At 58.0% G+C, this 230,686-nt stretch carries 216 protein-coding genes, 8 tRNA genes, 3 rRNA genes, 1 CRISPR repeat array and 1 riboswitch (2 of these 229 cut by a window edge); of the genes, 107 read left to right on the top strand and 120 right to left on the bottom strand.

All coding sequences use genetic code 11. From position 1 onward, the window contains the following. A protein-coding gene (locus tag I6G83_RS09525) for a Flp family type IVb pilin (RefSeq protein ID WP_054305227.1) crosses the window boundary here: on the bottom strand, positions 1-50 show its 5' end (the start). 181 nt of this gene lie to the left of the window's left edge; the window shows 50 of its 231 coding nt (coding positions 1-50); the start codon lies at positions 48-50; its stop codon lies off the left edge, out of view. A 157-nt stretch (positions 51-207) separates the two neighbouring features. Continuing rightward, positions 208-801 (bottom strand): winged helix-turn-helix domain-containing protein, encoded by a 594-nt coding sequence (locus tag I6G83_RS09520; protein WP_054305228.1) that lies wholly within the window; start codon positions 799-801, stop codon positions 208-210. Between the two features lie 1,088 nt (positions 802-1,889). Between I6G83_RS09520 and I6G83_RS09515 the strand changes: the two genes are divergently transcribed. Both I6G83_RS09515 and I6G83_RS09510 read left to right on the top strand, forming a co-directional pair. Then, a complete protein-coding gene (locus I6G83_RS09515) occupies positions 1,890-2,276 on the top strand; it encodes a colicin D domain-containing protein (protein ID WP_082394640.1) in 387 nt (128 codons plus the stop codon). Next, the gene (locus I6G83_RS09510; protein WP_054305230.1) at positions 2,273-2,554 is read left to right on the top strand and encodes a colicin immunity domain-containing protein; all 282 of its coding nucleotides are present in this window, start codon (positions 2,273-2,275) and stop codon (positions 2,552-2,554) included. The genes I6G83_RS09515 and I6G83_RS09510 overlap by 4 nt, the downstream gene beginning before the upstream one ends. A gap of 35 nt (positions 2,555-2,589) precedes the next feature. Here I6G83_RS09510 and I6G83_RS09505 read toward each other — a convergent pair whose 3' ends face one another. The 6 genes from I6G83_RS09505 to I6G83_RS09480 all read right to left on the bottom strand — a co-directional run bounded on the left by I6G83_RS09505 (position 2,590) and on the right by I6G83_RS09480 (position 7,554). Next, entirely contained in the window at positions 2,590-3,630 is a 1,041-nt protein-coding gene (locus I6G83_RS09505; RefSeq protein ID WP_054305231.1) for a hypothetical protein, read from the bottom strand. A gap of 45 nt (positions 3,631-3,675) precedes the next feature. After that, complete coding sequence (locus tag I6G83_RS09500) at positions 3,676-4,086, bottom strand: putative T6SS immunity periplasmic lipoprotein (protein WP_072186080.1); 411 nt, start codon at positions 4,084-4,086, stop codon at positions 3,676-3,678. A gap of 89 nt (positions 4,087-4,175) precedes the next feature. Further along, entirely contained in the window at positions 4,176-4,565 is a 390-nt protein-coding gene (locus tag I6G83_RS09495; RefSeq protein WP_054305233.1) for a putative T6SS immunity periplasmic lipoprotein, read from the bottom strand. Beyond that, positions 4,562-5,095, bottom strand: a complete 534-nt coding sequence (locus tag I6G83_RS09490) for a type IV secretion protein Rhs (RefSeq protein ID WP_072186075.1) — start codon at positions 5,093-5,095, stop codon at positions 4,562-4,564. Before I6G83_RS09490 ends, I6G83_RS09495 begins: the two co-directional genes overlap by 4 nt. A gap of 253 nt (positions 5,096-5,348) precedes the next feature. Continuing rightward, positions 5,349-6,401, bottom strand: a complete 1,053-nt coding sequence (gene qhpR / locus I6G83_RS09485) for an AraC-like transcriptional regulator QhpR (protein WP_072186081.1) — start codon at positions 6,399-6,401, stop codon at positions 5,349-5,351. A gap of 148 nt (positions 6,402-6,549) precedes the next feature. Further along, on the bottom strand, positions 6,550-7,554 hold the full coding sequence (locus tag I6G83_RS09480) for a phosphotransferase enzyme family protein (protein ID WP_054305235.1): 1,005 nt from the start codon (positions 7,552-7,554) through the stop codon (positions 6,550-6,552). A gap of 243 nt (positions 7,555-7,797) precedes the next feature. Between I6G83_RS09480 and eat the strand changes: the two genes are divergently transcribed. Continuing rightward, positions 7,798-9,162: an ethanolamine permease gene (eat, locus tag I6G83_RS09475; protein ID WP_054305236.1), complete on the top strand. Its 1,365-nt coding sequence runs from the start codon at positions 7,798-7,800 to the stop codon at positions 9,160-9,162. Between the two features lie 32 nt (positions 9,163-9,194). Beyond that, positions 9,195-10,535: an aspartate aminotransferase family protein gene (locus I6G83_RS09470; protein WP_054305237.1), complete on the top strand. Its 1,341-nt coding sequence runs from the start codon at positions 9,195-9,197 to the stop codon at positions 10,533-10,535. A 126-nt stretch (positions 10,536-10,661) separates the two neighbouring features. Here the strand turns inward: I6G83_RS09470 and I6G83_RS09465 are convergent, their stop codons facing one another. Continuing rightward, on the bottom strand, positions 10,662-11,006 hold the full coding sequence (locus I6G83_RS09465; RefSeq protein WP_232238953.1) for a putative T6SS immunity periplasmic lipoprotein: 345 nt from the start codon (positions 11,004-11,006) through the stop codon (positions 10,662-10,664). A 296-nt stretch (positions 11,007-11,302) separates the two neighbouring features. On the opposite strand from I6G83_RS09465, the gene I6G83_RS09460 reads away from it, so the two are divergent. After that, on the top strand, positions 11,303-12,175 hold the full coding sequence (locus I6G83_RS09460) for a phosphorothioated DNA-binding restriction endonuclease (protein ID WP_054305239.1): 873 nt from the start codon (positions 11,303-11,305) through the stop codon (positions 12,173-12,175). Between the two features lie 403 nt (positions 12,176-12,578). On the opposite strand, the gene I6G83_RS09455 is transcribed toward I6G83_RS09460, so the two are convergent. The 4 genes from I6G83_RS09455 to I6G83_RS09440 form a co-directional block, all read right to left on the bottom strand. Further along, a complete protein-coding gene (locus tag I6G83_RS09455; protein ID WP_054305240.1) occupies positions 12,579-13,064 on the bottom strand; it encodes a GNAT family N-acetyltransferase in 486 nt (161 codons plus the stop codon). A gap of 508 nt (positions 13,065-13,572) precedes the next feature. Beyond that, positions 13,573-16,203, bottom strand: coding sequence for a DEAD/DEAH box helicase family protein (locus I6G83_RS09450; protein WP_054305241.1), 2,631 nt, complete (start codon positions 16,201-16,203; stop codon positions 13,573-13,575). Between the two features lie 4 nt (positions 16,204-16,207). Continuing rightward, positions 16,208-18,205 carry a site-specific DNA-methyltransferase gene (locus I6G83_RS09445; RefSeq protein ID WP_054305242.1) on the bottom strand — a complete coding sequence of 666 codons (1,998 nt, stop codon included), beginning with the start codon at positions 18,203-18,205 and terminating at the stop codon, positions 16,208-16,210. Positions 18,206-18,271: 66 nt separating this feature from the next. After that, complete coding sequence (locus I6G83_RS09440) at positions 18,272-18,913, bottom strand: hypothetical protein (protein WP_072186076.1); 642 nt, start codon at positions 18,911-18,913, stop codon at positions 18,272-18,274. Between the two features lie 182 nt (positions 18,914-19,095). On the opposite strand from I6G83_RS09440, the gene I6G83_RS09435 reads away from it, so the two are divergent. Then, positions 19,096-20,159, top strand: a protein-coding gene (locus I6G83_RS09435; RefSeq protein ID WP_232238952.1) for an IS3 family transposase whose coding sequence is annotated in 2 segments (ribosomal slippage) — positions 19,096-19,348 and positions 19,348-20,159 — 1,065 coding nt in all. Because the reading frame shifts where the segments join, the coding sequence is not laid out codon by codon here. A gap of 807 nt (positions 20,160-20,966) precedes the next feature. Here the strand turns inward: I6G83_RS09435 and I6G83_RS09430 are convergent. Further along, complete coding sequence (locus tag I6G83_RS09430; RefSeq protein WP_054305244.1) at positions 20,967-22,223, bottom strand: tyrosine-type recombinase/integrase; 1,257 nt, start codon at positions 22,221-22,223, stop codon at positions 20,967-20,969. A 202-nt stretch (positions 22,224-22,425) separates the two neighbouring features. After that, a tRNA-Leu gene (locus I6G83_RS09425) sits at positions 22,426-22,510 on the bottom strand. A gap of 399 nt (positions 22,511-22,909) precedes the next feature. Here I6G83_RS09425 and I6G83_RS09420 point away from each other — a divergent pair. The 18 genes from I6G83_RS09420 to I6G83_RS09335 all read left to right on the top strand — a co-directional run bounded on the left by I6G83_RS09420 (position 22,910) and on the right by I6G83_RS09335 (position 39,236). Further along, positions 22,910-23,677, top strand: coding sequence for a DeoR/GlpR family DNA-binding transcription regulator (locus I6G83_RS09420; RefSeq protein WP_054305245.1), 768 nt, complete (start codon positions 22,910-22,912; stop codon positions 23,675-23,677). 54 nt (positions 23,678-23,731) lie between these two features. After that, on the top strand, positions 23,732-24,694 hold the full coding sequence (gene denD, locus I6G83_RS09415; RefSeq protein ID WP_054305246.1) for a D-erythronate dehydrogenase: 963 nt from the start codon (positions 23,732-23,734) through the stop codon (positions 24,692-24,694). Between the two features lie 2 nt (positions 24,695-24,696). Next, entirely contained in the window at positions 24,697-26,082 is a 1,386-nt protein-coding gene (locus I6G83_RS09410) for a GntP family permease (protein WP_054305247.1), read from the top strand. A 286-nt stretch (positions 26,083-26,368) separates the two neighbouring features. Beyond that, positions 26,369-27,172, top strand: coding sequence for a winged helix-turn-helix domain-containing protein (locus I6G83_RS09405; protein ID WP_054305248.1), 804 nt, complete (start codon positions 26,369-26,371; stop codon positions 27,170-27,172). Next, positions 27,169-27,687 (top strand): FidL-like protein, encoded by a 519-nt coding sequence (locus I6G83_RS09400; RefSeq protein ID WP_054305249.1) that lies wholly within the window; start codon positions 27,169-27,171, stop codon positions 27,685-27,687. The genes I6G83_RS09405 and I6G83_RS09400 overlap by 4 nt, the downstream gene beginning before the upstream one ends. Before the next feature lie 513 nt (positions 27,688-28,200). After that, a complete protein-coding gene (locus tag I6G83_RS09395; RefSeq protein WP_015670698.1) occupies positions 28,201-28,479 on the top strand; it encodes a BMC domain-containing protein in 279 nt (92 codons plus the stop codon). Positions 28,480-28,502: 23 nt separating this feature from the next. Continuing rightward, a complete protein-coding gene (locus I6G83_RS09390) occupies positions 28,503-28,787 on the top strand; it encodes a BMC domain-containing protein (RefSeq protein ID WP_054305250.1) in 285 nt (94 codons plus the stop codon). Positions 28,788-28,800: 13 nt separating this feature from the next. After that, positions 28,801-29,079 (top strand): BMC domain-containing protein, encoded by a 279-nt coding sequence (locus I6G83_RS09385; RefSeq protein ID WP_015670696.1) that lies wholly within the window; start codon positions 28,801-28,803, stop codon positions 29,077-29,079. A gap of 89 nt (positions 29,080-29,168) precedes the next feature. After that, the gene (locus I6G83_RS09380) at positions 29,169-30,761 is read left to right on the top strand and encodes an acetaldehyde dehydrogenase (acetylating) (protein ID WP_054305251.1); all 1,593 of its coding nucleotides are present in this window, start codon (positions 29,169-29,171) and stop codon (positions 30,759-30,761) included. A gap of 23 nt (positions 30,762-30,784) precedes the next feature. Beyond that, a complete protein-coding gene (locus tag I6G83_RS09375; RefSeq protein WP_015670694.1) occupies positions 30,785-31,042 on the top strand; it encodes a EutN/CcmL family microcompartment protein in 258 nt (85 codons plus the stop codon). Positions 31,043-31,054: 12 nt separating this feature from the next. Continuing rightward, positions 31,055-32,263 carry a 1-propanol dehydrogenase PduQ gene (locus I6G83_RS09370; RefSeq protein WP_054305252.1) on the top strand — a complete coding sequence of 403 codons (1,209 nt, stop codon included), beginning with the start codon at positions 31,055-31,057 and terminating at the stop codon, positions 32,261-32,263. Positions 32,264-32,265: 2 nt separating this feature from the next. Continuing rightward, on the top strand, positions 32,266-35,670 hold the full coding sequence (gene cutC / locus I6G83_RS09365; RefSeq protein ID WP_054305253.1) for a choline trimethylamine-lyase: 3,405 nt from the start codon (positions 32,266-32,268) through the stop codon (positions 35,668-35,670). A 65-nt stretch (positions 35,671-35,735) separates the two neighbouring features. Further along, positions 35,736-36,683, top strand: a complete 948-nt coding sequence (gene cutD / locus I6G83_RS09360; RefSeq protein WP_054305254.1) for a choline TMA-lyase-activating enzyme — start codon at positions 35,736-35,738, stop codon at positions 36,681-36,683. A 10-nt stretch (positions 36,684-36,693) separates the two neighbouring features. Further along, positions 36,694-37,122: a BMC domain-containing protein gene (locus I6G83_RS09355; protein WP_054305255.1), complete on the top strand. Its 429-nt coding sequence runs from the start codon at positions 36,694-36,696 to the stop codon at positions 37,120-37,122. Positions 37,123-37,224: 102 nt separating this feature from the next. Continuing rightward, positions 37,225-37,791: a phosphate propanoyltransferase gene (locus tag I6G83_RS09350; RefSeq protein WP_138112032.1), complete on the top strand. Its 567-nt coding sequence runs from the start codon at positions 37,225-37,227 to the stop codon at positions 37,789-37,791. A 9-nt stretch (positions 37,792-37,800) separates the two neighbouring features. Beyond that, positions 37,801-38,475 carry a hypothetical protein gene (locus tag I6G83_RS09345; protein WP_054305257.1) on the top strand — a complete coding sequence of 225 codons (675 nt, stop codon included), beginning with the start codon at positions 37,801-37,803 and terminating at the stop codon, positions 38,473-38,475. Positions 38,476-38,532: 57 nt separating this feature from the next. After that, entirely contained in the window at positions 38,533-38,895 is a 363-nt protein-coding gene (locus I6G83_RS09340; protein ID WP_054305265.1) for a DMT family transporter, read from the top strand. Between the two features lie 11 nt (positions 38,896-38,906). After that, positions 38,907-39,236 carry a DMT family transporter gene (locus tag I6G83_RS09335; protein ID WP_015670686.1) on the top strand — a complete coding sequence of 110 codons (330 nt, stop codon included), beginning with the start codon at positions 38,907-38,909 and terminating at the stop codon, positions 39,234-39,236. Positions 39,237-39,315: 79 nt separating this feature from the next. Here the strand turns inward: I6G83_RS09335 and lptG are convergent, their stop codons facing one another. Both lptG and lptF read right to left on the bottom strand, forming a co-directional pair. Next, positions 39,316-40,386, bottom strand: a complete 1,071-nt coding sequence (lptG, locus tag I6G83_RS09330; RefSeq protein WP_015670685.1) for an LPS export ABC transporter permease LptG — start codon at positions 40,384-40,386, stop codon at positions 39,316-39,318. Beyond that, entirely contained in the window at positions 40,386-41,480 is a 1,095-nt protein-coding gene (gene lptF, locus I6G83_RS09325; protein ID WP_054305258.1) for an LPS export ABC transporter permease LptF, read from the bottom strand. The genes lptG and lptF overlap by 1 nt, the downstream gene beginning before the upstream one ends. 282 nt (positions 41,481-41,762) lie before the next feature. Between lptF and pepA the strand changes: the two genes are divergently transcribed. The 5 genes from pepA (at position 41,763) to I6G83_RS09300 (ending at position 49,441) form a co-directional block, all read left to right on the top strand. Next, positions 41,763-43,274: a leucyl aminopeptidase gene (pepA, locus tag I6G83_RS09320; protein WP_015670683.1), complete on the top strand. Its 1,512-nt coding sequence runs from the start codon at positions 41,763-41,765 to the stop codon at positions 43,272-43,274. A gap of 165 nt (positions 43,275-43,439) precedes the next feature. Then, positions 43,440-43,889 (top strand): DNA polymerase III subunit chi, encoded by a 450-nt coding sequence (locus I6G83_RS09315; RefSeq protein ID WP_054305259.1) that lies wholly within the window; start codon positions 43,440-43,442, stop codon positions 43,887-43,889. 13 nt (positions 43,890-43,902) lie between these two features. Then, positions 43,903-46,779 carry a valine--tRNA ligase gene (locus tag I6G83_RS09310; RefSeq protein WP_054305260.1) on the top strand — a complete coding sequence of 959 codons (2,877 nt, stop codon included), beginning with the start codon at positions 43,903-43,905 and terminating at the stop codon, positions 46,777-46,779. Between the two features lie 319 nt (positions 46,780-47,098). After that, positions 47,099-47,602 (top strand): GNAT family N-acetyltransferase, encoded by a 504-nt coding sequence (locus I6G83_RS09305; protein ID WP_015670680.1) that lies wholly within the window; start codon positions 47,099-47,101, stop codon positions 47,600-47,602. A 231-nt stretch (positions 47,603-47,833) separates the two neighbouring features. Next, positions 47,834-49,441: a GMC family oxidoreductase gene (locus tag I6G83_RS09300; protein ID WP_062779135.1), complete on the top strand. Its 1,608-nt coding sequence runs from the start codon at positions 47,834-47,836 to the stop codon at positions 49,439-49,441. Here I6G83_RS09300 and miaE read toward each other — a convergent pair. Further along, the gene (gene miaE / locus I6G83_RS09295; RefSeq protein ID WP_054304854.1) at positions 49,438-50,199 is read right to left on the bottom strand and encodes a tRNA isopentenyl-2-thiomethyl-A-37 hydroxylase MiaE; all 762 of its coding nucleotides are present in this window, start codon (positions 50,197-50,199) and stop codon (positions 49,438-49,440) included. The genes I6G83_RS09300 and miaE overlap by 4 nt on opposite strands. Before the next feature lie 56 nt (positions 50,200-50,255). Next, on the bottom strand, positions 50,256-50,678 hold the full coding sequence (rraB, locus tag I6G83_RS09290; protein WP_054304853.1) for a ribonuclease E inhibitor RraB: 423 nt from the start codon (positions 50,676-50,678) through the stop codon (positions 50,256-50,258). Positions 50,679-50,841: 163 nt separating this feature from the next. Here rraB and argF point away from each other — a divergent pair, with 163 nt between their 5' ends. The 5 genes from argF to I6G83_RS09265 all read left to right on the top strand — a co-directional run bounded on the left by argF (position 50,842) and on the right by I6G83_RS09265 (position 57,386). Next, a complete protein-coding gene (gene argF / locus I6G83_RS09285) occupies positions 50,842-51,861 on the top strand; it encodes an ornithine carbamoyltransferase (RefSeq protein WP_054304852.1) in 1,020 nt (339 codons plus the stop codon). Positions 51,862-52,258: 397 nt separating this feature from the next. Beyond that, positions 52,259-53,194 carry an aspartate carbamoyltransferase gene (gene pyrB / locus I6G83_RS09280; RefSeq protein ID WP_015670675.1) on the top strand — a complete coding sequence of 312 codons (936 nt, stop codon included), beginning with the start codon at positions 52,259-52,261 and terminating at the stop codon, positions 53,192-53,194. Positions 53,195-53,205: 11 nt separating this feature from the next. Continuing rightward, positions 53,206-53,670 (top strand): aspartate carbamoyltransferase regulatory subunit, encoded by a 465-nt coding sequence (gene pyrI, locus I6G83_RS09275; protein WP_015670674.1) that lies wholly within the window; start codon positions 53,206-53,208, stop codon positions 53,668-53,670. Between the two features lie 133 nt (positions 53,671-53,803). Beyond that, entirely contained in the window at positions 53,804-54,190 is a 387-nt protein-coding gene (gene ridA, locus I6G83_RS09270) for a 2-iminobutanoate/2-iminopropanoate deaminase (protein ID WP_015670673.1), read from the top strand. A 208-nt stretch (positions 54,191-54,398) separates the two neighbouring features. Then, entirely contained in the window at positions 54,399-57,386 is a 2,988-nt protein-coding gene (locus I6G83_RS09265) for a non-ribosomal peptide synthetase family protein (protein WP_054304851.1), read from the top strand. Between the two features lie 35 nt (positions 57,387-57,421). On the opposite strand, the gene I6G83_RS09260 is transcribed toward I6G83_RS09265, so the two are convergent. Beyond that, a complete protein-coding gene (locus I6G83_RS09260) occupies positions 57,422-59,812 on the bottom strand; it encodes a beta-N-acetylhexosaminidase (RefSeq protein WP_054304850.1) in 2,391 nt (796 codons plus the stop codon). Positions 59,813-60,109: 297 nt separating this feature from the next. Between I6G83_RS09260 and treR the strand changes: the two genes are divergently transcribed. From treR to nrdG, 5 genes are all read left to right on the top strand, one after another. Beyond that, on the top strand, positions 60,110-61,057 hold the full coding sequence (treR, locus tag I6G83_RS09255) for a trehalose operon repressor TreR (protein WP_054304849.1): 948 nt from the start codon (positions 60,110-60,112) through the stop codon (positions 61,055-61,057). A 224-nt stretch (positions 61,058-61,281) separates the two neighbouring features. After that, the gene (gene treB / locus I6G83_RS09250; RefSeq protein WP_054304848.1) at positions 61,282-62,697 is read left to right on the top strand and encodes a PTS trehalose transporter subunit IIBC; all 1,416 of its coding nucleotides are present in this window, start codon (positions 61,282-61,284) and stop codon (positions 62,695-62,697) included. 69 nt (positions 62,698-62,766) lie between these two features. Continuing rightward, on the top strand, positions 62,767-64,431 hold the full coding sequence (gene treC / locus I6G83_RS09245) for an alpha,alpha-phosphotrehalase (protein WP_054304847.1): 1,665 nt from the start codon (positions 62,767-62,769) through the stop codon (positions 64,429-64,431). Positions 64,432-64,720: 289 nt separating this feature from the next. Next, positions 64,721-66,859 carry an anaerobic ribonucleoside-triphosphate reductase gene (nrdD, locus tag I6G83_RS09240; protein WP_054304846.1) on the top strand — a complete coding sequence of 713 codons (2,139 nt, stop codon included), beginning with the start codon at positions 64,721-64,723 and terminating at the stop codon, positions 66,857-66,859. 24 nt (positions 66,860-66,883) lie between these two features. After that, entirely contained in the window at positions 66,884-67,348 is a 465-nt protein-coding gene (gene nrdG, locus I6G83_RS09235; RefSeq protein ID WP_054304845.1) for an anaerobic ribonucleoside-triphosphate reductase-activating protein, read from the top strand. A 5-nt stretch (positions 67,349-67,353) separates the two neighbouring features. On the opposite strand, the gene I6G83_RS09230 is transcribed toward nrdG, so the two are convergent. The 3 genes from I6G83_RS09230 to I6G83_RS09220 form a co-directional block, all read right to left on the bottom strand. Next, positions 67,354-67,629, bottom strand: coding sequence for a type II toxin-antitoxin system RelE/ParE family toxin (locus I6G83_RS09230; protein WP_054304844.1), 276 nt, complete (start codon positions 67,627-67,629; stop codon positions 67,354-67,356). Positions 67,630-67,641: 12 nt separating this feature from the next. Continuing rightward, positions 67,642-67,857 (bottom strand): hypothetical protein, encoded by a 216-nt coding sequence (locus I6G83_RS09225; RefSeq protein ID WP_015670657.1) that lies wholly within the window; start codon positions 67,855-67,857, stop codon positions 67,642-67,644. A 104-nt stretch (positions 67,858-67,961) separates the two neighbouring features. Then, complete coding sequence (locus tag I6G83_RS09220) at positions 67,962-69,023, bottom strand: permease (RefSeq protein ID WP_054304843.1); 1,062 nt, start codon at positions 69,021-69,023, stop codon at positions 67,962-67,964. A gap of 207 nt (positions 69,024-69,230) precedes the next feature. Between I6G83_RS09220 and phnF the strand changes: the two genes are divergently transcribed. The 10 genes from phnF to phnP are packed head-to-tail and all read left to right on the top strand — an operon-like array spanning position 69,231 to position 76,938. Further along, complete coding sequence (gene phnF / locus I6G83_RS09215) at positions 69,231-69,959, top strand: phosphonate metabolism transcriptional regulator PhnF (protein ID WP_054304842.1); 729 nt, start codon at positions 69,231-69,233, stop codon at positions 69,957-69,959. Next, positions 69,960-70,403, top strand: a complete 444-nt coding sequence (gene phnG, locus I6G83_RS09210; protein WP_054304841.1) for a phosphonate C-P lyase system protein PhnG — start codon at positions 69,960-69,962, stop codon at positions 70,401-70,403. A 2-nt stretch (positions 70,404-70,405) separates the two neighbouring features. Continuing rightward, positions 70,406-70,987 carry a phosphonate C-P lyase system protein PhnH gene (gene phnH / locus I6G83_RS09205; RefSeq protein ID WP_054304840.1) on the top strand — a complete coding sequence of 194 codons (582 nt, stop codon included), beginning with the start codon at positions 70,406-70,408 and terminating at the stop codon, positions 70,985-70,987. Then, positions 70,987-72,078, top strand: a complete 1,092-nt coding sequence (locus I6G83_RS09200; RefSeq protein WP_054304856.1) for a carbon-phosphorus lyase complex subunit PhnI — start codon at positions 70,987-70,989, stop codon at positions 72,076-72,078. The genes phnH and I6G83_RS09200 overlap by 1 nt, the downstream gene beginning before the upstream one ends. Continuing rightward, positions 72,071-72,931 carry an alpha-D-ribose 1-methylphosphonate 5-phosphate C-P-lyase PhnJ gene (locus I6G83_RS09195; RefSeq protein ID WP_015670651.1) on the top strand — a complete coding sequence of 287 codons (861 nt, stop codon included), beginning with the start codon at positions 72,071-72,073 and terminating at the stop codon, positions 72,929-72,931. Before I6G83_RS09200 ends, I6G83_RS09195 begins: the two co-directional genes overlap by 8 nt. Continuing rightward, positions 72,928-73,716, top strand: coding sequence for a phosphonate C-P lyase system protein PhnK (gene phnK, locus I6G83_RS09190; RefSeq protein WP_054304839.1), 789 nt, complete (start codon positions 72,928-72,930; stop codon positions 73,714-73,716). Before I6G83_RS09195 ends, phnK begins: the two co-directional genes overlap by 4 nt. A gap of 15 nt (positions 73,717-73,731) precedes the next feature. Then, positions 73,732-74,436, top strand: a complete 705-nt coding sequence (phnL, locus tag I6G83_RS09185; RefSeq protein ID WP_054304838.1) for a phosphonate C-P lyase system protein PhnL — start codon at positions 73,732-73,734, stop codon at positions 74,434-74,436. Next, entirely contained in the window at positions 74,436-75,572 is a 1,137-nt protein-coding gene (phnM, locus tag I6G83_RS09180) for an alpha-D-ribose 1-methylphosphonate 5-triphosphate diphosphatase (protein WP_054304837.1), read from the top strand. The genes phnL and phnM overlap by 1 nt, the downstream gene beginning before the upstream one ends. Next, the gene (gene phnN / locus I6G83_RS09175) at positions 75,572-76,132 is read left to right on the top strand and encodes a ribose 1,5-bisphosphokinase (protein ID WP_015670647.1); all 561 of its coding nucleotides are present in this window, start codon (positions 75,572-75,574) and stop codon (positions 76,130-76,132) included. The genes phnM and phnN overlap by 1 nt, the downstream gene beginning before the upstream one ends. Beyond that, positions 76,123-76,938 carry a phosphonate metabolism protein PhnP gene (gene phnP, locus I6G83_RS09170; protein ID WP_054304836.1) on the top strand — a complete coding sequence of 272 codons (816 nt, stop codon included), beginning with the start codon at positions 76,123-76,125 and terminating at the stop codon, positions 76,936-76,938. Before phnN ends, phnP begins: the two co-directional genes overlap by 10 nt. Here the strand turns inward: phnP and I6G83_RS09165 are convergent. Beyond that, positions 76,868-77,509 (bottom strand): NAD(P)H-binding protein, encoded by a 642-nt coding sequence (locus I6G83_RS09165; RefSeq protein ID WP_054304835.1) that lies wholly within the window; start codon positions 77,507-77,509, stop codon positions 76,868-76,870. The two genes, phnP and I6G83_RS09165, sit on opposite strands and share 71 nt — an antisense overlap. 147 nt (positions 77,510-77,656) lie before the next feature. Between I6G83_RS09165 and I6G83_RS09160 the strand changes: the two genes are divergently transcribed. Both I6G83_RS09160 and I6G83_RS09155 read left to right on the top strand, forming a co-directional pair. Next, positions 77,657-79,108, top strand: coding sequence for a non-oxidative hydroxyarylic acid decarboxylases subunit C (locus tag I6G83_RS09160; RefSeq protein WP_054304834.1), 1,452 nt, complete (start codon positions 77,657-77,659; stop codon positions 79,106-79,108). Continuing rightward, complete coding sequence (locus tag I6G83_RS09155; protein ID WP_054304833.1) at positions 79,105-79,347, top strand: non-oxidative hydroxyarylic acid decarboxylases subunit D; 243 nt, start codon at positions 79,105-79,107, stop codon at positions 79,345-79,347. The genes I6G83_RS09160 and I6G83_RS09155 overlap by 4 nt, the downstream gene beginning before the upstream one ends. Positions 79,348-79,365: 18 nt before the next feature. Here I6G83_RS09155 and I6G83_RS09150 read toward each other — a convergent pair whose 3' ends face one another. Next, on the bottom strand, positions 79,366-79,806 hold the full coding sequence (locus tag I6G83_RS09150) for a YhbP family protein (RefSeq protein ID WP_054304832.1): 441 nt from the start codon (positions 79,804-79,806) through the stop codon (positions 79,366-79,368). Positions 79,807-80,408: 602 nt separating this feature from the next. On the opposite strand from I6G83_RS09150, the gene I6G83_RS09145 reads away from it, so the two are divergent. After that, positions 80,409-80,702 carry a GIY-YIG nuclease family protein gene (locus I6G83_RS09145; RefSeq protein WP_015670632.1) on the top strand — a complete coding sequence of 98 codons (294 nt, stop codon included), beginning with the start codon at positions 80,409-80,411 and terminating at the stop codon, positions 80,700-80,702. Here the strand turns inward: I6G83_RS09145 and I6G83_RS09140 are convergent. Both I6G83_RS09140 and ubiT read right to left on the bottom strand, forming a co-directional pair. After that, positions 80,689-81,192, bottom strand: coding sequence for a GNAT family N-acetyltransferase (locus tag I6G83_RS09140; RefSeq protein ID WP_054304831.1), 504 nt, complete (start codon positions 81,190-81,192; stop codon positions 80,689-80,691). The two genes, I6G83_RS09145 and I6G83_RS09140, sit on opposite strands and share 14 nt — an antisense overlap. After that, positions 81,186-81,707, bottom strand: a complete 522-nt coding sequence (gene ubiT / locus I6G83_RS09135; RefSeq protein WP_041411962.1) for a ubiquinone anaerobic biosynthesis accessory factor UbiT — start codon at positions 81,705-81,707, stop codon at positions 81,186-81,188. The genes I6G83_RS09140 and ubiT overlap by 7 nt, the downstream gene beginning before the upstream one ends. Before the next feature lie 251 nt (positions 81,708-81,958). On the opposite strand from ubiT, the gene ubiU reads away from it, so the two are divergent. Both ubiU and I6G83_RS09125 read left to right on the top strand, forming a co-directional pair. Further along, entirely contained in the window at positions 81,959-82,954 is a 996-nt protein-coding gene (ubiU, locus tag I6G83_RS09130; protein ID WP_054304830.1) for a ubiquinone anaerobic biosynthesis protein UbiU, read from the top strand. 11 nt (positions 82,955-82,965) lie between these two features. Next, a complete protein-coding gene (locus tag I6G83_RS09125) occupies positions 82,966-83,844 on the top strand; it encodes a U32 family peptidase (RefSeq protein WP_054304829.1) in 879 nt (292 codons plus the stop codon). A 5-nt stretch (positions 83,845-83,849) separates the two neighbouring features. Next, positions 83,850-84,304: a CRISPR direct-repeat array (repeat unit 28 nt; unit sequence GGTTTATCCCCGCTCGCGCGGGGAACAC). Positions 84,305-84,501: 197 nt separating this feature from the next. On the opposite strand, the gene I6G83_RS09120 is transcribed toward I6G83_RS09125, so the two are convergent. The 3 genes from I6G83_RS09120 to I6G83_RS09110 are packed head-to-tail and all read right to left on the bottom strand — an operon-like array spanning position 84,502 to position 87,745. After that, on the bottom strand, positions 84,502-85,641 hold the full coding sequence (locus I6G83_RS09120) for an ABC transporter permease (protein WP_054304828.1): 1,140 nt from the start codon (positions 85,639-85,641) through the stop codon (positions 84,502-84,504). Beyond that, positions 85,638-86,792: an ABC transporter permease gene (locus I6G83_RS09115; RefSeq protein ID WP_054304827.1), complete on the bottom strand. Its 1,155-nt coding sequence runs from the start codon at positions 86,790-86,792 to the stop codon at positions 85,638-85,640. The genes I6G83_RS09120 and I6G83_RS09115 overlap by 4 nt, the downstream gene beginning before the upstream one ends. Further along, the gene (locus tag I6G83_RS09110) at positions 86,774-87,745 is read right to left on the bottom strand and encodes an HlyD family secretion protein (protein WP_054304826.1); all 972 of its coding nucleotides are present in this window, start codon (positions 87,743-87,745) and stop codon (positions 86,774-86,776) included. The genes I6G83_RS09115 and I6G83_RS09110 overlap by 19 nt, the downstream gene beginning before the upstream one ends. Before the next feature lie 210 nt (positions 87,746-87,955). On the opposite strand from I6G83_RS09110, the gene I6G83_RS09105 reads away from it, so the two are divergent. Continuing rightward, positions 87,956-88,969, top strand: coding sequence for a luciferase-like monooxygenase (locus tag I6G83_RS09105; RefSeq protein WP_054304825.1), 1,014 nt, complete (start codon positions 87,956-87,958; stop codon positions 88,967-88,969). Positions 88,970-89,013: 44 nt separating this feature from the next. On the opposite strand, the gene I6G83_RS09100 is transcribed toward I6G83_RS09105, so the two are convergent. Beyond that, positions 89,014-90,456: an MFS transporter gene (locus I6G83_RS09100; protein WP_054304824.1), complete on the bottom strand. Its 1,443-nt coding sequence runs from the start codon at positions 90,454-90,456 to the stop codon at positions 89,014-89,016. A gap of 121 nt (positions 90,457-90,577) precedes the next feature. Between I6G83_RS09100 and I6G83_RS09095 the strand changes: the two genes are divergently transcribed. Beyond that, positions 90,578-91,444 carry a helix-turn-helix transcriptional regulator gene (locus I6G83_RS09095; protein WP_054304823.1) on the top strand — a complete coding sequence of 289 codons (867 nt, stop codon included), beginning with the start codon at positions 90,578-90,580 and terminating at the stop codon, positions 91,442-91,444. Between the two features lie 22 nt (positions 91,445-91,466). Here I6G83_RS09095 and yedF read toward each other — a convergent pair whose 3' ends face one another. The 19 genes from yedF to rlmE form a co-directional block, all read right to left on the bottom strand. After that, positions 91,467-91,706 (bottom strand): sulfurtransferase-like selenium metabolism protein YedF, encoded by a 240-nt coding sequence (gene yedF / locus I6G83_RS09090; RefSeq protein ID WP_054304822.1) that lies wholly within the window; start codon positions 91,704-91,706, stop codon positions 91,467-91,469. After that, positions 91,706-92,917: a selenium metabolism membrane protein YedE/FdhT gene (gene yedE / locus I6G83_RS09085; protein WP_054304821.1), complete on the bottom strand. Its 1,212-nt coding sequence runs from the start codon at positions 92,915-92,917 to the stop codon at positions 91,706-91,708. The genes yedF and yedE overlap by 1 nt, the downstream gene beginning before the upstream one ends. A gap of 131 nt (positions 92,918-93,048) precedes the next feature. Further along, entirely contained in the window at positions 93,049-94,905 is a 1,857-nt protein-coding gene (locus I6G83_RS09080) for a DEAD/DEAH family ATP-dependent RNA helicase (protein WP_015670619.1), read from the bottom strand. Next, positions 94,895-94,969 carry a protein YrbN gene (gene yrbN / locus I6G83_RS23720; RefSeq protein ID WP_225365687.1) on the bottom strand — a complete coding sequence of 25 codons (75 nt, stop codon included), beginning with the start codon at positions 94,967-94,969 and terminating at the stop codon, positions 94,895-94,897. The genes I6G83_RS09080 and yrbN overlap by 11 nt, the downstream gene beginning before the upstream one ends. A 124-nt stretch (positions 94,970-95,093) precedes the next feature. After that, positions 95,094-95,978, bottom strand: a complete 885-nt coding sequence (nlpI, locus tag I6G83_RS09070; RefSeq protein ID WP_015670618.1) for a lipoprotein NlpI — start codon at positions 95,976-95,978, stop codon at positions 95,094-95,096. A 127-nt stretch (positions 95,979-96,105) separates the two neighbouring features. Next, a complete protein-coding gene (gene pnp, locus I6G83_RS09065) occupies positions 96,106-98,226 on the bottom strand; it encodes a polyribonucleotide nucleotidyltransferase (protein ID WP_015670617.1) in 2,121 nt (706 codons plus the stop codon). Between the two features lie 242 nt (positions 98,227-98,468). Continuing rightward, positions 98,469-98,738: a 30S ribosomal protein S15 gene (gene rpsO, locus I6G83_RS09060; RefSeq protein ID WP_010279698.1), complete on the bottom strand. Its 270-nt coding sequence runs from the start codon at positions 98,736-98,738 to the stop codon at positions 98,469-98,471. 156 nt (positions 98,739-98,894) lie between these two features. Further along, positions 98,895-99,839 (bottom strand): tRNA pseudouridine(55) synthase TruB, encoded by a 945-nt coding sequence (truB, locus tag I6G83_RS09055; protein ID WP_054304820.1) that lies wholly within the window; start codon positions 99,837-99,839, stop codon positions 98,895-98,897. Continuing rightward, positions 99,839-100,249: a 30S ribosome-binding factor RbfA gene (gene rbfA, locus I6G83_RS09050; protein ID WP_015670615.1), complete on the bottom strand. Its 411-nt coding sequence runs from the start codon at positions 100,247-100,249 to the stop codon at positions 99,839-99,841. The genes truB and rbfA overlap by 1 nt, the downstream gene beginning before the upstream one ends. A 68-nt stretch (positions 100,250-100,317) precedes the next feature. Then, positions 100,318-103,005, bottom strand: a complete 2,688-nt coding sequence (gene infB, locus I6G83_RS09045; RefSeq protein ID WP_054304819.1) for a translation initiation factor IF-2 — start codon at positions 103,003-103,005, stop codon at positions 100,318-100,320. A gap of 23 nt (positions 103,006-103,028) precedes the next feature. Beyond that, a complete protein-coding gene (gene nusA, locus I6G83_RS09040; RefSeq protein WP_054304818.1) occupies positions 103,029-104,534 on the bottom strand; it encodes a transcription termination factor NusA in 1,506 nt (501 codons plus the stop codon). A gap of 21 nt (positions 104,535-104,555) precedes the next feature. After that, positions 104,556-105,008, bottom strand: coding sequence for a ribosome maturation factor RimP (gene rimP, locus I6G83_RS09035; RefSeq protein WP_071823866.1), 453 nt, complete (start codon positions 105,006-105,008; stop codon positions 104,556-104,558). 218 nt (positions 105,009-105,226) lie between these two features. Next, positions 105,227-105,303: transfer RNA gene (locus tag I6G83_RS09030), tRNA-Met, on the bottom strand. Between the two features lie 60 nt (positions 105,304-105,363). Then, positions 105,364-105,450 (bottom strand) — tRNA-Leu (locus tag I6G83_RS09025). A 67-nt stretch (positions 105,451-105,517) separates the two neighbouring features. Next, positions 105,518-105,853 carry a preprotein translocase subunit SecG gene (gene secG, locus I6G83_RS09020; RefSeq protein ID WP_015670611.1) on the bottom strand — a complete coding sequence of 112 codons (336 nt, stop codon included), beginning with the start codon at positions 105,851-105,853 and terminating at the stop codon, positions 105,518-105,520. A gap of 237 nt (positions 105,854-106,090) precedes the next feature. Continuing rightward, entirely contained in the window at positions 106,091-107,428 is a 1,338-nt protein-coding gene (gene glmM, locus I6G83_RS09015) for a phosphoglucosamine mutase (RefSeq protein ID WP_054307476.1), read from the bottom strand. Between the two features lie 4 nt (positions 107,429-107,432). Further along, entirely contained in the window at positions 107,433-108,269 is an 837-nt protein-coding gene (gene folP / locus I6G83_RS09010) for a dihydropteroate synthase (protein ID WP_054307475.1), read from the bottom strand. 166 nt (positions 108,270-108,435) lie between these two features. Continuing rightward, positions 108,436-110,367 (bottom strand): ATP-dependent zinc metalloprotease FtsH, encoded by a 1,932-nt coding sequence (ftsH, locus tag I6G83_RS09005; RefSeq protein ID WP_015670608.1) that lies wholly within the window; start codon positions 110,365-110,367, stop codon positions 108,436-108,438. Positions 110,368-110,423: 56 nt separating this feature from the next. Next, a complete protein-coding gene (rlmE, locus tag I6G83_RS09000; protein WP_015670607.1) occupies positions 110,424-111,053 on the bottom strand; it encodes a 23S rRNA (uridine(2552)-2'-O)-methyltransferase RlmE in 630 nt (209 codons plus the stop codon). Positions 111,054-111,194: 141 nt separating this feature from the next. Here rlmE and yhbY point away from each other — a divergent pair, with 141 nt between their 5' ends. After that, positions 111,195-111,488 (top strand): ribosome assembly RNA-binding protein YhbY, encoded by a 294-nt coding sequence (yhbY, locus tag I6G83_RS08995; RefSeq protein WP_015670606.1) that lies wholly within the window; start codon positions 111,195-111,197, stop codon positions 111,486-111,488. Between the two features lie 114 nt (positions 111,489-111,602). On the opposite strand, the gene greA is transcribed toward yhbY, so the two are convergent. Then, the gene (gene greA / locus I6G83_RS08990) at positions 111,603-112,079 is read right to left on the bottom strand and encodes a transcription elongation factor GreA (RefSeq protein ID WP_054307474.1); all 477 of its coding nucleotides are present in this window, start codon (positions 112,077-112,079) and stop codon (positions 111,603-111,605) included. Between the two features lie 256 nt (positions 112,080-112,335). Here greA and dacB point away from each other — a divergent pair, with 256 nt between their 5' ends. The 3 genes from dacB to pmrB are packed head-to-tail and all read left to right on the top strand — an operon-like array spanning position 112,336 to position 115,518. Then, entirely contained in the window at positions 112,336-113,769 is a 1,434-nt protein-coding gene (dacB, locus tag I6G83_RS08985) for a serine-type D-Ala-D-Ala carboxypeptidase (RefSeq protein ID WP_054307473.1), read from the top strand. A gap of 25 nt (positions 113,770-113,794) precedes the next feature. Then, entirely contained in the window at positions 113,795-114,457 is a 663-nt protein-coding gene (gene pmrA / locus I6G83_RS08980; RefSeq protein ID WP_054307472.1) for a two-component system response regulator PmrA, read from the top strand. Next, positions 114,454-115,518 carry a two-component system sensor histidine kinase PmrB gene (gene pmrB / locus I6G83_RS08975; protein WP_054307471.1) on the top strand — a complete coding sequence of 355 codons (1,065 nt, stop codon included), beginning with the start codon at positions 114,454-114,456 and terminating at the stop codon, positions 115,516-115,518. Before pmrA ends, pmrB begins: the two co-directional genes overlap by 4 nt. Before the next feature lie 50 nt (positions 115,519-115,568). Here pmrB and cgtA read toward each other — a convergent pair whose 3' ends face one another. From cgtA to rplU, 4 genes are all read right to left on the bottom strand, one after another. After that, on the bottom strand, positions 115,569-116,741 hold the full coding sequence (cgtA, locus tag I6G83_RS08970; RefSeq protein ID WP_054307470.1) for an Obg family GTPase CgtA: 1,173 nt from the start codon (positions 116,739-116,741) through the stop codon (positions 115,569-115,571). 16 nt (positions 116,742-116,757) lie between these two features. Continuing rightward, complete coding sequence (locus tag I6G83_RS08965) at positions 116,758-117,729, bottom strand: DMT family transporter (protein ID WP_054307469.1); 972 nt, start codon at positions 117,727-117,729, stop codon at positions 116,758-116,760. A 119-nt stretch (positions 117,730-117,848) separates the two neighbouring features. Continuing rightward, positions 117,849-118,106 carry a 50S ribosomal protein L27 gene (rpmA, locus tag I6G83_RS08960; protein WP_004933559.1) on the bottom strand — a complete coding sequence of 86 codons (258 nt, stop codon included), beginning with the start codon at positions 118,104-118,106 and terminating at the stop codon, positions 117,849-117,851. A 17-nt stretch (positions 118,107-118,123) separates the two neighbouring features. Beyond that, positions 118,124-118,435 (bottom strand): 50S ribosomal protein L21, encoded by a 312-nt coding sequence (gene rplU / locus I6G83_RS08955; protein ID WP_004933561.1) that lies wholly within the window; start codon positions 118,433-118,435, stop codon positions 118,124-118,126. Between the two features lie 268 nt (positions 118,436-118,703). On the opposite strand from rplU, the gene ispB reads away from it, so the two are divergent. Further along, complete coding sequence (gene ispB / locus I6G83_RS08950; protein ID WP_054307468.1) at positions 118,704-119,675, top strand: octaprenyl diphosphate synthase; 972 nt, start codon at positions 118,704-118,706, stop codon at positions 119,673-119,675. Between the two features lie 41 nt (positions 119,676-119,716). On the opposite strand, the gene I6G83_RS08945 is transcribed toward ispB, so the two are convergent. Next, positions 119,717-120,073 (bottom strand): DNA-binding protein, encoded by a 357-nt coding sequence (locus tag I6G83_RS08945; protein ID WP_062779155.1) that lies wholly within the window; start codon positions 120,071-120,073, stop codon positions 119,717-119,719. A gap of 277 nt (positions 120,074-120,350) precedes the next feature. Beyond that, a complete protein-coding gene (locus I6G83_RS08940; RefSeq protein ID WP_062779132.1) occupies positions 120,351-120,707 on the bottom strand; it encodes a DNA-binding protein in 357 nt (118 codons plus the stop codon). A 177-nt stretch (positions 120,708-120,884) separates the two neighbouring features. Here I6G83_RS08940 and I6G83_RS08935 point away from each other — a divergent pair, with 177 nt between their 5' ends. Continuing rightward, a complete protein-coding gene (locus I6G83_RS08935) occupies positions 120,885-121,145 on the top strand; it encodes a helix-turn-helix domain-containing protein (RefSeq protein ID WP_054306984.1) in 261 nt (86 codons plus the stop codon). A 64-nt stretch (positions 121,146-121,209) separates the two neighbouring features. Here the strand turns inward: I6G83_RS08935 and mdh are convergent, their stop codons facing one another. Next, complete coding sequence (mdh, locus tag I6G83_RS08930; protein WP_054306959.1) at positions 121,210-122,148, bottom strand: malate dehydrogenase; 939 nt, start codon at positions 122,146-122,148, stop codon at positions 121,210-121,212. A 466-nt stretch (positions 122,149-122,614) separates the two neighbouring features. Between mdh and argR the strand changes: the two genes are divergently transcribed. From argR to yhcN (I6G83_RS08915), 3 genes are all read left to right on the top strand, one after another. Next, positions 122,615-123,085 (top strand): transcriptional regulator ArgR, encoded by a 471-nt coding sequence (gene argR, locus I6G83_RS08925; protein WP_041411702.1) that lies wholly within the window; start codon positions 122,615-122,617, stop codon positions 123,083-123,085. A gap of 405 nt (positions 123,086-123,490) precedes the next feature. Beyond that, the gene (yhcN, locus tag I6G83_RS08920) at positions 123,491-123,754 is read left to right on the top strand and encodes a peroxide/acid stress response protein YhcN (protein WP_015670593.1); all 264 of its coding nucleotides are present in this window, start codon (positions 123,491-123,493) and stop codon (positions 123,752-123,754) included. A 127-nt stretch (positions 123,755-123,881) separates the two neighbouring features. Further along, a complete protein-coding gene (gene yhcN / locus I6G83_RS08915) occupies positions 123,882-124,145 on the top strand; it encodes a peroxide/acid stress response protein YhcN (RefSeq protein WP_054306960.1) in 264 nt (87 codons plus the stop codon). A gap of 200 nt (positions 124,146-124,345) precedes the next feature. Here the strand turns inward: yhcN (I6G83_RS08915) and mpl are convergent, their stop codons facing one another. After that, positions 124,346-125,710, bottom strand: a complete 1,365-nt coding sequence (mpl, locus tag I6G83_RS08910; protein ID WP_054306961.1) for a UDP-N-acetylmuramate:L-alanyl-gamma-D-glutamyl-meso-diaminopimelate ligase — start codon at positions 125,708-125,710, stop codon at positions 124,346-124,348. Between the two features lie 170 nt (positions 125,711-125,880). On the opposite strand from mpl, the gene fbp reads away from it, so the two are divergent. Beyond that, the gene (gene fbp, locus I6G83_RS08905) at positions 125,881-126,885 is read left to right on the top strand and encodes a class 1 fructose-bisphosphatase (protein WP_015670590.1); all 1,005 of its coding nucleotides are present in this window, start codon (positions 125,881-125,883) and stop codon (positions 126,883-126,885) included. 59 nt (positions 126,886-126,944) lie between these two features. On the opposite strand, the gene I6G83_RS08900 is transcribed toward fbp, so the two are convergent. Continuing rightward, positions 126,945-128,498, bottom strand: a complete 1,554-nt coding sequence (locus tag I6G83_RS08900; RefSeq protein ID WP_054306962.1) for a methyl-accepting chemotaxis protein — start codon at positions 128,496-128,498, stop codon at positions 126,945-126,947. Between the two features lie 973 nt (positions 128,499-129,471). Between I6G83_RS08900 and I6G83_RS08895 the strand changes: the two genes are divergently transcribed. Together I6G83_RS08895 and ppa are read left to right on the top strand one after the other, a co-directional pair. Next, entirely contained in the window at positions 129,472-129,762 is a 291-nt protein-coding gene (locus I6G83_RS08895; RefSeq protein WP_054306963.1) for a hypothetical protein, read from the top strand. A gap of 161 nt (positions 129,763-129,923) precedes the next feature. Then, positions 129,924-130,454 (top strand): inorganic diphosphatase, encoded by a 531-nt coding sequence (gene ppa, locus I6G83_RS08890; protein WP_015670588.1) that lies wholly within the window; start codon positions 129,924-129,926, stop codon positions 130,452-130,454. A 54-nt stretch (positions 130,455-130,508) separates the two neighbouring features. Here ppa and I6G83_RS08885 read toward each other — a convergent pair whose 3' ends face one another. Genes I6G83_RS08885 through tamA form a run of 3 tightly spaced genes read right to left on the bottom strand, consistent with a single transcriptional unit; the run spans position 130,509 to position 136,413 of the window. Further along, complete coding sequence (locus I6G83_RS08885; protein WP_054306964.1) at positions 130,509-130,856, bottom strand: gamma-glutamylcyclotransferase family protein; 348 nt, start codon at positions 130,854-130,856, stop codon at positions 130,509-130,511. A 2-nt stretch (positions 130,857-130,858) separates the two neighbouring features. Next, entirely contained in the window at positions 130,859-134,680 is a 3,822-nt protein-coding gene (gene tamB, locus I6G83_RS08880) for an autotransporter assembly complex protein TamB (protein ID WP_054306965.1), read from the bottom strand. Next, a complete protein-coding gene (tamA, locus tag I6G83_RS08875) occupies positions 134,677-136,413 on the bottom strand; it encodes an autotransporter assembly complex protein TamA (RefSeq protein WP_054306966.1) in 1,737 nt (578 codons plus the stop codon). Before tamA ends, tamB begins: the two co-directional genes overlap by 4 nt. Before the next feature lie 286 nt (positions 136,414-136,699). On the opposite strand from tamA, the gene msrA reads away from it, so the two are divergent. Together msrA and I6G83_RS08865 are read left to right on the top strand one after the other, a co-directional pair. Next, positions 136,700-137,338 carry a peptide-methionine (S)-S-oxide reductase MsrA gene (msrA, locus tag I6G83_RS08870; RefSeq protein ID WP_054306967.1) on the top strand — a complete coding sequence of 213 codons (639 nt, stop codon included), beginning with the start codon at positions 136,700-136,702 and terminating at the stop codon, positions 137,336-137,338. A gap of 185 nt (positions 137,339-137,523) precedes the next feature. Further along, positions 137,524-138,855: a hemolysin family protein gene (locus I6G83_RS08865; protein ID WP_015670583.1), complete on the top strand. Its 1,332-nt coding sequence runs from the start codon at positions 137,524-137,526 to the stop codon at positions 138,853-138,855. A 102-nt stretch (positions 138,856-138,957) separates the two neighbouring features. On the opposite strand, the gene I6G83_RS08860 is transcribed toward I6G83_RS08865, so the two are convergent. Next, a complete protein-coding gene (locus I6G83_RS08860) occupies positions 138,958-139,164 on the bottom strand; it encodes a DUF1107 domain-containing protein (protein WP_015670582.1) in 207 nt (68 codons plus the stop codon). Positions 139,165-139,491: 327 nt separating this feature from the next. Between I6G83_RS08860 and I6G83_RS08855 the strand changes: the two genes are divergently transcribed. Continuing rightward, positions 139,492-140,046, top strand: a complete 555-nt coding sequence (locus tag I6G83_RS08855) for a YtfJ family protein (RefSeq protein WP_015670581.1) — start codon at positions 139,492-139,494, stop codon at positions 140,044-140,046. 4 nt (positions 140,047-140,050) lie between these two features. On the opposite strand, the gene cysQ is transcribed toward I6G83_RS08855, so the two are convergent. Continuing rightward, positions 140,051-140,791: a 3'(2'),5'-bisphosphate nucleotidase CysQ gene (gene cysQ / locus I6G83_RS08850; RefSeq protein WP_054306985.1), complete on the bottom strand. Its 741-nt coding sequence runs from the start codon at positions 140,789-140,791 to the stop codon at positions 140,051-140,053. 274 nt (positions 140,792-141,065) lie between these two features. On the opposite strand from cysQ, the gene I6G83_RS08845 reads away from it, so the two are divergent. Further along, positions 141,066-143,036 carry a bifunctional 2',3'-cyclic-nucleotide 2'-phosphodiesterase/3'-nucleotidase gene (locus I6G83_RS08845; RefSeq protein WP_054306968.1) on the top strand — a complete coding sequence of 657 codons (1,971 nt, stop codon included), beginning with the start codon at positions 141,066-141,068 and terminating at the stop codon, positions 143,034-143,036. 45 nt (positions 143,037-143,081) lie between these two features. On the opposite strand, the gene fklB is transcribed toward I6G83_RS08845, so the two are convergent. After that, complete coding sequence (gene fklB / locus I6G83_RS08840) at positions 143,082-143,702, bottom strand: FKBP-type peptidyl-prolyl cis-trans isomerase (RefSeq protein WP_015670578.1); 621 nt, start codon at positions 143,700-143,702, stop codon at positions 143,082-143,084. Positions 143,703-143,967: 265 nt separating this feature from the next. Here fklB and I6G83_RS08835 point away from each other — a divergent pair, with 265 nt between their 5' ends. After that, positions 143,968-144,615 carry an OapA family protein gene (locus I6G83_RS08835; protein WP_054306969.1) on the top strand — a complete coding sequence of 216 codons (648 nt, stop codon included), beginning with the start codon at positions 143,968-143,970 and terminating at the stop codon, positions 144,613-144,615. Here I6G83_RS08835 and I6G83_RS08830 read toward each other — a convergent pair. From I6G83_RS08830 to rpsF, 5 genes are all read right to left on the bottom strand, one after another. After that, positions 144,612-144,968 (bottom strand): DUF488 domain-containing protein, encoded by a 357-nt coding sequence (locus I6G83_RS08830; RefSeq protein WP_054306970.1) that lies wholly within the window; start codon positions 144,966-144,968, stop codon positions 144,612-144,614. The two genes, I6G83_RS08835 and I6G83_RS08830, sit on opposite strands and share 4 nt — an antisense overlap. A gap of 103 nt (positions 144,969-145,071) precedes the next feature. Further along, entirely contained in the window at positions 145,072-145,524 is a 453-nt protein-coding gene (gene rplI / locus I6G83_RS08825) for a 50S ribosomal protein L9 (protein ID WP_015670575.1), read from the bottom strand. A gap of 39 nt (positions 145,525-145,563) precedes the next feature. Then, a complete protein-coding gene (rpsR, locus tag I6G83_RS08820; RefSeq protein WP_000135199.1) occupies positions 145,564-145,791 on the bottom strand; it encodes a 30S ribosomal protein S18 in 228 nt (75 codons plus the stop codon). Positions 145,792-145,795: 4 nt separating this feature from the next. Further along, the gene (gene priB, locus I6G83_RS08815; protein ID WP_015344308.1) at positions 145,796-146,113 is read right to left on the bottom strand and encodes a primosomal replication protein N; all 318 of its coding nucleotides are present in this window, start codon (positions 146,111-146,113) and stop codon (positions 145,796-145,798) included. Positions 146,114-146,121: 8 nt separating this feature from the next. Continuing rightward, on the bottom strand, positions 146,122-146,520 hold the full coding sequence (gene rpsF, locus I6G83_RS08810; protein WP_015344307.1) for a 30S ribosomal protein S6: 399 nt from the start codon (positions 146,518-146,520) through the stop codon (positions 146,122-146,124). Between the two features lie 88 nt (positions 146,521-146,608). On the opposite strand from rpsF, the gene I6G83_RS08805 reads away from it, so the two are divergent. Together I6G83_RS08805 and I6G83_RS08800 are read left to right on the top strand one after the other, a co-directional pair. After that, positions 146,609-146,878 carry a hypothetical protein gene (locus tag I6G83_RS08805; protein ID WP_161805792.1) on the top strand — a complete coding sequence of 90 codons (270 nt, stop codon included), beginning with the start codon at positions 146,609-146,611 and terminating at the stop codon, positions 146,876-146,878. Between the two features lie 82 nt (positions 146,879-146,960). Beyond that, entirely contained in the window at positions 146,961-147,227 is a 267-nt protein-coding gene (locus I6G83_RS08800; RefSeq protein WP_054306971.1) for a YdgH/BhsA/McbA family protein, read from the top strand. Between the two features lie 95 nt (positions 147,228-147,322). On the opposite strand, the gene yjfP is transcribed toward I6G83_RS08800, so the two are convergent. Next, entirely contained in the window at positions 147,323-148,075 is a 753-nt protein-coding gene (yjfP, locus tag I6G83_RS08795) for an esterase (RefSeq protein ID WP_054306972.1), read from the bottom strand. A 133-nt stretch (positions 148,076-148,208) separates the two neighbouring features. Between yjfP and bsmA the strand changes: the two genes are divergently transcribed. Further along, a complete protein-coding gene (gene bsmA / locus I6G83_RS08790; protein ID WP_015344304.1) occupies positions 148,209-148,520 on the top strand; it encodes a biofilm peroxide resistance protein BsmA in 312 nt (103 codons plus the stop codon). Here bsmA and I6G83_RS08785 read toward each other — a convergent pair. The 7 genes from I6G83_RS08785 to nsrR form a co-directional block, all read right to left on the bottom strand. Further along, entirely contained in the window at positions 148,517-149,710 is a 1,194-nt protein-coding gene (locus tag I6G83_RS08785) for a glutathionylspermidine synthase family protein (protein ID WP_054306973.1), read from the bottom strand. The genes bsmA and I6G83_RS08785 overlap by 4 nt on opposite strands. A 2-nt stretch (positions 149,711-149,712) precedes the next feature. Then, positions 149,713-150,348, bottom strand: a complete 636-nt coding sequence (locus tag I6G83_RS08780) for a DUF1190 domain-containing protein (RefSeq protein ID WP_054306974.1) — start codon at positions 150,346-150,348, stop codon at positions 149,713-149,715. A 29-nt stretch (positions 150,349-150,377) separates the two neighbouring features. Further along, positions 150,378-150,776 carry a DUF350 domain-containing protein gene (locus tag I6G83_RS08775; protein WP_015344303.1) on the bottom strand — a complete coding sequence of 133 codons (399 nt, stop codon included), beginning with the start codon at positions 150,774-150,776 and terminating at the stop codon, positions 150,378-150,380. Positions 150,777-150,860: 84 nt separating this feature from the next. Further along, complete coding sequence (locus I6G83_RS08770; protein ID WP_054306975.1) at positions 150,861-152,489, bottom strand: isovaleryl-CoA dehydrogenase; 1,629 nt, start codon at positions 152,487-152,489, stop codon at positions 150,861-150,863. Positions 152,490-152,617: 128 nt separating this feature from the next. Continuing rightward, complete coding sequence (gene rlmB / locus I6G83_RS08765) at positions 152,618-153,349, bottom strand: 23S rRNA (guanosine(2251)-2'-O)-methyltransferase RlmB (protein ID WP_015344301.1); 732 nt, start codon at positions 153,347-153,349, stop codon at positions 152,618-152,620. A gap of 60 nt (positions 153,350-153,409) precedes the next feature. Continuing rightward, a complete protein-coding gene (gene rnr / locus I6G83_RS08760; protein WP_054306976.1) occupies positions 153,410-155,881 on the bottom strand; it encodes a ribonuclease R in 2,472 nt (823 codons plus the stop codon). 59 nt (positions 155,882-155,940) lie between these two features. Continuing rightward, positions 155,941-156,366 carry a nitric oxide-sensing transcriptional repressor NsrR gene (gene nsrR / locus I6G83_RS08755; RefSeq protein ID WP_054306986.1) on the bottom strand — a complete coding sequence of 142 codons (426 nt, stop codon included), beginning with the start codon at positions 156,364-156,366 and terminating at the stop codon, positions 155,941-155,943. A gap of 73 nt (positions 156,367-156,439) precedes the next feature. Here nsrR and I6G83_RS08750 point away from each other — a divergent pair, with 73 nt between their 5' ends. Next, positions 156,440-156,733 (top strand): hypothetical protein, encoded by a 294-nt coding sequence (locus I6G83_RS08750; protein ID WP_128144111.1) that lies wholly within the window; start codon positions 156,440-156,442, stop codon positions 156,731-156,733. On the opposite strand, the gene I6G83_RS08745 is transcribed toward I6G83_RS08750, so the two are convergent. The 11 genes from I6G83_RS08745 to nnr form a co-directional block, all read right to left on the bottom strand. Then, positions 156,678-157,976 carry an adenylosuccinate synthase gene (locus I6G83_RS08745; RefSeq protein WP_015344298.1) on the bottom strand — a complete coding sequence of 433 codons (1,299 nt, stop codon included), beginning with the start codon at positions 157,974-157,976 and terminating at the stop codon, positions 156,678-156,680. The two genes, I6G83_RS08750 and I6G83_RS08745, sit on opposite strands and share 56 nt — an antisense overlap. Before the next feature lie 98 nt (positions 157,977-158,074). Then, positions 158,075-158,275 (bottom strand): DUF2065 domain-containing protein, encoded by a 201-nt coding sequence (locus I6G83_RS08740; protein ID WP_054306977.1) that lies wholly within the window; start codon positions 158,273-158,275, stop codon positions 158,075-158,077. Between the two features lie 62 nt (positions 158,276-158,337). After that, on the bottom strand, positions 158,338-159,342 hold the full coding sequence (gene hflC / locus I6G83_RS08735; RefSeq protein ID WP_015344296.1) for a protease modulator HflC: 1,005 nt from the start codon (positions 159,340-159,342) through the stop codon (positions 158,338-158,340). Between the two features lie 3 nt (positions 159,343-159,345). After that, on the bottom strand, positions 159,346-160,590 hold the full coding sequence (gene hflK, locus I6G83_RS08730; RefSeq protein WP_054306978.1) for an FtsH protease activity modulator HflK: 1,245 nt from the start codon (positions 160,588-160,590) through the stop codon (positions 159,346-159,348). A gap of 115 nt (positions 160,591-160,705) precedes the next feature. Then, the gene (gene hflX / locus I6G83_RS08725) at positions 160,706-161,986 is read right to left on the bottom strand and encodes a ribosome rescue GTPase HflX (protein ID WP_015344294.1); all 1,281 of its coding nucleotides are present in this window, start codon (positions 161,984-161,986) and stop codon (positions 160,706-160,708) included. 98 nt (positions 161,987-162,084) lie between these two features. Continuing rightward, complete coding sequence (gene hfq / locus I6G83_RS08720) at positions 162,085-162,393, bottom strand: RNA chaperone Hfq (RefSeq protein WP_015344293.1); 309 nt, start codon at positions 162,391-162,393, stop codon at positions 162,085-162,087. Positions 162,394-162,508: 115 nt separating this feature from the next. After that, positions 162,509-163,450, bottom strand: a complete 942-nt coding sequence (gene miaA / locus I6G83_RS08715) for a tRNA (adenosine(37)-N6)-dimethylallyltransferase MiaA (protein WP_054306979.1) — start codon at positions 163,448-163,450, stop codon at positions 162,509-162,511. Then, the gene (gene mutL, locus I6G83_RS08710) at positions 163,443-165,329 is read right to left on the bottom strand and encodes a DNA mismatch repair endonuclease MutL (RefSeq protein ID WP_054306980.1); all 1,887 of its coding nucleotides are present in this window, start codon (positions 165,327-165,329) and stop codon (positions 163,443-163,445) included. The genes miaA and mutL overlap by 8 nt, the downstream gene beginning before the upstream one ends. A 19-nt stretch (positions 165,330-165,348) precedes the next feature. Next, the gene (gene amiB, locus I6G83_RS08705) at positions 165,349-167,109 is read right to left on the bottom strand and encodes an N-acetylmuramoyl-L-alanine amidase AmiB (RefSeq protein ID WP_054306981.1); all 1,761 of its coding nucleotides are present in this window, start codon (positions 167,107-167,109) and stop codon (positions 165,349-165,351) included. 16 nt (positions 167,110-167,125) lie between these two features. Then, positions 167,126-167,587, bottom strand: a complete 462-nt coding sequence (gene tsaE / locus I6G83_RS08700; RefSeq protein WP_054306982.1) for a tRNA (adenosine(37)-N6)-threonylcarbamoyltransferase complex ATPase subunit type 1 TsaE — start codon at positions 167,585-167,587, stop codon at positions 167,126-167,128. Between the two features lie 10 nt (positions 167,588-167,597). Further along, the gene (gene nnr / locus I6G83_RS08695) at positions 167,598-169,112 is read right to left on the bottom strand and encodes a bifunctional ADP-dependent NAD(P)H-hydrate dehydratase/NAD(P)H-hydrate epimerase (protein WP_054306983.1); all 1,515 of its coding nucleotides are present in this window, start codon (positions 169,110-169,112) and stop codon (positions 167,598-167,600) included. Here nnr and queG point away from each other — a divergent pair. Then, complete coding sequence (queG, locus tag I6G83_RS08690; RefSeq protein ID WP_015344287.1) at positions 169,111-170,250, top strand: tRNA epoxyqueuosine(34) reductase QueG; 1,140 nt, start codon at positions 169,111-169,113, stop codon at positions 170,248-170,250. The genes nnr and queG overlap by 2 nt on opposite strands. A gap of 310 nt (positions 170,251-170,560) precedes the next feature. Here the strand turns inward: queG and I6G83_RS08685 are convergent. The 4 genes from I6G83_RS08685 to orn form a co-directional block, all read right to left on the bottom strand. After that, positions 170,561-170,636, bottom strand: a tRNA-Gly gene (locus I6G83_RS08685). Positions 170,637-170,691: 55 nt separating this feature from the next. Then, positions 170,692-170,767, bottom strand: a tRNA-Gly gene (locus I6G83_RS08680). Between the two features lie 65 nt (positions 170,768-170,832). Next, positions 170,833-170,908, bottom strand: a tRNA-Gly gene (locus tag I6G83_RS08675). A 192-nt stretch (positions 170,909-171,100) separates the two neighbouring features. Continuing rightward, positions 171,101-171,646: an oligoribonuclease gene (gene orn, locus I6G83_RS08670; protein WP_015344286.1), complete on the bottom strand. Its 546-nt coding sequence runs from the start codon at positions 171,644-171,646 to the stop codon at positions 171,101-171,103. A gap of 172 nt (positions 171,647-171,818) precedes the next feature. Between orn and rsgA the strand changes: the two genes are divergently transcribed. The 3 genes from rsgA (at position 171,819) to mscM (ending at position 177,220) form a co-directional block, all read left to right on the top strand. Then, positions 171,819-172,868: a small ribosomal subunit biogenesis GTPase RsgA gene (rsgA, locus tag I6G83_RS08665; RefSeq protein WP_054306504.1), complete on the top strand. Its 1,050-nt coding sequence runs from the start codon at positions 171,819-171,821 to the stop codon at positions 172,866-172,868. 77 nt (positions 172,869-172,945) lie between these two features. After that, the gene (asd, locus tag I6G83_RS08660) at positions 172,946-173,842 is read left to right on the top strand and encodes an archaetidylserine decarboxylase (protein WP_015344284.1); all 897 of its coding nucleotides are present in this window, start codon (positions 172,946-172,948) and stop codon (positions 173,840-173,842) included. 12 nt (positions 173,843-173,854) lie between these two features. Continuing rightward, positions 173,855-177,220: a miniconductance mechanosensitive channel MscM gene (gene mscM / locus I6G83_RS08655; RefSeq protein WP_054306505.1), complete on the top strand. Its 3,366-nt coding sequence runs from the start codon at positions 173,855-173,857 to the stop codon at positions 177,218-177,220. A 63-nt stretch (positions 177,221-177,283) separates the two neighbouring features. Here the strand turns inward: mscM and epmA are convergent, their stop codons facing one another. Continuing rightward, entirely contained in the window at positions 177,284-178,261 is a 978-nt protein-coding gene (gene epmA, locus I6G83_RS08650) for an elongation factor P--(R)-beta-lysine ligase (RefSeq protein ID WP_054306506.1), read from the bottom strand. Positions 178,262-178,654: 393 nt separating this feature from the next. Between epmA and frdA the strand changes: the two genes are divergently transcribed. From frdA to frdD, 4 genes are read left to right on the top strand one after another with little or no spacing between them, the layout of a single operon-like run. Then, positions 178,655-180,451, top strand: a complete 1,797-nt coding sequence (gene frdA / locus I6G83_RS08645) for a fumarate reductase (quinol) flavoprotein subunit (protein ID WP_054306507.1) — start codon at positions 178,655-178,657, stop codon at positions 180,449-180,451. Continuing rightward, positions 180,444-181,178 (top strand): succinate dehydrogenase/fumarate reductase iron-sulfur subunit, encoded by a 735-nt coding sequence (locus tag I6G83_RS08640; protein WP_054306508.1) that lies wholly within the window; start codon positions 180,444-180,446, stop codon positions 181,176-181,178. The genes frdA and I6G83_RS08640 overlap by 8 nt, the downstream gene beginning before the upstream one ends. 16 nt (positions 181,179-181,194) lie before the next feature. After that, on the top strand, positions 181,195-181,587 hold the full coding sequence (frdC, locus tag I6G83_RS08635; RefSeq protein ID WP_054306509.1) for a fumarate reductase subunit FrdC: 393 nt from the start codon (positions 181,195-181,197) through the stop codon (positions 181,585-181,587). A gap of 12 nt (positions 181,588-181,599) precedes the next feature. Continuing rightward, positions 181,600-181,959 carry a fumarate reductase subunit FrdD gene (frdD, locus tag I6G83_RS08630; RefSeq protein WP_015344278.1) on the top strand — a complete coding sequence of 120 codons (360 nt, stop codon included), beginning with the start codon at positions 181,600-181,602 and terminating at the stop codon, positions 181,957-181,959. Between the two features lie 49 nt (positions 181,960-182,008). On the opposite strand, the gene sugE is transcribed toward frdD, so the two are convergent. From sugE to efp, 4 genes are all read right to left on the bottom strand, one after another. After that, complete coding sequence (sugE, locus tag I6G83_RS08625; RefSeq protein WP_015344277.1) at positions 182,009-182,326, bottom strand: quaternary ammonium compound efflux SMR transporter SugE; 318 nt, start codon at positions 182,324-182,326, stop codon at positions 182,009-182,011. A 213-nt stretch (positions 182,327-182,539) separates the two neighbouring features. Beyond that, on the bottom strand, positions 182,540-182,671 hold the full coding sequence (locus I6G83_RS08620) for an entericidin A/B family lipoprotein (RefSeq protein WP_054306510.1): 132 nt from the start codon (positions 182,669-182,671) through the stop codon (positions 182,540-182,542). A 105-nt stretch (positions 182,672-182,776) separates the two neighbouring features. Beyond that, positions 182,777-182,908, bottom strand: coding sequence for an entericidin A/B family lipoprotein (locus I6G83_RS08615; protein ID WP_041411700.1), 132 nt, complete (start codon positions 182,906-182,908; stop codon positions 182,777-182,779). A gap of 69 nt (positions 182,909-182,977) precedes the next feature. After that, positions 182,978-183,544 (bottom strand): elongation factor P, encoded by a 567-nt coding sequence (efp, locus tag I6G83_RS08610; protein ID WP_015344275.1) that lies wholly within the window; start codon positions 183,542-183,544, stop codon positions 182,978-182,980. A 41-nt stretch (positions 183,545-183,585) separates the two neighbouring features. On the opposite strand from efp, the gene epmB reads away from it, so the two are divergent. Continuing rightward, a complete protein-coding gene (epmB, locus tag I6G83_RS08605) occupies positions 183,586-184,629 on the top strand; it encodes an EF-P beta-lysylation protein EpmB (RefSeq protein WP_054306511.1) in 1,044 nt (347 codons plus the stop codon). Positions 184,630-184,695: 66 nt separating this feature from the next. Here the strand turns inward: epmB and I6G83_RS08600 are convergent, their stop codons facing one another. After that, complete coding sequence (locus I6G83_RS08600) at positions 184,696-185,040, bottom strand: DUF4156 domain-containing protein (protein ID WP_015344273.1); 345 nt, start codon at positions 185,038-185,040, stop codon at positions 184,696-184,698. Between the two features lie 706 nt (positions 185,041-185,746). Here I6G83_RS08600 and I6G83_RS08595 point away from each other — a divergent pair. Further along, positions 185,747-186,922 (top strand): glycosyltransferase, encoded by a 1,176-nt coding sequence (locus I6G83_RS08595; RefSeq protein ID WP_054306512.1) that lies wholly within the window; start codon positions 185,747-185,749, stop codon positions 186,920-186,922. Between the two features lie 246 nt (positions 186,923-187,168). Here I6G83_RS08595 and groL read toward each other — a convergent pair whose 3' ends face one another. The 3 genes from groL to I6G83_RS08580 form a co-directional block, all read right to left on the bottom strand. Then, positions 187,169-188,812: a chaperonin GroEL gene (groL, locus tag I6G83_RS08590; RefSeq protein ID WP_015344271.1), complete on the bottom strand. Its 1,644-nt coding sequence runs from the start codon at positions 188,810-188,812 to the stop codon at positions 187,169-187,171. A 45-nt stretch (positions 188,813-188,857) separates the two neighbouring features. Further along, positions 188,858-189,151 (bottom strand): co-chaperone GroES, encoded by a 294-nt coding sequence (locus tag I6G83_RS08585; protein WP_054306513.1) that lies wholly within the window; start codon positions 189,149-189,151, stop codon positions 188,858-188,860. Between the two features lie 220 nt (positions 189,152-189,371). Continuing rightward, positions 189,372-189,863 carry an FxsA family protein gene (locus I6G83_RS08580; protein ID WP_054306514.1) on the bottom strand — a complete coding sequence of 164 codons (492 nt, stop codon included), beginning with the start codon at positions 189,861-189,863 and terminating at the stop codon, positions 189,372-189,374. A 351-nt stretch (positions 189,864-190,214) separates the two neighbouring features. On the opposite strand from I6G83_RS08580, the gene aspA reads away from it, so the two are divergent. From aspA to I6G83_RS08540, 8 genes are all read left to right on the top strand, one after another. Continuing rightward, entirely contained in the window at positions 190,215-191,651 is a 1,437-nt protein-coding gene (aspA, locus tag I6G83_RS08575; RefSeq protein ID WP_054306515.1) for an aspartate ammonia-lyase, read from the top strand. A gap of 237 nt (positions 191,652-191,888) precedes the next feature. Continuing rightward, positions 191,889-193,190, top strand: a complete 1,302-nt coding sequence (locus I6G83_RS08570) for an anaerobic C4-dicarboxylate transporter (protein WP_054306516.1) — start codon at positions 191,889-191,891, stop codon at positions 193,188-193,190. Between the two features lie 124 nt (positions 193,191-193,314). Next, positions 193,315-193,638, top strand: a complete 324-nt coding sequence (cutA, locus tag I6G83_RS08565; RefSeq protein WP_054306517.1) for a divalent cation tolerance protein CutA — start codon at positions 193,315-193,317, stop codon at positions 193,636-193,638. Continuing rightward, the gene (locus I6G83_RS08560; RefSeq protein ID WP_054306518.1) at positions 193,614-195,326 is read left to right on the top strand and encodes a protein-disulfide reductase DsbD; all 1,713 of its coding nucleotides are present in this window, start codon (positions 193,614-193,616) and stop codon (positions 195,324-195,326) included. Before cutA ends, I6G83_RS08560 begins: the two co-directional genes overlap by 25 nt. A gap of 43 nt (positions 195,327-195,369) precedes the next feature. Further along, on the top strand, positions 195,370-195,945 hold the full coding sequence (gene dicD, locus I6G83_RS08555; protein WP_054306519.1) for a division control transcriptional repressor DicD: 576 nt from the start codon (positions 195,370-195,372) through the stop codon (positions 195,943-195,945). 162 nt (positions 195,946-196,107) lie between these two features. Next, a tRNA-Phe gene (locus I6G83_RS08550) sits at positions 196,108-196,183 on the top strand. 465 nt (positions 196,184-196,648) lie between these two features. Then, the gene (locus I6G83_RS08545; RefSeq protein ID WP_062779129.1) at positions 196,649-197,452 is read left to right on the top strand and encodes a TauD/TfdA dioxygenase family protein; all 804 of its coding nucleotides are present in this window, start codon (positions 196,649-196,651) and stop codon (positions 197,450-197,452) included. A 29-nt stretch (positions 197,453-197,481) separates the two neighbouring features. Next, positions 197,482-198,270: a TSUP family transporter gene (locus I6G83_RS08540; protein WP_054307485.1), complete on the top strand. Its 789-nt coding sequence runs from the start codon at positions 197,482-197,484 to the stop codon at positions 198,268-198,270. A 94-nt stretch (positions 198,271-198,364) separates the two neighbouring features. Here the strand turns inward: I6G83_RS08540 and I6G83_RS08535 are convergent, their stop codons facing one another. Genes I6G83_RS08535 through I6G83_RS08520 form a run of 4 tightly spaced genes read right to left on the bottom strand, consistent with a single transcriptional unit; the run spans position 198,365 to position 203,111 of the window. After that, complete coding sequence (locus I6G83_RS08535; RefSeq protein WP_054307484.1) at positions 198,365-199,504, bottom strand: ABC transporter permease; 1,140 nt, start codon at positions 199,502-199,504, stop codon at positions 198,365-198,367. Then, complete coding sequence (locus tag I6G83_RS08530) at positions 199,485-200,408, bottom strand: ABC transporter ATP-binding protein (RefSeq protein WP_054307483.1); 924 nt, start codon at positions 200,406-200,408, stop codon at positions 199,485-199,487. Before I6G83_RS08530 ends, I6G83_RS08535 begins: the two co-directional genes overlap by 20 nt. Beyond that, positions 200,401-201,366, bottom strand: a complete 966-nt coding sequence (locus tag I6G83_RS08525) for an HlyD family secretion protein (RefSeq protein ID WP_054307482.1) — start codon at positions 201,364-201,366, stop codon at positions 200,401-200,403. The genes I6G83_RS08530 and I6G83_RS08525 overlap by 8 nt, the downstream gene beginning before the upstream one ends. 53 nt (positions 201,367-201,419) lie before the next feature. Beyond that, positions 201,420-203,111: a lysophospholipid acyltransferase family protein gene (locus tag I6G83_RS08520; RefSeq protein WP_054307481.1), complete on the bottom strand. Its 1,692-nt coding sequence runs from the start codon at positions 203,109-203,111 to the stop codon at positions 201,420-201,422. A 433-nt stretch (positions 203,112-203,544) separates the two neighbouring features. Here I6G83_RS08520 and I6G83_RS08515 point away from each other — a divergent pair, with 433 nt between their 5' ends. After that, positions 203,545-203,778, top strand: a complete 234-nt coding sequence (locus I6G83_RS08515) for a hypothetical protein (RefSeq protein ID WP_054307480.1) — start codon at positions 203,545-203,547, stop codon at positions 203,776-203,778. A 119-nt stretch (positions 203,779-203,897) separates the two neighbouring features. Here I6G83_RS08515 and I6G83_RS08510 read toward each other — a convergent pair whose 3' ends face one another. The 3 genes from I6G83_RS08510 to gltP all read right to left on the bottom strand — a co-directional run bounded on the left by I6G83_RS08510 (position 203,898) and on the right by gltP (position 207,695). Beyond that, entirely contained in the window at positions 203,898-205,370 is a 1,473-nt protein-coding gene (locus I6G83_RS08510) for a SulP family inorganic anion transporter (protein ID WP_054307479.1), read from the bottom strand. Then, positions 205,348-205,995: a carbonic anhydrase gene (locus I6G83_RS08505; RefSeq protein WP_054307478.1), complete on the bottom strand. Its 648-nt coding sequence runs from the start codon at positions 205,993-205,995 to the stop codon at positions 205,348-205,350. The genes I6G83_RS08510 and I6G83_RS08505 overlap by 23 nt, the downstream gene beginning before the upstream one ends. Positions 205,996-206,378: 383 nt before the next feature. Further along, positions 206,379-207,695 (bottom strand): glutamate/aspartate:proton symporter GltP, encoded by a 1,317-nt coding sequence (gltP, locus tag I6G83_RS08500; RefSeq protein ID WP_054307477.1) that lies wholly within the window; start codon positions 207,693-207,695, stop codon positions 206,379-206,381. 885 nt (positions 207,696-208,580) lie between these two features. Between gltP and acs the strand changes: the two genes are divergently transcribed. The 3 genes from acs (at position 208,581) to actP (ending at position 212,688) form a co-directional block, all read left to right on the top strand. Further along, positions 208,581-210,539, top strand: coding sequence for an acetate--CoA ligase (gene acs, locus I6G83_RS08495; protein ID WP_062779126.1), 1,959 nt, complete (start codon positions 208,581-208,583; stop codon positions 210,537-210,539). Positions 210,540-210,730: 191 nt separating this feature from the next. Then, positions 210,731-211,042 carry a DUF485 domain-containing protein gene (locus I6G83_RS08490; RefSeq protein WP_015344244.1) on the top strand — a complete coding sequence of 104 codons (312 nt, stop codon included), beginning with the start codon at positions 210,731-210,733 and terminating at the stop codon, positions 211,040-211,042. Continuing rightward, on the top strand, positions 211,039-212,688 hold the full coding sequence (gene actP / locus I6G83_RS08485; RefSeq protein ID WP_054307537.1) for a cation/acetate symporter ActP: 1,650 nt from the start codon (positions 211,039-211,041) through the stop codon (positions 212,686-212,688). Before I6G83_RS08490 ends, actP begins: the two co-directional genes overlap by 4 nt. A gap of 299 nt (positions 212,689-212,987) precedes the next feature. Here actP and rrf read toward each other — a convergent pair. The 4 genes from rrf to I6G83_RS08465 all read right to left on the bottom strand — a co-directional run bounded on the left by rrf (position 212,988) and on the right by I6G83_RS08465 (position 218,037). Further along, positions 212,988-213,103 (bottom strand): 5S ribosomal RNA (rrf, locus tag I6G83_RS08480). Between the two features lie 103 nt (positions 213,104-213,206). Beyond that, a 23S ribosomal RNA gene (locus I6G83_RS08475) occupies positions 213,207-216,115 on the bottom strand. Between the two features lie 217 nt (positions 216,116-216,332). Next, a tRNA-Glu gene (locus I6G83_RS08470) sits at positions 216,333-216,408 on the bottom strand. Between the two features lie 87 nt (positions 216,409-216,495). Then, positions 216,496-218,037 (bottom strand): 16S ribosomal RNA (locus tag I6G83_RS08465). Together the 16S, 23S and 5S rRNA genes with 1 tRNA gene alongside form the textbook arrangement of a ribosomal RNA operon. Positions 218,038-218,649: 612 nt before the next feature. On the opposite strand from I6G83_RS08465, the gene purH reads away from it, so the two are divergent. Both purH and purD read left to right on the top strand, forming a co-directional pair. Then, entirely contained in the window at positions 218,650-220,239 is a 1,590-nt protein-coding gene (purH, locus tag I6G83_RS08460) for a bifunctional phosphoribosylaminoimidazolecarboxamide formyltransferase/IMP cyclohydrolase (RefSeq protein ID WP_152972223.1), read from the top strand. Positions 220,240-220,293: 54 nt separating this feature from the next. After that, the gene (gene purD / locus I6G83_RS08455; RefSeq protein WP_054307174.1) at positions 220,294-221,577 is read left to right on the top strand and encodes a phosphoribosylamine--glycine ligase; all 1,284 of its coding nucleotides are present in this window, start codon (positions 220,294-220,296) and stop codon (positions 221,575-221,577) included. A 46-nt stretch (positions 221,578-221,623) separates the two neighbouring features. Here the strand turns inward: purD and I6G83_RS08450 are convergent, their stop codons facing one another. From I6G83_RS08450 to nudC, 6 genes are all read right to left on the bottom strand, one after another. Then, a complete protein-coding gene (locus I6G83_RS08450) occupies positions 221,624-222,277 on the bottom strand; it encodes a DUF1481 domain-containing protein (RefSeq protein WP_041411957.1) in 654 nt (217 codons plus the stop codon). Positions 222,278-222,331: 54 nt separating this feature from the next. After that, complete coding sequence (gene hupA, locus I6G83_RS08445) at positions 222,332-222,604, bottom strand: nucleoid-associated protein HU-alpha (RefSeq protein ID WP_015344239.1); 273 nt, start codon at positions 222,602-222,604, stop codon at positions 222,332-222,334. A gap of 189 nt (positions 222,605-222,793) precedes the next feature. Further along, positions 222,794-223,384, bottom strand: coding sequence for a YjaG family protein (locus tag I6G83_RS08440; RefSeq protein WP_054307175.1), 591 nt, complete (start codon positions 223,382-223,384; stop codon positions 222,794-222,796). Positions 223,385-223,423: 39 nt separating this feature from the next. Beyond that, entirely contained in the window at positions 223,424-224,116 is a 693-nt protein-coding gene (gene nfi, locus I6G83_RS08435; RefSeq protein ID WP_102024996.1) for a deoxyribonuclease V, read from the bottom strand. A gap of 47 nt (positions 224,117-224,163) precedes the next feature. Next, a complete protein-coding gene (hemE, locus tag I6G83_RS08430) occupies positions 224,164-225,228 on the bottom strand; it encodes a uroporphyrinogen decarboxylase (RefSeq protein ID WP_015344236.1) in 1,065 nt (354 codons plus the stop codon). An 82-nt stretch (positions 225,229-225,310) separates the two neighbouring features. Continuing rightward, on the bottom strand, positions 225,311-226,078 hold the full coding sequence (gene nudC, locus I6G83_RS08425) for an NAD(+) diphosphatase (RefSeq protein WP_054307182.1): 768 nt from the start codon (positions 226,076-226,078) through the stop codon (positions 225,311-225,313). A gap of 99 nt (positions 226,079-226,177) precedes the next feature. Between nudC and I6G83_RS08420 the strand changes: the two genes are divergently transcribed. From I6G83_RS08420 to I6G83_RS08395, 6 genes are all read left to right on the top strand, one after another. After that, positions 226,178-226,684: an Rsd/AlgQ family anti-sigma factor gene (locus I6G83_RS08420; protein ID WP_054307176.1), complete on the top strand. Its 507-nt coding sequence runs from the start codon at positions 226,178-226,180 to the stop codon at positions 226,682-226,684. Between the two features lie 39 nt (positions 226,685-226,723). Continuing rightward, a riboswitch (TPP riboswitch) is annotated at positions 226,724-226,847 on the top strand. Between the two features lie 107 nt (positions 226,848-226,954). Beyond that, on the top strand, positions 226,955-228,889 hold the full coding sequence (gene thiC, locus I6G83_RS08415; protein ID WP_054307177.1) for a phosphomethylpyrimidine synthase ThiC: 1,935 nt from the start codon (positions 226,955-226,957) through the stop codon (positions 228,887-228,889). Further along, positions 228,882-229,520: a thiamine phosphate synthase gene (thiE, locus tag I6G83_RS08410; RefSeq protein ID WP_015344232.1), complete on the top strand. Its 639-nt coding sequence runs from the start codon at positions 228,882-228,884 to the stop codon at positions 229,518-229,520. The genes thiC and thiE overlap by 8 nt, the downstream gene beginning before the upstream one ends. Before the next feature lie 4 nt (positions 229,521-229,524). Further along, positions 229,525-230,286, top strand: coding sequence for a HesA/MoeB/ThiF family protein (locus tag I6G83_RS08405; RefSeq protein WP_054307178.1), 762 nt, complete (start codon positions 229,525-229,527; stop codon positions 230,284-230,286). Next, positions 230,271-230,471 carry a sulfur carrier protein ThiS gene (gene thiS, locus I6G83_RS08400; RefSeq protein ID WP_054307179.1) on the top strand — a complete coding sequence of 67 codons (201 nt, stop codon included), beginning with the start codon at positions 230,271-230,273 and terminating at the stop codon, positions 230,469-230,471. The genes I6G83_RS08405 and thiS overlap by 16 nt, the downstream gene beginning before the upstream one ends. A gap of 1 nt (position 230,472) precedes the next feature. Then, on the top strand, positions 230,473-230,686 hold the 5' end (the start) of the coding sequence (locus I6G83_RS08395) for a thiazole synthase (RefSeq protein ID WP_054307180.1). It continues 566 nt past the right edge of the window; the window shows 214 of its 780 coding nt (coding positions 1-214); its start codon is at positions 230,473-230,475; its stop codon lies off the right edge, out of view.

Below are 230,686 nucleotides of genomic sequence, written 5' to 3'. Positions count from 1 at the left end.
TCCAGGTTCAGCTGAGCGGCAACAAAGTACTTGGTGGTTAATTCGTTCATCTATGATTCCTTGTTAGAAAATAAACTCAAATTTTAGTAATAACGCTACATTAGGGTGTATAAACCAGCATTTGGTTTACGGGGCGAACAATACCGGCCAGGGCGATGATTGTCCTTTGCGTTTTTACATTACTTTTCAATAATCATTAGCTGGGTGTTAGTGCAAAATAAAATAATAGACAGTAAGAATAAGCGTGGTCAGCCAGCATACGGCCAGCACGGCTAAAATACTGATAAGTTTGTTCCAATGCGGCGAGTTATACCATTCAACGGTGGTATTTTTTTCCGCCAGTATGACCTTATTTTCCTCATAATGAATCATTGCCGTCGCCGTCGTTTCCTGGAGCTGTGGCTCCTGGAGTTTCGCGTCCTCGGCTATTGATGCATCATTGTCATCGCCTTCCGGTTTGCTTTCCTGCACCACCTTCCCCAGATAAATAACGCCTTTACGGGGAAGTGTTTTTATCAGCTCGCCGGACAGGCCAACCAACTCAAAGGCTTTTCTAAGGATATATATTTGCCCGTAATAACTACTATCGGTTACCGAGCCGCGCTGTTCGTGCCAGACTTGATTAATAATTTCCTGTTTATCCGTCTCACCCGTTACCAATAAGAGCAAAAAACGATAGCTATTTTCAGAAAGACTGGCGACAACGCCGGACTCACTGACAACACACCGCTTTCCCGGCAGAAACCGCACACCTTTATCGAGAGTAAAGACAACATCATCAAAATTTTTTAACTGCCACATACCTCATGCGCTTAATGCGCCTCCATGCTGACGCCTCCATGCTTTCTCATGTTTGCGATTATGTTCAGTGAATAAAGCTCGACTTAAGCTCTAATGGGCATTTCCTATAATGATACTCGTTCCCTCATCTGGTAAGAATAGAAAAAACCTCATTTGATCTCACCAAGGCTTACCAATACCAAACCTAATGTCTACAGAAAAAACCGGACGCTATATTTTAAGTTAATCACGAGAGTTCAGAGGGAAACTAAGCATCAATAATCTACCATAAGAAAAAAAGAGACAGTAATAACAGTTTGTTACCCGCTTTAGCGCCGGACTTTGCGCACCGGCTCTGCCACTTACAGTATCAAGAATAATTTATCGCAAAAATACAAAGTATCAGTCATAACGACTACCCTATGATAATTTTTTAGCCTTAGCGGCCTAAATGCGTCTGTTATCAATAGTTACAAAGAATAAAAATAAGATGCGACTTAATTAAAACCACTCTCGTATGGAAAGTTATCTTCACACCCTGGAGCCTTATGCGCGATATCCTCACCCAAGAGGCTATTCCTTTACAGAGAATACATACGCCAATCTCAGATAGGATAAATCCCGCAAATAACCATTTGGAATGTAATGTTATCGAATATGTAAAAACAGAATCCCCGCGACATATCGGCCGGTAATATGCCATAGCGCATGTCCAATGCCCTCCAGACTCCCCTGTACGCCGTCACATAGGCTGCAATTTAACTTAACGGCAGAATGGTAATATATGCAATACCGCGCCGCTGCGAACCTGCCCGAAAGGGAGTTCTTACGTTTTGCACTTACAAATAACCTTCACGAACTTCATTCTTTCTCGAACAGAGATCGCCATCACTGAATGGTATGGCAAACAGCGTATTTTCAAACGCGCATAGTTTGCCATTGATAATATTCACATTTTAGGTTGGGTCGGTATTGCTTCATCAAGAGCGGGCCAGCCGCACCTTATTAACCCGCACAGTGATGGTGAACGCCGCTGTCGTCGCCTGAGCGCCGGGAGAATAGATCGCGCAGGAGCTGCCCTCCAGCTAATGATTAAACAAGGACAAGACATGAGTAATGAAAGAAACGGTGGGGATCAACCAGGAAACGAGCTTGGGTGGTATGCCTACCCTGGCGATTCGCAGAACGCTGAGCGCGAGCTCGGCAAACGGTTGGATAAAAAATTTAAGCATGCGGCAGAGTTCGGCATCGCCGACACGCAGAAAAACCATGCGGCGCTGATAAAATTCCGTGATGCCGTTACGGCTCATTTAACAGACCGCGATACCATAAAGTGGGGCACCTATTTGCCGATCAAAGATTCTACGGTTTTTTTCAACACCAAAACAAAAAACGTTGTTGTACTCAGTGGTGATAATCATTTTGTTTCCGGCTGGCGATTACAAGAAGGCACTCAGCAATACAAAAAATGCATTGAACAAGGGATTTTGGGATGAGTAAAAAGCTGATTGATTTTGCCAGGAATTTTATTGCATCCAACATCGATGCAGATGAATTTGCCGATCCGTATATCGCTATGTGGAAAGCGGAGAGGAACGCCAGGCAGTTAACCATCGACGGGCCAGACGTCGATGAGGCCTCCTCCAGCCTTTTCTGCCTCGCGGATAGCTATAACCCGGACGTAAGACGTGAAGAGTATGAGCTGGATGACAATGCGCTGAGAACAGGCGTAAAAGCGACGCTTGAGAAATTTAATCTCCTGCATAACGTATAAGACACCACAACGCTGCGGGCTTGCGCCCGCAGCGTTTATTCTGCCGGCAATACATCATCGTTAACCCGGTTAAGAATATTATCCAGACCGTCGCCAAGCTGATGACGCAGCAGATAGGCGCTGACCTCCTGCTCCCATCGCTCACCATTACCGAGAACAGCGCGGCTGTGGGTAGCGGCGTACAGATAACGGGTATCGTACAGATTGATTAATGACTGGTTGACGCTGTCTATGCTGCATTTGGGATTCTTACGCAGCTGCTGCTCCAACGCTCCGGCAACCCGGGCCCGATGCTCCGGATCCGGAGCCAATGTCTGTTCCTTCAGCTCGCTGAGCACCAAAAACTGCGGCGGTATTCCCTCTTCTATCGCCGCCTGCAGGCGGTAGTGACCGTACAGAACCACAAACGACGCCAGACCGGCGATGTACCAGACCAGTATCGGCGGCAACGTACCTTCGCGGCACTTTTTGCGCCACCATTTCAGTCGCCCGGCCTCTGCCTGCACCGGATAACGGCCAAGCAGTAAATTACCGCCCCACCACCAATCAACCAGACGCACCTTCACCGGTTCAGCCAGATCGGGAAAATCTTCGCCATACAGGCACCAGTCACACCCCATATCCATACTGCTGGCCGGCGCATCAAAACGCCAGCTTGCCAAAGGCGTGTCCTGCGCCTGAGACGAGAACATCGGCCTTAGCAGCCAGCGGCCCGGGGCTAACAACGGCGTGGACACATCCAGCAGCTGACGGGCGAAATAGCGGCACCACTCGCCCGTCCATTGCGTCTGTCCCTTGTTCCTGACCGACTCCACGTCGTGCGAGGTTACCGGCGGCAGAAGACCTTGCTGCCCGGGATGCTCAACGTTCATCACCAGCCAGACGCCGGAGTGATCTTTCAGCATCGACGCCCAGAACAGATTATCTCCCCGCACCTGCAGCGCCATGCGCCCATGGTGGCCGCTGAGCATCTCCATCGTCTGCCCCGCGCCCTCGGATTTTCGGACTATCAGCTCCAGCCCTTGCCAAGTCTTGTTACGATCCAGAAGATCTTGCCACCAGTATGCTGCCGCCATCTTTCCCTTTCCTTCACTCGACGTAATCGGTTAAAGCCGTGCCCGCTATTGCAGCACATTTGCCTCCAGTTGGCCGTTATTTTCCCACAGGCTAAAGCTGACGCCGTAGATGCGCGCTGCGGGTTGAACGCCTCGTTTAAGTTTGGCCTGCGACTCCAGGATTACCGAGAAGCCGTAGGCCTTGCCCACCTTAAACGGGTAGTCGAACGTGGGAACACACTTATTCACTGAGGCGGGAAGATTCAGGTCATATTTTTCCAAGACATGACGATCGTCTCCGACTTCACGGATACTCACCGTCACAATTTGCTCGTCCCCTTTCGGTTGCACCATCATGCACACCTTATTCGCGACCGTCAGCACTTTGGCCCGCATCAAGGGAGGCCGCGGGTCACCAAAATGAAAACAGCCGGAGAGTAAAAATACCAACGGCGTAAGACAAAAAATCCTTTTCATCGTTATTATTATCCCCACATGGAAAACATATAGCTCCCCGCGCCGTACACAGCGTCAACAGGGGAACACTTAAGGCGCTTAGCTGGAATTTATCTCTTCTTAAGCGTTATCTCTTCGCCCTGCCTAGATACCACAAAGTTAGCGATATAGGCGTTGTGCGCGGTATTTACCGTCACGCTGTACCCCTGTTCCGGGACAAAATTATACTCCGCTATTCCCGGCAGGCACTGGCCAGGCGTTAAACTGAGTTTGTTCAGCTTATCGCCATAGGCTTTTTCATACACATAAGCGCCGCTGGCGTTGTGCCAAATGGCAATCCTGCGTACATCTTCTCCTTTGGCGGCGATATCATCCTGATTAACAAAGACGCATACCCGGCTGTTAACCACGCTGGCCTGCGCCGGATACAGCGGGAATTTGTCCCCCATCCAGCAGCCGGAAAGGAGCAATAGTAGCGTCAGTAGAAAAGCTTTTTTCATACGGATAATCCTGCATGATGCATCATTGACTTATATATGGGTAGGATACTCTTATCTATACGCCCTATGTAACACCTACCATAAAAACCATGAAATATTCCCAACCCATAGTTTTTTATATAAAAGAAATCTGCAATGATAGATGCCTGTTGTTCCATCGGGTAATCACCGAGTCTAGATTTATTTAGCTTATAATTATAACTAACCGCCCAACTAAAGAAACCTCTCGCCCTAACCCACATGCCTTTTTGGTATTGCCAAACATGGGCCATTTCATGAATGAATACATATTGTTCATCTGGCGGCCTTGTAGAAAAATCTTCTTTATAGAGGTGCTTTCTAAAATAAATCTCGCCATTAGGTGCCATCGCGACGTTAGACTTTTGTAATCCAAAGGGTAAATAGCTATCACAATGTATCCAAACTTTGTGATAGGCAATCGCAATGCCAAAAACGGTTTTTGCTAGAGCTATTTCACCTAAAGTCAGACGCCGCAGTGAACCTTCCTTGTTTACATGTCCATTTTCCATATAAAAAAACCCTGTCGTCCTGAGCAGGATTTAATAAGATCATTTTTAGCCAAGCCAGTCAATCGGTGAGTTCTTACGCACAACTCGTAATATTTTTAAGCAAAGAACTTTCTTATATAACAAGCTAACCCTATTTTTAATTGTTCCCACAATGATTGAGCCTCCCCGTTTTGCAAATATGAACGCTATAATCCACCACCTCTAACGTTTCGTTCCGGTCTAAAAACTACACGTGTACGCCGCATTAAAACCGCTAACCCGCCCTGGACTGGCGGTAGTGGCGGGGGCTACAGCCAAACCAGCGGCGAAATGCCCGCGAAAAGGCGCTTACCTCGGAGTACCCCAGCAACAGCGCCATTTCCGAAACGGAAAGATGCTGCTGCCGCAGGTAGTGGATCGCCATCTCTTTACGCACCTGATCAACCTGCGCGCTGAAGCTGGTATTTTCCTCACGCAGGCGCCGCTGCAGAGACCAGGCGGAAAGCCCCTGCTTTTCAGCAACCGCCTCCAGCGACGGTTCGCCATTAACCAGCTGCAGCTGGATGCCGGTCCGGGTCAGGTGAACGCAGCACTGGCTCACCGGATCCGCGCTCAGACGCCGGATCGCATCCTGCATAACCAGCAGCAGCATCGGATCGTGATCGGGCATTTTGCGCACAACGTCGGCTTTATTAATGATCATGGAGTTAAACGGCTGCTCAAAATAAACCGGCGCGTCAAATACCTTACAGTGCTCATGCCACTGTTCCGGGCGGGGATGTTCAAAATGCACTTCTCTGGGCGCCCAGTGCTTGCCCGCCGCACGGCGGATAAGGTTCAGAAACATGCCCAACGTCAGCTCTGCATCCTGACGCCGGGAGAGGATCGCCCCGTGGCGCACCTGATAGTCCAGCTGCCAGCTGTCATGGCGTTCGGTCAGTTGGATCAGCGTGTTGTGCTGATGGAACGGAAAGGCGCTGACCAGGTTGCGCAGCGCCTGCTCGAGAGTGGCCGAGCACAGGCCGATATAGCCGATAAGCCCTAATGACTGCGGCCGGAACTGCTGGCCGTAATACAGCCCGAAATTATCACAAACGGCCAGGTGGGCCGCCTCCTCCATCACCCGGCAATAGCTCACCAGATCCAGACTCAGGGTCGGGCAGGAGAGATTCTCGGGATCAATACCGCTGATACCGAAAATTCGGTCAACGTCCCCTCCCTGGGAACCGATGAAATCACTGAGTCCCGTTGCGGCTGCCGACAATACACCGCGGTTCCCACCCACTGCGCCGGAGAGCGCAGACAACGCACTGTCTGATTGCATCATGGTCATGATTGATTCCACTGAAGGCTACGCATAGGCAGTTCTCCAGCAAGAAATATACCAACCATAATTTTCTTATAATCAGTAGATTATGAAAGCAGCCACCGATGATTTGCACCATGGTCACCCCGGATGCGCCAGGAGTGTGCGTTCATACGCCGACCGGTAACGCCGCGCCGGCCAGATAGCGTTGACACAAACGCACGGTATCGCTGCTCCAGGCATCCCCCAGGCTGCGCGCCATCTCCGTTTCCCGGTGCGAGCCCACCCAGGCGGTCAGCTGGATGCGCCGCTGGATCAACATCGCCGGAACGATCGCCAGCTCCCGATCGCTGATATGCGCAACCTGCTCATATCCGCGCAACCAGTTTTCGATCCACTGCGGCGCGCTGGCGTGGTGCTCCACAAAACTGATGGCCGCAGCTAAATCATGCAGATACCACCCCATACCGCAGTCATCAAAATCAATCACCCGGGTTTCCCCACGATGTAACAGCAGATTGGTTAAGCGCAGATCCGCATGGATCAGCCCATAGTGCTGCGGCGACTGACCAAATTCCGCCATCTGCCGGCCCACGTGCCGGATAGCCTCCTCGATCGGCTGATGTGCCTGCGGATCGAGGCCGGGCGCATCGCGCCAGTCTCCCCAGTGGCTGGCCGCCGACACCATGCTCTGGTGATCCCAGATAATGCGGCGAAAACCCGCAGGCTTTTGCCAACTGCGGCTGTGCTGGTGTAGCCGCGCGGTGATATTTCCCAGCTGACGGAAGGCCGCCGGGTCGATGCCGGTTGTCGGCATTTCCCCGTCGATCCAGTGAAACAATACGCTGTAGCGCTGGCCGCCGTCGGCCAGGGGTAACCGCTGGATCCGCTCGCCACGGCAATCCCTGATCGCCTGCGGCACCGCAATGCCTGCTTCGCGCAGGGCATCCAGCCAGAGCAGCTCACTTTCAATATCCTGACGATCGTGATAATCGCCACGGTGAATGCGCAGCGCAAACCGGCGGCCGCCATGGGTGACCTGCAGGGTGGCATTTTCCGAACGGCACAGCAGCCGGACCGCGGCGCCCGCGTATTGCGGATAGTTGGCCAGCGCCCGATCGGCCAGCCGGAGGATCGTCCCGTTACTCAGGGTGTCGTACTGTTTCGCGCTCATGTCCAGCTCCGTTGTTTCTGAAGGTGGCTTCAGAATGGCGCTGAACCTTTTTGGCTGGCTTGACGCGGCGACAGAGAAAGTTGACCGCAGCCGACGTTTCCCCCCGCTCACTCCCTGAATTGACCTTAGCCGGCGGCCATCTGTCTTCTGCGGTCAAGTTTTTCCCGGTTCGGCGGGCCATTATCAACATGCCAGCGTTAATGGCATCACATTTCTTCTATGACACCGACGGGGAATGCAGTGATGAAAAAGACACTTAAACCTACTCTCGGCACCCTACAGCTGTGGGGAATTGCCGTCGGGCTGGTGATTTCCGGGGAGTATTTCGGCTGGAGTTACGGCTGGGGAACGGCAGGCACGCTGGGCTTTCTGGTCACCACCTTATTTATTGCCCTGATGTATACCTGCTTTATTTTTAGCTTTACCGAACTGACCACCGCGATCCCGCAAGCCGGCGGCCCCTTTGCCTATAGCCGCCGTGCATTTGGCGATACCGGCGGCCTGATTGCCGGTATCGCCACGCTGGTGGAGTTTGTCTTCGCCCCGCCGGCTATCGCCATGGCGATTGGCGCTTACCTGAATGTCCAGTACCCGGAGCTGAACCCCAAACTGGTCGCGGTCAGCGCCTATCTGATCTTTATGGGGCTGAATATTGTCGGCGTCAGCATCGCCGCCACCTTCGAACTGCTGGTCACGCTGCTGGCGGTCATTGAATTACTGGTCTTTATGGGGGTGGTCGCGCCCGGCTTCAGCCTGGCTAACTTTGTCGCCCACGGCTGGGCCGGCAGCGACAGTTTCTCTGCGGCGTCCATATCCGGTATTTTTGCCGCGATCCCTTACGCTATCTGGTTTTTCCTCGCTATCGAGGGGGCGGCAATGGCCGCCGAAGAGGCCAAGGACCCGCGCCGGACCATCCCCAGAGCCTATATCAGCGGCATCATCACGCTGGTTGTTCTGGCGGTAGGCGTGATGGTGCTGGCCGGCGGCGCCGGCGACTGGCGCACCCTGTCTGACATTAACGACCCGCTGCCGCAGGCGATGAAAATGCTGGTTGGTAGCGATTCCCGCTGGATGCACATGCTGGTGTGGATCGGCCTGTTTGGCCTGATTGCCAGCTTCCACGGCATTATCATGGGCTATTCCCGCCAGTTCTATGCGCTGGCCCGCTCCGGTTATCTGCCCCCTGCGCTGGCTAAGCTGTCACGCTTTCAGACCCCGCACCGGGCGATACTTGCCGGCGGCGTCATTGGCATTGCGGCTATCTTCTCCGATGGCATCAGCCTGCAGGGCATGAGCCTGACCGCCGCGATGATCACCATGGCGGTGTTCGGCGCCATCGTGATGTACATCATGAGCATGCTGAGCCTGTTCAAACTGCGCCGCAGTGAACCCGGCCTACTCCGCAGCTACATGGCCCCCAGCTACCCGTTAGTCCCTGCAATCGCCCTGTGCTGCGCCGTCGTTTGTCTGGCCGCCATGCTGTGGTTTAACCCGCAGATTGGCGCGCTATTCCTGGCGTTTATGGTTGCGGGCTATCTCTATTTTCTGACCACGCATGCCCGGAGAAATGCGCTTGCCCGCACTCCGGTTGCCGCAACCAACGAATAAGTCCGCCTCTGCGCCTGAATCAAGGAGTCATTATGACCGTACAATCCACCATCATGGACACCAACAGCTTTCGTGCCGAGCATGCCGACAGTCTGGCCCCGGAGATCCGCCGCTTAACCGATAAACGCAGCAAAATCCTCGGCGAGTCCTACCGGCTGTTTTACCGTAATCCGGTGCATCTGGTGCGCGGCCAAGGCCAGTATCTGTGGGATAAACAGGGTAATAAATACCTGGATGTTTACAACAACGTCGCCAGTATCGGCCACTGCCATCCGGCGGTGATCGACGCCGTTCACCAGCAGATGACGCAGTTAAATACCCATACCCGCTATCTGCATGAACATATTCTTGATTACAGCGAGTCGCTGCTTGCCACCCTGCCCGCAGAAATCAACCGGGCGATGTATATGTGCACCGGCTCGGAGGCCAACGATCTGGCGATTCGCATTGCCCACGCCTGGAGCGGCGGCACCGGGATTATTGTCTCCCGCGAGGCCTACCACGGCACCAGTTCGCTCACCTCCGGCGTATCACCGGCGCTGGGCAGCGGCCAGCCTCTGGCCCCTGAAACCCGCTTAGTGGCCGCGCCGGATTTTTACCGCAACCAGACCGCCGACCCCGGAGCCTGGTTTGCGGCGGAGATTCAAAAGCAGATTGATGATATGGCGGCCCACGGCGTTAAGTTTGCCGGTTTCCTGGCTGACTCGATTTTCTCTTCCGACGGCGTGTTGCCCGGCCCGCGCGGCTTTCTGCAGCCGGCGATCGACGTCGTTCATAAAAACGGCGGGATTTTTATTGCCGATGAAGTCCAGCCCGGTTTTGCCCGCACCGGCGAAGCATTCTGGGGATTTGCCCGCCACGATGTGGTGCCGGATGTCGTGACTACCGGCAAGCCGATGGGCAACGGTTTCCCGGTCTCGGGACTGATGGCCAAGGCGGAGGTGCTGGCGGCGTTCAGCGATGCGCTTCCCTATTTTAATACCTTTGGCGGCAACCCCGTTGCCATGGCTGCGGCCCAGGCGGTGTTGAACGTGATTCAGCAGGAAGAGCTGCAGGCCCACAGCCGGCATACCGGCCAGCAGCTGCTGGCGGCGCTGCGCACCTTGCAGGATAAGCATGAATGCGTCGGCGACGTGCGCGGCGCAGGGCTGTTTATTGGCTTCGAGCTGGTCACCGACCGGGAAAGTAAGCAGCCGGATAAAGCTTTGGCGCTGAATCTGATCGAAGCGCTGCGCGAGGAGTTTGTGCTGACCTCCGTGGCCGGGCCTTACGGCAACGTCCTTAAGCTGCGCCCGCCGTTATGCTTCCAGGAGGCAGATATCGACTGGCTGGTGAGCGCACTTGACCGCTGCCTGACTCGCTTACGCGGGTAAGATCAGCGCGGCTGAGGGCGGCAAAACGCCAGCTTCAGAAAACGGCACGAACTGAGTCAGGGAGAGAGCCTGGCTCAGTTGGTGTTGGGGATAAGATAAGGTAGCGGCGCCGGACATCGCTAAAGATCATCGTTGGTACTGCACTATTTGCAGCCTGCCGTTGTTATCTTGCGTCAGGGAGAAGCGCGCCGCAAACAGCCGCCCTTTTTCCGTGGGGTTCTTTTCCAGACGGTAGTAAACGGCATAGGTGTTATCAGGCTGGAACGCAAAATCAAAGGTGGGCAGGCATGCGCCCTTTACCGCCTTGAGTTGCTTATCCGCATCACCAAAGGTTTTATACATCTCCTGCCCCGCATCGCTGCCAAACTGGGCAGAGAACACCTTCTCCCCCTCTTCGGCCGGAACGGTGATGCAGACCCGGTTATCCACCACCGCAGCCTGCGCCGGCAGCGTAAGCGTTACCGGATCCATCGGGCCGGGGCACCCCGTCAGCAGGAGTATTGCTCCCGATAATATCCATTTGTTCATGACTTACCCTGTCCATTTTCCATATGAAAATCCTGCCATCCTGAGCCAGATGAGATAAGAGCACTTTCTCAGCTGAACCGTCAATCGGTGGGGTCTTACACGCATCTGGTAAACGCGTTGCGTAACACGGGCCGTCGCGCATCCTGCCCGGTCTGTTTACCGCAGCCGTAGCGATTGAATTTCCCCGTATTTGCGAGCATGATCGCAATAACATCAGTCCGTTAAAGCGGTTCATCCCTATGACAACATTTGCAGCACTACAATCGGCCATCTCTAACGTTTCGGTATGGCGTCAGGGCGACGTGTGCGCGCCGCATAAGCCCTTGCTGCTGCTGTATGTGCTGTCGCAGTACAAAGCCGGTCATTCGCGCCTGTTTAACTACGGCCGGGAGATCCATGAGCCGCTGACCCGGCTGCTGAAAGAGTTCGGCCCCAAGCGCCGCACCGACTACCCCAATATGCCCTTCTGGCGCCTGAGGAGCGACGGGTTCTGGGAGATCGCCAATGCGGAGAGCTGTAAACCGCGCAAGGGGAACACTCAGCCCACCAAAAAGGAGCTGATTGATAACCAGGTTGCCGGCGGCTTTGATGAGGCGCACTACCGGCGGCTGCAGGAACACCCGCAGGAGATCGATAAGCTGGCGCAGCAGATTCTGACCGATCGTTTCCCTGAAAGCGTCCAGCGCATTCTGGCCAATCAGCTGGGCTTTGATTTTATCGATCGTTCCAACAATCGCGATCCGCGTTTTCGGGAGATCGTGCTGCGCGCCTACCACTCCCGCTGCGCCTTCTGCGGTTACGATCTGCGCCTGGACGGCGCGCTGGTCGGCATCGAGGCTGCGCATATTCATTGGAAGGTGTACGGCGGTCCGTGCGTGGTCAGCAACGGGATAGCGCTGTGCTCGCTGCATCACTCCGCCTTTGATATGGGCGCGTTTGGGCTGGATGAAGATATGACGATCCGCATCTCCGGCGGCGTAAGCCGCAGCCCGGTGGTGGATCAGCTGTTCTGGCAGAAGAACCAACAGCGGCTGTTGTTGCCTCATGACAAAGCGCTATGGCCTGCGGAGCAGTACGTCGGCTGGCACCGAAAGCAGATTTTTAAGACTTGAGAGAGAGAACGGTTTAGCAGGTAAAAAAATTAAGAAACTCGATTTAATTATATGCAAGGTCGGACTCGCCCTTCAATGGTAATCAACTGAAACATAGACAATTAATCATTAACAACTTATTTATATATACTCATGATTTTTTCTACACAAAATCAATGAAGTAATAAACCTGCTTTTTCTCCTCAAAGTCTGTAACGATAACACCTAAAGGTCTTAACTTAATCCCCTTCAATTAAAGTATGCTCTTTCAACAAAATCACCTTGTTTTATATTCAGTTACATTTAATGACACTTCAAACACTTATCCATAATAACATGTCAGAATCAAACCTCAAACTAATGAGATTTGATTCTGATTGCTACTCAATAAAATAAACTTATTTCAGGATTATGATTAATATCATCATTTGAATTTAAGATAAAGCCCTAAGTAATTCCCGTGTATTGTGCTCTTCCATGGTTTTCCATATAGCCTAAAACCATTTATTTCTAATATATGAACCATTCCTTTATTTTCAGTTATCTCAGTTGTTGCCATCAAATTTCCCTTTCCAAAATATTCTAGCAAAATCGCGACTACATTCCGAGCCATTCCTTTACCTTCAAATTTTGGAACGGTGTAGATATAACCCAGCTCCCAATCAAATTCTGGCTCAAGTGAAATTAAATCAGCTTTATGAGCCGAAAAATCCGATACGGTTTTACATTTAATTGCACCAGTCGCAGCAAGCTCTTCATTGTAGAAAGCAAAACATATCGCCATGCACCGATCTGCTTTTGTAGCCAGATCACCTTGAACCTTTCCTTGAGCTTTTAGCATTTCTGAAAAAGTATCTCTATGAGAGTTAGTGATTCTATCTTTTACAACAACCTGGTATACAACTTCCATTTAACGCCTCCTTTATCAGTATTTAAAAATATGTTTCGTTCGAGCGTACTCTGATACCTGAGCAATGATGATAATGGCACCCGCATCCCGCATCCCGCATCCCGCATCCCGCATTGAAAGATGCCTAATTTTGTTTATAAAAAGCAAATACACCTGCTATGTCGGCGACAACGCATGATGGACAAAGAAAAAAGGAGTAGGGATACGGCGAGTCAAGTTCAGTTAGAAAGATAGCTAATAATATTCAATGAACTAGGGTATTACGGATTAATTACAACAATCCAGTTATTTTTTCGCTCGGGGCATATCAGCAACCAGAATGGCCTGCCCCCGTTGATTAATACACCATAATGTTAGTAATGTCTTCATAAGCCACATGAGGACAACCGACATTACTTGCTGAAAGTTGTATCTAATCCTGGGGCAGGTCAGACGACCTCTATAGGGAATGGTATTTCAACAACTGTAAAAGCGGAGCACAGGGCTCCGCTTTTCTTAATTGCAGTGTTCAAAGCAGCAGTGATGAGATTTCCAGTGGCTCACCATCGTTAATTTTATCCTGCATATCGCTAACAAATGCCTCCATCTGACTGTTGGCAAAGAACTTAATCCCAACCAGCCTTACGTCCTCACTTTCATCAATCACAATGCGATCCCTGTCATTCAGGGTTTCCAGCATTTTTTCTTTCCATGCATCATCCAGCAATCTGTCATCACCCTTCGGCTCAAGGAAGACCTGCCAGTAAGCGTTATCCGCATGGCGCGTCAGTATCATAATGAAGTCCGGCATAAAGCCGCGCACGCCGCCAAACTCAGTGAGCTTAAAGCGCGTTGACTGTTCGTCGTTACGCAGTACATAAATATCGTCGTAACGGGCTCTGAGCTTCGGCATAAAAGCTTCCAGCATTTTCACCAGACGATGCTCAAGCTGATTCAGTATAGCGTTGTCATACACGTACCATTTTTTACCGATGGTCTGCGCGGCAGTGATTTTCTGGTTAATTATCACGGAAGGGTCAATGTGCAGGCTGTAGTCCTTGATAACGTCCTTCACCGGCAGGCTTATGAAGCGATATGTGCCTTTCACCTTCTGGTCATTACGCCGTACGTTCTCTGAGATACGCAGCAGGACGTTTTCCAGCAGATGCAGTTTTTCTTTTGCCGGTACGGTAGAGAAATCCAGCGGCTGCGGCACGGTGACAGTGATTCTCAGCTTGCCAAGATAAGCTTCACTGCCGATGAACTCACGAATACCGGTCAGCTTCGGGAAAAAGCGTTGCAGGTTATCCAGCTCGTAGAAGCGGATTCTCTGCATCGCTTTGCGGTAAAAACGCTCATCCAGCACCAGCGGTTCATGTTTCGTGACGTTGCCCGTTACCCCTGTCAGGTTGTCCAGTGACTCCTCACCGGCGGTCTGATACGATATTTCAAAACGCGTTTCCAGTGAGTACGTTTCCCAGCAGCGGTTGCTGCTCTCTATCTCTTCCACTTCGTTGAAGTACAGTTTACCCGTCTGATAGATGGCGGACTTTTTAAAGTCCTCTTTCAGCCTGGCGTGTTCGATTGTGCCGCCACCATCCTGATGCACGTCAATGTCCGCATGCTCAAGGGAAGCGTGCAGCGTTTTGATGTACGTCGGTTCATTGATGGTGTGATAGTGCAGTTGTTCCAGCACGCTTAAATCCTTCGCGCTGTTATCAAACCGGCGGGTGAAGCTCCGCTTGCCGTCATAACGGAACGGATAATAGCGTGCACCGCGCCCGATAAGCTGCGCCTCACTGTCCGTGCCGGTTTTGCTGCTGCTCGCCTGTTCGCTGATGCGGACAATATCGTAGAGGTTGAGTACATCCCAACCTTCATTGACCTTTGCCACAGCAAAGACGACTCTCACCGGATTATCGGCTTCCTCCAGCGTGTTCAGCAGAATGGGGTTTTCTTCCAGCAGATCTGACTTATTGACGTTCAGCAGATTGAAGTCGTTAAAATCCTCCTGAATCTGCCCGATAACTGTCACCAAATCGCTCTCAGCGTAACGCTGTATCACTTTATGCCAGATACTGGTGTTAGAACTGAGCTGTACTTTTTTGTTCGCCAGATGACGTCTGACGCTCTCAGGTGTCAGCTCGGCAATCAGGTGCGAAAATTCATCCTGCTTCGCCTTTGAGATGGCAATCTTGTTCGACTTGAACAGAATGACCGGCTTGAAGCCGGCGATACTGTTATCCGCCGCCGTCAGCTTGCGGTATTGGCTCAGCAGTACCGCATCAAGCATCTTGTCGCCGTCATTCTGATTGGCTTCCAACAGCATGACCTTCTTCGAGTAACCGTCTGACATGAACTGCTTCAGGTCATACTGATACACCACCTTGTCATGGTACTTCTGCCAAATTTCTTTTTTACCTAGGTCTATGGTGGCGGTGAACTCCAGCAGACGGTTGTCGGGGCGCTGCGCGAGCATATTTTCAATCGTGCGCTCCCAGGTCAGTTCCTCGTATTCCGTCGAGTTTTTTGCCTTGCCTTTCGCTTTGGTGCCGGCGTTGAAGTGATGCGCCTCGTCACCAAGCAGCACGATCGGGATTTCCTTCAAATCCTCGTAAGTGATGCTATTCTCACGATAGCTGTTCAGCTCATCGTGCATCTTATGGATGGTCGAGAGCTTGAGATAAATCGTGTTGCACTCCGGCACGGACGGAAACGTCTCCACCGACGCGATGGTGATTTTTTCCCCATCGATTTCCAGCTCCTGACTGAACAGGTACTTCGGCGACTGTGGGTTAAGCAGGTTCTCGCGGGTTTTCTGAATAATCGCGTCGGTATGAACGAAGAAGATGAAGTTCTGATATCCATACTCTTTAAACAAATAGAGTATCGTTCCCGCCATCACCATCGTTTTTCCAGCACCAGTTGCCATGTGAAACAGCAGGTGACGGTAATGCAGCAGTGCCTCTTCCCGCTTACGCTGCGTATAATGCAGGTAACGAAGTGCCCCGTGCTGATACGGACGCAGCTCGTCCTTCAGGTTCGCCTGAACGTAGCCCGGCGTCTGGTAGTTGTCATGGAACAGACCGGGTTCGTCAAATTGCTTCAGCTTGTTAAACAGTAGCTTCTCACTGCTGCCTGATTTCGGTTTCTTCGCCATGCCGTCACTCCATACCGTAGAAGCTGCGGGTGAAAGCTTTGTCGCTCTCTGAAATGTTCAGATCGCAGTCGTCCATCTCCGAGGCATTCACGTAGAGTTGATTTTTATCAAGTATTTCAATCAGAAGCTGCTTCTTCTCGTGCAGTTCCAACTCGCTGAATGCAACCTTTCGTGGAATGCCTTCCATTTCGTACTCAGCGGACAGCACGTTTTCAAGTGCCACCTGATAATTGAGGTGCGCCTCCGTTTTCATTACGGAAAACAGATTTTCGAGTTCCTCAGTAGACAGCGCTTTCTGGATTTCATGCACGAAGTACGCGTTCAGCTCCATCAGTTCAGCATAGACAAAGCTTCCCCCACCTTTCCAATTAACGTCTTTGGATATACCCCCCTGCTCACCTTCGATGACTTTTTGCAGGCGCGGCACGGTAATCTCATTGATGTAATCCATTTGCTCAATGCCAATATAGCGACGCCCCATTTTATGGGCTACTGCTGCAGTTGTTCCGCTCCCAAGGTGGAAGTCCAAAACCAAGTCACCTTCTTTTGTACATGAATCAATACACCGCTGAATCAGTTTCTCAGGCTTTTTCCCATTTTTAAAAATGGCATCACCTTCATTAGCTATTCCATTCCACGGGATATCAAGCCATAGATTAGTAAGTAGCATGGTGGGGGTCAGAGTTCCATTTAAATCCTTGACCTTATTAGAATAAAAATATATTTGCCTTCCATTAATAATATATATATTGTCGTTATCCCTTTCTACTTTATAGATTTTACCCGGATTATTTTTAGACTCATCCCTAATCTCTACGATTTTTTTGCCAGCCGCATTGCTTATTGCGGTTGCTTGATAAACAGCATCTGCGTTTTCAATCGCGAATTGAGCCATTCCTTCGTCAAAATCTAATCGACCATATTTTTCCTTTGCTTCTTTAACGCTATTAAAACCCTTACACTTAGCGAAATGTTCAGCTAAAGAACACGTCTCCCATTGACAATAGTCATCACTTATGTTTTTTATAAATTTCCCGTATGATGGGTCGTAAGAGCTTTTTACGAACTGAGGTGTGTAGGTGTATTTGCTCCTGTCCTTACAAAACATTAGAAGGTATTCTGTTTGAGAATATGGCGATGGATTTACTACTTTTAATCCTGAAGGATCAGAAGTCTTTACAACGATATTGTTTAGGAAGTTATCCCTACCAAAAATATCATCCATTAAAAATCTCAGGGAGGAGTGCTCCTTGTCGTCACATTGAACAAATATGATACCATCATCTCTTAATAATTCTTTTGCGATTGATAGCCTATTTTTCATAAACGTAAGCCATGTAGAACGATTAAACTTATCGTTGTACCTAAAACTATCGTTTCCAGTGTTATATGGTGGATCTATATAGATTAACTTAACTGAGTTAATAAATCTTTTCTTCAAGCAGTGTAGTGCTATTAAATTATTCCCTTTTAATAAAATATTATCATTCGAGATGAATGATAATAGCCTGTCAGAAACAGATTCTTTAGTATATCTTTTTATAGATGTAAAAACCTTTGGGGATAAAAGGTTATCTATTTCATCCTTTGCAATTATCTCATTGTAGTATAATTCACTTTTACCGTTTTCCTCTTTTGTCATCCCGCCTTCAAGAATGCAATCCTTAAAGGGGAAGTCAAGTACTACATCCGAGCTGTAATCAATGTATTTACCTTCACTTGTTAATCCGACTTTGTTCCGGTATTTAGTGAAGCTGTTAGCCCAGTATTCCTTGTATTTGAGCAGGCTACATAATTTGTCAAAGTCAAAGATAAAAATACCATCAACATCCGTACCATAAACAGAACGCACTTTTTCATTAGTGACCAATGCCTTGATTAGATCTGGCTGTTTTTTACTGATAGCTTCAATCACAATTGAGCGGTGTAATTCCTCTCCGTTCCAGAATTGCGAAAAACCTTTTAAAACCTTGTTCAATTCTTTTATTAATTCGGTTTGCATGCCATTACCTTATGAAAGATTAAAAAACAATTACCTTAATAACAAAATAAATTAAAATACTTTCTCTTATGCGAGATTAGTTTTATTTTTTAGATAATTATATAACACTTCACCATTTTTAACGCGTGACAGTGTTTGAGCGAAAGGTATATCATTTTCAAGTACTCGTTTTACATCTCTTGCAGATAAAGGCTTTTCCAGCAAAGAAAAATCAGATAACACCTGATATCGCATTGAGCTATGGTTAATTTTTTCTGGATTAGGCTCATCAATGTTCTGGCCACTACCAAAACCATATGCCACAATCCCTGACCCTGATTCGTATAAGAAAACAACATCCCCTTTTTTTATTCTATTGATTTTCCCTATATAATCATCTTCGAAAGTTGCAGCAATTCCTTGCTCCAGAATTATGTTATGGTCAACGGTGCTATTTGTTTTATTAGTATTTAAGAGGAAATAAGAAACCCCGCTATTTTCATCAGCAATATCTGTTAATTCATTCTCACTTTCCATTTTCATCTTCCGCCATTCGGGGATAGCATAGTCGGAGATCAACTGATAAATAACATCTTGTCTTGTACAGCCAACAACATCGGCAATTTCTTGGAGTACAGCATTTTCTTCATTAGTGACTCGAACACTTAAGGTCACAGTGTTTTTAATATCAGAATTAAATTTTTTATTAAGATTATTTAATAGGCTCATGATTAGGCTCTTGTGTTTGACATTAAGTTAGCATACATGAATCTTAATCCCTGTCAACATATGAATCAAAAAAAGAATCATCATGTGAATCAATTTCTGATTCTGCAAGTATCCCACTTAAGAGAACCATTCACTTTTAGAGATCTTCCGACATACTGACTATGTCCCCTGAGGAGCTCACCATGCGTAAAGCCCGATTCACCGAACACCAGATCATTGCCGTTCTGAAGTCCGTCGAAGCCGGACGTACCGTCAAGGATGTCTGCTGCGAAGCTGGTATCTCTGAGGCCTCGTATTACAACTGGAAAGCGAAGTTTGGCGGGATGGAAACCTCTGATATCAAAAAGATGAAAGAACTGAAGGATGAAAACCGGCGCCTCAAACAGATGTTTGCTGATCTCAGCCTTGAATGCCGGGTCCTGAAAGACGTTATCGAAAAAAAGCTTTAACACCAGCGATAAAGTGTGAGCTGGTCAGCTATCTGATCGCGCAGTTTGCCATGATCTTACTCCAGGCCTGCAGGACATTGTCGCTGAGCAGGACAGTATTTCGTTATCAGCCGGATACGCGACGTGATGAACCGATGATTATGGCGCTGACCGTGGCGGCTAAACGCTATCCGCGATACGGATTTAAAAAGCTTTTTCAGGTCCTTCGCAGGCAGAGCAATAGCTGGAATCATAAAAGAGTTCACCGTATTTACTGCCTGCTGAAACTGAATTTTCGCCGTAAGGGAAAACAGCGCCTGCCGGTACGTAATCCGGCTCCGCTGGCAACGCCGGAGGCGATGAACCAGAGCTGGTCCATCGATTTTATGCACGATGCGCTGGTCTGCGGCAGACACTTCCGGACCTTCAATGTAGTGGATGACTTTAACCGCGAGGCCCTCGCAATAGAAATCGATCTGAATATCCCGGCACAGCGGGTGGTCAGGGTGCTGAACAGGATCGTAGTAAACCAGGGTTATCCACTGAAACTGCAGATGGATAACGGGCCGGAACTGGTCTCGCTTACGCAGGTGCAGTGGGCTGAAGAGCATGGTGTGATACTAGAATTTATCAAACCCGGGAAACCAACGCAGAATACCTTTATTGAACGTTTTAACCGGACGTACCGGACAGAAATACTGGATTTTTATTTATTCAGAACGCTGAATGAAGCCCGGGAAATTACAGAGCGCTGGTTGGCTGAATATAACAGCGAACGGCCCCATGAATCCCTGAATAACCTGACACCGGAAGAGTAGCGACTGATGGCTGAAAAACCGGAACTCTCAAAAAGTGCGTGGAACTAAAACGGGTGCGCTTACAATTCGACAGCTATTTTAATTGAATCCCTCTTTAAATAGGAACAGGAGAAATGAAGCAAGCTATTTATTAAAAGAAAATTAATATATCAGATATAAGTTTTGATTGGCTTAAGGCGTTAAATGAATGGTTATTTAGCTAGCCTGACTCTAGAAGCACAAAAACGGATCTGGCGTACATTCCGGTACAGTTTAGCCTTGGCCCCCTTAGAGAGCTTTCCACCTAGACACATATCAACATTTGGACGATACAATTACCTTCTAGATGACATATCTTGTATGGTGCCGAAACTGTTCCGCAAGGTATGGTGGCTAGATCCACCACACCCTGTGGCCATCAACATAATTCAATTAATGCGATACATGCCTGGTACGGAGCCATGGTGTTATACTCTCAATTTGATGTGATACCTCATCAAGCATAAAACACCATTTCTGTTGCTTTATTCAACATTTGAAATTCACGGCAAAAAAAAGCTAAGCTATCAACGCCTATTTCCTTACTGGCGTTGATAGCTTTTATTACCAATTACTAACTTACGAGTGGCGTTGGCATGCCCCACTCGTTTAAAAAACAATCAACATGCTACCTCATTAACCCCTGCCTGCTATCAAGATCATAGGCATGGTTATAGGTGCTAAGGATGCTGTTCTTGCTCACATGCGTCAACTGGAGATCAATCTAGGTAATCTTAAAGTCTTTCTCATACAGGGTAGTACTCAACGTAGGATATAAATCGTGGCTGCTCATCGCCCAAGCCTAGCAAAATCAAACGGACTCACAGCCTTATCCCTGTTCGCATCCAGATAATCCGCCCACCACTGCAGCATCAACCTCCTCTCCCCCAGATGCTCCGCCTTATGAATATAAGCCGCCCGCACAGAGCTACGCTCCTGATGGCTCATCTGCCTTTCTACCGCATCCCTCGACCACAATCCCGACTCAATCAACGAACTACACACCATTGTCCTAAAACCATGGCCACACACTTCCGTTTTCGTGTCATAACCCATCACTCGCAGAGCTTTATTCACCGTATTCTCACTCATGGGTTTACGAGGATCGTGATCGCCAACGAAGATCAGCTCTCGGTTTCCATTCATGCCTTTGATCTTTTCCAAAATAGCTAAGGCCTGACGCGACAAGGGAACAAGATGTGGCGTCCGCATCTTTGAACCACGCTGAGAATGTTTAACACCTTCCAGCGGTTCACGCTCTCCCGGAATCGTCCACATGGCCGTTTCAAAATCCACTTCTGACCAGCGGGCAAAGCGCAGCTCGCTTGAGCGGATAAAGACTAACAAGGTAAGTTCGACAGCAAGTCGGGTTAATGGTCTTCCGGAATAGTGATCAATGCGATGAAGTAATTCAGGAATACGATTAAGCTCCAAAGCCGCACGATGCTGTCTTTTCGCCGTAGCAACCGCACCGGCAATCTCTTGCGCAGGATTGTAGTCGATTAAACCACTCTGAACGGCAAAGCGCATAATCGCGGTAGTACTCTGCTGTAAACGGGCGGCAACTTCGAGCCGCCCGGATGACTCGACGGCTTTGATGGGGACAAGCAGATCCCGTGTCTTCAATTCAGCAATGTTCCGCTTACCGATGGCTGAAAAGAGATTATCTTCCAGGCTTTTCAATACACGAGCACTGTGCGACTCAGACCACTTTTGATTGCTGGCGTGCCAGTCTCTGGCTACCACTTCAAACGTTATCGCCTCTTGCTCCAGCTCTACCTTAACGGCTTTCTTGTTCTCACTGGGATCGACGCCATTAGCTAACAGCTTACGGGCCTCATCCCGACGAGCCCTGGCATCCACCAGCGAGACTTCGGGGTATTTTCCCAGTGCCAGCATCTTCTCTTTACCGCAAAAGCGATAACGCAGCCGCCAGTATTTGGAGCCATTAGGGTGAACCAGCAACACCATGCCTTCACCGCCAGTAAGCTTATAGGCTTTTGCTTCCGGCTTAGCCGAACGAACCTTCACATAACTCAGAGCCATGATGAGTATCCTTCAAGGGTTCTGTGTGGGTACAAACATTATCGAACCGGGAAATACCCGCAGTTATACCCACATCAGTAAGTTGATGTAGATTGAATCAGGTTAGGTTGAGTGAAAAAGCGAGGAAACCTTGCGGATACTGGATTTCAGGCACAAAAAAACCACCTCTCGGTGGCTTCTTGTTGCACTGCTACTTGCTAGATGGTGCCGAAGGCCGGACTCGAACCGGCACGTATCTCTACGGTTGATTTTGAATCAACTGCGTCTACCGATTTCGCCACTTCGGCACTGAAGTAGAATGCGGAAAACGGGTGCATTATACCTGCCAGCTACTAGGGCGCAACAGTTATCGCCGATTCAACGCGTTAAGTGCCGAAAAAATCAGCGTAGCCCGGCGGCGCGCCGATCGCGCCCTTCTCTACCACTTATCCACCCTCCCCGCCGCTGACAAAAGATGTTAGCCGTCACATTATTTATCACAGCGTTTTGTGCACGTCTTTTTATCAGCAATATTTAATTAAACCACCTATTTTCAACAAATTAACCACCAAGCAGCCATCCATCCCCTGCGCGTTATTTGTGACAAATATCGCTTACTTGTTAAACCAGATCGTCAACTATCTTCGCTGATAACAAAAAATAACAGCCGCGCGTTCTGCAGGCGTCAGCGGCCAACAGGAGAGAGCATGATCCCATCCGAACGCCGCGATTTTATCTATCGCTACGTGCATGAATATCAGCTGGTGCCCATCGCCGCGCTGACAGAGCTGATGAGCGTGTCCCATATGACGGTGCGGCGCGATATCCGCGTGCTGGAGGAAGAGGGCAAGGTGGTCAGCGTCAGCGGCGGCGTGCGCCTGAGCGACGCGCTGCGGCAGGAGCTGGCCTACAACGAAAAAATGCAGCTGCACCACCGCCATAAGCGCGCCATCGGCAAATACGCCGCCAGCCTGGTGGAGGATGGCCAGGTGGTCTACCTGGACGCCGGCACCACCACCTTTGAAATCGCCCGCAACCTGGCGGAGCGCTTCAACCTGACGGTGGTCACCAACGACTTCTCCATTATCCAGCACCTGATGAACCGCCCGCAGCTCAGCCTGTTTCACACCGGCGGGCAGGTGGACCAGCGCAACTACTCCTGCGTCGGCAACAGCGCCGCCATGCTGCTGCGCACGCTGAATATCGACGTGGCGTTTATCAGCACCAGCTCCTGGGATCTGGAGCACGGGCTGTCGACGCCGCATGAAGAAAAAGTGCTGGTGAAACAGGCGCTGCTGGAGGTGGCGCGCCGGCGGGTGCTGGTCTCCGACAGCAGCAAGTTCGGCAAGTACGGCATGTTCCGCGTCTGCCCGCTGGAGGCGCTGGACGACATCCTGTGCGACGCCGCGCTGGCGGCGGAAACCCAGCAGCAACTTAACGATCGCGGGCTGCGACTGCACTGCGTCAGCCTCTGACGCGCCACACAAGACACAACAACCATAACAACACTAGGGAACAGGAGTATCACCATGAACATTATTATTACCGGCGCCGCCGGCTTCCTCGGCCAGCGTCTGGCCGCCGCGCTGCTGCAAAACAACGTCCTGCCGTTCGAACGGCTGATCCTGGCGGACATAAACACCCCGCACCCGCCGGTGGAGGATGCGCGCGTACGCTGCGTGGCGCTCGATCTCAGCCAGCCGCAGGCGGCGGAATCGCTGATCGACGCCGACTGCGGCGTGCTGTTCCATCTGGCCGCCATCGTCAGCAGCCACGCCGAAAGCGACTTTGACCTCGGCATGCAGGTCAACTTCGACGCCACACGCCAGCTGCTGGAGGTCGCACGCCGCAAAGCGCCGGCGATGAAGTTTATCTTCACCAGCTCGCTGGCGGTGTTCGGCGGCGAGCTGCCGGCGCTGATCGACGACGGCTGCGCGGTAACGCCGCAGTCCTCCTACGGCACGCAAAAGGCGATGTGCGAACTGCTGATCAACGACTACGCGCGCAAAGGCTTTGTCGACGGCCGCGTGCTGCGCCTGCCGACCATCAGCGTGCGGCCGGGCAAGCCGAATAAGGCGGCCTCGTCGTTCGCCAGCGGCATTATCCGCGAACCGCTGCACGGCGAAGCGGCGGTGTGCCCGGTATCGCCGGAGCTGACGCTGTGGCTCTCCAGCCCCGGCCGCGTGGTGCAGAACTTTATCCACGCCGCCACCCTGCCCGCCAGCGCCTTCGGCGTATCGCGCACCGTCAACCTGCCCGGCATCAGCGTCAGCGTGCGCCAGATGCTGGCGGCGCTGCGTGAGGTCGCCGGCGAACAGGTCAGCAATCTGGTGCGCTTTGAGCCGGACGAGGCGATCAACCGCATCGTCGCCAGCTGGCCGGGCAACTTCGACGTGCGACGCGCGCTGGCGATGGGCTTTGGCGCCGATGAAGATTTTCAGCAGGCGATCCGCGCTTTCCTGCGCGATGAGCAGGCGCAGAGCGAGGGCTGAGCATGGAATTATATATTCCGATTATCGGCCTGGCGGTGGCGGTGTTCGTGCTGGTATTTCTGGTGCTGCGCACCCGGGTGCACGCGCTGATCGCCATGCTGATCGCCGCCTCCATCGCCGGCATCTCCGGCGGGCTCAGCGCGGTGCAGACGGTGGATACCATCACCAAGGGCTTCGGCTCCACCCTCGGCAGCATCGGCATTGTGATCGGGCTGGGGGTGATGATGGGCCGGGTGCTGGAAGTCTCCGGCGCGGCGGAACAGATCGCCTACAGCTTTATCAAATGGCTGGGCAAAAAGCGCGAAGAGTGGGCGCTGGCGATCACCGGCTATATCGTCAGCATTCCTATCTTTGTTGATTCGGCGTTCGTTATCCTCTATCCGCTGGTGAAGGCGCTGGCCAAAAAGGGCCAGCGTAACTTGCTGACGCTGGGCGTCGCGCTGGCCGGCGGGCTGATCATCACCCACCACGCGGTGCCGCCGACGCCGGGGCCGCTAGGGGTGGCGGGCATCTTCGGCGTCGATATCGGCGCGATGATGCTGGCCGGGCTGACGCTGGCAGTGCCCTGCGTGGTCGGCATCGTGCTCTATGCCCGCTGGCTGGGCAAGAAGTACCCGGATTTTCAGCCGGCGATGGAGGACGAAGCGCCGCAGGATCTGCGCGCCGCCCACGATAACTACCTGGCGGAAAAAGGCGCCAAGGCGCTGCCGGGGCTGACACTTTCGCTGCTGCCGATCGTCACGCCGATCGCGCTGATCTTTATCAACGCAGTCAACGGCATGCTGGCGAAGCTCGACGGCTTCAGCGGGCTGACGGACAGCCTGTGGGGGCAGACCTTCGCCTTCCTCGGTTCGCCGGTGATTGCGCTGGCGATCAGCGTCCTGCTGGCGGTCAGCACCCTGATGCCGAAGGTCGATAAACAGCAAACGCTGGAGCGGCTGGAGGAAGGGCTGCAGTCGGCAGGGATCATCCTGCTGGTGACCGGCGCCGGCGGCGCGCTGGGCGCGGTGCTGCGTGAAAGCGGCACCGGCAACCTGCTGGCGCAGCACGTCGCCAGCCTGCCGCTGTCGCCGGTGCTGATCCCGTTCTTTATCGCCACGCTGGTGCGGCTGATTCAGGGATCCGGCACCGTGGCGATGATCACCGCCGCGTCCATCTCCGCCCCTATCGTCAGCCAGCTGCCGGGCATCAACATGCTGGCGGCGGCGCAGGCGGCGACCATGGGCGCGCTGTTCTTCAGCTACTTTAACGACAGCATGTTCTGGGTGGTGAACCGCATGATGGGCATCAAGGACGTGAAGCAGCAGATTATGGTGTGGTCGGTGCCCACCACCATCGCCTGGGCGATCAGTCTGGTAGGGGTCGTACTGCTCGACTGGCTGCTGTAACGCCCCGGGGCGGGCATTACGCCTCTGCCCGCCCCGGCTTTAGGAAAAATCTTTACTATCAGTTTGTTATACCGAAAATGTGAACCAGCAGGCATAATCGCAGCTTGTCACGCCCCCGCTGGGAAGGGGCTTGACCTCGATCAAGTCCCCCCCGCCGACCACTGGCTATATTCGCAGCATCATAGTTAACAAACCGATAAATCGCCCATGCCGCGCTGGGCACCATGGCCGATAATGCCGGCTGCAGCGGGTCGATGGCGAGCTATCAACACCCAGGGGGGCGATAATGAAGTACAGAATCAATGCCTTTCTTGATTATGATGCCACCGAAGGTTCACTGCGGCTGAACGACGACGGCAAGTCCGATACCCAGCTCACCATCACCGCCAACGCCCTGCTGTACTTTATTATTCAGCATCCCGGCATTATCAGCCGCGACGACGTCATGAAGCGCGTCTGGGACGATAACGGCCTGGTCTCTTCCAACAGCAACCTCAACCAGTACCTGAGCATGCTGCGTAAGGCGTTCCGCCGCTACGGCATCGACAACGTGATCGTCACCGTGTCGCGCGGCCGGCTGGAGCTGAACCCCGAACTGCAGATAGAGCTGATTGACGACACGCCGCTGCACCCCGCCGTGCTGGCGGCAGAGCCAGCGCCGCCGCCCGCAGAGCCGCTAAGCGCGCCGCCAACGCCGCCCGCAGTCTCCGGCGACCATGACCACTACTGGGGCTACAGCGGCGCGGCGCTGGTGCTGCTGGCCCTGGCGCTGTTCTGCTGGTCATGGGCCAACGGCCGCAGCCTGACGCCGCTGCGCTTCTCACAGGTGGCGCAGGAGCCGTTCGAGGTGTTCTCCACCGATGCCATGCTGGATCCGCGCATGCGCGAAAATTACCGGAAAAATTTTATCGCGGTGAAGGAGAAAAAAGGCATCAGGCAGCATAACGGCGAGCAGTTCCTGTTCTTTTACGGTGATAAGCTGCAGTCCAACGGATTAGGCCGCACTTTTCTCGCACACTGCGTCAAGCATCAGGATAATTCGTTCAGCTACTGCGATAACTATTTTTATTACTCATGGAATGCAGTATGAAAAAATTAGTCTGGGGAAAATGTTTTTTCTTCGGCTCTGTGCTATTGCTGCTGCTGGCAATATTTGTCGCCGCCCGGCACGAAGCCATCTGGCGTAACGATCTGTTAAACTGCTCCACCAAAGCAATAATGCATTTTGAAGATACCGAGACCGAATCCGTCAACGTTAATATCCATTTCAGCTTTAACGCCGACAATAAAGGTTCGATCGTAGTAGAAGGTTATTCCAACTCCGCCGCCGGCTGGCTCTATTTACAGCGCTACGTGCAGTTTGATTACACCAGCAAACGCATCTCGCCCGGCACCCGCTATTATCGCATCAGCCGTTGGGAGGCCAGCAAGTCCTCCATCGACCAGTCGCCGGACGTGATTTTCGACTACTTTATGCGGGAAATGTCAGACAGCCACGACGGTCTGCAGCTGGCGGTGGAGCAAATCAACCCGCGTACCGTCCTGCTCAGTTCGATCAACTCGCCGCTGTATATCTGCACGCTGAAGCCCGGCGCGGCCCGCTGATCCTCTCCTCTTTCTCCCTTTAACAGCGCGGTGCTTACCAGGCTGGCACCGCCGTTTTGCGCTTGTACCGCGGCCGCTCCCCCTTGTGCCCCCTCTTGCTCCGCCACGTCCTCCCCGTTACCAACGCCCGCCGCCTCACCCCGGGCCGGCGCTGCCGCCGGGCAAAAACTTGCGCTGGGCCACACTCTTCGCCCCCATCCTGCTACCGAGAAAATCCCTTTGATAACAACTTTATTAACAAGCTGACAGCGGCGAAAGATGAAACGCCGCCGCCGCGTTTTCTCACCAGTAAGCACAGCTATTACCCGCGTCAAAATCAGCATTAACAAATAAATTAACGGCCTTATAAGCGTGAAAATCAGAACTTAAAACTAAATACAAGCGACATATTGAATTTATATTTTGCACTGTCACTTAAGGGGTATAGTGCCTGTGACTGGCCGTACAGGGGCTGCTGGCCCGCGGCGCAGTCGGGTGATGACCCCATCAACTGACTTTGTGGAGGAAACAATCATGGGTGATGCATTAGGTCTGATCGAAACCAAAGGCCTGGTGGCCTGTGTGGAAGCAGCGGACGCCATGTGTAAGGCAGCCAACGTGGAATTGATTGGTTATGAGAACGTCGGTTCCGGCCTGGTAACCGCCATGGTGAAAGGCGACGTCGGCGCGGTGAAGGCGGCGGTCGACTCCGGGGTGGAATCGGCGCAGCGCGTCGGTGAAGTGGTGACTTCGCTGGTGATTGCCCGTCCGCACAACGACATCAACAAAATCGTCATTAAGCACAAAGCATAACGACCTGAATCGGGAGAACGATCATGGGTGACGCATTAGGATTGATTGAAACCAAAGGGCTGGTGGCCTGCGTAGAAGCCGCCGACGCCATGTGTAAAGCGGCCAACGTCGAGCTGATCGGCTATGAGAACGTCGGTTCCGGCCTGGTGACCGCCATGGTGAAAGGCGATGTCGGCGCGGTGAAAGCGGCGGTTGATTCCGGCGTGGAATCGGCGCAGCGCGTGGGTGAAGTGGTGACCTCGCTGGTTATCGCCCGTCCGCACAACGACATTCAGAAAATCGTCGCACAGTACAAAGTCGCCGAATAACCAGGAGCCGTAGATGAAAGACGCACTCGGATTGATCGAGACCAAAGGGCTGGTGCCGGCAATTGAAGCCGCCGATGCCATGTGCAAGGCCGCCAATATCGCGCTGATCGGCTATGAGAACGTTGGTTCCGGCCTGGTGACCGTGATGGTAAGAGGCGACGTCGGCGCGGTGAACGCCGCGGTGGAATCGGGCATTGAGGCCGCCGGGCGTATCGGCTGCGTGGTCTCTTCGCGGGTGATTGCCCGTCCGCATAACGATATTGAAAAAATCGCCGCCAAACATAAAACCTGAAAATAACCGGGAACGCATTAAAACAAGATAGACATTATTACCCTACCGCCGAGAGTACCTATTAATTTCCTATTCAGGGGAATAGACTAATGACGACATTAGATCCGGATTTACAATCTATTCAGCAGGCGAGAAATTTAATTCATCACGCCAAGCAGGCGCAGAAAATATTTGCCGCCTACTCGCAGGAAAAGATCGACGAAATTGTTAAGCAGATTGCGCAATATGCCGCGCAGCATGCGGAAGAGTTGGCCAAACTGGCGCATGAAGAAACCGGCTTCGGTAATTGGCAGGATAAAGTATTAAAAAATATCTTCGCCTCCGAGAGAGTTTATTCGCATATTAAAGCGATCAAAACCGTCGGTATTCTGCACGACGATCAGGAAAGCAAGGTGATGGACGTCGGCGTACCGCTGGGCGTTATCACGGCGCTGGTGCCCTCCACCAACCCGACCTCCACCATTTTCTACAAAACGCTGATTGCCCTGAAGGCCGGCAACGCGATTATCTTCTCTCCGCACCCGAACGCCCGCCAGTGCAGCCAGCGGGCGATTGAAATCGTCAAGCAGGCCGCCCTGCAGGCCGGCGCACCGGCCGGCATCGTCGACGGGCTGACCCAGCTGACGCTGGACGCCACCAAAACCCTGATGCACAGCAAAGACGTGGCGCTGATCCTGGCGACCGGCGGCGAAGGCATGGTGCGCGCCGCCTACAGTTCCGGCACGCCGACCATCAGCGGCGGCCCGGGCAACGGCCCGGCGTTTATCGAACGCAGCGCCGATATCAAGCAGGCGGTCTGCGACATCATTACCAGTAAAACCTTCGATAACGGCGTGATCTGCGCCTCTGAGCAGTCGATCATCGTAGAAAAATGCATCTATCAGGACGTGCACCGCGAGCTGCTGGCGCAGGGCGCCTACTTCCTGAATGACGACGAGGCCCGCCGCCTGGCCAATATCCTGCTGCGGCCGAACGGCATGATCAACCCGGAAATCGTCGGCAAAACCGCGATCTACCTCAGCGAGCGCGCCGGCTTCAACGTGCCGCCGGACACCCGGGTGCTGGTCGCCCTGCAGGACAGCGTATCGCGCAGCAACCCGTACGCCCGCGAAAAACTCTGCCCGGTGCTGGGGCTGTATATCGAAGAGGACTGGATGCGCGCCTGCGACCGCGTGGTTGAGCTGCTTACCAACGAAGGTCTGGGGCATACGCTGGTGATCCACACGCAGAACCAGCAGGTGATCCGCGAGTTTGCGCTGCAAAAACCGGTGCACCGCATCCTGATCAATACCCCTGCCGCGCTGGGCGGCATCGGCGCCACCACCAACCTGATACCAGCGCTGACCCTCGGCTGCGGCGCCGTCGGCGGCGGCTCCACCTCTGACAACGTCGGGCCGCTGAACCTGATCAACATCCGCAAGGTCGGCTACGGCGTGCGCAGCATCGAAGAACTGCGTCATCCCTCACGGCCAAGCCGCGGCCAGGATCACAGCACCAGCATTTTTGCCGACTCGCGCTTCCAGCAGGGATCGCAGGCCGCCGCACCACAGCCGCCGAGCGCCCGGGCCGATGACCGTTTCGGCGCCGTGAGCCCGGCAGCGGCGTCGCAGGCGGCCAACGACATCAACGAAGAGAACGTCGAGCACATTATCAAAGCGGTGCTTGGCCGTATGTCCCGGTAACACATCGATAAAGGGTGATAACCATGATTCTCGCAAGGGTGACCGGACACGTGGTGGCCACACAGAAAAGCGACGAACTGCGCGGCAGCAATCTGCTGCTGGTGACGGCGCTGGGGGATGACCTGCAGGCCATCAAGGACCGGACCTATGTGGCGGTCGACAGCGTCGGCGCCGGGGAGGATGACCTGGTGCTGGTGGAGGAGTATTTCGCGCTGAATAAAGACCGTTACAAGGCCATGTCGATCGTCGCCATTGTCGAGAAGGTTCACCGGGAGCGTTAAGAGGAAGCAGGCATGAATGAATTTCTGATTAAGCCAAAAATCCATTTCGGTGCGGATGCCCTGAACGCGCTGCGGGATCTGCCCGGCCGTTCGGCATTTTTGGTGACGGATCAGGCGATGGTAAAGCTGGGGATGGCGCAGCAGGTGACGCGTCTGCTCCAGCAGCAGCAGGTGCGCTGCCGCCAGTATGACAGCGTCGCCTCCGATCCGGATATCGCCGCCATCGTCAGCGGGATGAAGATGATGGACGACGACTACCCCGAGCTGATTATCGCTCTGGGCGGCGGCTCGGTGATTGATGCGGCCAAGGCGGTGATGTACACGCTGTGGCACTGTCGCCAGGAGCGTCCGCGCCCCTGCTTCGTTGCAATCCCCACCACCAGCGGCACCGGTTCCGAGGTCACCAGCTTTTCCGTCATCAAATCACGCAGTGAAAAGCTGGTGCTGGTGGACGAGTTTATGCTGCCCGACGTCGCCATTCTGGACCCGCAGCTGGTGGCGTCGGTGCCGCCTGTGATTACCGCCGACACCGGCATGGACGTACTGTGCCATGCGCTGGAAGCCTATGTCTCACGACGCGCCAGCGATTTCAGCGATGCGCTGGCCGAGAAGGTGGTGCAGCTGGTGTTCCATCATCTGCTGCCCAGCTACCAGCAAGGCAGCGACATGCTGGCGCGCGAGAAAATGCATAACGCCTCCTGCATGGCCGGCATGGCGTTCACCAACGCCTCGCTCGGGGTGACCCACAGCATGGCGCACGCCCTCGGCGGCATGTTCGGCGTGCCGCACGGGCGGGCCAATGCGCTGCTGATGCAGGAGGCCATTGCCTTTAACGCCGATCTGGACGGCGAGTGCGCCACCCCCGCCGCCCGGAAATACGCCGCGCTGGCGCGCCTGCTGGCTCTGCCGGCCGCCACTGCGCGCGAAGGGGTTAACAGCCTGCTGGTGGCGATCGCCACGCTGAAACAGGAAATGAACATGCCGGCCAGCCTGTACGCCGCCGGGCTGGACGAGCACCGCTTCCAGGTCTGCCTGAGTGAAATGGCGCACCAGGCGCTGCATGACAGCTGCACGCCGACCAACCCGCGGGCGGTCAGCCTCGCCGACCTGGAGAGCATGCTGCGCCGCGCCTATCACGGCGGCGGTAACGGCAACGACCCATCATCAAGCTTACGGACTTTGCGCGACGACGTGCAAGGCGAAGGAATCAGGAGAGATTGAACATGGCACACTATGCACTGACGCCGCGCGTACAGCAGCTGGCGGAACGCTTTTTATCTCAGAACAGCACCATCAGCACCGAACGCGCCAGCCTGCTGGAGACACTGAACGACGACGTGGCCGGCCAGCCGGCCCAGGTTCGCCATGCCCGGCGCTTCAATGAGCTGGTGAAAAAACTGCCCGGCTATATCGGCCCGGATGAGCTGATTGTCGGCAGCCAGTCCTCCGTGCCGCGCGCCGCCATTTTCCACAGCGAAAGCGAGCTGCGCACCCCTTCCGCCTTTACCGCGCCGGGCCAGAAATCGCCTGACTATCTGGCGGTTATCACCAAAGGCCTGAACGCTATCGGCGCCGAGATGGAAGACCGCGCCAGAAGCATCGGCAGCGCAGTCAGCCGCGGCGCGTTGGATGAGGCCAACCAGTGCCGCGCAATGATCTACGCCTGTAACGCCGTCGTTAATCTGGCGCAGAAGCTGGCCGATAAGGCGGAGAACCTGGCCGCGGTGGAAAGCCACCCTTACCGCCAGGCCGAGCTGCGCGAAACCGCCGCCATCCTGAGAAAAGTGCCGGCGCAGGGCGCAGGCAGCTTTAAAGAGGCGTGCCAGGCGTTCTATCTGTTCCAGCTGGCGCTGCACCTGGAAAACGGCAGCTACGCGGTCAGCCCGGGCGGCTTCGACAAATTGCTGTACGGCTTCTACCAGCACGATATTACCCATGGCGTTCTGACCCCGGCGCAGGCCTATGAAATTGTCGAATGCCTGTGGTTAAAACTGAGCGAACTGTCAGAAGTGCGCGCCCCTTGCGAGCAGGACGGTTACCCGATGTTTGACGCCATGCTGCACGGCGTAAACATTGACGACCCGGCGCTGGTGATTAACGAACTGTCCGCCATGCTGCTGGCCGCGCGCCGCAACCTGGAGAGCATCAACCCGGCGCTGCGCATCCGGCTGTTTGGCGGCCAATCCGTCTGCCACGCCCAGCGCTACGCCGCCGCCAGCGCGCAGCCGACGCCGGCCGCCGGCCAGCTGATGCCGGGCCTGACGCCGCGCCTGCAGCGCCTGCGCGACAACTATCTGGACGCCCGTCCGAGCGTCTCCATCTACCGCGCCCTGGCCTTTACCGAAGTGGCGAAGAACAACCCGGGCCTGCCGACCATCCTGCTGCGCGCCAAGTCGTTCCGCGCCGCCTGTGAAAGCGCGCCGATCCTGATCCAGCCGGACGAACTGATCGTCGGCCACCCGTGCGGTAAGCCGCGCGCCGGCGCCTTCTCGCCGGATATCGCCTGGCGCTGGGTGAAGGACGAGCTGGACACCATGAGCACCCGTCCGCAGGATCCGTTCGAGATCGCCGAAGAAGACAAGCAGATCATCCGCGAACAGATCGTACCGTTCTGGGAAGGCCGCTCGCTGGATGAGATCTGCGAGGCGCAGTACCGCGAGGCCGGCGTCTGGTCGTTCAGCGGCGAAACCTTTGTCAGCGATCTCTCCTACCACCAGATCAACGGCGGCGGCGATACCTGCCCGGGCTACGACATCCTGCTGTTCACCAAGGGCATGAACGGCATCAAGGCCGACGCCCAGCAGCGCCTCAACGCGCTGAGCATGGAAAACCCGGAAGATATCGACAAGATCTACTTCTACAAGGCGGCGATCGAAACCTGCGACGGCGTGATGAACTATGCCAAACGCATCGCCGACAAGGCGCGCGAGCTGGCGTCTCAGGAGCACGATCCGGCGCGGCGTGCCGAGTTGCTGACCATTGCGGAAACCAACGACAACGTGCCGGCCAACCCGCCGCAGACCCTGCAGGAAGCGCTGCAGAGCATCTGGACGGTAGAGTCGCTGTTTGAGGTGGAAGAGAACCAGACCGGCCTGTCGCTGGGGCGTCTCGACCAGTACTGCTACCCGATGTATCAGGCGGATATCGCCTCCGGTCGTCTGACGCAGGAGCAGGCGCTGGAGATGATGCAGGCGTTTATCATCAAGTGCGCCGAGCTGATGTGGATGTCCAGCGAGCAGGGCGCCAAGTACTTCGCCGGCTACCAGCCGTTTATCAACCTGACCGTGGGCGGCCAGAAGCGCAGCGGCGGCGACGCCTGTAACGAACTGACTTACCTGATTATGGATGCGGTGCGCTTTGTCAAAGTGTACCAGCCGTCGCTGGCCTGCCGTATTCACAACCAGTCGCCGCAGCAGTATATGGAAAAAATCGTCGAGGTGGTGAAAGCCGGCATGGGCTTCCCGGCCTGTCACTTTGATGATTCCCACATCAAGATGATGCTGCGCAAGGGGTTCGATTTTGAAGACGCGCGCGACTACTGCCTGATGGGCTGCGTGGAGCCGCAAAAGTCGGGCCGCATCTATCAGTGGACCTCCACCGGCTACACCCAGTGGCCGATCGCCATCGAGTTCGTACTCAACCGCGGCCGCATGGTGCTGTTCGACAGCTATCAGGGCCTGGATACCGGCGAGCTGCATACGCTGAAAACCTATGAAGACTTCGACCGCGCGGTGAAGGAGCAGGTGGCGCATATCGTCAAACTCTCCGCCATCGGCACCGTAATCAGCCAGCGCGTACACCGCGACGTGGCGCCGAAACCGCTGATGTCGCTGCTGGTGGAAGGCTGTATGGAGAAAGGTCTCGACGTCGCCGCCGGCGGCGCGATGATCAACCACGGCCCGGGCCTGATCTTCTCGGGTCTGGCGACCTATGTCGACTCGATGGCCGCCATCCGCAAGCTGGTGTATCAAGATCGTAAATACACCCTGGAGCAGATCCGCGATGCGTTGCTGGCTAACTTCGAAGGTTACGAACAGCTGCGCCGCGACTGTCTGAACGCGCCGAAGTACGGCAACGACGACGACAGCGTGGATCAGTTCGCCCTCGACATCACCGAGTGGACGGAACGCGAGTGCCGTCAATACAAGATGCTCTACTCGCGCCTGAGCCACGGCACCCTGTCCATCTCCAACAACACGCCGATCGGCGAGCTGACGGCGGCGACGCCGAACGGCCGTCTGGCCTGGATGCCGCTGTCCGACGGCATCAGCCCGACCCAGGGCGCGGACAAGCAGGGGCCGACCGCCATCATCAAGTCCGTCAGCAAGATGAACGTGGAGACCATGAACATCGGCATGGTGCACAACTTCAAGTTCCTCAAGGGGTTGCTGGATACCCCGGAAGGCAAGAACGGGCTGATCACCCTGCTGCGTACCGCTTCGATTCTCGGCAATGGCCAGATGCAGTTCAGCTATGTCGATAACGAGGTGCTGAAAAAAGCCCAGCTGGAGCCGGAGAAATACCGCGACCTGATCGTGCGCGTTGCGGGCTACAGCGCCTACTTCGTGGAGCTGTGCAAAGAGGTTCAGGACGAAATCATCAGCCGTACGGTGATTGAGAAGTTCTGATATTGCGCCGGGGATAACGCAGGGAAGCGTTATCCCACCGCCCTACAGATGAGGTAACGATAACCATGGATAACATGGAAAAAAAGGGTCGCATTTTCAACATCCAGAAATACTCGATCTATGACGGAAACGGTATCCGCACCCTGATTTTTTTCAAAGGCTGCAACATCCGCTGTGCCTGGTGCGCCAACCCTGAAGGACTGAGCAGCCAGTTCCAGGTGATGTACTCCCGCGACAAGTGCGTTGACTGCGGCCAGTGCGTCGATGTCTGCCCGGTAGGCATCCATTCGATGATTAAAACCCCGCATGGCGACCCGCAACACCGGGTAGACCGCCAGATCGACTGCATCGGCTGCCGCAAGTGTGAAGAAGTGTGCGTCAGCGACGCGCTGGACATCATGGGCAAAGACGTCACGGTGCGGGAGCTGTTGGACATCATCATGCAGGACATCGACTTTTACCACGCTTCCGGCGGCGGCGTAACGCTGGGCGGCGGCGAGCTGAGCATGCAGACGGATTTCGCCGTCGCGCTGCTGACCGAATGCAAAAAGATGATGATCAACACCGCCATCGAGACCAACGGCACCACGCCGCTGGCCAATTACGAAAAGCTGGCGACCTGCACCGATATGTTCCTGTTCGACATCAAACATATCGACACCGAACGCCACCGTGAGCTGTTCGGCATCGGCAACGAAGGCGTGAAGCGCAACCTGGAGCGCCTGGTGGAACTTGGCGCGCACGTCGTGGCGCGCATGCCGCTGGTGCGCGGTTACAACGACTCCTACGACGCCATTACCGGCGCGATTGAGTATGTCATCGCGCTGGCGCGCCGCGGCAATATCAGCCGCATCGACGTGCTGCCCTACCACCAACTGGGCTCAACCAAATACGACCGGCTCGACATGATTTATCCCGTTCAGCACGACCCCAGCTACAGCGAGCAGGAGCTGGATCAACTGGCGGCGTTTTTCCAACGCTTCGATTTCGACATCAGACTGGTAAGGCACTAAGGAGAATCACATGAAGTTAAGCCTGGGAGTCATTGAAACCTACGGCCTCACCGCCGCCATCCAGGCAGCCGATGCGGCCTGTAAATCCGCCTCGGTCACGCTGCTGGGTTATAAGAAGATCGGCGCCGGTTTGGTCAACGTGTTCCTCGGCGGCGAGATCAGCGCGGTGAAGAGCGCCGTAGACAGCGGCGTTGCCGCCGTCGGCCAGCCGACGTTTATCCGCGGCCGGCTGGTTATCGCCCGTCCGGGCGAACGGGTGGTGGCGCTGCTGAACGATCTCGCCGGCAATGCCCTGACGCCGTCTGCCGACGACGATGCCGTCAAGCCGACCGTCACCGCCGCCCCTGCCGCCAAACCGGAGGAAACCCCGCCGCCGGCCGCCGAAGCGAAGCCCGCGCGCGCCGAGAACCGTGCAGGCGGCAAAAAGGATCAGAAATAACGGCAGCGTCTCTTAACAGTTAGGAACAACCCTATGTTTAAAGCATCGTTACTGGAAAAGGTGCGGCACAACCTGGCGCAGGCGCAGCCGCTGTCGTCGGCGATGACGATCCCGGTTGGCGTCTCCAACCGCCATGTCCACCTGTCGCAGCCGGATATCGAGGCGCTGTTCGGCCCCGGTTACCGGCTGACGCCACTGAAGGAACTGCGCCAGCCGGGGCAGTTCGCCGCCAAAGAGTGCGTAACCATCGTCGGGCCGAGAGGTTCGATCGGCAAGGTGCGGGTGCTGGGGCCGGCGCGGGAGGCTTCCCAGTTGGAAATATCCAAGGCCGACTGCTTTACCCTCGGGGTGAAAGCGCCAGTGCGCGAGTCCGGCCAGCTGCAGGGATCCGGCGACGCGATGTTGGCCGGCCCGGCGGGCTATGTCGCGCTGCGTTCGCAGGTGATTTGCGCCCAGCGGCATATCCATATGTCGCCGCTGGACGCCGCCCGGCTGGGGGTCAGCAACGGGCAGGCGGTGCGGGTCAAAACGGCGGGCCAGCGTGCGCTGGTCTTTGATCAGGTGGTGGTGCGCGTGAAAGAAAGTTTTGCGTTGGAGCTGCACATCGACACCGATGAGGCCAACGCCGCCGGACTGGCCTCCGGCGACAGCGTCACGCTGGCCGACTGAGGAGAGACGATGATGCAGGACGAAACCATCGAACGGATTGTGGACGCGGTACTGATGCGCATGCGGCCGCGGCTGTTGCTGCTGCTCAACGCCGCGGACGGCTACCACGACATTATCCTGGCGCGTCTGCAGCACTGTCGTCACTTCGCGCCGCAGGTGCTGTTTGCCGACGGCGCGCAGGCTGTCCATCCGGCGGACGCCTGGCGGCAGCTCGGCCCCGTCGTCACGCCGGCGGAGATAGAGCAGGTCGGCGCGCTGGACAATATCGACCGCGTCATCGCGCCCTTCCTGGATTTTGCCACCGCGGCGGAAGTCGCTCACGACCTGTTTCAGTCCGCTGGCGCACGCTGCATTCAGCTGGCGCGGCTGCACAACACGCCGGTGCTGGCGCTGGATTACAACTGCAATCCGCACAGCGAGTTAAACCGGCTAAAAGGGCTGGGCGGCAATCAGGACGCCCACTCGCTGGCGGACAATCTGCCCCGGTTGGCGCAGCGCGGCATTCAGTTCTGCAGTCTGGAACAGATGCTGTCGCCGACGCCGCTGCCCGCAACCGCCGCCGACGCCGTGGCGGAAACCGGCGGCTATATCACCCTCAGCGAACTTAAGCAGCGCAACGGCCATTGCCCGCCGGGCGCCAGGCTGACCGATCTGGCGCTGGAATACCAACGAGGAAACCAATAACCAAAAAAAATATTCCCCAACTTTATGGAAATCATCATTTATCAGGAGAAGCAGAGTATGTCATCGAAAGCGAAGTCCTGGCTGTGGATGTTGTTGGTGATAGCGTCCGAAACCTCAGCCACCTCAACCTTAAAGATGTTTGATAACAGCGAGGGCGCCACCAAAACCTTACTGCTGGGCCTTATCGTCGTGCTGTATTGCGCCTGTTACTACGCCCTGTCCAACGCGGTGAAATACATCCCCGTCGGCCTGGCCTACGCGACCTGGTCAGGCACCGGTATTTTGCTGGTATCGACGCTGGGGATGGTGTTCTACGGTCAGCACCCCGATGTCCCGGCGATGATCAGCATGGCGATTATCGCCAGCGGCATCGTGATTATGAACCTGTTTTCTAAAATGGGCTCGTCAGAGTCAGAGTAAGGGAGCGGCACATGTTTAATATTGGCTTTCTGTGGCTGGCATTGTCGATCGGCGCCGAAATCACCGGCACCTCGATGATTAAAAAAACCAACAGCTTTAAGAAGTTCGGTCCCTCGCTGCTGGTGATCTGCGCGTACTGCCTGTGCTACTTCGCGCTGACCCGGGCGATGGGCTATATGCCGGTAGGGGTGGCCTACTCGCTGTGGTGCGGCTTTGGCATCGTTGGCGTAACCGCGGTGTCGATGCTGCTCTATAAGCAAAAGCCCGACCTGCCGGCCATCTTCGCCATGGCGCTGATCATTGGCGGCGGCATCATCATGAACACCTTCTCGCAGATGTAATTCTCCACCGGCCTGTCGGCCGCGGGGATCAAAAAAGGGTCGAAGCAAGCTTCGACCCTTTTGCGTGATCAGACGCGCGTTATTTACGCTTAAGCAGCATATACACGCTGACCGACAGGAACAGCAGGCTCGGCAGCAGCGCGCCCAGTACCGGCGGCATACTGTACACCAGGCTCAGCGGGCCGAAGATCTGGTCCAGCACGTAGAACAGGAAGCCGCAGCTGATGCCGGTCACCACCCGCACCCCCATCGGCACGCTGCGTAGCGGGCCGAAGATAAACGACAGCGCCATCAGCATCATCACCGCCACCGACAGCGGCGAGAAGATTTTGCTCCACATGTTCAGCTGATAGCGGCTGGCTTCCTGGCCGCTCTGCTTGAGATATTTGGAGTAGTTGTGCAACCCGCTGATGGAGAGCGAGTCCGGATCCAGCGCCACCACGCCCAGCTTATCCGGCGTCAGGTTGGTCTTCCACTCCCCGCTCAGCGTCTGGGTGCCGGTGACCTGCTTGGCATTGGTCAGGTCCGAGGTATCCACCTGCGACAGTTTCCACACGCCGTCTTCAAAGCTGGCGGTGGCGGCATAGCGCACCGTTTCCAGCCGGCGCTGGTCGTTAAAGTGGTAGATATTAACGCCGGACAGCTCGTTTTTACCGGAAACCCGCTCGATATAGATAAAGTCGGTGCCGTCCTTCGCCCACAGGCCGCTCTTGGTGGACAGCAGCGAACCGCCGTACATCTGCTGCGCCCGGTAGTTACGCGCCATCTGCTCGCCCTGCGGCGCCACCCACTCGCCGATCGCCATGGTCAGCAGCATCAGCGGAATAGCGGTTTTCATCACCGAGCCGGCGATTTGCAGCCGCGTAAAGCCGGAGGCCTGCATCACCACCAGTTCGCTGCGCGTCGCCAGCTGCCCCAGCCCCAGCAGCGCGCCCAGCAGCGCCGCCATCGGGAAGAAGGTTTCAATGTCCTTCGGCACGCTCAGCAGGGTATAGACCCCTGCCCCCAGCGCCGAATACTCCCCTTGCCCCACTTTGCGCAGCTGATCGACAAACTTGATGATGCCGGACAGCGACACCAGCATGAACAGCGTCATGATAATGGTGTTGAAGATGGTTTTACCGATATAGCGGTCTAATACGCCAAACATCAGGCTGCTCCTCTCAGACGTCCGCGCAGCTTACGCATCGGCACGGTATCCCACAGGTTGAGCGCCAGCGCGATCGCAAAGTACACCGCATTCACCAGCCAGATCCACAGCATCGGGTCCAGCTTGCCCTTGCCGGCGTTGGAACGCAGCGACGTCTGCAGCAGGAAGAAGATCAGATACAGCAGAATGGCCGGCAGCATGCTCAGCACGCGTCCCTGACGCGGGTTCACCACGCTGAGCGGCACCACCAGCAGCGCCATCAGCACCACGGAGACCACCAGCGTCAGACGCCAGTGGAACTCGGCGCGCGCCTCCTGCTCGTCGGACTGCCACAGCATGCTCATCGGCATCTGCTCGGCCTCGGTGTTGTCCATGGTCACGGCGCGGTGACCAATCACCGCCTTGTAGTCGCTGAAGTCGGTAATGCGGAAGTCGCGCAGCAGCGCGGTGCCCTCAAACCGGGTGCCCTTATCCAGCGTCACCACCTGTGAACCGTCTTTCGTCTGGTTAATCCGGCCATGTTCCGCCACCACCACCGACGGGCGCTGGTTGCCGTTCGGCCGCAGCTGCGCCAGGAACACGTCATTGAAGGTATTGCCTTTGACATTGCCGATAAACAGCACCGAGTTGCCGTCCTGCGACGGCTTGAACTGCCCTTCCGCCAGCCCGGCCACGCTCGGGTTGGCCTTGGCTTCGGCAATCACTTCATCCTGATGGCTGGAAGCCCACGGGCCGATCCAGAACACGTTGGCGGCGGCGGCGGCGGCGGTGAACAGCGCCAACACCATCGCGGCGATAATCAGGGTGCGTTTGCCCAGGCCGCAGGCGTGCATCACCGTAATTTCACTTTCGGTGTACAACCGTCCAAGCGTCATCAACAAGCCAAGAAACAGGCTTAACGGAAGAATGAGCTGCGCCATTTTCGGCACGCCCAGAGCGAGCAGGGATAATACTAAATTTGTCGGGACATCGCCGTCCACCGCGTCGCCTAACACCCTGACCAGGTTCTGACAAAAGAAGATCAGCAGCAGGATGAACAGGATCGCGATTTGGCTCTTGAGCGTTTCCCGTACCAGATATCTAATGATAATCACGCTTATTACGCCTGTGAAAACTTGTCTTTTTGCAGGAAAATCGATAGTTTCTTCGCTAATCCGCCATTTATTCTCATCATATGGCAACCTTCACAGCTAAAATAGTATTACAACATCAAGCCGTTTGGGTGCCCTATAGGAACATACCTATAGTCGCCAAAACAGAACAATTTACGCCGTTCAGGTTAACATACTTTGGTTAACTCAACGGCGGGAGATCGTTACGGAGCTGGTCATTCTAGCCGTACCTCCCGCCTTTGTCTTTAAGATTCAGGAGAGTGCATGGAGTTCAGTGTAAAAAGCGGTAGCCCGGAAAAACAGCGCAGTGCCTGTATTGTAGTCGGCGTTTTCGAACCGCGCCGCCTGTCGCCTATCGCAGAACAACTCGACAAAATCAGTGATGGTTATATCAGCGCCCTGTTGCGCCGTGGTGAACTGGAAGGCAAGGTCGGCCAGACATTGCTGCTGCACCACGTGCCTAACATCCTCTCCGAACGTATCCTGCTTATCGGCTGCGGTAAAGAGCGCGAATTGGATGAACGCCAGTACAAGCAGGTGATTCAGAAAACCATCAATACCCTTAACGACACCGGCTCAATGGAGGCGGTCTGCTTCCTGACCGAGCTGCACGTCAAAGGCCGCAACACCTACTGGAAGGTGCGTCAGGCGGTGGAAACCGCCAAAGAGACGCTGTACACCTTCGACCAGCTGAAAAGCAACAAGGTGGAGCCGCGCCGTCCGCTGCGCAAAATGGTGTTCAACGTGCCGACCCGCCGTGAACTGACCAGCGGCGAACGCGCCATTCAGCACGGCCTGGCGATCGCCTCCGGCATCAAGGCGGCGAAAGATCTCGGCAATATGCCGCCGAACATCTGTAACGCCGGCTATCTGGCCTCGCAGGCGCGCCAGCTGGCGGACGCCTTCAGCACCAACGTCACCACCCGCGTGATCGGCGAGCAGCAGATGAAAGAGCTGGGCATGAACGCCTATCTGGCGGTCGGCGCCGGTTCGCAGAACGAATCATTAATGTCGGTGATGGAATATAAGGGCAATCCGAACCCGGACGCTAAGCCTATCGTGCTGGTCGGCAAGGGCCTGACCTTTGACTCCGGCGGCATCTCGCTTAAGCCGGGCGAAGGCATGGACGAGATGAAATACGACATGTGCGGCGCGGCGACGGTGTACGGCGTGATGCGCGTGGTGGCGGAGCTGAAGCTGCCGCTGAACGTGATCGGTGTACTGGCGGGCTGTGAAAACATGCCGGGCGGGCGCGCCTATCGTCCGGGCGACGTGCTGACCACCATGTCCGGCCAAACGGTGGAAGTGCTGAACACCGACGCCGAAGGCCGTCTGGTGCTGTGCGATACCCTGACCTACGTTGAGCGCTTCGAACCGGAGCTGGTGATTGATATCGCCACCCTGACCGGCGCCTGCGTGATCGCGCTCGGCCACCATATCACCGGGCTGATGTCGAACCACAACCCGCTGGCGCACGAGCTGATCGGCGCGTCCGAGCAGGCCGGCGACCGCGCGTGGCGTCTGCCGATGGCCGACGAATACTACGAGCAGATGGACTCCAACTTCGCCGATATGGCGAATATCGGCGGCCGTCCGGGCGGCGCCATCACCGCCGCCTGCTTCCTGTCGCGCTTTACCCGCAAGTACAGCTGGGCGCACCTGGATATCGCCGGCACCGCCTGGCGCTCCGGCAAGGCCAAAGGCGCGACCGGCCGTCCGGTAGCGCTGCTGTCGCAGTTCCTGCTCAACCGCTCCGGGCTGAACGGCGACGAATAATGCCCCTTTGCTTTCAAGCCGCAGCGTTGTTGGCTGCAACTTGAAATCTATTGGGTATATAATTCTCTCAGCAGCGAAGGGGCAGCGTTATCTGCCCCGTTCCCTAACAAGGGCGCAACCGACACGTTGTGCCCTGTTTTTTTTATCGGCAGCGGTGGATCCATCATGAAACAGGCGACGTTTTACTTGCTCGACAATGCCGACCCGGCGGGCGCGCTGAGCGCGCACGAGGCCGTGGCCTGCACCGTAGCCGCCGACGCCTTCCGCGCCGGCAAGCGGGTGCTGGTCGCCTGTGAAAGTCAGGAACAGGCCATCCGGCTGGATGAAGCGCTGTGGCAGCGCGACCCGCACCAGTTTGTGCCGCACAACCTGGCCGGCGAAGGGCCGCACTACGGCGCGCCGGTGGAACTGTGCTGGCCCGGCAAGCGCGGCAACGCCCCGCGCGATCTGCTGATCGCCCTGCTGCCGCAGTTTGCGGACTTTGCCACCGCTTTCCATGAAGTGGTAGACTTTGTCCCTTATGAAGAAACCTTAAAACAGTTGGCGCGCGACCGATACAAAGCCTATCGCAGCGTCGGCTTCCACTTGACCACGGCAACGCCGCCAACTCACTGAATTACGAAATAAAATGGAAAAGACAAACAGTCAGCTCGATACCGCCTATAACCCGTCCCAGATCGAACAGAAACTGTACGACCACTGGGAAGAGCAAGGTTACTTCAAGCCCAATGGCGACACCAGCCAGGAAAGCTTCTGCATCATGATCCCGCCGCCGAACGTCACCGGCAGCCTGCACATGGGTCACGCTTTCCAGCAGACCATCATGGACACCATGATCCGCTACCAGCGCATGCAGGGTAAAAACACCCTGTGGCAGGCGGGCACCGACCACGCCGGCATCGCCACCCAGATGGTGGTGGAGCGTAAAATCGCCGCGGAAGAAGGCAAAACCCGCCACGACTACGGCCGCGACGCGTTTATCGACAAAATCTGGCAGTGGAAGGCGGAATCCGGCGGCACCATCACCCGTCAGATGCGTCGCCTCGGCAACTCGGTCGACTGGGAGCGCGAGCGCTTCACCATGGACGACGGCCTGTCCAACGCGGTGAAGGAAGTGTTTGTCCGCCTGTACAATGAAGACCTGATCTACCGCGGCAAGCGCCTGGTGAACTGGGATCCGAAACTGCGCACCGCCATCTCCGATCTGGAAGTGGAAAACCGCGAATCCAAAGGTTCCATGTGGCACCTGCGCTATCCGCTGGCCGACGGCGCGAAGACCGCTGAAGGTAAAGACTACCTGATCGTCGCCACCACCCGTCCGGAAACCGTACTGGGCGACACCGGCGTGGCGGTAAACCCGGAAGATCCGCGCTACAAGGATCTGATCGGCAAAGAGATCATGCTGCCGCTGGTGGGCCGCCGCATCCGCATCGTCGGCGATGAACACGCCGATATGGAAAAAGGCACCGGCTGCGTGAAAATCACCCCGGCGCACGACTTCAACGACTATGAAGTGGGCAAGCGCCACGGCCTGCCGATGATCAACATTCTGACTTTCGACGGCGATATTCGTCAGGAAGCGGAAGTGTTCGATACCCTGGGCGAAGCCAGCGACGTTTACAGCAGCGATATCCCGGCGCAGTTCCGCGGCCTGGAGCGCTTCGCGGCGCGTAAAGCCGTGGTGGCCGCTTTTGAAGAACTCGGCCTGCTGGACGAAATCAAACCGCACGACCTGACCGTGCCTTACGGCGACCGCGGCGGCGTGGTCATCGAACCGATGCTGACCGACCAATGGTACGTGCGCACCGCGCCGCTGGCGAAAGTGGCGGTGGAAGCGGTTGAGCAAGGCGATATTCAGTTCGTGCCGAAGCAGTACGAAAACATGTACTTCAGCTGGATGCGCGACATTCAGGACTGGTGTATCTCCCGTCAGCTGTGGTGGGGCCACCGCATTCCGGCCTGGTACGACGCCAACGGCAAAGTATACGTCGGCCGCAACGAGGAAGAAGTGCGCCGCGACAACAACCTGGCGGCGGACGTGGCGCTCAGCCAGGACGAAGACGTGCTGGACACCTGGTTCTCTTCCGGCCTGTGGACCTTCTCCACCCTGGGCTGGCCGGAGCAGACCGACGCGCTGAAAACCTTCCACCCGACCAGCGTGATGGTCAGCGGCTTCGACATCATCTTCTTCTGGATCGCCCGCATGATCATGCTGACCATGCACTTTATCAAAGATGAAAACGGCAAGCCGCAGGTACCGTTCCACACTGTTTACATGACCGGCCTGATCCGCGACGACGAAGGGCAGAAGATGTCCAAGTCCAAGGGCAACGTCATTGACCCGCTGGATATGGTCGACGGCATTTCGCTGGAAGATCTGCTGGAAAAACGCACCGGCAACATGATGCAGCCGCAGTTGGCGGAGAAAATCCGCAAGCGCACCGAGAAGCAGTTCCCGAACGGTATCGAACCGCACGGCACCGACGCCCTGCGCTTTACCCTGGCGGCGCTGGCCTCCACCGGCCGCGACATCAACTGGGATATGAAGCGTCTGGAAGGCTACCGCAACTTCTGTAACAAGCTGTGGAACGCCAGCCGCTTTGTGCTGATGAACACCGAAGAGCACGACTGCGGCTTCAACGGCGGCGAAATGCAGCTGTCGCTGGCGGACCGCTGGATCCTGGCGGAATTCAACCGTACGGTGAAAGCCTACCGCGACGCGCTGGACAGCTACCGCTTCGACATCGCCGCCGGCATTCTGTACGAGTTCACCTGGAACCAGTTCTGCGACTGGTACCTGGAGCTGACCAAGCCGGTTATCAGCAACGGCAGCGAAGCGGAACAGCGCGGCACGCGCAACACGCTGATCACCGTGCTGGAAGCGCTGCTGCGTCTGGCGCACCCGATCATTCCGTTTATCACTGAAACCATCTGGCAGCGCGTCAAGCTGCTGAAGGGCATCAGCGCCGATACCATCATGCTGCAGCCGTTCCCGGCCTACGACAGCGCGCTGGAAGATGAGCAGGCGCTGGCGGATCTGGAGTGGATCAAGCAGGCCATCATCGCGGTGCGTAACATCCGCGCCGAGATGAACATCGCGCCAAGCAAAACGCTGGAAGTGCTGCTGCGCAACGCTAACGGCGACGCCCAGCGCCGCGTGCAGGAGAACCAGAACTTTATCGCCCGTCTGGCGCGTCTGGAATCCATCGCGCTGCTGCCTGCCGGCGAGAAAGGCCCGGTTTCCGTCACCAAGCTGGTGGACGGCGCCGAACTGCTGATCCCGATGGCCGGCTTTATCGACAAGGACGCGGAAATTGCGCGCCTGGCGAAAGAGATGGCCAAGCTGGACGGCGAGATCGCCGCGATTGAAGGCAAGCTGTCGAACGAAGGCTTTGTCTCGCGCGCGCCGGAAGCGGTCGTCGCCAAAGAGCGCGATCGCCTGGCGGCCTGCAAGGAAGGCAAGGTGAAACTGCAAGAGCAGCAGGCGACCATCGCCGCGCTGTAATCCCGCGGGCGCCGCTGCGTGCGCCCGTCAGTCAGATAACCGGTAAAGCTGATTATTAGGGAGAGCATGCCGATGGGGCCGTAGCGGCGCCAGCCGCCGAAGCGCCCCTCGGTGCGCTAGGCCCGAGTATCTCGGACTATCAGACGACTTTGCACAGCGGGTTAACCCCCGCTGTTTTTTTTCGCCGTTGCATCCGCCCCGGCTTCAGTGTTATTACAGACTATCAATCGCGCACGGACGCTCCACCGGGAAATATTCCCGGTGCGCTTGCTGCTGGAATAAAAACAACGACGATCTCTTTTGGATGGCAAAAGTAAACATGACAACCGCAACTCCCGTGCGCCTGCGGGTGCGCCCCATCGCGGCGGCCGATAACGCCGCCATCGCCCAGGTGATCCGCGAGGTGTCCGCCGAGCACGGCCTCACTGCGGACAAGGGCTACACCGTTTCCGACCCGGATCTGGATGCGCTGTACCAGCTGTACAGTCGGCCGCGCAGCGCCTACTGGGTGGTGGAGCTGAACGGCCAGGTGGCCGGCGGCGGCGGCGTTGCCCCGCTGCCGGGCGGCGAAGCGGACGTGTGCGAACTGCAGAAAATGTACTTCCTGCCGGCGCTGCGCGGACAGGGGCTGGCGAAGCGGCTGGCGCTGCAGGCGCTGGCGTTCGCCCGCGAGCAGGGCTTCCTGCGCTGCTATCTGGAAACCACCGCCAGCCTGACGCAGGCCGTCGGCCTGTATCAGCACCTCGGCTTTGTCCATATCGACCACGCCATGGGCCACACCGGCCACGGCGACTGCGAAGTCACCATGCTGAAAACGCTGTAATCCCCGCCCGACGCCGCCGCGGATGCCCTGCCCGCGGCGCAGCCATTAATATCACAATCATTGATATTTTCAGAAAGAATACGGCGCTATTCAGTCAGTTAAATTCACCTAAAATCATTAGCCATCGATTTATTGTGACATTCATTAATAAATTAATGAAAGCATGTTTGACCGCCCTGCCGGCTGGACTACGCTGCTATCAGCGATTCGTTCAGCCAACAGGGAGTGCCTATGTCAGACAACCGTTTTGATTACATCATCGTCGGCGCCGGCTCGGCCGGCTGCGTGCTGGCGGCGCAGCTGATCCGCCGCACCCAGGCGCGGGTGCTACTGCTGGAGGCCGGCGGCGACGACAATAACCTGTTTATCAAAATGCCCGCCGGGGTGGCGAAGATTATCGCCAAAAAAAGCTGGCCCTATGAAACCGAGCCGGAACCGCACGCCAACGGCCGCCGCATGCAGATCGCCCAGGGGAAAGTGCTGGGCGGCAGCAGCTCGATCAACGGCATGATCTACATCCGCGGCCAGCAGCAGGATTACGACGACTGGGAGCAGCAGTACGGCTGCCGCGGCTGGGGCTACCGCGACGTGCTGCCCTACTTCCGGCGCGCCGAGGCCAACGAAAGCCTGTCCGACGCCTACCACGGCGACGAGGGGCTGCTGCCGGTCAGTGAGAACCGCTATCGCCATCCGCTCAGCATGGCGTTTATCCGCGCCGGGCAGGAGCTGAACCTGCCCTACCGCAACGACTTCAACGGCGACAGCCAGCACGGCGTCGGCTTCTACCAGACCACCACCCGCAACGGCGAGCGCGCCAGCACCGCGCGCACCTACCTGCAGGCGGTGCGCGACCAGCAGCGGCTGGTGGTAAAACTCAACGCGCTGGCGCACCGGGTGATTATTGAAGACAACGTCGCCCGCGGCGTGGCCTACAGCCAGAACGGCGGCGCCGAGGTGAGCGCCTTCGCCGAACAGGAAGTGATTATCTGCGCCGGCGCGGTCGGCTCGCCCAAGCTGCTGATGCTGTCGGGCATCGGCCCGCATGCGCATCTGACATCGCTGGGCATCACGCCGCTGGCCGACCTGCCGGTGGGCAAAAACTTCCACGACCATCTGCATATGTCGATCAACGCCAGCACCCGCCAGCCGGTCAGCCTGTTCGGCGCCGACCGCGGCCTGCAGGCGCTGCGCCACGGCGCGCAGTGGCTGGCGTTCCGCAGCGGCGTGCTGACCTCCAATATTCTGGAAGGCGCGGCCTTCGCCGACAGCCGCGGCGGCGATCGCCCCGACGTGCAGGTGCATTTCCTGCCGCTGCTCGACGGCTGGGACAACGTGCCGGGCGAACCGCTGCCCGAGGTCCACGGCGTGACGCTGAAGGTCGGCTACCTGCAGCCGAAGGCGCGCGGCGAGGTGCTGCTGCGCAGCCGCAACCCGGCCGACGCGGTGAAGCTGCACGCCAACTACCTCGGCCACCCGGAAGACCTGGCCGGCTGCGTGCGCGCGGTGAAATTCGGCCTGCGTTTTCTGCAGACCGCGGCGCTGAAGCCGTTAATCAAAGAGGTGCTGATGCCGCAGCCGGCGTGGCAGCAGGATGACGCGCAACTGGAGGAGTTCGTGCGCAACTTCTGTAAAACGGTGTATCACCCGGTGGGCAGCTGCCGCATGGGGCAGCACGCCGCGGATTCGGTCACCGATCTGCAGCTGCGGGTGCACGGTTTTGCGCGGCTGCGGGTGGTCGACGGTTCGGTGATGCCGCAGGTGCCCAGCGGCAACACCAACGCGCCGACCATTATGCTGGCCGAGAAGGCCGCCGATCTGATCCTCGGCGCGGCGGACTAGGCCGGCAGGCCGCTGTGGAAGCGGAACTCATCGTCCGGCGACAGGATCAGCTCCGCCTCGATACCGCCGAAGTGGGCGACGCGTGCGCTGATATCCTCGCTGCCGGCGATCTGCTGCGCCAGCGTCAGGTAATCCTGATAGTGGCGCGCCTCCGAGCGCAGCAGCGACAGGTAGAAGCGGTGCAGCTCGTCGTCCAGATGCGGCGCCAGCCTGGCGAAGCGCTCGCAGGAGCGGGCCTCGATATAGGCGCCGCAGATCAGTTTATCGATCAGCGTCGCCGGATCGTGAGTGCGCACCTCGCGGATCATCCGCTTGGCGTAGCGGCTGGCGGTGATTTTCTTATAGGCAATGCCGCGCGACTGCATAATCGACAGCACCTGAGAAAAGTGGTGCAGCTCCTCTTTAATCAGCAGCACCATTTTGTCCACCAGATCCTGGCCGTAGGCGGAACCCTGCTTCGGCAGCAGTTTGCGGGTGAACTGGCTCTGGTTGAACAGCGCCTCCGGCACGCCCTGCGCCTCATGCACAAACGTCTCATACGGCTTCAGCAGCGCCAACAGCGCATCGCCGCTCTCCTTGTCCACCACGTAGCGACGGATCAGCCACATGCCGGTCTGGGCGGCCTTCAGCTCGCACACCAGATGGTCGGTCAGCAGCAGCGACAGGTTTTCCGGCCGGCGCGCGGCGTCGATCCAGCCGTCCGGGGTTTCACAGTGCAGAAAAGAGAGGATCGGGGCAAGTAACGATGGGTAATTCATAAAGTCTTCAAAGGCCGGCGGGAGCCGGCCCTACAGAGTGGTTAAACAGGGAACGATCAGTGGCGCTTGCCGTCGTCGTCTTCGTCGATAAATTCACCGTCTTCGTCGTCGCCGTCTTCACCGTCCGGGTCTTCAAAATAGGTGCCCCAGCCGTCGTAGTTGACGCCGCATTTTTCCGCCAGCGCCACCAGCTGCTCGACCTGTGCGTCGATCACTTCCGGGTTCAGGCCCACTTCGCTGATCACGTCGCAGCACATCAGCAGCTGGCCGTCTTCCACTTCCAACTCTTCGGCGTCGGTGACTTCGTAACCCAGTTTGAAGGCTTCCACCGCGGCCTTCTCCAGGACTTCAAACTTTTCGGCAGAGAAATGGTGCTCGATGGTGTAGAGCGCATCCGGATCGCTGCCGTCTTCCAGCAGCTCTTCGATGATCAGACGCGTCTCTTCCCGTTGTTCTTCCAGCAATTCGCGGTTTGCCATGACTCTATCCTCAATAAATGGCTTTTACTCCTTCTATTTTCACACAGCGCCGTCGCGGCTGCCACGTTAATCACGAAAGATTTCCTGTCTGGGGTTGAATTTGAATATTCATACATATAAAGTGAATTTTAATTCAAAAATAGACGATAAAGGATACCTGGCGATGAGCAGCACAAACCCCTTTTACCAGCGGCATTTTTTACGCTTGATGGATTTCACCCCGGCAGAGCTGCAGGCGCTGCTGCAGCTGGCCGCCGATCTGAAACTGGCGAAAAAACAGGGCCGTGAAGCCCGCCGCCTGCAGGGGAAAAATATTGCGCTCATCTTCGAGAAGGATTCCACCCGCACCCGCTGCGCGTTTGAAGTCGCCGCGTTCGACCAAGGAGCGCAGGTCACCTATCTCGGGCCGAGCGGCAGCCAGATCGGCCACAAGGAGTCGATGAAAGACACCGCCCGGGTGCTGGGGCGCATGTACGACGGCATTCAGTACCGCGGCTACGGCCAGCCGCTGGTGGAAACTCTGGCGCACTACGCCGGCGTGCCGGTCTGGAACGGCCTGACCGATGAGTTCCACCCCACCCAGCTGCTCGCCGATCTGCTGACGGTGCAGGAACACCTGCCGGGCAAACCGCTGTCAGCGGTGAAGTTCGCCTATATCGGCGATGCGCGCAACAACATGGGCAACACGCTGCTGGAAGCGGCGGCGCTGACGGGCATGGATCTGCGTCTGGTGGCGCCCAAGGCCTGCTGGCCGCAGGCGGAGCTGGTGGCGGAGTGCCAGGCGCAGGCCGAACGTCTGGGCGGCAAGATTACCCTGACCGAAGATATTGCCGCCGGGGTGCAGGACGCCGATTTCCTGTATACCGACGTCTGGGTGTCGATGGGCGAAGCAAAAGAGGTGTGGCAGGAGCGTATCGCGCTGCTCAAACCTTATCAGGTCAATATGGCGATGCTGCGCCAGACCGGCAACCCGCAGGTCAAGTTCCTGCACTGTCTGCCGGCGTTCCACGACGATCAGACCACGCTCGGCCGGCAAATGGCCGAACAGTACGGCCTGTACGGCGGCATGGAGGTCACCGACGAAGTGTTTGAGTCGTCGCACAGCATCGTGTTCGATCAGGCGGAGAACCGTCTGCACACCATCAAGGCGGTAATGGTCGCCACGCTGAGCCAGGAAGGGTAAGAAAACGATCCCTTTCGCCTGATTTAGGCTAAGCTCAACAGCATATTGCCGGGGCGCGTCACGCACAGGCAATGGGAGAGCGGGTTACGGCCCGTTCTCCCTTTTCCGTTTTCCTCCGGCCAATCGATTGCGAAAATCCCTTTTTAACGTTTGCAGCGGCGTCCGTCGCGGGTATAATGCGCGGCAATTTGCCAGGAGAAAGCATGAACAACAGCACCACTTTTGCACCGCAAAACCGGCTGCCAATCGGCGGTCAGCTGGCGTTATTTCTCCTGTTGCCGGACCGATCTTATTAAAAAGGCCCCTCGTTGAGGGGCTTTTTTTTGCCTGCAAGGCAGAGCGTCACCGCGTTTGTTAACCGCCCCGCGCCACGGGCATGCGTCGAGGAGAGTGAAAAATGGCCAACCCGCTGTATCACAAAAACATCATCTCTATTAACGATCTCAGCCGTGAAGATCTGGAACTGGTGCTGCGCACCGCCGCCAGTCTGAAGGCGCAGCCGCAGCCGGAGCTGCTGAAGCACAAGGTCATCGCCAGCTGTTTCTTCGAGGCTTCAACCCGCACCCGTCTGTCGTTTGAAACCGCCATTCAGCGCCTGGGCGCCTCGGTGGTCGGCTTCTCCGACAGCAGCAACACCTCCCTCGGCAAGAAAGGCGAAACGCTGTCCGACACCATTTCCGTTATCAGCACCTACGTTGACGCGATTGTGATGCGCCACCCGCAGGAAGGCGCGGCGCGCCTGGCCTCCGACTTCTCCGGCGATATTCCGGTGCTTAACGCCGGCGACGGCGCCAACCAGCACCCGACGCAAACGCTGCTGGATCTGTTCACCATTCAGGAAACGCAGGGGCGGCTGAGCAATATCAACATCGCCATGGTCGGCGACCTGAAGTACGGCCGTACCGTGCACTCCCTGACCCAGGCGCTGGCCAAGTTTGAAGGCAACCGCTTCTATTTCATCGCCCCGGACGCGCTGGCGATGCCGGGCTACATCCTGAAGATGCTGGAAGAGAAAGGCATTCCGTACAGCCTGCACAACAGCATTGAGGAAGTGGTGCCGCAGCTGGATATTCTGTATATGACGCGCGTACAGAAAGAGCGCCTCGACCCGTCGGAATACGCCAACGTGAAGGCGCAGTTCGTGCTGCGCGCCGCCGATCTGGCCGGGGCGCGCGACAACATGAAGGTGCTGCACCCGCTGCCGCGCATCGATGAAATCACCATCGACGTCGATAAAACGCCGTACGCCTACTACTTCCAGCAGGCGGGCAACGGCATTTTCGCCCGGCAGGCGCTGCTGGCGCTGGTATTAACCGCAGAACTGGACTTTTAAGGGGAATCATCATGACGCACGATAATAAACTGCAGGTTGAAGCCATTAAATGCGGCACGGTGATCGACCACATTCCGGCGCAGGTCGGCTTTAAACTGCTGACCCTGTTCAAGCTGACCGCTACCGACCAGCGCATCACCATCGGCCTGAATCTGCCCTCGAAAGAGCTGGGGCATAAAGATCTGATCAAGATTGAGAACACCTTCCTGACCGAGCAGCAGGCCAACCAGCTGGCGATGTACGCGCCGAAGGCCACGGTCAACCGCATCGACAATTATGAGGTGGTGCACAAGCTGACCCCCAGCCTGCCGGACCATATCGACGGCGTGCTGACCTGCCCGAACGGCAACTGCATCAGCCGCAGCGAGCCGGTGCCCTCCAGCTTCAGCGTTAAATCCCGCGCCGACGCGGTGCACCTGCAGTGCCGCTACTGCGAAAAAGAGTTCGAGCATCAGGTGGTGCTGCAGGCCGGATAAAATTGCCGGGCGCGCCTGTTCATCTGCCGGCGACGCCCTATAATGGGATTTCCGAAGCTCACTACCCACGTTGATACCTGACGGATTTACGCCGCGGCGCGGCCTGAACCCGCAGGGAAAATCAGGAGAAAACATGTCACGTAACATCAGCACTGAACTCGCACCGGCAGCCATTGGTCCTTATGTGCAGGGCGTTGACCTGGGCAGCATGATCATCACCTCTGGCCAGATCCCGGTCGATCCGAAAACCGGCGCCGTGGCCGACGACGTCGCCGCTCAGGCGCGCCAGTCGCTGGAAAACGTGCAGGCCATCGTCGAAGCCGCCGGCCTGAAGGTCGCCGACATCGTTAAAACTACGGTGTTCGTCAAAGATCTCAACGATTTCGCCACCGTTAACGCCACCTACGAAGCATTTTTCAGCGAGCACAACGCGCCGTTCCCGGCCCGCTCCTGCGTGGAAGTGGCGCGTCTGCCAAAAGACGTGAAGATTGAAATCGAAGCGATTGCCGTACGTCGTTAATTCCGACGGCAAGCTAGATTGACAGCGGTCGGCTTATGCCGGCCGTTTTACTTTATAAGACTATTATTTCCCTTAAAACAAGCAGTAATAAAAATCCCACGCCGTTTTAATTCCATTTTACCAAATCTGTCTATAATTAATTTTCGTCCGGCCGGGCAACCCTTACCTCAAATATCTTTATACCAATATTTGCTATCAGGAGAGAACCATGGCCAATCACGTATTGGATGCTTTTATCCAACAGGTTTCCACGTCCCCTACTCACCCGGCAATTATCGATAAAGACAATAAGAATATCAGCTATCAACAACTGGACGATCTCAGCAACCGGCTGTGCGCCCTGCTGCAGCGGCGTGGCGTCGGCCCCGGTGATTATATTCCACTGCTGGCGCAGCGTACGCCGCAGCTGATTATCGGCATGCTGGCGATAGTCAAAGCCGGCGCCGCCTATATTCCGCTGGACAGCAGTTATCCTGAGCAACGTATCAAATACATTATTGAAAAAAGCCGTTCGCCGATTATATTATCAGACCATGAAAATAATAATGAAAAAAATCAGTACGACAGCGTAAAATTAATTAACATTGATACTATTCCAGACGAAATAGTATTAACTCGTCAACCGGTCGATATTCCTCAACAGGCACTGGCGTATGTTATTTTTACCTCCGGCACCACCGGCACGCCTAAAGGCGTGATGGTCGAACACCTGTCGCTGTGGAATATCGTCCGCTGGCACAACCGGCAATTTGCCATGGACGCCGACTGCCGCACCACGCTGAACGCCGGCATCGGCTTTGACGTCGCGCAGTGGGAGATCTGGTCGGCACTGACCAGCGGCGCCGCACTGTGCCTGCCTGCGGAGGAGCAGCGGTTGCAGCCCGCCGCGCTGCTGCAGTTTTTTGCCGACCGGCGGTTGACCCACGCCTTCGTGCCGACGGTGCTGGTGCCTGACGTGGTGCGCGCCGACAAACCGGCGCGACTGGCGCTGCGCTACCTGTTCACCGCCGGCGAAAAGCTGGCGCCGCTCGACCCGACGCCGCTCGGCTGTCCGCTGATTGACTACTACGGCCCGACCGAAGCGACAATTTTCGCCACCTGTAATCCACTCACCTGCGCCGCCGATGCCGCCACCGCCAGCATCGGCCGCCCGGTGACCGACACGGAAATCTTTATTCTGGATGAGCAGCTGCAGCCGGTCAGCGGCGACGCGCCCGGCGAACTGTTTATCAGCGGCAGCTGTCTGGCGCGCGGCTATCTGCATAACCCGCAGCTCAGCGCCGAAAAATTCCTGCAGCCCGCCGGGTTTAACGGCAAACGGCTGTACCGCAGCGGCGACCGCGCCCGCTGGCTGGCGGACGGCCGCATTCAGTACCTCGGCCGGCTGGACGATCAGGTCAAGATCCGCGGCAATCGCATTGAGCTGGGCGAGATTGAGAGCGTCATCATGCAGACCCCCGGCGTGAGCGCGGCGGTCGCCGTAGTGACCGAGCCTGAGCAGGCCGCCGATAAAAAGATCGTCGCCTGCCTGGTGGCCGACGCTGCGCAGCCTGACCTGCTCGACGCCGTCAAAGCACGCCTAAAAAAGACACTACCGTCTTACTTTCTGCCGGCCGATTACCTGCTGCTGCCGCGTTTGCCGCTGAACGCCAACGGCAAAACCGACAAGGCGGCGCTGCTGGCGCACTATGCCGCCAGCCGCACCACGGCGGGCAATGCGCTGCCGGACGCCGCGCAGGAACAGGTCGCCGCCGTCTGGCGTGAGCTGTTGGCGCTGAACGCGATCGGCGCCGATGATAATTTCTTCGATATCGGCGGCCATTCGCTGCTGGCGGCCCGGCTGGCGGAGGCCATCGGCCAGCGGCTCGGGGTGAAAACCTACGTGCGCGATATTTACGAATTCCCCACCGTCGCCGCGCTGACCCGCGAGCTGGCGCAACGCAGCGGGCAGGCGCAGCCGGAGCTGGACAGCGAGCCGGTGCGCGCGCTACAGGAAGATGCAAAATTGCCGCCGGACGTACAGATCAACCCGCACTTTGAACCGCAGCAGCTGACGCAGCCACGCGCCATTCTGCTGACCGGCGCCAGCGGCTTTGTCGGCTCGCATCTGCTGGCGGACCTGCTCGCCACGCGTCAGGCGGATATTTACTGCCTGGTGCGCGGCGACAGCGCCGAACAGGCAGGCCAACGCCTGGATGCGGTGCTGCAAAAACACCATATCGCCCTGAGCGCCGAACAGCGCAGCCGGGTGTATGTCGTGCCCGGTAATCTGGCGGAACCCCGCTTCGCGCTGCCCGATGAGCAGTATCAACAACTGTGCCGACAGGTGGACATCATTTACCACTCCGCCAGCGCGGTGAACTTTATCCAGCCCTACTCCTACATGAAGCGCGACAACGTGCAGGGCCTGAACGAAGTTATCCGCTTCGCCGCCCACCTGCGCACCAAGCCGCTGATGCTGCTGTCCACCATCTCCGTTTACAGCTGGGGGCATCTGCACACCGGTAAACGGGTGATGCTGGAAAGCGACGACATCGACCAGAACCTGCCGGCGGTGCTCAGCGATCTTGGCTACGTGCGCAGCAAATGGGTAATGGAAAAAATCGCCGATCTGGCGGCGCTGCAGGGGCTGCCGCTGATGACCTTCCGGCTGGGGTACGCCACCAGCCACAGCCGGAGCGGCGTCAGCGCCGACTACCAGTGGTGGGGGCGGCTGGTGAAAACCTGCCTGAGCAACGGTACGGTGCCCGACCTGCGCGATCTGCGCGAAGGCCTGACCACGGTGGATTATATGACGCGCGCCATTGCGCATATCAGCGGTAACCCGCAGGCGCTGGGGCTGAAGTTCAATCTGATCCACGAGGACAGCAACAACCTGACGCTGCAGCAGTTCTTCCGGCGGCTGGAGGACTATTTCGGCTACCGCTTCCGCCAGATGCCTTACCACGACTGGCTGGCGCAGTGGCAGCATGATGAAAACGCGCCGCTGTACCCGCTGCTCAGCCTGTTCCGCGACAACATGTCGCACGGCCAGGCGGCGGTGCAGCTGTATCAGGATACCTACCAGTGGGACTGCAGCAACGTGAAGCGCTTTCTGGCCGGCAGCGGCATTGAGGAGCCGCGCTTTACCCGCCAGGAGCTGGAAAATTATCTGTACCGGCTCACCGGCAAGGCGCCGGTCTCGCTGACGGCATAGGCAAACGGCGGGCCGGAGACGGCCCGCCCGGTTGCTCAGCGCACCGTCAGGCCGCGCAGCAGGGTTTCCAGCGGATACACTGCGGCGATGGTCAGCTCATCGCGCACCTGCGCCGCCGCGTCCAGCTGCTGCTGGATCTGCTCCGCCTCACGCTTGCCGAGCGGCTTGCCCTGCCGCCAGCGATCCAGCAGCGTCAGCCCCAGTTCCGCCAGCGCGTTGACGTCCTGCGCCACCGGCGCCAGGTCTTTCATCAGCACGTTGCCGCCAATCAGCCGCTTCACCGGCGCCGCATTCTGCTGCCAGCGCAGCAGGCGGCTGCGCAGCGCCTCGGCGGCCACGCGGTTATCGCGGTCGCGCAGCAGCGCCTCCACCTGCTGATGCATCTCGCGCACCGCCCGGCTCTCCGGCGGCAGCGCGTCCACCAGCCGGTTCAGCGGCTCAAACTGATGGTAGTTGCCCGCCCGGAACTTGAGATGCTGACGCGTGTAATACTGCGCCGGCTCCAGCGCTTCGGCCAGCGTCTGCAGCGGCATAATCTCGACGCTGTTGGCCAGGCGGGTGAACTCCCGCGCGGTTTCCGCATGCTGCTGCAGACCGACGGATACCACCGACCAGGCGTCCACCGCCGCCAGACGGCGGTACATGTTGTTCTCATCGGTAACGTCCTGCGCCGACCACAGCCGCTCCGCCACTGCGAAGGCGCGCGGCCACAGCTTCAGATCCAGCAGCGGCGCGCGTACGTTCTCCGCCCACAGCGCCGCCTCACCGCCGAGGATATTGGCCTGCTGTTTGGCGTCCGGCACCACCGGCATTTTGCCCTCCGGCGCCGCATCCAGCCGGCTGCCGCTGGTGGGGTAACGCACATTGCCCAGCAGCGTATAGCCGCTGAGCTTGTCCCCCTGCAGGGTGACGACCGGGCGGGTGTCGCCCATCCAGGTATCCAGCCGGAAGCTCACCTGCTGCGGCGTACGCCAGACAATATCGTGCAGCGCGCGGCGGGTTTTGCCATCGAAGTCGATAAAGCCGCGCCAGCCCTGCCGGCCCTTAATCAGAGTAAAGCTGCCCGCCACCGCGCTGCCCTTCAGCCGCGGGATCTCAAAACGCCAGCTTTGCGCCTGCTCGCCGGCCGCGACCTGGGTCTCAACCCCGAGCGGCTGCGGCAGCACTTCATTGCGATAGTGGTAGGCGGTGCTCTGCGGCTGATCGAGATAGAAGCCGGTGGACAGAATGCCCTGATAGCCGTCCTGCGCGCTGGCCCCCAGCGAGTCCGGCCCCTGCCAGGACTGGATCAGGATGGTGCGCGGCAGCGCCGGATGGTAGATCTCGTCCCAACCCACCATGCGCCGCTGATGGCGTTCGAGGATCTTTTCCAGCCGCTGGTTAAACCAGGCCTGCAGCGCATGGGCGTCCGCCAGCTGATGCTCGCGCATCAGCGCCTGCAGCGTTTTCGACTGCTGCCACTGGCTGGGATCGACCTCGTCGCCGCCGATATGCAGGTAAGGATCGGGGAAGATCGTCGTCAGCTCGCCGACGATCGCGTCAATAAACTGATAAACCTGCTCGTTGCCGGGATCCAGCGTCGGCGCATGCACGCCCCACTCGCGCTCCATCTGGTACGGCCCCGGCGCGCTGATCAACTCCGGGTAGGCCACTGCAATGCTGGAGGCGTGGCCCGGCAGATCGACCTCCGGCACCACGCGGATGCCGCGCGCCGCGGCGTAGGCCACCACCTGCTGCATCTGTTCGCGGGTATAGAACTGGCCGTCGCTGGCCAGCTGCTGCAGCTTGGGATAGCGCGCGGAGGCGAAGCGCCAGCCCTGATCGTCGGTCAGATGCCAGTGGAAGACGTTCAGCTTGGCCGCCGCCATGCCGTCCAGCTGGCGCAAAATATCGCTGACCGGCAGGAAATGGCGCGCCGAATCCAGCAGCACCCCGCGCCAGGCAAAGCGCGGTTTATCATGGATGCTGACCAGCGGCAGGAAGGTGTTGTGTCCGTCGGTCTGCACCAGCTGCAGCAGGGTTTCCATGCCGCGCAGCGCGCCGAAGCGGGTGGCGGCGTTCAGCGTCACCCCCTGTGGCGTCACCGACAGCCGGTAACTTTCATCGCTGTCCGGCAGCGGCTGCGCCGAGACCTGGCGCTGGATCTTCACCGTAATCGTGCTGGCCTGCTGCGTCGCCCCCGGCGCCAGCGTCCAGCCGGTCTGCAGTTCAAGACGCTGACGCCAGCGCGCCGGCGCGTCCCCCAGATTATCGCCCTCCACCTGCAGACTGATGCGGGGCGTCAGCACCAGTTTGCCCTGCGGCTGGGCGATCTCCACCTGCTGCGGCCACGGCATCAGCGGCAGCTTGCCCGCCGACTGCGCCAGCGCGCCCAGGGGGCAGAGTAATGACGTCGCAAGCAACGTATAACGAAGCGGTTTATGCATCAGAAATTCCTCAGAGGACTGCAAAATCTTATGGATTAAGTACGACAAAAAAACGGCAGAAAGCCCGAGCATAAGGGTAAACGCAGTGCGGCTGTCCAGCCCCGACGGCGAAAAAGCGGGGTTGATCACAGATAACGCGGCCGGGGTGGCGGAGGCGCCGGGTTGTCGGCAAGATCCCGACGCTAAAATGCGTTACTCTATTTTTATTCTTGCCATGCGCCTGCGGCAGCGGCACATTGCCGGGAAAGCACACGTTCATCGGCGCTCACGCCTCTCAACCCTAACGATAAACAGATCATGCAAAACCGGCTGACCATTAAGGACATCGCCCGCCTCAGCGGGGTAGGAAAATCCACCGTTTCACGCGTGCTGAACAACGAAGGCAGCGTGAGCCAGCAAACCCGCGAACGGGTGGAGGCGGTGATCCGTCAGCAGGGCTTCACCCCGTCCAAATCCGCGCGCGCCATGCGCGGCCAGAGCGACAAGGTGGTCGGCATCCTGGTGTCGCGGCTGGACTCGCCGTCGGAGAATCAGGCGGTGCGCACCATGCTGCCGCTGCTGTACCAGCACGGCTACGACCCGATCGTGATGGAGAGCCAGTTCGACAGCCGGCTGGTGCAGGAGCATCTGCACGTGCTGGCGCAGCGTAACGTCGACGGGGTGATCCTGTTCGGCTTTACCGGCCTTGAGGCCGAGATGCTGCAGCCGTGGCAGGAGAAAATGGTGGTGATGGTGCGCGAGTATCAGGGCTTCTCTTCGGTCTGCTACGATGACGCCGGCGCGGTGAATCTGCTGATGGATCGGCTGCGCCAGCAGGGGCACCGCCATATCAGCTACCTCGGCGTCCAACAGTCGGACGCCACCACCGGCGCGCGCCGCTACCAGGCCTATCTGGACGCCTGCCAACGCCACGGCCTGACCCCGCACGCGGCGCTGGGGGAACTCAGCTACCAAAGCGGCTTCCAGCTGGCGGCGGAGGCGATCGCCCCGCAGACCCGCGCGCTGATCTGCGCCTCTGACAGCATCGCCCTGGGCGCCATCAAATATCTGCAGCAGCAGCAGATCGCCGATATCCAGGTGTGCGCCATCGGCAATACCCCGCTGCTCAGCTTCCTGTTCCCGGACACCCTGTCGGTGGAATTCGGCTACGGCAGCGCCGGCGTGCAGGCGGCGCAGCAGCTGCTGGCCCAGCTCAGCGGCGACGCGCCGATCCGCCGCATCGTAGTGCCGAGCAAACTCTCTTAACCGCGCCTGCCGCGCCGGATCGTCAGCACGACGCTCACCCCGCTCTGTGCCGCTATTTTGTGATCTTCATCCGGTTACGGGAACGTTCCCATTTTCTAACCGCGGCGAAATGACTAAGCTTTGATCGGCTTCACCCTACTTACCTCTGCGTGCCGTGCAGGCCCCGCTCGCCGGCGCGGCATACGCATAACAACGCCAGATATACCCATAGAAAGGTATTCATAATGAGCAAAGTAAAACAGCAGGATATCGATCGCCTGATTGCGCTGGTCGGCGGCCGCGAGAATATCGCCACCGTCAGCCACTGCATTACCCGGCTGCGCTTCGTGCTTAACGACCCGGCCAAGGCCAGCCCGAAAGAGATCGAAACCTTACCCATGGTGAAAGGCTGCTTCACCAACGCCGGGCAGTTCCAGGTGGTGATCGGCCCGGAGGTCGGTGATTACTATCAGGCGCTGATCGCCAGCGCCGGCGTCAACGAGGCGGACAAAGAGCAGGCTAAAACCGCCGCGCGCCAGAATATGACCTGGTCCGAGCGCGCCATCTCCCACTTCGCCGAGATCTTCTTCCCGCTGCTGCCGGCGCTGATCAGCGGCGGTCTGATCCTCGGCTTCCGCAACGTGATCGGCGATATTCCGCTGTCCGACGGCCAGACGCTGGCGCAGTCCAGCGCCGGCTGGAAAACCGCCTATGACTTCCTGTGGCTGCTGGGCGAGGCGATCTTTATGTTCCTGCCGGTCGCCATCTGCTGGTCGACGGTGAAAAAAATGGGCGGCACGCCGGTGCTGGGCATCGTGCTCGGCGTAACGCTGGTGTCGCCGCAGCTGATGAACTCCTATCTGCTCGGCCAGCAGGCGCCTGAGCTGTGGAACTTCGGCTGGTTTACCGTGGAGAAGGTCGGCTATCAGGCGCAGGTGATCCCGTCGATCCTCGCCGGGATGGCGCTCGGCTGGATTGAAACCCGGCTGAAAAAGTGGGTGCCGGATTACCTCTATCTGGTGGTGGTGCCGGTGCTGTCGCTGCTGCTGGCCACCTTCCTGGCCCATACCCTGATCGGGCCGTTCGGCCGCATGATCGGCGACGGCGTCGCCTGGGCGGTCAAGGCGGTGATGACCGGCAGCTTCGCGCCGATCGGCGCCGCGCTGTTCGGCTTCCTGTATGCGCCGCTGGTGATCACCGGCGTCCACCAGACCACGCTGGCGATCGATATGCAGATGGTGCAGAGCATGGGCGGCACGCCGGTCTGGCCGATTATCGCCCTGTCCAACATTGCGCAGGCCTCGGCGGTGCTGGCGATCATTATCGTCAGCCGCAAGGCCAATGAGCGCGAGATTTCGGTGCCGGCGGCGATTTCCGCCTACCTCGGCGTCACCGAGCCGGCGATGTACGGCATCAACCTGAAATACCGCTTCCCGATGCTGTGCGCGATGATCGGCTCCGCCTGCGCCGGCCTGATCTGCGGCCTGGCCGGGGTGATGGCCAACGGCATCGGCGTCGGCGGCCTGCCGGGTATCTTGTCGATCAAACCGCAGTTCTGGCTGGTGTTCGCGCTGGCGATGCTGGTGGCCGTGGTGGTGCCGCTGGTGCTGACCATGCTGGTGTACCGGCGCAAGGCGCGCCGCGGCGAACTGCCGGTATAGCGCGTCATTTATGATGAATGTAGGGGCCAGGCGCGCCTGGCCCGCTGTCACAGTCAAAAGGTATTCTTTATGAGCAACCCCATCCCCTGGTGGCAAAACGGCGTCATCTACCAAATTTACCCGAAGAGCTTTCAGGACAGCAGCGGCAACGGCTACGGCGATCTGGCCGGCGTCATTCAGCGGCTGGACTATCTGCAGGCGCTGGGCGTGGACGCCATCTGGCTGACGCCGGTCTACCTCTCCCCGCAGGTGGATAACGGCTATGACGTCGCCGACTACTGCGCCATCGACCCTGCCTACGGCAGCATGGAGACCTTTGAGCAGCTGGTGGCGGCCGCGCACCGGCGCGATATCCGCATCGTGATGGATATGGTGTTCAACCATACGTCGACCGAGCATCCGTGGTTCCGGGCGGCGCAGGATCGCCACAGCCCGCTGCGCCAGTTCTATATCTGGCGCGACGGTGCCGAAGGAACGCCGCCGAACAACTGGCGCTCCAAGTTCGGCGGTTCGGCCTGGCAGTGGCACGCCGACAGCGGCCAGTATTACCTGCACCTGTTCGCCACCGAGCAGGCCGACCTGAACTGGGAGCACCCGCCGGTGCGCGAGGAGCTGAAAAAAATCTGTCAGTTCTGGGCGGATAAAGGCGTCGACGGCCTGCGGCTGGACGTAATTAACCTGGTGTCCAAGCAGCAGGAGTTCCCGGACGACGCGCACGGCGACGGCCGGCGCTTCTACACCGACGGCCCGCGCATTCATGAGTTTCTGCAGGAAATGAGCCGCGAGGTGTTCCGGCCGCGCGGCCTGATGACGGTCGGCGAAATGTCGTCCACCAGCCTGGAGCACTGCCGGCAATATGCGGCCAACGGCGGCGAAGAGCTGTCAATGACCTTTAATTTCCACCATCTGAAGGTCGATTACGCCAACGGCGAGAAATGGACGCTGGCGGCGCCGGACTACGTGGCGCTGAAGCAGATTTTCCGCCACTGGCAGCAGGGCATGCACAACCACGCCTGGAACGCGCTGTTCTGGTGCAACCACGACCAGCCGCGCATCGTCTCGCGCTTCGGTGATGACCATGCGCTGCGCGTACCGGCGGCGAAGATGCTGGCGATGGTGCTGCACGGCATGCAGGGCACGCCCTATATCTATCAGGGCGAAGAGATCGGCATGACCAACCCGGGCTTTGACAGTATCGAACAATACCGCGACGTTGAAAGCCTGAACATGTACGCCGAACTGCGCGCCGCGGGGCGCAGCGACGCCGAGCTGCTGGCGATTCTGGCCAGCAAGTCGCGCGATAACGGCCGCACGCCGATGCAGTGGAGTGCCGAACCCAACGCCGGCTTCAGCAGCGGTACGCCATGGATCCCCTGCGCCGGCAACTACCGCCAGGTCAACGTCGAGGCAGCGCTGGCCGACCAGGAGTCGGTGTTTTACACCTATCGCCACCTGATCGCCCTGCGTAAACAGTACCCGCTGCTGACCCACGGCGACTATCAGGATCTGGCGCCGACGCATCCGGCGCTGTGGTGCTATCAGCGCAGCTGGAACGGCCAGCGGCTGCTGGTGGCGGCCAACCTGAGCGCCCAGCCGCTGGCGTGGGACGCGGCCGGCGTTGAGGCGTCTGACCTGTGGCGCGTGGCGATCGGCAACTACGGCGATGCGCCGCCGCAGCCGCAGCCGCTGACCCTGCGGCCGTTCGAAGCGGTGTGGTGGCTGCTGGAGGCGTGATGCTTCCGCCCCCGCCTGCGTAAACCAATATCCCGGGCCAGACGGCCCGTTTCCCGCCGGCGCGATGGCGATCTGTACAGCGATCGCCCCGCCGTCGGCTTTCTTTGTTCTGCATCAAGAAAACCCCGCCAGCACCCATATATAGTGCATTCACAAGCACTAATATCTATATGTAGTAGTTATCCACAAAATCATCCACACCGCCCCGCAGCCCAGACGCGCTGCGGCATTGCCCTGTGGATAAGCTGAAACGGCTATCTGTTCCCGAGCGCGGAACAAGGAGAACGACGTGAAACCAGTAGTGATTAAACGGGACGGCTGTCAGGTTCCCTTTGACGAAGCACGCATCAAACAGGCCATCGAACGCGCCGCCCGCGCCGCCGAGGTGAACGACAGTGAGTATTGCGCCGCCGTCGCCCGTGAAGTCGCTCAACAGATGTCCCGTCAGCCGCGGCTGGATATCCATGATATTCAGCAGGCGGTGGAAAACCGGCTGATGGCCGGTGAATACAAGCAGCTGGCGCGCGCCTATATCGAATACCGCCACGACCGCGACGTCGCCCGCGAACTGCGCGGCCGGCTGAACCAGGAGATCCGCGGCCTGGTCGAACAGAGCAACGCCGCGCTGCTGAATGAAAACGCCAACAAAGACAGCAAGGTCATCCCCACCCAGCGCGATCTGCTGGCCGGCATCGTCGCCAAGCACTATGCCAAGCAGCACATCCTGCCGCGCGACGTGGTGCTGGCCCACGAACGCGGCGAAATTCACTATCACGATCTGGACTACGCGCCGTTCTTCCCGATGTTCAACTGCATGCTGATCGACCTGCAGGGCATGCTGACCAACGGCTTTAAAATGGGCAACGCCGAGATCGAAACGCCGAAATCGATCTCCACCGCCACCGCGGTCACCGCGCAGATCATCGCGCAGGTCGCCAGCCATATCTACGGCGGCACCACTATCAACCGCATCGATGAGATTCTGGCGCCGTACGTCAGCGCCAGCTTCAACAAGCACCGCCAGGTGGCGGAAGAGTGGCAGATCCCGGACGCGGCGGGCTACGCCATGGCGCGCACCGAAAAAGAGTGCTACGACGCCTTCCAGTCGCTGGAGTATGAGGTCAATACGCTGCATACCGCCAACGGCCAGACGCCGTTCGTCACCTTCGGCTTCGGCCTCGGCACCAGCTGGCAGTCGCGGCTGATCCAGCAGTCGATCCTGAAAAACCGCATCGCCGGACTGGGTAAAAACCGTAAAACGGCGGTGTTTCCGAAGCTGGTGTTCGCCATCCGCGATGGCCTCAACCACCGCTACGGCGAACCGAACTACGACATCAAACAGCTGGCGCTGGAGTGCGCCAGCAAACGCATGTACCCCGATATCCTCAATTACGATCAGGTGGTGCAGGTGACCGGCTCGTTTAAAACGCCGATGGGCTGCCGCAGCTTCCTCGGCGAGTATCAGGAAAACGGTAAGCCGGTGCACGACGGCCGCAATAACCTCGGCGTGATCAGCCTGAACCTGCCGCGCATCGCGCTGGAGTCGCAGGGCAATGAGGAGCGCTTCTGGCAGCTGCTGGACCGCCGCCTGCTGCTGGCGAAGAAGGCGCTGATGACGCGCATCGCGCGCCTGCAGGGCATCAAGGCGCGCGTGGCGCCGATTCTGTATATGGAAGGGGCCTGCGGCGTGCGGCTGAACGCCGACGATGATATCGCCGAGATCTTCAAGAACGGCCGCGCGTCGATCTCCCTCGGCTATATCGGCGTCCATGAAACCATCAACGCGCTGTTCGGCAACGCCGGCCACCTGTACGACGATCGGGCGCTGCGCGCCAAGGCCATCGCCATCGTCGAGCACCTGCGCGCCGCCACCGACAGCTGGAAAGAAGAAACCGGCTACGGCTTCAGCCTGTACAGCACGCCGAGCGAGAACCTGTGCGACCGTTTCTGCCGGCTGGACACCGCCGATTTCGGCGTGGTGGCGGGGGTGACCGACAAAGGCTACTACACCAACAGCTTCCACCTCGACGTTGAGAAAAAGGTCAATCCGTACGACAAGCTGGACTTCGAGGCGCCCTACCCGCCGTTAGCCAACGGCGGCTTTATCTGTTACGGCGAATACCCCAACCTGCAGCATAACCTGAAGGCGCTGGAAGACGTGTGGGACTACAGCTACAGCCGCGTGCCCTATTACGGCACCAATACGCCGATCGACGAATGCTACGCGTGCGGCTACACCGGCGAGTTCTCCTGCACCAGCAAAGGGTTTACCTGCCCGAAATGCGGCAATCACGACGCCGCCAAGGTGTCGGTCACCCGCCGCGTCTGCGGCTATCTCGGCAGCCCGGATGCGCGGCCGTTCAACGCCGGTAAGCAGGAAGAGGTGAAACGCCGGGTGAAACACCTGGATAACGGGCAGTTGGGCTGACGGCCGGTTACGGAGAGTGCAGCGATGAATTATCACCAGTATTATCCCGTCGATGTGGTCAACGGCCCCGGCACCCGCTGTACGCTGTTTGTCGCCGGCTGCGTGCACCAGTGCCGCGGCTGCTACAACCAGGGCACCTGGCGGCCCGATTCCGGCCGGCCGTTCACCGCGGCGCTGGCGGATAAGATTATCGCCGACCTCAACGACCCGCGCATCGCGCGCCAGGGGCTGTCGCTGTCCGGCGGCGATCCGCTGCACCCGGCCAACGTGGCGGAGGTGTTACGGCTGGTGCAGCGGGTGCGCGCCGAATGTCCCGGCAAGGATATCTGGCTGTGGACCGGCTACCGGCTGGCGGAGCTGGACGCGGCGCAGCAGCAGGTGGCAGCGCTGATCAACGTGCTGATTGACGGTAAGTTCGAGCAGGAACTGCGCGATCCGGCGCTGATTTGGCGCGGCAGCAGCAATCAGGTGGTGCATAAGCTGCGCTGAGGGGGTTAATTCGGGAATTTCTCGCGCTGATGGGCCACGGCTAAAATCTTTATCGCTTCACCATCGATCAGGTAGACCACCAGCAGCGACGCCTTATCGATCAGCAGCTTACGCGCCTGCTGATACCAGACTTTGCCAAGCCGCGGGTTATCGATTAAACGCGCCACGGCTTTTTCCAGTTCAGCGTCCGCCTGCTCCGCCGCCCGCGGATTAACGGGATAGAGAAATTCAAACAGACGTTCCCTGTCCTGCAACGCAACGTCGTCCCATTCGATGCGCATAACAATCCTTGGTTATTCAGCCGGGTATTTTGCCCTTACTTTGGCTTTAAAATCGTTCATCCGCTCCGTGGCCTGCGATTCATCCAGGTAGACCGCCTGCTCTTCATGCAGGCGGGCAAAGGCGTCATCCACCTTCTGTTTCAGCCAGGCTTCATGCTCGTCGGCGCTGTGCTGCTCGTCCGCCATCTGCGCCAACAAGCTGGCGTCATTTTCAATGAGAAACTGCATACGCTCCTTCCTCTTCATGCTGCCACATCCCACGCAACAACGGCTTAAACGTTAGCACAGAGGTGATAACGACAGAATCGGTTTAAGACTATTTTTCAACCAAATTATATCAGCCACATCCCGACTATGCCGGTCAGGATGCCGCACAGCGCCACCAGCGCCGCAGTCAGACACAGCGCCTTGGCGGAGAAGGCTTTCTTCAACATCAGCAGCGACGGCAGGCTGACCGCCGGCAGCGTCATCAGCAGCGCCAGCGCCGGGCCGGGGCCCATGCCCGCCAGCATCATCGCCTGCACAATCGGGATTTCCGCCGCGGTGGGGATCACAAACAGGCAGCCGGCCAGCGCCAGGCCGATAATCCACAGCAGGCCGTTATCCACCACGCCCTCGGCGTGCGGGAACAGCCAGACCCGCGCCGCCCCTAGCAGCAGCACCGCCAGAATATAGACCGGGATGGTTGACCAGAACAGCGTCCACAGCGCCGCCAGCCAGCGGCGCAGGAACGGCTGAGATGCGCTCTCGCACGCCGGCAGCGCCGTCGCCGCATCGCTACTGACCGGCGGCGCGTCGTTCACCGTCAGGCGCTGCACCAGCCAGGCCACGCCCAGCACCATAACGGCGCCGGCCACCAGACGGATGGCGGCAAACTGCCAGCCCAGCACAAAGCCCATAAAAATCAGCGTGGCCGGATTCAGCACCGGGTTGCTGAGCCAAAACGCCAACGCCGCGCCGCTGGATACCGACTGGCGGCGCAAACCGGCCGCCACCGGCGCCGCGCAGCAGGTGCACATCATGCCCGGCAGCGCAATCAGCGACCCCAGCAGCGTGCCGGAAAAGCGCTGATGCCCCAGCGTGCGCGCCAGCCAGTCGCGCGGGATCAGTACCTGCACCAGCGAGCCAACCAGCACCCCCAGCAGCGCCGCTTTCCACACCGCCGTAAAGTAGGTCAGCGCGTACTGCCACGCCGCCATCCACGGGTTAAGCGCGCCATCGGCCAGGATCGAACCGCCGATGGAGTGATTTTCCGCCGCGACAAACGCCTTGCCGTAATAAGGCTGCCATTTGACGTAATACAGGCCGACGGCGACCACCAGTAAAAACAGCACGGGCTTCCACAGCGGCCATGAACGCGCCTGGCCGCCAGAGGCAGGTAAAGGTTGAGACATGAGAGTGACCAGCAAGAATCAGACAATGGCGCTAGCTTAGCGCGATAGCGCGCCGCGCGCACCCGGCTGTCGAAAATAGTTCATCTGTTCGCCACGTTGCCGTCACCTCAGCGTCATCTGCACCCGGCAGGATAAGCCCCATCACCGACCGCCCCCGAGCGCCGCACCGGCGCGGTTAGCGGCGGCCGGCTCACGGAGGTATTCACTATGACGCAGATATCTAGACATCCTACCAGTTACCCCACCCGCTACCAGCAGATCGCGGCGCAGCTGGAAGAGGAGCTGCGCAGCCGCTACCGCGGCGGCGACTACCTGCCTTCGGAGCAGCAGCTGGCGGACCATTATCAGGTCAACCGCCACACGCTGCGCCGGGCGGTGGATCAGCTGGTAGAGCGCGGCTGGCTGCAGCGCCGCCACGGCGTCGGCATTTTGGTGCTGATGCGCCCTTACGACTACCCGCTGCACGCCAAAACCCGCTTTACCCAGAACCTGCTGGAGCAGGGCAACCACCCCACCAGTGAGTGCTTACTCGCGGTATTGCGGCCGTGCAACGGCCACATCGCCAGCGCGCTGGGCGGCGAGGAGGGGCAACAGGTGATTCACCTGCGCACCCTGCGCCGGGTAAACGGCGTGCCGATGAGCGTGATCGACCACTACCTGCCCGACCTCGACTGGTGGCCGGCCCTGCAGTCGTTCCGCCAGGGGTCGCTGCATGAATTTATTGAACAGCATATCCGCCAGTCGCTCAGCCGTCGTCAGACGCGCATCAGCGCCCGCCGTGCGCAGGCGAAAGAGCAGCAGCTGCTGGAGCTGGCCGCCGATGCGCCGCTGCTGTGCGTGCGCACCCTCAACGTCTGCAGCGGCAGCGACCGGCTGGCGGAATACTCCGTCAGCCTGGCGCGCGCCGATATGATCGAACTGACCATGGAGCACTGAATGTCTTCTCCCACATCACGACAACGCTGGATGTCGGTGCTGGCGCACAGCCAGCCGGCCCAGTTGCGCAGCCACTGGCAGGCGCTGAACCTGAACCCCGAGTACCGGCTGCTGCGCGCGCCGGAGATCGGCCTGACGCAGCTGCTGGGGCGCATGGGCGCCACCGGCCGCCGCTTTGTGCTGGGCGATATGACCGTCACCCGCGCGGTGGTGGAGCTGGCAGACGGCGGCCACGGCTACAGCTACGTCGCCGGGCGCGACAAGGCGCATGCCGAACTGTGCGCGCTGGCGGACGCCCTGCTGCAGCAACCGGCGCACCATGAACAGCTGCAGCAACGGCTGATCGCCCCGCTGGCGGCGGCGCAGCAGGAGCGACGCCTGCAGCGCGCCCGCGAGGTGGCCGCCAGCCGGGTCGATTTCTTTACGCTGGTGCGGGGAGAGTAGTCATGAGCTTACTGAATGGTTTCGCCAGCCCGGTGGCGCAGGCGCAGCAGACGTTCCGCCTGATCCTGAAAGCGCTGAGCGAGCCGGGCGTCACGGTGCGGCTGACGGACGCGCCGCAGTGGCCGCCGCTCGATGCCGCCACCACCGCCACCCTGCTGACGCTGGCCGACGGCGAAACGCCGCTCCTGCTCGGCCCGGCGCTGAGCAGTGAGCAGGTGCTGACTAACCTTCGTTTCCATACCGGCGCGCCGCAGGCCTCCTCGGCGGCGGACGCGGTATTCGCCGTGACCGACCACCGCCTGCAGCCGGCGGATTTGCAGGCACTGCCGCACGGCGATGAGCTGGCGCCGGAGCAAGGCGCAACGCTGATCGTCCAGCTCACCGATCTGCAGAGCGGCGCGCCGCTGCGGCTGAGCGGCCCCGGCATTGCCCATAGCCGCACCATCGCGCCGCCGTTGCCGGAGGCGCTGCGCCGCTATCTGCTGGCGCGGCCGCAGCCCTTCCCGCTCGGGCTGGACGTGATTCTGACCTGCGGCGACACGCTGCTGGCCATCCCGCGCACCACTCATCTGGAGGAATGCTGATGTACGTAGCCGTAAAAGGGGGCGAAAAAGCCATTGAGGCCGCGCACCGGCTGCAGGAGCAGCTGCGCCGCGGCGACCCGACGCTGCCGGCGCTGACGGCCGCACAGCTGGAGCAGCAGCTCGGGTTGGCGGTGGACCGGGTTATGACAGAAGGCGGCGTGTACGACCGCGAACTGGCGGCGCTGGCGATTAAGCAGGCCAGCGGCGATCTGGTGGAGGCGATTTTCCTGCTGCGCGCCTACCGCACCACGCTGCCGCGCCTGGCCGTCAGTGAGCCGTTACTCACTGAGCAAATGCGGCTGGAACGCCGCATCTCGGCGATTTATAAGGATTTACCCGGCGGCCAGCTGCTCGGCCCGACCTATGACTACACCCACCGACTGCTGGACTTTACGCTGCTGGCAAACGGCGACGCGCCCGATGCCGCGCCGCAGAGCGCCGACGCCGCGCCGGAAGAACCCTGCCCGCACGTGTTCAGCCTGCTGAGCCGGCAGCAGCTGGCGCAGGCGGAACAGGACGACGGCAGCACGCCGGCGGATATCACCCGCACGCCGCCGGTCTACCCCTGCCCGCGCTCGGCGCGTCTGCAGCAACTGGTGCGCGGCGATGAAGGCTTTCTGCTGGCGCTCGGCTACTCCACCCAGCGCGGCTACGGCCGCAACCACCCGTTCGCCGGCGAGATCCGCAGCGGCTGCGTCACGGTGGAGATCGTGCCGGAGGAGCTGGGCTTCGCCATCGATATCGGCGAAATCCTGCTGACCGAATGCGAGATGGTGAACGGCTTTGTCGCCCCGGAAACGCAGCCGCCGCACTTTACCCGCGGCTACGGCCTGGTGTTCGGCCGCGCCGAGCGCAAAGCGATGGCGATGGCGCTGGTGGATCGCGCCCTGCAGAAAGACGAGTACGCGGAAGACGGCGACAGCCCGGCGCAGGATGAAGAGTTCGTGCTGTCCCACGCCGATAACGTCGAGGCCGCCGGCTTCGTTTCCCACCTTAAACTGCCGCACTATGTGGACTTCCAGGCGGAACTGGAACTGCTGCAGCGCCTGCGGCAGCGCCGCGAATCAGCACAGGAGACGCCCCATGAGTGACGTTCTGAGCGGCTATAACCCCGGCTATCTGGATGAGCAGACCAAACGCATGATCCGCCGCGCCATCCTGAAGGGCGTGGCGATCCCCGGCTATCAGGTGCCGTTCGGCGGCCGCGAGATGCCGATGCCCTACGGCTGGGGCACCGGCGGCATCCAGCTGACCGCCAGCGTCATCGGCGACGCCGACGTGCTGAAAGTGATCGACCAGGGCGCGGACGATACCACCAACGCGGTCTCGATTCGCCGCTTCTTCCGCCGCGTTGCCGGCGTCGCCACCACCGAGCGCACCCGCGAGGCGACGCTGATCCAGACCCGCCACCGCATCCCGGAAACGCCGCTGCGGGAAGACCAGATCCTGATCTATCAGGTGCCGATCCCGGAGCCGCTGCGCTTTATCGAACCGCGCGAAACCGAAACGCGCAAGATGCACGCGCTGGAGGAGTACGGCGTGATGCAGGTGAAGCTGTACGAGGATATCGCCCGCTACGGCCATATCGCCACCACCTACGCCTACCCGGTGAAGGTCAACGATCGCTACGTGATGGACCCGTCGCCGATCCCGAAATTCGACAACCCGAAGATGCATATGATGCCGGCGCTGCAGCTGTTCGGCGCCGGTCGGGAGAAGCGCATCTACGCCCTGCCGCCGTACACCCGGGTCGTCAGCCTGGACTTTGACGATCACCCGTTCAGCGTCCAGCAGTGGGAGCAGCCCTGCGCGCTGTGCGGCTCCCGCAGCAGCTATCTGGACGAAGTGGTGCTCGATGACCAGGGCAACCGCATGTTCGTCTGCTCAGATACCGACTACTGCCAGCAGCGGCTGGCGTCACCCACGGAGACACCGCACTCATGAGCACCACACCGTTACACGAGGCTCCGCTGCTGTCGGTCGAGCGCCTGACCCATCTGTACGCGCCGGGCAAAGGCTTCAGCAACGTCTCCTTTGATCTCTACCCCGGCGAGGTGCTGGGCATCGTCGGCGAATCCGGCTCCGGCAAAACCACCCTGCTGAAAAGCGTCTCGGCGCGCCTGCCGCCGCAGCAGGGACGCATTCTCTACCGCCCGCAGGCCGGGCAGCAGCAGGATCTGTACGCCATGGCGGAGAGCGCGCGCCGCCGCCTGCTGCGCACCGAGTGGGGCGTGGTGCACCAGCACCCGCTGGACGGGCTGCGGCCGCAGGTGTCCGCCGGCGGCAATATCGGCGAACGGCTGATGGCCGTCGGCCAGCGCCACTACGGCGAGATCCGCCGTCAGGCCGGCCAGTGGCTGGAGGACGTCGAGATCCCGCTGTCGCGCCTTGACGATCTGCCCACCACCTTTTCCGGCGGCATGCAGCAGCGGCTGCAGATCGCCCGCAATCTGGTCACCCATCCCAAGCTGGTGTTTATGGATGAGCCGACCGGCGGGCTGGACGTGTCGGTGCAGGCGCGGCTGCTGGATCTGCTGCGCACGCTGGTGGTGGAGATGCGGCTGGCGGCGGTGATCGTCACCCACGATCTGGGGGTCGCGCGCCTGCTGGCGCACCGGCTGCTGGTGATGAAACAGGGGGAAGTGATGGAAAGCGGCCTGACCGACCGGGTGCTGGACGACCCGCACCATCCCTATACCCAACTGCTGGTGTCTTCCGTGCTGTCGTAACTGAATGGGGAATCTATGACGATCAAAATTCGCGTCGAACATCTGAGCAAGACCTTTGTGCTGCACCAGCAGCACGGTACGCGACTGCCGGTGCTGCACGACGCCAGCCTGACGGTCAGCGCCGGCGAATGCGTGGTGCTGCACGGCCACTCCGGCAGCGGCAAATCCACCCTGCTGCGCTCGCTGTACGCCAACTACCTGCCGGACAGCGGCCATATCTGGCTGGAGCATCAGGGCGAGTGGATCGATATGGCGCAGGCGGAAGCGCGGCAGATCCTGGCGGTGCGCCGCCGGACGCTCGGCTGGGTCAGCCAGTTTCTGCGGGTGATCCCGCGCATCAGCGCGCTGGAGGTGGTGATGCAGCCGCTGCTGGAGCTGGGCGTGGCGCATGACGAGTGCCGCGAGCGCGCCAGCGCGCTGCTCAGCCGGCTGAACGTGCCGCAACGGCTGTGGGGGCTGGCGCCGTCCACCTTCTCCGGCGGCGAACAGCAGCGGGTTAATATCGCCCGCGGCTTTATCGTTGACTACCCGATCCTGCTGCTGGATGAGCCGACCGCCTCGCTGGACGCGCGCAACAGCGCGGCGGTGGTGGCGCTGGTTGAACAGGCGCGTCAGCGCGGCGCGGCCATCGTCGGCATTTTTCATGACGACCAGGTGCGCGCGCAGGTCGCCGACCGGCTGCATATTATGCAGGCGCCGCAGACGCTGGAGACGCCGTGATGATTATTAATAACGTACGGCTGGTGCTGGAAGACCAGGTGGTGCACGGCTCGCTGGAGGTGGCGGACGGCGTGATCCGCAGCTTCGCCGACGGCAACAGCCGCCTGCCGCAGGCGCTGGACGGCGAAGGCGGCTGGCTGCTGCCGGGGCTGATCGAGCTGCATACCGATAATCTGGATAAATTCTTTATGCCGCGCCCCAAGGTGGACTGGCCGGCCCATTCGGCCATGAGCAGCCACGACGCGCTGATGGTGGCCTGCGGCATCACCACTGTGCTGGACGCGGTGGCGATTGGCGACGTGCGCGACGGCGGCCACCGGCTGGAGAACCTGCAAAAGATGATTGACGCGGTGATCCACAGCCAGCGCGCCGGGCTGAACCGCGCCGAACACCGGCTGCACCTGCGCTGCGAGCTGCCCAACGCCGGCACGCTGCCGCTGTTTGAGCAGCTGATGGATAAGCCGGGCGTATCGCTGGTGTCGCTGATGGATCACTCGCCGGGTCAGCGCCAGTTCGTCTCGCGCGCCAAATACCGTGAATACCATCAGGGCAAATATAACCTGAGCGACGCCGCGATGGACGAGTATGAGCAGCAGCAGGTCGCGCTGTCTGCCCGCTGGGCGACGCCGAACCGTCAGGCCATCGCCGCCCGCTGCCGCGAGCGGGGCATCGCACTTGCCAGCCACGATGATGCCACCGCCGCCCACGTCGCCGAGTCCTGCGCGCTGGGCAGCGCGATCGCCGAGTTCCCCACCACCGAGGAGGCGGCCCGCGCCTCACACCGGCAGGGGCTGCAGGTGCTGATGGGCGCGCCGAACATCGTGCGCGGCGGCTCGCACTCCGGCAACGTGGCGGCGCACCAGCTGGCGGCCATCGGGACGCTGGATATCCTCTCCTCCGACTACTACCCCGCCAGCCTGCTTGACGCGGCGTTCCGCCTGGCCGCCGACGCGCGCAACGGTTATGACCTGCCGCAGTCGGTGGCGATGGTCACCCGCAACCCGGCGCGGGCATTGGGGTTAACCGATCGCGGCGCGATTGCCGAGGGGCTGCGCGGCGATCTGGTGCTGGCGCGCGCGCACGGCGAACACGTTTACGTGCAGCAGGTGTGGCGTCAGGGACGGCAGGTGTTCTGATGGCGCAGCTTATCTATCTGATGGGCGCCTCCGGCGCCGGCAAGGACAGCCTGCTGGCGGCGCTGCGCAATGCGGCGGACGCCGCACCGCTGGTGGCGCACCGCTATATCACCCGCCCGGCGCAGGCCGGCTGTGAGAACCACGTGGCGCTGAGCGAGCGTGAGTTTCTGCGCCGACGCGCCAACGGCCTGTTCGCGCTGGACTGGCAGGCGCACCACACCCGCTACGCGCTGGGGATCGAGGTCGATCTGTGGCTGCTGCAGGGGATCGACGTGGTGGTCAACGGCTCGCGCGCCTATCTGCCCTACGCCCGCCAGCGCTACGGCGCGCAGCTGCTGCCGCTGTGCCTGCAGGTCGAGCCGGCGGTGCTGCGCCGGCGTCTGGAACAGCGCGGGCGCGAAGACAGCGGGCAGATTGAGCAGCGGCTGGCGCGCGCGGCGGCCTACAGCGTGCCTTCCGACTGCCTGCGACTGGATAATAACGGTGCGCTGAGCGACACGCTGGCGGCGCTGCTGCAACTGCTGACGGCGCTGCGGCGCGAGGAGAACCCATGCAACTGACCTTTCTCGGCACCGGCGGCGCCCAGCAGGTGCCGGCGTTCGGCTGCGAATGCGCCATCTGCCGGCGGGCGCGGAACGAACCGGCCTTTCGTCGGCGCGCATGCAGCGCCATGCTGTATTTTCAGGGGGAAACTACGTTAATTGATGCGGGATTGACGTCATTGGAGAGGCGGTTTTCGGCGGGGCAAATTCAGCGTTTTTTACTGACACATTACCACATGGATCACGTTCAGGGGCTATTTCATTTGCGCTGGGGGTGCGGAAATTCCATTCCGGTGTACGGCCCGGCCGATGAACAGGGCTGCGACGACCTGTTCAAACACCCCGGCATTCTGGACTTTCAGCCGCCGCTGACGCCGTTTGTCAGCGTGACACTGGGCGGGCTGCGCATCACTCCGCTGCCGCTGAACCACTCTAAAATCACCCACGGCTACCTGATCCAGAGCGCCGACGGCGCGCTGGCCTACCTGACCGACACCGTCGGCCTGCCGGCGGAGACCCAGCGCTTTCTGGAGGGCGTCCGCCTGGATCTGCTGGTGCTGGACTGCAGCCTGCCGCCGCAGCCGCAGGCGCCGCGCAACCATAACGACCTCACCCGCGCGCTGGAGATTCAGCAGCATCTGCGGCCGCCGCGCACCCTGCTGACGCATATCAGCCACCGGCTCGACGCCTGGCTGCTGGACCATCCGCTGCCGCCGGGCGTGGAACTAGCGTACGACGGCCTGCGCATCGATCTCAGTGCGCCAGAGGCTCCCGCTGCTGCAGCCGGTCCGACTCCAGCACCCGAACGCCGTCGCCGGGGCTGAACGCCTGTTCCAGCATCGCCTGCGCCACATCGCGGGCGGCGACCGATTTCCACCTGCCGGGCAGCATCTTAAACAGCGGCTGGGCCACGCGTTCCAACAGGCGCGGCTCGGCGCGATCCCCCACCAGCATCGACGGCCGCACCAGCGTCAGACGCTGCCAGCCCTGCTCGCGCAGCGCCTGCTCCATCTCACCTTTGATGCGGTTGTACAGGAAGGTGGATTGCGGGTCGGCCCCCATCGCGCTCACCGCCAGGCAGTGCTGCGCGCCGAGCCGGCGACCGGTCAGCGCGCTTTCCACCACCAGCGTATAGTCGACGTAGTGAAAATTGCCGTCGCTGCCGGCCTGCTGCCGCGTGGTGCCAAGGCAGCAGAACACCGCGTCCACCGGCTGATCCAGCTCCGTCAGCAGGGCGAACAGATCGTCGCCCACCGGGTTCGTCAGTTTGTCATCCGGCGGCAGCGGCCGGCGGCTGGGGGCGGTAATCGCCGTCACCCGTCGGTCCGCCAGCAGCAGGCGCAGCAGCTCACCGCCCACCAGCCCGGTCGCGCCCGTTATCAATACCCGTGCCATGATGCCTCCCATGCTGGCCGTTTATGACTCTTTCAGTATAAGAGATTAACCCGCGGCGCGCCCTGCTCGCCCAAATACGCCGCTCTTCTATACTCAATCAGGTTCCCGCCCCTAACGTCGCCACGCGACGTAAACCGAGGAGTTGTCATGCCGTATGCCGACTTACGTAGCTACCTGGCCGCGCTGGAAGCCCAGCAGCAACTACTGCGCGTGACCGAACAGGTTCGTCCCGAACCGGATCTTGCCGCCGCGGCCTGCGCCGCCAGCAGACTGGGCGACGACTCACCGGCATTGCTGTTTGAAAACGTGTACGGCTATCACACCGCGCGCATCGCGATGAACGTGCACGGCTCCTGGCCCAATCTGGCGATCGCCATGGATCTGCCGAAAAACACCCCGTTAAAAAGTCAGTTCTTCGAGTTTGTACGCCGTTACCAAAACTATCCCGGCGAAGTCGAGCAGCTCGACAGCGCCCCCTGGCAGGAGATAGTGGTCGATCAGGCGGTCAGCCTGTTCGATATTTTGCCGCTGTTTCGCCTCAACCACGGCGACGGCGGCTTTTATATCGATAAAGCCTGCGTGATCTCGCGCGATCCGTCGCTGGCCGACAATCGGCCCAGTCAGAACGTCGGCATTTATCGCCTCGAAGTCAAAGGCCCTGCCCGGCTGGGCATTCAGCCGGTGCCGGCGCATGATATCGCCATTCACCTGCAGCGCGCCGAGGAGCTGGGTGTCGATCTGCCGATCGCCATTGCCATCGGCAACGATCCCATGCTCACCACCGCCGGCGCGATGCCGATCCTCTACGATCAGTCGGAATATGCCATGGCTGCCGCGCTGAACGGCGCGCCCTATCCCGTCGTCTACAGCGAGTACAGCGGTCTCGACCTGCCGTGGAGCTCGGAGGTGATGCTGGAAGGACGCATCCTGTCGCGGGTGCGCGAGGCCGAAGGACCGTTCGGGGAGTTTACCGGCCACTATTCCGGCGGCCGCCTGATGCCGGTGGTGGAGATCACCCGCATCTCCTGCCGAAGCCGGCCGATCTTCGAACATCTGTACCTCGGCATGCCGTGGACGGAGGTTGACTACCTGATCGGCATCAACACCTGCGCCCCGCTGTACGTGCAGCTCAAGCAGGCCTTCCCTGAGGTGGTGGCGGTCAACGCGCTGTATACCCACGGGCTGGTGGTGATTGTTTCTACCCGCACCCGCTTCGGCGGTTTTGCCAAAGGCGTCGGGATGCGCGTGCTGACCACCCCGCACGGCCTCGGCTATGCCAAGCTGGTGATCGTGGTTGATGAGACAGTGGACCCGTTTAATCTGCCGCAGGTGATGTGGGCTATCGCCACCAAGTTCAACCCCGACTTTGATCTGATTACCGTGCCCGGGCTGTCGGTGCTGCCGCTGGATCCGGCGTCGCAACCGGCCGGCATTACCGGCAAAGTGATTATCGACGCCACCACGCCCAAAGCGCCGGAAACGCACGGCCGCTTCGAGCAGGGGCTGGACGACCCTATCACCACCGAGGCCTGGGTGGAGAAACTGCAGGTCCTGATTCAGGCCGCGCAAACCGCTCAGGAACAGGAGGAGGAGAAATGAATAAGCTGCCCGCCGCGTGCCCGCGCTGTGAATCCGCCGGGCCGGAGGTGCTGTGCCACTCGCCGGTAAAAGATGCCTGGACGGTGTTCCACTGTGCAACCTGCTTCTTCACCTGGCGCAGCAGCGAACCGGATTTTATTACCGACCCGGCCAAATACCCCGCACATTTTAAAATTTCCCCGGCGGATATGGCGCACTTCAGCATTATGCCGGTCATTCCGGAGCGCAAACGCCGTTAGCCTGGGCGCTGCCCGACGTTAGGAATTTTCGCGCTGCCAGTACATTTTTTTACCGAAGCCCAGCGCGTTGTCGGTCATTTTCACCTCCTGCAGGCTCAGCAGCCACAGTGTGGCCGGCATCGCTTTCGCCACCGGAAAACGCCTGCAATAGCGGGCGCGTGCCTGCTGCTCTTCTTCCCCGCTGAGGATGCGCGCCGTCGCGCGGTACTGGACGCCCTTAATCAGCGCGATGCTTTTGGGCTTTGGCGCAATGGTGCCGACCACTTCGGCATGCTGCTGCATCAGCTGGCCGTGGCGGGTGTGCGGTTCGGTCATCAGCCACAGCGCCATGCGCTCGGCGTCAAACACGTAGAAACAGTTGGCGCACCACATGTCCAGACCGTTGCCGGCGCAGAGCGTCAGCACGTGCTGTTTACTGAGGAAGCGGATGATATGCTGCTGTTGTTCGCTCTGTTCCACCGGGGTTCTCCTTTAGGCTGTTAACAGCATCTTACCACCGGATTGTGTCCAGGCTGCCCGTGCGGCAGTGAATGAATATAAGTCTACTGAATACTTAACGCATTGTTTATGGTGCTATCCCTTAGTCAAACGGGAATAGGCCAGGCCGCCGGCCAGACCACCAACGACGCACCCTATCCCCAGCCCGGCAAGCAGCAGAACAAAGTTCGCGGACATTTGGTCTTCACCATGAACCGGTCCCACCAGCCAATCTGAAATATAAGGATACGCCAACCATATAAGCACAATGCCCATCACTGCCCCAACGATAATAGCGAGGACCCTTTTCATACTACTCCCCAAAACCCTATTTCTTTCGATTTAAAGAAATCACTAAAAAGTTCTGCTACCGATATCCCCTACTGAAATTCATTAGTTATTTCGCTATTACCAGGCCTCTTACTTTTACTAAAACCTTCTCGTCGTTAACAATTAAAGGCTGCATATATTTTTACCGGTACAATCGTCCGGTTAGACAGGAAAAGACGAAACGGGGATACTGGGCGCCATATACCGCCCGGGGCGAACCCGCGCGATGATGACTCGCTCAAAGGTAAGAATGAATGGCGGAAAGCACCACCTGGCATCTGTATATGCTGCGCCTGCCAAGCGGCATGCTGTATACCGGCATCACCACCGACGTGCTGCGGCGGCTGGCTCAGCATCAGGCGGGTAAAGGCGCCAAGGCGCTGCGCGGCAAAGGCGAGCTGCAGTTGGCCTTTCACTGCGCGGTCGGCGACCGTTCGCTGGCGCTGCGGCTGGAATACCGCGTCAAGCAGCTGAGTAAAACGCAAAAAGAGAGGCTGGTGTCACACCCGCCTCTGTCTTTGGATTATCTGCTGGTTAAAAACGGTTAAACGGCGCGGCGTAGTCCACGGTGCCGCTGACGCCGTCCAGCGCGTCCGGCGCCAGCGGGTAGACCTGAAACGCCTGCTCACAGCCCGGCCAGCGGCAGCTCAGCCCGTACTCCGCCGCCGGCTTAAAGCCAAAGCGCGCGTAGTACTCCGGCTCGCCCAGCACCACCACCGCGGCGTAGCTGAACTCGTTTAGCGCATCCAGCCCTTCGTAAACCAGCTTCTCCCCCAGCCCCTGACGGCGCAGGCTCTCTTCCACCGCCAACGGCGCCAGACCGACCCACTGGCGGTCCTCCCCGGCGACGTCAACCGGGCTGAAGGCGGCATAGCCCACCACGCCGCCTTCGTCATCGGTGGCGACCACGCCCAGCGTCAGCTGGCCGTCTTCACGCAGTTGGCGCACCAGGTCGGCTTCATCATCACGCCCGAAGGCGCGGCGCAGCAGAGCGTCGATGCCTGCGGCGTCTACCGGAATCTCGACGCGAATCAGCATGGCGCCACCACTTGGGAAGACGGTTCTGCGCCCTCTTGTAAACCTGCTTCAACAAATTCCGCCAACTGCAGTAACCCAATACGCAGCGGCGCCGGCATGGCTTCCAGTTCAATCGCATCCATCAGATTTTTTACATACAGGCCCAATTCGGTATCCCCTTCAATCTGTAGCCGACGCTGGAAAAACAGCGTGTCAGGATCCTGCTTGCGCGCCGCGATCAGGATCAGATCGTTGGCGTCGCCGCTGAAGCTGACGTCGGCTTGTGCATGCTGGCGAACCACCAGCCGATCGTTTTCTACCGTCATAAACCATTGTAGCGCCAGATCCCGCACTTCGATCTTCAGCCACCGTGATTCAAGAAATTCCAGATCGCCATCCGCGAGCGCCTGACGGAACTGCCAACCCAACACCTGCTCCAGCAGTTGACGCTGCAGGGCGAAAGGGGTGAGTTTGAGCGGCACGCGCAGCAGCGACGGCCCCTGGCGCACAATGCGCGATCGTAGTTTTTCCAACACGGTCATCCACTCCTTCATTACTCAGTTAGCGCTATTTTGCCATATTGCGGCCGGGCTTCCGCGGTCTATATCAACAAATCATGCGATTGCGGCTAACGCCCCGCTGTTTATCAATACGCCAGAAACTGCCCCAAATCAAAATCTGTTGCGTATGACTTCACTAAAATTGTTCCCCCGTTAAACATCGCTGCGGCCGTATTGCCCGCGGCGACAACCGTCACAGCGCCTCGTCGCTGGACCAGGATCACAGTATGGAGCTGCTTTGTCCCGCCGGGAATTTACCGGCGCTGAAGGCCGCGGTCGATAACGGCGCCGACGCCGTGTATATCGGTCTGAAGGACGACACCAACGCGCGCCACTTCGCCGGGCTCAACTTCAGCGAAAAAAAACTGCAGGAAGCGGTGGAGTATGTTCACCGTCACGGTCGTAAGCTGCATATCGCCATCAACACCTTCGCCCACCCCGACGGCTACGCCCGCTGGCAGCGCGCGGTGGATATGGCGGCGCAGCTGGGCGCCGACGCGCTGATTCTGGCGGATCTGGCGATGCTGGAGTACGCCGCCGAGCGCTATCCGCATATTGAGCGCCACGTCTCGGTGCAGGCCTCCGCCACCAATGAGGAGGCGATTCGCTTCTATCAGCGCCACTTTGCCGTGCACCGCGTGGTGCTGCCGCGCGTGCTGTCGATGCATCAGGTGAAACAACTGGCGCGCACCAGCCCGGTGCCGCTGGAGGTGTTCGCCTTCGGCAGCCTGTGCATCATGGCGGAAGGCCGCTGCTATCTCTCTTCTTACCTGACCGGCGAGTCCCCCAATACCGTCGGCGCCTGTTCGCCGGCGCGCTTTGTCCGCTGGCAGCAGACGCCGCAGGGCATGGAATCACGCCTCAACGACGTGCTGATTGACCGCTATCAGGAAGGCGAAAACGCCGGTTACCCGACGCTGTGCAAAGGGCGCTATCTGGTTGACGACGTGCGCTACCACGCGCTGGAAGAACCCACCAGCCTGAACACGCTGGCGCTGCTGCCGGAGCTGCTGGCCGCCAATATCGCTTCGGTAAAAATTGAGGGGCGCCAGCGCAGCCCGGCCTACGTCAGCCAGGTGGCGCGCGTCTGGCGCCAGGCGATCGACCGCTGCATCGCCGACCCCGCTGGCTACCAGCCCGACGCCGGCTGGATGACGGCGCTCGGCGCCATGTCTGAAGGCACTCAAACCACGCTCGGCGCCTATCACCGTAAATGGCAATAGCAGGAGGCTGCATGAAATACGCATTGGGGCCAGTGCTCTACTACTGGCCGAAAACCGAGACCGAGAGCTTTTACCAGCAGGCGATGCACAGCAGCGCCGATATTATTTATCTCGGTGAAAGCGTCTGCACCAAGCGGCGTGAGATGAAGGTCGGCGACTGGCTGGCGCTGGCTAAAGCGGTGGCGCAGTCCGGCAAGCAGGTAGTGCTCTCCACTCTGGCATTGCTGCAGGCGCCTTCCGAATTAAACGAGCTGAAACGCTACGTGGAAAACGGCGAGTTTCTGATAGAGGCTAACGATCTCGGTACGGTGAATATGGCGGCGGAGCGCGGCCTGCCGTTCGTCGCCGGTCACGCACTGAACTGCTACAACGCCTATACCCTGCGGCTGCTGCACAAGCAGGGCATGACGCGCTGGTGCATGCCGGTGGAACTGTCCCGCGACTGGCTGGGCAAGGTGCTGGAGCAGTGCGCCGAGCTGGGCTTCCGCCGCGGCTTTGAGGTAGAGGTGCTGGGCTACGGCCACCTGCCGCTGGCCTACTCCGCCCGCTGCTTTACCGCACGCTCGGAAAACCGCGGCAAGGATGAGTGCGAAACCTGCTGCATCAAATACCCGCAGGGGCGCGCCATGCGCTCACAGGAAAACCAGCAGGTATTCGTGCTCAACGGCATCCAGACGATGAGCGGCTACTGCTACAACCTGGGTAATGAGCTAAGCGGTATGCAGGAGCTGGTCGATATCGTGCGGCTGTCGCCGCAGGGCATGGAAACGCTGGCGATGCTCGAGCAGTTCCGCGCCAACGAAAATGCCGGGCAGCCGCTGGCGCTGACCAACGACAGCGACTGCAACGGTTACTGGCGGCGCGTCGCCGGGCTGGAACTGGTGCGGTAACTGCTGGTTAATCCCCGTTCACACGGGGAACACTACTGCTGGATAAACGCAGCGGTAATCATGTCCGGTTTATCCCCGCTCGCGCGGGGAACACTGCAGACCGTCTTCACCCATCACAGGGACCTGCGGTTTATCCCCGCTCGCGCGGGGAACACTCTTCGCAGGCGCGCCAGGCCTGAAATACACCCGGTTTATCCCCGCTCGCGCGGGGAACACGATTTCTATTATGGCGGCGATACTGCGCTGGCTGGTTTATCCCCGCTCGCGCGGGGAACACTGGTCCTTAGATTAAGATGTGAGTACCGGTGACGGTTTATCCCCGCTCGCGCGGGGAACACAGATTTCGTTGTCCTCCGGCTATTGTTACGGCCGGTTTATCCCCGCTCGCGCGGGGAACACTTTTTTGTTGCAGATGATAATCCGGGTACGACCGGTTTATCCCCGCTCGCGCGGGGAACACACTAAATATATCCAATTGAATTATATTGATTTTTTACCACTTAAAAAAGCCACCGACTTTTCACGATAATCTGAAAAATATAACCAATTGAAAAACAATTAATTTATTTTCACTTCGCCATCAGAATAGCCGCTGTACCAAGCAGATCATCACTCACCTTCTGCCGCACCTTACCGAACAGGCTTTATCCCGCAACACTACGCCCGCCGTTTCCGGAACAGACTGCGCAGCGCCACACTGTTATGCGCCAGCCCCACTCCGATACCGATCACGGTATACACCGCGCCAAGCAGCAGCAACATCAGCACGTCGTTCCCCACTTCATTCAGCGACATCCCCATCTGGTTCACCCCGGCGATCGCTTTGGTGGCCCAGGTGGAAGGAATGCAGTATGAAATGGCGCGCACCCAGCCCGGCATCGCCTGCAGCGGCCAGATGGTGCCGGAAAGGTAGAAAATCGGCGTGGTGATAAACGCCAGCGTCAGGTAAATCATCTCCACGCTGCGCAGGCACTCGGTCACCAGCTTCCCTAACCCCAGCACCGCCAACAGGAACGGGAAGGTCAGCAGCAGCACCTCCGCAATGTTCGCCGTCTGCCGGTAGCCCAACACCCACGGCCACAGCACAAACAGCACGATGGACAAAAACAGCCAGATCGGCAGCAGCGCCGACAGGCCGCCGAGGTACACCGGGATCGACGGTTTGCCGCTCGGTGCACTTTTCAGCGCAATGCTGACGCGTACGCTGGCGATCAGCAGCGAGTGCTGCAGCAGCATGACCAGCAGGCCGGGGAACACGATTGCCGCGAAGCTGATGCCGGGGTTAAACACGTCCAGCGTCTGCCCCTGAATCGGCGTCAGGATAATCTGCGCCTGCCGTTCGCTAAAGCCGCTGCGCAGCAGCAGCGAGGTATTGTACTGACTCAGCAGCTGCTGATAGGCGGTCACCACGTCCTGCTGGATCTGGCCGTTTGCCAGCCGGTTGGTGGCGTCGCCGTACACCGGCACCACAATGTTCTCGCCGTGCAGGATCTTCTTCTCCAGATTCACCGGCATAATGATCACCGCAAACAGCTCGCGCCAGCCCAGATCGCGCTGGGCCTGCTCCAGGCTGTCGTAGGTTTTGATGGCGACTTTTGAGGTGGCGTCCAGTTGGCGGATCAGCTCACGGCTGGCGCTGCTGTGATCCTGGTCGATCACCCCCACCGGCAGATCCCACACCGAACGGTTGGCGTACACCAGGCTCATTACACACAGCGACAGGATCAGCATCAGCCACATCGGCCGCTCCAGCATGCCGATCAGCACCCGGCTAAAGGTTTGCCAGTAGCTCTTCATTGCGCTCCTCCGTCCTTAGCCAGCCGCTTCAGCAGCCGGTTGCGCACCAAAAACGCGGTCACCAGCGGATAAACCAGCAGCAGCGCGCACACGCCGAAAATCGCCCGCGCCGGCACCTGGCGCAGGAAGACGTCAAACATCGCGTACAGCGCATGGGTCAGCGGCTCAATATTGGAAATAATCCGCGCCGGCAGCGGCATCGACAGCTCCGGCACCGCCATGCCGGAGTAGGTCATCGCAATACTGACCAGAATACCGATCAGGCTGTAGGCGGTGATCGCGCTGCCGGTAAAGGTAAACAGCAGCAGGCCGATACTCTGTGCCGCCGCCACGTAGAAAAAGCCGATCAGCAGCATAAACAGCGGGTTGCCGCTGACGCGCGCGTCGAAAATCCCCACCAGCGCGGCAATCTCAATCATCAGCAGGGTGGTAAAGCAGATGGTATACGGCGCCAGCTTGCCCAGCAGCGCCAGGCTGAACGGCCGCGCGCTCAGCAGCGACTTGCTACGCGCCATCACATAGATCATGCAGGTGACGACAAACAGCTGCAGCAGGTGAATGGTCGCGGCGAACTGCTGATAATAGATATAGCTGCCGCTGGCGTTAAACAGGCTGCCGTAGTTAAGCGTCACGTCCGCCAGCTGCGGCAGCGTTTTCCCCATGCTGGCGGCGATAATCGAGCGGTAACTGGCGTTGGTTTCCGTCATCAGGCCGCTGAAATCCTGGGTGGAATAGAGCCCGGCGCCGTAGAACAGAGCGTTGTAATACAGCACGATGCTCGGCTGCTTGCCCGCCAGGGCGTTCGCCTCCAGATCCGGCGGCACATACAGCAGCGCATAGTCCTGCGCGCTGCGCAGCCGGCGCAGCGACTCGCTCAGCCCGCCGTCATGGGCCTCGACGTGAGCATGGGAGCCTGCGTCCAGTTTGCGGATCAGCGATTTCGACAGCGGGCTGTGATCGTTATCCACCACCGAAACCGGCAGGTTCAGCAGCGTGCCCTCCGAGAAGTTGCTGCTGATCAGGCCGAACAGCATCAGCGGAAACAGCCAGCCCAGCCAGTGGATCACCGGGCTGCGAAAGGCAACCCGGCACTCCCGGTTAAACGCGTGGCTGAAGCAGCGCCATCCGGCCCTTACTCTTTCCATTGCCATAAGCTGCTCATCCCTGGGCGCAGGCCTTCAATCGGCTGAGCCGGGTACAGGCGTACTTCAAAGGTTTTCAGGTCGAAGTCGCCGGTGGCGCGCGTGGCGCGTTTGGTGGCGTAATCCCCCAGCGGCGCGATATAACGCACTTCGGCATCGATGAGCTTATCCTTCAGCGCCGGTACGCGCAGCTTCACCTTATCGCCCTTGCGTATATTCGCCAGAATATCTTCCCGCAGGTTAAACACAAAGTAGGCGTCCGGCAGGCGGATCAGCGTCACCAGCGGGCTGGAGGCGTTCAGCAGTTCGCCGACCTCGGCCGGAATCGGCCCCACTTCCCCGTCCACCGGCGCTTTCACCTGCAGGTCGTCGGCCTGCGCCTGCACTTCCAGCAGGTTCTCTTCCGCTGCGCGCAGCGCCGCGGCGTATTGCTGACGCAGCTCAATACGGTCGCCGTTGATGCCTTCATCCAGCTTGGCCTTCGCGTCCTGCACCTGTTGATAGGCGGTATCGCGCGAACGGCGCGAGCTGTCCAGCTCGGACTTGGAGATATAGCCTTTGGCCGCCACGCTGCGGTTGCGGTCGTAATCATGCTGTGCGTTGCGCAGTTCGGCCTGCGCCTGCGCCAGGCTGGCGCGCAGGCTGCGGATGTTCTCTTCGCGCGTGCCGTGCAGCGACTGATCGAGCTGCGCCTTGGCCTCATCGCGCGTCGCCTGCGCCGAACGCAGCTGGGCCAGCAGCTCCGGGCTGTCCAGTTTAATCATCACCTGGCCGGCCTTGACGTCATCGCCGCGTTCAATCAGGCGTTCCACCACCCGTCCCTTGGCTTTTGACGCCACGATCACTTCCGGCGCGTCCACTTCGCCCTGCAGCAACAGATCCTGATTATGCGAGCGGAACAATACCGCCATCGCAATGGCGATCACCACCAGCAGCAGGGTAAATAAGGTCTTTTTATTCATGCATCAAGCTCCCTGAGCGTAAGCGGCTGGCGAAAATATGACGGTCCATACAATGTCGGTCTCTCCCAAAAGGCCGTATTTGCGACAAGGATATCACAAGCACGTATATCCTCTTTTATAACCGCAATTTGCATTATGCTTTTAACGTGAAATTGCAGATCCCTGCACTCGCCCTTTAAGCGATGAAACTTGCAACAATGGACGAATGATATGACACAACACGCATCGGTCCCGCTTTCGGTACTGGATCTCTCCCCCATTCCTCAGGGAGCAAAGGCGCGCGACGCGTTTCACTGCTCTTTAGATTTAGCACAACATGCTGAAAAGTGGGGGTTCCAACGCTATTGGTTGGCGGAACATCACAATATGACCGGTATCGGCAGCGCGGCGACCTCGGTGCTGCTCGGCTATCTGGCCGCCGGCACCGACACTATTCGCCTGGGCTCTGGCGGCGTGATGCTGCCCAACCATGCCCCGCTGGTGATCGCCGAACAGTTCGGCACGCTGGAGTCGCTGTACCCCGGCCGTATCGATCTGGGGCTGGGCCGCGCGCCCGGCACCGACCAGCGCACCATGATGGCGCTGCGCCGCCACCTGTCCAGCGAGGTGGATAACTTCCCGCGCGACGTGCAGGAGCTGCAGCACTACTTTGCCGAGACGCAGCCCGGACAGCCGGTACAGGCGGTGCCGGGGCAAGGGCTGCACGTGCCGATTTGGCTGCTGGGCTCCAGCCTGTACAGCGCGCAGCTGGCCGCCAAGTTGGGCCTGCCGTTCGCCTTCGCCTCCCACTTCGCGCCGGATATGCTGTTCCAGGCGCTGAGACTGTACCGGGAAAACTATCAGCCTTCCGAACGCTGGCCGCAGCCGCATGCGATGGTGTGCGTCAACGTGATTGCCGCCGACAGCGAGCGCGATGCGCGCTTCCTGTTCAGCTCCATGCAGCAGCAGTTTATCAACCTGCGCCGCGGCGAACCGGGGCCGCTGCCGCCGCCGGTAGACAATATTCACGCGCTGTGGAGCGCCGGCGAGCAGTATGGCGTCGAACAGGCGCTGCGGATGTCGATCGTCGGTGATGAAAATAGCGTGCGCGAAGGGCTGCAGGCGCTGCTGCAGGAAACCGAGGCCGATGAAATCATGGTTAACGGCCAGATCTTTGACCATCAGGCGCGGCTGCGTTCGTTTGAGATCGTCGCGCAGGTGAAGGATGGGTTAACGCGCGGCTAAACGCCGCGCGCCGCGGGCGGGGGAGTCCTTCCCCCGCCCTTGTTTCAGCTGCGTGAAGGCTGCCCGGCCGCCGCCAACCGCCGATCGGCGCGCAACGCCAGCCCGGTGCGCAGCAGCAGCGCCAACATCAGCAGCAGTTCCAGCGCCAATGCCGCCAGCAAAGCATGCAGGTAGTCGCCCGGCGACACGTGCAGCACCTGCACCAGCACCGTCCCCAACAGAATCGGCCCCAGCCCCAGCGACGTCTGTTGCACCGTCGCCAGCAGGGCGCTGCCGGAACCGGCATGCTCGACCGGCACGTCCGCCAGACCAATACGGAAGAAGCCGCTGACGATCAGCGCCTGACCGGCGCCAATCAGCAGCGTCGCCGGGATCAAATTGAGAATGCCCGGCTGCGGCCACACCAGCAGCATGGTCAGCATCAGCGCCAACAGCCCGCCGATCTGGATCAGGCAGCCAAGCAGCAGCGCGCGCACCTTGCCGATATGCTCGATCACCGTGCTGCTCAGCAGTGAGGAGATAAAATAGGCCACCCCGAGCGCAATAAACGCATTGCCCGACTGGAAGGCGTTCAGCTGCGCGCCCGCCTGCAGCGTCAGCGCCATCACAAACATAAAGCCGCTCCAGCAGGAGAAAAACAAAATAGCGATGGTCAGCCCGAATCTGACGCTCGCCAGCCGCAGCAGCGCCGGCGGCAGCAGCGGGAAGTTATTGCGCCGTTCCTGCCGCAGCTCCACGCGCCACAGCTGCAGCAACAGCGGCCCGCTAAGCGCCAGCAACGCCAGACACGGCCACGGCCAGTGCCACACCGGCCCCAGCGCCAGCGGAAACAGCAGGCAGACGATGGTCAGCGCCAGCAGTAAAGTGCCGGGCCAGTCGATACTGACCGGCCGCTCCGCGCGCGTGTCCGGCACCCAGCGATGGGCGCAGGCCAGCACCAGCGCGCACAGCGGAATATTGATCAAAAAGACGCTGCGCCAGCCGTAGCCGGCGATATTCAGTGAAATCAGCAACCCGCCCAGCACCTGGCCGATGATAAACGCCAGCCCGCCGATGCCGCCGTACAGGGCCATCGCCCGGGCGTGCTCGCGTCCGCGCAGGCAAACGTGAATGGTCGCCATAATCTGCGGCACAATCATCGCCGCGCCGACGCCCTGCAGCGTACGCGCCACCAGCAGCAGCCAGACCGAGTTCGCCAGGCCGCACATCAGCGAGGCCACGGCGAACAGCCGCACGCCCCATAAAAACAGACGTCTGCGCCCCAGGTTATCCCCCATGCGGCTGCCCATCGCCAGACAAACGGCAAACGCCACGCCGTAAACCGCGACGATCAGCTCCAGCTGCGTCGGACTGGCGTGCAGCGACTGCGCCATCGCGTCCAGCCCGACGTTGACGATGGAAAAGTCGATCATCGGCAACAGCTGCCCCGCCAATAAAATTATCAATCCCGCACGGCCCAGACCGGCCGCGGATGATGGTGTGCTCATCGTGTCCTACCCTTGTATCAAACCAGGAATGTGACTAGCATCACCATTAAATTAAACGGGTACCAGTTCTTGATTATCATGGTATAAAAACTACCGGTCTTATTGCGCAGGGAAACTATTTATGTCTGAAACCATATCCCCGTTCGACGCCGGACAGGCAGATAACCGCAAGCAGCTGGGCGCCTTTTTGCGCGCGCGCCGCGAAAGCCTGGACCCGAACCGGCTGGGCCTGCCGCGTATGCGCCAGCGCCGCACGCCCGGCCTGCGCCGGGAGGAAGTGGCGCAGCTGGCCGACGTCGGCATTACCTGGTACACCTGGCTGGAACAGGGCCGGGCGATCCAGGCCTCGGCGAAAACGCTGAGCGCCATCGCCCACGCGCTGCAGTGCAACGAGGCGGAAACCCACCACCTGTTCAGACTGGCGGGGCAAAGTCTGCCGGCCGGCGCCCGCCACGACGGCTGTGAAAAGCTGTCGCCCTACGGGCAGCGGCTGCTGGATCAGCTCGATCCGCTGCCGGCGATCATCTCTAACGCACGTTTTGATATTCTCGGCTTTAACCGCGCCTACTGTCTGCTGATGGGCGTCGATCTGGCTACGCTGCCGCCGGAGGATCGTAACTGTATCTATCTGGCGTTCACCCACGAGCAGTGGCGCGCCAGCCAGCTGGACTGGGACGATATCATGCCGAAAATGGTGGCGCTGTTCCGCGCGCAGATGGCGGAACATCTGGGCGATCCGGTCTGGGAGCAGCAGCTAGCCCGCTATCTGTCGGTCTCGGAGGATTTTCGCGCGCTGTGGGAGCGGCATGAGGTACGCAGCATCGATAACAACGTCAAACGCTTCCTCCACCCGCAGGTCGGGGAAATGAGTCTGCGGCAGAATAACTGGTGGTCGGCGCCGCGCAACGGCGACCGGATGCTGGTGTATATACCGGCGGATGAGCAGAGCGAGCGCCGCCTGCAACTGCTGACCGGCGGCGCGGAGTAACGGCGGGCACAGGCCCGCGCGGTTAACGCTGGATCAGGTAGCGGATGGTCGGCCCGTCCTGCTGGATATCCAGCACCGTGTAGCCGTGGTTGCGCGCATCGAGCGGGATGTTATTGATCGACTGCGGGCAATCGCTGATCACCTCCAGGATTTCGCCGGCTTTCAGCTGTGGCATCGCTTCCAGCGTCGCCACCGCCGGGTACGGGCACGGCTCACCCAGCATATCCAGACGGTAATCCGGCACTATCGTTTGTTGCATCATCACATACTCCTCGCACTAACCTGTTCTGCCCGCGCCTTGGCGCGGAAAAAGCGTTTCTCCCACCACAGCATGGCGACCAACGCCAACGCCAACAGCAGGTAAGTCACCAGCAGCCCGCCCGTCGGACCGAATACCTCCAGCAGGTTGACCTTGTCATAGTCGGTGGCCAGCGACGGCGCCAGCGCATCCCAGTAGTAGGCCAGCAGCGTCGCGCCGATGATATTGCCCAGCCCGACCCACCAGTAGTGCACCTGCCCTTCCACCGCGCGGTACATCCAGCCGGTCTCGCAGCCGCCGGCCAGCACGATGCCGAAGCCGAACAGCAGGCCGCCAATCAGCGCGTTCGGCCCGGCCCACATGATTTTGGGCGCCACGCCCAGCTGCACATAGCTGAAGATGCCGATGGCGCTGACCGCCATGCCTAAAATAATCGCCCGCGCCATATGGGTACGGCCGGTGATCCACAGATCGCGAAACGCCGAGGTGAAGCAAATCTGCGCCCGTTCGATCAGCAGGCCGAAGGCGATGCCGAACAGCATGGCGATGCCCAGCTTCGGCGCATCAAACAGCGTCCACAGCGACCAGGCCGTCATCAACAGGAAGATAACCATCCCCAGACGGAAACGGCGGCGCGCCTGCTGCGGCAGCTGGGTCAGCGGCGCGGCGGCCTGCACTTTCTGCAGTTTTACCGGCACGCGGAACAGCGGCAGCAGGGTAAATTTGGCGCCAAAGTAAGAGCCGACGGCGGTCGCCAGCGCAAACAGCCAGGCGTGCAGCGAAAACTGCGGAATACCGGTAAAAAATGCCGCCAGGTTGCAGCCCATCGCCAGGCGCGCGCCGAAACCGGCGATAATGCCGCCCAGCAGCGCCTGCACAATGCGAATGCGGTGCTGCGGCCGGCGCAGCTTGATGTTGTTGGCCCACAGCGCGGCGGCAATGCAGCCGGCGAACATGCCGATAATCATCCGGCCGTCGATGCGCGTCAGCGGCGTGCCTTCCAGGCCAATCACTTTGAAATACGCCCACTGTTCGGGATGCAGCCCCAGCCATTGCAGAACGTGGCCGCCCCAGCGGGTAAATTCCCCGGTGACCGCCCAGAAGGTACCGGTCAGGCCAAAGTAATAAGTGGCCAGCAGACCGGCGGCGATCACCGCCGGCAGCGGCGCCCAGAAACGCACTAGATAGTCAGTTTTAAATTGTTGCCAGTTCACGGCATCCCCTGTCCGTTAAATCATTAAGAAAAACCTTGTAAATGATACGCCATCCGGCGCGGAAAGGCAGATTGCAGGCATAAAAAAACCAGCCCGCAGGCTGGTTTGGTCATGGATTGGCTAATCCTTACTTATGCATCGCCGAAACGACGACGTGGTGCGCGCTCGCGGCTGGCGTTGCCGCCACGACGCTCGCCGTTGCCGGCTGCGTTGCCGCCTTCACGACGTTCACCGAAAGAACGACGTGGGCCGCCTTCACGGCGCTCACCGTTGAACGGACGACGGTTGCCGCCGTCGCGACGTTCGCGGCGCTCGTGCGGCTGTGCATCGCCCAGCAGCTGCATGTTCATCGGCTTGTTCAGAATGCGGGTGCGAGTGAAGTGATTCAGGATCTCGCCCGGCATGCCTTTTGGCAGCTCGATGGTGGAGTGGGAGCCAAACAGCTTGATGTTACCGATGTAACGGCTGCTGATGTCGCCTTCGTTGGCGATAGCGCCCACGATATGACGCACTTCAACACCGTCATCACGGCCCACTTCAATGCGGTACAGCTGCATTTCACCAACGTCACGACGTTCACGACGCGGACGGTCGCCGTCACGACGGTCGCCGCGGCGGTCGTCACGATCGTTGAACTCACGTGGTTTACGCGGCTTGAAGACCGGATCCGGCGGCAGGATCAGCGGGCGTTCGCCCTGCGCCATTTTCAGCAGCGCGGCGGCCAGCGTTTCCATGTCCAGCTCTTCTTCCGGCTGCAGTTTAGCCAGCAGTGCACGGTACATATCCAGATCGCTGCTTTCCAGCTGCTGCTGAACTTTAGCGGCGAATTTTTCCAGACGGCGTTTGCCCAGCAGTTCTGCGTTCGGCAGTTCTACTTCCGGAATGGTCAGCTTCATGGTGCGCTCGATGTTGCGCAGCAGGCGGCGTTCGCGGTTTTCCACGAACAGCAGCGCGCGACCGGCGCGACCGGCGCGGCCGGTACGACCGATACGGTGAACGTAAGATTCTGCGTCCATCGGGATATCGTAGTTAACCACCAGGCTGATACGCTCAACGTCCAGACCACGCGCCGCCACGTCGGTGGCGATCAGAATATCCAGGCGGCCGTCTTTCAGGCGCTCCAGGGTCTGCTCACGCAGCGCCTGGTTCATGTCGCCGTTCAGCGCGGCGCTGCTGTAGCCGTTACGCTCCAGCGCTTCCGCCACTTCCAGCGTGGCGTTTTTGGTGCGCACGAAGATAATCGCCGCATCAAAGTCTTCCGCTTCCAGGAAACGCACCAGCGCTTCGTTTTTACGCATGCCGTACGCCGTCCAGTAGCTCTGGCTGATGTCCGGACGGGTGTTGATGCTGGACTGAATGCGCACTTCCTGCGGCTCTTTCATAAAGCGGCGGGTGATGCGGCGAATCGCTTCCGGCATGGTGGCGGAGAACAGCGCGGTCTGATGTTCAGCCGGGATTTCCGCCATGATGGTTTCAACGTCTTCGATAAAGCCCATGCGCAGCATTTCGTCGGCTTCATCCAGCACCAGACCGCTCAGGTTGGAGAGGTTCAGGGTGCCGCGTTTCAGGTGGTCCAGCAGACGGCCTGGCGTACCCACCACGATTTGCGGGCCTTGACGCAGGGCGCGCAGCTGTACGTCGTAACGCTGGCCGCCATACAGGGCCACAACGTTCACGCCGTTCATATGTTTGGAGAAATCGGTCATCGCTTCGGCAACCTGCACCGCCAGTTCGCGGGTTGGCGCCAGCACCAGGATTTGTGGCGCCTTCAGGGAAGCGTCGATATTGTGCAGCAGCGGCAGCGAGAACGCCGCAGTCTTGCCGCTGCCGGTTTGTGCCATACCCAGCACATCGCGGCCGTTCAACAGGTGAGGAATACACTCAGCCTGAATAGGTGATGGCTTAACATAGCCCAGGTCGTTCAGAGCAGAAATGATCGGAGCAGACAGCCCCAGGTCAGCAAAAGAGGTTTCAAGCTCAACAGTCATGTACACGTGCCTCATTAATAATGGCTGCCAGTCTACATAACTCATCGCGAAAATTTTCAGTCATTTTCATTGAAAAGTGTGAACCGGCTCAAATTAGATTATAAAACGAACAAAAAAGCCCTCACCCGTTAAGGCGATAGCGATGGCAAAACGCCATGGTCTATCCGGCTGATATAAGTGTTCGTCAGCTATTGCTGGTCCGATTCCGATAGGTCGTCTTGTTCTTGGCCCAAAAGCGCCAATTCCAACAATGCATAGCGGTGCTCAACAAAGTTATGAACGTTGTTAGCGACCGTCAGTTTGAACAACGCCGAAGCGGAGTTCTTGTCCCCCAGACTCAGGTAGTGTTTACCCAAATAGAAGTCAGTTTCACTGAGATGCTCAGCGAGCGAAGTGTTATCCGTTGCATCTGCCTTGAGGCGTTCCATCAGCGTGTTTTCGCTGATATCGCCCAGGTAGAATTCGACAATATTCCATCCCCATTGCCCTCTGTCCGCTTTGTCATAACGCTGCTGGAGCGCGCTGACGGCCATCTTGGGATCGATTTCTCTTTCCACCAGGTACAGCCATAACGAACGGAAGGGATCGTTTGGGTCGTCTTGATAAAACGCCTGCAGATCATCCTGCGCCAACGGGAAGCGGCCGCCATAGTACAGTGCGATGCCCCGGTTTAAACGCGCGTAATTGTAAGTTGGATCAAGCTCTAGTACAGAATCAAACGCTTCATAGGCAGCATCAAAATTGCCTGCCTGCGTTAAGTAAATGCCCAGGTAGTTGAAAACTTCCGGCATATCAGGACGTATCGCCAGCGCTTGTGAAAAATCATTGCGCGCCAGTGCACGTAGCCCGAGGCTATCATACAGCACACCGCGCTCATATAAAAGCTGTGCGCGTTCATCGTCCGTCAGTGCCCGGCTGGCAAGAATTTGTTCCATGCGCGCCAGGATCACTTCCTGCTGCAGCGTTGGCTGCAACGGGATCGCCAAAACTTCGTCTTTACGCCAATCATTGTTGCTGCATCCTGCCAGCATGAGCGCTGTCGCAACGTAACACCAGCGTAAGAAAAGCTTCATTTCCCACTCCCGCAGACAAACATTGGATAACGTCCTGTCCTCCGCTTGCTAAAACGCGGATATCCTACCCGCGCGTATACGGACAGCCCCCGCCCTGCGGCGGGGAACTGTCAAAACTGTGTTACAGTTATTCTGCTTCAGGCGCAGCAGGAGCCGCCTCTTCAGAGGCAGTGGCTTCCTTGATGCTCAGGCGCACGCGGCCCTGGCGATCAACTTCCAGCACCTTAACCGGCACTTCCTGGCCCATCTGCAGATAGTCGGTCACTTTCTCAACGCGCTTGTCAGCGATCTGAGAAATGTGCACCAGACCTTCTTTACCGCCGCCGATGGCCACGAAGGCGCCGAAGTCAACGATACGGGTTACTTTACCCTGGTAGATACGGCCAACTTCGATCTCAGCGGTGATCTCTTCAATACGACGAATGGCGTATTTCGCTTTCTCACCGTCGGTCGCTGCGATTTTCACTGTACCATCATCTTCGATTTCAATGGTAGTGCCAGTCTCTTCGGTCAGCGCACGGATCACGGAGCCGCCTTTACCGATCACATCCTTAATCTTGTCCGGATTGATCTTCATGGTATGGATACGCGGTGCGAACTGAGAGATATCGCCGCGCGGCGTGCTGATCGCCTGTTCCATAACGCCCAGAATGTGCAGACGCGCACCCTTGGCCTGGTTCAGAGCCACCTGCATGATTTCGCGGGTGATGCCTTCAATTTTAATATCCATCTGCAGCGCGGTGATACCGTCACGGCTACCGGCCACTTTGAAGTCCATGTCGCCCAGGTGGTCTTCGTCACCCAGAATGTCTGACAGTACCACAAAGTTGTCGTCTTCTTTTACCAGACCCATGGCGATGCCCGCAACCGCTGCCTTGATCGGCACGCCTGCGTCCATCAGCGCCAGAGAGGCGCCACAGACGGAAGCCATGGAAGAAGAACCGTTGGATTCAGTGATCTCGGACACCACGCGAACGGTGTACGGGAAATCTTCCGGTTTAGGCATCATAGCCAATACGCCGCGTTTCGCCAGGCGACCGTGACCAATTTCACGACGCTTCGGTGAACCGACCATGCCGGTTTCGCCCACGGAGTACGGAGGGAAGTTGTAGTGGAACAGGAAGCTGTCGGTCTTTTCGCCCATCAGCTCATCCAGGTTCTGCGCGTCGCGTGCGGTGCCCAGGGTGGCGGTAACCAGCGCCTGCGTTTCGCCACGGGTGAACAGCGCGGAGCCGTGGGTACGCGGCAGTACGCCGGTGCGCACGTCCAGACCACGGATCATGTCTTTTTCACGGCCGTCGATACGCGGCTCGCCACGCAGTACGCGGCTACGCACCACGTTTTTCTCCAGATCGCTCAGCGCGTCCTGGATATCTGCGGCGTCCAGCGTCTCGTCCTGCTCCAGCAGCGCGGCGGTGACGTCTTCTTTGATGGCGTCAACCTGTGCGTAACGATCCTGCTTCTCAGTGATCTGGTAAGCATCGCCCAGACGGCTCTGCGCCAGCTCGGCTACGCGCGCCTGCAGCGCTTCGTTAACCGGAGTCGGCTGCCAGTCCCACTTAGGTTTGCCCACTTCGGCAACCAGTGAGTTGATGTTGTCGATAACCACCTGCTGCTGCTCGTGGCCGAACACCACGGCGCCCAGCATCTGATCTTCGCTCAGCACTTCGGCTTCAGATTCAACCATCAGCACTGCGCCGGCGGTACCGGCAACCACCAGGTCCAGACGGCTCTCTTTCAGCTCGTCAACGGTCGGGTTCAGCACGTACTGGTCATTGACATAACCCACGCGCGCCGCGCCGATTGGGCCGTTGAACGGAATGCCGGACAGGCTCAGCGCGGCGGAGGCGCCGATCATCGCCACGATATCCGGGTTAACCTGCGGGTTAACGGAAACCACGGTCGCGATCACCTGCACTTCGTTCAGGAAGTGGTCCGGGAACAGTGGGCGGATTGGACGGTCAATCAGACGGGAAGTCAGGGTTTCGCCTTCGCTCGGACGGCCTTCACGACGGAAGAAGCTGCCCGGGATACGACCGGCGGCGTAGGTACGCTCCTGATAGTTAACGGTCAGCGGGAAGAAGCTCTGGCCTGGTTTGGCTTTTTTCTGGCCCACGACGGTAACGAATACGGCGGTGTCGTCCATGCTTACCATGACGGCGGCCGTCGCCTGACGCGCCATCATACCGGTCTCGATGGTGACGGTATGCTGGCCATACTGGAATTTGCGAATAGTCGGTGTCAGCAAAATTTTATCCTTAGATGTGGCGCGCAATCACCTCGACGGCTCGGCGCGCCAGTGAATCACTGACCTTCTCACTACATCCTCGCGACTAATGACAACCCTTATTCACCTGGCGGAATAAAGTCTCTCATTAGCCGCGCGAACCTCTGTAACGGAAGATCCTCGTTAGTACATTAACCTGATTTACTTATGCTTCCTAGAAGAAAGGGGCCAAAATAGGCCCCTTTCCACTGAAACTGGTTCGATTAGCGACGCAGGCCCAGACGCTCGATCAGGCTGGTGTAACGTGCTACATCTTTACGCTTCAGGTAGTCCAGCAGCTTACGACGCTGAGAAACCATACGCAGCAGACCACGACGGCTGTGGTGATCTTTTTTGTGCTCGGAGAAGTGGCCTTGCAGATGGTTAATCTGCGCGGTCAGCAGGGCAACCTGAACTTCGGTAGAACCGCTGTCGTTAGTACCACGACCGAAATCAGCTACGATTTTAGCTTTAGCTTCAACACTTAGAGACATTGTAATACTCCAAATTATAGATAAAAAATGCAGGCGCCGATCTCTAATTCAGCAGCCCGATAATTGAGCCATGCCCCTCAAGCGAGAGTCATGGCCCAAGCTGCGTCATTCTACTCTTAGCGCAGAACGATCGCAAGATGAGGCGTTTTTCGCCGATCAGTCGAAATGCTCGACAACCAGACGCTTAGGCGCCACACGACCGTCGTCGGCAATCTCGCCGACGCCGATAAACTTATGCGCGTCGCCTTCGGTGATGCGCACCATGCCGGAGTCCGGCGCGCCGGCGGCCTGCACCGGCTGGCCCTGCTTGACGTAGCCGGCCACCGCCGGCAGCAGGTTCACTTCCGGGAAGTCGGCGCACGGGCTGTCCATCGGCATCAGCAGCGGATCGAGCAGCTCGCCCGGCGCTATGCCTTCGGCCTGCGCCTGCTCCAGCAGCGCGTTCAGCTGCTCCAGCGTCACCATCCGTTCGATCGGGTACTTCGCCACCTGCAGACGGCGCAGATAAATCACGTGCGCGCCGCAGCCCAGCAGTTCGCCCAGGTCGTCGGTAATGGTGCGGATATAGGTGCCTTTGGAGCAGTGAACTTCCAGCTCCAGCTCATCACCTTCCCAGCGGATAAACTTCAGCTCGTAGACCGTAATGCTGCGCGCTTCGCGCGGCACTTCAATGCCCTGACGCGCATATTCGTACAGTTTTTTACCCTGATACTTCAGCGCGGAGTACATCGACGGCACCTGCTGGATATCGCCGCGGAAGGTCTCCAGCGCTGCATCAAGCTGCTGTTGGGTGATATTCACCGGGCGTTCCTGCACGATCTGACCGTCCGCGTCCGAGGTGTCGGTACGCTGCCCCAGGCGGGCAATCACCCGATAGCGCTTGTCGGAATCCAGCAGGAACTGGGAAAACTTGGTGGCTTCCCCCAGGCAGATCGGCAGCATGCCGGTCGCCAGCGGGTCGAGCGCGCCGGTATGGCCCGCACGGTTGGCGTTATAGCAACGCTTTACTTTTTGCAGCGCGTCGTTGGAGGACAGGCCCTGCGGCTTGTCCAGCAACAGCACGCCGTGGATATCGCGGCCGCGGCGACGAGGGCGACTCATTAAGCCTCCTCGTCATCGCCTGATGCGGAGCGACGCTCGGCATCATTTTTCACCACGTTGCTCACCAGGTTGGACATACGCATGCCTTCAACCAGCGAGTTGTCGTACGCGAAGGTCAGCTCCGGCACCACGCGCAGGCGCATCGCCTTGCCCAGCAGCGTGCGGATATAGCCGGACGCGTCCTGCAACGCCTTAACGCCCTTGTTCACCAGATCGGGATCGTGGTTTTCCGTCAGCACGTTGAGGAAGGTAACGTAAACTTTGGCGTACGCCAGGTCGCGGGAAATTTCAACGCCGGAAACGGTCGCCATGCCTACGCGCGGATCTTTGATTTCACGCTGCAGAATGATCGCAATCTCTTTCTGCATCTCTTGCGCGACGCGCTGGCCGCGGCTGAATTCTTTTGCCATGTTATTTTCTCCAGACAAATCGGGGGGCACAAAGGCCCCCCAGAACAGATTAAGCAGATGTGCAACCGTTAATCGATGGTGCGCTGGATCTCGATGATTTCGAAGACTTCGATCATGTCGCCAACGCGCACGTCGTTGTAGTTCTTCACGCCGATACCACATTCCATGCCGTTACGGACTTCGTTAACGTCATCTTTGAAGCGACGCAGGGATTCCAGCTCACCTTCATAGATAACCACGTTGTCGCGCAGGACGCGGATTGGGTTGTGACGCTTGATGTTGCCTTCGGTAACCATACAGCCGGCGATAGCGCCAAATTTCGGTGATTTGAACACGTCACGCACTTCGGCCAGGCCGATAATCTGCTGTTTGTACTCAGGTGCCAGCATGCCGCTCATCGCCTGCTTCACTTCGTCAATCAGGCTATAGATGACGGAGTAGTAACGCAGATCCAGGCTTTCTGCTTCGATCACGCGGCGCGCAGAAGCGTCGGCACGCACGTTGAAGCCCAGGATGATGGCGTTGGATGCCGCAGCCAGCGTCGCGTCGGTTTCGGTGATGCCACCTACGCCGGAGCCGACAATCTTCACCTTCACTTCGTCGGTGGACAGCTTCATCAACGCATCGCTGATCGCTTCGCAAGAGCCCTGTACGTCGGACTTCAGCACGATGTTCAGCTCGGAAACCTCACCGTCGGTCATGTTGGAGAACATGTTTTCCAGTTTGGATTTCTGCTGACGCGCCAGTTTGACTTCGCGGAATTTGCCCTGACGGTACAGCGCCACTTCACGCGCTTTCTTCTCGTCACGCACCACGGTCGCTTCATCACCCGCCGCCGGAACGCTGGACAGACCCAGAATTTCCACCGGGATGGATGGGCCGGCTGAGGTCACTTCACGACCCAGCTCGTCGCGCATCGCACGCACGCGGCCGTATTCGAAGCCACACAGGACGATATCGCCTTTATTCAGCGTACCTTCCTGTACCAGCACGGTCGCTACCGGACCGCGGCCTTTATCCAGGAAGGATTCGATGACCACGCCGCTCGCCATACCGGTGCGCACCGCTTTCAGTTCAAGAACTTCAGCCTGCAGCAGGATAGCGTCCAGCAGCTCATCGATGCCGGTGCCCGCTTTCGCAGATACGTGGACGAACTGCGCTTCACCGCCCCACTCTTCCGGCATGACGCCGTACTGGGACAGTTCGTTCTTCACGCGCTCAGGATCGGCTTCCGGCTTGTCAATCTTGTTGACCGCCACCACCAGTGGCACCTTGGCCGCTTTCGCGTGCTGGATAGCCTCGATGGTCTGCGGCATCACGCCGTCGTCCGCCGCCACCACCAGAACCACGATATCGGTCGCCTGAGCACCGCGGGCACGCATGGAGGTAAACGCAGCGTGGCCCGGGGTATCCAGGAAGGTGATCATGCCGTTATCGGTTTCAACGTGGTAAGCACCGATGTGCTGGGTAATGCCGCCCGCTTCGCCCGATGCCACCTTGGTGGAACGGATGTAGTCCAGCAGAGAGGTTTTACCGTGGTCAACGTGGCCCATGATGGTCACGACCGGCGCACGCGGTTCAGCAGCAGCTGCACCGGTGTCGCGATCGCTCATCAGCGCTTCTTCCAGCTCGTTCTCACGACGCAGGATAACTTTGTGGCCCATCTCTTCGGCAACCAGCTGTGCGGTTTCCTGATCGATAACCTGGTTGATGGTCGCCATCGCGCCCAGCTTCATCATGGTTTTGATAACCTGAGAGCCTTTCACCGCCATCTTGTTGGCCAGTTCGGCCACGGTGATGGTTTCGCCGATCACTACGTCGCGGTTAACCACCTGAGCCGGCTTGTTGAAGCCCTGCTGCAGGGTGCTTGGCTTACGACGGCCCTTACCACCACGGGTAACGGCGCGCGCTTCTTCGCGATCCGCTTTGGATTCGGACAGCTTGCTGCCTTTCTTCTGCTTGGCGGATTTGCCGCCGCGGCTGCGGCTGCGGCGATCGCCTTCAACCTTGGCGTCGTTCTCATCTTCCGCGGCACGCGCGTGCTGGGAGGTGGTTACGTGGTAGTCAGCAGTCTCAGACTCGGAGGTTTTTTCAGCGGCTGCCCACTTCTCGCCGTTTTCTTCCGCCATGCGGCGCGCTTCTTCAGCAACGCGCTTGGCTTCTTCTTCCACCTTGCGGCGCACTTCTTCTTCAGCTTTACGCTTCAGTTCTGCGGCTTCGGCTTCGCGGCGCGCTTTTTCAGCCTGAGCTGGCTTGGTCATTTCGTCGGTTTGTTGATTGGTCACTTTTTCTTTTTCCGCTGCATCACGCTTAGCAATTTCTGCGGCCTCACGTTTGGCTTGCTCTTCGGCTGCGCGCTTCGCTTCTGCTTCGCGTTTGGCGAGTTCTTCCGCTTCGCGCCGTGCCTGCTCTTCCGCTTCACGCTGTGCCTGCTCTGCCGCTTCCGCCTGTTGAGCTTCTTGCGTATCGCGATTTACATAAGTGCGTTTCTTGCGGACCTCAATTTGCACCGATTTACTCTTACCGCCGGTGCTCGGGATATTCAAGGTGCTGCGCGTTTTACGCTGCAGCGTCAGTTTACCCGGCGCGCTGCCGTGCTCACGGTTCAGGTGCGCCAATAAGGTTTCTTTCTCTTGCTGGGTAACAGAGTCGGTTTCAGACTTGTTGATCCCTGCATCAGCAAACTGCTGTACCAGGCGATCAACCGGAGTCTGAATCTCTGCTGCCAGCGATTTTACGGTTACATCTGTCGTCATGCTGTTCCTTCCTGCTACAGTTATTACGCGTTGTCGCCAAACCAACAGATATTACGGGCGGCCATGATCAGCTCGCCGGCTTGCTCATCGTCAAGCCCTTCAATATCAGCCAGATCGTCAACACCCTGCTCGGCAAGATCTTCCAGCGTACAAACCCCACGCGCGGCCAGTTTAAAGGCCATGCTGCGCTCAAGCCCTGGCAGGTTGAGCAGGTCTTCAGCAGGCTTCTGGTCACCCAGGCTTTCTTCCTGAGCCAGTGCCAGCGTGGTCAATGCAGCTTTGGCGCGATCGCGCAACGCTTCAACCGTATCTTCATCCAGACCGTCGATTTCCAGCAGCTCATTGATTGGCACATACGCCAACTCTTCAAGCGTTGAGAAGCCTTCTTCGACCAGTACGGTGGCGAACTCTTCGTCGATATCAAGATACTTGGTGAAGGTATCAATGGCGGCATGAGCTTCGGCCTGGTGTTTGGCCTGCAGATCGTCCGCCGTCATCACGTTCAGTTCCCAGCCGCTGAGCTGAGAAGCCAAACGCACGTTTTGGCCGTTACGGCCGATCGCCTGTGCCAGATTGCTGGCTTCAACGGCAATATCCATAGTGTGCTTGTCTTCGTCCACCACGATAGAGGCGACGTCTGCCGGCGCCATGGCGTTGATCACGAACTGCGCAGGATTGTCGTCCCACAGCACAATATCAATACGCTCGCCGCCCAGTTCGCTCGATACGGCCTGAACGCGAGCACCGCGCATCCCCACGCAGGCGCCGACCGGGTCGATGCGCTTGTCGTTGGTTTTCACGGCAATTTTCGCACGGGAACCCGGATCGCGGGCCGCCGCTTTAATTTCGAGCACTTCTTCGCCGATTTCCGGCACTTCGATGCGGAACAGCTCAATCAGCATTTCCGGACGGGAACGGCTGACGAACAGCTGCGCGCCGCGCGCTTCAGGACGCACCGCATACAGTACGCCGCGGATGCGGTCGCCCGGACGGAAGTTCTCACGCGGCAGCATGTCTTCACGCAGGATCACGGCTTCCGCACTGGTGCCGCTGCCGTCGGAGGCTTTGATATCCAGGGAGATGTTGTCGCGGTTTACTTTTTTCACCACGCCGGTGATGATTTCGCCTTCGTGGCCGCGGAATGCGTCGACCACCATCGCACGCTCGGCTTCACGCACCTTCTGGACGATAACCTGCTTCGCGGTTTGGGTGGTGATGCGGTCGAAGGTCACGGATTCGATCTGATCTTCGATAAAACCGCCCAGCTCGATGCTCGGGTCTTCAAACTGCGCGGCTTCCAGCGTGATTTCACGCGTTGGCTGGGTCACTTCGTCTACGGCAACCCAACGGCGGAAGGTGTCGAAGTCGCCGGTTCTGCGATCGATGCTAACGCGAACGTCGATTTCCTGCTCGTATTTTTTCTTGGTTGCGGTGGCTAATGCGGTTTCCAACGCTTCAAAAATCTTCTCACGCGGAAGGGATTTCTCATTGGAAACTGCTTCAACAACAGCCAGAATCTCTTTATTCATCCTAGTTGCCTCATCCAAACTTTAAAAGTGGGGTACCAGATTCGCTTTCTGAATATTGCTCAGCGCGAACACTTCATCTTTCCCATCCACAGTAACCGTGATCATTTCGCCATCGACGGACTTGATGATGCCCTGCCATTTGCGACGGTTCTGTACCGCCATGCGCAGCACCATACTGACTTCTTCACCGAGGAAACGCGTGTAGTGTTCTGCGGTGAACATCGGGCGATCAAGGCCAGGAGAGGAGACTTCCAAGTTGTAAGCGACGGTGATCGGATCTTCAACGTCCAGCACCGCGCTGACCTGGTGGCTGACATCAGCACAATCATCAACATTGATGCCGTCATCACTATCAATATAGATGCGGAGCGTAGATTGGCGCGCACGAATAAATTCGATGCCTACAAGCTCAAAGCCCAACGCCTCTACCGGTGCCGACAGCATCTCTGTTAATTTTTGCTCTAACGTGGACAAGCCCACCCCCAAGACATAAAAAAAGGGCTAAATAGCCCAGTGATTCTGTTGCCAAATAACAAAAAACCCCGAAAAATCGGGGCTTTATGCAACTGGACCCTGTTTGCCGCGCTGCGGCTTCGGTACAACTTTCTGACAAGTGTCATTTTCAAATGTTGTTCGAGAAAAGCGGATTCAATCGAAATAGTGTATTTGAAAATAAACACTTCAAAGGAAAGTGGTTGCGGGGGCCGGATTTGAACCGACGACCTTCGGGTTATGAGCCCGACGAGCTACCAGGCTGCTCCACCCCGCGTCCGAAATCGTGGCAAATACTACGCTGATAATCGCAAAATTGCAAGTTATCTCTGGGATTTGGTACCGAGGATGGGACTCGAACCCACAAGCCCGTTAGGGCACTACCACCTCAAGGTAGCGTGTCTACCAATTCCACCACCTCGGTACTGATTCTTTTACTGCTACGGCCGTTGACGCCTGACATCAACCACCGTTTAAAACTTTTTTGCTGCTTACTGCGGGATATCGCTGCTCGGCTTGGCTGGTGCCGCCGGCGCGGTAGTCTGCTCGGTTTTCACCGGCTGACCGAGGTTTTCCCACTCGCTGCCTTTTTTGCTCTGGTTGCTGCTCAGGTTGCCCAGAATCAGGCTGATGACGAAGAACAGCGTCGCCAGCACGGCCGTCATGCGGGTCATGAAGTTACCGGAACCACTCGAACCGAACAATGTGCCAGATGCACCTGCTCCGAATGAGGCTCCCATATCAGCGCCTTTACCTTGCTGCAGCATGATCATAGCAACAAGCCCGATCGAAACCAGCAGGAAAATTACCAGAAGAGCTTCGTACATAGTCGTACCCGTATCCTTGCGGCATCACCGCGTGCCAAATGCTTCTCGCCCCATAAGCTTCTAGTCAGAAGTCGCAGACGTTATGTAAAACCGCCTATTGGAGCGGGTGTGAATACTAACCAAAGGCGTCACAGCGCGCAAGGGCAATTTACCGCCACCGGCGCGATTGCGGAAAAAAACAGCAACCCGCAGCCATTTACCCGCCCAAACGCACGGTTTGGGCGTTAACCGCCTGTTTTAACCTGCAGATTTCACCGCGTCGGCGATGCGGTTCGCCAGCTCGGTCACCTGTTTTTCGTCTTCGCCTTCCACCATCACGCGGATCAGCGGTTCCGTACCGGATTTGCGCAGCAGCACGCGACCGCGGCCGTTCAGTTCGGCCTCCACGCTTTTGGTGACGCTGACAACGTCGTCCGATTCCAGCGGGTTATGCTCGCCGGCAAAACGCACGTTCACCAACACCTGCGGCAGCAGCTGCATGCCGCTGCACAGGTCGTGCAAACTCATGCTGTTGCGCACCATGGCGGTCAGCACCTGCAGGCCGGCCACAATGCCGTCGCCGGTGGTGGTTTTATCCAGCAGGATCACGTGGCCGGAGTTTTCAGCGCCGATGCGCCAGCCCAGCTCCTGCAGTTTTTCCAGCACGTAGCGGTCGCCGACTTTGGCGCGGGCAAACGGAATGCCCAGCTGCTTCAGCGCCAGCTCCAGCCCCATGTTGCTCATCAGCGTGCCGACCGCACCGCCGCGCAGCTGGCCCTGACGCAGCCCTTCGCGCGCGATGATGTACAGGATCTGATCGCCGTCCACCTTGTTGCCCAGGTGATCCACCATCATCACCCGGTCGCCGTCGCCGTCAAACGCCAGGCCGACGTGGGCTTTTTCCGCCAGTACGCGCTCTTGCAGCTGGCGCACATCGGTCGCGCCGCACTTCTCGTTGATGTTCATGCCGTCCGGCTCGCAGCCGATGGCGATCACCTTGGCGCCCAGCTCGCGCAGCACGCTCGGCGCGATGTGGTACGTCGCCCCGTTGGCGCAGTCAACGACGATCTTCAGGCCCTTCAGGCTCAGTTCGCTGGGGAAGGTGCCCTTGCAAAATTCGATGTAGCGCCCGGCGGCGTCGATAATGCGGCTGGCTTTGCCCAGCTCGGCCGACTCTACGCAGGTCAGCGGCTTTTCCATCTCTGCTTCAATCGCCTCTTCCACATGATCCGGCAGTTTGGCGCCGTCGATGGAGAAGAACTTGATGCCGTTGTCGTAATACGGGTTATGCGACGCGGAAATCACGATGCCGGCCTCGGCGCGGAAGGTGCGCGTCAGGTAGGCGACTGCCGGCGTCGGCATCGGGCCGGTGAAGGACGCGGACAGGCCTGCGGCGGCCAAACCGGCCTCCAGCGCCGACTCCAGCATATAGCCGGAGATGCGGGTGTCCTTGCCGATGATGATTTTGCGTGAGCCATGGCGCGCCAGCACTTTACCCGCAGCCCAGCCGAGCTTAAGGACAAAATCCGGAGTAATCGGGCTGTCGCCGACCTTCCCACGAATGCCGTCGGTACCAAAATATTTACGCTCGCTCATGTCTCTACTGTCCCTTAGCTGAAAGTGTTGCCTCGACGACGCGCATCGCCTCGACGGTTTCTTTAACATCATGCACTCTGACAATCTGCGCGCCCTGCATCGCGGCAATCACCGCGCAGGCGACGCTGCCGATCGTCCGCTGTTCCGGCGGTACGTTCAGCAGTTGTCCAATCATCGATTTACGCGACATGCCGACCAGCAGCGGCAGGCCGAAATGATGAAATTCCGACAGTCGGGCCAGAAGCTGATAATTATGCGCTAAATTCTTACCGAAACCGAAGCCCGGGTCGAGTAACAATTTCTGTTTTGCTATGCCCGCCGCAGTACAGCGTGCAATATGCTGCTGGAAAAAGGCGTTCACCTCCCCCATCAGATCGTCATAATGCGGCGCCTGCTGCATGGTGCGCGGCTCACCCTGCATATGCATCAGGCATACCGGCAGCCCGCTGTCCGCCGCCGCCTCCAGCGCGCCAGGCTCCTGCAGAGAGCGCACATCGTTAATCAGGTGCGCGCCGGCGCTGGCCGACTCGCGGATTACGCCAGGCTTGGAGGTATCGACGGAAATAAAGACCTCAAAACGCCGGGCGATGGCCTCCACCACCGGCACCACCCGCTCGATCTCCTCTTCCTCGCTCACCTCCGCCGCACCGGGACGGGTTGACTCGCCGCCAACGTCGATCATGGTGGCGCCGGCGGAAATCAGCGCGTGGGCATGCAGTAAGGCGTCGTTCAGCGAATTGTGCCGTCCTCCGTCGGAGAACGAATCCGGAGTCACGTTGAGGATACCCATCACCCGAGGATGGGAGAGATCGAAAGTCATGTCGCGCACGGTTAATTGCATGAAGATTCCACCTTACTGTCTGTTGCTGATTCACTGCCGGGCGGGCAAAAGGGCCGGGCCGTCTGATACGGCGGCCTGGCGGTGGCCGATTATACGGCCGCGCCGCAGATGACGGGCGAAAAAAAACCCCGGCATGCCGGGGTTTGATGTTATTACACAGTCGATGTTACTTGTCGAGCTGTTCAGACAGAGGATTGCCTGGATTCGGCGTCCGCGGCTCATCAACCGGCGTCGGGGCTTTCGGGGTGCCGCCGTTGTCGGAGTTGTTGCCTTTGTTCGGATCGTCCCAGCCTGCCGGCGGACGGACGTCCTTGCGGTTCATCAAATCGTCAATCTGCGGCGCGTCGATGGTTTCATACTTCATCAGGGCATCTTTCATTGAATGCAGGATGTCCATGTTTTCCATCAACAGCGTGCGGGCACGCACGTAGTTGCGTTCGATCAGGGATTTCACTTCCTGGTCGATAATGCGCGCCGTTTCGTCCGACATGTGTTTCGCCTTGGCCACGGAGCGGCCCAGGAACACTTCGCCCTCTTCTTCCGCGTACAGCAGCGGCCCCAGCTTCTCGGAGAAGCCCCATTGGGTCACCATGTTGCGGGCGATGGAGGTCGCCACTTTAATGTCGTTCGATGCGCCGGTAGAGACGTGCTCTGCACCGTAAATAATCTCTTCCGCCAGACGACCGCCGTACAGGGTGGAGATTTGGCTCTCCAGCTTCTGACGGCTGGCGCTGATGGCATCGCCTTCAGGCAGGAAGAAGGTCACGCCGAGCGCACGGCCGCGCGGAATAATCGTCACTTTGTGCACCGGATCGTGCTCCGGCACCAGACGGCCGATAATGGCGTGGCCGGCTTCGTGGTACGCGGTCGACTCTTTCTGCGCTTCGGTCATCACCATGGAGCGACGTTCCGCACCCATCATGATTTTGTCTTTGGCCTTTTCGAACTCAACCATCGACACCACACGCTTGTTGCCGCGGGCGGCAAACAGCGCCGCTTCGTTGACCAGGTTGGCCAGATCCGCACCGGAGAAGCCCGGCGTACCGCGCGCAATCACGGAGGCGTCGATATCCGCCGCCAGCGGGACGCGGCGCATGTGCACCTTCAGAATCTGCTCACGACCACGCACATCCGGCAGACCAACCACCACCTGGCGGTCGAAACGGCCCGGACGCAGCAGCGCAGGGTCAAGCACGTCCGGACGGTTGGTCGCCGCGATGACGATGATGCCTTCGTTGCCTTCAAAGCCGTCCATCTCAACCAGCATCTGGTTCAGCGTCTGCTCACGTTCATCGTGACCGCCGCCCAGACCGGCGCCACGCTGGCGGCCGACGGCGTCGATTTCATCGATAAAGATGATGCACGGTGCGGCTTTTTTCGCCTGCTCGAACATATCACGTACGCGGGACGCGCCCACGCCGACAAACATTTCCACGAAGTCGGAACCGGAGATGGTAAAGAACGGCACTTTCGCCTCGCCGGCGATGGCTTTCGCCAGCAACGTTTTACCGGTACCCGGCGGGCCAACCATCAGCACGCCTTTCGGAATCTTGCCGCCCAGCTTCTGGAAACGGCTCGGTTCGCGCAGGTATTCAACCAGTTCGCTTACTTCTTCTTTTGCTTCGTCGCAGCCGGCGACATCGGCAAAGGTGGTTTTGATCTGATCTTCAGTCAGCATACGGGCCTTGCTCTTGCCGAAGGACATCGCGCCCTTACCGCCGCCGCCCTGCATTTGCCGCATAAAGAAGATCCAGACCCCGATCAGCAACAGCATCGGGAACCATGAAATAAAGATAGAAGCCAGCAAACTCGGCTCTTCCGGCGGTTCACCGACAACTTTCACATTCTTCGTCAGTAACGTATCCAACAGCTTGGGATCGTTGACGGGGATATAAGTCGTGTATCGGTTACTATCTTTCTTGGTAACGTTGATCTCACGTCCGTTAATTCGCGCTTCGCGAACCTGATCCTGGGTCAGTTCGGACATGAAGGTAGAGTAATCCACCCTACGGCCATTCGACTCGCTGGGCCCAAAGCTCTGGAATACGGACATCAGCACAACTGCGATGACCAGCCAGAGAATTAGGTTTTTCGCCATGTCACTCAAGGGATTAACCTCATATTACAACTGTGTTAACAAACAGCGTTAGGGTACTACAGTTTGCGCCCTGTCGCTACAATGTACACTTCACGCGAACGAGCGCGCGAAGCGTCTGGCTTACGAATCTTAACCTTCGTAAACAGGGAGCGAATTTCCCGTAGGTACTCGTCAAAGCCATCTCCCTGGAACACCTTCACCAGGAAACTTCCGCCTGGTGCGAGGACATCACGACACATTTCCAGTGCTAATTCCACCAGATACATCGATCTTGGAATATCGACCGCCGGGTTGCCACTCATATTCGGGGCCATATCGGACATGACCACCTGAACCTTCTTTTCACCTACGCGATCCAGCAGCGCCTTCAGCACCAGTTCATCACGAAAATCTCCCTGGAGGAAATCGACGCCGACGATAGGATCCATCGGTAAAATATCACAGGCGATAATTCGCCCAGAACCGCCGATCTGGGTAACGACATACTGCGACCAGCCGCCTGGCGCCGCCCCCAAATCAACCACCGTCATACCCGGTTTAAACAGCTTGTCGCTCTGCTGTATTTCATCCAGTTTAAACCAGGCGCGCGAGCGCAGCCCTTTTTTCTGCGCCTGCTGCACATATTTGTCGCTAAAGTGTTCCTGAAGCCAGCGGCTAGAACTGGCCGAACGCTTTTTACCTGTCATCGAGTTTCCAACTATCCTAAAAAGAGACTTATGCCAAGTTCGCTGCTCATATTGCCATCACGGTGCAAGACCGATTTGGTGATACCCATGAGATGGCGGTAGAATGTACCGTTTTCAATCCCAACTTAAGCAAAAAAGACAATGAATCTGAATAATAAACAAAAACAGCACCTGAAAGGCCTGGCGCATCCGTTAAAACCGGTCGTGATGCTGGGCAATAACGGTCTCACCGAAGGGGTGCTGGCTGAAATTGAGCAGGCGCTGACGCATCATGAGCTGATCAAAGTGAAAATCGCGACGGAAGATCGCGAAACCAAAGCTTTGATCGCTGACGCCATCGTGCGTGAAACAAAAGCCTGCAACGTACAGATTATCGGTAATACCCTTATTCTTTACCGCCCTTCTGAAGAGCGCAAGATCAGTCTACCGCGTTAAGTGTCGTCACTTTAACGAAAAGGTGCCATGCACCTGCACCTGATAAAAGGCCGCCACGCGGCCTTTTTCCTTTCTTTACAAAACCCTGCTTAACTTCTGAACAACCGCGGCCGATCAGAGGTATTCCACCTTCAGGATTTCGTATTCCACATCGCCGCCCGGCGTTTTAATCACCACCACGTCGTCTTGTTCTTTACCGATTAAACCACGCGCCATCGGGGAGTTTACCGAAATCAGATTTTTCTTGAAGTCGGCCTCGTCGTCACCCACGATGCGGTAGGTCACTTCGTCTTCGGTATCCAGGTTCATCACCGATACCGTCGCGCCGAAAATCACCCGGCCGTTATTCGGCATTTTGGTGACGTCGATCACCTGCGCGTTCGACAGCTTGGCTTCAATTTCCTGAATTCGTCCTTCGCAGAACCCCTGCTGCTCGCGCGCCGCATGGTACTCCGCGTTTTCTTTCAGATCGCCGTGTTCACGCGCTTCCGCGATGTCCGCAATGATTTTCGGACGGCGGACGCTTTTCAAATATTCCAGTTCTTCGCGCAATTTCTCTGCGCCAAACAGGGTCATCGGAATCTGTTGCATAATTTCACTACCTCTAAATCTTTCCTGTTCAAATAGCCGTCATCCTGACGTATTCGTATGAAAACACGGATGGCTATCGCCAGCCGCCTCCAGGCGACAAACAAAAGAACCCTAACCCGGAAAATTCTTCCAAGTCAGGATCGATTTTGCATTTTGATACGCATTTTAGCGTAGAGTTCCTTAAGGGTCATCGTTTACTTTTTCCCTGAATGCGCCGTAGTATGACGGCACGTTACCCAGCAGTTAGCCAGAGATTATGCGTTTTTCACGAATTGTCAGTGCATTGGCGTGCGCATTTGTTTTGAATGCCAACGCCGCCCCGGTTGAAGATTACACACAATATTTGCCTGATGGAGCCAACCTTGCCCTGATGGTTCAAAAAATCGGCGCCAGCACGCCGACGATTGATTACCACTCGCAGCAGATGGCGCTGCCCGCCAGTACCCAGAAGGTGTTGACCGCGCTGGCGGCCCTGCTGCAGCTCGGCCCTGACTACCGCTTTACCACCACGCTGGAAAGCCAGGGCAAGATTGACGATGGCGTGCTGCGCGGCAATCTGATCGCCCGCTTCGGCGGCGACCCGACCTTTAAGCGCCAGAACCTGCGCAATATGGTCGCCGAGCTGAAAAAGCAGGGCGTCAGACAAATCAGCGGCGACGTGCTGGTCGATACTTCGGTATTCGCCAGCCATGACAAGGCGCCCGGCTGGCCGTGGAACGATATGACGCAGTGCTTCAGCGCCCCGCCGGCGGCGGCGATTGTCGACCGCAACTGCTTCTCGGTATCGCTGTACAGCGCGGCCAAACCGGGCGATATCGCCTTTATCCGCGTCGCCTCCTATTACCCAGTCAATATGTTCAGCCAGGTGCGTACGCTGGCCAAAGGCTCGCCGGACGCCCAATACTGCGAGCTGGACGTGGTGCCGGGTGAACTGAACCGCTTTACCCTGACCGGCTGCCTGACGCAGCGCAGCGATCCGCTGCCGCTGGCGTTCGCCATTCAGGACGGGGCCAGCTATGCCGGCGCCATTCTGAAAGATGAGCTGACTCAGGCCGGCATCCAGATTGACGGCCATCTGAAGCGTCAGACCCAGCCGGGCATGAACGGCACGGTGATTGCCCGCACCCAGTCGGCGCCGCTGCACGACCTGCTGAAGGTGATGCTGAAAAAATCTGACAATATGATCGCCGATACCGTATTCCGCACCATCGGCCACGAACGCTTCGGCGTGCCGGGCACCTGGCGCGCCGGCGCCGACGCGGTACGTCAGGTGCTGCGCCAGAAAGCCGGGGTCGATCTGGGCAACAGCATCGTGGTGGACGGCTCCGGCCTGTCGCGCCATAACCTGCTGGCGCCGGCGACCATGATGCAGGCGCTGCAATATATCGCCCAGCATGACAACGAATTGGACTTTATTTCAATGCTGCCGCTGGCCGGCTACGACGGCACGCTGCGCTACCGCGGCGGCCTGCATGAGGCCGGCGTGGACGGTAAAGTCTCGGCGAAAACCGGCGCGCTGCAGGGGGTCTATAATCTGGCAGGCTTTATCACCACCGCCAGCGGTCAGCGCATGGCGTTTGTGCAGTATCTGTCGGGTTACGCCGTACCGCCGGAAGATCAGCGCCAGCGCCGGATCCCGCTGGTGCGTTTCGAAAGCCGGCTATACCGGGATATTTATCAAAATAACTGAGTAACCACCCCATGGGAGCCCCGACGTGAAGCTATTGATTGTCGAAGACGATGAGCTGTTGCAACAGGGGCTGGCCATGGCGCTGGCCGCCGAGGGCTACGCCTGCGACTGCGCGCTGACGGCGGCGCAGGCCAATGCGCTGATCGACACCAGCCAGTACAGCATGGTTATTCTCGATCTCGGCCTGCCCGACGTTGACGGCGGCGCCCTGCTGCGGCAGTGGCGACGCCGGCAGATCGATTTGCCGGTATTGATTCTCACCGCCCGCGACGCATTGGAAGACCGCGTCGACGGACTGGACGCCGGCGCCGATGATTACCTGGTGAAGCCCTTCGCGCTGGTTGAGCTGCAGGCGCGCGTCAGGGCGCTGATACGTCGCTACCAGGGCCACAGCGACAACCTGCTGCAGCAAGACGATCTAACGCTCAATCTCTCCAGCCAGCAGGTTTACCTGCAACAGCAGCCCGTCGACGTTACGCCGAAGGAGTTCGCCATTTTATCGCGGCTGATCATGCGCGCCGGCCAGACGGTCAACCGCGAGCTGCTGCAGCAGGATTTATACGCCTGGAACGACGACCTCGGCTCCAATACCCTCGAAGTACACGTCCATAATCTGCGCCGCAAGCTGGGCAAAGACCGCATCCGCACGGTGCGCGGCATCGGCTACCGCCTGGAGCCGCTGCCATGATCAGCATGCGCCGCCGCCTGCTGCTGATGCTGGCGCTGATTCTGCTGGTCACCCAGTTGATCAGCGCGCTGTGGCTATGGCATGAAAGCCGGGAACAGATCGGCTTTCTGGTGGATGAAACCCTGTCGGCCCAGGTGCGTACCGAAAAAGTCGACGGCGAAATCGCCGAAGCGATCGCCTCCCTGCTGGCGCCGTCGCTGATTATGATGATGGTCACGCTGATCGCTTCGTTCTGGGCCATCAGCTGGATCATCCGCCCGCTTAACCAGCTGCAAAACCGGCTGGAGAAACGTTCCGCCGATAATCTGTCGCCGCTGCCGGTCAGCAACGACAGCCGGGAAGTGGTGGCGGTCACCACCGCGCTCAATCAGCTGTTCTCGCGGCTCGATAGCACCATTCAGCAGGAGCGGCTGTTTACCGCCGACGCCGCTCACGAGCTGCGTACCCCGCTGGCCGGTATCCGGCTGCATCTGGAACTGATGGAGCAACAGGGAGTACGGGAAAGCACGCCGCTGATTGCGCGCATCGACCAGCTGATGCATACCGTCGAGCAGTTGCTGATGCTGTCACGCGCCGGGCAGAATTTTGCCGGTGGCCACTATCAACGTTTCGACTGGGTGGCGGACGTCATCACGCCGCTGCGCGAAGAGCTGGAAGAGCTGGCACAACGGCGCAATCAACGGCTGGCGTGGCAACTGCCGGCCGAGGCCGTCACCCATGGCGATCCGGTGTTACTGCGCCTGCTGCTGCGTAATCTGGTGGAGAATGCCCACCGCTACGGCCCGCCGGGCAGCGCTATCCTCATCCGCCTCGGCGCGCAAAACGGCGGCCATCAGCTGCAGGTCATCGATGAGGGGCCGGGTATTAAGCCGGAGATGGCCGGCGAGCTGACCCAGGCCTTCAGAAGAATGGACCAGCGCTATGGCGGCAGCGGGCTGGGGCTGAACATCGTCATCCGCATTATCCAACTGCACCAGGGACGTCTGGCGCTGGAAAACCGCCATGACGCCAGCGGCCTTAACGCCTGCTGCTGGCTACCGGTCAACCCGCTGCAGCCGTAACCCACAGGCAAAAAAAAAGCCCCGCGCTGCGGGGCCTTGTGATGCGATGCTTATTTCTGGTAGATGATTTCGACGCCTTCGTCGTCATCTTCATCCCAGTCATCATCCCAGTCGTCGTCGGCTTCGGCTTCTACTTCCGCCAACTGTTGGCGGTGGTAATCGTCCCACATAAACTCGACTTTTTCCGGTGCGCTCTCTTCGAGCGCCATCGCTTTCGGCTGGCTGTTGATAAAGTTCATCACGTCCCAGCACAGCTCTTTAACGCCAAGATGGCTGGCGGCGGAGATCGTGTAGTATTTCTCTTCCCAACCCAGCGCGTCGACAATCGCCTTGGCGCGTTCGGCGGCTTCTTCTTCACTCAGCAGGTCAACCTTGTTGAACACCAGCCAGCGTGGCTTCTGCGCCAGATTCTCACTGTACTGATTCAGCTCGTTGATAATCACACGGGCGTTTTCCACCGGATCGGTCTGGTCAATCGGATCGATATCCACCAGGTGCAGCAGCACGCGGCAACGCTCCAGGTGCTTCAGGAAGCGAATGCCCAGGCCGGCGCCTTCAGACGCGCCTTCAATCAGCCCCGGAATATCCGCCACCACGAAGCTCTGTTCGCTGTCCATACGCACCACGCCGAGGCTTGGCACCAGCGTAGTGAACGGGTAGTCCGCTACTTTCGGCTTGGCGGCCGATACCGCGCGGATAAAGGTGGATTTACCGGCATTCGGCAGGCCAAGCATGCCGACGTCCGCCAGCAGCATCAGCTCCAGCAGGATATCGCGCGCTTCACCCGACGTACCGTTGGTCTTCTGGCGCGGAGCGCGGTTGACCGAGGATTTGAAACGGGTGTTGCCCAGGCCGTGCCAGCCGCCCTTCGCCACCATCAGTCGCTGCTGATGACGCGTCATATCGCCGAGGATCTCGCCGGTGCCCTGATCTTTCACCCGGGTGCCGACCGGCACCTTGATCACGATGTCTTTACCGCGTTTGCCGGTACAGTCACGGCTCTGGCCGTTCTGACCGCGCTCGGCGCGGAAGGACTTCTCAAAGCGATAGTCGATCAGCGTGTTCAGGTTTTCGTCCGCCAGCAGGTAGACGTCGCCGCCGTCACCGCCGTCGCCGCCGTCCGGGCCGCCGTTGGGGATATATTTTTCGCGACGGAAGCTGACGCAACCATTACCACCGTCACCTGCAACGACCAATATCGCTGCTTCATCTACAAACTTCATTTTCCGTCTCCGTAAATCATTCACCGGGCTGCTTGATAGGAGCAACCAGGAGGTTTTCTGCCCGTCGTGGCCACCACCGGTGACCAATTGCGGAAAACATTGCGCCCGCAACCACCACAAACGCGCCCACGTAACCGACGACATTCAACGTCGGGGCGGCAAACATCTGCGGCCATGCCAACGCCAATAAATCTGAAAACAGCAGGGTAAACAGCGGTGTCAGCGTCACTAACGCGCTCACCTGCGCCGCCTGCCAACGCGCCATCGCCTCTGCCAAAGCGCCATAACCAATCAGCGTATTCGCACCGCAAAACAGCAGGCAGGCCAGTTGCCAGCCGCTCAGCTGAAAAATCATCCCCGGCTGCGCCAGGGGAAATAATGCGATTGCACATAAAGTGTACAACATTACCAGAATCTGCGGCGACGCCAGCCGGCGCAGCAGAACCTTTTGCGCCACGCCGTAGGTGACCCATACCGTTGCGGCGCAGACGCCCAACAGCACCCCCAGGGTGTAATCCGTCAGGCGGGTAAAAATCTCAACCAGGCTGACGTTGAAAAACAGCATCAGCCCGCAAATCAGCATCAGCGCGCCAATCACCTGGGTAATGCGCATCCGCTCTTTCAGGATCAGCACGCTGGCGAACATCATCCCCACCGGCGACAGCTGGCCAATCACCTGCGAGGCCGTCGGGCTGAGATACTGCAGCGAGGAGCTGAAAAACACAAAGTTCCCCAGCAGCCCGGCGGTAGCAATCACCAGCAACAGCAGCCAGCGCGGCTGGCGAAAAAGTTTTACCGGCGGCAAACGGCCGCGTAACGCCAGAATAACGCCAAGCCCAACCGCCGCAATGGTAAAGCGATACCAGACGATGGTAAACGGCGTCATCACCTGTAGAACTTCTTTCATGGCTATCGGCAGCGCGCCCCAGCAAACCGCCGTGGTTAACGCCAGAGAAATACCGACCCCGACCTGCTGTTTTGTTTCCATGCGTCATCTGCCCGCGCTGTCGTTCCCGAATAGCCAAGGTGTAAAATGGGTTGGCTATAAATGTAAAAAGCCCCGCAACGAATTGCAGGGCTTACATCTATTTATTAAGGCTCGAAAAATTATTCAGCTTCGATGCTGATGAATTTACGATTGCTCGGGCCTTTAACTTCGAATTTGACTTTACCGTCTTTCAAAGCAAACAGAGTGTGGTCTTTGCCGCAACCTACGTTGGTGCCCGCGTGGAACTTGGTGCCACGTTGACGAACGATGATGCTGCCTGCCAGTACTGCTTCGCCGCCAAAGCGTTTTACGCCCAGACGTTTAGCTTCTGAATCGCGACCGTTACGAGTCGAGCCGCCAGCCTTTTTGTGTGCCATTAATCCGCTCTCCTAACTTAAGCGCTGATGCCGGTGATTTTAACGTCAGTGAACCACTGACGGTGGCCCTGCTGCTTACGGTGGTGCTTACGACGACGAAACTTAACGATTTTAATTTTCTCGCCACGACCGTGTGCAACGACTTCAGCTTTGATCTTGCCGCCATCGACGAAAGGAACGCCGATTTTGATATCTTCGCCATTAGCGATCATCAGAATCTGGTCAAACTCAACCGCTTCACCAGTTGCGATGTCCAGCTTTTCCAAGCGAACGGTCTGACCTTCGCTTACTCGGTGTTGTTTACCACCACTTTGGAAAACCGCGTACATATAAAACTCCGCTTTCCGCGTGCTCGATGATTAGTACAGAGCGCGCTATAAATATTCACAATAGGGCGCGAATTCTACGCAAAAATACAGCACATGACAAGAGCAGAATCTCGACTGAAGTAGAAAAAAGAAGAAAAAAAGCACAGTTTCTTTCGTGGCGTTTATCTACGCCGTTTTTCAAGTACAATCATAGGCACAGTTACCGCCATGTACCGATGTGAGCAGCGTTCTCATCGCGGTGAAGAGAAACACAGCTGAAAACAATACAATGAACCTAGATCAAATTATTGAGTTAACCGCGCAAGATATGGCGGCAGTGAATGCAACAATTCTCGAACAGTTGAATTCCGAAGTCACGCTCATCAATCAGCTTGGCTATTACATTATCAGCGGTGGCGGTAAGCGCATCCGGCCGATGATCGCCGTCCTGGCAGCCCGGGCGCTGCATTCGGAAGGCGACAAGCACATTACCATCGCCGCGCTGATTGAGTTTATCCACACCGCGACCCTGCTGCATGACGATGTGGTTGATGAATCCGATATGCGCCGCGGCAAGGCGACCGCCAACGCCGCGTTCGGCAATGCCGCCAGCGTGCTGGTCGGCGATTTCATTTATACCCGCGCCTTCCAGATGATGACCAGCCTGGAATCACTGCGCGTGCTGGCGCTGATGTCGGAAGCGGTCAACGTGATCGCCGAAGGCGAAGTGCTGCAGCTGATGAACGTCAACGATCCGGATATCAGCGAAGAGAGCTATATGCGGGTGATCTACAGCAAGACGGCGCGCCTGTTTGAAGCCGCTGCGCAATCTTCCGCCATCTTGTCCGGCGCCACGCCGGAGCAGGAACAGGCGCTGCAGGATTATGGCCGCTATCTCGGCACCGCGTTCCAGCTGATTGACGATCTGCTGGATTACAGCGCCGACGGCAGCACGCTGGGTAAAAACACCGGCGATGACCTGAATGAAGGTAAACCGACGCTGCCGCTGCTGCACGCCATGCATAACGGCAACCCGGAGCAGGCGGCCATGATCCGCGGCGCCATTGAACAGGGCAACGGCCGCCATCTGCTGGAGCCGGTGCTGGCGGCGATGGAACAGTGCGGTTCGCTGACCTATACCCGCCAGCGGGCGGAAGAAGAAGCCGACAAGGCCATCAGCGCGCTGGAGGCCCTGCCGCCGTCAGAATACCGCACCGCACTGGAAGGACTGGCGCACCTGGCGGTGCAGCGCGAGTTTTAAGGCATTACGGCCTACTATGTCCCCAGGCGCTTTACCGGTGCTTATCGCTGACGACCCTCAGCGATAAGCGCCAGCAGTCCGCCAATGCCCTCACGCAGCAGAAACGTCAGTATCTGCGCTCTTTCATCATCCGACATATAGTGAAAATAGGCGTTCCATACCGCCAACGGATCCTGTCTTTCTGCGGCGTAACCCGCGGGATCCTCCTTCAGCATCAGGGCACTGCGCACGCCCGGCGGCAGGCTGTCGATATGATACTCCACCGCTTTGCCCTGAACGCCTTTGCGACGCTGACTGACCCATTTTTCCCGACGCGCCATCTGGTTAATTCCCTGTGGCGAGGAAGGTAGCCCCGCAATGCCCGTCAATTCCCTGGCAGAAAACCACTCACTGTTCATAGCCATCGTCTCTGAAGATTATGCGCCACCATTATTTTTGGAAAAGATTCATTCTTTTCGGAAATAAAGGCGTTATTTTTTCCATATCACCGGTTCACGTTTTATGAACGATTAATACGAACGCGTTAGTTATACCACTAACGCCACTTTGGCTAATCACACAAAGAAGATCAATATGAATGCACCGCGCCGGAAGGAGTGGCGCACCCGACGGGGACGGGGCTGCGCGATTTTTAAGAAACGCTTTCCTGATGTTCTCCAGACGCTTTATCGGTGCTTATCGCTGACGCCCCTCGGCGATAAGCGCCAGCAGCCCGCCAATACCTTCGCGCAGCAGAAACGCCAGCATCTGCTCTCTTTCATCGTCCGACATATGGTGAAAATAGGCGTTCCATACCGCCAGCGGATCCTGTTTCTCTACGGTGTAGCCCGCAGAGTCTTCCTTCAGTATCAGGGCATTGCGCACGCCCGGCGGCAGGCTGTCGATATGGTACTCCACCGCTTTGCCCTGTACGCCTTTGCGACGCTGACTGACCCATTTTTCCCGACGCGCCATCTGGTTAATTCCCTGTGGCGAGGAAGGTAACCCCGCAATGCCCGTCAATTCCTTGGCAGAAAACCACTCACTTTTCATAGCCATCGTCTCTGAAGATTATGCGTCACCATTATTTTTGGAAAACAGAGGGCGTTTTTAGGAAAAATAATGGTATTCTTGTTTCCGTATAACCGCTTACGTTGTACGAACGATTAATACGAACGCGTTAGTTATACCACTAACGCCACTTTGGCTAATCACAAAAGGAAGATCAACATGAATTCAAGGAGTGAAGATTGGCATCCTGCCGATGTCATCGCAGCACTACGTAAGAAGGGCACCACGCTGGCGGCGGTATCGCGCCGCGCCGGGCTCAGTTCATCAACCCTGGCTAACGCCCTGTCCCGCCCCTGGCCGAAAGGCGAGTGGCTGATCGCCGAGGCGCTGAACGTCCACCCTTCGGAAATCTGGCCAAGCCGCTATTTTGATCCCGAAACCCAGCGTCTGCTGGATCGCAAGAGTCGGATAAAATCCTGACGTCAGGGCATAAAAAAACCGCCGGGATAATACCGGCGGCCTTTGTATCACGCTACGGGGTCAATCAGTTGTTGATAAACTTCTCGCCCAGTTCGATATCTTTATGCAGAACGTCCAGCATGTCGTTCAGCGCTTTTTGCTCAAACGCGCTCAGCGTGCCGATGTCTTTACGCTCTTCCACGCCGTTTTTGCCCAGCAGCAGCGGCTGTGCGAAGAAACGCGCATATTTGCCGTCGCCTTCCACATAGGCGCACTCAACAACGCCCGGCTCACCCTGCAGCGCACGCACCAGAGACAGACCGAAACGTGCAGCCGCCTGGCCCATGGACAGCGTCGCCGACCCGCCGCCGGCTTTGGCTTCAACCACTTCGGTACCCGCATTCTGAATACGCTTGGTCAGATCAGCCACTTCCTGGTCGGTAAAGCTCACGCCCGGGATCTGGGACAGCAGAGGCAGAATGGTCACGCCTGAGTGGCCGCCGATGACCGGCACGTTCAGCTCTTCCGGCTTTTTACCTTTCAGCTCGGCCACGAAGGTGTTGGAACGGATAATGTCCAGCGAGGTCACGCCGAACAGTTTGTTTTTATCGTACACGCCCGCTTTTTTCAGCACTTCCGCCGCGATGGCGACGGTGGTGTTCACCGGGTTGGTGATAATACCGATGCACGCTTTCGGACAGGTTGCCGCCACTTGTTCAATCAGGTTACGCACGATGCCGGCGTTAACGTTGAACAGGTCAGAACGGTCCATACCCGGCTTGCGCGCTACGCCGGCGGAAATCAGCACCACATCGGCGCCCTGCAGCGCAGGTTTGGCGTCTTCACCGCTGAAGCCTTTGATGCTAACAGCGGTTGGGATGTGGCTTAAGTCAACGGCAACGCCTGGCGTAACGGGGGCAATGTCGTAGAGGGAGAGTTCAGAACCTGCAGGTAGCTGGGTCTTGAGTAGAAGGGCAAGGGCCTGGCCAATACCGCCAGCTGCACCGAGAACTGCAACTTTCATCCTATACTCCTTGTATTATCTTAAATATAAAAGCGCCGTGAATTCAGGGTTACGGAACTTATGTTATCACGCCTTTAAAAACAATCGCTTAACCGTAGGATTGCGAACTGACGCAATAAAATAGCCGTGATCGCGGACATTTTAGATTAAATAACCTGTGCATGAAGGGCATAGCGCACAGTAATCGAAAATTGTGCGAGGTTATTCACGCGCAAGTTAACCGGCCGTTACATTACACCCTTACGCAACATCAGAACAACATCATTTTAATAACATTTTATTCACTCTTTTCCGCCGATGAATCCTGTGAGAAAGGGCATATTCATGACCCGCGTATTTTGCTAGAATAACGCCCTTTCCCTGCCGTTCCGGCCATTTTTTTGCTGGTCGGCCCCCGCTTTTATTGCATAAAAATTCATCTATATGCATAATAATGACCTCTATTGGCAACATTCCACGGTGCAAAATGCGTAATCCCGCAAAGCAGGAAGATCTGATCAAAGCGTTCAAGGCGTTATTGAAGGAAGAAAAATTCAGTTCGCAAGGCGAGATCGTTTTGGCGCTGCAAGAAGAAGGCTTCGAAAACATTAACCAATCCAAAGTATCACGCATGCTGACCAAGTTCGGCGCGGTACGCACGCGTAATGCCAAGATGGAGATGGTGTATTGCCTTCCCGCCGAGCTGGGGGTGCCGACCACCACCAGCCCGCTGAAGAACCTGGTGCTCGACGTCGACCACAATGATGCCGTGGTGGTGATCCACACCAGCCCTGGCGCAGCACAGCTGATCGCCCGCCTGCTCGACTCGTTGGGTAAGTCGGAAGGTATCCTCGGCACTATCGCCGGTGATGACACCATCTTCGTTACCCCGGCCAGCGCCTTCACCGCCCGCCAGCTGTATGAAGCCATCCTGGCGCTGTTCGAACAGGAACTGTAATCATCACTTCCCGTCACGACGCGGTCCACGGCCGCGTCGTGGGCAGGCTTCCCGCCTTCTTTACGCCTTTGCATAGTTTCCCATTGTCGCGCTGATCGCGACGATCGCACCAGCAACGTCATCATTCGCGCTATTTCATCACGGCGTTTTGCCGCAGATAGCCGATTCCGCACTTTTCGACAAAGTTGCTCACCTGCTTGATATTACAGAAATTTAACATAGAAAGATCGTTTTATAACCACTTTTTATTCCTGCCGGTTATAAGAAATGGTAAGCATAATGATAAAGTTTCATAGGGAACTGTTAGCAAACTATTAATTTTTCGGGTTACTAGCTGTATACTCATTTCCGTGACATGAATCACAGTTCACAGGAACTGATAAAAGAATTCTACGAGGTCAAATCATGAAAGTTAAAACTACTGTTGTGACTCTTGGCGTGCTGTCTATGCTTTCATTCGGTGCTTTTGCAGCACAATCCATTAACGCAGAACAGGCGGCAAATCTGCAGCCGGCGGGCACCATTACCGTCAGCGGCGTTGCTGCGGCGCCTTCTGATATCCGTCAGGCGCTGTCTGATAAAGCCGATGCCAAAGGCGCCACCGCTTTTCGCGTGATCGAAGCGCGTAACGAAGGCAACTTCCACGCCACGGCGGAAATTTACAAGTAAGCACTTAATACGCTCCGGCAACGGACGATAAAATCTCTGGCAACGCTGCACCCATAACGGTCTTCAAGAATAAAAAAACAATCCGTCCTTCCAGGCCGTTACTGAGTAGCATCAAGGACTAACCATCATGAACATGAAATTTACGATTGCAGCGATGGCGCTGCTGTCAGCCGTCTCTTTTGGCGCCTCAGCCGCCACGCTGGTGAGCACTCAACAGGCCAGCACCCTGCAGTCTATCGGTACCGTTACCGCCAGCGGCGTCGCCGGCTCACCGCCGGATATTCGCCAGGCGCTGTCCGATAAGGCTGACCAACAGGGCGCCAAAGCCTACCGCATCATTGAAGCCCGTGAGAACGGCAACTGGCACGCCACGGCTGAAATCTATAAATAACCATTCAGGGACGCGTTTACCGAGCTGATTATCCTCGTCAATGCCACTGCCGAGTTCTGACGTTAACGCGAATTCCCTGAAGAACCCCTCGTCGTCCTATCCGACGAAACCCCATTGCCCCCGCTTGCGGGGGCTTTTTTTATGGGCAAGAAAAAAGCCGCAGAGCGGCTTTTTATCATCAGCATGGCATACCGGCAGCGTTACTTCTCCCGCTGCGCCAGCGCCGCCAGCAGCTTGTCATGAATGCCGCCGAAACCGCCGTTGCTCATCACCAGAATGTGATCGCCCGGCTGCGCGGTTTTCACCACCATCTCCGCCAGCGTATCCACGTCGGCGCTCCAGTGGGCCGGCTGCACGCAGGCTTCCGCCACTTCCGCCACCTGCCACGGGTTATGATCCGGCTGATACAGGAACACTTCATCGGCACGGCCAAGGGCAGGCGCCAGATCGTTTTTGCTGATGCCCATCTTCATGGTGTTGGAGCGCGGTTCCAGCACCGCCAGAATGCGCGCGGTACCGCCGACCTTGCTGCGCAGCGCCGCCAGGGTGGCCAGAATCGCCGTCGGGTGGTGGGCAAAGTCGTCATAAACTGTTACGCCGTTGGCTTCGCCGCGCAGTTCCAGGCGGCGACGGGCGTTGATAAAGTCGCCCAGCGCACGGCAGGCATCGGCCGGCGCGACGCCGACATGGCGGGCCGCCGCAATCGCCATCAGGCCATTGTGCATATTGTGTTCCCCCACCAGCGACCAGTTGACCTCGCCCACTTTTTCGCCGTTCAGCCAGACCGCATAATGGCTGGCGTCGGTGGTCAGCTTCTCGGCGCGCCAGGCGCCGTCTTCACCCACCAGTTCCTGCTCGCTCCAGCAGCCCATCGCCATCACCTGCTTCAGGTTGGCGTCGTTGTCCGGCAGAATGATTTTGCCCTGGCCCGGCACGATGCGCACCAGATGGTGGAACTGCTTCTGAATGGCCTTCAGGTCGTCAAAGATATCCGCGTGGTCAAACTCCAGGTTGTTCATGATCAGCGTACGCGGGCTGTAGTGCACAAACTTGGAGCGCTTGTCGAAGAAGGCGCTGTCATACTCATCGGCCTCAATCACAAAGAACGGGCTGCCGCCCAGACGCGCGGAAACGTCAAAGTTGCCGGGTACGCCGCCGATCACAAAGCCGGGCTGATAACCGCAGGCTTCCAGGATCCAGGCCGCCATGCCGGCGGTGGTGGTTTTGCCATGGGTGCCGGCCACCGCCAGAACCCAACGATCGCGCAGCACATAGTCGTGCAGCCACTGCGGGCCGGACACATAGGGAATCCCCTGCTCCAGCACCGCTTCAACGCACGGATTGCCGCGCGTCATGGCATTGCCGATGATCACCAGATCCGGCGCCGGATCCAGCTGTGCCGGATCGTACCCCTGGATCAGCGCGATCCCCTGGTTTTCCAACAGCGTGCTCATCGGTGGATAGACGTTAGCGTCAGAACCCGTGACCTCATGTCCAAGCGAGCGCGCCAGTACCGCCAGCCCGCCCATAAAGGTGCCACAGATGCCAAGAATGTGAATGCGCATAGGTTTCTCATTGTTGAGTACGTCGAATGTGCGCTTATTCTAACGCTCAGAATCGTCCAGAAGAAATGGATTTGCCTATGAATAGCGCGACGCTTTGGGCTACACTGCTGGCGAAAACGTTGGCGGTTTGTTAAAAACTGCTATCCATCCGTAGATTCAGGGATTGTGTCATGAAAACGTTAGGCGAATTTATCGTCGAGAAACAACACGACTTCTCTCACGCTACCGGCGAATTGACCGCACTGCTGTCGGCCATCAAACTGGGCGCAAAAATCATCCACCGCGACATCAACAAAGCGGGTCTGGTGGATATCCTGGGCGCCAGCGGCGTTTCCAACGTACAGGGCGAAGTTCAGATGAAACTGGACCTGTACGCGAACGAAAAGCTGAAAGCAGCGCTGAAAGCGCGCGGCGAAGTGGCGGGCATCGCTTCTGAAGAAGAAGACGAGATCGTCATTTTTGACGGCGACCGTGCTGAAAACGGCAAGTATGTAGTGCTGATGGATCCGTTGGACGGCTCCTCCAACATCGATGTCAACGTCTCCGTCGGGACGATTTTCTCCATCTATCGCCGTATTACGCCAATCGGCACCCCGGTGACCGAGGAAGACTTCCTGCAGCCGGGCAGCGCCCAGGTCGCGGCCGGTTACGTGGTTTACGGCTCCTCCACCATGCTGGTGTACACCACCGGTTATGGCGTCCATGCCTTTACCTACGATCCTTCTCTGGGCGTGTTCTGCCTCTCCCACGAGAAAGTGCGCTTCCCGGAATCCGGCAATATGTATTCCATCAACGAAGGCAACTACATCAAGTTCCCTCTCGGCGTGAAGAAATACATCAAATACTGCCAGGAGCAGGACGAAGCGACGCAGCGTCCTTACACCTCGCGCTATATCGGTTCTCTGGTTGCCGACTTCCACCGCAACCTGCTGAAAGGCGGCATTTATATCTACCCAAGCACCGCCAGCCACCCACAGGGCAAGCTGCGTCTGCTGTATGAATGCAACCCGATGGCGTTTCTGGCCGAACAGGCCGGCGGCAAGGCCAGCGACGGTAAAAACCGTATTCTGGACATTACGCCGCAGAAACTGCACCAGCGCGCGCCGTTCTTCGTCGGCACCAAATCGATGGTAGAAGACGCCGAACGCTTTATCGCCGACTATCCGGACGAGTAACGCCTTCGACGCCGGGGCCGCTCAGGCCCCACGGCGCAGCACGCTGCGCCGTTATCGCGTTATAGTTTGAACGCCGCCATGCTCTGCGCCAATGACTGGGCCTGCTCTTCCAGTGAGCGCGTTGCGGCGGCGGACTCTTCCACCAGCGCCGCATTCTGCTGCGCCACCTGATCCATCTGCGCCACCGCCAGATTGACCTGCTCGATGCCGCTGCTCTGTTCGCGGGTCGCCGCCGAGATTTCGCGCATCAGCGCCGTAACGCGTCCGACTTCATCGGCAATGCCGTTCATGGTTTGCGCCGCCGACTCTGCCATCTGCTCGCCTTCCTGCACCCGCTCCTGCGAGGCTTCAATCAGCCCCTTAATCTCCTTGGCCGACTGCGCGCTACGCTGCGCCAGACTACGCACCTCGCCGGCGACAACGGCAAAGCCGCGCCCCTGCTCGCCGGCCCGCGCCGCCTCAACCGCCGCATTCAGCGCCAGAATGTTGGTCTGAAATGCGATGCCGTCCATCACGCTGATAATATCGGCAATGCGGCGGGAGCTGTCGGTAATCGCCAGCATTTTGTCTTTGACCTGGCTGACTACGTCGCTGCCGCGGTCGGCGACGTCGGACACGCTGAGCGCCAGCTGGTTGGCCTGCTCGGCGTTTTCCGCATTCATTTTAACCGTTGAGGTCAGCTGTTCCATGCTGGCCGCGGTCTCTTCCAGCGAGGCCGCCGACTCTTCGGTACGCTGCGCCAGGTGAACGTTGCCGGCCGCCAGCTCGCGGGAGCCGACGTCAATCTGACTGCTGGCATCGCGCACCTTGCTGACCGACATCACCAGCGACTGCTGCATGCGCTGCATCGCCCGGATCAGGCGGCCCATTTCGGTATCCCCTTCACCGCGGATCTTACGGGTCAGATCGCCGTTGGCAATATGCTCCAGCTCGGCGATCGACGCATCCAGCGGGCGCAGAATAATCAGCCGCAGCGCAAACCAGGCCAGCACCGCCAGCAGCACGCTGAGTATTCCGGCCGCCACGATTAATGCAATCTTGGTGCTGGCGTTGCCTTCCGCCTCGCGCACCTGCTGCTGCCCGGTTTCCATGGCAAAGCGGCGGAATTCGCTCAGATCGTTTTCAAATGCAATGCTCAGCTTAGAGATGCGCGTTTCCTGAATACGGTAGTATTCGTCGATCTGGCCGGCCTTGATGGCGTCCGCCATCGGACGCACGCCCTGCTCCTGGTAAGCGCGGTAGCTGGCCTGCAGACGTTCGGACAGCGTTTTGCCGCGCTCGGTGACCGTCCCCACGCCGACAAACGTCGCCATTTCACGCTGCGACTGCGCCAGATAGCCGTAAATACGCCCGACGGTGGCGTCGGCCACCGCAATCTGACCCACTTCGCGCTGGCGCACCGCCAGAGATGCGGCGGTGCGCGCCCGCAGCGTCAGGTTGGAACTGTTCGCCAGCGAGCCCAGCTCCTCGCCCAGAATCTGATTCAGGGTATGCAGCGAACGTGAGCCCTGGTTAATGGCATTGACACCGATAATGCTGACCATAATCAGCAATACCGTCAGCAGGCTGAGCAGGGCCAGCAGCCCGGCCTTCACCGTAATTTTATTTAGCATGGATTTTTCCTGGCTATCGACAATAGGTGGTTACAGAAGATGTAGGGTGGTAAAACGCAGGACGTCGCCGCAGCGCGTCGTTGTTATTTGCTAGGTTATCGACAGGCCAGGGCGAAACTTGATGCTGAACAAGGATTAATCTGAAAAAAACACGCCGCTGCGCCATCAGCCGCCAGCGTGGCAGGCAGATGGCCTATTCTGCCAAATAAAGGCTGTAAAGCGCCCTCTGCCCAAACCAGCTCGCTCTATTTGCGCAAAAGGGATATTTATCTGTCGAAAAAGATAATAACGTGAAGAATATCGCCAGAGTAGCAAGGTTAAAACTAACAGGCATCATCAGATACAGCGGTCATGGTTCAAACATACAACGCATTAACGATATACTATTCTATTTGTCGTGTTAAACCGGTTTTCATTAAGATATTGCTGTCAAGATACTGAGAACAGTATTAATAACGATGGCGCCAACAAAAATAATAATAGGCATTTATCAATATTAATAACCGAGCCCCCCTCTCCCTGATACATCATATTTATTTTTTCGCCGATCAATTCGGAGACCATCCTATCCGTGCGTGCTCCCCGGCAGCGCTACGCCAAGCCACACAGACCGTGCTCACGGCGCCAGCGCGAGAAACCAATACATAATAAAAATGTCATCTATTTAGATAAGGCTTACACTCAATGATTAATTGAAAAAACCAATATTCATTGATCCACAACAAAAATAAAGGCTTTCGATAACCTGAGTCTTTTACTACTATTCACCAGGCGTTGCGACAGGATGAATAATGCCATCTATTCGCACACACAGGCAGGATCATATATCCACAAAAAATATATTTTCTGCAAACATCAGCAACCAAGGATAATATTGGCGCATTTCGGCGACCGAATGATTTAAATACCCTATCGGCTAACACGCTTTGCGCTTAAATATCCCAGGAAATTCTATCACTCAAGGAGATGTATCATGAGAGAACTATCTACCAGCGAACAGCAGGAAGTCAGCGGCGGTCTGTTTGGCCTGATCACCGCGCCTATCGGCGGCATCCTCGGCGCGGCGATTGGCTCCATCGTCGATGCCGGCAACCGCGTTGCCGGCCGTGACTCCAACTTCAAAGGATCCGGCGCGCTGCTGGGCGCCGGCATCGGCGCAGCGGTAGGCCTCTCGCCAATTACCGCCATCCTCGGCATCGGCTCCGGCATTGTCTCCATCGTCCGCAACGGCCTGGGCCTCAAGGGACAAAAACCGCTGTTCTAAAGCCTCTTTCGGCAACCGCCGCGGGCTACCGTCCGCGGCGGTTGCCGTCAGTCCTAAATGCCCGCACATACCATACCTGAAGCCAAAAAGGTCATTACTTTGATCACGTTTTGGCTATAATACCCGGCACTCCATTTCTGGTTTGAAAAAAGGAAACCGACATGAGCTTGAATCAGGTACCTGCGGGTAAAGACCTGCCAGAAGACATCTACGTAGTGATCGAAATCCCGGCCAACGCTGACCCGATCAAATATGAAGTTGACAAAGAAACCGGAGCGCTGTTCGTTGACCGTTTCATGTCCACCGCGATGTTCTACCCGTGCAACTACGGTTACATCAACAACACCCTGTCTCTGGACGGCGACCCGGTTGACGTGCTGGTGCCAACCCCGTACCCGCTGCAGCCAGGCTCAGTGATCCGCTGCCGTCCGGTTGGCGTACTGAAAATGACCGACGAAGCCGGTGAAGATGCCAAACTGCTGGCCGTACCGCACAGCAAGCTGAGCAAAGAGTACGATCACATCAACGATGTGAACGACCTGCCAGAACTGCTGAAAGCACAGATCGCTCACTTCTTCGAGCACTACAAAGATCTGGAAAAAGGCAAGTGGGTGAAAGTTGAAGGCTGGGACGATGCCGCTGCCGCTAAAGCAGAGATCGTAGCTTCCTTCGAGCGCGCCGCTAAAAAATAATTTTTACGCCGCAGCCGATGAAAAAAAACACCGCTCAATGAGCGGTGTTTTTTATTATGCTTCGTCGTGACGTTTCAGCCAGTCCCCGCTTTCAATCAGCGGGAAACCTTCTACGCTGTGTCGGTACAGGTAGATCCACGCACTCCCATAAGGCGTCTGGATCAGTTCGCGCTTATAGTCCTTAGTGTTGCTTTTAAGCTCGTCGAGCTCAGCCAAAATCGATGCATTAATACGATACACCTCGCAATGTATCGTACCTTCACCGGGGATCGCTGCCGGGTAATGGCCCAGATTATAAATCTGATAGCCTTCGAGCTCATGCTCGCCTAACCATTGGGCGTTGGTCATCCAATGGCTGTTTCCCTGTTTGCGTCGTAAACTGCCGTAGACAATTATTCGCATTGCTAAAACTCAAACTGATAGAGCAAATCTAGCGCCTGGTCGAGACCAGACACCGCTTCAAGATACAATTTAGGCATCAGGCGGTAACGCAACGTCAACGTAGCCAGCGAGTCGAAAATACCCACCCCATATTTTACTTGTAAGCCAGGGAGGACATAACCACTCACGACAACCTGGGAGCTGTCGCCAACGCCGGCGGTATCAAGTGCCAAGTTACTGACGCCGAATGCTTCGCCGATTTTACCCACAAGTTGACCACTTTGTGCAACCCCCATGCCAATTAACATTGACGTCATCGCGTTGCCGTCGGCGCCGGAGTTGCTCAGACCTTGCCCGCGCAGCAGATAAGACAGCGCTTCCTGCTGCGATTTGGCCGGATCGGAGAACACTTCCAGCTTAGGCGCATCCGCCAGGCCGGTGACGCGCACCCCGGCGGTGACATCATCTTCGGTGGCCTCCGGGTTACGAATCGCCTCCATGTTCAAGTATGGCTGATCCGGCGGACCGGAGAACAATAATTGTCCCTTGCGCACGATCAAATCCTGGCCATAAGCGTGGAAACGGCCGGCCGGAATATCAATCTGGCCGTTCAGCCCCAGACCGCGTTTATCCTGCACCACCTTCAGATCGCCCTTCAGCCGCGCCTTCAGGCCGAAGGCATCCAGCCGCACGTCGTCGCCGACGTGGATCATCAGGTTGCTGTTAATCGCCACCGCGGTGCTCTTCGGCTGGATCGGTTTCAGCTGTTTATCCAGCATCACTTCATCCGACGAGACCCCGACCGCGCTTTCCGGCAGCTCCTGCACGGTGATGCGCGCCCACGGAATATCCACATTGCCGTTAAGCGAGAACAGCTGCGGCGTAGCTTCGAACACCAGGTCCGGCGACACGTCGATGCGCACCATCGGCGGCACCGTCACCCGCAGCTTGTCGCCTTTCGCGGCGATGCGCGCCCGCCAGGCGTTGATATCCCGCCAGTCCGCGTCGCCGGTCAGGTTCAGCTGGCCGCGCGTGGTGGTGATCAGGCCATCCAGCGTCGAGTTCATGCCGTTGAAGTCGATCGCCAGCCGGCCGTCGGTCATATCAAACGGCATCCAGCTGCCGTCAATATCTACCTTATCCAGCGCCAGACGGCCATATACCAGCGGTTTTTGCGCGTTGCCGCCCAGCCGCAGATTGGCGTTCAGCATGCCGGCGGCCTTTTCCCCCTGCATCAGCGCCGGGTTAATCATCGCCAGCGAGATGTTGGCAATGTTGACGTTGCCGGCGATATTGCGCTGTTTCTGCGGGTCGGTCACCTGGATATTGCCGTCCAGCTGGCCGTTGTTGTGCAGCTTGATCAACCAGTCGGCCTGCGCGCGGCCGTTATTCACGCCCGCATTGAGGTTCAGCGTGTCAAAGGCGATCGGCAGCGCGTTGCCCTGAACCTGCTGCACCACTTTCACCCCGTTGCCCACCAGCGACACCTTCGCCTGCGGCAGCGCGGCGCCCTCTTTCCAGCTCACGTCGGCGCGGCCGGTGAATACGCCGTTCAGCGCAGTCTCCGGGCCGAGGAACGGCTTGATCATTTTCAGATCAAAGCGGTTCAGCACCACGCTGGCCTGGCCGCTGGCGGCGCTGGCCTCGATGGTTTTCGGTACGCAGACCTCGGCATCCGGATTCTGCCAGCAGTGCGGGCCGACGCTGATTTTCTGTTGGCTATTCAGGTAATCCAGCGCGATAGCGCGCGTCAGACGCCATTCGCCCACCGGCGTATCAAAGCGGGTGTTGTTCAGGTTGCCGCGCCAGCGCTGCTGCTGACGGTCGAAACTGCCCGCCAGCGCCAGCTGGCCGGACACCGGCTTGCCGTCCACTTTCAGCTGCAGCGTGTGCTGTTTTTCCGTGCCTTTACCGTCAAGCTGCAGCAGGTTTACTTCCAATGCGTCCTGCTTCAGCTGTTCGACCCGCACCGCCAGCTGGCCCTGAATCTGATCGGTAGAGCGTACGTCGCCGTCCACTTTCACCCGTTTGATATGCAGCGCCTGCCATTGCAGGCCGGATGCCGTCAGGTCCGCCAGCAGCTGCGGCGCCTGCAGGTTGCCGCGCAGCTTCAGCAGGCCCTTCGCCGTGCCGCCCAGTCCCGGCAGCGCGCCGTCCAGCTGCGGCGCATCAATATTGGCGTCCAGATTCCAGCTTTTTTCGTCCAGCTGCCCTTTCACGTTCAGGTTATTGCGCCCCAGCGCCAAATCAACGCCGGGGATCTTCCACTGGCCGGCGGCGTTGCCGCTCAGCGAGCCGCGCGCCGACACCTTGTTCTGCTTCACGTTGCCGTCCAGCTGCAGCGTCGGCACCTGCAATTGCCAGCTGCCGCCGTACAGACTGCCGCGGGTGGTGATTTTGCCGTTCAGCTTCGCCGGCCATTCCGGCCACTGTTTGGCGGTGTTGATGCCGCTGAGCGTCAGCTGTGATGTCCAGCTGATAGCCTTGCTCCAGTCCACCAGCGCGGTCAGATCGGTATTGCCCTGCAGCGCCGCCAGACGCAGGCGATTAAGCCGGAACTGCTCGACGTTGCCTTTGCCGTCCAGCGTCAGCAGCGCCGGCGGCAGATCCTGCCCTTTAATATCGGCGCGCGTCGACAGCGTATAGTCGGTGGCTTTACCGTTAAAGCGCAGGCGTAAATCGTTCACCTGATACTGAGACGCGCCGGTAAGCGGCCACTTCAGCCGTTTACTCTGCAGCGTCAGCGACAGCGGTAAGCCGGCCTCCGCCAGCTGGGTCTGCAGATCGAGCTGCGCCCCCACCGGCCCGGACAGGTTCAGCGCCACGTTCAGCGCTTCGCGCAGGCCGCCGCCGATATTCAGCTTCACCTTTTCGCCTTTCAGCGGATCGATATTCAGCGTGCTGTTGGCCACCATCTGTACCGGCCAGTTATCTTTCAGCGTGGCCTGGCCATGTGCGAACAACGTGCCCTGCGGCGACCTGACGTCGAAATTGTCCAGCTGGATATGTTGGTCCCGAGTGCTGGCCTTCAGCAGCAGGCTGGTGATCAGCACATCGGTATCGCCGGTCAGACGCAGCTGCTCGCCGCGAATCTCTTTTACCGTGATATCCAGCGGCAGGCGGACTTCCGGCAGATCCGGCAGCAGCGGCTTGGCAAACAGCTCTTTCAGCGTTTCGCCCAGCGGTTTCTCTTCCGGCTGCGGCGCCGGCTTCGGCGCGTCGCTCACCTTCTCGCCGACCTTCTTCGCCATATCGACCGCCGGCTGCACCTCTTCCGGCAGCGGGCTGGCCGGCGTTTTCGGCAGGGCAATCAGCAGCGCAGCGATTTTGGTCGGCTGCAGCTGCAGCGCGCGCTCCCGCCATTCGGCGCCGGTGCTGAACTCCCCGAGTGAAATCGCGGTATCGTCAACGTTGACCTTGACGTTATTCAGCGCCAGTTTGCGCAGGATAATCGGATAGGGGGTGCTGAGATCGGTGGTCGGCTCACTGCTCTCCGCCGCCGGTTCGGACGGCATCATTTCACTGGTTTTCACCACCACGTCGACATCGTCGGCGGTCAGGGCGTTCACGCACAGCGAGCTGCGCTTAAAGCACGACAGATCGAGCGACAGATGGAACTGACCGGCATTCACCGTCACGCCCGGCATCTGGTACTTCACGCCTTTCAGCGTCAGATCGCGCCAGCCGCCGCTGACGCTGGCAATATCCAGCCCCGGCACCCAGCGCGCCGCGCCGTTGAGCACCATATGCAAACCGCTGGTGGTGCCGAGCAGGTAGGCGACGCCCCCCACCAGCAGCAGCAGAACGATCAGCAACCCAAGACAAATCTTTTTCACCAGGCTCATAGTTCAGGCCCCAAACCGATATAGAACTGCATCCCGTGGGTTTCCTTATCCCCGACCGGGGCGGCAATATCCAGTTTCACCGGCCCGACCGGTGACTGCCAGCGCACGCCAACGCCCGCGCCGGTTTTGAAATTGCTCTGTTTGATATCATTCACCGCTTCGCCGGAGTCGACGAACACCGCGCCCCACCATTTGCCGGTCACGTTGTATTGATACTCCAGTGAACCGGTCAGCATTTTGGAGGCGCCGGTCAGTTTGCCGTCTTCGTCACGCGGTGAGATGTCTTTGTATTTATAGCCGCGGATGCTGCGGTCGCCGCCGGCGAAGAAGCGCAGGTCCGGCGGCACTTTATCGAAGTCGTTGGTTTCAATCCAACCCACCTGACCGCGCGCCACAAAGCGGTGTTTATCCGCCAGCGTGCGGATCCAGACGTTCTGTGCCTGCAGCAGCGCAAAATCAACGCCGGACCCCCAGGTGGTGTCGGAAACGTCGATGGAATAGCGCTGACTGTCGCCCCAGGTCGGCATCAGACCGCCGCGCGAGCGGGTGCGGCTGAGGCTGGCGCCCGGGTACAGCAGCACGGTGGTGTTGGTGACATTACCTTGGGTAAAGTGGTCAAAACGGCCGGTCATATTGATGGCATACTGCCAGCCGCTGGATTTATCCCAGTTGCGCGACACCACCACCTTGGTGCTGTCCGACTTGGTATCGTTCAGATCGCTGCGCTTATAGCCGCCCTGCATCAGGTAATACTCTTCCAGCGGGCTTTTCTGCAGCGGGATCTTATACGTCAGATCCAGCTGCTGCTCCGGCGCCGAAATATAGGCGCTGGTTTCCAGGCTGTGGCCACGGTCGTTCAGCCAGGGCTTTTTCCAGGTGCCCTTGATCCGCGGCCCGACGTCGGTGGAGTAGCCGACGCCGGTTTCCAGCGTATTGCGACTACGCGGCGTGACCAGCGCATCCAGCGGCAGGATTTTGCTCTCTTTGGCATCTTCGAAGTCAGGCGACACCACCACCGAGTTAAACCAGTTGGTGGCGGACAAACGGCGGTTCAGCTCGGCCAAATCCTGCGAGCTGTAATATTCCCCTTGATGGAAGGGGATCAGGTTTTGCAGGTAATCTTCGCGGATCTGCGAGCCTTCGAATTTCACTTTGCCGAAGCGGTAGCGCTCGCCGCTGTTGAAGTCGAGGTCCCAGTACGCCTTACGCAGCTCTTCCGACACGCCGAGCTGGCTCTTGGTCATCTCAGCGTCGAAGTAGCCCTTGCGCAGCGCCAGGCCGCTCAGGGAGCTTTTAAAGCTTTCATAGGTGCCGTGATTCAGGATATCGCCGATGGTCGGCCGCCCCTTTTTCACCAGCGCCAGGTAGTCTTCATCGGTTTTAGCGCCGCCTTCCAGCGTGATATTGGCGCCGGCAATGCGCACCGGCTCGCCCGGTTTCACCTTGGCATGCAGCACCGGACGCGACAGTTTGGGGTTGTCGTCGAGGGTAAACTCAATGGTCGGGTCATAATAGCCCAGCGCGCGCAGCCCCTGGCGCACCGCCTGCTCGACCCGTGCGCGGAACCGACCGTCGGCGCTCACCTCTTCGGGGGTGATGGCAGACAAACGAACCCGCACGTTTTTTTCCAACTCTCCGCTCAGCCCTTCGACCTGCAGCCGCAAATTGGCCGACAGCGCCGCAGGCGCGACAAATAGCGCGCATAAAACGCAAAGGACACGGTAACGTGGCACACGTTCTCCTTAATTTATTGTACTTTCCTGTAAAAACCGTCGTTCAGATCGTCTGACCACGCCGCCACGCTATCAAAATGGCGACTCTCCCACGGCCGACTCCCACCGACCTGCGCACAAAATGGCATAAACAGGACGTATTCTTGGCTTTTTGCGCTCAAAAGACTGCGTTAAGCTTACACATAAACGCAACATCGGCCTTATTGTGGGCAAATAAGCGACGAGTTACAACTCGCGCAATGCCGTCTTGGGCCAATTCTTATTAAGACAACAGGAGTCAATCGCGGTGCAAAATACAGATAAATCTCGCCTGGTCGACCAGGCCAACGCGCTGCCGGGACGCGCCACGCCGGTGCCGGTTGCCGCGCGCAACGTCGTCACCCGCCACTCCATGACAGAAGTGCCGGCCGGCATGGAGGTGGCGATCTTCGCCATGGGCTGCTTCTGGGGCGTCGAACGCCTGTTCTGGCAACAGCCGGGGGTTTACAGCACCGCCGCCGGCTACACCGGCGGCTACACGCCGAATCCGGCCTACCATGAAGTGTGCACCGGCCAGACCGGCCATGCTGAAGCGGTGCGCGTGGTGTTCGATCCGAAGGTCATCAGCTATCCGCAGCTGCTGCAGGTATTCTGGGAAAACCACGATCCGGCGCAGGGCATGCGTCAGGGCGGCGATATCGGTACCCAGTACCGCTCTGCGATCTATTACCTGACGCCAGAGCAGCAGGCCGACGCCGAACGCAGCCTGGCCAGCTTCCAGCAGGCGATGGACGCGGCGGGAGACCAGCGCGTCATCACCACCGAAATCGCCCCGGCCACGCCGTTCTACTACGCCGAAGACGACCACCAACAGTATCTGGAAAAGAATCCGGGCGGCTACTGCGGGCTGGGCGGCATTGGCGTTTGCCTGCCGCCGCAGGGCTAACGCGTTAATTTTTAACCACTGGCGAGCCTTATCGGGCTGCTGCTATACTATCCAGGCCGCAGAGACGCGGCCTGTTTTTTGCTGTGGCAAAGCGGGTGCGGTAAAGCGCGTCCGGCAACTCTTTTTTACAATGTATTGCCCTTCCTCAAGAGCGCCGTCATCCCGTCGGCACGTATGGATAGATTATGTTAAACAGTATTTTACTGATTCTCTTTCTGATCGCAGTGAGCGCCTTCTTCTCTGTATCGGAAATATCTCTGGCTGCCTCGCGCAAGATTAAGCTGAAGCTGATGGCAGATGAAGGCAACGTCAACGCCGCCAAGGTGCTGAAACTGCAGGAAACCCCCGGCCTGTTCTTTACCGTGGTGCAAATCGGTCTTAACGCCGTCGCCATTTTGGGCGGTATCGTCGGCGATGCGGCGTTCTCCCCCAGCTTCCAGGTGCTGTTCGATCGCTTCCTGTCGCCGGAACTGTCGCAGCAGCTCAGCTTTATCTGCTCGTTCGTGCTGGTCACCAGCCTGTTTATCCTGTTCGCGGATCTCACCCCGAAGCGCATCGGTATGATTGCACCAGAGGCGGTCGCCGTCCGGATCATCAACCCGATGCGTTTCTCGATCATGATCTTCCGCCCGCTGGTCTGGCTGTTTAACGGTATGGCGAACCTGATTTTCCGCCTGTTTAAGCTGCCGATGGTGCGTAAAGACGACATCACCTCTGACGATATCTACGCCGTGGTGGAAGCCGGCGCGCTGGCCGGCGTGCTGCGCAAGCAGGAACATGAGCTGATTGAGAACGTGTTCGAGCTGGAGTCGCGCACCGTGCCCTCCTCAATGACCTCGCGTGAAAGCGTGGTCTATTTTGATCTGCGCGAGAGCGAAGAAAGCATCAAAGAGAAAGTCTCCACCCATCCGCACTCCAAATTCCTGGTGTGCGACGGTCATATCGACCAGGTGGTGGGCTACGTCGATTCCAAAGACCTGCTGAACCGCGTGCTGGGCAACCAGAGCCTGGTGCTGAGCAGCGGCGTGCAGATCCGCTCTGCGCTGATCGTACCGGACACCCTGACGCTGTCTGAGGCGCTGGAAAGCTTTAAGGCGGCCGGTGAAGACTTTGCGGTGATCCTGAACGAGTATGCGCTGGTGGTGGGGATTATTACGCTCAACGACGTGATGACCACCCTGATGGGCGATCTGGTGGGACAGGGCCAGGAAGAGCAGATCGTCGCCCGCGACGAAAATTCATGGCTGATTGAGGGCGGCACGCCGATCGACGACGTGATGCGCGTACTGGATATCGATGAGTTCCCGCAGGCGGGCAACTATGAAACCATCGGCGGCTTTATGATGTATATGCTGCGCAAGATCCCGAAACGCACCGACTTCGTCAAATACGCCGGCTACAAGTTCGAAGTGGTCGATATCGACAGCTACAAAATCGACCAGCTGCTGGTCACCAAGCTGAGCGATAAGCCGGCGGCGGTGCTGCCGAAGGCGGCGGATGATAACCTGCCGGCCTGACGCGCCATGAGAAGATAAAACATCAGCGGCCCCGTTTGGGGCCGCGCTTGTTTCTGTACGCCGTTAGTGCGGCAGCGCTCAGGCTGCAGCTTTAACAACGTTTTAACCCATTTCGGATTGCAAAAGCAGCACTTGCCGATTAACTTCAGACATCACGCTGAGATGACGCTTGTCGCGGACTTTCGGCACCAGGATCCGGCCTTTGTCGAATTCAAATGCGCCAACGTCCTTAATATATAAACGTCCGCGGAACAGGGTCTTCACATATTTGGCAATTTTCAAAGGGTTATAACGCTGGAAGATTCTCATTTTGTTCTGTGCTCCTCCGTTGGACCAGGCGTTCATGCGAACCGCTAATCGGGCGGTTTCTTATCAAAGAACGCAATTGATTGCAGTGGTGTAGACCTAGTTAAGACCATTTTGTTCACTTTCGCCTGGATGTCTTCACTGGTTTTACACTTGTTGACAGATTTGTATATGATGATTTACGACATATTCAGAATATCCCTTCAAATTAAAGGCGTTAGAGACCGATAGGGAAAACTGAGATCGCGCTAACAGGACAGACCTCCGATCACCACCTAAGCTTTAGGCCGCGGAGACTGTTCGCACTATCCCCCATAACAAGGAGCACGCATGAAAAAGAGTAGCATGCTAATTATGTCCCTGCTGTTCGCCCCCCTGTTGGCCTCAGCGCACAACTTTCAACTGTTACAGCGCGTCGCGCCGGTCAGCGTCACGGACCGCGGCGAGCTAAACTACGCGAACGGCGACTTTAGCTACGAAAAATGGAGCAGCGGCAAGCTCAGCGGAAAAGTGCGGGTAATTCAGCATATTGCCGGCCGCAGCTCCGCCAAGGACATGAACGATCCATTGATTGAAGCCATCAAGGACGCCAAGCTACCACGCGATCGTTACCAAACGACGACAATCATCAACATTGACGACGCCATCGTCGGCACCGGCATGTTTGTGCGCAGCAGCATTGAGGACAGCAAGAAAGAGTTCCCGTGGTCGCAGTTTATCGTCGACAACAAGGGCAGCGTGAAGAAGGCCTGGGATCTGCAGAGCAACGGCTCGGCGATTATCGTGCTGGACGATCAGGGGCGGGTGAAGTTCGCCAAAGACGGCAAGCTGACGGAAGAAGAAGTGCAGCAGGTGATGAACATGCTGCACCAGATGCTGCGCTAACCGATCAGAACAGCGACACGCGGAAGCCGGGGTTGAGGAAAGATTCACGCGGCGTATAAAGCAGCGGCTTGCCTTGCCAGTCGTGAATTTGCGCCCCGGCAGCGACCGCCACCGCATGCCCTGCGGCGGTATCCCAGATATTGGTCGGTCCGAAGCGCGGATACAGCTGCGCTTTGCCTTCCGCCACCAGGCAGAACTTCAGCGACGAGCCGACCGAGATGGTTTGGTGCACGCCCAGCTGCTTCAGATAGTCCTTCAGCTCATCATCGCTGTGTGAACGGCTGACCACCACCAACGGCGGCTGCCCCTCCATCACGTGGATCGACTGACGCTGGCCTTTTTCTTCTTTCCACGCCTTGCCGCGTTCCGCCAGGTACAGCACGTCCAGCGCCGGCGCATACACCACGCCCATCACCGCCTGGCCATCCTCAATCAGCGCAATATTGACGGTAAACTCGCCGTTACGCTGCAGGAACTCTTTGGTGCCGTCGAGCGGGTCCACCAGCCAGTAACGCGTCCAGTTCCGACGCTCTTCCCACGTCGGCGGATCCTCTTCCGACAGCAGCGGAATCTCCGGCGTCAACGCCGCCAGGCCCGCCTTGATGATGCCATGGGCCGCCAAATCGGCGGCGGTAACCGGTGAATCGTCTTTTTTCACCGCGGCGTCAAGCGGCTGTTCGCCGTGATAGACCGCCATAATTGCTGCGCCCGCCTCGCGGGAAAGCTGGCAAATTTGTTCTAACATCATTCACCTCAGATCAAACAATTCCGTGGGAAATCTCCCGCAACCTTATGCTAGCAGACTAGTTTTTTTTGCCCGGAATATCCATCCCGGCGTGTTAACGTCAGGAAATAATTCAAGTTTGCCGGCCCGCAATTGTGAGCTTTCCCGCTGTGCCAACCGGGATTTTCTGCCACACTTCACGTTTTCTGATGGCAAGTAAGCATAATTACATCGTTCTTTGCGGCTTCCCTCCAGGAAGGCGCCAAAAAACCTCATGGCATGGAGAACACCAATAATGATGAAACGTCCGCTGGCATTATCCGCCCTCGCCCTGCTGATCGCCGCCGGCGCGCAGGCGGCAACGGTTGACCTGCGCGTGCTGGAAACCACCGACCTGCACGGCAACATGATGGACTTCGATTACTATAAAGATAAACCCACCGAAAAATTTGGCCTGGTGCGCACCGCCAGTCTGATCCAGCAGGCGCGCGGGCAGGCGGTCAACAGCGTGCTGGTCGATAACGGCGATATCATTCAGGGCAGCCCGATGGCGGACTATATGGCGGCCAAAGGCCTGCACCAGGGCGACGTTCACCCGGTCTACAAGGCGCTGAACCGGCTGGATTACGTGGTGGGCAATATCGGCAACCACGAGTTCAATTACGGCCTCGACTACCTGCAAAACGCCCTCGCCGGCGCTAAATTCCCCTACGTGAACGCCAACGTCATCGACAGCAAAACTCAGAAACCGCTGTTCACCCCGTATATTATCGTCGATACGCCGGTAAAAGACCGCGACGGCAAGGCGCACACGCTGCGCATCGGCTACATCGGCTTCGTCCCGCCGCAGATTATGGTATGGGACAAGGCCAACCTGCAGGGCAAAGTCACGGTCAACGATATTACCGCCACCGCCAAGCGCTACGTGCCGGAAATGCGTCAGCAAGGGGCCGACCTGGTGATCGCCATTCCCCACTCCGGCCTCTCCAGCGAGCCGTATAAAGCGATGGCGGAAAACTCGGTCTACTACCTCAGCCAGGTGCCGGGCATCGACGCCATTATGTTCGGCCACGCCCACGCGGTCTTCCCCAGCCAAGACTTTGCCGCCATCAAAGGCGCCGATATTGAGCAGGGCCTGCTGAACGGCGTGCCGGCGGTGATGCCGGGCCAGTGGGGCGATCACCTCGGGGTGGTGGATTTGCAGCTCAGCAACGACGGCGGCCGCTGGGCGGTCACTCACGCCAAAGCGGAGGCGCGACCGATTTATGACAGCGTCGCCAAGCGCTCGCTGGCGGCGGAAAACGCCGATCTGGTAAAAGCGCTGGCCGACGACCATAAGGGCACCCGCGAATTCGTCAGCCAGCCTATCGGCAAATCCGACGGCAATATGTACAGCTATCTGGCGCTGGTGCAGGACGACCCGACGGTGCAGATCGTCAACAACGCGCAGAAAGCCTATGTGGAGCATTACATTCAGGGCGATCCGGATCTGGCGGATCTGCCGGTGCTGTCCGCCGCCGCGCCGTTCAAGGTCGGCGGCCGTAAAAACGATCCGGCCAGCTTTGTGGAAGTGGAAAAAGGGCAGCTGACCTTCCGCAACGCGGCCGATCTGTATCTCTACCCCAATACGCTGGTGGTGGTCAAAGCCAGCGGTCAGGACGTGAAGGAGTGGCTGGAGTGCTCCGCTGGGCAGTTTAACCGCATCGACGTCAACAGCAGTAAGCCGCAGAGCCTGATTAACTGGGACGGCTTCCGTACCTATAACTTCGACGTGATCGACGGCGTCAGCTACCAAATCGACGTCAGCCAGCCGGCGCGCTACGACGGCGAATGTCAGTTAATCAATGATAAAGCGGAGCGGATTAAACAGCTGACCTTCAACGGCAAACCGATCGATCCGCACGCCACCTTCCTGGTGGCCACCAACAACTACCGCGCCTACGGCGGTAAATTTGCCGGCACCGGCGACAAACACATCGCCTTTGCCTCGCCGGACGAGAACCGCGCCGTACTGGCGGCCTATATCGGCGCAGAGAGCAAAAAGCACGGGGCGGTGCATCCGCAGGCGGACAATAACTGGCGTCTGGCCAATATCGACGCCGCCCAGCCGCTGGATATCCGTTTCGAAACCTCGCCAAGCGACAAGGCCGCGGCGTTTATCCGGCAAAGCGCCCGCTACCCGCTGAAGCCGCTCGGCAACGACCGCATCGGCTTTGCGATTTATCAGGTCGATCTGCAAACGCCGCCCGCCGACGCGGCACGCTAAATAACAAACGGGGCGCCATCTGGCGCCCCGTTTCGTCAATCCCGTTTACAGGATTTCCAGCAGTTCAACCTCAAACACCAGCGCGCTGAACGGTGGGATAGCAGCGCCTGCGCCACGCTCGCCGTAGGCCAGGTTGTGCGGGATATACAGCTGCCATTTAGAGCCAACCGGCATCAGCGTCAGGGCTTCGATCCAGCCGGCAATCACGCCGGTAACCGGGAACTCGGCCGGCTGGCCGCGCTCAACGGAGCTGTCGAACACGTCGCCGTTAATCAGGCGGCCGGTGTAGTGTACGCGCACGCGGTCCTGACGAGACGGAATTGGGCCGTTGCCCTGCTGCAGCACGGAGAACTGCAGGCCGGATTCGGTCAGCGTCACATCATCACGCTTGGCGTTTTCTTCCAGGAATTTCTGGCCTTCTACCGCCATCGCCTGCTGACGCTCACGACGTACGGCATCCGCACGTTCGTGGATTTCACGCAGCGCGCGATGTACGACGTCAACGGGAACCGCCGGGGCATTCCCTTCCAGCGCGTCACGCAGACCTGCCAGCAGAGCGTCCGGTTGTAAACCTTCCAGACCGGATTCCTGCAGTTGCTGGCCGACCTGTAAACCAATCCCGTAGCTTGCTTGCGCTTCAACGCTGTCAAAAGAAGGGGTTGTCATGGGGTTTTCCTTAAGTCTGTAAAAAGTCGAAGGCGCAGCATAACAGCGCCGGAAAGCCGGGTAAAATCTTGTGTCGAGAATGATGACTTTTCCCGTAGAAAAAGAAACAATAACCTTCTGTTAATGCCCATTGCCGCCCCCGCCGTACAATAACGCCGCTGCCTTTCACATCAAACAGTTAGCGGACTATACTGAAAGCGGGTCATCGGACCGTCGGCACACTATTTGGTACTGTGGCAATTTACGCCGTTGAAGAGAGGTCACCATGGGCAGAATCGCGCCCAGGAGAAGGAAAACCACCCGCGCCCACCGCTCGTTGCAACGCGTCTGGCAGCGTGTCAGCCAGCGCCTGCCGTTCGGCGCACCGCGACAGACGCCCGCGGAGGCGGACTCGCAGCAGCCGACAGGCGGTCAGGGACAGGGGATCAAAGCGCTACTGTTGAAAATCTGGCATCTGCCGGACGGCTTCGGCTGGCTGGAGCCTTTGCCCTATTTCCACCGCCGCTGGGTCATCATCTTCGGCGCCATACTGCTGCTGTCGCTGCTGTGGCCCTATTCACCGGATCGCGATGAGCGCCCGGGCCATCTGGAGTCGCCAAGCGCGCAGCAAACCGATGCCCAGCCGGTTACCGACGCCTCGGATCCGGGCGGGCAGTGGCAGCGTTATCACATTCAGCCCGGCCAGACGCTGGCGCAGCTGTTCCGCGACAATAGCCTGCCGGTTAATGAAGTGTTCGCCATGGCGCAGGTGGAAGGTAATGATAAGCCGCTGAGCAATCTGAAAGCCGGGCAGGAAGTGCGTATCGAACGGGACGCCAACGGCGTCATTATCGCGCTGTCGGTCACCACGCTCGACAATCGCCAGGTCACCTTCCGTCGTCAGGCCGACGGCGGCTATCGTCGCCAGCGCTAAGCCGGCAGCTGTTCCAGAAGAAAATCACGCAGTACAACGCCCTGGTTGTGCTGCGTGTCCTTGCTGCCGTACAGCAGGGTCAGGCTCTCGCCCTGCCGCAACAGCGCCGCCAGCGGCTGCCAGGCATCGCCTGCCGCCAGCTCCTGCCGGTAGCGCGCGACAAACGCCTCCCACTGGTCGGTATGATGGTGGAACCACTGGCGCAGTTCACCGCTGGGCGCTACCTCTTTCAACCACGCCACGCCTTCCAGCCGCTGCTTGCTGATACCGCGCGGCCACAGCCGGTCAATCAGAAAACAGTGCGGCACCGGGCCGCTGAAGTCATACACACGCTGTAACCGGATTTGCGTCATCGTTGCCTCCTTGTCGTTCTCTGGCACCATAACGCATTTTGCCGGCGGCAGAAAAGCAAAACGCCAGCACAAGGCTGGCGTTTTGCTCGGGTAACTCTCGCGATTAAGCGACAGCAACCACAACTACATTCAGCTGTGCGAACACGTCGCTGTGTACCTGGAAGTGCACTTCGTGCTCACCAGTGGTACGCAGAACGCCGTTCGGCAGGCGAACTTCGCTCTTGGCAACTTCAACGCCGGCAGCGGTAACTGCGTCAGCGATGTCGCGGGTGCCGATAGAGCCGAACAGTTTACCTTCGTCGCCTGCTTTAGACTCGATGGTAACTGTAGCCAGTTCGTTGATCTTGGTTGCGCGCGCTTCGGCAGCAGCCAGAACGTCAGCCAGTTTGGCTTCCAGTTCAGCACGGCGTGCTTCGAAGAACTCTACGTTTTTCTTGGTAGCAGGAACAGCTTTGCCCTGTGGTACCAGGAAGTTACGGGCGTAGCCCGCTTTAACGTTAACTTGATCACCCAGGCTGCCCAGGTTTGCTACTTTATCAAGCAGAATAACTTGCATTACCTTATCCTCTCAAAGTCGTTAATGGACAGTGGCCGATTACTGATGACGATCAGTGTACGGCAACAAAGACAGGTAGCGCGCGCGCTTGATAGCACGGGCGAGCTGGCGCTGATATTTGGCACGAGTACCGGTGATACGGCTCGGGACAATTTTACCACTTTCAGTGATGTAGTTTTTCAGCGTAGCGATGTCTTTATAGTCAATCTCTTGAACGCCTTCCGCGGTGAAACGGCAGAACTTGCGACGACGGAAATAACGTGCCATTTGGCTAGTCTCCAGAATCTATCAATTCAATCTGCTCGGCATGCAGGACCAATTTGTTCAGGCCGTTGCGCCCTTGATGGCAGCTAACAAAACCTTGAACGGTAACCTGACTGCCGACCGTTAATCTTTGAGTCAGTGCTTGTGACTGTTGTCCGCTGACAACCACGGGCATGCGGCACCATGCTTGTCTGCTGAATCCGGCTTCTGTCTGCGTCGATCTGTGCTCAAGCACAAACTGGCAGTGGGGAATGCCGGAAGGACTTACCTTTCGCACCGGTTGCTTGCACAGCGTGCCAGACAAAACCAGACGATTAGTCGTCACGGCGGCAATTACTCTTCAGAATCCCCAGCATCTGCTTCTTCAGTGGTTTCGTTAGAGAACTCTTCGCGGCGATCGCCACGACGTTCGTCTTTCGCTTTAACCATTGGAGAGGCTTCAGTTACCGCGTGCTTAACGCGCATAACCATGCTGCGGATAACGGCGTCGTTGAAGCGGAAGTTAGTTTCCAGCTCATCGATCGCTTCCTGCGGAGCTTCAACGTTCAGCAGAACGTAGTGAGCTTTGTGCAGTTTGTTGATCGGGTAAGCCAGTTGACGGCGGCCCCAGTCTTCCAGACGGTGAATCTGACCTTGCGCGTTAGTGATGGTAGCACTGTAACGCTCGATCATGCCCGGAACCTGTTCGCTTTGGTCAGGATGGACCATAAAAACGATTTCGTAATGACGCATCGAATTGCTCCTTACGGATTATTCAGCCTCCTGTCAGGGTCAACCGCGGCCCATGGAAGCAAGGAACGTGTTTGTGTGCGGCTGAAAAATGACGCGTAATCATACTGGCGCCGGGGCGGAAACTCAAGGAGAGAGTGGGATTTATTCGCCGCCGGACGGCGCTCAAGGCCAAAGCGCACGATTTGTCACGACCGGCAACGGGCGCACACGGCGGGAATCTTTCAATAAAATCATCATCAAGTGCGGCGACTTGTTCATATTTTTTGAAAAACCCCATCAAATAGCTGCGCTTTTTTATCTGCGAGAACGGACTAGAATTAAACGTATCCGCCGTAGACAGCGCGACGAACAGATTTAAGGTTATTCAAGACAGACAAATAACTTTTTGCCCCACGATCATCGCTGCCGGACCGACCGGGACAAAGGTTAAGCGAGGCTTTATGAAACACGCCACTCTCGCCATGCTTGCCGCATTACTGCTTTCCAGCGGCGCGATGGCCGCAGAAGAGATCGACGCCCAACAGGCGTCACAGCGCCAGAGCATCGGCTTTATCACCCTGAACCGCAACGTGGTGTCTCCCGATGACGCCGATGCGCAGGTCAGGCAAATCGCCGAACGGCGCGGCGCCGGCGCCTATCGCGTCATCGCCCTGCATGAGCCGGGCAGCAACGCGTCGATTCACGTCAGCGCCGAGCTGTACCGTTAACCGAACGATCAACGCCAGGGAACCAAGCCGCAGCCAAAAGCGGCAGTCTAAAACGGTGATCCAACCCAACGCCCCCTGCTTGCAGGGGGCTTTTTTTATAGCGTCGCGCGGAAGAACCTCACGCAGGCGTCCAGCGCCGCCGGCGTAATGCGGTGCTTCACGCCCGCCTCAAGCGCCAGCGTCAACCGCGCCCCCAGGCCGCGCTCGCGCAATACCTGCGCCAGGCGCAGGCTCTCCGCCGCCGGCACCACGTCATCGGCCTCGCCGTGCCACAGCAGCAGCGGACGCTCGCCCAGCTTATCCCACTGCTGCTCCAGGGCATCATCCGCCAGCGGCGCCAGGCGGGCGGCATGCTGCGCCTCAGGCAGCGGCTGCCCCAAGCTGTCCAGCGGCGGAAACAGCGTTTGCGACAGAGAAGAAAACGAACCTGAACCCATCAGGCTGGCCGCCGCGGCGATCCACGGATAGCGCGTCAGCGCGCCCAGCGTGGTCATGCCGCCCATCGACGCCCCGGCAACGCCGACGCGCGCGCCGTCAATCAGCCCGCGCTGCGCGAAATGCGTCCGCAAGGCCGGCAGTTCATCGATATTACTTTTGAGGATCTCCCAGAACTGCGCCAGCCGCCGCGGCTCATCGCCATGATAGCGTTCGCCATGCTGGTCGGCGTCCGGCAATATCACGCGGAACCCGGCCTTCGCCAGCGCATAGCCGAAGTAGGCGTACACTTCTTTCGAGGAGCAGTAACCGTGGTAGAAAAACACCGTCGGCAACGGCTGTTCATATTGCCCGGCCGGCACCGCATGAATCACGGCGATATCCCCAACGCGCTCGTCAAATAACTCGACCATCCATTCAACCCCTTATCGCTTCGCAAGCCGCTCTATCATGACAAAAAAACGCCGTCGGCATTAGCTCATTCTGTTCCAGCTTATGCTTAAGCATTACACTTGGGAGACTGCGATGAAAATAGCGAGGTCGATGATGACTCTGACGCGTACTGCCGCCCTGCTGACGCTGCTGGCCGCGTTATCCGGCTGCGGCCTGATGACCACCACGCCCAAACCGCCGCCGCCGCCGATTGCCGGGCAGGCGCAGGAGGTCACCCGCGCGCAGACCTTCGGCCTGGAAAAAATGACCACCGTCAGCGCACTGGTGCACGGCAGCCCGATGAACGTGGAAGAGGCCATCCAGAAAAAAGCCTCCGCCAGCGGCGCCCGTTACTACCTGATTATCATGAACAGCGAAACCGTGGTGCCCGGGCAGTGGTACTCCCAGGCCATTTTGTACCGCTAGGCGATAAAATGCGGCACAAAGCGTGAACTGTCCTTGGTGATCGGCGAATTATCCTCTCGCAGGCCGATGCCTGCCGCCCGATCGCCCACCAGCCAGCTGCCGATCAGCGTATAGTCATCGCCAAAGCGCGGCAGCGGCGCACTAGCCTGCCAAATCTGCGCTTCTTGCGCATATTCGCCGTCGGTCATCACCTCACAGCGTAGCCCGTCCCGATCGCTGAACAGCGACACATTGGCGCCTTCACGGGAATACAGCGGCTTGCGCACAAACCCGCGCCACTGCGTGCCCATCTCATCCGCCAGTCGCCATCCAGGCTGCTGCACCTCCTCGGCAAAATAGGCCGGCAACAGGTTAGGATGGCCCCGGTGCCAACGCCACAGCAAAGGCAGGATCCCCTTGTTGCTCAACAGGCTTTTCCACAACGGCTCAATCCATTGCGAACGGCCGCCGCGCAGCGCAGGGCCAAAGTCATCGCGCATCATCCATTCCCACGGATAGAGTTTGAACGCCTGACGCAGCGTCCGATCCTGCAGATCGGTAAACACGCCGCCAACGCCGAGACCAATTTCCTCCATATACAGAAAACGGGTATCCAGCCCGGCCTGACGCGCACAGTCCTCCAGATAACGTACGGTGCCGCGATCCTCTTGCGAGTCACGACAACAGCAAAAGTAGAGCGGATCGTCATTACGCCACAGCGCAAAACGCTGGATCAGCTGCTCCTGCAGTGAATTAAACTGGTCGGCGCCTGACGGAATACGCCCGTCAGCCACCGCATCCTTCAGCCAGAGCCACTGGAAAAACGCGCTTTCATACAATGAGGTCGGGGTGTCGGCGTTATACTCCAGCAGTTTCACCGCTCCGTTGCCGCCCCAGGAAAAATCCATCCGGCCATACAGCGACGGCTCTTGCCGCCGCCAGCTGGCGGCAATGGCATCCCAGTAAAGCTCGGGGATCGCCAATTGCGTCAGCAAGGCGTCGTCCGCGACCACCCGGCCCACCAGATCCAGACACATGGCGTGCAGCTCTTCGGTCGGCGCTTCAATCCCCTGTTCGATCTGCTGCAGGGTGAAACGATAGGCGCGCGACTCATCCCAATAGGCTTCACCGTCGATAACATGAAAGTGGAAACCGTAATGGTCGGCGATGTCTGTCAGGTTACGCCGCGGCGTCATCGCTAAGCGTAGCACCGTCAGCCCCCCCAGCTGCGCGATGAGGCGCCAAAGCCGCCACGCGATACCGTATGCGCCGAGGCCGGCTGATAGTTACCCGTGCTTTTCAGGTGCCAGCGCTCGCTATCCCCCGGCGTCTGCAGCTCATTAAATCTATCGCGCGAACGGAAGAAAGGACGCGATCGCGAGCTTGAGCTCGCGCCGCCGTAGTAGCCACCGCCGGACGAGGAAGAAGACGTGTCGCGGTCATCATCCTGATAGTCTTTCGCCAGCGTAAAGCCCGCCATCCTCGGGATAAACCGCTGCGTCGGTAAATCATAGGTGCAGTTATAAGCGCCGTAGTGGGCCTCACAGCTGTCTATCTGGTTAAACCCCAGGCTGCCAAGGCGCAACGCCTTTTGCGCCTGTTGGTAGCTGCCCTGACAGGCCGCCTGGCTATTGCCGGCATCCACGCAGGCTGATACCGAATGATAAATCACCGCCTGCTCAGGGGCGGGGTCTCTCAGGGTGTACCACACCGCGCCGGCGGCGCTGCCCATCAACACCAGCGTCAGCCACTTTGGCGACTTACGCTGCGTTGTCGGTGATGAATAACGCTTGAACGCGGGGGTACTCTGCGGGTTGCGCGCCTTGCGCGCACGCCGTTTGCCGGCCATGGCCTGTTCCTTCCCTTCTTACTACTCAATTAATATGTCATGCACGCCGCGTTCAATACGCCGCCGCTGATGGAGACGCCGCCGAGGAAAATCCCCGCCGCCAGGTGGTTGGCTTCGATTTTATCACTGATGCGCGGCATATAAACCTTCACCGCGGCGAACAGCAGCAGCTGCACCACCAGCGCAACGGCGCCCCAGATGACGTAATCCAGCAGGCTGACCGAGTTGACCGCCGCGCTGGCCAGGGGAATCACGTACCCCAGACAGGCGCCGACAAAGCCGAACGCAGCGGACTGATTGTTCTCTTTAATCAGCGCCCATTCGTCATGCGCCGTGATGCGGGTGTAGATAAACAAAAACACCAGCACCATGGCAAAACCACTGAAAAAGTAGGCGGCAAACGCCGCCAGTGCGTTAACGATATCCATATTATCCTTCCTGAACGCGAGTCGTGATCCCGTTACGGGTCGATACCGTGTGACAAAATGTTTCACGCCGGCGCTACTTTATGCCTAGCCGCCCATCGCTCTGTCAAGCAGCGATGCGCACAGCGACTCCGGCAGCACGCGATCGCCGCGCGCGTCCAGCGCCATCTGGCACCAGGCTTCCGCCACCGGCGGTGCAGCGCTGCGCAACAGCTGCGCCGCCGCAAACAGGTTGAACAGCTGCGCCGTCATGCTCCGCCCCTGCGCCTCCTGCCCCTTGCGCAGCTGCTGCATCAGCTGTCGCCACTGGCGGTCGAAATGACGGTTCTGCCCCTTCACCTCGCCCAACTCCTGCAGCACCGCCTCCTGCACCGCGCTGCTTTTCGTCCAGGCACGCAGCACGTCCAGGCTCATGATATTGCCCGAGCCTTCCCAGATGCTGTTGACCGGCATCTCGCGATACAGCCGCGGCAGTTCGCTCTCTTCGCAGTAGCCGATGCCGCCCAGCGCCTCCATCGCCTCGGCGACAAAGGGGATGCCCTGACGACAGACTTCAAACTTCGCCGCCGACGTCATGATGCGGCTCAGCCCCTGCGACAGCGGGCTGCCGGCGTCGCCATAGGCGTGCGCCAGCCGCATCAGCGCCGCGACCTGCGCCTCCAGACGCAACGCCATGCGCGCCAGCTGCTGGCGCATCAGCGGCAGCTGGATCAGCGTTTTGCCGAAGGCCTGGCGCTGATGGGCATGGTACAGCGCCACCGACAGCGCGCGACGCATCAGACCGTGGCTGCCGAGCGCGCAGTCAAAGCGGGTCAGCGCGCCCATCTTGAGGATTTGCCGCACGCCGTCGCCCTCGTCGCCCAGCAGCCAGGCGCTGGCGTCAAGAAACTCCACTTCGCTGCTGGCGTTGGAGCGGTTGCCGAGCTTGTCCTTCAGCCGTTCCAGCCGCACCGCGTTGCGCGTGCCGTCGGGCAGAATGCGCGGCAGGAAAAAGCAGGACAGCCCGCCGCCGGTCTGCGCCAGCACCAGGTGCGCGTCGCTCTGCGGCACCGAGAAGAACCATTTATGCCCCACCAGGCGGTAAAGCTCGCCGCTGCCGCGCCCGGCCAGCGGCGTCGCCGTGGTGGTGTTGCTCAGCACGTCGGAGCCGCCCTGTTTTTCCGTCATGCCCATGCCGATCAGCAGGCCGCGTTTCTGCGCTCCCGGCAGCAAATGAGCATCGTAACGGTCGGACAACAGCGGCGGCAGCCAGTCGCTGAACGCCGCCGGCAGGGTGCGCTGCAGCAGCGGGGTCGCACCGTACGTCATGGTGATGGGGCACAGCGTGCCGGCCTCCACCTGCGCGTGCAGCATAAAACGCGCCGCGCGGGCGACCACAGAGCCGACGCGCGCCTCCTCCTCCCACGGCAGGTTGTGCACCCGGTTAGCCACCAGCCCCTGCATCAGAATGTGCCAGGCGGGATGAAAGCGAACGTCGTCAAGCCGCTGGCCGCAGGCATCGTAGCGCAGCAGCTCCGGCGGATTGGCGTTGGCCAGCCGCCCGAGCTCCAAGGACTCCTGTGTGCCCAGCTGCTGCCCCAGCGAAGCCAGCACCTCGCTGTCCCAGCCGGCCTGCTCGCGCTGCACCGCCTCTCGCAGCGGCGTATCGGAAAGAAAAAGGTTGCTGTTGCCCAGCGGTTTGGGCTGATTAAAAACGTCGTGCGTATGCCAGACCATAGACCTGCTCCCTGTTCAAGACCTCAGCAAACAGTATGGTAGACGTGACGATTTCTGCCGCGGGGCGGCGCACAGGATGGGAAAATGGCGGGAAAACAGCAGGCCCGACAATGCCGGGCCCGCAGGGATCAGCTGCGCTGGCGCACCGCTTCGAACAGACAGACGCCGGTGGCGACCGACACGTTCAGCGAGGACACGCTGCCCGCCATCGGAATGCTGATCAGCTCATCGCAGTGTTCACGCGTCAGGCGGCGCATGCCTTCACCCTCTGCGCCCATCACCAGCGCCATCGGCCCGGTCAGCTTACTCTGATACAGCGTATGATCGGCTTCGCCGGCGGTGCCGACAATCCACACGTTCATTTCCTGCAACAGACGCATGGTGCGCGCCAGGTTGGTGACGCGGATCAGCGGTACGCTTTCCGCCGCGCCGCAGGCCACTTTTTTCGCCGTCGCATTCAGCTGAGCGGAACGATCGCGCGGTACGATCACCGCATGTACGCCGGCGGCATCGGCGCTGCGCAGACAGGCGCCGAGGTTGTGCGGGTCGGTCACACCGTCCAGAATCAGCAGGAACGGCGTATCGACGCTTTCCAGCAGCCCCGGCAGGTCATTTTCCTGATACTGACGCCCTTCGCGCACGCGGGCGACGATCCCCTGGTGCACCGCGCCCTCCACCTTGTCATCCAGCCACTGGCGGTTCGCCACCTGAATCACAATGCCGGTGGCTTCCAGCTCGGCGATCAGCGGCTGCAGACGGCGGTCGTCGCGGCCTTTCAGGATAAACACTTCCAGGAAGCGTTGCGGGTCACGTTCCAACAGGGCTTTAACGGCGTGGATACCGTAAATAATTTCGCTCATGATACTCTTTTAACCGTGCGGCCGACGTCGGTCGGCCGGTGATAATTACCGTGCGGCAGGTCAGCCCTGCTCCGCACCTTTTTTCTTGCCGGCGCGTTTGGCCTTGGTGGCCGCGGCAATCTTCTTGGTTTTGGCCGAGGCTTTCTTCGCCTTGGCCTTTTTGTCTTTCTTCACTTTGCCCGCCGGCTTGGCGTCGTCCTTGCGGAAGGCGCTGTCCGGCTCAAAGTTGGCCGGCGCTTTGCCGCCGCGACGTCTGCGGCCGTTGCCATTGCCGTCGCGCAGCGTACGCTGCCCGCCTTTCTTCGCCCGCTCGCGTTCGGTTTTACCTTCGCCGCGCGGCTTACGGCTGCTGGAAATCAGCGCGAAGTCAATCTTGCGCTCATCCATATGCACCGCCTCAACGCGGATTTCCACCGTATCTCCCAGGCGATACACCGTACCGGAAGATTCGCCGATCAGTCGCTGACCGATATTATCGTAGCGGTAGTAATCGTTATCCAGCGTCGATACGTGCACCAGCCCGTCGATAAACAGGTCGTTCAGGCGGACGAAGAAGCCGAAGCCGGTCACGCTGGCGATAATGCCGGTAAACTGCTCACCGACGTGGTCCTGCATAAAGTCGCACTTCAGCCAGTCGGCCACGTCGCGCGTGGCTTCATCGGCGCGGCGCTCGGTCATTGAGCAGTGCAGGCCCAGCTGCAGCATCTCGTCGAGATCGCTGTGCCAGCCGCCGGTCGGCGTCCAGCGGTGCTGAGGTTCGCCGTGCTCTTTCGCCAGCTGGTATTTAATCGCCCGGTGCAGCGCCAGATCGGGATAACGGCGGATCGGCGAGGTGAAGTGGCCGTACGACGACAGCGCCAAACCGAAGTGGCCGCGGTTTTCCGGATCGTAAATCGCCTGCTTCATGGAGCGCAGCAGCATGGTCTGCAGCATTTCATGGTCCGGACGATCGGCCACTTCATCCATCAGCGTGGCGTAATCTTTCGGCTGCGGCTTGTTGCCGCCGCCCAGCGTCAGTCCCAGCTCACCCAGCACGCTGCGCAGCGCGGAGATGTGATCGTCGCTCGGACGGTCGTGCACGCGGAACAGCGCCGGCTCGTTACGCTTCTCAACAAAGCGCGCCGCGGCGATGTTCGCCAGGATCATGCACTCTTCGATCAGCTTGTGCGCGTCGTTGCGCACCGTCGGCTCTACGCGTTCAATGCGGCGTTCGGCATTGAAAATAAACTTGGCCTCTTCGGTCTCAAACGCGATGCCGCCGCGATCGGCACGCGCCTGATCCAGCACCTTGTACATGTTGTGCAGTTCCTGCAGGTGTTTGACCAGCGGATGGTACTGCTCACGCAGCTCCTGGTCGCCCTGCAGAATGTGCCACACCTTGGTATAGGTCAGACGGGCGTGGGAGCTCATCACCGCCTCATAGAACTTGGCGGTGGAGAGACGCCCCTGCGCGGAGATGGTCATTTCACACACCATGCACAGACGGTCAACCTGCGGGTTCAGCGAGCACAGTCCGTTGGACAACACTTCCGGCAGCATCGGCACCACCTGTGACGGGAAGTAGACCGAGTTGCCGCGGCTGCGCGCTTCGTCATCCAGCGCGGTGCCCGGGCGCACATAGTAGCTGACGTCGGCAATAGCTACCCACAGCCGCCAGCCGCCGCCGCGCTTTTTCTCGCAGTAAACCGCGTCGTCAAAGTCGCGGGCGTCTTCGCCGTCGATGGTGACCAACGGCAGCTTACGCAGATCCACGCGCCCCTGTTTGGCCTCTTCCGGCACCTGTTCGCTGAGATCGGCCACCTGTTTCTCCACCTGCGGCGGCCAGGTATGCGGAATTTCATGGGTGCGCAGTGCGATATCCACCGCCATGCTGGTGCCCATTTTATCGCCGAGGATCTCGACGATTTTCCCCACCGCCTTGGTACGGCGCGTCGGGCGCTGGGTCAGTTCCACCACCACCATATAGCCCATGCGCGCGCCGGCTACCGCCTCGTTCGGGATCAGGATGTCAAAGCTCAGACGGCTGTCGTCAGGCACCACAAAACCGGTGCCGGCATCCATAAAGAAGCGGCCGACAATCTGGCTGGTTTTCGGCACCAGCACCCGCACGATGCGGGCTTCGCGCCGCCCTTTGCGGTCCGCGCCCAGGGGCTGCGCCAGCACCACGTCGCCGTGGATCGCCATTTTCATCTGCTCGGCGGACAGATACAGGTCGTCTTTACGCCCTTCAACGCGTAAAAAGCCGTAGCCGTCGCGGTGGCCGATAACCGTGCCGCGCAGCAGGTCCAGACGCTCGGGCAGCGCATAGCATTGGCGACGGGTAAACACCAGCTGGCCATCGCGCTCCATGGCGCGCAGGCGGCGACGCAGCGCCTCCAGATGTTCATCGCTGGTCAGGTTCAGTTCTTTCGCCAGCTCTTCGCGGCTGGCCGGCGTCTCACGCTTGGCCAAATGGGCAAGGATGAATTCGCGGCTCGGGATTGGGGATTCGTATTTTTCTGCTTCTCGTTCCAAGAATGGATCTTGTGACATTGCGGTTCCTCCGTTGTCATCAGCAGGATGTCGCTGAGCCTTGTCTTCTCAACGACGTTTTATTCGACAAGCAATAGCTTGTAGAGCGGCGGATTATCTTCAACCATATCGGCCAAAGTGTAGTTATCCAACTCTTCAAGGAAATTCTGTACCCCTTTATGCAGTACCTGCTTCAGTCGGCAGGCTGGGGTGATGTGGCAAAAATCGCTGCTGCAGTTAACCAGGGCGAGCGGTTCCAGCGCCCGCACCACGTCGCCAAGACGAATGGTTTCAGCCGGTTTGCCCAACCGGATGCCGCCATTTTTACCGCGTACGGCCGTGACCAGGCCAATACGGCTCAACTGGTTAATTATTTTCACCATATGGTTGCGGGATACGCCATACACCTCGGTCACTTCCGAAATGCTGGTCATTTTATCCTTCGGGAGCGATGCCAGATAAATCAGCGCCCGCAGGCCATAATCAGTAAAACTTGTTAACTGCACGTTTACCTCTGGGCGCGATAGAGCCCGTTTGCGTTTGATGTGCCGCTTTTCGGCATTTTTCAAAAGATTGCTATTGGATAATAAACCAGCCGGCGAGTTTGCCGCTAATTATTTAGCGCATGAAACACTTTATGACGGAACGGTGACGGTGTTTTTGACGGGAAACCGCAAGAGGGAGGGAATAACCGCGATCCTCAACGTCATGCGCGCTGCGCTGACGCCGTTCAGCGATGCGGGCACAGCCAACAGAGCGCAAGCCGGAAAAAAACAAACCGGGACTCAGCCCGGCTTGTTTGATGCAGAAAAACCGATTATGCGTCGAACGGGTCGCGCAGAACCATGGTTTCGCTACGGTCCGGGCCGGTAGAGATAATGTCTACCGGTACGCCGGTCAGCTCTTCAAGACGCTTGATGTAGTTCAGCGCCGCCTGCGGCAGTTTGCTGTACTCTTTCACGCCAAAGGTGGTTTCGCTCCAGCCCGGCATGCTTTCGTAGATCGGTTCGATACCTTCCCAACCTTCGGCAGCCAGCGGCGTGGTGGTCATTTCGCGGCCGTCCGGCATACGATAGCCCACGCAGATTTTCACTTCTTTCAGGCCGTCCAGCACGTCCAGCTTGGTCAGGCAGAAGCCGGACAGGGAGTTGATCTGCACCGCACGACGCACGGCAACCGCATCCAGCCAGCCGGTACGACGACGACGGCCGGTGGTGGCGCCGAATTCGTTGCCCTGCTTGCACAGGTACTCGCCGGTTTCGTCAAACAGTTCGGTCGGGAACGGACCTGCACCAACGCGGGTCGAGTAGGCTTTCACGATGCCCAGCACATAGTCGACATAACGCGGGCCAATGCCGGAACCGGTGGCCACGCCGCCGGCGGTGGTGTTGGACGAGGTCACGTACGGATAAGTACCGTGGTCGATATCCAGCAGCGTACCCTGCGCGCCTTCGAACATGATCAGGTCGCCACGCTTGCGCGCGCCGTCCAGCAGTTCGGAAACGTCAACCACCATCGCGGTCAGGATGTCGGCGATGGACATCACGTAGTCCAGCGTAGACTGGAAGTCGACCGGCTCGGCTTTGTAGTAGTTAACCAACTGGAAGTTGTGGTATTCGACGATCTCTTTCAGCTTAACCGCGAAAGATTCTTTATCGAACAGATCGCCAACGCGCAGACCGCGGCGGGCGACTTTATCTTCGTAAGCCGGGCCAATGCCGCGACCGGTGGTGCCGATGGCTTTCGCGCCGCGCGCTTTTTCACGGGCCACGTCCAGCGCAACGTGATAAGGCAGGATCAGCGGACAGGCTTCGGACAACAACAGACGCTCGCGTACCGGGACGCCGCGCGCTTCAAGTTCGCCCATCTCTTTCATCAGCGCGTCAGGAGCCAGTACAACACCGTTGCCGATGATGCTGGTGACGTTTTCACGCAGGATGCCAGAGGGAATCAAATGAAGAACGGTTTTTTCACCGTTGATAACCAGAGTGTGGCCAGCGTTATGGCCACCTTGGTAGCGCACAACATATTTAGCCCGTTCAGTCAGCAGGTCTACGACCTTGCCCTTACCTTCGTCACCCCATTGGGTGCCCAGTACGACGACGTTCTTACCCATTTTTCAAAATCACCGATTGCTTAAAAATGGATTCTAGCACCGTAATTTCTGAGTTTCAGCACTTTTCGCATACGATTGCGTAATTTTTCGGCTAAACTTCAGCCACCAAGGCGCATGCTCAACATATAGTAGATCACGATGCCGGCAACCACTATTCCACCGCCGAAACGACGCAGCGTGGCGTCCGGCAACTGCGAGATCGTCAAGATCATTTTACGCCAGGCGCGCGGGAACAGCATCGGCCCCAGCCCCTCAAGCACCAGAACCAAACCTAACGCCAGCCAAATTGTTGCATTCATGCCTTACCCCAAAAAAGAAGGGGCCCGTGCTAACACGGACCCCCGGTCACTGTCTTAACGCCTTATTTACGCGATGAATCCGGCGATTTCATATAGCGGAAGAAATCGCTGTCCGGACTGAGCACCATCACGTCCTGGTTCTCTTTGAAGCTGGCTTCATACGCACGCAGGCTACGGATAAAGGCATAGAAGTTAGGATCCTGGCTGAACGCGTTGGCGAACAGCTTGGCCGCTTCGGCATCCCCTTCACCGCGGGTGATACGCGCCTGACGCTCGGCTTCCGCCAACGTACGCGTCACCTCGTAGTCCGCGCTGGCGCGCAGCTTCTCTGCTTCTTCCTGGCCCTGCGAACGCAGACGACGCGCTACCGCTTCACGTTCCGCACGCATACGCTGGTAAATCGCGTCGGAGACTTCCACCGGCAGGTTGATCTGCTTGATACGCACGTCGACCACTTCAATACCCAACGCCGCCATGCTGTTCGGGTTCACCTGCGGCTGTTTGCCGGTGGTTTCCCGCTCAACGCGCGCCGCCGCAGAGGCGATAGCGTCATCGGCTTCGGTCTTCGGCATCTCTTCGCCGTTGTTCAGCGTACCGGTGTTCAGCGCGTCACGCACGTCGGACATCAGCTTGCCGCGCGAGTCGGTCACGATGTCTTTCACATCCAGACGACCGATTTCAGAACGCAGACGGTCACTGAACTTACGCTTCAGCAGCACCTCGGCCTGGGAGACGTCGCCGCCGCCGGTCGCCAGATAGTAGCGGCTGAAGTCGCTGATGCGCCACTTCAGGTAGGAGTCGACGATCAGGTCTTTCTTCTCGCTGGTCACGAAGCGATCGGCCTGGTTCTCCATGGTCTGAATGCGCGCATCCAGGTTTTTCACCGATTCAATAAACGGGATCTTGAAGTGCAGGCCCGGCGCATAAATCAGCGGTTTGTTTTCGTCATCGCGCAGTACCTTGCCGAAGCGCAGAACGATGCCGCGCTGGCCTTCCTGCACCACAAACAGTGAAGCATAAAGCGCTACCAGCACCACGAGGAGGATAACTACAAAAGACTTACGCATTGATTACTGTCTCCCTACGCGAGTGGTATCGTCACGCTGCGCATTCGCCCGGCGTTGGTCCATAACCGAACCGCTGTTCTGCGGTTTACTGCCGGCGTTGCTGCCGGAAGTCGACGGCGCAGGGTTAAGACGAATCAGGCTGGTGTCTTTGTTGCCGCTGTCGCTGGCTGCGCCGGCCTGGCCACGCAGCATCTGCTCCAACGGCAGCACCATCAGGTTGTTGCCTTTGTCATTCACCAGCACCTTGCGGGTATGGCTCAGGACTTTTTCCATGGTTTCGATATACAGACGCTCGCGGGTGATTTCCGGCGCGGACTTGTATTCCGGCAACAGTTTGGCAAAGCGCGCCACCTCACCCTGGGCTTCCAGGACGGTACGGTCTTTATACGCCTTGGCATCTTCCAGCAGACGCTGCGCCTGGCCGTTCGCACGCGGCTGAACTTCGTTGGCGTAGGCTTCCGCTTCACGGATGTACTGCTGCTCGTTTTCACGTGCGGCGATAGCATCATCGAACGATGCCTTCACCTCTTCCGGCGGACGCGCCGCCTGGAAGTTGACGTCCAGCAGCGTGATGCCCATCTTGTACGGACGAATGGTCTCTTCCAGCATGCGCTGGGTATCGTTACGCACCACGGTACGCCCTTCGGTCAGGATGCGGTCCATGGAGTACTTGCCGATAACCCCGCGCAGGGCGCTGTCGGTCGCCTGGCTCAGGCTGTCGTCAGCGTTCACCACGCTGAACAGGTACGCTTCCGGGTCGGTCACGCGGTACTGTACGTTCATCTCGACCCGCACCACGTTCTCATCGGAGGTCAGCATCACGCCGGACGCCGCCAGTTCGCGCACCGACTCCACGTTCACCGCCTTCACTTCATCGATAAAGGTCGGCTTCCAGTTCAGGCCCGGCTGCACCAGATGGCTGAACTTACCGAAGCGCGTAACCACGCCGCGTTCCGCTTCCTTGATGGTATAGAAACCGCTGGCCGCCCAGATCACCACCACGGCAACCGCCGCGATGCCGATGATACGGCCGCTGAAGCCCGCACCGCCGCCGCTATTATTGCCGTTAGAGCCTTTGCCTCCGCCCAGGCCGCTCAATTTCTTGCTCAGCTTGCGGAAGATATCGTCTAAATCAGGTGGCCCTTGATCACGACCGCCTTTGTTACCGCCAGAGTTGCCGCCATTATTATTGCTGCTCCCCCACGGGTCGCGGTCCTGTCCGTTATTACCGGGCTGATTCCACGCCATGTTTTAGCTCCATTATTCTGTGATTGGGTACTTCAGGTTCACGCGCGGGCCACAGCAACAATTTGCCGCCCCTATAACGCCCGCAGACCGAGTGCACAAATGTAACAGGATATGATCATACTATAAAGTTAATCAGATCGTGTTCCTGTTTACACAGGCGACGCCACTCCACTATCGGCATACGCACCACCATGCCAATGCTGCCGTCTTCTTCGTTCCACTCTTTTTCGATTGCCTGAAGCTGGTAAAAACGGCTACGAAGACGGCCTGCCTGTGGCGGTAAGCGCAGCTCGTGATGCGCGATTTCCCCCGATAAGCGCTCCGTCAACGCCTGATACAACAACGGAATACCTTCCCCGCTGACGGCGGACAGCCACACGCGGATCGGTAAATTTTCATCGTTGCGGTCGATACGCGGAACAAAGTCATCCAGCATATCTATTTTGTTCATTACCAACAGTGTAGGTATCTCGTCCGACTCTATCTCGGTCAGCACGCTATTGACGGCTTCAATGTTCTCGTCAACGCGGCTGTCTGCGGCGTCGATCACATGCAGCAGCAACGATGCCTGCCGCGTTTCCTGCAGCGTCGCCTTAAAGGCGGCGACCAGGTCGTGCGGAAGATGCCGGATAAACCCTACGGTATCCGCCAACACCGTATCGCCGACGTCTGCGACGTCGATGCGCCGCAACGTGGGATCCAGCGTGGCAAACAGCTGATCCGCCGCGTAAACCTCGGCGGATGTCATACGGTTGAACAGGGTGGATTTTCCGGCGTTGGTATAGCCGACCAGTGAGACGGTCGGCACGTCGGCGCGGGTACGCGCCCGTCGGCCTTGTTCACGCTGCTTCTCTACCCGCTCCAGGCGGCGCAGAATCAAGCTGATACGATCGCGCAACAAACGACGGTCGGTCTCTAATTGGGTTTCCCCCGGCCCGCGCAGGCCGATCCCCCCTTTCTGACGCTCCAGGTGCGTCCAGCCGCGCACCAGGCGCGTGGCGATATGGCGCAGCTGCGCCAGCTCTACCTGCAGCTTGCCTTCATGGGTACGGGCGCGCTGGGCAAAGATGTCTAGAATTAACCCGGTGCGGTCGATAACCCGGCATTCACACAGCCGTTCCAGGTTTCTTTCCTGCGCCGGGGAAAGGGCATGATCAAACAGGACAACAGACGCGCCGCTGGCTTTCACCGCATCTGCAATTTCTTCGGCCTTTCCTTCACCGACAAAGTACTTTGGGTGTGGGGCTTTGCGGCTGCCAGTTACCACTTGCAAAGCCTGAACACCGGCTGAAGAGACCAGCGACTCAAATTCGCTGAGATCTTCCGTATCTTTGTCCTGCGAGAAATAGATATGAACCAGTACGGCCTGCTCACCGGCTTCATAACGGTCAAACAAGCGTGCAACCTCTCAAACGGATATCAACCGCGAGCGTGGGGGACATAAACAGCGCACGGCTGCTTATGTTCCCCGTCATGGTTGTCTTGCAATGCGCCTTATTCAGCGTCATCGCTTTCCTGCTGCGGCTGTTGCTGCGCAGACGGATTATTACCATGGTGATAGTTATTGCTGCCGCCGCTCGGATTGTTGCTGTGGTGCGAAACCGGGCGCGATGGGACAACGGTAGAAATAGCGTGCTTATACACCATCTGGCTTACTGTGTTTTTCAACAGAATGACAAACTGGTCAAAAGACTCAATCTGGCCTTGCAGCTTAATACCATTCACCAAATAAATAGAAACCGGAACACGTTCACGACGCAATGCGTTCAGGAACGGATCTTGCAAAGATTGCCCCTTAGCCATTCTATCTTTTCCTTATTTGCTTGTTGTTTGTAACTAAGAACCTGTCGGCTCTAAAATGTACGACCTAAAAAAATTTGCGCGCTGAATACTCATCAATTGTACACAATCACTCAGCCTATGCACTAACAACCTGTGTCACCGACGCCAAAGCCTCTCCCGGCTTTTCGCTGTCCAGCCAGCGGACTGACTCCCAGCCCCGTAACCAGGTCATTTGGCGCTTGGCCAACTGACGCGTTGCGCAAATACCACGATAAACCATCTCATCGTAACTAATTTCGCCAGACAGATATGACCACATCTGGCGGTAACCGACACAGCGAATGGAGGGCAAATCCGTATGCAAATCACCCCGCGCGAAAAGTGCGCGCGCTTCCGTCTCAAAACCTGCCGCCAACATTTGATGGAACCGCAGCTCAATGCGTTGATGCAACAACTCACGGCTGTTCGGCGCTATCGCAAATTGGTGAACATGATACGGCAACGATTCACCCGAAATTTTAGTCAGTTCCGTTAAAGTTTTACCCGAAATAAAAAAAACTTCCAGTGCTCTGGTCAGTCTCTGCGGATCATTCGGATGAATTCTTAACGCCGCTACCGGATCTATCTGCTGCAACTGCCGATGCAGCGCCTCCCAGCCCTGCTCTGCGGCCTGCTGCTCAATGCGCTCGCGCACCGCCGCATCGGCGGACGGCAGCGGGGAAAGTCCTTCCAGCAACGCCTTGAAATACAGCATGGTGCCGCCCACCAGCAGCGGGATGCGCCCGGCGGCGGTAATCTCGGCCATCTCTTGCAGCGCGTCGGTGCGGAAGTCCGCGGCGGAATAAGCCTCGGCGGGATCGCGAATATCGATCAGCCGGTGCGGCGCCTGCGCCAGCTCTTCGGCGCTCGGCTTGGCGGTGCCGATATCCATCCCGCGGTAAATCAGCGCCGAATCGACGCTGATCAGCTCCACCGGCAGCTGCTCGCGCAGCGCCATCGCCAGTGCGGTCTTGCCCGACGCCGTCGGCCCCATAATAAAAATCGCCGGAGGACGCGGCGTTATTGCTGTTTCAGTCATGTGTAAGGGCTGCCAGTGCAGCCTGTAAATCAACAGGTTGTAAAAGACCGCTCGGTGGTGCTTTGACCAGCTGCGGGCAAAGTCGTTCAACGTCGGTCAGTAATTGTATCGCTTGCGAGGCGTTCCACTGCTCATGCTCGCTGCCAAGATGGCGGGCGAACCAGGTGGCCAGCACGTCAGGCGACATCGCTTTATGGTCGGCCAGATAGCCTAACAGTTCCGGAATCAACTTTTGTAAATTTTGTTGGCGTAACGGTAAAGGCACCGCGCGCAGGGTCACACGGCCGTGATCGACCTGCAGCTCCATCCCCATTTTCGCCAGCAGCGCCTGATGCGCCGTACAGGCGGCAACCTCCGCTTTCTCCAGCGTCAGTTTGACCGGGATCAGCAGCGGCTGCGGGCGCAATCCCTCTTCCGGCGGCGTCAGCTGCGCCTGGCGCAGCCAGCGCTCAGCCACCGGCAGATTCAGCAGCGACAGACGCTGCTGCTGTTCCACCAGCGCGTAGCACGGCGGATACACCATCAACACCCGGCCGAAGCCGTGCTGACTGCCCGCCAGCGCCGGTTCCTGCGGCGTTGGCGTCGTCTTGGCCGGCGGGAACAGCGGCGGTTTCTCGGCGGCGGCGGCCGGCGACGCTTCAGGCGTTGCCTGCATCAGGCGTCCGTACAGCTCGCCTTCACGCTTCTGATAACCCGCCGCGCCGTGATAGCTCTGCGGCGCCCGCTCGCGCACCGGCGCGGCAGGCGTCGTTTCACGCCGCGGCGCGCTCTCCGCCGCCGGCTGGGAAAAGTGATTGCCGCCGGCGGCCACGCGGTTTTCCGGCTGCCAGGCCGGCGCCGGTTCCTGCGGCGTCTCTTCCGTCAGCGGCAGCGACGCCTGCCCCACCTGCTGCAGCACCGTGGTCACCGCCTGATAGATAAAATCATGCACCAGACGCGCCTGATGGAAACGCACCTCATGCTTGGCGGGGTGCACGTTGACGTCCACCTGATGCGGATCAACCTCCAGATACAGCACGTAAGCCGGCTGCTGCTCATCCTGCAGCTGGTCCTGATACGCCTGACGGATCGCGTGGTTGATCAGCCGGTCGCGCATCATCCGGCTGTTGACGTAGCAGTACTGCATATCGCCAAGCGCCCGCGCGCCGGCCGGATCCGCCACCCAGCCGCGGATGGTTAAATCGCCGTGCTGCCAGGAAACCGCCAGCGCATGCTGTAAAAACGCCGGGCCGCAGATGCTGGCCAGGCGGCGCTCATACTGGCTCTCTTCCTTCGCCGCACGGTACTGGCGCACCAGCTTGCCGTTGTGGCTGAGGGTGATCGCCACGTCGAAACGCGCCAGCGCAATGCGCCGCACCACTTCGTCGATATGGCCGAATTCGGTTTTTTCGGTGCGCATAAATTTGCGCCGCGCCGGCGTGTTGTAAAACAGATCCAACACTTCCAGCGTACTGCCTACCGGATGCGCCGCCGGCTTGACCGTCACCGCCTGCTCGCGCCCTTCGGCGTAAGCCTGCCAGGCCTCCTGCTGCTGAGCGGTGCGCGAGGTCAGCGTCAGACGCGATACCGAGCTGATGCTGGCCAGCGCCTCACCGCGAAAGCCGAGGCTGATAATCGCTTCCAGATCGTCAAGCGTGGTGATTTTACTGGTGGCGTGCCGCGCCAGCGCCAGCGCCAGCTCCTCTTTACCAATGCCGCAGCCGTTATCGCGAATGCGGATCAGCTTGGCGCCGCCGCGTTCAATCTCGATATCGATGCGCGTGGCGCCGGCATCCAGACTGTTCTCCACCAGCTCTTTCACCACCGACGCCGGGCGCTCAACCACTTCCCCGGCGGCGATCTGGTTAGCGAGCTGCGGCGGTAACACCTGGATTGACATGCGGGTTCCCCTTGATGGTTCAGGTATGCGGAATGGTCAGCGTCCGATCCAGCGGCGCGACGTCCGACTTCAGACGATTGGCGCTTTTCAGGGCGGTGACGCTAACGCCATAGTGCGCGGCAATGGACGACAGCGTATCGCCGCGCACCACCTTATGCCGCGACGTCTTGCTGACGCCGGCGGTTTTCGCACTGCGCTGAGTACCGGCGGCGGCCCCCGCCGCCGGTACTTTCAGGCGCTGTCCGACCCAGACGCCGTCTTTTTTCAAATGATTAAGGTTATGCAGCGCCGTCATGCTGGTGCCGTAACGGCGGGCAATCGCAGAGAGCGTTTCCCCCCTGCGCACAACGTGAGTCTGCGTTTTACCCCGGTAACTGCTGCTGACGTCTGGTGAAGCCGTATTAACCGCCGCTGCGACGTCCAGCGGTCGGTTTTCCACCTTTGGGTCGGCTTGCAGCGGATGCGACAGGAAGTAGCTGCGCAGGCCGCGATGAATCGCCTTGGCAATCTTCTCCTGATAGTCGCTACTGCCCAGCAGTCGCTCCTCCGAAGGGTTACTGATAAAGCCGGTTTCCACCAGCAGGGAAGGAATATCCGGCGAACGCAGCACGCCGAGGCTGGCCGGCTGCGGACGACTCTTGTGCAATACGCCGATGGTGCGCATTTCACTCAGCACCTTCACCGCCACGTCATACCCCACGCGCTGCGAATGGCCGAACTGCAGGTCCAGCACCGCCTGGCTGAGATACGGATCCGCCTGGTTGCTGGCCAGCAGATCGCCTGCGCCGCCCAGCAGCTCGGACTGTTTCTCATGCTGTTCCAGCCAGTTGGCCATTTCACTGTTGGCGCGGCGGTTGTTCAGCACCCACACCGAGGCGCCCGTCGCGCTGCGGTTCGGCGCCGAGTCCGCGTGGATCGACACCAGCACGTTGGCCCCCTGCTTGCGCGCTACTTCCGAGCGGCCCATTACCGACACAAAGTAGTCGCCGGTACGCGTCAGCACCGGTTTGAACATCGGATCGTCATCCAGCAGCGCCTCCAGGCGGCGGGCAACGGCGATGGTCACGTTCTTTTCGCGCAGCCCGTTCTGCCCCAGCGCACCGGGATCCTGACCGCCGTGGCCGGCGTCGATCGCCACGACCACGCGGTTGCCCGAACCGGCAGATACCCGGCTGCTGCGCGGCGTTTCCGCCGTCGCGGTGCCGGCCACCACGGTCGGTTTTTCCTTAAACGGGTTGCTGCCGGATGAGCTGGACGGCGCCACGCGGCGCACCGGCTCTTCCGTTTTCGTCACCACCGGCTTGCTGACCAGCGGCTTACTGGCCGCAGGTGCCGGCGCCGGCGCCTGGCGCACCACATTATTATTGCCGCCGGTGGCGGTAATGGTGAACACCACGGTATACACGTTGCCGTTCTGCCGCGTGACGGCGCGGGTTTTTGCTCGCTGCGTCAGTTCAAACACCAAACGCACGCTCTGCGCATCTTTCGGCGCGCTGGAACGGATGCGTTTCACCAGATTCTGACCGCTAAAGTTCAGCGGCAGGCCGCTGACTTTGCCGCTCTGGTTCACGTCCAGCACCACGCGCTCCGGCCCGTGCAGCGGGAAGAACGCATAGGCCGGCGGGCCGTTAAAGCTGACCGCAACGGTCGCTTCCCGCTGGGCGTTGGTGACTTTGATATCCGCCAGCGACGATGACGCCGCCAGCGCCAGCGACGGGCCGAACAGCCCCATCACGACGATCAGCGCCATGCTCAGGAATTTCTTTAGTCCATACATCATGTTGGCGTCATCCCTGTTACCCGTGGATTCGGTCGATGAGTTGGCTGCCGTAGTCGGACAGCGCGTCCAGACGCGCTTCCCGGCCTTGATCCTGGTAGCTCAGATGCAGCGCCAGATCCGGCGCCGGCAATACGCCGGCCCCCTGCTGCGGCCACTCCACCAGGCAAATGGCATTCTGCGCAAAGTAGTCGCGAATGCCCATAAATTCGAGTTCTTCGGGGTCGGCCAGCCGGTACAGATCAAAGTGATAGACCGACAGCGGCTCCAGCGCATAAGGCTCCACCAGCGTATAGGTCGGGCTTTTCACATTGCCCTGATGGCCCAGCGCCTGCAGGAAACCACGGCTGAAGGTCGTTTTACCGGCGCCCAAATCACCATAGAGATAAATGACGCTGGCCCGATCGCACGCCTGCGCCAACGCGGCCCCCAATTCAACCGTCGCTGCCTCATCCGGCAGAGGTAACACGAGTTCTTTCATTCGATAATATCTATTTTGCCAACTGAGGATTAACGTAATAAGGGATCGCCGGCAGTAAGTCGGTCGCCAGCAACCCTCTGGTTCCTTGTTTTTCCGCCACGCTATCCGCGGCGACGCCGTGGACCACGCAACCGGCGCAGGCGGCATCATACAGCGAGAGCTTTTGCGCCAGCAATCCGCCGATAATGCCCGCCAGCACGTCGCCCATGCCGCCGGACGCCATGCCGGGGTTGCCGACGTCGGCAATCGCCATCGCGCCGTGCTCATCGGCGATCAGCGTTCCCGCGCCTTTCAGCACCGCAACGCCGCCATAGTCCGCCGCCAAACGGTGCACGGCAAGTAAGCGATCACTTTCAATTTCGGCGGTGCTGCAGCCCAAGAGCCGCGCCGCTTCGCCGGGATGCGGCGTAATAACACGATTCTGACGCTTCTCGGGATTTAATGCCAGCAGGTTAAGCGCATCGGCATCCCATAACGTTGGTTTATCGCTGGATTGTAGAACTTTCAGCGCATTCCGACCCCACGCCTCCTGACCAAGGCCCGGGCCAATCACCGTGACATCGGCCCACGCCAACGCCCGCTGCAGGGCCTCATCATCCAGCGCCTGCACCATCAGTTCGGGGCGCGCGGTCAGCAGCGGCGCCACATGATCAATGTGAGTAAGCACTCGCACCAATCCTGCACCGCTGCGCAGCGCCGCTTCGGCGGCCATACGTATCGCGCCGCCCAAGCCGCGATCGCCGCCGACCAACAGCAAGCGTCCATGTTCGCCTTTGTGCGAACACGGGCGCCGCGGCGGCAGCCATCCTGCCAGATCGGCAGCGCTAACGCGCTGAATCTGCACCGGTTGCTGCGCCAGCCATTCAGATAATCCTAGCGTACTATGATGAAGTTGCCCGACCCAATCGCGTGCCTGGCCGGTCAGCAGTCCCGGCTTCAGCCCGATAAAGGTCATGGTGTGAGCGGCACGGATCGCCGCACCGGGCGCGGCGCCGCTGGCCGCCAGCAGCCCGGAGGGAATATCCAACGCCACAATCGGCAGCCCGCTGCGGTTAGCGGCCTCAATTAATGTCGCCGCCGGCGCGCGCGGCGCGCTGGTCAGTCCGCTGCCCAGCAGACCGTCGATAATCAGGTCGATATCCGCCGGCCAGCGGCTGTCTTCCGCCAGCTCCGTACCGCCGGCATCCAACCAGGCCTGACGCGCCATCGCCGCCTCAGCCGGCAAGGGACGCGAACCTGCGCCGGCGATCAGCGTCACCCGCACGCCGGCCTCCGCGGCCAGCCGCGCGACCACGTAACCATCACCGCCGTTATTGCCACGCCCGCACAGCACCAGCCAGTGGCGCGCGGCCGGATAGCAAACGCCGGCCAGACGGTAAGCCGCAGCACCTGCACGCAGCATCAGTTCGTACAGCGAAATACCGGCGGCGGCGGCCGCTAACGGCTCCGCCTGTCTGATCCAGTCCGCAGGCCAGACAGAGTGTGGTAAACTGACAGCGTATTGTTTCTCACTATGGCCCGTCATGACACACCCTCTCGATCTCCATCAACTCGCCCAACATATCAAGCAATGGGGGCAATCGCTAGGCTTCCAGCAGGTTGGCATTTGCGATACCGATCTCAGCGCTGAAGAGCCAAAACTGCAGGCGTGGCTTGATAAACAGTACCACGGAGAAATGGAGTGGATGGCGCGCCACGGCATGCTGCGCGCCCGGCCACATGAGCTGCTGCCCGGCACCCTGCGGGTGATCAGCGTACGTATGAACTACCTGCCGGCCAAGGCGGCATTCGCCAGCACGCTGAACAACCCGCAGCTCGGCTATGTCAGCCGCTATGCGCTGGGGCGTGACTACCACAAGCTGCTGCGCCAGCGCCTGAAAAAGCTCGGCGAACAGATCCAGCAGTATTGCGGCGAACTGAATTTCCGTCCGTTTGTCGACTCGGCGCCGATTATGGAACGCCCGTTAGCCGCCAAGGCCGGGATTGGCTGGGTTGGTAAACACTCACTGATTCTGAATCGGGAAGCCGGCTCATGGTTCTTCCTCGGCGAACTGCTGATTGATTTGCCCCTGCCGGTCGACCAGCCGCAAGAGGAGCAGTGCGGCCGCTGCGTGGCCTGCATCACCACCTGCCCGACCGGCGCCATCGTGGAGCCGTATACCGTTGACGCCCGCCGCTGCATCTCTTATCTGACCATTGAGCTGGAAGGGGCGATCCCCGAAGAGTTTCGTCCGCTGATGGGCAACCGTATCTACGGCTGCGACGACTGCCAGCTGATTTGCCCGTGGAACCGTTTCTCGCAGTTGACCGACGAAGCGGACTTCAGCCCGCGCGCGGCGCTGCATGCACCGCAGCTTATCGATCTGTTCGCCTGGAGCGAGGAAAAATTTCTGCGCATCACCGAAGGATCGGCGATTCGCCGCATCGGCCATCTGCGCTGGCTGCGTAATATTGCCGTCGCACTTGGCAACGCGCCGTATCAGGAAGAGGTCGTCACCGCCCTGCGCACCCGGCTGGGGCAAAGCGAACTGCTGGATGAACATATCGAGTGGGCGCTGCAGCAACAGCTGGCCCGCCGCGCCGAACACCGCGTTGAGGTGCAGAGCCCGCAGAAAAAACGATTAATACGCGCAGTAGAAAAGGGATTACCGAGGGACGCCTGATGCCAATGGCAGACCTATCATCCGCCTCACCATGTAGCCTGTGGACTTGTGCATAAAAATAAAAACCCGTTGTCTTTCAAACGTCACAAAAAGAGCAAGTGATCGGGGTAACGTTTTCAAATAAATAAATACTATTAAAAATCAAAAAGATAAATATTTCATTCTGGTAACGTTGTTTTTTTGTCCACGAGGTATTACCCGCTCAGCCTGTGGATAACTCTGTTTACAAGATTTTCCGCATGAATAATACAGAAGAGACGCGCTCGCATCGCTGATGGGCGATGTGGTGACGTTTAAAGGGGGAGAAAATTGGAGCGGGAAACGAGGCTCGAACTCGCGACCTCAACCTTGGCAAGGTTGCGCTCTACCAACTGAGCTATTCCCGCACACAAGAGATGCTTCACAGCATCCGGCCAAAAATGGAGATGGCCTTTGAAATTTTGGAGCGGGAAACGAGGCTCGAACTCGCGACCTCAACCTTGGCAAGGTTGCGCTCTACCAACTGAGCTATTCCCGCGTCGCATGGTTACTACTGGTACTGCTTGTTACTCATCATGCCGCAAACTGCGACATTGCTGAATTTGGAGCGGGAAACGAGGCTCGAACTCGCGACCTCAACCTTGGCAAGGTTGCGCTCTACCAACTGAGCTATTCCCGCGTCGTATCGATAGCTGAACTTTTCGAAATTCTTCATCGGTACGGGGTGCGCATTATACGAGAATTCCTTTTTGCCGCAAGCCCCTAAACGCAAAAAATCGCTTTTTTTGTTTGATTGCTGCTTAATGCGCCAATATGGCGAATTAAGCGGCGAAAAGCGGCATTTTCTGAACGTCTAACGGCCCTTGCCGGCTTACAGCTGAATAAAATGCTCACGGTAATAGGCCAGTTCCGCCACCGATTCGCGGATATCGTCCAGCGCCTGATGGGTGCCCTGCTTTTTAAAACCGGCCAGAATTTCCGGCTTCCAGCGGCGCGCCAGCTCCTTCAGCGTGCTGACGTCCAGATAGCGGTAGTGGAAGTAGGCTTCCAGCAGCGGCATATAGCGGAACAGAAAACGCCGGTCCTGGCCCACGCTGTTGCCGCAGATCGGCGATTTGCCCGCCGGCACCCACTGTTCAAGAAACGCGATGGTCGCCAGCTCCGCCGCCCGATCGTCAATGCTGCTGGCCTTCACCCGCTCCACCAGCCCGCTGCCGGTGTGGGTGCGCACGTTCCAGTCGTCCATTAACGCCAGCTGTTCATCTGACTGATGAACGGCGATTACCGGCCCTTCCGCCAGAATGTTCAGATTGGCGTCCGTCACCAGCGTGGCAATCTCGATAATACGGTCGCGCTCGGGATCCAGACCGGTCATCTCCAGATCGATCCAAATCAGGTTATTTTCGTTTGCGGTCATGATAGTTCCTGCCTGTAAGCCTCAAGACAACCCTGCGCCGGCCGGCGACGGCAAATATTCCGCAACGGCGCGCGGCAGCCAACAACGGTTATTTAATATAAAATAGCGTGTATCATAGTCTTTTTAGTCGCAACGAGCGATAGAGCGATATAAAGCCGAAGAGTGAGGCGCAGTGAGCAAAAACAAACTGTCTAAAGGTCAACAACGCCGGGTGCAGGCGAACCATCAGCGCCGCCTGAAGCGCACTGATAACAAACCGGAACTGGACGATAGCCAATTGGGTGAACCGCAAGAGGGGATCGTCATCAGCCGCTTTGGCATGCACGCCGACGTTGAAGCAGCAGACGGTAGCCAGCATCGCTGCAATATTCGTCGCACCCTGCGTTCGCTGGTGACCGGCGACCGCGTGGTATGGCGCCCCGGCCTTGGCAGCCATGAAGGGGTAAAAGGCATCGTCGAAGCCGTGCATGCGCGCAGCTCAGTGCTGACGCGGCCGGATTTCTACGACGGCGTCAAACCGATCGCCGCCAATATCGATCAGATCGTGATCGTGTCGGCGATCCTGCCGGAGCTGTCGCTGAACATTATCGATCGCTACCTGGTGGCTTGCGAAACGCTGGATGTCGAGCCGCTGATCGTGCTGAACAAAATCGATCTGCTGGACGCGGAAGCGCGCCAGCTGGTTGACGGCATGATGGATATTTACCGCCACATCGGCTACCGGGTGCTGGAAGTGTCCAGCCGTACCCGCGAGGGCATGGCGGAGTTCGAACAGGCGCTGGCGGGACGCATCAGCATTTTTGCCGGGCAGTCCGGCGTCGGGAAATCCAGCCTGCTGAACGCCCTGCTGCCGCCGTCCGACGAACAGATTCTGGTGAATGACGTCTCCGACGTCTCCGGCCTCGGGCAGCACACCACCACCGCGGCGCGGTTGTACCACTTCCAACACGGCGGTGATGTGATCGACTCGCCGGGGGTGCGCGAATTTGGCCTGTGGCACCTGGAGCCGGAACAAATCACCCAGGGCTTTGTCGAATTCCGCGATTACCTGGGCGGCTGCAAGTTCCGCGACTGCAAGCACGACAACGATCCCGGCTGCGCCATCCGCGCCGCGGTGGAGCGCGGCGATATCGCCGAAGAGCGCTTCGACAATTATCACCGCATTTTGGAAAGTATGGCGCAGGTCAAGGTTCGCAAGAACCTGCTGGACGCCAACGGTTAACACCATCGGGCGAACGTTGACAGCGATCTGCGGGTCGTTACAATGCGCGCCTTTTACCCCCTTTTTAAGAGGTTAACGTGCTGGATAGCATCAAAATCAAATTACAATACTGGCTGCCGAAGTTGGCGCTGACCCGTCTGGCCGGCTGGGGCGCAGACAAAGAGGCCGGCTGGCTGACACAGCAGGTGGTAAAACTGTTCGCCCGCTATTACCGCGTGGATATGCAGGAAGCGCAGAACCCGGATTTGACCTCATACGCCACATTTAATGAATTCTTCGTACGTCCGCTGCGCGACGGCGCGCGTCCTGTCGTCAGCGACGCTAACGTGCTGGCGCTGCCGGCCGACGGCGCCATCAGCCAGCTTGGCCTGATCCGCGACGATCAGATCTTCCAGGCCAAGGGGCACCACTACAGCCTCGAGGCGCTGCTGGCCGGTAACTACCAGCTGGCGGACACCTTCCGCAACGGCCTGTTCGCCACCACGTACCTGGCGCCGCGCGACTATCACCGCGTGCATATGCCGTGCGACGGCGTGCTGCGCGAGATGATCTACGTGCCGGGCGACCTGTTCTCGGTCAACCCGCTGACCGCCGCCAACGTGCCTAACCTGTTCGCCCGTAATGAACGCGTGATCTGCGTCTTCGACACCGCATTCGGGCCGATGGTGCAAATCCTGGTCGGCGCCACCATCGTCGGCAGCATTGAAACCGTATGGGCCGGCACCGTAACCCCGCCGCGCGAAGGCATCATCAAGCGCTGGACCTACCCGGCGGCCGGCGCAGACGAGGCGGTGACGCTGGCAAAAGGCGCAGAGATGGGCCGCTTTAAGCTGGGATCGACGGTGATCAACCTGTTTACCGCCAACAGCGTGCATTTCGAACCGCGCCTGAACAACGGCACCGTGACCCGTATGGGTGAAGCCTTTGCCGAAGCGGCTACCGCACGCGACGCGGCAGAAGCGCCGCAAACCTAAAGGAATGATGTCGTGCGCCTGATTATCACCACGTTATTGCTCGGTTGTTTACTGGCTCAGCCGGCGCTGGCGGCGGCGCTGCCCAGCGAGTCGCAGCTCAAACAGGAGCTGAAACAGGCAGAAAGCAACAAAAACGCAGCCAATCAGGCGGAAACGGTTGAGGCGCTGCAAAGCGCCCTCAACCGGCTGGCCGAACGCACCGAATCCCTGACGCGTACGGAACAGTACCAGAAAGTAATCGACGACTTTCCCAAGATGGCGCAGCAACTGCGCCGTCAGTTAGCGGTTGAAAGCGCTAAAATCCTGCCGAACGGCGACAATCTGCCCACCAGCGAGCTGGAACAGCAAATCCTGCAGACCAGCAGCCAGCTGTTGGAGCAGGCGCGCCTGATGCAGCAGGAGCAGGACCGTTCGCGTGAAATCAGCGACTCGCTCGGCCAGTTGCCGCAGCAGCAGACCGAAGCCCGGCGCACGCTGACCGAAACCCAGCGCCGCCTGCAGGCGCTACCGCCGAACCCGACCAAGCCGCAGGCGCTGGCGCAGCTTTACCTGCTGCAGACCGAAGCCGCCGCGCGCAAGGCCAAAGTCAACGAGCTGGATCTCGCTCAGCTGTCGGCCAATAACCGGCAGGAGCTGGCGCGCATGCGCGCCGAAGTGTTTAAAAAGCGGCATGAAAAGCTGGATGTTCAGCTGCAGGCGCTGCGCAATAACCTGAATAACCAACGCCAGCGCGAAGCCGAACTGGCGCTGAAAAAAACCGAACAGCTGGCCGAACAGAGCGGCGAACTGCCGAAAAGCATCAGCGAACAGCTGCAAATTAACCGCGAACTCTCCACCGCGCTGAATAATCAGGCGCAGCGTATGGATCTGATCTCTTCGCAGCAGCGCCAGGCCGCCTCGCAAACCCTGCAGGTACGTCAGGCGATGAGCACCATCATCGAGCAGGCGCAGTGGCTGGGCTCATCGCCGGTGCTGGGCGAAACGCTGCGCGCACAGGTGTCGACGCTGCCGGAAATGCCCAAGCCGCAGCAGCTGGATAGCGATATGGCGCAGCTGCGCGTCCAGCGTCTGCAGTTTGAAAACCAGCTGGAAAAACTGCCGCAGCGTGCACAAAGCATCAAGCAGGACGACGGCTCCGAGTTGACGCCGGGCCAGAAGCAGATTATCGATGCGCAGCTGCGCACCCAGCGCGAACTGCTTAACTCCCTGTTGTCCGGCTGCGATACGCAAATTCTGGAGCTGACCAAGCTGAAAGTGGCCAACACGCAGCTGGTCGACGCGCTCAACGAAATCAAAGACGCCACCCACCGTTATCTGTTCTGGGTGCCGGACGTCAGCCCGCTGACGCTTGCCTACCCGATCAACGTGGCGCACGACCTGACCCGCCTGCTGTCGCTGGATACCCTGTCGCAGCTGAGCGGCGCCTTTGTGATGATGGTGACCAGCCGCAGCACGCTGGTGCCCATTTTCGGCGCCCTGCTGCTGGTGATATTCAGTATCAGCACCCGCAAGCACTACCACGCATTTCTGGAACGTTCGAGCAGTAAGGTCGGCAAGGTCACTCAGGATCAGTTCTATCTGACCCTGCGCAACGTCTTCTGGTCGATTCTGGTGGCGCTGCCGCTGCCGGTGCTATGGGCGGCGCTGGGCTTCGGCCTGCAGAACGCCTGGCCTTATCCGGTCGCGGTGGCGATCGGCGACGGCGTAACCGCCACCCTGCCGATCCTGTGGGTCTGTATGATCAGCGCCACCTTCGCCCACCCGCGCGGCCTGTTTATCGTGCACTTCGGCTGGCCGGTGCGGCAGGTTTCACGCGCCATGCGCTATTACAAGATGTCTATCTGGCTGATTGTGCCGCTGATTATGGCGCTGATCACCTTCGATAACCTCAACGACCGCGAGTTCTCCAATACCCTGGGACGCCTGTGCTTTATCCTGCTGTGCGTCGCCCTGCTGCTGGTGACCAGCAGCCTCAAGCGCGCCGGTATCCCGCTCTATCTGGATAAGAAAGGCTCCGGCGAAAACATGGTGAACACCGCGCTGTGGGGCGTACTGATGTCTGCGCCGCTGCTGGCGGCGCTGGCGTCCACTATCGGCTACCTCGCCACCGCCCAGGCGCTGTTGGCGCGGCTGGAAACCTCGGTCGCCATCTGGTTCTTCCTGTTGGTGGTCTACCACATTATCCGCCGCTGGATGCTGATTCAGCGTCGGCGCATCGCCTTCGACCGCGCCAAACAGCGGCGCGCCGAAATTCTGGCCCAGCGTGCGCGCGGCGAGGATGAAACCAGTAATACGCACGTTACCGGCAGTAATGAAGGCAGCATCGATATCGATGAAACCGAGATCGATCTGGATGCGATCAGCGCCCAGTCGCTGCGGCTGGTGCGTTCGATCCTGACGATGATCGCACTGGTGTCGGTGATCTTCCTGTGGTCGGAGATCCACTCCGCCTTCGCCTTCCTGGAAAATATCTCGCTGTGGAATGTGACCTCCACCAGCAACGGCGTGGACAGCGTCCAGTCGATCACCCTCGGCGCGGTGCTGATCGCGGTGCTGGTGATCATGGTGACCACCCAGCTGGTGCGCAACCTGCCCGCGCTGCTAGAGCTGGCGGTGCTGCAGCACCTGGATCTGTCCCCCGGCACCGGCTACGCCATTACCACCATCACCAAATATCTGCTGCTGCTGATCGGCGCCATCCTCAGCTTCTCCTGGATCGGGATCGAATGGTCGAAACTGCAGTGGGTGGTCACCGCGCTGACCTTCGGCCTCGGTTTCGGTATGCAGGAGATCTTCTCCAACTTTATCTCCGGCCTGATCATTTTGTTTGAAAAACCGATCCGCATCGGCGATACCGTCACGATCCGCAACCTGACCGGCAGCGTCACCAAAATCAATACCCGCGCCACCACGATTTCCGACTGGGACCGCAAAGAGATCATCGTGCCGAACAAGGCGTTTATCACCGAGCAGTTCGTCAACTGGTCGCTGTCCGACGCCATCACCCGCGTGGTGCTGACCGTGCCGGCGCCGGCGGAGGCCAACAGCGAGGAAGTGACTAAAATCCTCACCGACGCCGCCCGCCGCTGTTCGTTGGTGCTGGATACCCCGCCGCCGGAAGTCTACCTGGTGGATCTGCAGCAGGGTATTCAGATCTTCGAACTGCGTATCTACGCCGCCGAAATGGGCCACCGTATGCCGCTGCGCCACGAGATGCACCAGCTGATCCTGGCCGGCTACCGCGAGCACGGCATTACCCTGCCTTACCCGCCGTTCCAGGTGCGCACCGACACCCTGTCGCGCATTACCAATCACGACGGCCGCGCGGTCTCCTCCACGCCGACGCCGAGCACCAAGCGCGACTCCGGCGGGCTGTAAGCATAAAAAAGGCCGACATCATCGATGTCGGCCTTTTTATTGCCCTGTGCAACAGGCTGCCCGTCAGGCGCGCGTCACCGGGAAGGCAAGCACGTCACTCAGGCTTTCCGCCCCCAGCGCCAGCATCACCAGACGATCCACCCCCAGCGCTACGCCGGCGCACTCCGGCATACCGTGGCTCAATGCCTCCAGCAGGTGATAGTCGATCGGCTGCTGCGGCAGGCCGCGGGCGGCGCGCTTGCGGTTATCCTGCTCAAAACGCTGACGCTGTTCACTGCTGTCGGTCAGCTCGCGGAAGCCGTTCGCCAGCTCAATGCCCTTAAAGTACACCTCAAAACGCTCCGCCACGCGGTGATCCTCGGTGCTGATCTCCGCCAACGCCGCCTGCGACGCCGGGAAATGGTAGACGAACGCCGGCTTCTCACGGCCGATGTGCGGCTCTACGCCGAAGGTGAACAGCATCTGCAGCAGCGTATCGCGATCCTCTTCCGTCTCGGCAATATTGCTCAGATCCAGCTTGGCGGCGGCTTCACGCAGCTGCGCCTTATCCGCCGACAGCGGGTCGATCTCCAGATGACGCTGGAACGCCTGTTGATAGGAGAGGGTTTCCGCGCTATCGCAGTCCAGCACCTGCTGTAATAAGTCATCCACTTCATTCATCAGCCGGTACATATCGTAATGCGGCCGGTACCACTCCAGCATGGTGAACTCAGGATTGTGGTGACGTCCGGCTTCTTCATTGCGGAAGGCGCGCCCCAACTGATAAATCGGGCCGCTGCCGGCCGCCAGCAGACGCTTCATGTGATATTCCGGGCTGGTCATCATGTACAGCGTCATGCCATCCGCCGCGCCCGGGCCAACAAACTGCGTCTGGAACGGGACCAGATGGACATCGGTGACGGTTGCCTGGCTCATCGCCGGCGTCTCCACCTCTAATACGCCGCGATCGGCGAAAAAGCGCCGGATCTCAGCGAGAATCGCTGCGCGTTTCAACAAATTGGCGATAGGTGCACTTGGCTGCCAGCTTGCCGCTTCGCTCATGGTAATTACTCCGAAATCAAACAGGGCATGCAGTCTACTCGCATCCCGCCGGGCAAACAAATTCTTGCAGCAGCAAGACCGCCAATTAAAAACATAAAAACGATAACGGCTATATAAACCGCTGCGAATAAGACAAATAGAAGCGAAATGGGAGCAAGACGCCGCTTTTTACAGTCGGGCCTCCGGCAAGCGCACTAATCGACAAAATAATCGATCACATCAAATTTCACCTACTCAACTTTGGGTATATTAAAGCCCTATATTTGCCGGGTGTTATCTGTGCGTGGGGCTAACGCCATAAATTACCGGCGTTTAATTAGCATCCGAATTATTCCTGAATTTTAAGCATTGAAAGTTAATCAGCCGTTCTGACAAGAATACTGGAGGAGTGCAGTGCAAACCTTTAACGCCGATCTCGCCATTATTGGCGCCGGGGGCGCGGGTTTACGTGCGGCGATCGCCGCCGCGGAAGCCAACCCCGCCTTAAAAATTGCCCTGGTGTCAAAAGTCTACCCCATGCGCAGCCACACGGTGGCCGCCGAGGGCGGTTCTGCCGCCGTCACCCAGGCGCACGACGCCTACGATTATCACTTCAACGATACCGTCGCCGGCGGCGACTGGCTGTGCGAACAGGACGTGGTGGATCACTTTGTGCACCAATGCCCGCGGGAAATGACCCAGTTGGAGCAATGGGGCTGTCCATGGAGCCGCAGGGAAGACGGTTCGGTCAACGTGCGCCGTTTTGGCGGCATGAAGATCGAACGCACCTGGTTCGCGGCCGATAAAACCGGCTTCCATATGCTGCACACCCTGTTCCAGACCTCGCTGAAATACCCGCAAATCCAGCGCTTTGATGAGCATTTTGTCCTCGATATTCTGGTCGATGACGGTCAGGCGCGCGGCCTGGTCGCCATCAATATGATGGAAGGCACCCGCGTGCAGATCCGCGCCAACGCGGTGGTGATGGCCACCGGCGGCGCCGGCCGCGTTTACCGCTACAACACCAACGGCGGCATCGTGACCGGCGATGGCATGGGCATCGCCTTCCGCCACGGCGTGCCGCTGCGCGATATGGAGTTTGTGCAGTATCACCCCACCGGCCTGCCCGGCTCTGGCATCCTGATGACCGAAGGCTGCCGCGGCGAAGGCGGCATTCTGGTGAACAAAGACGGCTATCGCTATCTGCAGGATTACGGCATGGGGCCGGAGACGCCGCTCGGCGAGCCGAAGAACAAATATATGGAGCTGGGGCCGCGCGACAAAGTCTCCCAGGCCTTCTGGCACGAATGGCGCGCCGGCCGCACCATCGCTACGCCGCGCGGTGACGTGGTGTATCTGGATCTGCGCCACCTCGGCGAGAAGAAGCTGCTCGAACGTCTGCCGTTTATTTGCGAACTGGCCAAGGCCTACGTCGGCGTCGACCCGGTGAAAGAACCGATTCCGGTGCGCCCGACCGCGCACTACACCATGGGCGGCATTGAAACCGACCAGAATTGCGAAACCCGCATCAAGGGTCTGTATGCGGTGGGCGAATGCTCATCCGTCGGTCTGCACGGCGCCAACCGGCTCGGCTCCAACTCGCTGGCGGAACTGGTGGTGTTTGGCCGCGTGGCGGGCGAACACGCCGCGCAGCGCGCGCAGGAGAGCGCGCCGGCCAACGGCGGCGCGCTGGAGGCGCAAAGCCGCGACGTTGAGCAGCGCCTCCACGACCTGCTGGCACAGGAAGGCGACGAAAGCTGGTCGGCGATCCGCGACGAAATGGGCCTGTCGATGGAAGAAGGCTGCGGCATCTACCGGACGCCGGAGCTGATGCAGAAAACCATCGACAAGCTGGCGGAGCTGAAGGAGCGCGTGAAACACGTCAGGATTGCCGACCGCTCCAGCGTATTCAACACCGACCTGCTGTACACCATCGAACTGCAGCACGGTCTGAACGTGGCGGAATGCATGGCGCACTCCGCCTTTAACCGCAAAGAGTCGCGCGGCGCCCACCAGCGGCTGGATGACGGCTGCACCGAGCGTGATGACGTCAACTTCCTTAAACATACGCTGGCGTTCCACAACGCCGACGGCGCGCCGCGCCTGGAGTACAGCGATGTGAAAATTACCAAGCTGCCGCCGGCCAAGCGTGTCTATGGCGCCGAGGCCGATGCGCAGGAGAAAAAGGAGAAGGAGCAGGCGAATGGCTGAGATGAAAACGCTGAAAATCGAGGTCATGCGTTATAACCCGGAAAGCGATGACGCACCGCATTTCGCGACCTATAGCGTGCCTTATGACGAGCAGACCTCGCTGCTGGATGCGCTGGGTTATATCAAGGATCACCTGGCGCCGGACCTGTCCTACCGCTGGTCGTGCCGCATGGCGATCTGCGGCTCCTGCGGCATGATGGTCAACCGTGTGCCGAAGCTGGCGTGTAAAACTTTCCTGCGCGACTACGCCGACGGCATGAAGGTCGAGGCGCTAGGCAACTTCCCGATCGAACGCGATCTGGTGGTCGATATGACCCACTTTATCGAAAGCCTGGAGGCCATCAAGCCGTATATCATCGGCAATGAACGCAAACCGGAAGACGGCCCCAACGTGCAAACGCCGGCGCAGATGGCGAAGTACCACCAGTTCTCCGGCTGCATCAACTGCGGTTTGTGCTACGCCGCCTGCCCGCAGTTCGGCCTGAACCCTGAGTTTATCGGCCCGGCCGCCATTACGCTGGCGCACCGCTATAACCTCGACAACCGCGACCACGGTAAAAAGCAGCGTATGCCGCAGCTCAACGGTCAGAACGGCGTCTGGAGCTGCACCTTTGTCGGTTACTGCTCTGAAGTCTGTCCGAAACACGTCGACCCGGCCGCCGCGATTCAACAGGGCAAAGTTGAAAGCGCCACCGACTTTATGATAGCCATGCTGAAGCCGCAATAAGGGAGAGGAGAGTGCAATGACAACACAACGTAAGCCTTATGTGCGCGCCATGGCGCCCAACTGGTGGCAAAAACTGGGGTTCTACCGCTTCTATATGCTGCGTGAAGGCACCTCGGTGCCGGCGGTTTGGTTCAGCATCCTGATGATTTACGGCGTCTTTTCCCTGAAGGGCGACGCGGAAAGCTGGGCAGGGTTCGTCGGTTTCCTGCAAAACCCGCTGGTGCTGCTGATTAATATCATCGCTCTGCTGGCGGCGCTGCTGCATACCAAAACCTGGTTCGATCTGGCGCCTAAGGCGGCCAATATCGTGGTCAACGGCGAAAAGATGGGCCCCGGCCCGATCGTCAAAGCCCTGTGGGCGGTGACCATTCTGCTCACGCTGGTCGTTCTCGCCGTCGCGCTACTGTAATTGGGAGGAAATATGATTAACCACGCACCTAAACGCTCCGACGAGCCGATTTTCTGGGGCCTGTTCGGCGCCGGCGGCATGTGGGGCGCCATCGTGGCCCCGGTGATCGTGCTGCTGCTGGGCATTTTGCTGCCGCTGGGGCTGTTTCCCGGTGAAGCGCTGGGCTATGAGCGCGTACTGGCGTTCTGCCAGAGCCTTGTCGGCCGTCTGTTCCTGCTGCTGATGATCATCTTGCCGCTGTGGTGTGGTCTGCACCGCATCCATCACGCGATGCACGACCTGAAAATCCACGTGCCGGCCGGCAAGTGGGTATTCTACGGCCTGGCGGCCATCCTCAGCGTCGTCACGCTGATCGGCGTCGTCACGCTGTAAACCCTCAACGGGCGGCCACGCCATCCGGCCGCCCTCTGCGTTTATCGCCTCAATGGCTGCTGAATTTCAGCCCCAGAATCCCGACAATAATCAGGCACAGGCTGAGGATGCGCATCAGGTTGGTCGACTCGCCCAGCAATATCATGCCCATCACCGCCGCGCCCACCGCGCCGATGCCGGTCCATACCGCGTAGGCGGTGCCGGCCGGCAGCGTTTTCATCGCATTCGCCAGCAGCAGCATGCTGACCACCATCGCAACTATCGTAATAATGCTTGGCGTCAGACGGGTAAAACCGTGGGTATATTTCAGGCCTATCGCCCAGACAACTTCCAGTAAACCGGCAAAAACAAGAATGATCCACGCCATGAAACGGCTCCAGGATTAGGTGGGGTCGTCCCCGGACATCAGGAAGCGCAGGAAGGTCGTCCAACCTGGCAGGGTGAAGCAGGGATTATATAACCAAAATGGCGCCTGCGGAATATACCGCTGCCGCAGTATATACAGGGTATTCCACCGCCGGGGAACAGAGAACAACGCCCGTGATTGCTAATGGAATACCACAGACATTAGAGCATGACGCTATTGCGCGCTGCGTTGAATCGCCTCGCCGCCGGCCTGAACATCCTTACCGATGCCTTCGGTCGTATTACACGCGGTCAGCGAAAACAGGAACAGCACGGAGCACATCGCAAGGATACTTTTCTTCAGCATAAGACTTCCTTATTTATCAGTGATGAAAAGATACGGCTCTCTAAGCGTAGTCAATATTGGCGGGCGTTGCGCAAGGAAATGGGGCCGGCTGTTACGGGAGGCGATTTAGCTCGCACCGCGGGAAATCGCGCCGCCAAGATGCTGAACGTCCTGGCCAAAGCCGCGGAAGGTGTTGCAACCGCTGAGCGACAGCAGCAGCGTCAGGGAAATAACGGCCAACAGAGTTTTCTTCATCATGCAAATTCTGCCAACTATCAAGGGATTAAAATAAAACGGGGGAATCCGATGACTCCCCCGCTTTGATGCTTACTTAACGCGTGATACGTATTCGCCAGAGCGAGTGTCAACTTTGATCACTTCGCCAATCTGTACGAACAACGGCACTTTAACCACGGCGCCGGTAGACAGCGTGGCAGGTTTGCCGCCGGTGCCTGCGGTATCGCCTTTCAGGCCTGGATCGGTATCAACGATTTCCAGCTCAACGAAGTTCGGCGGGGTAACGGCGATAGGACGGCCGTCCCACAGGGTCACGATGCACTCTGCCTGATCCAGCAGCCACTTGGCGTTGTCGCCGATGGCTTTCTGATCCGCAGCCAGCTGCTCGAAGGTTTCGTTGTTCATGAAGTGGTAGAACTCACCGTCGTTGTACAGGTAAGTCAGGTTCATATCCATCACGTCCGCGCCTTCGGCCGAGTCGGTGGATTTGAAGGTTTTCTCTACGCGGGTGCCGGTCAGCAGACGACGCATTTTAACGCGTGCGAAAGCCTGGCCTTTACCTGGTTTCACGAACTCGCTGGATTCCACAGCGTAAGGTTCGCCCTCGATCATGATTTTAAGACCCGGACGGAAATCGTTGCTAGAATAAGTCGCCATAATGGCCCTCTGAATTTTAAATTGGTAGCTTAGCCAAAAAAATGGCACATATTGTAACCCAAAACATCGCAGATAGAGAAGATTGGTTGCATCAACTCGCCGATGTTATTACCGACCCCGATGAATTGCTGCGGCTTCTGTCACTGAACACACATCCGGAACTGCCTCAGGGACGCGATGCGCGCCGCCTGTTCCCGCTGCGCGTACCGCGCGCTTTCGCTGCCCGCATGCGTACCGGCGACGCCGCCGACCCGCTGCTGCGCCAGGTATTGACCGCCAGCGATGAGTTCGTGACCGCCGCCGGCTTTACCACCGACCCGCTGGACGAACAGCGCAGCGTGGTGCCCGGCCTGTTGCACAAATACCGCAACCGCGCCCTGCTGCTGGTTAAAGGCGGCTGCGCCGTCAACTGCCGTTACTGCTTCCGCCGCCACTTCCCTTATCAGGATAACCAGGGTAATAAAGCCAACTGGCGCCAGGCGCTGGACTATATTCGCCAACAGCCGGAGCTGGACGAGATCATCTTCTCCGGCGGCGACCCGCTGATGGCAAAAGATCATGAGCTCGACTGGCTGATCGGCGAGCTGGAAGCCATCCCGCACGTGAAACGTCTGCGCATCCACAGCCGTTTACCGGTGGTGATCCCGGCGCGCATCACGCCTGAGCTCTGCCAGCGCCTGTCCCGCTCGCGTTTGCAGGTGCTGATGGTGACGCACATTAACCACGCCAATGAGATTGATGCGGCGCTGGCGGCCAGCATGGCGCAGCTGCGCCGTGCCGGCGTTACCCTGCTTAATCAGAGCGTGCTGCTGCGCGGCGTGAACGACGACGCCGATACGTTGGCGACGCTGAGCAACGCCCTGTTTGACGCCGGTATTCTACCCTATTATATCCATGTGCTGGATAAGGTGCAGGGCGCCGCCCACTTTATGGTCAGCGATGACGAGGCGCGCCGCATCATGCAGCAGCTACTGAGCAAGGTATCCGGCTATCTGGTGCCGCGCCTGACGCGCGAAATCGGCGGCGAGCCGAGCAAAACGCCGCTGGATCTGCGGCTGACGCAAGACGCGGCGCCGCAGCCTTAAGCGAAAAAAAGAGGAATGCCCAGGCACTCCTCTTTTTTTATCTCGGTGGTTAACGGCCCGGGGCCGTTATGGGCATTTATAAACCTGGCCCATCATTTTGCTGTCCAGAGGGGCGAAGCTGGAGAGCAGATTCTGGCTCGGGCTAGTCGCACCGTAAATCACGTTGCCGCCCATTTCAGCCGCCTTGTTGCGCAGGTCGTTGGCCGCACCGCGCAGGCCGCCGCTTTCTGCATTACTGCCGGACAGCCAGTTGCTCTGCGTGCCGGTGACTTCCCCCACCAGCTGGCATTCCGCCGCCGGTTTGGTATCGGTAAATTTAACCTGCTGACCTGCGCTGGTCAGTTGATGAGTGGTGCTGCATCCTGCCAGCAGCAGCGCCGCCGAAAGTCCCAGTAAGGCTGTAGTCCGCATCTTGTTCCCCATATAATGTTGAGAATTACGCAAAAGCTTATCAGAAAGCAATGCTACCTCTTAAGCTTCCGTTGCCACGTATACTTGGTCAACGCATAGAGCGACAGTTGATGAGGTAACAGTTTACACGCTAATTCCGTCCGGCCGGTAAAAATATCGCCAAACCCTGTGCGCCAGCGCCTCGTAAAAATCAACACCGCCAACTGCCCGCCGATACGCTCCGTGCAACCGATGCGGCAAGCCGCGCGCTCCCGTCAGCAAACTCGCCCGCCCCAGGCCAGCCAGAATCGTCCCCAATCCAAAACCGCCAGCCAAACGGCATCGGGATAAATGCGCCGAAGAACGGATGACGTAAAACTTAACTTCATAGTATTCATAATGTTACGAGCATCCATAAAGAAATTAAAAAAAGTGACGGTTACGAGTCTTTTCTTAGGCAAATTCCTGCGCCATAGCATATATTAATGTATCTAATGTTTTTAAGGTGACACGGCGGGTCGCTGACCGATAAAGGACGCTGGCAAATATTAATACGCTAAGTATTTATGCGGTTCAATCGCTGAGATGTCGCTTAAGAGCCCCTCCGATCATTCTCTGGGTGCAGAAGCCATTAAATAACAGCAAAAATCAATCAGTGAATATTGGACAGGCAGGAAAGCCTTGGATAACAAACTAAAATATTGATTCGACAAGACAGGATGGTGATATGAGAGTGATAATATGCGCCCTGGGGTCCTCTGGCGATGTTTACCCATGCATCGAAATTGGCGCGATATTAAAAGAAAGAAACCATGATGTGCATATACTTACCAATGAATACTTCAAAGATTACGTTGAGTCTCGCAATCTTTCCTTTTCAGCAGTAGGCAGTAAAGAGGACTTTATCCGTTCAGTACGTGACAGCCAGCTATGGGAGAAGAAAACCTCATTAATAAAAATATCTGCATACATGGCTAATTATCAGGTTGGTATGTTTCATTCAATCGAGAGGTTGGTAAATGATAATTGTGTAATTATTCATTCTCTTTGGGTATTCTCAGCCAAGGTGGTTAGCGAAAAATATTCGTTAAAACGATTCCCGATAAGCCTTACCAACGCCAACCTTAAACTCTGCCCGGGGAAATTTATTAGCTGGTTGGAAAGAAAGCTCGGCACCTCATTGAACCTGAAGGCTGAACTCTTTAGACGCCGCCTGGTTTCTCCGCTGTTACAGGAGGTCATCGCCTCGATAAGAAAATCAGAGAACCTCCCAGCCGATAAAAACATCTATACCGACCTGGTAGATAGGCGCTTGAATCCTATTATTTTGTATGAGCCTTGGTTCTACGAAAAAAAACCGCAGCACGGATTTTATATGGGGTTCCTGTTAAATAAAAACCGGACATTAGACCACGCTCCGATAATCAACCGCTTTGTGGACAAAAAAACGGTGGTTTTCTTCACCAGTTGGGCATTGTCTGATGAAGCAGGCATAAATCATGTCTTAAGCAGTCTGAAAGATGAAGGTTTGAAATGTGTACTGGTCACCCCCACCCTCGACAGCATCCACGTTGAAGAAAATGTCATCAGAACACCTTACCTTAATATGGATAGCATCAAAGGATGTCTGTTTGCCATTCACCACGGCGGCATCGGCACCAGTGCCCAACTGCTTAAAAACGGCATACCTCAGTTAATCTACCCAAAAGCCTTTGATCAGTTCGAAAACGCAAGCTCTCTCGAAAGAATAGGCTGTGGCGTTAAAGGCGGCGATATAAATGCGTTGAGGCATATGATTAAAAAGTCGGTTACCAATGATAATAACTGTGCTTTTTACGCCTCGCGGCTAAGTGAAGAGAACAAAGAACGAAACGATGCGCTGGAACGTTTACTCATGGGTTAACGTGATATATTTCATGAGCGTTACTAATGATTAAGCGCATGAAATGTATGCGCCGCGCTGAACACTGAGACATGCCCTGCCGCTCCATCGCCGCCTGAACTCTGGCAGAGCCCGGCAACAGGTAGCCGCTGCGGCCTGATAAAACACGCGTCCGCTATTCCGCATCGCCTGAACCCTTTATTCAGAGATAAAAAAACCCCGGCGCCAGGCCGGGGTTTTCACTCACGCAAGCGTGAAGGGGGATGATTACATCATGCCGCCCATACCGCCCATGCCGCCCATACCTGCAGCGCCCATGTCGGCTTTATCTTCTTTCGGCAGGTCGGTAACCATGCACTCGGTGGTGATCATCAGGCCAGCCACGGATGCCGCGTACTGCAGTGCAGAACGGGTCACTTTGGTTGGATCCAGGATACCCATGCCGATCATGTCGCCGTACTCTTCAGAGTAAGCGTTGTAACCGTAGCTGCCTTCGCCCGCTTTCACGCTGTTGGCGATAACGGAAGCTTCTTCACCGGCGTTGATCACGATCTGACGCAGCGGTGCTTCCATCGCGCGCAGCGCAACTTTGATACCTACGTTCTGATCTTCGTTGTCGCCTTTCAGCTCGGCAATTTTGCTCGCTACGCGGATCAGCGCAACGCCGCCGCCGGCAACCACGCCTTCTTCAACCGCAGCACGGGTCGCGTGCAGGGCATCTTCAACGCGGGCTTTCTTCTCTTTCATTTCAACTTCAGTCGCTGCGCCAACTTTGATAACGGCAACGCCGCCCGCCAGTTTAGCTACACGCTCCTGCAGTTTTTCACGATCGTAATCGGAAGTCGCTTCTTCGATCTGCTGACGAATCTGCGCAACGCGGCCCTGGATGGTCGCTTCGTCGCCGATGCCATCGATGATGATGGTGGTGTCTTTGTTGATCACAACGCGTTTTGCCTGGCCCAGGTCTTCCAGGGTGGCTTTTTCCAGCTCCATACCGATCTCTTCAGAGATCACGGTGCCGGCGGTCAGGGTTGCGATGTCTTGCAGCATGGCTTTACGACGGTCGCCGAAGCCTGGCGCTTTAACCGCAGCCACTTTCACGATGCCGCGCATGGTGTTCACCACCAGCGTCGCCAGCGCTTCGCCTTCAACGTCTTCAGCCACGATCAGCAGCGGCTTGCCGGCTTTCGCTACGGCTTCCAGTACTGGCAGCAGTTCACGGATGTTGGAAACTTTTTTGTCAGCCAGCAGGATGAACGGGCTTTCCAGCTCAACAGAACCGGTTTCCGGCTTGTTGATGAAGTATGGGGACAGGTAGCCGCGGTCGAACTGCATACCTTCAACCACGTCCAGCTCGTCTTGCAGGCCGGTGCCTTCTTCAACGGTGATAACGCCTTCTTTACCGACTTTTTCCATCGCTTCTGCAATCAGTTTACCCACGGTTTCGTCGGAGTTTGCAGAGATGGTGCCGACCTGCGCGATAGCTTTGGAATCAGAGCAAGGTACGGACAGTTTTTTCAGTTCTTCAACCGCAGCGATAACCGCTTTGTCGATGCCGCGCTTCAGATCCATCGGGTTCATGCCCGCAGCAACGGCTTTCAGACCTTCGTTAACGATAGCCTGCGCCAGAACGGTTGCGGTGGTGGTGCCGTCGCCCGCAGCGTCGTTCGCTTTGGAAGCCACTTCTTTCACCATCTGCGCGCCCATGTTTTCGAACTTGTCTTCCAGCTCGATTTCACGCGCAACGGAGACGCCGTCTTTGGTGATGGTTGGCGCGCCGAAGGATTTATCCAGCACTACGTTACGGCCTTTCGGGCCCAGGGTGACTTTTACCGCATCTGCCAGAATGTTCACGCCGTTAAGCATTTTTACGCGTGCGTCATTGCCGAATTTTACGTCTTTAGCTGCCATTGGTATTTCCCTTCAATTCTTTTCAGTTCAGAAGATAAAGCGTAATTACGCTTCAACAATTGCCAGGATGTCGCTTTCGGACATGATCAACACTTCTTCATTGTCGATCTTCTCGACTTTCACGCCGTAACCGTCGTTGAAAATCACGATGTCGCCGATTTTCACATCCAGCGGTTGAATATTTCCGCTTTCCAGAACGCGCCCTTTGCCAACGGCCACTACTTCGCCACGAGTGGATTTACCCGCCGCAGAGCCAGTCAGTACGATGCCGCCAGCAGATTTTGATTCAACTTCTTTACGCTTGACGATAACGCGGTCATGCAATGGACGAATACTCATTGAACGCTCTCCTGTAAGAAGGTCTGTATCAGATTTAGGGTTGTGCACCGGATTCTCATGTTTACCGGCCTCGTGGGTTTTGAAATGGGGGCATTCCAACCCCCTTCAAGGGGGCCGGGAAAAAAAATTTTTAACGAATGGGCTAACTGCGATCGCTGACACAAAAACGCGGCCGGTCGGCCGCGTAGTGATATGTTGTTAATGAACAGAAAAGCATCTGTTAACGATCGTCGCGCTTGTCGTGCTCATCCGGACGGTGTTCCAGCGTGTGGCGTTCATCGTCCTTACGCTGAAATTCGCCGTCGAAGGTGTTGCCGTTGGCCGCATCGCCGCCTGGCCCCCAGCCGCCGGGACGATAAACCGAAAGATGCGGCATCAGCTTCAGCGTCAGCGTTTTTTGCACCGGCGGCAGCAACAGCAGCAGGCCGAGGAAATCGGTAAAGAACCCCGGCACCAGCAGCAGGAACCCCGCCATCACCAGCGAAACGCTTTTCACCATTTCGGCCGCCGGGCTTTCGCCGGCTGCCAGCTTCTGCTGCATCTGCACAAAGGTTTTCATCCCCTGGTTGCGCACCAGCGATATCCCGACGCAGGAGGTGAAAATCACCAGCAGCAGGGTAACGGCGACGCCCAATACGGCGGCGACTTTGATAAATAACGATATTTCAATGTAGACCAGCAGAAATATCAGTAAAAACGGTAACCAGCGCACCGTGCTCTCCTATCAGATAGCTTCGCGTACCCGCCCCGGGCGCATACGAGAACAATAAAGTGGCCTGATAAAACAGGTCGAGTTAATTACAATGAGGGTATCCGATCGGCTTTTCAACCGGCTTGTCTCTTTTAAATAGCTACACTGATAAATGTGAAACAGATCACACAATGCAAAAACTGTGGCTTTTGAAATTCCAGATAGTGATCTGTGTTCACTCATTTATTGCGAAGCAGCATATGATCGGCGCAGCTCCGGCCGCTGCGGTTGATACTGCGGCCGCCGGCGCTCACGGCGACATAAATTAGCTAACAAAATCTATAATTCGGCAGCAACATAGAGAAGGTTCTCATGTCAAACAACATTCGTATTGAAGAAGACCTGCTAGGAACACGTGAAGTACCCGCAGATGCCTACTACGGTGTTCACACTCTGCGTGCGATTGAAAACTTTTATATCAGCAACAGCAAAATCAGCGATGTTCCTGAATTTGTCCGCGGCATGGTGATGGTGAAAAAAGCCGCTGCGCTGGCGAATAAAGAGCTAAAAACCATCCCGCGCAAGATCGCCGACACCATTATCCTGGCCTGTGATGAGGTGCTGGATAACGGCAAGTGCATGGATCAGTTCCCGGTGGACGTCTTCCAGGGCGGTGCGGGCACCTCGCTGAACATGAACACCAACGAAGTGCTGGCGAATATCGGCCTGGAGCTGATGGGGCATCAGAAAGGGGAATATCAGTACCTGAACCCGAACGATCACCTGAACAAGAGCCAGTCCACCAACGACGCCTACCCGACCGGTTTCCGCATTGCGGTTTACGCCTCGGTGATGAAGCTGATCGACGCCATCAACCAGCTGGGTGAAGGCTTCGAGCGTAAGGCCAAAGAGTTTGAAAATATCCTGAAGATGGGTCGCACCCAGCTGCAGGACGCGGTGCCGATGACGCTGGGCCAGGAGTTCCACGCCTTCAGCGTGCTGCTGAACGAAGAGACGCGCAACCTGCGCCGCACCGCGGAGCTGCTGCTGGAAGTCAACCTGGGCGCCACCGCTATCGGCACCGCGCTGAACACGCCGGACGGCTATCAGCAGCTGGCGGTGCAGAAACTGGCGGAAGTCAGCAACCTGCCGGTCGTGCCGGCCGAAGACCTGATTGAAGCCACCTCGGACTGCGGCGCTTACGTCATGGTGCACAGCGCGCTGAAGCGTCTGGCAGTGAAAATGTCCAAAATCTGCAACGACCTGCGCCTGCTCTCCTCCGGCCCGCGCGCCGGCCTGAATGAAATCAACCTGCCGGAACTGCAGGCGGGCTCGTCCATTATGCCGGCCAAGGTTAACCCGGTAGTGCCTGAAGTGGTCAATCAGGTGTGCTTTAAAGTGATCGGCAACGATACTTGCGTTACCATGGCATCCGAAGCAGGTCAGCTGCAGCTGAACGTGATGGAGCCGGTGATCGGCCAGGCGATGTTCGAGTCTATCCACATCCTCACCAACGCCAGCTATAACCTGTTGGAGAAATGCATCAACGGCATTACCGCCAATAAGGAAGTGTGCGAGCACTACGTCTTCAACTCTATCGGCATCGTGACCTACCTGAATCCGTTTATCGGCCACCATAACGGTGACATCGTCGGTAAGATCTGTGCGGAAACCGGTAAGAGCGTGCGTGAGGTAGTCCTGGAGCGCGGCCTGTTGACGGAAGCCGAACTGGATGACATCTTCTCCGTCGAAAACCTAAAACATCCGGCCTATAAAGCAAAACGCTATACAGATGAAAACGAACAATAACAGATACATCCGGTAGCCCGAAAGGCACGCTAAATCCTCTGGATAGCGTGCCTTTTTACTTTCTAGCGCCCACAAATTTTTAACGTTTCATTTTCATATAACCAAAGTAATTCGGGTTGTCGCGCCCCCGTCACGGCGCAGCGAACACGTCGATGGAACGGCGGATACGTACGGCCGGGCAAACGGCAGCCTGAAAAATGGCGGATATAAAAAACTTTAATTGTGAGGAGCAACACTATGTTAGCGGTGGAATTGATCATCGTTCTGCTGGCCATTTTTCTCGGGGCCAGACTGGGCGGTATCGGCATTGGCTTTGCAGGGGGCCTTGGGGTTTTAGTACTGGCGATGATCGGCGTAAAGCCGGGCAATATACCCTTTGACGTAATCTCCATCATTATGGCGGTCATCGCCGCCATCTCCGCGATGCAGGTCGCGGGCGGCATGGACTATCTGGTCCAGCAAACCGAGAAGTTACTGCGTAAGAACCCAAAACACATCACCATTCTGGCGCCGGTGGTGACCTACTTCCTGACCATCTTTGCCGGCACCGGCAATATTTCCCTCTCCGCGCTGCCGGTGATTGCCGAAGTGGCGAAAGAGCAAGGTATTAAGCCCTGCCGTCCGCTGTCTACCGCCGTCGTTTCCGCCCAGATCGCCATCACCGCATCGCCGATTTCCGCCGCCGTGGTGTATATGTCCTCGGTGATGGAAGGCCACGGCGTCAGCTATCTGCATCTGCTGATGGTGGTCATTCCATCGACCTTCCTGGCGGTGCTGCTGATGTCGCTGTTGGTCACCTGGCTGTTCGATTCCAAACTGTCCAACGACCCGGTCTACCTGAAGCGGCTGGAAGAAGGCCTGATAACCCTGCGCGGCAACAAGGTGATGGAGATTAAACCGCGCGCCAAGTCGTCGGTGCTGCTGTTCCTGCTGGGGGTACTTTGCGTGGTGGCCTACGCCATCATCAACAGCCCGGGGCTGGGACTGGTGGCCAAACCGCTGATGAACACCACCAACGCCATTCTGATCATCATGCTGAGCGTCGCCACCCTGACCACCCTGCTGTGCCGCGTCGACACCGACGCCGTGCTGAACTCCAGCACCTTCAAGGCCGGTATGAGCGCCTGTATCTGTATTCTGGGCGTGGCCTGGCTGGGCGATACCTTCGTGCAGGCGAATCTGGGCTGGATCAAAGAGACCGCCGGCAGCGTGATTCAGGCGCACCCATGGCTGCTCGCGGTGATCTTCTTCTTCTGCTCGGCGCTGCTCTACTCCCAGGCCGCCACCGCCAAGGCGCTGATGCCGATGGCGCTGGCGCTGAACGTCAGCCCGCTGACCGCCGTCGCCTCCTTTGCCGCGGTATCCGGCCTGTTTATCCTGCCGACCTACCCGACGCTGGTCGCCGCGGTGCAGATGGACGATACCGGCACCACCCGCATCGGCCGTTTCGTGTTTAACCACCCGTTCTTTATTCCCGGCACCATCGGCGTCATCCTCTCCGTGGTGCTCGGCTTCCTGCTGGGCGGTATTTTGCTGTAACTCTCCGCGGGGCCGTCAGGCCCCGTTTTTCCCCCTCCTCTGTGCTGGTGATAAACTCGCCTTCTAGCCGCCGGGGCTTCAGGGTATAGTGCTCTGCAGAGAATCGGGTTGAGAGGGAGTCAAGATGTCTGATTGCGAAGCCGTCGTCATACTTTGTACCGCACCGGATGAGGCCAGCGCCCAAGAGCTGGCGGCCCGCGTTCTAGGTGAAAAGCTGGCCGCCTGCGCCACGCTGCTGCCCGGCGCGTCATCGCTGTATTACTGGGAAGGGAAACTGGAACAGGAGTACGAAGTCCAGATGCTGTTCAAAAGCAATCGCCAGCATCAAGACGCCCTGCTCAGCTATCTGAAACAACATCACCCGTACCAGACGCCCGAGTTGCTGGTGCTGCCGGTGATGGCCGGAGATAAAGACTATTTGTTATGGATCAACGCATCATTAAACTGATTTTCCTGCTTTGCAGCCTGTTCTTCCTGCCGCAGACGGTGCAGGCCTCGCTGTTTGGCAACGGCGGCGGCAACCAGTTTGTGCCGGTCGATCGGGCGTTTGCCTTCGACTTCCAGCAACAGGGCCGGCAGCTGACGCTGAACTGGCAGATCCGCCCCGGCTACTACCTGTATCGCCAGCAGATTAAACTGGTGCCGCAGCAGGCCAGGCTGGCCGATTTCAGTTTGCCGCAGGGTATCGCTCATAAAGATGAGTTCTTCGGCGAGACCGAAATTTATCAGCAGCAGTTACAGCTGCCGCTGACGCTGTTGCAGGCCACGGAGAACGCCAGCCTGAGCGTCACCTATCAGGGCTGCGCCGCCGCCGGGTTCTGCTATCCGCCGGAAACCCGCGTGATCCCGCTGGACGCCGTGGCGGCGTCATCCGCTGCGACGCCAGCCAGTGCGGCGCCGGCAACGCCTGCGCCTGCCAGCCTGCCGTTTTCACCGCTGTGGGCGCTGCTGATCGGCATCGGTATCGCGTTTACCCCCTGCGTCCTGCCGATGTACCCGCTGATTTCCGGCATTATCCTCGGTCGGGAGCGGCCGCACAGCAGCGGCCGCATCCTGCTGCTGGCGCTGGTGTACGTGCAGGGCATGGCGCTGACCTATACGCTGCTGGGTCTGGTGGTGGCCGCCGCCGGCCTGCAGTTCCAGGCGGCGCTGCAGCATCCGTACGTGCTGATTGGCCTCTCCGTACTGTTTATTGCCCTCGCGCTGTCGATGTTTGGCTGCTATTCGCTGCAGTTGCCTTCTGCGCTGCAGACGCGGCTGGCCAACTGGAGCAACACCCAGCGCGGCGGTTCGCTGTTCGGCGTGTTTGTGATGGGCGCGCTGGCCGGGCTGATCTGTTCCCCCTGCACCACCGCGCCGCTCAGCGCCATCCTGCTGTATATCGCCCAGAGCGGCAATATGTGGGCCGGCGGCGGGACGCTGTATCTGTACGCGCTGGGTATGGGCATTCCGCTGATTATCGTCACGCTGTTCGGCAACCGGCTACTGCCGCGCAGCGGGCCGTGGATGCAGTACGTCAAAGAGGCCTTCGGCTTTGTGATCCTGGCCCTGCCGGTGTTCCTGCTGGAGCGGGTGATCGGCGATCTGTGGGGACTGCGCCTGTGGAGCCTGCTCGGCCTGGCGTTCTTCGGCTGGGCCTTCGCGCTGAGTTTGAAAAGCTCACGCGGCTGGACCCGCGCGCTGCAGCTGCTGTTGCTGGCCGCGGCGGTGATCGCCGCCCGCCCGCTGCAGGATTGGGCGTTTGGCCCCGGCGCCGCACAGCAGGCCGCCCAGCCGCATTTGGCGTTCACCCGCATCAGCAACGTAGCGCAGCTGGATCGGGCGCTGCAGCAGGCGCAGGGCAAACCGGTGATGCTGGACCTGTACGCTGACTGGTGCGTCGCCTGCAAAGAGTTTGAGAAGTACACCTTCAGCGACGCCGGCGTGCAGGCCAGCCTGGCCGATACGGTGCTGCTGCAGGCCGATGTCACCGCCAATAGCGCTGAACAGGCGGCGTTGTTAAAACATCTGCAGGTATTGGGATTGCCCACCATTTTGTTCTTTGACCGTAATGGCCATGAGCAAACGGCCAATCGCGTTACCGGTTTTATGAACGCCCAGACGTTTAACGCACATTTGCAGAAAACTGTGCGGTAAACGACACTGAAGTGGCAGAAGTAGAATTTAGAGGGGAACACAGGTGCAACGCGAACATGTTCTTGATACCGCGCTGGGACTGCTGGAGCAGCAAGGTCTGGCAAACACCACGCTGGAGATGCTGGCAGAAAAGCTCAGCGTACAACCTGCGGATTTCAAGCCCTACTGGCCGGATGCTGAGGCCCTGCTGTATGACTGCCTGCGCCACCACGGGCAGCAGATCGACGCCTGGCGTCGGCAGCTACTGCTGGATGACGCGCTGACGCCGCAGCAAAAGCTGCTGGCGCGCTATGACGTGCTGGCGGAATACGTGCAAAACGGCCGCTATCCCGGCTGCCTGTTTATTGCCGCCTGCAGTTTCTTCCCGGAAGGCGACCACCCGATCCACCAGCTGGCAGAGCAGCAGAAGATGAGCTCGCTGGCGCTGACCCGCGACCTGCTGCGGGAAATGGACGCCGACGACGCCGATATGGTGGCCCAGCAGATGGAGCTGATTCAGGAAGGCTGTCTGAGCAAATTGCTGATCAAACGGCAGCTTCAGGATGTTTCCGTCGCCAAACGTCTGGCGGAAGACATTCTGCAGGTGGCCCAGTGCCGCAAACACGGCGCCCTGAGCTAGCGTATTTACAGCGCTACCCGGCTCGATAACGCTCTGATTATCCTGCCTAAGGATAAAGTTCACGCAACCTGCATGAAAAGCCAGCAAACGACGCTGTTTTTTCATATTTATGCCATAAAGCGATTGACGCCAACCGGGCTTTACGGTTTAATGCTGCCCGTTGCCCGGATAGCTCAGTCGGTAGAGCAGGGGATTGAAAATCCCCGTGTCCTTGGTTCGATTCCGAGTCCGGGCACCATATTCAGAAGAACCCGCCTATGGCGGGTTTTTCGTTTTCTGGAGTACGGACTACTCCGTTCGATAAGTCAGCCTAACGGCCTCCCCCTGCGGGTCAACGCTAAAGCGTTGTTCAACACGGCGCAAGCGCCGGTTGTCCGAGTCCGACCTCCCTATTCAGAACAACCCGCCTATGGCGGGTTTTTCGTTTTCTGGGAAGGGAAGGCGCTCCGCCATTTACTCACCAAAGCTGCAGCATTACGGACGATAACTTCAAGGAAAAATGAGACAGCTCTACCATGTTGCTTTGGTATTCATCCCCATCCCGCCTTGGACCAGAAAGCCCCCCTCACCATAGTAACCAACAAAATAATAACCATCAGAAACAAATAAGATAGCCTCACCAAATATGTTGCAGGAAAGTAAAATAGGTGCTAAATATGTAGCGGCAGTCACAACATTAACCAAATACAGAGAAATATAGCTAATGGATTTATCACCACTAAACCCTAGTTTTGGTCTTGAGATAAAAAATATAGACTTGCGAAATTTAGCACAAGAGGGTATTGCCCGATTGAAAGAGTACTTATACGAAAAAAAACTACTCGTCATCAGAGAACAGCATTTGAATCATGATGCATACCTGGCCTTTGCGGAAAAATTAGGTTCTATTGCTAAGTATCCTTTCTCTGATGGGATCCCGGGCTATCCGCAGATAGTACAAATAAAAAAGAATCCGGAGCAGACAAAAAACTTCAGCGGTATGTGGCATGTTGATTCAACTTATTTGGATGCGCCTCCAGATATCACCATGCTATCCGCCGAAGTAACACCTCCTCTTGGAGGAGATACCGTATTCAGCAATACTACATTGGCATTTGATAAGTTATCTGAAAAATTTCAACAACTCCTTGTCAATTTAGAATGTAATTACATTTCAGATTTGCACGACCAAGATAGAACGAAACATCTATTAGCTAACAATGAGAAGAGAACATTTAAGGCTATTCATCCAGCCATCAAGAAACACCCTATAACCCAAAAATCCAGTATCTATGTAAACCAAGAGCACACCCATAGCTTTGTCGGTATGTCACGTGAAGAAAGCCTTCCAGTCATCGATTATTTGACGGGTTTTATCAAAAACTCAGAGTTCACATTAAGGGTAAGCTGGCAGAAAGGAACTATCGTACTCTGGGATAACAGGGCAGTTCAACACCATGCAGTTAATGACTACACCGGACATCTTAGAATCATGCATCGCATTACCCTTAACGATTCCTTGGTTTGATCCTTTTATAATTTATTAAGTGATAACTTATGACAGATATGGTACATATTGCTGACAGCATTATTGTGATTCTATTCTTTATCGCAATATTTGCTGGATTTATCGATGCTATAGCCGGCGGCGGTGGACTGATATCCACACCCGCCATGTTAATATTAGGACTCCCCCCCGTTATTGCTCTTGGAACAAATAGGCTGCAATCAAGCATAGGTGAACTTACATCCATCTTGATTTACAAAAACAATGGGAAGATTAACGGCAAGCATCTTTTAAAAGGTATAGTATCGGCATCAATTGGCGCCATACTTGGTAGTTATTTCGTCAACTCAATTCCTAACGACACGTTATATATCATACTGCCGATATTAATGACAGCCATTCTCATTTATACCATTTTCTCTAAAAAAATCAGAGAAAATAAAGAGAGCAAAAAGATCATAAGCCTGCCAGTGTTTATGATAATGATGGGAGTCCTGCTAGGTTTTTACAATGGATTTTTTGGCCCAGGAACTGGCTCCCTCTGGGTAATATCTTTTATCTCACTAGTCGGGTACACCATAAAAAATGCATCCATTAATTCAAAACCTTTAAACTTCTCGAGCAACCTGGTTTCTCTTTTTTGCTTTATTTATATGGGACAGGTCAACTACAAAGTGGGGATAACTATGGCTATAGGACAGATTATTGGCTCTACATTAGGAAGCCGCGCCGTATTAAATAATGGTGATAAAATCGTCAGACCTATATTTATAGCCGTAACATCAGTAATGACAATGAAGATGATATATGATGGGGTCACCTTAGGTAAATTTTACTAATATCATATCCATCGCAGCGGTATGATAAACCGTACTTTATCGAGCTATGCCGGTTGTCCAGTCCGGCATAGCGCTTTATCCCCTCCGCGATACTTCAATCCAGCGTTTTGCGGTAGGAGCGCAGGCCGATAAACATCACCAACGCCGCCAGCCCCAGCAATGGCAGCAAATCCGGCAGCAGTTCCGCCAGCGTGTAGCCCTTCAGCATCACCCCTTTAATTAAGCGAATAAAGTAGGTCAGCGGCAAGCACGAGCCAATCGCCTGCGCCCAGACCGGCATGCTGATAAACGGGCTGATAAAGCCGGACAGCAGCACCGAGGGGATAAAGTAGAACGACGACATCTGCAACGCCTGCAGCTGGCTTTGCGCGATGCTGGAAATGGTAATGCCGACCGACAGGCACAGGAAAATATAGATCGTCAGCACCGTCAGGAGTAACAGCACGTTCCCCAGCAGCGGAATGTTAAACAGGTATACCGCGCACAGCAGAATCATCACCGACTGGAACATACCGATCAGCACATAAGGCGTGATCTTGCCGACGATCACCTCCAGCCCCGTCACCGGCGATACCAGCAGGTTTTCGATCGCGCCGCTCTCGCGTTCACGGGTGATCGCCAGCGCGGTCATCAGGATCATGGTGGTGCTCAGGATCGAGCCGATAATGCCGGGAATGGTGTTGTACTGCGTGATCCCTTCCGGGTTGAACATGCGGTGCACCACCAGCTCAACGTTCTCCGTCCCTTCCCTGCCCCGCAGCGACTCCGGCAGATCGTACTGAAACATGTTCTTTGACGCCTGCGCGATGGCGCTCAGCGCGTTGCCGCCGGCGATCGGATCAATGGCATCGCTCTGGATCAGCAGCTGCGGCTTTTCGCCGCGCAAAATCTTCTGGCTGAAGTCCGCAGGGATGGTCACGATAAAGATCACATCGCCCCGGACAAAAGCCTTTTGCGCCTCCTGCTCCGACGCCGCCGGCTGCAGGGAGAAATATTGGGTATTCTGCGCCGCGCTGATAAACACCTGGCTCAGATGCCCCGAATCATAGTTCAGCAACGCCGCCGGCACATGGCGCGGATCCATATTGACTGCATAACCCAGAATGATCAGCTGGAACAGCGGCGTCAGGAATACCATGCTGAAACTCACCCGATCCCGACGCAGTTCATGGATCTCCTTGATCACCACGCCCAGCCAGCGCGTCAGAGAAAAGTTAATCATTGGTTTTTTCATCGCGAGTCTTCATCAGGTAGGTAAAGGCATCCTCAAGCTGGGTCGGCACCCGGCACAGCTCATACCCCGCAGGCAACCGCGCCGTCAGTAAACCGTGCAGCCGCTCGCCGTTGCAGGCGGTCACATACAGCGCATTGCCGAAAATGACCGTCTGCTCGATCTCGGGCAGGGTTTGCAGCTGGCTTTCCAGCTCCGTCAGCCCCCTGCCGCGCACCTGGATCGTGGTGAGATTTTGCGCCTGGATAATCTCGTCAATGGCGCCGCTGGCCAGCAGGGAGCCGTAGGAAAGGTAAGCCACTTTATGGCAGCGCTCCGCTTCATCCATATAGTGCGTGCTGACCAAAATGGAGATGCCGGCGTCGGACAGCCGATGCAGCGTTTGCCAGAATTCACGTCGCGCCTTGGGATCGACACCCGCCGTCGGCTCATCCAGAAACAGCAGTTCGGGTTCGTGCAGCATACAGGCGGCCAGCGCCATCCTTTGCTTCCAGCCGCCGGACAGCACCTTTGCCAGCTGATGCTGACGGGATACCAACCCCATCTCCGTCAGCACACGCTCAATACGCTGCTTGCGCCGGTCAAGATTATGCAGGCGCGCAATGAACAATAAATTTTCCCGGATGGTTAAACAGCCCCACATCGAAAAATGCTGGGTCATATAGCCGATGCGCCGCTTAATCGCTTCACGCTGGGTAAAAATATCCATCCCCAGGCAGGAACCGCTGCCGGAATCCGGCGTGAGCAAACCGCACATCATACGTATCGAGGTGGTTTTGCCGCTGCCGTTCGGCCCCAGAAAGCCATAAATCTCGCCTTTGCCAATGCGTAAAGAAAAATCCTTCACCGCGTGATTGGCGCCAAAGTGTTTATTCAGTTTGTGAACGTCAATGCACCAATCATTCATCGGAAACCAGCCTCACCTGCACCGGCTGGCCGATCTTCATCCGCTGCGCCTGCGCCAGTTCCGGACGCGCCTCGGCCATAAACACCAATTTTTCACGGCGTTCAGTGCTGTAGATCACCGGCGGCGAGTATTCCGCCTGCGGGCTGATATAGTGAACCGTTCCCGCAATCGGCTGCGGGCAGCCGTCGCACAAAATATCGATGCGCGATCCCACGCTCAACGCGGCCAGCCCGGTCTCCGGCACAAAGAAGCGCACCTTGATATTTTCCGGCGGCAGCAGGCTGATTATGGGTTTACCTGCGGCGGGACGCTCGCCGGGACGGTAGATAACGTCATAAACCAATGCCGACTGCGGCGCAACGATCCGGCTTTGCTGCATATCCCAACGCGCCTTGTCCAGCTGCAGCCTGGCGGACGCCACCCGCGCCGACTGATTGTTAATCCGCTCCTGCCGCGCCGGCAACGCCTTGGCGGTCAGTTGATGCGACAGCTCATTAACCTGCGCACTCTTCTGCGCATAATCCGCCTCCATGCTCTCCCACTCCGTGGCGGAGATAACATGTTTGGCATAAAGAGGCTGATTTCTTTCCAGCTGGCGCTTGGCCAGCTTGGCTGCGGCACGCGCCCGCGTTAACTGCGCACGCACCACATCCAGCTCTTTATCACGGTCGCCAGAACGCAAATCCTGCAGCAAAGCGCGTTCGGCCATATAGTTTTTCTCTGCTATGCGCAGCGCATTATCGGCATTAAAAGACTCCATAGCGGCCAGAGTCTGCCCTTTCTCGACCCAAGCGCCCTTATTGACCAGAACCTGCTCAATCTTTTCACTGGCGTGATAAGAGAGATAGATGAATTCGCCGTTGGCATAGCCGGAAAACGTATCGGACGACGAATCCCGACAGCCAGAACAGAGCAAAGAAAAAACAGCAATCAGCACAACCTTACCAATAAGGTTCATTGAAGACATTCCTATATACCAAGACGCGTCGGCGTATTCCCTTCGATAAACAATCACGCCGTTTTAATATAATGGGATTGATAACTTTTCTTTAGCGACGCCAGTTTGCAAATACTCAACCCAGCAATAGAATTAAAGCGTTGGTCGTCTCTGAAGCCAACCAGCATTGAACCGCCAAGATAAAACCAGCGCGCCATCTGTTTAAATGGCCACGGCAGTTGATGCCCAGCCTCATCCAGCAGCGTATTTAACTGCTTCCAGTCGGCGCGAAAGTCATTACCGGAAAACGGGGAGTTGGATTCTCTATCCAGGAAGAGCCTATCTGCCATCATTAAGCCATCCGGATGCGACGCGGAGAAATAGCATTGGTAAAAATTAATAATCAATCGTCGTGCCGAAACAGAATAACTTTTCGGGATCGTTAATACCCCCAGCAGGTTTTTATAATCGGGGTAGCGTTGAGAAAAACAGAAAATACCTTTCCATAAGGCATCCAGCGCATTGGTTTTTTGATATTGCTGCTGAATAAATCCGCGGCCGACCTCAAAACTTTCGGCAACGTCGTCCGTTAAGGGAGGGGTATAGTGGAACAGGGAATAGCTATACAGACCTTCCACACCGCGTCTGGCGATCTGCTCACCTGCAGGAACAATGCGGTAGGCGCCGGCAATTTCCAATGCCTGCGGATCCCAGAGAATCACATGGTAATAGTCGAGATCGTAAGCGTCATTATCACGCTTTTCACCGGAGCCCATCTCCATAGCACGGAATGAGGCTTCACGCAGCCGCCCCAGTTCCTGCAAAATAGGCGAATACGCCTCGCCCTGATGGCGGTAAAGATAGACCTGCTTACCATCACCCAGCGTTTTCAACACTTCACAGCGACTCACTGCGTTAGCCAGCAGGCTTCGCTGCTCCGGAACCGCAAGCGCCGGCAGCGTAGACACCAAACCCGGTTTACCCGTGCCGACGTTCAAAAGATGGACCCGGCAGTCGGCAGCCAATGCCTCCAGCGCCTTATCCACCTTGAGGGCTGAAATGGCGATCGGCCGGCAGATTTTCATGCGCAGCACGCTGCCCTGGTGCCGGGCTATTTCTCGGAAAATCATTAGATTAGACAGAGGGCGCCAGGCAAGCGCTGCCATGTAGTACCACACGCTGTTAATACCGCGAATATGCACCGGCAACAACGTCGCTTGGGTGCGCCGCGCCAGGTGAATAAAACCCGGATGCCATGCCGATTCCCGCAGCCCGCTCAGCGACAGGCCGGCCAATCGGCCTGCCGGACAAATAAGCAAAACGCCCCCTTTTTCCAGGTGGTCGCTCATCTCTTTAAATTGCCGGTGACTCATCTTGCCGTGCATATTTCTGATGCCGATAGAAATATCTTTTATTGCTGGAAACAGGAAGGTTAATACATGGTTAGCAATTATCTTCACATCTTTACGCACGCGTGAAATTGTGCTCATTAATGCCAAACCATCGATAACCGTAGGATGGTTGGCAATGACAATCAGCGGCCCCTGACTGGGAATGTTATCGTAATCGCCACTGTGTGCCTCAAAGCGCAACTGTAAGGCATCAACCACCGAATCAACCCAATCAAGCCCTTGCTTTCCTTTGGCTTTTTGCAATACGGGCGCAATCTTCTCCTCACCAAACACCCACTTAATTAACTGACGCCGGCGAGGAGAAATATCCCGCCCCGGAAAAAACTCCTCAATAACCCTGCCGATTGTATCCATACAAGCACCTTCGATTATCCAAGCTGTTTTTGCAGTATCACTATAAAAAAACCAACAAAATCATCCCGCTCATTAAAACAAATTCACAGGAAAATATATTTTCTATATAAGTATAACCACAGATTATAAAAAACAGATCGTCAACACAAAACCATCATCTAACGTGATATTTATATAAAATATAACCGGCAGGATGTTTTAAAGTCCAGAAATAAATACAAAGCACATTTGTCACCGAGCGAAAAACAAGGACATTTCCAACCATATATCAGGAATCATCATAAAATATCATGCGCGCGGTATTTTCTGTTGATTTTAATTCCCCATTGGATAAGAGTAGTCGGCGGAATAGCTTGGCCGGCCAATTTAATTTGGATGCCATTTATTTCTTCACGTTAAAAATATAAACCTGTCATATAAAAGGATGATGAATATGAGAGAATTAAATAAAGTCGAATTACAGGACGTTTCTGGCGCAGGTCCAATTGCTGATGCAGCAAAAGCATTAGGCAACGGCATCGGTGCGCTGATCGAAAACTTTGGCATCAAAGGCGCTAAAGACGCAGCTGCCAACCTGGGTAACGGCATCGGTGAAGTGATCGAAGCTGGCCTGTCCGTGCTGAGCGGCATCTTCGGCGGCATCTTCGGTCGTCGTCCAGCCAAGTAAGCTGAACGGTAAGCAAACCCCAGGCTGCGCAAAACGTAGCCTGGGGTTTTCTGTTTAACACGATGTAACCCACTGCAGCCCGGTTAACAGGCTCCTGATGCCGTTATCACTGTATCCGCCTACACCGGCCAGCGGTTCAGCGTAATACCGCGCGTTGCCGCACTGGCGCCAAAGTCCGCCAGCATGGCGCGCACGTCAGGATCGATATATTCCGCATTATCGCATTCTGCAATCACGACGCAGTTATCCGGAATTTGCGCCAGCAGGCTCTGCAGCCGCGGATTATGCAGGAAGGTCAGATTCTGGTGAAAGCGCACCACATAGTGATCGTCATACTGCGCCAGCTGCAGCGCATTGTGATGGCTTTTATACGTGCTGCACAGAACCTGCGCCATCAGACCAATCGCGATCCCCGCCAGCATGCCGAAGACAATAATCCCGCCAACGGTGACGATAAACGGAACGAAATGCGCCAGTCCCATCCGCCACTGCACGGCAAACAACGCCGGGGAGGCCAGTTTATAACCGGTATACAGCAGCACCGCCGCCAGGCTCGCCAGCGGAATAACATTCAGCAGATCGCTGAAGAACACGCCGCACAGCAGCAGTAGCACGCCGTGCAGTAAAATAGACACTTTACTGCGCGCTCCCGCATTGACGTTGACCGAACTGCGCACGATAACGGCGGTAATCGGCAAACCGCCCAAAAATCCGCTCAGCATATTCCCGACGCCCTGCGCGCGCATTTCTTTATCCGGCGACGGCGACGGCGTCTGCGATTTGAGCTTTTTCAACGCTTCCTGGCTGAGCAGGGTTTCCAGGCTAGCCACCAGCGCCAGCGTCACCGCGATCACATACACGGAAGGGTTGCGCCAGGCGCCCTGCCAGTCCGGCCGGCTGAGCTGTGCGCCCAATTCGTCGACGCTGTCGAACTTGGGCAAAGCAATACGCGCGATATTACCCATAAATTCCGGCATCAGGCGTTCGCCGAATACCACGGCCAAACCGCCCCACAGTACGGCCACCAGCGGCCCGGGAATATAGGTCATCATTTTGATGCGCTTCACCGGTTTCGTCGTCCAGGCCCACAGAATAAACAGCGCGCCCAACGCCACGACGATGGAAGCCGGAGACAGCAGTTGGCTCCCGGCGCTCAGCAGCCCTGACAGGCTTTCTTCGCCCTGATAACCCAACGCAACCGGTATCTGTTGCATGATCAGCAACAGGCCAATCGCCGCCAGCATGCCCTGGATCACCGTCCCGGGCACCAATGAAATAAAGCGTCCGGCGCGCAGCAAACCGAAAATCAGCTGTAGTACCCCCGCCATGATCAGCGCCACCAGCAGCAGAGAAAACGATCCGAGCGTTTCCATCGCTCCGACAATAATGGTCACCAATCCGGCCGCCGGCCCGCTAACCGCATAACGCGACGGACTAAGCAGCGTGACCACCAGACCACCAATCACACCGGTCAGTAATCCGACAAACGGCGGCACGCCACTCGCCTGCGCAATGCCCAGACTGAGCGGTAACGCCACCAAAAACACGACGATCCCTGCGGGAATATCATTACGCAGAGTGCTTAAGCTCATCACGCACCTCCGCACTGTCCTGATGAATCAGCTCCTTCAGGTGCCCTTCATGCAAATCATAAACGCAGCCAAATACATCCAGCGGGCGGCCCTGTCGCCAAACCTGTTGCACCGGCGGACAGTCGACAAGATGGGCAAACTGGGTCACCACGTGCGCGTCGATCACGCGGTTCAAGCGCTGCGCTTCTTCCTCTTCACTCTGCTGATACTGCGGCAGTTCGCTCGCCAGCGACTGACGCAGATGTTTCAGGCGCCTGGCCAATGCGCTGTTCTCCTGCGACAGCGGCAGATCGGGCAGATTAACGGCGGCCTGTACGCCGCCGCAGCCATAGTGGCCGCACAGTACGATCGCGGAGACGTGCAGATAGTCCAACGCGTACTGCAATACGCTCATCAGGCTATCGTCATCCTGTAACACCATATTGGCGATATTACGGTGTACAAACAGTTCACCCGGGTGTGCGCCGGTCAGCACCTCCGCCGGAACCCGGCTATCGGAACAACCTATCCACAGCGCGTGTGGCTGCTGACCGGCGACATGCTTACGGAAGTAATGAGGATTGCGCTGGCGCTGTTGCAACGCCCAGCTGCGATTCCTGGCTAATAGGGGTTTGAGTATTGTCACAGCATGCTTCTCTCTGTTGGGGACAAACAGGCTTTCACCTACCCGCCCAGGGCCAATAACATAAAAAAAACTTATGATGTCGATAAAGGCTTGAAGCTAATACATGACGTTTTCATGTCATGCAGGATCGTCCCACAAGAAGGCTAATCCTTTATTAAAAATAGAGCCGGAGAAGATTAAGGCAAGTAAAAAAAAGCGGGAACTTTTGACAACACCCTCTAATCACAATGATTTATAAAGATAAAAAAATGATACCGCAGTATTAAAAAACTAAAGTAAGCGCTTACTGAAGAAACTTTACACTCGGGAGGTCAACACCGGCGTTAAGACATAAAAAAAGCCCGCCAATGGCGGGCTTTTTTAATAATTAGCGAAGTCCAATATTAAGATTGTCTTGCTGTTTTAACTTTGCCAGAGAGGAATTCTTTCTCATAGGCCAGCGCTTTACTGCGGTCGAACTGGCGCTCCCACTTGGCAACCACCAACACGGCCAACGCATTACCGACAACGTTCAGCGCCGTACGCGCCATATCCAGAATACGGTCAACGCCGGCGATAAAGGCCAGGCCTTCCAGCGGGATCCCTACGCTGCCCAGCGTCGCCAGCAGTACCACGAAGGAGACGCCCGGCACACCGGCAATGCCTTTTGACGTTACCATCAACGTCAGCACCAGCACGATTTCCTGACCAATTGACAACTCAATGCCATAGAGCTGCGCAATAAAGATGGCGGCAATGCTCTGGTACAGCGTAGAGCCATCCAGGTTAAACGAGTAGCCGGTCGGCACCACAAAGCTGGTGATCGACTTCGGCGCGCCGTAGGCTTCCATTTTTTCAATAATGCGCGGCAGCACCGTTTCCGAGCTGGCGGTGGAATAGGCCAGAATAAGCTCGTCTTTCAGGATGCGGATAAGCGTCCAAATACGCAGTTTGCACATCCGCGCCACCGTTCCGAGCACCACCAGTGCAAAGAAGATGATGGCCACGTACACCAGTAGCACCAGCTTGGCGAGCGGCAGCAACGAGGCAAAACCAAAGTTCGCGACGGTTACCGCAATCAGGCCAAAGACCCCGACCGGCGCATAGCGCATAATCATGTGCGTCACTTTGAACATGGTTTCAGACACCGCTTTAAAGACGTTCAGCAGCGGCTCTTTCGTTTCCTTCGGCAGAGAAGAGAGGCCCAGACCGAACAGCACCGAGAAGAAGATAATCGGCAGCATGTCGCCTTTAGCCATCGATGCGAATACGTTGGACGGGATCAGCGACAAAATGGTGCTCACCAGGCTGTGAGAGCCACTCTGCACCTGCTCAGTGGTTTTTTCATACTGGGAAATATCCACGGTGGTCAACGTCGACATATCGATACCGTGACCAGGTTGGAACACATTCGCCAGCGTCAGCCCGACCACAATTGCGATGGTGGTAATCACCTCAAAATAGAGAATGGTTTTCAACCCGATGCGGCCCAGTTTCTTCGCATCGCCGACGCCGGCAATGCCGACGACTAACGTCGAAATAACAATTGGCACGACAATCATTTTAATCAGGCTGATAAAAATATTCCCGGCGGGGCTAAGAATATTATTAACAAACCATTCGCGGGATTCCGTTTGGTTATGCAGGATCGCACCAACAGCAACCCCTAAAAACAACGCAATCAAGATTTGCCAAGCAAGGCTGATTTTCACACTTCTCATACCCAAAAAAGTCCTCAAAGCATTCCTCCGGAGTATTTTTTACCAACAACTCCAGATGGAATACTTAATCAATTCAATACAGATTTATGTTAATTTAATGTAACGTTCACTTGCCCTGTCAGTGTCGCGGGTTAAATCTGTACCATCTGAAGCCCATGCTCTGCAAGCCTTGTTTCACCAGCAAAAAGCGCGTCGCAGCGGGAAAAACGAGCTTCCAAAAAGTTTCCATTAACATAATTTGTTGTTATTAAATACATAATTCACTATAGATTAAGCCATAAAACAAACAAATCGTTCAATTTAACGGCAATAAGGAAATGCGTGACTCATCACGTAATATGCATATTTAGGCGTATGACTGGAACTTCCTTCCGTTTACACCGGCTTACAATTTCTAATAATAAAACAATAAATTGCATTTGCTAACGCGGGTAATTAGTGATTATCCAAAGAGGTGAGCCCCTATAGATACTGCCGGATTTCTTGCATACCTTGCGGTGATTTTACTATTACTTTGCATTGAGTTTTTAAGGAAAGACAACTCAGCGAATTTATAGCTAATTAATACCGGATAGGAATATTAATCTACATATTATTACAAAACAGTTTTAGCTTTGCTCAAAGCAATATCGCACGGCGTTGTTAACCAGTCTTTCTTTATGTCTTTTCGTTATTTTGAGGACGGGGTTATTGTCAAAAACTGTCAACTCTTTCGGAAAGCTCCCCTAACCTCGCAGATCTAGCCGTCAATCCGCCAGTAACTATTACAAATCAATATCTTCGTTGCGTGATCTATCGCGCAAAAAAGAAACAAAGAATCATAGCAAACTATACTTAACCATCAGTTGACATATTATTAACAACTTATAACAAGGAGTAAAAGCCATGAGCCAACTGCACAAACATACGATTCCTGCCGCAATTGCGGAACATGCCCTGATTAGCCCGGCACAATACCAGCAGTATTATCAGCAGTCGGTGCAAGACCCGGCCGCCTTCTGGGGAGAGCACGGCAAGATTGTTGACTGGATCAAGCCTTATACTCAGGTAAAAAACACCTCTTTCGCACCGGGGAACATCAGCATCCGCTGGTTTGAAGACGGTACCCTCAACCTGGCAGCCAACTGTCTGGATCGCCACCTGGCCACCCGCGGCGATCAAACCGCCATTATCTGGGAAGGTGACGATCCGGACCAGTCCAAGCATGTGACCTATAAACAACTGCATCACGATGTGTGCCAGTTCGCCAACGTGCTCAAAGGCCTGGGGGTGAAAAAAGGCGACGTGGTGGCGATCTATATGCCCATGGTGCCAGAGGCGGCGGTTGCGATGCTGGCCTGCGCCCGCATCGGGGCGGTGCACTCGGTGATCTTTGGCGGCTTCTCTCCGGAAGCGGTAGCCGGGCGTATCATCGACTCCAACGCCCGCCTGGTGATCACCGCCGATGAAGGCCTGCGCGCCGGTCGCTCGGTGCCATTGAAAAAGAATGTGGATGATGCCCTGAAAAACCCGGGCGTAACCAGCGTCGACAACGTGGTGGTCTTCCAGCGTACCGGCAAGCCCGGTTACTGGCAGGAAGGGCGCGATCTGTGGTGGCACGAGCTGACCGCCGGCGTGTCTGCCGAGTGCCCGCCGGAAGAGATGAATGCTGAAGATCCGCTGTTTATCCTCTATACCTCCGGTTCGACCGGTAAGCCGAAGGGCGTACTGCACACCACCGGCGGCTATCTGGTCTATGCGGCGATGACCTTCAAATACGTCTTCGACTACCACGATGGCGACGTTTACTGGTGCACCGCCGACGTCGGCTGGGTCACCGGCCACAGCTATTTACTGTATGGCCCGCTGGCCTGCGGCGCCATTACCCTGATGTTTGAAGGCGTGCCGAATTACCCTGGCGTTAACCGCCTGTCGCAGGTTATCGACAAGCATCAGGTCAATATTCTGTATACCGCGCCAACGGCGATCCGTGCGCTGATGGCGGAAGGCGACAAGGCGATTGAAGGTACCCAACGCGACTCGCTGCGCATTATGGGCTCGGTGGGCGAACCGATTAACCCGGAAGCCTGGGAGTGGTACTACGAAAAGATAGGCAACGGCCAATGCCCAATCATGGACACCTGGTGGCAGACCGAAACCGGCGGCTTTATGATCACCCCGCTGCCCGGCGCCACCGAACTGAAGGCCGGTTCCGCCACGAAGCCGTTCTTCGGCGTACAGCCGGCGCTGGTCGACAACGCCGGTACGCCTCAGGAAGGCGCCTGCGAAGGCAACCTGGTGATGGTCGACTCCTGGCCCGGTCAGGCGCGTACGCTGTTTGGCGACCACGCGCGCTTTGAACAGACCTATTTCTCGACCTTTAAGGGTATGTACTTCAGCGGTGACGGAGCACGACGCGACGAAGACGGCTACTACTGGATCACCGGCCGCGTCGATGATGTGCTGAACGTGTCCGGCCACCGTCTGGGAACGGCGGAGATCGAATCGGCGCTGGTTGCCCACCCGAAAATCGCCGAAGCCGCAGTGGTCGGTATCCCACATAATATTAAAGGCCAGGCGATTTACGCTTACATCACGCTGAATCACGGCGAAGAACCGACGCCAGAGCTCTATACCGAAGTACGCAACTGGGTGCGTAAAGAGATAGGGCCGATCGCGACGCCGGATATCCTGCACTGGACCGACTCACTGCCTAAGACCCGCTCCGGCAAAATCATGCGGCGTATCCTGCGCAAAATTGCCGCCGGCGATACCAGCAACCTGGGTGATACCTCAACGCTGGCGGATCCGGCGGTGGTCGATAAGCTGTTGGAAGAAAAACAATCAATGAAAGTACCATCCTAATTTTTGCCGTTCCCGGCCGCCGGCGCATGTCCGGCCGGCGGCCGCTATCTCCGAAAGTGTTCAGGTTGCAGTCTGCGTCTGAATGAATTCCCCGGTCTCAGTCTGAAGCTGGCGCCGGAACAGACGTTGATGTCCTGAAAGGCTGCGGATATAGCGCGGCGTTCGCAGTCAATGCCTTTTGGAGACAGACAATGAATGACACCATCTACCAGGGAATTGAACAAAATCCGCGCTTTAAGGAGCTAGTGCGCAAACGTGGCCGTTTCGCCTGGCTGCTGTCGTTAATCACGCTGGCGTTATACGTCGGCTTTATCTTACTGATCGCCTTCGCCCCACAGTGGCTGGGCACCCCCATCGCCGCCGGTTCTACCATCACGCGCGGCATCCCCGTCGGCGTTGGATTAATCGTCATCTCTTTTGTCCTGACCGGTATCTACGTGTTCCGTGCCAACGGCGAGTTTGACCGCCTGACGGCAGAGATTCTGCGTGAGGTGAAACAATGAGGTACATACTTGCCATTGCCGCCCTGCTGCTGCCGACGCTGGTGAATGCCGAGGCCATCAGCGGCGAGGTACAACGCCAGCCGTTAAATATGCAGGCCATCGTGATGTTTGTCCTGTTTGTCGGCGCGACGCTGTATATCACTTACTGGGCCTCCAAACGCACCCGCTCCCGCCAGGACTACTATACCGCCGGCGGCCGTATCACCGGCTTTCAAAACGGACTGGCGATCGCCGGCGACTTTATGTCCGCGGCTTCGTTTCTTGGGATTTCCGCGTTGGTGTATACCTCCGGCTACGACGGGCTGATCTATTCCATCGGTTTTCTGATTGGCTGGCCGATTATTCTGTTCCTGATCGCCGAACGGCTGCGTAACCTGGGGCGCTATACCTTTGCCGATGTCGCATCCTACCGGCTGCAGCAAAAACCGATTCGTATGCTATCGGCCTGCGGTTCTCTGGTGGTGGTCGCGCTCTATCTGATCGCCCAGATGGTCGGCGCCGGCAAACTGATCGAGCTGCTGTTCGGGCTGAACTACCACGTCGCGGTGATTCTGGTCGGTATCCTGATGGTATTGTACGTGCTGTTCGGCGGGATGTTGGCCACTACCTGGGTGCAGATAATCAAAGCCGTTCTGCTGCTGGCCGGCGCCAGCTTTATGGCGTTGATGGTGATGAAGTCGGTCAATTTTGACTTCAATACGCTGTTTGCCGAAGCCGTGAAGGTGCATCCGAAGGGGAGCGACATTATGAGCCCCGGCGGGCTGGTCTCTGACCCGATATCGGCTCTCTCACTGGGGCTGGCGTTAATGTTCGGCACCGCCGGCCTGCCGCATATCCTGATGCGTTTCTTTACCGTCAGCGATGCCAAAGAGGCGCGGAAAAGCGTGTTCTATGCCACCGGTTTTATCGGCTACTTCTATATTCTGACCTTTATTATCGGTTTTGGCGCCATCTTGCTGGTCAGCGCTAACCCGGCCTTTAAAGACGCCACCGGCGCACTGCTTGGCGGCACCAACATGGCGGCGGTGCACTTGGCCAATGCGGTTGGCGGTAATTTCTTCCTCGGCTTTATCTCGGCCGTCGCGTTCGCCACCATTCTGGCTGTCGTGGCTGGCCTGACGCTGGCCGGTGCTTCCGCGGTCTCGCACGATCTGTATGCCAGCGTGGTCAAAAACGGCAAGGCGACCGAGAGAGAAGAGCTGCGGGTTTCAAAAATTACCGTGGTGCTGCTGGGGATCGTCGCCATTGGCTTGGGGATCCTGTTCGAGAAGCAAAACATTGCCTTTATGGTCGGGCTGGCCTTCTCCATTGCCGCCAGCTGTAACTTCCCGATAATCATCCTCTCCATGTACTGGTCACGTCTGACAACCCGCGGCGCCATGGTCGGCGGCTGGCTCGGCCTGTTGACCGCGGTGATCCTGATGATTCTGGGGCCGACTATCTGGGTAGAAATTCTGGGCCATGAAAAAGCCATCTACCCCTATGAGTACCCGGCGCTGTTCTCCATGATCGTTGCCTTTATCGGTACCTGGCTGTTCTCAGTCACCGACAGTTCCCTCACCGGTCAGCAGGAGCGTGAACGCTTCCGTTCCCAGTTTGTTCGTTCACAAACCGGGTTGGGGATTTCCCAGGGAAGTTCTCATTAATCGGTAGCATGCAAAGGCCCTGCGGGGCCTTTTTAGTGGCCGATAAGGCCAAGATACGGATGAATAATGCAGAAACGCAAAAAGCCTCATGCTTTCGCATGAGGCTTTCTACTTTATTTGATGCCTGGCAGTGTCCTACTTTACTCGGCTCTTCGAGCCTCGCCCCTGCGGGGCCGCCGCAAGCGGCGTTCAAACGCGCTATCGCGCCTTTGTCGCATGTCATGCTCGAGCAGAACACCTGCCAACAGACAAAACAAAAAGCCCCGCGCTGATGCACGGGGCTTTTTGTTTTATTTGATGCCTGGCAGTGTCCTACTCTCGCATGGGGAGACCCCACACTACCATCGGCGCTACGGCGTTTCACTTCTGAGTTCGGCATGGGGTCAGGTGGGACCACCGCGCTATTGCCGCCAGGCAAATTCTGTTTTATCCCGACCGCTACTCCGTAGCCATCAGAACCAATCTCGGAACTTCGCTGAAAATATCAACCCGTCTCTCTAAAACACCTTCGGTGTTGTAAGGTTAAGCCTCACGGTTCATTAGTACTGGTTAGCTCAATGCATCGCTGCACTTACACACCCAGCCTATCAACGTCTTAGTCTTAAACGTTCCTTCAGGGGACTCAAGGTCCCAGGGAAGACTCATCTTGAGGCAAGTTTCGCGCTTAGATGCTTTCAGCGCTTATCTTTTCCGCACTTAGCTACCGGGCAGTGCCATTGGCATGACAACCCGAACACCAGTGGTGCGTTCACTCCGGTCCTCTCGTACTAGGAGCAACCCCTCTCAATCTTCCAACGCCCACGGCAGATAGGGACCGAACTGTCTCACGACGTTCTAAACCCAGCTCGCGTACCACTTTAAATGGCGAACAGCCATACCCTTGGGACCTACTTCAGCCCCAGGATGTGATGAGCCGACATCGAGGTGCCAAACACCGCCGTCGATATGAACTCTTGGGCGGTATCAGCCTGTTATCCCCGGAGTACCTTTTATCCGTTGAGCGATGGCCCTTCCATTCAGAACCACCGGATCACTAAGACCTGCTTTCGCACCTGCTCGAGCCGTCACTCTCGCAGTCAAGCTAGCTTATGCCTTTGCACTAACCTCACGATGTCCGACCGTGATTAGCTAACCTTCGTGCTCCTCCGTTACTCTTTGGGAGGAGACCGCCCCAGTCAAACTACCCACCAGACACTGTCCTCACCCCAGATTATGGGGCAGAGTTAGAACATCAAACATTAAAGGGTGGTATTTCAAGGATGGCTCCATGCAGACTGGCGTCCACACTTCAAAGCCTCCCACCTATCCTACACATCAAGGCTCAATGTTCAGTGTCAAGCTATAGTAAAGGTTCACGGGGTCTTTCCGTCTTGCCGCGGGTACACTGCATCTTCACAGCGAGTTCAATTTCACTGAGTCTCGGGTGGAGACAGCCTGGCCATCATTACGCCATTCGTGCAGGTCGGAACTTACCCGACAAGGAATTTCGCTACCTTAGGACCGTTATAGTTACGGCCGCCGTTTACCGGGGCTTCGATCAAGAGCTTCTCCTTACGGATAACCCCATCAATTAACCTTCCGGCACCGGGCAGGCGTCACACCGTATACGTCCACTTTCGTGTTTGCACAGTGCTGTGTTTTTATTAAACAGTTGCAGCCAGCTGGTATCTGCGACTGGCTTCAGCTCCATCCGCAAGGGACTTCACCTACGCGCCAGCGTGCCTTCTCCCGAAGTTACGGCACCATTTTGCCTAGTTCCTTCACCCGAGTTCTCTCAAGCGCCTTGGTATTCTCTACCTGACCACCTGTGTCGGTTTGGGGTACGATTTCGTGTTACCTGGAGCTTAGAGGCTTTTCCTGGAAGCTTGGCATCAACTACTTCTGCACCGTAGTGCATCGTCATCACGCCTCAGGGTTAACAAGCGACCGGATTTACCAGGTCACTCCCCCTACACGCTTAAACCGAGACAACCGTCGCTCGGCTAGCCTAGCCTTCTCCGTCCCCCCTTCGCAGTAACACCAAGTACAGGAATATTAACCTGTTTCCCATCGACTACGCTTTTCAGCCTCGCCTTAGGGGTCGACTCACCCTGCCCCGATTAACGTTGGACAGGAACCCTTGGTCTTCCGGCGAGCGGGTTTTTCACCCGCTTTATCGTTACTTATGTCAGCATTCGCACTTCTGATACCTCCAGCAACCCTCGCAGGCCACCTTCAACGGCTTACAGAACGCTCCCCTACCCAACAACGCCTAAGCGTCGCTGCCGCAGCTTCGGTGCATGGTTTAGCCCCGTTACATCTTCCGCGCAGGCCGACTCGACCAGTGAGCTATTACGCTTTCTTTAAATGATGGCTGCTTCTAAGCCAACATCCTGGCTGTCTGTGCCTTCCCACATCGTTTCCCACTTAACCATGACTTTGGGACCTTAGCTGGCGGTCTGGGTTGTTTCCCTCTTCACGACGGACGTTAGCACCCGCCGTGTGTCTCCCGTGATAACATTCTTCGGTATTCGGAGTTTGCATCGGTTTGGTAAGCCGGGATGGCCCCCTAGCCGAAACAGTGCTCTACCCCCGAAGATGAGTTCACGAGGCGCTACCTAAATAGCTTTCGGGGAGAACCAGCTATCTCCCGGTTTGATTGGCCTTTCACCCCCAGCCACAAGTCATCCGCTAATTTTTCAACATTAGTCGGTTCGGTCCTCCAGTTAGTGTTACCCAACCTTCAACCTGCCCATGGCTAGATCACCGGGTTTCGGGTCTATACCTTGCAACTAGACGCCCAGTTAAGACTCGGTTTCCCTACGGCTCCCCTATTCGGTTAACCTTGCTACAAAATATAAGTCGCTGACCCATTATACAAAAGGTACGCAGTCACACCCCGAAGGATGCTCCCACTGCTTGTACGTACACGGTTTCAGGTTCTATTTCACTCCCCTCGCCGGGGTTCTTTTCGCCTTTCCCTCACGGTACTGGTTCACTATCGGTCAGTCAGGAGTATTTAGCCTTGGAGGATGGTCCCCCCATATTCAGACAGGATAACACGTGTCCCGCCCTACTCATCGAACTCACGACCTGTGCATCTTCGTGTACGGGACTATCACCCTTTACTGTGCGACTTTCCAGACGCTTCCACTGACACACAAGCCGATTCAGGTTCTGGGCTGTTCCCCGTTCGCTCGCCGCTACTGGGGGAATCTCGGTTGATTTCTTTTCCTCGGGGTACTTAGATGTTTCAGTTCCCCCGGTTCGCCTCCTGCCACTATGTATTCATGACAGGATAGTGTGTCGAAACACACTGGGTTTCCCCATTCGGGTATCGTCGGTTATAACGGTTCATATCACCTTACCGACGCTTTTCGCAGATTAGCACGCCCTTCATCGCCTCTGACTGCCTAGGCATCCACCGTGTACGCTTAGTCACTTAACCTCACAACCCGAAGATGTTTCACTTCGCGTTGCAAACATTTGAGAGACTCTATGACAGGTTACTCCTTATCCCAAACTTCTACGGAGGGACAAGTTTCAGCCGTCATGTTTCAATTTTCAGCTTGTTCCAGATTGTTAAAGAGCAAATATCTCAAACATGACTCGCAAGTCAGTTTTGAGATATCGTTTGATACCGTCTTTCACCCGATATCAGCAAGTGGCGTCCCCTAGGGGATTCGAACCCCTGTTACCGCCGTGAAAGGGCGGTGTCCTAGGCCTCTAGACGAAGGGGACACTGAATATGTCGGCTTCGCAGACGCTTTGCTCGTTCTTTTCATCAGACAATCTGTGTGGACACTGCACAGTCAGGATATCTTTAGGTAAGGAGGTGATCCAACCGCAGGTTCCCCTACGGTTACCTTGTTACGACTTCACCCCAGTCATGAATCACAAAGTGGTAAGCGCCCTCCCGAAGGTTAAGCTACCTACTTCTTTTGCAACCCACTCCCATGGTGTGACGGGCGGTGTGTACAAGGCCCGGGAACGTATTCACCGTAGCATTCTGATCTACGATTACTAGCGATTCCGACTTCATGGAGTCGAGTTGCAGACTCCAATCCGGACTACGACGTACTTTATGAGGTCCGCTTGCCCTCGCAGGTTCGCTTCTCTTTGTATACGCCATTGTAGCACGTGTGTAGCCCTACTCGTAAGGGCCATGATGACTTGACGTCATCCCCACCTTCCTCCAGTTTATCACTGGCAGTCTCCTTTGAGTTCCCGGCCGAACCGCTGGCAACAAAGGATAAGGGTTGCGCTCGTTGCGGGACTTAACCCAACATTTCACAACACGAGCTGACGACAGCCATGCAGCACCTGTCTCAGAGTTCCCGAAGGCACCAATCCATCTCTGGAAAGTTCTCTGGATGTCAAGAGTAGGTAAGGTTCTTCGCGTTGCATCGAATTAAACCACATGCTCCACCGCTTGTGCGGGCCCCCGTCAATTCATTTGAGTTTTAACCTTGCGGCCGTACTCCCCAGGCGGTCGATTTAACGCGTTAGCTCCGGAAGCCACGCCTCAAGGGCACAACCTCCAAATCGACATCGTTTACGGCGTGGACTACCAGGGTATCTAATCCTGTTTGCTCCCCACGCTTTCGCACCTGAGCGTCAGTCTTCGTCCAGGGGGCCGCCTTCGCCACCGGTATTCCTCCAGATCTCTACGCATTTCACCGCTACACCTGGAATTCTACCCCCCTCTACGAGACTCTAGCTTGCCAGTTTCAAATGCAGTTCCCAAGTTAAGCTCGGGGATTTCACATCTGACTTAACAAACCGCCTGCGTGCGCTTTACGCCCAGTAATTCCGATTAACGCTTGCACCCTCCGTATTACCGCGGCTGCTGGCACGGAGTTAGCCGGTGCTTCTTCTGCGAGTAACGTCAATTGATGAACGTATTAAGTTCACCACCTTCCTCCTCGCTGAAAGTGCTTTACAACCCGAAGGCCTTCTTCACACACGCGGCATGGCTGCATCAGGCTTGCGCCCATTGTGCAATATTCCCCACTGCTGCCTCCCGTAGGAGTCTGGACCGTGTCTCAGTTCCAGTGTGGCTGGTCATCCTCTCAGACCAGCTAGGGATCGTCGCCTAGGTGAGCCATTACCCCACCTACTAGCTAATCCCATCTGGGTTCATCCGATGGTGTGAGGCCCGAAGGTCCCCCACTTTGGTCTTGCGACGTTATGCGGTATTAGCCACCGTTTCCAGTGGTTATCCCCCTCCATCGGGCAGATCCCCAGACATTACTCACCCGTCCGCCGCTCGCCGGCGAGGAAGCAAGCTTCCTCCCGCTGCCGCTCGACTTGCATGTGTTAGGCCTGCCGCCAGCGTTCAATCTGAGCCATGATCAAACTCTTCAATTAAAAGCTTGATTCGCTAAGTTAATAGCTGTTGCTCAAAGATTTACTGCATGAATTTTACTTCAGTTAGTCACTCTTCAAGACTTGATATTTTTTTGCATCCGAAGATGCTGGATATCGTCTTGTGAGTGCCCACACAGATTGTCTGATAAATTGTTAAAGAGCAGTGAGTTACGCGCTTTCGCTTGCTAACTCGAGGTGGCGTATATTACGCTTTCCTCTTTCAGAGTCAACCCGTTTTTTCAGGATTTTTTCTCTTTCGTCTCGGTCGCTGTGTGAAGTGAATCACTTGCGCCGTGTCGATGGAGGCGCATTATAGGGAGTTCCGCGCAGGCCGCAACAGGTATTTTCAGCAAAAACGATCGTTTGCTGCATTCCACAGCAAAAGCCGCCCTTATACCCACTTTTGCACAAACTTATCCACAATCCGTATTTGAACGGAAAATTTACGAGCACCACGCAAACGTTTTCGCTACAATTCCCGGCGATGAAACGATCCCCCTTTATGGGGGCGTTACCTGAATCTGTTCCTGTTCCTCTTTATATAGAGAGTTAAAAGGTAGAGATTCACGTAACGCTCTTTATATTGCGACTCAAAAGCCAAGGGATAAAACCATGCAACAACCTCGTCCAATCCGCCGGGCCCTGCTCAGCGTTTCTGACAAAGCCGGTATCGTTGAATTTGCGCAGGCGCTGTCACAGCGCGGCGTTGAACTCCTGTCTACCGGCGGCACCGCCCGTCTGCTGGCCGATGCCGGCCTGCCTGTCACCGAAGTGTCCGACTACACCGGTTTCCCGGAGATGATGGACGGACGAGTCAAAACCCTGCATCCCAAAGTACACGGCGGCATTCTCGGCCGGCGCGGCCAGGATGACGCCATCATGAGCCAGCATGCGATCCAGCCGATCGATATGGTGGTCGTCAACCTGTATCCTTTCGCCCAGACCGTCGCACGCCCGGATTGCTCGCTGGAAGACGCGGTAGAGAACATCGATATCGGCGGGCCAACCATGGTGCGCTCCGCCGCCAAGAACCATAAAGACGTCGCCATCGTCGTCAAGAGCAGCGACTACGCGGCTATTATTGGCGAGATGGATAACAACGACGGCTCCCTGCTGTACACAACCCGCTTCAATCTGGCGATCAAGGCCTTTGAGCACACTGCCGCCTATGACAGCATGATCGCCAACTACTTCGGCACGCTGGTGCCGGCTTACCACGGCGATACCGAACAGCCTGCCGGCCGCTTCCCGCGCACCCTGAACCTGAACTACGTGAAAAAGCAGGATATGCGCTACGGGGAAAACAGCCACCAGCAGGCCGCCTTCTATATAGAAGAGAACCTGCAGGAAGCCTCCGTCGCCACGGCGCAGCAGCTGCAGGGTAAAGCGCTCTCTTACAACAACATCGCGGATACCGACGCCGCGCTGGAGTGTGTGAAAGAGTTCGCCGAGCCGGCCTGCGTGATCGTCAAACATGCCAACCCATGCGGCGTGGCGATTGGCGACGACATTCTGGCCGCCTACGAGCGCGCTTATAAAACCGACCCGACCTCCGCATTCGGCGGCATCATCGCCTTTAACCGCGAGCTGGACGCCGCCGCTGCGCAGGCGATTATCAGCCGCCAGTTCGTGGAAGTGATTATCGCGCCAAGCGTCAGTGAAGAAGCACGCAGCCTGTTGGCCGCCAAACAGAACGTGCGCGTACTGGCTTGCGGGCAGTGGCAGCAGCGCGTTGCCGGCCTGGACTTCAAACGCGTTAACGGCGGCCTGCTGGTGCAGGATCGCGATTTAGGCATGGTGAGCACCGATGACCTGCGCGTCGTCACCGAACGCCAGCCAAGTGAGCAGGAGCTGCGCGACGCGCTGTTCTGCTGGAAAGTGGCCAAGTTCGTGAAGTCCAACGCCATTGTCTATGCGCGCGACAATATGACCATCGGCATCGGCGCCGGCCAGATGAGCCGCGTTTACTCCGCCAAAATCGCCGGTATCAAGGCGGGTGATGAAGGGTTGGAAGTGAAAGGGTCCGCGATGGCGTCTGACGCCTTCTTCCCGTTCCGCGACGGTATTGATGCCGCAGCGGCAGTGGGCATCACCTGCGTGATCCAGCCGGGCGGCTCCATCCGCGACGACGAAGTCATCGCCGCCGCCAACGAGCACGGCATCGCCATGATCTTCACCGACATGCGCCATTTCCGCCATTAATCCCCTGTTATTGCGTGCGCCGCGTGGCGCACGTCGTTTTTTGTGGAGCACCTGATGAATATTTTAGTGATCGGTAACGGCGGGCGTGAACACGCGCTGGCCTGGAAAGCCGCCCAGTCGCCGCTGGCTGATAAAGTCTACGTCGCCCCCGGCAATGCCGGCACCGCGCTGGAAAGCAACCTGGAAAACGTTGCCATCTCCGCCACCGACATCCCGGCGTTGCTCGCCTTTGCCCAGAGCCACGACATCGGTCTGACCATCGTCGGGCCGGAAGCACCGCTGGTCATCGGCGTAGTGGACGCCTTCCAGGCCGCCGGCCTGAAAATCTTTGGCCCGTCGCAGGCCGCCGCCCAGTTGGAAGGCTCCAAGGCATTCACCAAAGATTTCCTCGCCCGCCATCAGATCCCGACGGCGGAGTACCAAAACTTTACCGACGTAGATGCGGCGCTGGACTACGTGCGCGGCAAAGGCGCGCCGATTGTAATTAAGGCCGACGGCCTGGCAGCGGGTAAAGGGGTGATCGTCGCCATGACGCTGCAACAGGCGGAAGACGCCGTGCGCGATATGCTGGCGGGCAACGCCTTTGGCGACGCCGGCCACCGTATTGTGGTGGAAGAGTTCCTGGACGGCGAAGAAGCCAGCTTTATCGTGATGGTGGATGGCGAGCACGTGGTGCCGATGGCCACCAGCCAGGATCACAAACGCGTCGGCGACGGCGATACCGGCCCGAACACCGGCGGCATGGGCGCTTACTCGCCGGCGCCGGTGGTTACCGACGAGATCCACCAGCGGGTGATGGACCAGGTGATCTGGCCGACGGTGCGCGGGATGGCGGCGGAAGGCAATACCTACGTCGGTTTCCTGTACGCCGGCCTGATGATCTCCAGCGAAGGTCAGCCAAAAGTGATCGAGTTCAACTGCCGCTTTGGCGACCCGGAAACCCAGCCGATCATGCTGCGCCTGCGCTCCGATCTGGTGGCGCTGTGCCTGGCCGGCGCCGAAGGCACGCTGGACCAACAGACTTCCGAGTGGGATGAGCGCCCTGCCCTTGGGGTGGTGCTGGCGGCCGGCGGCTATCCTGGCGACTACCGCACCGGCGATGTCATCCACGGCCTGCCGCAGCAGGAAAGCGCCGACGGTAAGGTATTCCATGCCGGCACGCAGCTGAAAGACGGCGACGTGGTGACCAGCGGCGGACGCGTACTGTGTGTGACGGCGCTGGGTGAGACGGTGGCGCAAGCACAGCAACGCGCTTACCAACTGGCGACGGATATTGCATGGCAGGACAGCTTCTGCCGGAAAGATATCGGTTATCGCGCGATCGCGCGCGGCAAGTAAATCACGCGCCATGGCAGGGCGCGCTCGCCGCGTCCTGTCCCTTCTCTTACAGCGCGTCTTCCTGCGGTTCCCAGGTACAGAAGTCTTCGTTCGCCACCAGCAGCAGCTGACGCCCTTCCGGCGCCTCCAGCCAGGCCACGCTGACCGCGCCTGCGCTGTTACTTGCCCGACGTTCAATCCACGCCGTTGCGCTGTCGCCCAGCTCCGGGTCGCGCCACTGTCCGGCGCAGGTTTTCACTCTGCCCTGTTGCCAGCGCCCCTGCTGCAGGATCACTTTGCCGGCCCGCAGCGTATCGCTTAACTCGAGTACGCGGCGCGCCTGATATTGATAACGGGCGATGTCGTCCGCAGACAGCGGTTCACGCCGCGTCGCCAGCTGGCGCTGCATAAAGCTGACCGTGCCGTCATCGGTAAAACGCAGTTGAATGGAGTCGCGGTCGCCATCGGCGTCGGTACGCTTGATTTGCCTCAGCGCGCCGTGCTGATAGTCATAGCGGGTTGTCACGGTGCCAACGCCGCGGTAGGGGCTGTATACGGTCACCAGCACCGCCGGACGCTGTTGTTCGTCATCTTTACGCCACAGGCGAATCACGCCCTGATCGGCCACATAGCCGCTGGCGGTAAAGGCGGGAGGGGTATGATGCCAACTGCAGGCGCTCAGAGCGCTGGCAATGCCAATGGCCGCCAGCGCCCTGCGCATAAACAAAAGGGGCTTCAAAGCCCCCCTGTTTAATCTTTTCACCAACACGCGGTCTTATTTAACTGCGTCTTTCAGTGCTTTGCCAGAAACGAACGCTGGTACGTTAGCCGCTGCAATTTTGATTTCTTTGCCAGTCTGTGGGTTGCGACCAGTGCGCTCTGCACGATGGTTTACTTTGAAAGTACCGAAACCAACCAATTGTACCGCATCACCGTCTTTCAGAGACTCAGTAATAGCAGCCAGGGTAGATTCCAGAGCCAGTTTAGCTTGTGCTTTGGAAAGGTCAGCCTTGTCCGCGATTACATCAATCAGTTGAGTCTTGTTCATAAGTTATCCTTACAGTGTGTTTATCGTTTGCAAAGCATCGAGTGCGACGGATATGCCGATTGACAGCACTCTCCTGCATACACGCACCGATAGCCACTTTTTTTACGCCCCCCAAATGTAGACCAGACAGGGTGCGGATGTGAAGCCTTAAGGCATGACAAATCAGGCGTTAAATCACGTTTTCTTGCCTTATTGCGCTAAATTTATCCCAATATTACTCACGCCAGCCTCACGAAGGTCTGCGCGCAGCCCTTTAATCAGGTCTAAATCGCGCTCTTCGCAGGCTGCCAGCAGGCGGAAAATTTCCCACTGGATGTCCCATTCTTCCTCAACCGCCGGCAGAACTTTCAGTTCTTCATCGGTCATTTCTTTCCCGGCCTGGGTCATTTCCAACATCGCCACGGTGCGAATTGATGTTTCGCTGATGGCGATGGCGTGCTCCAGCGTCTCCCCGCTGAGGCGCGAATGGATCAGTTCCCCTAATGCGATACACGCATCAATTGCCGGGTAAACGCCGTAAAGATCGTAATCTTCCGCCGTCGGTATCGCTTCCTCCAACTTCTCGAGCTGGCTGTCGAAGTTGACCTTGGCGTCTTTCACTACCAGCGTTTCCCAGACCAAGTCCAGGATTCGACGATACACCTGCGGGTCACCAAACTCGGTTTGCAGGCAGAACATCTGGTAATTCGGATACATACGCTCGCACAGACTAGCCATAAAGGTCAAATGTTGCCAGCTTTCAAGCTTTTCCAAGCGTAAATGAATTGGGTTACGGAGCATTATTTTATCTCACTCGCTGAGTCTGCGGCGCAGTGTAACCTAAAACGCGCATGGCGACACCTCCGGATGCGCAGCCAGCCAGCGTTGGAAGGCCGGCCGGCGCGAAGCAATGGCGTCCGCCCAGCGCGTCGGTTCGGGTAAACGGTAGCCCGCCATGCAGCGCTGCACCCAGGCCAGTGCGCCGTCGGCGCTGACGCGGTGCCCGGTGGCGATAAACAGCGGGTTGCAGCGCGCCTTGCTGCGCCATACCCAGCCCAGCTGTTCGCCCTTGTCCATCAGCGCGCTTTTGGCGCCGACCTCGGCGCTCAAAGGCTCAAACTTGCCGCACAGGCGCTTTTTCGCCACGCCGATGGTCGGCACGTCAACCAACAGGCCAAAGTGGCTGGCTACGCCGAGGCGGCGCGGATGCGAAATACCGTGGCCGTCGACAAAGATCAGATCGGGCTTCTGCCGCAGCTGTTCCCAGGCTGCCAGCAGCGCCGGGTATTCGCGAAACGAGAGAAAGCCGGGAATGTACGGCATGGTGGTGGCGATACGCGCCACCTGGTACTCCACCAGCGCCAGCGACGGGTAGCGCAAAATCGCGATAGCGGCGCGCGTTACTGCGCCTTCCTGTTCGAACCCCACGTCGCAGCCGGCGATAAAGGCCGGCGGGTCAACCGCCAGCCGATCCTGGCGAATCACCTCGGCGGCGCGCTGTAACTGCTCGGCGCGCAGCGTCTGGGTATCAATCATGGCAACAACTCCTTGTATGCGCTTTCGCTGAGGCGCGTTCGGGATCAGCGATGATATTTGGCCGACAGCGCGTGCACCGCCTCGACAAAGACGCCGGCGTTTTCCGGCGGCACGTCCAGATGAATGCCATGGCCCAGGTTAAACACATGCCCTTCGCCGTGGCCGAAGCCGGACAGAATGGTTTCCACCTCCTGCTCAATACGCTGCGGCGCGGCGTACAGCATTGACGGATCCATATTGCCCTGCAGCGCCACCCGGTCGCCGACCCGACGGCGCGCATCGGCGATATCGGTGGTCCAGTCCAGGCCCAGCGCATCGCAGCCGGTCGCCGCCATGGCTTCCAGCCACTGGCCGCCGCCCTTGGTGAACAGCGTCACCGGCACGCGGCGGCCGTCCTGTTCACGCTGCAGGCCGTCGACGATTTTATGCATATAGTTCAGTGAGAATTCGCGGTAATCACGGCCGGTCAGCACGCCGCCCCAGGTGTCGAACACCATGACCGACTGCGCGCCCGCGCGGATTTGCGCGTTCAGATACATAATCACGCTGTCCGCCAGCTTGTCCAGCAGCAGGTGCAGGGTCTGCGGCTCGGCGTACATCATCTTTTTCAGCTTGGTGAACGCCTTGCTGCTGCCGCCCTCAACCATATAGGTCGCCAGCGTCCACGGGCTGCCGGAGAAGCCGATCAGCGGCACCTGGCCTTTCAGCTCGCGGCGGATGGTGCGCACCGCATTCATCACGTAACCCAGCTCGACTTCCGGGTCGAACAGCGGCAGCTTTTCCACGTCGGCGCGGCAGGTAATCGGCGATGAGAAACGCGGCCCTTCGCCGGTTTCGAAATAGAGCCCCAGCCCCATGGCATCGGGAATGGTCAGAATGTCGGAAAACAGGATAGCGGCATCCAGCGCATAGCGGCGCAGCGGCTGCAGCGTGACCTCGCAGGCCAGTTCGGCGTTCTTGCACAGCGACATAAAATCGCCGGCCTGCGCCCGCGTGGCCTTATACTCCGGCAAATAACGACCGGCCTGGCGCATCATCCATACGGGGGTGACATCCACCGGCTGGCGCAGCAGCGCACGCAGGTAACGATCGTTCTTTAACTCAGTCATTATTGGCTCCCTTAATTCAGCTGGCGCTATTGTATACCCAAAAGAATGGGCGTTGTACCAAAGCGCCAACGCCGGCAGTCCATCATGCGTCCCGGCACAGCACCACGGTGTCTTCAATCAGGCGCCGCGCCACGGTGCCCGGCGGCGGCAACTGGGGCAGCCTATCGTAGCGATACCAGCCGGCATTCAGCAGCTCCTGCGGATCGTGACGCAGTTCACCGCGGTGATAATCCGCCATAAAGGCCATCATCAGCGACTGCGGGAACGGCCAGGGCTGGGAGGAGACATAACGCAGGTTTTTGATTTCAATATTACTCTCCTCCATCACCTCGCGCGCCACCGCCTGCTCCAACGTTTCCCCCACCTCGACGAAACCGGCCAGCACCGTATGGATACCGCCGCGGTGACGCACGTGCTGCGCCAGCAGAATTTCGTCATCGCGACGGATGGCGACGATCACGCAGGGGGCGATTTGCGGGTAATAGCGTTCACGGCAATGGTCGCACAGGCAGGCGTTCTCAGTTCGGCTCAGGTGCATCTTATGGCCGCAGTAGCCGCAAAACTGGTGCGAGCGATAAAACTCGGCCAGTTGCACGCCGCGCCCGGCCAGTTGAAACAGCGCGCGGTCCAGGTCCAGCAGCTGGCGCACCGAGCCCATCTCCTGCGGCATGGCGCGGCGCACCAGCCAAACCGGCGCCCCTTGCCACTCGCCAATTTGCCGCGCCGCTTCACCGCGCAGACCCCATTGTTCAGCAGCACCAAACGGCAGTTCACCGTTTGGTAACCAAAGTTTGTTTTCATGGCTGACGATCCACCAGCCCTTTTCGTTACCCGTTAATGCAAGTTCCATATCGTTGTTGCACAACCTCAGCTTCACTGGCAATCTAGAAATCGGTACCGTTACATTTCCATAACTTACCGTTACTTTTTCTTACTTACGGAGTCAACAATGCTCAACCACTTGGAAAGCCTGACTCAGCGCGTTGGTGGTAGTAATGAATTAGTTGATCAATGGCTTGAGGCGCGTAAGCAGTTGCTGGTTGCTTACTGCACGCTCGTCGGCATCAAGCCGAATAAAGAAAAGCATACGCCGCTTAATGCAAAAGCGCTGGAGAACTTTTGCCATAATCTGGTGGATTATCTCTCCGCAGGGCATTTTCATATCTATGACCGAGTCATCAAGCAGGTAGAGGGCGCCCGTAGTCCGAAAATGACCCTCGCCACGCAAATTTATCCCAAGCTGTGGATCAATACCGAACAGGTGATGGCGTTCCACGATCGCTATGCCGACACCGAGATCGATCAGGATCTCTGTCTGGCGTTTCATCAGGCGCTGTCAGACATCGGCGAAACCCTGGCCGCCCGCTTCGCGCTGGAAGATCGCCTGATCCAGCTGCTCACCGAAACCTGGCAGCCCGACCAACCGGAAGCGGAAAAAGGCAACCTGGTCCAATAGCTTTCCCTTGCAGCAAACAATAATGCCCTTCTATACTGGGGGCTCTTGTCGGAGTGCCTAGCGCCAGACTTGTTATCAAGTCGGCCAGGCTGAGACCGTTAATTCGGGATCCGCGGAACCTGATCGGGCTAATACCCGCGAAGGGAACAAGAGTAATCTATCGCCACCGGCAGAGCCATAACCCGCGTCTGCCGATCGGCCAGCATCGTTACTCCCTCCGAGCTCCAGACAAGCAATTTTCCCAACTCACCCGACTTGTAGGAATTTGCTATGTCTAATAACAACCAGCGTCCCCGTAAAGTACAGCGTGAAGCAGCGCAGCAGTTTATCGATAACCTTCAGGGCGTCGCCTTCCCCAGCTCCCGCCGCATCTATCTGCAAGGGTCGCGTCCCGACCTGCGGGTGCCGATGCGCGAGATCCAGCTCAGCCCGACCCTGATCGGCGGCAGCAAAGACGAACCGCAATACGAACCGAACGAAGCGGTGCCGGTCTACGACACCGCCGGCCCTTACGGCGACCCGGCATCTCAGTTGGACGTGCACCGCGGCCTGGACAAGCTACGCGCCGGCTGGATCGCGGAACGCGACGATACCGAAACGCTCGCCCACGTCAGCTCCGGCTTTACCCAGCAGCGCCTGGCGGATGAAGGCCTGGACCACCTGCGCTTCGAGCATCTGCCGCAGCCGCGCAAAGCGCAAGCGGGCAAATGCGTCACCCAGTTGCACTATGCGCGCGCCGGCATCGTCACGCCGGAGATGGAATTTATCGCCATCCGCGAAAATATGGGCCGTGAGCGCATCCGCAGCGAAGTACTGCGCCAGCAGCATCCCGGCCAGAGCTGGGGCGCCAACCTGCCGGAAAACATCACGCCGGAGTTTGTCCGTCAGGAAGTGGCCGCCGGCCGCGCCATTATCCCGGCCAACATCAACCACCCGGAATCCGAACCGATGATTATCGGCCGCAACTTCCTGGTGAAGGTCAACGCCAATATCGGCAACTCTGCGGTCACCTCCTCCATCGAGGAAGAGGTGGAAAAACTGGTGTGGTCCACCCGCTGGGGCGCGGATACCGTGATGGACCTCTCCACCGGCCGCTATATCCACGAAACCCGCGAATGGATCCTGCGCAACAGCCCGGTGCCGATCGGCACCGTCCCGATCTATCAGGCGCTGGAAAAAGTTAACGGCGTGGCGGAAAACCTCACCTGGGAGATGTTCCGCGACACGCTGCTGGAACAGGCGGAGCAAGGGGTCGACTACTTCACCATCCACGCCGGCGTACTGCTGCGCTACGTGCCGATGACCGCCAAACGTCTGACCGGCATCGTCTCGCGCGGCGGTTCAATCATGGCCAAATGGTGCCTGTCGCACCATCAGGAAAACTTCCTGTATGAACACTTCCGTGAAATCTGCGAAATCTGCGCCGCCTACGACGTATCGCTGTCGCTGGGTGACGGCCTGCGTCCCGGCTCGGTACAGGATGCCAACGATGAAGCGCAGTTCTCCGAGCTGCATACGCTGGGCGAGCTGACCAAAATCGCCTGGGAATACGACGTGCAGGTGATGATCGAAGGCCCGGGCCACGTGCCGATGCATATGATCCGCCGCAATATGACCGAAGAGCTGGAGCACTGCCACGAAGCGCCGTTCTATACGCTGGGGCCGTTGACCACCGATATCGCGCCGGGCTATGACCACTTCACCTCCGGCATCGGCGCCGCGATGATCGGCTGGTTCGGCTGCGCCATGCTGTGCTACGTCACGCCGAAAGAGCACCTGGGGCTGCCGAACAAAGAGGACGTCAAGCAGGGGCTGATCACCTATAAGATCGCCGCGCACGCCGCAGACCTGGCCAAAGGCCATCCAGGCGCGCAGATCCGCGATAACGCCATGTCCAAGGCGCGCTTTGAGTTCCGCTGGGAAGACCAGTTCAATCTGGCGCTGGATCCCGCCACCGCCCGCGCCTATCACGATGAGACGCTGCCGCAGGAGTCCGGCAAAATCGCCCACTTCTGCTCCATGTGCGGGCCGAAATTCTGTTCGATGAAAATTTCACAGGAAGTTCGCGACTACGCCGCCGCGCAGGAAGCCGCCAAGCCGATTGAGGTGCTGTCCGGTATGGAAAAAATGTCCGCCGAGTTCCGCTCACGCGGCAGCGAGCTCTATCACAGCGCCACCGCGCTGCAGGAGGACAACAATGGCTGAGATATCAGGCCCGTTTCCCGCCACGCCGCAGCGCCTCGGGCTGTACCCGGTGGTGGACAGCGTGATGTGGATCGAACGCCTGCTGGAGGCAGGCGTCACCACCATCCAGCTGCGGATTAAAGACCTGCCGGACGAGCAGGTCGAAGCCGATATCATCGCCGCCATCGCCCTCGGCAAACGCTACCATGCCCGGCTGTTTATCAACGACTACTGGCGACTGGCGGTTAAACACGGCGCTTACGGCGTCCATCTGGGGCAGGAAGATCTGGATAGCACCGATCTGGCGGCCATCCAGCGCGCCGGGCTGCGTCTCGGGGTATCAACCCATGACGATGCCGAACTGGCGCGCGCCAAAGCGCTGCAACCATCCTATATCGCACTCGGCCATATCTTTCCCACTCAGACCAAGGATATGCCCTCCGCACCTCAGGGACTGGCGGAGCTGAAGCGCCACGTGGCGACGCTGGCAGCCTATCCGACGGTGGCGATCGGCGGCATCAGTATCGACCGCGTGCCGGCGGTACTGGCCTGCGGCGTCGGCAGCGTGGCGGTGGTGAGCGCCATCACCCAGGCACCAGACTGGCGCGCCGCCACGGCGGAGCTGCTGCGTCTGATTGAAGGCAAGGAGTAAGCATATGCTCAGCGATCACGAGTTCTTGCGTTACAGCCGGCAGCTGCTGCTGGAAGATATCGGCCCCGAGGGGCAGGAAAAACTCAAAGGCGCCAGCGTGCTGATCGTCGGCCTGGGCGGCCTGGGCTCGCCGGCGGCGCTGTACCTGGCCGCCGCCGGCGTCGGCACGCTGCTGCTGGCGGACGACGACCAGCTGCATCTCACCAATCTGCAGCGGCAAATCCTCTACCGCAGCGCCGATGTGCCGCAGGGAAAAGCGCTGCTGGCCCAGCGCCACCTGCAGGCGCTTAATCCGCAGGTCGAGTCAATTGCGCTGGCGCAGCGCCTGCAGGGCGCGGAGCTGCAACAGGCGGTGGCGCGCGCCGACCTGGTGCTGGACTGCAGCGACAATATGGCGACCCGCCACGCGGTCAATGCCGCCTGCGTGGCCGCCGGCAAGCCGCTGATCAGCGGCAGCGCAGTCGGTTTCAGCGGGCAGCTGCTGGTTATCACCCCGCCGTTCCAGCAGGGGTGCTACGCCTGCCTGTATCCCGACCAGGCGGAGCCGCAGCGCAACTGCCGCACCGCCGGCGTACTCGGTCCGGTGGTCGGCGTTATCGGCACGCTGCAGGCGCTGGAGGCCATCAAGATGCTGGCGGGCATGCCCTCCGCACTCAGCGGCAAACTGCGGCTGTTCGACGGCAAACAGCAAAGCTGGCATACCCTGCAGCTGAGCAAGTCCCACGCGTGCCCCACCTGCGGAGGCGACGTATGCAAATCCGCCTGAATGACCAAACGCTGGAACTGGCGGCGCCGCTCAGCGTCGGCGACCTGCTGTCGCAGCTGGCGCGCGACCAGCCGGGCACCGCGCTCGCCATCAATCAAGTCATCATCCCACGCGCCGACTGGGCCAATCATCGGGTGCAGGACGGCGATGACATTCTGCTTTTCCAAGCGATTGCCGGAGGCTGATATGTTGCAAATCGCCGATACCACCTTTACCTCACGCTTATTTACCGGCACCGGCAAGTTCGCCACCCCGGCGCTGATGCTTGCAGCGCTGCAGGCGTCCGGCTCACAGCTGGTGACCATGGCCATGAAGCGCGTCGACCTGCAGGGCGGCAACGATGCGATCCTCGCGCCGCTGCGGCAGCTGGGCGTACGCCTGCTGCCCAATACCTCCGGCG

This window comes from Serratia rubidaea (genome assembly GCF_016026735.1).
Lineage (GTDB): Bacteria > Pseudomonadota > Gammaproteobacteria > Enterobacterales > Enterobacteriaceae > Serratia_B > Serratia_B rubidaea.
This window is presented reverse-complemented; position numbering and strand designations above follow the sequence as displayed.

Bases quoted from the DNA above. Each gene is read 5' to 3' on its own strand.
- I6G83_RS08805 (WP_161805792.1), top strand. From the start codon at position 146,609: ATGACGCGTAATCATACTGGCGCCGGGGCGGAAACTCAAGGAGAGAGT.
- I6G83_RS08520 (WP_054307481.1), bottom strand. From the start codon at position 203,111: ATGGATACAATCGGCAGGGTTATTGAGGAGTTTTTTCCGGGGCGGGAT.
- amiB (WP_054306981.1), bottom strand. From the start codon at position 167,109: ATGATGTATGGACTAAAGAAATTCCTGAGCATGGCGCTGATCGTCGTG.
- ubiU (WP_054304830.1), top strand. From the start codon at position 81,959: ATGGAGCTGCTTTGTCCCGCCGGGAATTTACCGGCGCTGAAGGCCGCG.
- rlmE (WP_015670607.1), bottom strand. From the start codon at position 111,053: ATGACAGGTAAAAAGCGTTCGGCCAGTTCTAGCCGCTGGCTTCAGGAA.
- phnF (WP_054304842.1), top strand. From the start codon at position 69,231: ATGACGCAGATATCTAGACATCCTACCAGTTACCCCACCCGCTACCAG.
- fklB (WP_015670578.1), bottom strand. From the start codon at position 143,702: ATGACAACCCCTTCTTTTGACAGCGTTGAAGCGCAAGCAAGCTACGGG.
- qhpR (WP_072186081.1), bottom strand. From the start codon at position 6,401: ATGATGCAATCAGACAGTGCGTTGTCTGCGCTCTCCGGCGCAGTGGGT.
- I6G83_RS08545 (WP_062779129.1), top strand. From the start codon at position 196,649: ATGGATTTATCACCACTAAACCCTAGTTTTGGTCTTGAGATAAAAAAT.
- phnK (WP_054304839.1), top strand. From the start codon at position 72,928: ATGAGCACCACACCGTTACACGAGGCTCCGCTGCTGTCGGTCGAGCGC.
- yjfP (WP_054306972.1), bottom strand. From the start codon at position 148,075: ATGGTCGAGTTATTTGACGAGCGCGTTGGGGATATCGCCGTGATTCAT.
- I6G83_RS09260 (WP_054304850.1), bottom strand. From the start codon at position 59,812: ATGCATAAACCGCTTCGTTATACGTTGCTTGCGACGTCATTACTCTGC.
- tamB (WP_054306965.1), bottom strand. From the start codon at position 134,680: ATGAGCCTGGTGAAAAAGATTTGTCTTGGGTTGCTGATCGTTCTGCTG.
- acs (WP_062779126.1), top strand. From the start codon at position 208,581: ATGAGCCAACTGCACAAACATACGATTCCTGCCGCAATTGCGGAACAT.
- I6G83_RS08420 (WP_054307176.1), top strand. From the start codon at position 226,178: ATGCTCAACCACTTGGAAAGCCTGACTCAGCGCGTTGGTGGTAGTAAT.
- I6G83_RS09345 (WP_054305257.1), top strand. From the start codon at position 37,801: ATGATGCAGGACGAAACCATCGAACGGATTGTGGACGCGGTACTGATG.
- sugE (WP_015344277.1), bottom strand. From the start codon at position 182,326: ATGGCGTGGATCATTCTTGTTTTTGCCGGTTTACTGGAAGTTGTCTGG.
- I6G83_RS09140 (WP_054304831.1), bottom strand. From the start codon at position 81,192: ATGCTGATTCGCGTCGAGATTCCGGTAGACGCCGCAGGCATCGACGCT.
- lptG (WP_015670685.1), bottom strand. From the start codon at position 40,386: ATGTTTGGCGTATTAGACCGCTATATCGGTAAAACCATCTTCAACACC.
- argR (WP_041411702.1), top strand. From the start codon at position 122,615: ATGCGTAATCCCGCAAAGCAGGAAGATCTGATCAAAGCGTTCAAGGCG.
- I6G83_RS09340 (WP_054305265.1), top strand. From the start codon at position 38,533: ATGTCATCGAAAGCGAAGTCCTGGCTGTGGATGTTGTTGGTGATAGCG.
- I6G83_RS09490 (WP_072186075.1), bottom strand. From the start codon at position 5,095: ATGGAAAATGGACATGTAAACAAGGAAGGTTCACTGCGGCGTCTGACT.
- treR (WP_054304849.1), top strand. From the start codon at position 60,110: ATGCAAAACCGGCTGACCATTAAGGACATCGCCCGCCTCAGCGGGGTA.
- frdC (WP_054306509.1), top strand. From the start codon at position 181,195: ATGACAACACAACGTAAGCCTTATGTGCGCGCCATGGCGCCCAACTGG.
- hflC (WP_015344296.1), bottom strand. From the start codon at position 159,342: ATGCGTAAGTCTTTTGTAGTTATCCTCCTCGTGGTGCTGGTAGCGCTT.
- rraB (WP_054304853.1), bottom strand. From the start codon at position 50,678: ATGGCAAACCGCGAATTGCTGGAAGAACAACGGGAAGAGACGCGTCTG.
- I6G83_RS08530 (WP_054307483.1), bottom strand. From the start codon at position 200,408: ATGAATGATTGGTGCATTGACGTTCACAAACTGAATAAACACTTTGGC.
- hemE (WP_015344236.1), bottom strand. From the start codon at position 225,228: ATGACTGAGTTAAAGAACGATCGTTACCTGCGTGCGCTGCTGCGCCAG.
- rplU (WP_004933561.1), bottom strand. From the start codon at position 118,435: ATGTACGCGGTTTTCCAAAGTGGTGGTAAACAACACCGAGTAAGCGAA.
- I6G83_RS09375 (WP_015670694.1), top strand. From the start codon at position 30,785: ATGATTCTCGCAAGGGTGACCGGACACGTGGTGGCCACACAGAAAAGC.
- I6G83_RS08740 (WP_054306977.1), bottom strand. From the start codon at position 158,275: ATGAATGCAACAATTTGGCTGGCGTTAGGTTTGGTTCTGGTGCTTGAG.
- glmM (WP_054307476.1), bottom strand. From the start codon at position 107,428: ATGAGCGAGCGTAAATATTTTGGTACCGACGGCATTCGTGGGAAGGTC.
- I6G83_RS09390 (WP_054305250.1), top strand. From the start codon at position 28,503: ATGGGTGACGCATTAGGATTGATTGAAACCAAAGGGCTGGTGGCCTGC.
- I6G83_RS09335 (WP_015670686.1), top strand. From the start codon at position 38,907: ATGTTTAATATTGGCTTTCTGTGGCTGGCATTGTCGATCGGCGCCGAA.
- I6G83_RS09315 (WP_054305259.1), top strand. From the start codon at position 43,440: ATGAAACAGGCGACGTTTTACTTGCTCGACAATGCCGACCCGGCGGGC.
- I6G83_RS09080 (WP_015670619.1), bottom strand. From the start codon at position 94,905: ATGACTGTTGAGCTTGAAACCTCTTTTGCTGACCTGGGGCTGTCTGCT.
- I6G83_RS08490 (WP_015344244.1), top strand. From the start codon at position 210,731: ATGAATGACACCATCTACCAGGGAATTGAACAAAATCCGCGCTTTAAG.
- I6G83_RS09395 (WP_015670698.1), top strand. From the start codon at position 28,201: ATGGGTGATGCATTAGGTCTGATCGAAACCAAAGGCCTGGTGGCCTGT.
- orn (WP_015344286.1), bottom strand. From the start codon at position 171,646: ATGACCGCAAACGAAAATAACCTGATTTGGATCGATCTGGAGATGACC.
- bsmA (WP_015344304.1), top strand. From the start codon at position 148,209: ATGACTCTGACGCGTACTGCCGCCCTGCTGACGCTGCTGGCCGCGTTA.
- tsaE (WP_054306982.1), bottom strand. From the start codon at position 167,587: ATGAAAGAACTCGTGTTACCTCTGCCGGATGAGGCAGCGACGGTTGAA.
- phnH (WP_054304840.1), top strand. From the start codon at position 70,406: ATGAGCTTACTGAATGGTTTCGCCAGCCCGGTGGCGCAGGCGCAGCAG.
- I6G83_RS09115 (WP_054304827.1), bottom strand. From the start codon at position 86,792: ATGGCAATGGAAAGAGTAAGGGCCGGATGGCGCTGCTTCAGCCACGCG.
- I6G83_RS09400 (WP_054305249.1), top strand. From the start codon at position 27,169: ATGAAAAAATTAGTCTGGGGAAAATGTTTTTTCTTCGGCTCTGTGCTA.
- dacB (WP_054307473.1), top strand. From the start codon at position 112,336: ATGCGTTTTTCACGAATTGTCAGTGCATTGGCGTGCGCATTTGTTTTG.
- I6G83_RS09095 (WP_054304823.1), top strand. From the start codon at position 90,578: ATGTCTGAAACCATATCCCCGTTCGACGCCGGACAGGCAGATAACCGC.
- pyrB (WP_015670675.1), top strand. From the start codon at position 52,259: ATGGCCAACCCGCTGTATCACAAAAACATCATCTCTATTAACGATCTC.
- hfq (WP_015344293.1), bottom strand. From the start codon at position 162,393: ATGGCTAAGGGGCAATCTTTGCAAGATCCGTTCCTGAACGCATTGCGT.
- cutD (WP_054305254.1), top strand. From the start codon at position 35,736: ATGGATAACATGGAAAAAAAGGGTCGCATTTTCAACATCCAGAAATAC.
- infB (WP_054304819.1), bottom strand. From the start codon at position 103,005: ATGACGACAGATGTAACCGTAAAATCGCTGGCAGCAGAGATTCAGACT.
- I6G83_RS08855 (WP_015670581.1), top strand. From the start codon at position 139,492: ATGAAAAAGAGTAGCATGCTAATTATGTCCCTGCTGTTCGCCCCCCTG.
- I6G83_RS09100 (WP_054304824.1), bottom strand. From the start codon at position 90,456: ATGAGCACACCATCATCCGCGGCCGGTCTGGGCCGTGCGGGATTGATA.
- thiS (WP_054307179.1), top strand. From the start codon at position 230,271: ATGCAAATCCGCCTGAATGACCAAACGCTGGAACTGGCGGCGCCGCTC.
- rplI (WP_015670575.1), bottom strand. From the start codon at position 145,524: ATGCAAGTTATTCTGCTTGATAAAGTAGCAAACCTGGGCAGCCTGGGT.
- I6G83_RS08620 (WP_054306510.1), bottom strand. From the start codon at position 182,671: ATGCTGAAGAAAAGTATCCTTGCGATGTGCTCCGTGCTGTTCCTGTTT.
- I6G83_RS09510 (WP_054305230.1), top strand. From the start codon at position 2,273: ATGAGTAAAAAGCTGATTGATTTTGCCAGGAATTTTATTGCATCCAAC.
- I6G83_RS08405 (WP_054307178.1), top strand. From the start codon at position 229,525: ATGCTCAGCGATCACGAGTTCTTGCGTTACAGCCGGCAGCTGCTGCTG.
- I6G83_RS09165 (WP_054304835.1), bottom strand. From the start codon at position 77,509: ATGGCACGGGTATTGATAACGGGCGCGACCGGGCTGGTGGGCGGTGAG.
- thiE (WP_015344232.1), top strand. From the start codon at position 228,882: ATGGCTGAGATATCAGGCCCGTTTCCCGCCACGCCGCAGCGCCTCGGG.
- I6G83_RS09465 (WP_232238953.1), bottom strand. From the start codon at position 11,006: ATGGATCCGGTAACGCTTACGCTGCCGGCGCAGGCTGCGGTGGTGGAT.
- folP (WP_054307475.1), bottom strand. From the start codon at position 108,269: ATGCAATTAACCGTGCGCGACATGACTTTCGATCTCTCCCATCCTCGG.
- I6G83_RS08560 (WP_054306518.1), top strand. From the start codon at position 193,614: ATGGATCAACGCATCATTAAACTGATTTTCCTGCTTTGCAGCCTGTTC.
- I6G83_RS09445 (WP_054305242.1), bottom strand. From the start codon at position 18,205: ATGCAAACCGAATTAATAAAAGAATTGAACAAGGTTTTAAAAGGTTTT.
- epmB (WP_054306511.1), top strand. From the start codon at position 183,586: ATGGCACATATTGTAACCCAAAACATCGCAGATAGAGAAGATTGGTTG.
- eat (WP_054305236.1), top strand. From the start codon at position 7,798: ATGAAAAAGACACTTAAACCTACTCTCGGCACCCTACAGCTGTGGGGA.
- I6G83_RS08865 (WP_015670583.1), top strand. From the start codon at position 137,524: ATGTTAAACAGTATTTTACTGATTCTCTTTCTGATCGCAGTGAGCGCC.
- nrdG (WP_054304845.1), top strand. From the start codon at position 66,884: ATGAATTATCACCAGTATTATCCCGTCGATGTGGTCAACGGCCCCGGC.
- I6G83_RS08525 (WP_054307482.1), bottom strand. From the start codon at position 201,366: ATGAACCTTATTGGTAAGGTTGTGCTGATTGCTGTTTTTTCTTTGCTC.
- rpmA (WP_004933559.1), bottom strand. From the start codon at position 118,106: ATGGCACACAAAAAGGCTGGCGGCTCGACTCGTAACGGTCGCGATTCA.
- miaA (WP_054306979.1), bottom strand. From the start codon at position 163,450: ATGACTGAAACAGCAATAACGCCGCGTCCTCCGGCGATTTTTATTATG.
- gltP (WP_054307477.1), bottom strand. From the start codon at position 207,695: ATGAGAAGTGTGAAAATCAGCCTTGCTTGGCAAATCTTGATTGCGTTG.
- rbfA (WP_015670615.1), bottom strand. From the start codon at position 100,249: ATGGCAAAAGAATTCAGCCGCGGCCAGCGCGTCGCGCAAGAGATGCAG.
- I6G83_RS09230 (WP_054304844.1), bottom strand. From the start codon at position 67,629: ATGCGCATCGAATGGGACGACGTTGCGTTGCAGGACAGGGAACGTCTG.
- queG (WP_015344287.1), top strand. From the start codon at position 169,111: ATGACACACCCTCTCGATCTCCATCAACTCGCCCAACATATCAAGCAA.
- rpsF (WP_015344307.1), bottom strand. From the start codon at position 146,520: ATGCGTCATTACGAAATCGTTTTTATGGTCCATCCTGACCAAAGCGAA.
- truB (WP_054304820.1), bottom strand. From the start codon at position 99,839: ATGAGTCGCCCTCGTCGCCGCGGCCGCGATATCCACGGCGTGCTGTTG.
- thiC (WP_054307177.1), top strand. From the start codon at position 226,955: ATGTCTAATAACAACCAGCGTCCCCGTAAAGTACAGCGTGAAGCAGCG.
- I6G83_RS09155 (WP_054304833.1), top strand. From the start codon at position 79,105: ATGAATAAGCTGCCCGCCGCGTGCCCGCGCTGTGAATCCGCCGGGCCG.
- miaE (WP_054304854.1), bottom strand. From the start codon at position 50,199: ATGAATTACCCATCGTTACTTGCCCCGATCCTCTCTTTTCTGCACTGT.
- I6G83_RS08600 (WP_015344273.1), bottom strand. From the start codon at position 185,040: ATGCGGACTACAGCCTTACTGGGACTTTCGGCGGCGCTGCTGCTGGCA.
- I6G83_RS08860 (WP_015670582.1), bottom strand. From the start codon at position 139,164: ATGAGAATCTTCCAGCGTTATAACCCTTTGAAAATTGCCAAATATGTG.
- fbp (WP_015670590.1), top strand. From the start codon at position 125,881: ATGAAAACGTTAGGCGAATTTATCGTCGAGAAACAACACGACTTCTCT.
- I6G83_RS08770 (WP_054306975.1), bottom strand. From the start codon at position 152,489: ATGGTCTGGCATACGCACGACGTTTTTAATCAGCCCAAACCGCTGGGC.
- cutC (WP_054305253.1), top strand. From the start codon at position 32,266: ATGGCACACTATGCACTGACGCCGCGCGTACAGCAGCTGGCGGAACGC.
- I6G83_RS08830 (WP_054306970.1), bottom strand. From the start codon at position 144,968: ATGACGCAAATCCGGTTACAGCGTGTGTATGACTTCAGCGGCCCGGTG.
- ftsH (WP_015670608.1), bottom strand. From the start codon at position 110,367: ATGGCGAAAAACCTAATTCTCTGGCTGGTCATCGCAGTTGTGCTGATG.
- phnP (WP_054304836.1), top strand. From the start codon at position 76,123: ATGCAACTGACCTTTCTCGGCACCGGCGGCGCCCAGCAGGTGCCGGCG.
- I6G83_RS09355 (WP_054305255.1), top strand. From the start codon at position 36,694: ATGAAGTTAAGCCTGGGAGTCATTGAAACCTACGGCCTCACCGCCGCC.
- actP (WP_054307537.1), top strand. From the start codon at position 211,039: ATGAGGTACATACTTGCCATTGCCGCCCTGCTGCTGCCGACGCTGGTG.
- aspA (WP_054306515.1), top strand. From the start codon at position 190,215: ATGTCAAACAACATTCGTATTGAAGAAGACCTGCTAGGAACACGTGAA.
- cysQ (WP_054306985.1), bottom strand. From the start codon at position 140,791: ATGTTAGAACAAATTTGCCAGCTTTCCCGCGAGGCGGGCGCAGCAATT.
- I6G83_RS09470 (WP_054305237.1), top strand. From the start codon at position 9,195: ATGACCGTACAATCCACCATCATGGACACCAACAGCTTTCGTGCCGAG.
- I6G83_RS08595 (WP_054306512.1), top strand. From the start codon at position 185,747: ATGAGAGTGATAATATGCGCCCTGGGGTCCTCTGGCGATGTTTACCCA.
- I6G83_RS09370 (WP_054305252.1), top strand. From the start codon at position 31,055: ATGAATGAATTTCTGATTAAGCCAAAAATCCATTTCGGTGCGGATGCC.
- epmA (WP_054306506.1), bottom strand. From the start codon at position 178,261: ATGAGCGAAGCGGCAAGCTGGCAGCCAAGTGCACCTATCGCCAATTTG.
- mutL (WP_054306980.1), bottom strand. From the start codon at position 165,329: ATGTCAATCCAGGTGTTACCGCCGCAGCTCGCTAACCAGATCGCCGCC.
- nnr (WP_054306983.1), bottom strand. From the start codon at position 169,112: ATGACGGGCCATAGTGAGAAACAATACGCTGTCAGTTTACCACACTCT.
- mpl (WP_054306961.1), bottom strand. From the start codon at position 125,710: ATGCGCATTCACATTCTTGGCATCTGTGGCACCTTTATGGGCGGGCTG.
- I6G83_RS09460 (WP_054305239.1), top strand. From the start codon at position 11,303: ATGACAACATTTGCAGCACTACAATCGGCCATCTCTAACGTTTCGGTA.
- I6G83_RS09495 (WP_054305233.1), bottom strand. From the start codon at position 4,565: ATGAAAAAAGCTTTTCTACTGACGCTACTATTGCTCCTTTCCGGCTGC.
- I6G83_RS08800 (WP_054306971.1), top strand. From the start codon at position 146,961: ATGAAACACGCCACTCTCGCCATGCTTGCCGCATTACTGCTTTCCAGC.
- I6G83_RS09380 (WP_054305251.1), top strand. From the start codon at position 29,169: ATGACGACATTAGATCCGGATTTACAATCTATTCAGCAGGCGAGAAAT.
- yhcN (WP_015670593.1), top strand. From the start codon at position 123,491: ATGAAAGTTAAAACTACTGTTGTGACTCTTGGCGTGCTGTCTATGCTT.
- I6G83_RS09200 (WP_054304856.1), top strand. From the start codon at position 70,987: ATGTACGTAGCCGTAAAAGGGGGCGAAAAAGCCATTGAGGCCGCGCAC.
- treB (WP_054304848.1), top strand. From the start codon at position 61,282: ATGAGCAAAGTAAAACAGCAGGATATCGATCGCCTGATTGCGCTGGTC.
- frdD (WP_015344278.1), top strand. From the start codon at position 181,600: ATGATTAACCACGCACCTAAACGCTCCGACGAGCCGATTTTCTGGGGC.
- I6G83_RS09145 (WP_015670632.1), top strand. From the start codon at position 80,409: ATGGCGGAAAGCACCACCTGGCATCTGTATATGCTGCGCCTGCCAAGC.
- I6G83_RS09300 (WP_062779135.1), top strand. From the start codon at position 47,834: ATGTCAGACAACCGTTTTGATTACATCATCGTCGGCGCCGGCTCGGCC.
- I6G83_RS09520 (WP_054305228.1), bottom strand. From the start codon at position 801: ATGTGGCAGTTAAAAAATTTTGATGATGTTGTCTTTACTCTCGATAAA.
- I6G83_RS08895 (WP_054306963.1), top strand. From the start codon at position 129,472: ATGAGAGAACTATCTACCAGCGAACAGCAGGAAGTCAGCGGCGGTCTG.
- I6G83_RS09500 (WP_072186080.1), bottom strand. From the start codon at position 4,086: ATGAAAAGGATTTTTTGTCTTACGCCGTTGGTATTTTTACTCTCCGGC.
- secG (WP_015670611.1), bottom strand. From the start codon at position 105,853: ATGTACGAAGCTCTTCTGGTAATTTTCCTGCTGGTTTCGATCGGGCTT.
- I6G83_RS09195 (WP_015670651.1), top strand. From the start codon at position 72,071: ATGAGTGACGTTCTGAGCGGCTATAACCCCGGCTATCTGGATGAGCAG.
- I6G83_RS08585 (WP_054306513.1), bottom strand. From the start codon at position 189,151: ATGAGTATTCGTCCATTGCATGACCGCGTTATCGTCAAGCGTAAAGAA.
- hupA (WP_015344239.1), bottom strand. From the start codon at position 222,604: ATGAACAAGACTCAACTGATTGATGTAATCGCGGACAAGGCTGACCTT.
- I6G83_RS09310 (WP_054305260.1), top strand. From the start codon at position 43,903: ATGGAAAAGACAAACAGTCAGCTCGATACCGCCTATAACCCGTCCCAG.
- I6G83_RS09450 (WP_054305241.1), bottom strand. From the start codon at position 16,203: ATGGCGAAGAAACCGAAATCAGGCAGCAGTGAGAAGCTACTGTTTAAC.
- I6G83_RS08510 (WP_054307479.1), bottom strand. From the start codon at position 205,370: ATGAGCTTAAGCACTCTGCGTAATGATATTCCCGCAGGGATCGTCGTG.
- I6G83_RS08835 (WP_054306969.1), top strand. From the start codon at position 143,968: ATGGGCAGAATCGCGCCCAGGAGAAGGAAAACCACCCGCGCCCACCGC.
- groL (WP_015344271.1), bottom strand. From the start codon at position 188,812: ATGGCAGCTAAAGACGTAAAATTCGGCAATGACGCACGCGTAAAAATG.
- I6G83_RS09120 (WP_054304828.1), bottom strand. From the start codon at position 85,641: ATGAAGAGCTACTGGCAAACCTTTAGCCGGGTGCTGATCGGCATGCTG.
- I6G83_RS09125 (WP_054304829.1), top strand. From the start codon at position 82,966: ATGAAATACGCATTGGGGCCAGTGCTCTACTACTGGCCGAAAACCGAG.
- ridA (WP_015670673.1), top strand. From the start codon at position 53,804: ATGTCACGTAACATCAGCACTGAACTCGCACCGGCAGCCATTGGTCCT.
- purD (WP_054307174.1), top strand. From the start codon at position 220,294: ATGAATATTTTAGTGATCGGTAACGGCGGGCGTGAACACGCGCTGGCC.
- I6G83_RS08640 (WP_054306508.1), top strand. From the start codon at position 180,444: ATGGCTGAGATGAAAACGCTGAAAATCGAGGTCATGCGTTATAACCCG.
- phnM (WP_054304837.1), top strand. From the start codon at position 74,436: ATGATTATTAATAACGTACGGCTGGTGCTGGAAGACCAGGTGGTGCAC.
- yedF (WP_054304822.1), bottom strand. From the start codon at position 91,706: ATGATGCAACAAACGATAGTGCCGGATTACCGTCTGGATATGCTGGGT.
- I6G83_RS08540 (WP_054307485.1), top strand. From the start codon at position 197,482: ATGACAGATATGGTACATATTGCTGACAGCATTATTGTGATTCTATTC.
- I6G83_RS09480 (WP_054305235.1), bottom strand. From the start codon at position 7,554: ATGAGCGCGAAACAGTACGACACCCTGAGTAACGGGACGATCCTCCGG.
- pyrI (WP_015670674.1), top strand. From the start codon at position 53,206: ATGACGCACGATAATAAACTGCAGGTTGAAGCCATTAAATGCGGCACG.
- cgtA (WP_054307470.1), bottom strand. From the start codon at position 116,741: ATGAAGTTTGTAGATGAAGCAGCGATATTGGTCGTTGCAGGTGACGGT.
- I6G83_RS09410 (WP_054305247.1), top strand. From the start codon at position 24,697: ATGGAATTATATATTCCGATTATCGGCCTGGCGGTGGCGGTGTTCGTG.
- rpsO (WP_010279698.1), bottom strand. From the start codon at position 98,738: ATGTCTCTAAGTGTTGAAGCTAAAGCTAAAATCGTAGCTGATTTCGGT.
- treC (WP_054304847.1), top strand. From the start codon at position 62,767: ATGAGCAACCCCATCCCCTGGTGGCAAAACGGCGTCATCTACCAAATT.
- cutA (WP_054306517.1), top strand. From the start codon at position 193,315: ATGTCTGATTGCGAAGCCGTCGTCATACTTTGTACCGCACCGGATGAG.
- I6G83_RS08615 (WP_041411700.1), bottom strand. From the start codon at position 182,908: ATGATGAAGAAAACTCTGTTGGCCGTTATTTCCCTGACGCTGCTGCTG.
- rlmB (WP_015344301.1), bottom strand. From the start codon at position 153,349: ATGAGCGAAATTATTTACGGTATCCACGCCGTTAAAGCCCTGTTGGAA.
- I6G83_RS09105 (WP_054304825.1), top strand. From the start codon at position 87,956: ATGACACAACACGCATCGGTCCCGCTTTCGGTACTGGATCTCTCCCCC.
- pepA (WP_015670683.1), top strand. From the start codon at position 41,763: ATGGAGTTCAGTGTAAAAAGCGGTAGCCCGGAAAAACAGCGCAGTGCC.
- I6G83_RS09505 (WP_054305231.1), bottom strand. From the start codon at position 3,630: ATGGCGGCAGCATACTGGTGGCAAGATCTTCTGGATCGTAACAAGACT.
- I6G83_RS09220 (WP_054304843.1), bottom strand. From the start codon at position 69,023: ATGTCTCAACCTTTACCTGCCTCTGGCGGCCAGGCGCGTTCATGGCCG.
- I6G83_RS09385 (WP_015670696.1), top strand. From the start codon at position 28,801: ATGAAAGACGCACTCGGATTGATCGAGACCAAAGGGCTGGTGCCGGCA.
- I6G83_RS08745 (WP_015344298.1), bottom strand. From the start codon at position 157,976: ATGGGTAAGAACGTCGTCGTACTGGGCACCCAATGGGGTGACGAAGGT.
- rnr (WP_054306976.1), bottom strand. From the start codon at position 155,881: ATGTCACAAGATCCATTCTTGGAACGAGAAGCAGAAAAATACGAATCC.
- denD (WP_054305246.1), top strand. From the start codon at position 23,732: ATGAACATTATTATTACCGGCGCCGCCGGCTTCCTCGGCCAGCGTCTG.
- I6G83_RS09430 (WP_054305244.1), bottom strand. From the start codon at position 22,223: ATGGCTCTGAGTTATGTGAAGGTTCGTTCGGCTAAGCCGGAAGCAAAA.
- I6G83_RS08900 (WP_054306962.1), bottom strand. From the start codon at position 128,498: ATGCTAAATAAAATTACGGTGAAGGCCGGGCTGCTGGCCCTGCTCAGC.
- ispB (WP_054307468.1), top strand. From the start codon at position 118,704: ATGAACCTAGATCAAATTATTGAGTTAACCGCGCAAGATATGGCGGCA.
- I6G83_RS08570 (WP_054306516.1), top strand. From the start codon at position 191,889: ATGTTAGCGGTGGAATTGATCATCGTTCTGCTGGCCATTTTTCTCGGG.
- hflK (WP_054306978.1), bottom strand. From the start codon at position 160,590: ATGGCGTGGAATCAGCCCGGTAATAACGGACAGGACCGCGACCCGTGG.
- nusA (WP_054304818.1), bottom strand. From the start codon at position 104,534: ATGAATAAAGAGATTCTGGCTGTTGTTGAAGCAGTTTCCAATGAGAAA.
- I6G83_RS08965 (WP_054307469.1), bottom strand. From the start codon at position 117,729: ATGGAAACAAAACAGCAGGTCGGGGTCGGTATTTCTCTGGCGTTAACC.
- I6G83_RS09420 (WP_054305245.1), top strand. From the start codon at position 22,910: ATGATCCCATCCGAACGCCGCGATTTTATCTATCGCTACGTGCATGAA.
- mdh (WP_054306959.1), bottom strand. From the start codon at position 122,148: ATGAAAGTTGCAGTTCTCGGTGCAGCTGGCGGTATTGGCCAGGCCCTT.
- I6G83_RS09455 (WP_054305240.1), bottom strand. From the start codon at position 13,064: ATGGAAGTTGTATACCAGGTTGTTGTAAAAGATAGAATCACTAACTCT.
- phnG (WP_054304841.1), top strand. From the start codon at position 69,960: ATGTCTTCTCCCACATCACGACAACGCTGGATGTCGGTGCTGGCGCAC.
- rpsR (WP_000135199.1), bottom strand. From the start codon at position 145,791: ATGGCACGTTATTTCCGTCGTCGCAAGTTCTGCCGTTTCACCGCGGAA.
- purH (WP_152972223.1), top strand. From the start codon at position 218,650: ATGCAACAACCTCGTCCAATCCGCCGGGCCCTGCTCAGCGTTTCTGAC.
- I6G83_RS08940 (WP_062779132.1), bottom strand. From the start codon at position 120,707: ATGAAAAGTGAGTGGTTTTCTGCCAAGGAATTGACGGGCATTGCGGGG.
- I6G83_RS09160 (WP_054304834.1), top strand. From the start codon at position 77,657: ATGCCGTATGCCGACTTACGTAGCTACCTGGCCGCGCTGGAAGCCCAG.
- phnN (WP_015670647.1), top strand. From the start codon at position 75,572: ATGGCGCAGCTTATCTATCTGATGGGCGCCTCCGGCGCCGGCAAGGAC.
- I6G83_RS08845 (WP_054306968.1), top strand. From the start codon at position 141,066: ATGATGAAACGTCCGCTGGCATTATCCGCCCTCGCCCTGCTGATCGCC.
- nlpI (WP_015670618.1), bottom strand. From the start codon at position 95,978: ATGAAGCTTTTCTTACGCTGGTGTTACGTTGCGACAGCGCTCATGCTG.
- I6G83_RS09440 (WP_072186076.1), bottom strand. From the start codon at position 18,913: ATGAGCCTATTAAATAATCTTAATAAAAAATTTAATTCTGATATTAAA.
- I6G83_RS09225 (WP_015670657.1), bottom strand. From the start codon at position 67,857: ATGCAGTTTCTCATTGAAAATGACGCCAGCTTGTTGGCGCAGATGGCG.
- I6G83_RS08780 (WP_054306974.1), bottom strand. From the start codon at position 150,348: ATGGCCGGCAAACGGCGTGCGCGCAAGGCGCGCAACCCGCAGAGTACC.
- I6G83_RS09515 (WP_082394640.1), top strand. From the start codon at position 1,890: ATGAGTAATGAAAGAAACGGTGGGGATCAACCAGGAAACGAGCTTGGG.
- yhcN (WP_054306960.1), top strand. From the start codon at position 123,882: ATGAACATGAAATTTACGATTGCAGCGATGGCGCTGCTGTCAGCCGTC.
- phnL (WP_054304838.1), top strand. From the start codon at position 73,732: ATGACGATCAAAATTCGCGTCGAACATCTGAGCAAGACCTTTGTGCTG.
- pmrB (WP_054307471.1), top strand. From the start codon at position 114,454: ATGATCAGCATGCGCCGCCGCCTGCTGCTGATGCTGGCGCTGATTCTG.
- I6G83_RS08450 (WP_041411957.1), bottom strand. From the start codon at position 222,277: ATGCGCAGGGCGCTGGCGGCCATTGGCATTGCCAGCGCTCTGAGCGCC.
- I6G83_RS08935 (WP_054306984.1), top strand. From the start codon at position 120,885: ATGAATTCAAGGAGTGAAGATTGGCATCCTGCCGATGTCATCGCAGCA.
- I6G83_RS08885 (WP_054306964.1), bottom strand. From the start codon at position 130,856: ATGCGAATAATTGTCTACGGCAGTTTACGACGCAAACAGGGAAACAGC.
- argF (WP_054304852.1), top strand. From the start codon at position 50,842: ATGAGCAGCACAAACCCCTTTTACCAGCGGCATTTTTTACGCTTGATG.
- greA (WP_054307474.1), bottom strand. From the start codon at position 112,079: ATGCAACAGATTCCGATGACCCTGTTTGGCGCAGAGAAATTGCGCGAA.
- I6G83_RS09110 (WP_054304826.1), bottom strand. From the start codon at position 87,745: ATGAATAAAAAGACCTTATTTACCCTGCTGCTGGTGGTGATCGCCATT.
- nudC (WP_054307182.1), bottom strand. From the start codon at position 226,078: ATGGAACTTGCATTAACGGGTAACGAAAAGGGCTGGTGGATCGTCAGC.
- I6G83_RS08775 (WP_015344303.1), bottom strand. From the start codon at position 150,776: ATGGATATCGTTAACGCACTGGCGGCGTTTGCCGCCTACTTTTTCAGT.
- I6G83_RS09265 (WP_054304851.1), top strand. From the start codon at position 54,399: ATGGCCAATCACGTATTGGATGCTTTTATCCAACAGGTTTCCACGTCC.
- I6G83_RS09305 (WP_015670680.1), top strand. From the start codon at position 47,099: ATGACAACCGCAACTCCCGTGCGCCTGCGGGTGCGCCCCATCGCGGCG.
- efp (WP_015344275.1), bottom strand. From the start codon at position 183,544: ATGGCGACTTATTCTAGCAACGATTTCCGTCCGGGTCTTAAAATCATG.
- yhbY (WP_015670606.1), top strand. From the start codon at position 111,195: ATGAATCTGAATAATAAACAAAAACAGCACCTGAAAGGCCTGGCGCAT.
- I6G83_RS08535 (WP_054307484.1), bottom strand. From the start codon at position 199,504: ATGAAAAAACCAATGATTAACTTTTCTCTGACGCGCTGGCTGGGCGTG.
- I6G83_RS09350 (WP_138112032.1), top strand. From the start codon at position 37,225: ATGACGATCCCGGTTGGCGTCTCCAACCGCCATGTCCACCTGTCGCAG.
- I6G83_RS08945 (WP_062779155.1), bottom strand. From the start codon at position 120,073: ATGAACAGTGAGTGGTTTTCTGCCAGGGAATTGACGGGCATTGCGGGG.
- I6G83_RS09405 (WP_054305248.1), top strand. From the start codon at position 26,369: ATGAAGTACAGAATCAATGCCTTTCTTGATTATGATGCCACCGAAGGT.
- I6G83_RS08515 (WP_054307480.1), top strand. From the start codon at position 203,545: ATGAGAGAATTAAATAAAGTCGAATTACAGGACGTTTCTGGCGCAGGT.
- I6G83_RS08440 (WP_054307175.1), bottom strand. From the start codon at position 223,384: ATGCTCCGTAACCCAATTCATTTACGCTTGGAAAAGCTTGAAAGCTGG.
- ppa (WP_015670588.1), top strand. From the start codon at position 129,924: ATGAGCTTGAATCAGGTACCTGCGGGTAAAGACCTGCCAGAAGACATC.